This is a genomic window from Flavobacterium sp. SLB02 (genome assembly GCF_009664855.1).
In the GTDB taxonomy this organism is placed as follows: domain Bacteria; phylum Bacteroidota; class Bacteroidia; order Flavobacteriales; family Flavobacteriaceae; genus Flavobacterium.
This window is the reverse complement of sequence record NZ_CP045928.1, coordinates 346,028-576,713: the sequence shown is the minus strand read 5'-3', so window position 1 is coordinate 576,713 and position 230,686 is coordinate 346,028. Positions and strand designations below refer to the sequence as shown.

Sequence of the window (230,686 nt, the reverse complement as noted above, 5' to 3'; positions counted from 1 at the left end):
TTTGGCTCAGAAATTAAAACTCCAAACCTGAATAAACTCGCTAAAAACGGGCTTATTATAAAGCAGTTTTACAATGCAGGACGTTGTTGCCCTTCCCGGGCTTCGTTGCTCACAGGTTTATATCCGCATCAGGCAGGCGTTGGGGACATGGTTCAGGACAAAGGATTTCCGGCTTATCAGGGATATTTAAACGAGCATTGTATCACAATTGGGCAAGCACTCAAACAGGCAGGATACAGTACTATAGTTTCAGGAAAATGGCACGTTGGTCTAGTACCATCAGCCTTGGCGGTGAATAGAGGGTTTGATGATTCTTTTACTTTACAAAACAATGGAAGCAGTTATTTTAACTCGCAACCTTTATATAACGACGGAAGAAAAGTCACATTTATGAAAGGAGATAAAGAAATTATTCGCACGGATACCTCTACTTATCTGACTCAGGAAATTACCAATTTCGCTATTAGTTCTTTAGAAAAACAGCGCAATCAGCAACAGCCTTTTTTTCTTTATTTGGCGTATAATGCCCCGCATTGGCCTATTCAGGCTTTACCGGAAGATATTGCAAAATACAAAGGCAAATACCTCAAAGGCTGGGATAAATTGAGAGCACGCCGTTTTAAGAAATTAAAAGAAACAGGAATCATTGATAAAAACTGGGACTTATCGAATCGTTTTGAAAAAGTGCCGGATTGGGAAAAACTAAGTGCCGAAGAAAAAGACAAATGGGATACCCGAATGGCAATTTACGCGGCCATGATCGACCGAATGGATGCCGGAATTGGAGAAATCCTGCAGAAAGTAAAATCGTTGGGAGAAGAAGATAATACGCTGATTCTTTTTCTTTCAGATAATGGAGGAAGTGCCGATGAGGTAAAAAACTGGAATTATGTTACACAAAAAAACGGAACTCCAGGTTCAGTTACATCAATTGACAGTTACGAAAGCCCGTGGGGAAATGTGAGCAACACGCCTTTCCAATTATTCAAAAAGAATACCCACGAAGGCGGTATTGCTTCTCCTTTTATTGCTTATTATCCAAAGCATATTAAGGCAGGTACCATAAGCAACAGAGTAAGTCATGTGATGGATATTTTTCCAACTCTTTTACAGTATGCCAGTTTTGAATATCCGGCTACTTTTCAGGGAAAAAGTCTCACACCCTTAGAAGGTATTGGCCTAAAAAAAGAATTTGAAGGACAACCATCTGATACGCATGAAGCCTTGTTTTGGGAACATGAAGGCAGCAAAGCAATAAGAAAAGGGGATTGGAAAGCAGTAGCCGAAAACAATCAGCCCTGGGAATTGTACAATCTTGCTGCAGACCGGACAGAGACAAAAAATGTAGCAAAATCAGAACCAAAAATACTTCAAAACCTGATTGAATTACATCAACAATGGTCTGTAAAAGTAGGTGTGGAAGATTGGAATAAAATAAAATAGTTAAACAGTGATTACGCATTAAATAATTAAAAATTTAATCTAATGAAAAAATTAAAATTTAATAGTACAATCAAAGGTTCACAAAAAGGGCTTTTGATTACTGCATTGCTTCTTGCACAATTAGGTTTTGCTCAGGAAAAACAAAATGCAGATTTCAAAGGTGTTATTGGTAAAACACTAGCCGATTCTAAAGAATATTGGCCAGATCCCGTAAAAGCTCCTGCAGGCTCGCCAAATGTTGTTTGGATCTTACTGGATGATGTAGGTTTTGGAGCTTCAAGTGCATTTGGAGGTTTAATACAAACCCCAACTTTTGATAATTTGGCCAATAATGGTTTACGATATACCAACTTTCATACAACAGCCATTTGTGCTCCTACCCGTGCAGCACTATTAACCGGAAGAAATTCAGGAAGAGTTCACGTTAGCGGTTTCTCTCATACCATTTTATCAGCAGGATTTCCGGGTTGGGATGGTAGAATTCCATCAGATAAAGGAACAATTGCCGAGATTTTACGCGAGAACGGATACAACACTTTTGCCGTTGGAAAATATGGTGTAACGCCAGATGAAGATGCAACAGATGCCGGACCATTTGACAGATGGCCAACCGGAAAAGGATTCGATCATTTTTACGGATTCCTGGGTTCTCAAACAGATCAATATAATCCTGATTTAGTAGAAGATCAGGTTCATATAAAACCAGACGGAAGACATTTAAACGAATTGATTACAGATAAAGCAATAAGCTTCATTCAGAAACAACAAAAAGCGGCACCGGGAAAACCATTCTTTTTATACTATGCACCGGGAGCAGCACATGCACCTCATCAGGTTGCTACAAAATGGAGTGATCCTTATAAAGGAAAATTTGACAAAGGATGGGATGCATATCGTGAAGAAGTAATTGCCAAACAAAAGAAATTGGGCGTGATTCCTGCAAACGCTGTATTACCGGAACGTAACCCTTTAATTACAGACTGGAAAAAATTAACTCCGGACCAAAAGAAAGTATACGCCCGTTTTATGGAAGTGTATGCCGGATTCCTTACTTATACGGATTATGAAATTGGAAGAGTGGTCAATTATCTAAAAGAAAGCAATCAGTTAGACAATACCGTAATTTTTGTTGCAATTGGTGATAACGGAGCGAGTAAAGAAGGAACCACAGAAGGAACAATCAATCAAAGTTTATTCTCTCAAGGTGGTTCTGATGATGAAAACCTAAAGAAAAACTTAGCCAACATCGACGAAATTGGTACAGCAAAAGGTCTTAATACCAATTATCCTCTGGGATGGGCTCAGGCAACAAATGTTCCTTTTAAAAACTGGAAACAAGATGCACAATCAGAAGGCGGAACCCACAATCCGTTAATTGTTTTTTATCCAAAAGGAATTAAAGAAAAAGGCGGAATCAGAAATCAATACAGCCATATAACCGATTTATTGCCTACTACACTGGATATTGCAGGAATTAAAGCTCCTGAATATATCAAATCAGTAAAACAGGATATTATTCAGGGCTCTTCTTTGTATGCTTCTTTAAATGATGCTAAAGCAGAATCATTGCACAAAGTTCAGTACTACTACATTTTTGGCAACAGAGCAATCTATAAAGATGGCTGGAAAGCCGGAGCAGCACATTTACCGGATTCTTTTGCTGTGAAAAAAGCCTTAGGAAAAAATGAAAAACCTGCCGAAAGCAATTTTGATAACGATGTTTGGGAATTGTACAACTTAAACGAAGACTTCAACGAGCGCAATAATGTGGCTAAAAAATACCCTGAAAAATTAGCCGAGCTTAAGCAATTGTTTGATGAACAGGCCAAAGAGAATAATGTTTATCCGCTTATCGACTGGCAAGATGTTTATAACAGACGAATTCATAATAACGGAGCTGATAAAGGTAAAACGCTTCAGGATTTAGTAAAACAAGTTACTAAATCGGGAGATGCCGGAAGTTCTAAATAACATATGATTTTAAATCCTGCAAGCTTTAAATCCTTGCAGAATAATAACTTATAATAAATAAATTATGGCAGCAACAAAACCAATTTTAAAAAAAGGCCTATTCGCCTTGATTCTTGTAGCAATTGCAGTAAGCTTTTACTACCTGACGATTTGGGTAACTCCTTATTATGTGCAAAAAAAGTTTGCAGAAAAAAGTCTTGGCGTTATCAATACTCCTCAATTTGGAGATCAGCCCAATGATGAAAACAGCCGGGTAATTCCGCTACCAAATCCTGACTTTTTGTATTCGACAATCAATTATGATTTGAAAGATGATGTATTGAAAATTTCAGGGATTGTTCCGGATTCTACTTACTGGTCTATTTCGGCTTATCAGGAAAACACCACTAATTTCTTTGTAGAGAACGAAGAAAAGGTAAAAGCCAAATTCGAATATTATCTGGCGCCTGAAGGAAGTACATCAGAAGTATTGAAGAATATTTCGAAAGAGAAAATCATTTATAGTCCAACGACAAAAGGATTGATTCTGTTTCGTTATTTAGTTTCTAAAGCGTATCCGGTAAAAACATTGACGGAATTGCAGCATGGTGTTACGGTAGAGAAGTTAGGGAGATAAGCTTTGTCATGGTACGCAGATGACATGGATTTGCTATGTAAAGACGCGGATTTAAACGGATTTTTTTATTTTAATTCCAAAAAACGTCATTATTAGCAACGAGGGATCTCAATGAGTAACCTGACAAAGATTGGCTTAGCCCCGATAGAAGTGGAAATCCTTTTGTGGCGGGGTCCGCCACAAAAGATTGGAACGAATAGCGGGATTAGCTCCTAACAAAACAAAACATTCAACTTAAAATCAAATAAAAATGGCTTTAAATCAAAAAATTAAAAAGATAGGACTTGCAGTAGCACTGATCATTCTGGCTATCGTATTCGGTAGCGCCGTTGGTGTTTATAATATTAAATCCGGCAAAAGCGATTCGCAACGCATCATTGGCAACTGGCAGACTGTCGATAAAGACAAAGACCTCAACTCGGCCGATTTGCTAACCATTGCACAAGTGGCAGTTTACGGACCTTATGCCTTAACGAAAAAAGAAGTTATCTATTTAAGCAGCAATACAGATAGCGAAGGAAATGCGATAGATCCTAAAGCTGATTATGTAATTAGCGGGAAAAAACTGGATGCTAAATATTGGAGTATCACGGCGTATGACCAAAATGGTTTTTTAATTAAAAACCCAATCAACAAATACAGCTATAATCTTGAAGATATAAAGTATGAAGCGGATAGTACTTCATATAAAATCAATCTTTCGGGAACTGAGAAAAAAGAAAACTGGCTGCCAATCAACAATGTTCAAAAAACAACTCTGATCATTCGTTTGTACTTGCCTTCGGAAAAACTAAGAGATAATTTAACGATGGAGACGCTTCCAAATATTCAAAAAGTAAAATAATAATCAATAGATATTATAACAAATATTGAAAAAATCAATAAATAAAACTCTATTAAATCCATAGAATTAAAGTGTTGTTTTATTTATTTTTACATTTATCAAAAACACACTGATTTTCAATAGAGTTATAAACATAAAAATTAGAAATCATGAAATCGCCACTAAAAAAAGTTTGTGCAAACAAACACCAATAAAAAAAGGCGATTACATAATTGACAACTAAAAAATAAATTTCACAAATATGAAAAGAGTTGACTTTGAAATTATAGGAAAAAAAATCATCGTGGGAGCGATTGTTTTTTTAGTTCCGCTAGTGATTTTGGCGGGAGGTTTAGCATTAATTAGTAATTTTTTAAAATAAGATATCATGGCAATAATAGATCACAATTCAAGAGGAAGACTAATAAGAGATTTAAGTATCAGTTTCGTAATATATTCACTACCGGTAGTGGCAATATTTCTTTATTTTAAACTGACAAATGGTGCTATAATACAATCGCACCTTACCTTACCCTCCTTTTTAGAATTTACAAAACCTGCTTTCGAAAACATTCGTACCTGGGGATTAACTGTTTTCATGTTGGTTTTGGGAGTTATAGAATTTACAGCCGGTTTATACGATGACGAATGGACGGGTGAGGAACGCAAAATAGATATCGTTTGTTTCTTAGCACCAAAATTACTTTTACCACCGGTAATTGCCTTTTTCAGCTTAACAGCATTGCCTTATTTGATTCCGAATTTAGCCAACTCCCTTTCATGGGTTCCGTTTTGGGGAGGCTTTTTCCTAATCGCAATCGCCGATGATTTAACGCAATACTGGTACCACCGTTTGCATCATCAGGTTCCGTTTTTATGGAGATTTCATAGAACGCATCATTCAGCTCCGTATATGGGAATGACAATGGCATCGAGACAAAACTTTATTTATACTGTTTTCTTTTCTCAAATTTATCTAACGGCTACCTTGACGTATTTAGGTTTAGGATTACCGGCATTGTTTGTTTTGGTGATCAAAAGTTTCATCACTCTAGGAGCACATTCAAGTATCAAATGGGATAAACCTTTTTACAAATACAGAATATTACATCCAGTTGCATGGGTTCTGGAACGCTTGATTTCGACTCCTGCAACGCATCACGCACATCATGCAGATACTAGCGGAGATGGTGTTGGATATTTTAAAGGCAACTTCGGGAACATGTTTTTCCTTTGGGATGTAATTTTTGGAACAGCTTTAATTACGCGCAAATATCCAAAATCTTACGGAATGAAATCATACAAACAAGAAGAGTGGTACGCGCAATTTTTGTGGCCAATATTCAAATCTAAAAAAGAAGGAAGTGCTTTGGCAGAAGGAGTTTTAGCAGTTCCTCTAAGAGCTAAAGCAGAAACAGTTATTGCTTCGAGTCCAATTTATCAGGAAGAACCGGTACAAGTATAAAAATATGAAAAAAAATAAAATAACGACACTGTTAATCGGTTTCACCATTGTTGCAAACGCACAAACGCCAAAACAGGCGTCAACTTTTACCCAAAAATCAAATGAGGCAGTATATTCGAAGTTAAACTTTGATGATACTGCCGATTTTACCGACGCCAAGAGAGGTTTTATCGCCACTCTTGCCGACGGGAAGATTCTTTCTAAAACAGGAAATGTTGCTGTAAACTTAAATGATTTTGCTTTTATAAAAGGAAAATCTCCGGCAACGGTCAATCCCGCTTTATGGCGTCAGGCACAACTCAACAACATCAACGGATTGTTTAAAATTACCGATGGCGTTTATCAGGTGCGTTCTTTTGATGTGGCTAATATTTCGTTTATCGAAACCAAAAATGGTTATGTCGTAATTGATGCCCTAACGATTGGTGAAGCTTCATCAGCCGCTTATGAACTAGTCAAAAAACACGTCGCCAACAAACCTATTCTGGCTGTAATTGTTACTCATAGTCATGGTGATCATTATGGTGGTTTGGAAGGTTTGGTTGCTGCAGAAGATATCAAATCCGGAAAAGTAAAATTTATAACGCCAAAAGGTTTCTATGAAGAAGCGGTAAGCGAAAATGTACTTTTAGGAAATGTAATGCGCCGAAGAGCCGGATATCAATTTGGTTTAAGCTTAGAAAGAAGCGCTACAGCTCAGGTTGATGTAGGATTAGGAAAACCATTTTTAAGCGGAGGTTCTTCCTCACTTTTACAGCCTAATTTTGAAGTCGAAAAAACAGGTCAAAAAATTACGATTGATGGTTTGGATTTAGTTTTTCAGCTTACGCCGAATTCTGAAGCGCCAGCCGAATTAACGGTCTTTGCTCCTGCCCAGAAAATTTTTTTTTCTGCCGAAATTGCCAGTCATACTTATCATAATGTCCTTACACCTCGTGGAGCCAAAACCAGAGATGCCAAAGCCTGGGCAGGATATTTGGATGAAGCGATTGATTTGTTTGGAGACAAAACCGAATTTATCGTTCCGTCGCATACCTGGCCGGTTTACGGACATGACAAAGGAATTACTTTTCTGGAAAAGCAACGAGATTTATACAAATACGTACACGATCAAACCGTTCATTTAGCCAATAAAGGCCTAAATAAAGATGAGATTGCCGAAGAAATAAAACTTCCTGCCGAATTAGGCAAAGAATGGTACAACCGTGATTTTTACGGAACGGTAAAACACAATGCCAAAGCTACGTATCAATTCTACTTAGGCTGGTGGGACGGAAATCCTGCTAATTATGATAAATTACCACAAGTAGAATCGGCTAAAAAATATGTGGAATGGTTTGGCGGTGAACAAGTCGCTTTGAAAAAAGCAACCGAAAGTTACCAAAAAGGCGAATACCGTTGGGTTGTCGAAGTTTTAAAACATGTAACCTTTGCCAATCCGGAGAATGTTGCTGCTAAAAATTTACAAGCCGATGCTTTCGAACAAATCGCCTATCAAAGTGAATCCGGAATTTGGAGAGATTTATATTTATCAGGAGCCAAAGAACTTCGCGAAGGCGTCATTGTTCCTAAAAACCCCGTAAATCGTGCCGCAGGATTTTTGTCTACACTAACTCCTGAAGCTATTTTCGATTATTTATCAGTTACTGTCGACGGAACAAAAGCAGCCGGAAAAGACGTGAAATTGCGTTTCATTTTCCCTGAACTTAACAAAAATATTCTGGTTTATCTTAAAAACGGCGTTTTACACCAAAGTCAAAACCGACCAAATGATAAAACCGAATTTACCTTAACCATTCCAAAAGCCAAGTTTGTAGCCTTATTATCCAATCCCGAAACGGCAAGAGAAATTCTAACTTCAGAAGGTGTTAGTTTTGAAGGTGATCCGTTTAAGTTCAGAGAATTGGCGAGCACTTTCGAAACGGCAAATCCGTATTGGAATATTGTTACACCTTAAAACTAAGAAATCATGAAAAATAAAATATTCAAAAATAGTATTGCGACCGCAATTTTGCTTTTTACAATTGTAGGTTTTTCTCAGGAAAAAAGCTCTAATATGGTTTCGTTAGATGTGTTTTACTCTAAAATTCAAAGCCAAAAAAATCCGCAAATCATTGATGCCAGAGGTGTTGAAGAATTTGCGCTGAACCATATCAATGGCGCAGTAAATTTTAATCTTGAATCTAAAGATTATGCTGCGCAAGTAGCAAAATTAGACAAATCAAAACCTGTATTTACTTATTCGATTGGTGCAGGAAGAAGCGTTTGGCTGGCCGATGATTTATTAAAAAAAGGTTTTAAAGAAGCGTATAGTTTAGAAGGTGGAATCGCCAACTGGATCGGAAACGGAAAACCTTTTTATGCCAACTCAAAAAGCAAATTAACTCTGGCCGAATACAAAAAAATCATCGCTGAAAACAAAGATGTTCTGGTAGATATTGGATCTATTTATTGTGGCGCTTGCAAAAAAGTAAAACCTGTTTTAGAAACCATCAAAGCACAATACGGCTCTAATTTGAAAATTGTAGAAATTGATCTGGAAGACAGCCCACAAGTAATCGCTGATCTAAAAACCGTAAAAGTTTTCCCGACTTTGATTTTATATAAAGACGGAAAAATTGTATTCAAAAAAGAAGGTTTAGGCGACTTGAAGAATGATGTTGATGTGGCTTTGGCTTCAAAATAAAAATTAAACTAAATTGAATTTTAGGTTTCCTGCAAAGTTTCCAAAACCTTGTAGGTATATTTTTTTTACCACTAAAATTCGAAAATATTCTAAATACTTTCAGACCTACAAGGTTTTAAAAACCTTGCAGGACGCAAATAGAGAGCAATCAGATTTGTTCAGGTATCATATTATTTTCTCCTTTTTTTAAAACATCTAAACTATGGCATTATCGAAAATAAGAAAGATTCTTTTTCCAGTTGTAATTGTATTGGCAATTATAGCTGTATTTTTATTCTGGCCCATCAATACCGATGGAACTTTAATAAAACCAGACCCAAAATTACTGGAAGGAAAAGCAAAATTTCTAGCTGAAAAAGTTCCCACAGACAGCACTGTAAAAAAATCAAATATCATTATTATCCTCGCTGATGATTTAGGAAAATATGATATTTCGTTATACGGAGGAAAATCGACATCAACACCGAAAATAGATTCTCTGGCCGCGTCAGGAGTTACGTTTCAGGATGGATATGTTTCGGCTTCGATTTGTTCACCATCTCGTGCCGGGATTTTAACGGGTCGCTATCAGGAACGTTTTGGGCATGAATATCAGCCCGGAGATCGTTATCCAAAAAACAATCTGGAATATTATGGTTTCAAATATTTAATCAATACCAATAACTGGAGACTGAATGATAAAATCAATTATCCAAACGAAGCTTCGATTGCTACACAAGGTTTGCCACAATCTGAAATTACCTTCGCTGATTTGGCCAAAAGAGAAGGTTACAGCACTGGAATTATCGGAAAATGGCATTTGGGACACAACAAAGGATTTTTTCCTTTAGACCGTGGTTTCGATTATCATTATGGTTTTTATCAGGCGTTTTCGCTTTACACGCCAGAAGATGATAATCCGGATATTATCAACCACCATCATAAAGATTTTACCGATAAAATGATTTGGGCAAATGGCCGTGTTGGTATAGGAGAAATTCGTCGTGATACTACGATCATTCATAATAAGGCGTATTTAACCGAAACATTTGCTGACGAAGCAGAAGCTTTTATTGATCGAAATAAAAACAAGCCTTTCTTATTATATGTTCCTTTTAATGCACCACATACGCCATTTCAGGTTCGTAAAAAATACTACGATCGTTTCCCGAATGTAAAAGACGAAAACAAACGTGTTTATTTTGCGATGATCAGCGCCTTAGATGATGCGGTGGGAAGAATCAGGGCTAAAGTAAAAAAAGAAGGTCTGGAAGATAATACTTTGATCATTTTTGCCAGCGACAACGGTGGTGCCGATTATACTTTTGCGACGACAAATGCCCCATTAAAAGCCGGAAAGTTTTCTCATTTCGAAGGCGGAGTAAATGTTCCGTTTGCACTTTCGTGGAAAGGAAAAATCAAACCGCATACGATCTATAAAACTCCGGTAAGTACGTTGGATATTTTTACTACAATTGCTGCAGCTATTCATTCTGATTTACCAAAAGACCGCGTTTATGACGGAGTTGATCTTGTGAGTACCGTGAATGAAAACAAAGAAGCACACAAAACTTTGTATTGGCGTTCCGGCGATGCAAAAGCCATAAGAAGCGGTGACTGGAAATTAATCATCAGCGGAAAAACGCACGAAGAATGGCTTTATAATTTAGCTTCAGATAAATCTGAAACAACAGATCTTGCTCAAAAAAATCCGGCAAAAGTAAAAGAATTACACCTTGCTTTACAAAACTGGGAAAAAGGTCTTGTTAAACCTTTATGGCCAAATCTAACGCATTATGAATTTGATTTTGGCACACAAAAATATTTTGTCGATTTGTAATCCTTCTCATATCCTAACAGGTTTTTAAAACCTATTAGGTATTTAGGTTCAAAGTATAATAATAGCCAAATAAAAAATTCGGCTAAAGCCAATGTCAATTACAAAATAATAACCTCCAGCTAAAGCATAAGGTTATTCAAAAAAATTAAAAACTCAGCCAATAAATACATAACAGGTTTTGAAAACCTGTTAGGATAATAAAATAATACAATGTCAGCCCCAACCAAAACATTCAACATTCACGAAGACTGGACCGTCGTAATTCTCGGATTTATAATCATCGGGATTTCTCTTTTTGTTTTTCTTCCCGAAGTTCCCGTTTTCAAATGGTCCACCGGAATCGATTTATTCCAGGATGTATTCGATCTTGAAAATTTAAAAATCCTGGGATTACAATTTTTATACCTTATTTCTATCGGAACTTTAGGTGCTTTTTTAATTGGTAAATCGGTAAAAAACTTTTCACTAGGTTTTCCGGTTGTTTACATCCTGACTGTTCTCGCCTTAATCATTGCCGGAAATACCGAAGTAAAAGAACTGAATCTCGAAGCTGTAATTTTCAGTTTAGCAATTGGTTTAGCGATTGGGAATTTCTTTAAACTTCCGGATTGGTTTCGATCGTCACTTTCTACAGAAGTATTTGTCAAAATTGGATTGGTTTTATTGGGAACCAGCGTGATTTTTTCAGATATTCTAAAAGCCGGTTCTTTAGGATTAATTCAGGCTTTGGTTGTCGTTTTATCCGTTTGGTATTTTGCTTTTTGGTTGTGCAAAAAGCTAAAAGTCGATGACGAATTGACGATGATGATTTCGAGTGCGGTTTCTATTTGTGGAGTTTCTGCTGCAATTGCGACTTCGGGTGCTATTAAAGGCGATTCAAAAAAATTGTCTTATGTCATTTCGATTGTTTTGGTAACCGCAATCCCGATGATGATTTTCATGCCGATAATTGCTAAATATTTCAATTTTCCCGAAGAAGTTACCGGAGCCTGGTTGGGCGGAAGTATCGATACATCAGGCGCCGTTGTAGCTTCTGGTTCTTTGGTTGGAGAAACCGCTTTGAAGATTAGCACGATTGTAAAATTCTCTCAAAATGTATTGTTAGGAATTGCCGCTTTTGCCATATCGGTTTATTGGACATATACACACAACAATTCGGCGGAAGCCAAAGAATCAAAACCCACTTTAAGTCTTATTTGGGAACGTTTTCCAAAGTTTGTTATTGGGTTTATTGCCGCTTCATTGCTCTTCTCTTTCCTGCTTACTGCTGAAGTTAGAGATGGCGTAAAAGACAGTTTGAAAAATTTACAAAGCATTTGGTTTGCTCTGGCTTTTACGAGTATTGGTCTTGAAACGAATTTTAAAGATTTGTTGAGTAATAATAGCCGAAAACCTTTGTATGCGTTTTTAATCGCACAATTATTCAATGTGATTATTACGCTGATTATTGCTTTTTTACTGTTTGGTAAATAATTTTTTAAACACATAGAAACAAAGCTTTTTGAAAGGTTTAAAAGTCGTTTCACTTTAATAAAAAGCATAGCTATGCAAAATGTAAAACAGCATAGTAATCTCGAGAAATTTGACAAAGTTAAAGGCAATGATGTTCGACAAAAGTAACCACAAGCTTGTCATTCCGAGGAACGAGGGATCTTCGCAAGTAGCTTGACAAAGATTGTCGCCATTTCTTTGCAAAGTTTCTAGTGTGATCCCTCGTTTCTCAGGATGACAAAAATGCAAATAAAACTTTGTCAAAGTTAAACTCAATAAACTCCCACAATTTAAAATAAATTAAAATATCAACAATAATGAAAAAAACAATTATTATGCTAAACCTTCTACTCTCTGTAGTGGCTTTAAATGCACAAAACAAAACAACTTCAGATAAACCCAATATCATTTTAATAATGGTCGATGATATGGGCTATTCTGATTTAGGGAATTATGGATCAGAAATTAAAACACCTAATCTTGATAAATTAGCCAGTGAAGGTTTACGCTTACGCGAATTTTACAATAATTCGATTTGTGCGCCAACCCGCGGCTCTTTGCTTACAGGACAATATCAGCACAAAGCCGGAATGGGATTTTTTGATGTGAATTTAGGATTACCGGCATATCAGGGTTATTTAAACAAAGAATCTTTGACATTGGGGGAAGTTTTCCGTTCGGGCGGTTACAGCACTTTGCTTTCCGGAAAATGGCACGTAGGCTCTGAAGATCAGGCGCAATGGCCGAACCAGAGAGGTTTTGATAAATTTTACGGAATCCTGAAAGGAGCATCCAACTATTTTGACACCAAACCTTTGCCTTTCGGGAAAACGCCTTATCCGGTAAAACTGATTCGTAATAATGAAGAATTACATCCCAAAGATGATTCGTATTATTTTACAGATGAAATCGGGAATAATGCTGTGGCTTTTTTAGACGAGCAAAACAAAGAAAACAAACCGTTCTTTTTGTATTTGGCTTTCACCGCTCCCCATTGGCCATTGCAGGCAAAACCTGTTGACATTGCCAAATACAGAGGAAAATTTGACGAGGGCTGGGATATTTTAAGAGAAAAAAGAATCCAGAAATTAAAGGCTAACGGTATTTTACCCGTCAATCAAACTGTTTCTCCAAGAGATCCTGAAGTGCCGGAATGGAGCAAACTAACCTACGACGAAAAACAATTCTGGAAAGCCAAAATGGAAGTTTACGCTGCCATGGTCGATAATATGGATCAGAATGTGGGGAAAGTTCTGGAGAAATTAAAAGCGTTGAAAAAAGATAAAAACACGCTGATTATTTTCATTTCAGATAATGGAGCGCAAGGCGGTTTCAATACCTATAATCCGTTAGGAAGAGGTTTGGTTCGAAATGATGGACCAGTTGGAACCTCAGGATCATTTGATTATCAGGAACAAAACTGGGCGTATTTGTCGAATACTCCGTTACAGCAATATAAAAATAACATGCACGAAGGCGGATTCAGTTCTCCTTTCATAGCGTGGTTTCCATCAAAAATAAAAGCAGGCCGAATCGATAAAGGAACGGGACATATTATTGACCTTGCCCCTACTTTTTATGAATTGGCCGGAATAGAATATCCAAAACAATATAATGGTGTGACGACAACCCCTTTGGTTGGAAGCAGTTTGTTGCCTGTTTTATTTAATAATGTTTCGCAGGTCGATAGAGGCGCACCATTGTTTTGGGAAAGAGCCGGAAACAGGGCCGTAAGAGATGGCAAATGGAAATTGGTTTCGACTTACCCGTCTTACGAATGGGAACTTTATAACATCGAAACCGATCGCGGCGAAACCACCAATGTGGCACAACAAAATCCGGGAATTGTAAACCAACTTTCGGCTGCTTATTTTGATTGGGCAGATAAAACCGGAGTGGTTGAATACAGTAAATTCAAATTAAAAACGGAAGTTATGCCTGGCGGTGCAGCATTGAAAAAGTAATTGGCAGTAATTATTTTAGCACATGGAAACATAGAATTTTTAACTTTAAAAAGACATATCGCTTATTTAAAACACACATAGATAGGTGTTTAAATATTTGTGAAAATTTGTGAAATTTGTGGCTAAAAAAACCTTCCACAAACAAAAAACCATTCCGCTTAAAGGGGAATGGTTTTCTTTTTTTTACGTTTGAGCGTAATTTATATTAATGCTTCAACAGCTGGCGACATTACTACTTGTGAATCTATGATTGATAAAGTAAGCTGATCTGAATATCCTAAAAAAAATGTATCTAGAACTTCCTGAAATATAGGATGAGCACCTTCTACCTGAGAAAAAAGTGTCATCGATGAACATAATTTACGGGCACCTAAATCTCCTAAAATACCTTCGGCAGATTTTCTCTTAAATGTTAATAATAGCGCTGAAATTTCTATAAGATGTTTTGCTAAAATGGGATGATCTAGGAACTCTTTCGCTTCCTTAAGATCGAAAATGGCATAATATTTTGAAATATTACTTGTCCCTAGTCCTTGTATTTGTGGAAAAATAAACCACATCCAGTGTGTTTCTTTTTTCCCTTTTTTCATTTCGGCAAGAGCGGTTAAATAAAGTTTATTCTGCGCATCTAAAAAACGTGTTATATCATTATTTGAGTAAGCCATTATAATAGAATTGTATTTATAAAAGTTAGTAAGACCGTTTTGGTTCTTTCTTGTGTCTTTCAATTAAGATTAAGTGACCTCTTTTTAAGTCCGTTTTTAATTTCGTTTGAAAGACATTCAAAACTACTTCTCAAGTCGCTTAAAAAGATTATACAATTCATCTGCTTTGTTATATAATTTATATCATGGTGTGAAGAATAGTTTTCAGTCTGAGTGTTCGGTCTCAGTTTTCAGTTTCTTAACTGAGACTATGACTTAACAAAAAAGCTGCTCATCTCTGAACAGCTTTTTTAGTTTGAATTATTTAATCGATATTTTAGTCTCTAAAATCGTTAAGTGATTTCTCGATAATTTCAAGGCATTCCTGAATTTGAGTTTCGGTCATCACCAATGGCGGTGCTAATCTAATTTTATTCCCGTGGGTTGGTTTTGCTAATAATCCATTATCTCTGAATTTTAAGCAAATCTCCCAGGCTAAATCTGAGTCTTCACCACAATTAATTACAATGGCATTCAGTAAACCTTTTCCACGAACTAGTGTGATTAAGTTATTTCTTTCTGCAATCTCGTTTAAACCTTTTCTTAGAATAATTCCTAAACGTTCTGCATTTTCAGCCAGATTTTCTTCTTTAATCACTTCAAGTGCTGCAATAGCAACAGCCGCAGCAACAGGATTACCGCCAAAAGTCGATCCGTGTTGTCCTGGTCTGATCACATTCATGATTTCGTTGTTTGCTAAAACAGCCGAAACCGGATAAACTCCACCAGAAATGGCTTTACCTAAAATTAAAATATCAGGTTGAACATTTTCATGATGTACGGCTAATAATTTTCCAGTACGTGCAATTCCGGTCTGAACTTCATCGGCAATAAACAAAACATTATGTTTCTCACACAATGCTTTTGCTTTCGATAAATATCCTTCAGATGGTACATAAACTCCAGCTTCGCCCTGAATTGGCTCAACCAAAAATCCTGCTATATTTTTTGACGATTCCAAAGCTTTTTCAAGAGCTTCAAGATTGTCATATTCAATTTTTATAAATCCTTCAGTAAATGGTCCGAAATTTTTACGAGCCCCTTCATCATTAGAAAATGAAATGATAGTCGTAGTTCTTCCGTGAAAATTATTCTCACAAACAATAACCTGAGCCTGATTCTCCGCAATACCTTTTACTTCATAAGCCCATTTTCTACAAACTTTAAGGGCAGTTTCAACAGCTTCTGCCCCAGTATTCATGGGTAAAACTTTATCAAAACCAAAATACTTCGTTACAAACTCTTCGTAATCTCCTAATTTATCGTTGTAAAAAGCACGAGAAGTCAAAGTAAGCTTTTGTGCCTGATCTACCATTGCTTTTACAATTTTAGGATGGCAATGTCCTTGATTTACCGCAGAATAAGCCGATAAAAAATCATAATATTTTTTTCCGTCAACATCCCAAACGTATACACCTTCTCCTCTTTCTAACACCACAGGAAGTGGATGGTAATTATGAGCTCCATATTTATTTTCTTTTTCTATCAAAACTTCTGATTTTGATGAAATTGATTTATCAGTTTGTATCATGATTAATTTCTTTTAAAGTGCAAAAGTATTAAATTTTATCCATTAACGGGTGCTAAAATTACAATTTTGACTTTAAAAACCTAATTATAAAGTCAAAAATAATATTTTTAAACCTTAAAAAAATCAAATAGACTTGTCTTTACAAAGAGTTTTCTCTTGTTTATTGAAAAAAATAATTACTTTTATGAATTGGAAAAATATTGCTATTTTCAGAATGTAGTGTAGTCCCTAACAGGACATTTCAATGAGGTACTATTTTTTTTCTACCAACATTTTATTCCTAGCGGAATAATCTCCTAGATATTAAATATTGTTAGAAAACAAACAATTCCGAATAGATTTTTTGTCCAATTAGGGACTACATACAATTCAATAATTAAGAATAAAAAACAGACAATAACTCAATTTAAAATAATGGATATATTAGACGAATTTGATATTAGCATCATCAAGGAATTAGAAAAAGATGGCCGAATGGCGTTTTCTGCAATTGCTGCTAATTTAAAGATATCAAACACTATGGTGCATCAGCGTATTAATCGAATGATCGAGCAAGGTGTTATTAGCGGTATAAAACCCATTATTCAGGAAAAGAAAATTGGTTATGACTGGGCTTCTTTCACCGGAATTACCTTAAATAAAGATTCGGATTCAGATCGAATTATCGAAGCATTAAAAGATATTCCTGAAATTACCGAATGTTATTATGTAACCGGTTCTTTCACGCTTTACATTAAGATTATTGCGACCAATCATGAACACATGCGAAGAATTCTTTACGAAAAAATCGACAGTATTCCAGGTATCGCCAAAACCGATTCTATTATTGAATTGGGATGCGCTTTTAAACGTAATATTACATTGTAATAAAACCATTCTGACCAATGGATTTTATCTTAGAAATCATCCTGCAAAAACCTCATAAGAAATAACTACTGGTATATTTTTGTAACATAATATTTCTGATATTTGTTTAAAATTGTACCACTATGAAAAACTCAGCATTTCTTTTATTTGCTACTATACTGTTTTCTAACACTATAAATGCACAATTAAAACCCGTAAAATATACAGACGGTTCTCAGACGTTAAACGGTTTGTTTGTAAAATCTGCTAAAAAAAGCACCCAGAATCCGGGTATTTTACTTTTACCGGCCTGGCTTGGAATCGATAAAGCGTCTAAAGATATTGCCGAAAATTTATCTAAACTTGGCTATAATGTTTTTATCGCTGATATTTACGGCGAAGGAAACTATCCTACAAATACCGCCGAGGCCGGAAAACAAGCCGGTTACTACAAAAAAAATTACGAAATCTATCAAAAACGTATTGATTCAGCCCTAAAAGAATTAGTAAAATCAGGAGCAAATGCTGATAACATTGTAGCTATTGGGTACTGTTTTGGAGGAACCGGAGTTCTTGAAGCTGCCCGCGGACATTTGAATCTAAAAGGCGTTGTTTCGTTTCACGGAGGCCTGGGCAAAGATGCAGCCCGTCCGGTTGAACCTATTACTACAAAAGTTTTAGTTTGCCATGGTGCCGATGATCCGTTTGAGTCTAAGGAAGAAATTACTGCTTTTCAACAAGAAATGCGTGACTCAAAAGCCGATTGGCAAATGATTTACTATGCCAATGCGGTTCACTCGTTCACTAATCCTGAAGCCGGAAACGACAACTCAAAAGGCGCAGCATACAATGCAGTTGCAGCAAAAAGATCATTTGAGCATTTACAACTTTTCCTGAATGAAGTATTAAAAAAATAATTATAGCCCACGGATGACACGGATTGAAACTGATTTACGCAGATAATTTTTCAAATTTTTTGGCTAAAAAATAGCACGCAGATAACGCAGATTTCAACAGATTTTCGCTGATTTTCGCTGATTTTCGCTGACTATATAAAATTAATTCGTGTTAATTTGTGAATTCGTGGCAAAAAAATCAGCTCAAACCCGTTTAAACGGCAAAATCCGTGGGCAAAAAAATAACAACCAAAACCAAAGTAATTTATAACCAATGTCACACAGTCCGATTAGAAAAGACAAAACCTGTCTGAATTGCAGGCACGTTGTAGAACAAAAATTTTGCCCAAACTGTGGGCAGGAAAACACAGATTCACGAAAAACCTTTCATCATTTATTCATTCATTTCTTTGAAGATTTAACGCATTACGAAAATGCATTTTGGCGTACCATTAAAAATCTTTTATTTAAACCTTCTTCTTTAACTAAAGAATATCTTTCGGGAAAAAGATTATCCTATTTGGCTCCTGTGCGCCTTTATATTTTTATCAGTTTTATCACTTTTTTATTAATTACCCTTTTTCCATCCAATGTGAATGAAAAAATTGTAAAAAGTGAAAAAGCCCTAAATGAAGAAATCTCTAAAAATGATGCGACTGTAAATAAGAAAACAGATAAGAGGTATTTCCATTTTAAAACAATGAAAGAAATTGATTCTATTCAGAAATATGGAAAAGAAAACGAAAAGCTTAATGCTTCTAGCTATTGGTTTTCTGAAAAGGCAATACATGTCACTGAAAAATATACTAAAAAAGAGATTTATGAAAAATTCATAGAATCTTTCGTTCACAATCTTCCTAAAATTTTATTTATTATTATGCCCTTTTTTGCCTTTTTCTTGTGGCTTTTCCACAGCAAAAAAAAATGGTATTATTTTGATCACGGAATTTTCACACTCCATTATTTTTCTTTCCTATTGCTCATTTTTCTTATCATGTTTATTTCAGACCGTTTTTTTGGTCTCTTTGGAGAAAACAGTCCTTTATCTTATGTCTCAGGAATCATAATTTTTGTTGGAACAATCTGGATGTTATACTATTTTTATCCTGCACATCATCGGTTTTATGGCGAATCCAGAATAGTTTCTTTTGTGAAAAGTATCTTATTATTTATAATAAATTCACTTTTTATTATATTTTTACTTTGTTTATACATTCTTTTCACATTCATCAATTTACACTAATATCAAATGAAAAAAATTATAGTTCTATTATTAATTGGCACTGCATTTTCTTGTAAGAATATGCAATCTGTTGCATCAAAAGACAATTCGGACCCTAGCAAATACATAAAAGCGATTAGCGAAAAAGACCTGAAAACCATGTTGTACGTGATTGCTTCTGATGAAATGGAAGGTCGCGAAACAGGATCTAAGGGACAGAAAAAAGCAGGTCTCTATATGATCGAACAATACAAAAAAAGTGGAGTTTCGTTTCCTAAAGGAGCAACAGATTATTACCAACATATTCCTGCCGCTTTCCTAAATGCAAGACGCAACGAAAACTTACCGGATTCAGAGAATATCTGGGCTTATATTGAAGGTTCTGAAAAGCCGGATGAAGTATTGGTTATTTCTGCTCACTACGATCATGTAGGTATCAAAAATGGCGAAATTTATAACGGAGCCGATGATGACGGATCAGGAACAGTAGCCGTTATAGAAATGGCAAAAGCTTTTGCAAAAGCTAAGAAACAAGGACATGGACCTAAACGATCTATCTTATTTTTGCACGTAACGGGCGAAGAGCATGGTTTACACGGATCTCGTTATTATTCTGAAAATCCATTGTTTCCTATCGCTAATACTATTGCAGATATTAATATCGATATGATTGGCCGTCGCGATGTAGAACATGCTAAAACAAACAACTACGTATACGTAATTGGTGCCGACAGATTATCAAGTGATTTGCATAATATTGTGGTGGCTCAAAACGAAAAATACACCAAAATAGACTTAGATTTTAAATTTAATGATCCTAAAGATCCAAATCATTTTTACGAGCGTTCTGATCATTATAATTTTGCAAAACATGGTATTCCGTCAGTATTCTTCTTCAACGGAGTTCACGAAGATTACCACCAAAAAGGCGACGAACCTGAAAAAATTGAGTACGATGCTTTAACCAAAAGAACAAAACTAGCTTTTTCAATCGCCTGGGATTTAGCCAATAGAGAGAATAGACCGGTAGTGGATAAGAAGTAAGGCTCAAAGCAGCAAAGATTCAAAGGGACAAAGTTTTTTTTTCGAAATGGATAATTTCTGATTTGCAAAAGTTTTACGGTAGAGACGCACAGCAATGCGTCTTTGTAGAATCGAGAAGACTTCTTGACTTACAAAAAAAGCTATACATTTTGTCAAGTTCCCAAAACAAAAAAGGGATGAGTTTTTAAAACTCATCCCTTTTTTTATATTATAGATCCCAAAAAGAAAACCTCAGAACCTTTGTAACTTTGAACCTTTGTCCCTCTCCTTAGTCATTCATAGAAATCAAAAACTCTTCGTTGTTTCTTGTTTTCTTGAAACGCTCGTTTACAAAATCCATAGATTCTACCGGGTTCATATCTGATAGATATTTACGCATGATCCACATTCTTTGTAATGTTTTTTCGTCTAATAATAAGTCGTCACGACGTGTACTTGACGAAGTAAGATCGATTGCAGGGAAAATACGTTTGTTGGCAATTTTACGATCTAACTGAAGTTCCATGTTACCGGTACCTTTAAATTCTTCAAAGATTACCTCATCCATTTTAGAACCAGTTTCTGTCAATGCAGTTGCAATGATACTTAATGAACCACCGTTTTCTACATTTCTTGCTGCTCCAAAGAAACGTTTTGGTTTTTGTAATGCATTCGCATCAACACCACCACTTAATACTTTTCCTGATGCAGGCTGAACTGTATTGTAAGCTCTTGCCAAACGTGTAATCGAATCTAAAAGAATCACTACATCGTGACCACATTCTACCAAACGTTTTGCTTTTTCAAGAACGATATTTGCAATTTTTACGTGCTCTTGTGGTTCTCTGTCAAAAGTAGAAGCAATTACTTCTCCACGCACGCTGCGTTGCATATCTGTAACCTCCTCAGGACGCTCATCGATCAAAAGAACAATAAGATAAACTTCAGGATGATTGGCTGCGATTGCATTTGCAATGTCTTTTAATAACATTGTTTTACCCGTTTTAGGCTGAGCGACAATCATACCACGTTGTCCTTTCCCTATTGGAGAAAATAAATCGATAATACGGGTTGACACTGAACTGCCTTTTTCGGCTAATTTGAATTTTTCTGAAGGAAAAACTGGTGTCAGGTGCTCAAAAGAAACTCTATCGCGAACCACCTGAGGATCGTGACCATTGATTTTAAGTACACGAACTAATGGGAAAAACTTCTCGCCTTCTTTAGGAGGACGAACCACTCCTTTTACAGTATCTCCGGTCTTAAGACCAAATAATCTGATTTGTGAGGTTGATAAATAAATATCATCCGGAGAGGCTAAATAATTATAATCTGATGAACGTAAAAAACCATAACCATCCGGCATCATTTCAAGAACACCTTCACTTTCGATAATTCCGTCAAACTCAAAGTCTGAATCTCTGAAATTATTCTTTTTGTTTTTATGATTTGGATTTTGATTCCCGTTATTCCCATTTCCGTTACCATTTGCATTTGGATTAGCATTCGGGTTTGGATTTTGATTTGGGTTTGGATTCTGGTTTGGATTCTGGTTTGGATTTTTATTTTGGTTCGGATTGACCTTTTTAACTGCAATTGGTGCTTCTGTTTTTTCAGCAGTTGAAGTTTCTGCTACAGCTTCGCCTTCCGGAATTGCTTCTTTTGTGGCTTCTTTTTCTTTTTGCAAAGCGACTTTTTTCTCGTATGCTGATTTATTGAATTTTACGACTTTTGGTCCTTTTTTCTCTACTGTCGCATTTTCCTGAGTTTCCTGAACTTCTGAATTTTCAGGAGCCTCTGTTACTTCCGTAATTTCTGCAGCTGCTTTTGCTATTGGTGCCTGTTTGGCTTTAGGAGCAATTTTGGCTGATGAAGTTATTTTTGCTGCCGGAGCTTGTTTTACAACGACAGGAGTTTCTGTTTTTTCCGCAGTTTCCTCTATGGTATCAAATTCTAAGACTGGAGCATTTTTACTAATAGCTGCTTTTTTCACAGGAACAATCCTTGCTCTTTTAGGCTTATCATCGACATTTTCCTTTTCAGTTACAGCACTAGGAGACGGTGCTACAGTGGTTTGCTGATGTGCTAAAATCTGACTGATTAAGGTCTCTTTTTTGACACCAGTAAACTTTATAGTTTTAGCTAACTTAGCTATTTCTTGAAGCTCAGAAAGCTTCATTTCTTTTAATGCAGAAATATCAAACATGAATGTTCTATGAATTTAATTATTTTAACGGAATACTGTAAAAAGATAGGTAGATAATAGTTTTCGATTGACCGCAGTATGAAGTGCTTACGGTATTATGATGCAATAATACGAATAAAATTTAATCATACAATAGTATTTTAAAAAAAGAAAATATATTTTTGTAAAACAATTTTACACCATGATACAACGAATTCAAACCGTTTATTTAATTCTTACGTTTATTGCAACAAGTGTTTTGATGCTTTTTATTCCGTTATGGACATTAAAAGGGGGAGCATTATTTTACTTTAATCAAGATCCAATATATAATGTAATAGTTGGATTAAGTACTATGCTTACTATTGTTAGTATTATTTCATATAAAAAAAGACAAAATCAGTTTGTAATGAACAGACTGAATATAATATTAAATTTAATTTTATTAGGATTGTTTGTATATCGTTCTCTAAATTTATCTGGAGAAACACTAGCTGTTTCAGAGAAAGGTATTGGGATGTTTCTACCAATTGTTGCTATCGTATTATTAGTTTTAGCTAATAAGGCCATCAAGAAGGATGAAGATCTTGTAAAATCTGTAGATCGTTTGAGATAAACCTATAAACTTAAGTTTTTTGTGCGAAGAGAACCCGAATTGTATAATTCGGGTTTTTTTGTACCTTACATTTTGATGAATTTGATGGAATCGTTAAAACAAGCCTAGTAAATAATCCTGTAGGATAATTTTTGATAAATTAAATTTTCAGTCCAAAACATAACACAGGAACTTAAGGATATCTCTTGCTGACAATCATAAAGTACTTACTGATAGTCTTACCAATTTGCTGCAAACGGTAAATAACTTTGAAGTTGTAGGCAATTCATTGGACGGTACAACTGTCTATAATAATGTCATTCAAGACAATACCGACATTTTGGTCCTGGATATCAGTATAACCAAAAAAGATGGTATCGAAGTATTAAAGGAGTTTAGTGAAAAGGAATTTCCGTGCAAAGTCATTATTTTGTCTAGTTACGATGATTTAAAAATCATATAGGAGGTAATGAAATTGGGAGCAAAAGTATATCTCACAAAAAAGTGCGCAGGCGAAAATATCATAGAGGCCATCGAAGCAGTTTATCAGGAGCTGGAATAATTTTGTAATGCTGTGCGGGAGATAATCTTTAATAGCTTTGCGAATAATACCTCCTAGTTGTATTAAGAGATTGAAAATCTATTGAAAAATTCACATTTGAGTTATGTTTTAATTAGAGTTCTTCTATTGTTGCTTTTATTCACTATTGTAAGCGGAAACACTTTATCTAGCCAGCAAAACCAATCTATTTCTTCAAAAGAAACAGCAATAATAACGCAATTCGAAAAGTAAACTTACTGAGGTTGGAAAACTTGAACAATTGCGAAATAAAAAATAGTTAGCCTATCTACTGTTCTGGTTATCATTATTTTCTTTTTATTTTATTTCTTTTACCAGAACAACAAACTCAAGCAAAAGATCAAGAGAAAAAATACCAAACAAAAAAATATTGCTTAATATTATCAATGCAGGAATTGATACAATCAAAATTTGCAGACAGGAAAGTCAAAAAATTCGAAATCAAGGTCTATTTTGTTGTATCCGAATTATTCAGCAATATCATTAAGCACGGTGACACAAAAAAGGTCAGATCACGTTATATGAAAACAACCATTATTTTATCATTAAGATACATGATGACAGAAAAGGTTTTAAAACCGAAAAACTGAACGAAGCCGAAGGTTTTGGCCTGAACCGGATTAGGGCCCTAACTAAAAAATACAAAGTCAGTTTATCAATTGTTTCAAAAGCCAATGAAGGAACTTCGATTAAGATAAAAATACCGCTGCCTCATTAAATTATTTTTTGCCGATTTCTACAATCTCGAGATCTTTTATTTTATCATCATCAATTACAAATCTCAACATGGTTCTTACCTGATGAAATCCACTTTTTCCTGCCGCCCCGGGATTCATGTGCAATAAATTATTTTTTTTATCGAATATTACTTTTAAGATATGCGAATGTCCACAGATAAACAATTTAGGCGGATTCAGTGCCATTTCTTCTCTAATAGCCGGATTGTATTTTCCGGGATAACCCCCAATATGAGTAATCCAAACAGAAACATTTTCGCATAAAAAACGATTATGCAACGGAAATTCTAGTCTTGCTTGTGCATCATCGATATTGCCGTAGACGCAACGCAAAGGTTTTAGTTTTTTTATAGTATCCGTAACATTCAGATCCCCAATATCTCCTGCATGCCAAACTTCGTCTGCCTGATTTACATATTTTAAAATAGTATCATCAATATGACTATGAGTGTCGGAAAGGAGGAGGATTTTTTTCATTACTAAGTGGCTGAGTTGCTAAGATACTAAGGTTCTAAGTTTTTTTTTTCAAAGGGAGCAAAGATACAAAGGTTTTTTTCTAAAAAAAGGTTCAAAGGCCCAAAGTACTAACAAAGGTGCAGAGGTTTTCTTTGAGATTTATCAATGTAGAAACGTAACTAATTTTTCAAAATCTTAAACACATTACTATGCCTATCTAGGATTTACAATATCATAAACCTTTATGCCTTTGCATCTTTGAACCTTTGAACCTACAAAGACCTTAGACGCAATGCTGTGCGTCTCTACGATTTACAATGTAAAAAACCTTTGTCCCTTTGCAACTTTGAACCTATAAAGAAATCTTTGTACCTTTGCACCTCAGAACCTCTGTCCCTTAAAAATGAGATATTTTATTCAATTTGCCTATAACGGAACACATTATCATGGATGGCAATTTCAGCCTAACGCTTCTTCTGTTCAGGAAACTTTAAACAAAGCCCTTTCGGTTTTACTAAATGCGCCTATCAATGCAATGGGTGCCGGAAGAACTGATACTGGTGTTCATGCCAGGGAAATGTATGCTCATTTTGATTTTGATACTCAAATTGATGTGCCGACTTTAATACATAAGCTGAATTCGTATTTGCCAAAAGACATTGCGATTTTTGATATTATTCTGGTTCAGGACGAAGCGCATTGTCGATTTGATGCCACAAAGAGAACGTATGAATACCATATCAATACTGTTAAAAATCCATTTTTGCAGGAATTGAGTTGGTATTTTAATCAAAAATTAGACGTAGATTTGATGAATGAAGCCGCGACAATCTTACTGAATCATACGGATTTTCAATGTTTCTCGAAGGTAAATACAGATGTAAACACATTTGATTGCACGATTTTTGAGGCGTACTGGAAAACAGAAAATAAGAACCTGATTTTTACTATTTCGGCAAATCGTTTTTTACGAAATATGGTTCGCTCTATTGTAGGCACTTTGGTCAATATTGGTTTACATAAAATTTCCCTAACCGATTTTGAAAATATTATTGCCAGTAAAAGCAGAGAAAAAGCCGGGTTTTCGGTGCCGGCACACGGATTATATTTAACCGAAATTGATTACGATTATTTATAGCTGTAAGCTGTAGGCAGTAAGCAGTAAGCTTAACTCCTAAAGCCTAAAGCTTAAAGCTTAAAAAAATAAATGAAAGCAAAAGCATTTGATACCGGATTATTCAAACGAATTTTAAAATATACTAAACCTTATAAATGGCGCTATTACGGCGTTATTATTTTTGCAGTTTCTTTATCGATTTTTGCAGCCCTTCGCCCCTATTTATTAAAACAAACGGTCGACGGCTATATCAAGACACATGATAAGGAAGGGTTGCTGATGTACATTGTATTGATGGGAGTGGTTCTTTTGATGGAAGTTTTCTCTCAGTTTTATTTTGTGTATTGGGCCAACTGGCTAGGTCAGGATATTGTAAAAGACATTCGTACGAAACTCTTTAAGCATATTTTGAGTTTTAGAATGAAATATTTTGATTTGGTTCCGGTGGGACAACTGGTGACCAGATCAGTATCTGACATTGAATCGATCGCGCGTATTTTTAGTCAGGGATTGTTCATGATTATTAGCGACTTGATGAAAATGCTGGTAGTGCTGATTTTTATGTTTTACATGAACTGGAAACTGACCTGGATTGTGGTGGTTGCAATGCCAATTCTGGTTTTTATTACCCGAATTTTTCAGCGTAAAATGCAGGTGGCTTTTGAGGAAGTACGTACACAAATTGCCAACATGAACTCATTTGTACAGGAACGTGTTACGGGAATGAAGATTGTACAGCTTTTTAACCGTGAGAAAATTGAAGCTGATAATTTTAAAGTCATCAACGATAAACACAGGGTGGCGTGGATAAAAACGATTTTATATAACTCGATCTTTTTCCCGATTGCCGATATTATTTCTTCGATTACTTTAGGTTTAGTGGTAGTTTATGGTGGATTTAAAATCTTGAACGGCGATCATTTTACTACTTTTGGTGATTTATTCTCCTACACAATGTTTATTGGTATGTTGTTTAACCCATTGCGCCAGATTGCGGATAAATTCAACGAGATGCAATTGGGAATGATTGCTGCCAATCGTGTTTTTGATATTATAGATACGCAGGATCATATTCAGGATACGGGAACGCTTGAAGCTCCTGTTTTTGACGGAAGTATCGAATTTAAGGATGTTCGTTTTAGTTACATCCCGGAAGAGGAAGTGATAAAAGGTATCGACTTATCTGTGGCTTCAGGACAAACGGTGGCTATTGTAGGTTCTACAGGCGCAGGAAAATCAACAATCATCAATTTGCTGAATCGTTTTTACGAGATCAATAGCGGAACTATATTTATTGATGGTCATAATATAGAGAACTATACACTGGCTTCGTTACGAAAACAAATTGCGGTGGTTTTACAGGATGTATTTTTGTTTGCCGATACGATTTACAACAACATTACTTTGCATAATCCCGAAATTACGCGCGACAAAGTGCTCGATGCAGCAAAGAAAATTGGCGTACACGATTTTATCATGAGTTTGCCGGATAATTATGATTTTGATGTTAAGGAACGTGGTGTGATGCTTTCATCCGGACAACGTCAATTAATTGCGTTTTTAAGATCATATGTGAGTAATCCGAGTATTTTGATTTTGGATGAGGCAACATCGTCTATAGATACGTATTCTGAAGAATTGATCCAGCGTGCGACAGAAACGATTACCAAAGGAAGAACTTCGATTATTATCGCACATAGATTGGCGACAATTGTAAATGCAGATAAGATTGTGGTAATGGATAAGGGGTTAATCGTTGAGCAGGGAACGCATCAGGAATTGCTGAATAAAGTCGACGGATATTACAAAAACCTCTACGACTCGCAATTTTCAGTCGCTAATTGAAATTTGAAATGCTAAAAAAGTTCTTAAAAAAGTTAAATTAGCGTTATAGGAATCATAAAACTGATGCTTCACAGTCAAAGGGATAGCATTCCTTTTTTTTGAATTATTTATCTTTGAGAGACAAAATTCAAATGAAAACGAAAATGCCACAAAACAGATTTTATCCAAACGAACAGTTCAAAGAAATAGAAATAAACGCCTCATTACAACTTAGATATGCCATTTCAAATAAAGGCCGCTTAATAAGCTTTTCTGACGAAATACAAAACGGACGTCTTTTAAAAGGCGGTTTAAGTGATGGTTACCCAACTTTTAGATTTAAGGTTAAAAAAGACGACAAAATCGTTAATAAATACCTTTTTTTATACAAATTAGTTGCCCAGTATTTTATCCCAAAAACATCAGAAGAACAGACTTATGTATTGCATCTGGATTATAACAGAAGTAACGATGATGTAAACAATTTACGTTGGGCTACAAAAGCCGAAATGATGGCACACAGCCGCAAAAGTCCCCGTGTAATTCAGGCCAAAAAGAATCTGATTGAACACAACCTAAAAGCCGACGGAAGAAAATTAACAACTACCAAAGTAATGTTAATCAAAAAAATCCTGGCGCGCCCTGAACAAAAAACCCGTCTAAAAATGATCGCCAAACAATTTGGCGTAAGCGAAATGCAAATACGACGTATTGCCAGCGGTGAAAACTGGGGACACGTAAAAGTTTAAATTTTAGATTTTAGATTGCAGCCTTTAGATTTAAGCTGAGATGAATAAACAATAAATTTATTTAGCCACAGATTACCCAGATTAACACTGATTTTTTTAATCATTTTAATCCTTGTAATCTGTGGCTATTATTTTTATCAAGCTTATCGTTTGCGAAATCGAAGAGCTTATTGATACAAAGGGCTTCAACTTCGTTTACTCTGACAAACAATTTAATTTGAGATTTCGTTTCTAAATCTGATTTTTCAATTCATAATTCACAATTTACAATTAACAATTACTTAAGTTTCTGTGAAAAGATCAAAATCAGTACGGGTAAAAATAAAATTTCAGGTGTTTTTTAAAATAAATCCTTAAATTCGCAATCACAAATAACAAAAGAATAAATCGAAAAATGAGTTTCGGAATTAAACTTCATTTTCGATAATAAATACTAAAAACCAAAAAGATGAAATACGACGTTATTGTTTTAGGAAGTGGTCCTGGTGGATATGTAACAGCTATTAGAGCTTCGCAATTAGGCTTTAAAGTAGCTGTAGTTGAAAAAGAAAACCTTGGTGGTGTATGTTTGAACTGGGGATGTATCCCAACAAAAGCATTACTAAAATCAGCTCAGGTTTTTGACTACTTAAAACACGCTTCTGACTACGGATTAAAAGTTTCTGAATTCGATAAAGATTTTCCTGCAGTAGTACAACGTAGCCGTAGCGTTGCTGACGGAATGAGCAAAGGCGTTCAGTTCCTGATGAAAAAAAACAAAATTGACGTTATTGAAGGTTTTGGAAAACTAAAACCAGGTAAAAAACTTGACGTTACTGATAAAGACAATAAAGTTACTGAATATAGCGCTGATCACATTATCATCGCAACCGGAGCTCGCTCTCGTGAGTTACCAAACTTACCACAAGATGGTGTAAAAGTAATTGGTTACAGACAAGCAATGACATTACCAACACAACCAAAATCTATGATCATTGTAGGTTCTGGAGCTATTGGAGTTGAGTTTGCTCATTTCTACAACTCAATGGGAACGGAAGTTACTATTGTAGAATTTATGCCAAATATCGTTCCTGTTGAAGACGAGGATATCTCTAAGCAAATGGAGCGTTCTATGAAAAAAGCAGGAGTAAAAATTATGACCAACTCTTCTGTTGAGAAAATTGACACTAGCGGAACTGGTGTAAAAGCAACTGTAAAAACAGCAAAAGGAGAAGAAATTCTTGAAGCTGACATCGTACTTTCTGCAGTTGGAATTAAAACAAACATCGAAAACATAGGTTTAGAAGAAGTTGGAATCGCTGTTGACAGAGATAAAATCTTAGTAAACGCTTACAACGCAACTAATATTCCTGGTTACTACGCAATTGGAGATGTTACTCCAGGACAAGCTTTGGCTCACGTAGCATCTGCTGAAGGAATTAACTGTGTGGAGAAAATTGCAGGTTTACACGTAGACCCAATCGATTACGGAAACGTTCCTGGTTGTACTTACGCAACTCCAGAAATTGCTTCTGTAGGTTTAACGGAGAAACAAGCTAAAGAAAAAGGATACGAATTAAAAATTGGTAAATTCCCATTCTCAGCTTCAGGAAAAGCAAAAGCTGCCGGTGCCGCTGACGGATTTGTAAAAGTAATCTTTGATGCTAAATACGGAGAATGGTTAGGATGCCACATGATTGGTGCTGGTGTTACAGATATGATTGCTGAGGCAGTTGTTGCCCGTAAACTAGAAACTACAGGTCATGAAATCCTTAAGTCTATTCACCCTCACCCAACAATGAGCGAGGCTGTTATGGAAGCTGTAGCTGATGCTTACGGCGAAGTAATTCACTTGTAGAAAATATTGTGTTGATGCCGATGCATTGATGCGAGTTACATATTATTTTCAATTTAAAAAATCCGATTTGCGAAAGCAAGTCGGATTTTTTTTATCTATTCAAAATTGCCAAACCTTTTCATAATCCACACCAGTAATGCTAATACAAGTAAGCTAACACTAGACCAAATGACATTTTGAACAGAAAAACAAGAGATAAAATATCCGCCCAGTATTGTTCCGCAACTTACTGCTGCATTACCACAAGTCGTAAAAATACTGTTTACAAATTCGGGAGATTCTGAAGCTGATGAAGTAAGATTAATATTTCCGATTAAGAAACCTGCCGTATGTACAAAGCCCCAAATTGATATTAATACTAACATAGGTATATAATACAGACCATAGAAATACAAAAGCAAATGAATAACTGCTAAAGCAATAATAAAAACAAAAGCAGTATTTAAAATACTTTTACTTAACATAAAACCTGCGAGCCAATTACCTGCAACCCCAGTTAAACCAAAGATTAAAAGCATCCAACTGATTTGTACTCCATTCATTTTAGTAACCTTATTAAAAAAAACCGCCATAAAACTATAAGTAGAAAACATGGCCGCAATTATCAAAAATGACAAAATAAAACTTATCCATAGAGCAGGCTTTTTCAAAATTTTGGTTTGCGATGATATAGTTTGCTTTTCCGGAGTTTTTATTGAAGGCAAAAAGAACAATATGCCCAGAAAAGATATTATATTAATAATGGCACACAACACAAAAGATGATTGCCAATTAAACAATGAAGCCATTAAAGTTGCTAATGGAATGCCGATGACACTAGACACCGTAAATCCGCCAAAAACAATAGCGACTCCTTTTGAAGATTGTTCGCTGGGCAAATTATTCGCGGCAGTCGAAAGCGCTATAGACCAAAAAACAGGATGTAAAAAAGCCGGTAATAATCTGGCAGTCAAAAGCATATTAAAACTAGTAGCAAACACAGCAATAATATTTGAAAGACCAAAAATGGCCAATACAAATAGCATTAATATTTTTTTATTCAATGACGATATCAAAAGCATTATAAAAGGACCGGATATAGCCACTATTAAGGCAAATAAGCTTAAAAGCTGTCCTGCTTTTTCGATCGTGATAGCAAAAGCAGAAGCTATTTGAGGCAAAATTCCAATTACTCCAAATTCCGTTGTTCCAATTCCAAATGTTCCCAAAGCCAGTAGATAATGTATACGTTTCATAAGTTTATTTTTTGCAAATTTGCATCAGTAATAATCAACTTATCCATTACTTACAATTATGTAATACACTTACCTTTTTGAAAGTTAATTGATTTTTAACCATTTATAAAAATGCCTGATTTTTTTCACGACAGAAAACTTTATTATACTCCAATAGAATTTGCACTGGCACATATTGGAGGCACATGGAAAATGCCCATATTGTGGAGACTACAAAACAGTGTTTTACGATTTAGCGAACTAAAAAAAGATATTCCTCATATTACAGACAAAATGCTAACCAGCCAATTAAAGGAACTGGAGAACAAAGGTTTAATTACCAGAACTGCTTATCCTACAGTACCGCCAAAGGTCGAATACAATATTACCGTAAAGGGAAAAAAAGCGATTCCGGTAATTGAAGTGATAATGAAATATGGATACGAACTTATCAAAGAAGAAGGAATAGAATATCCGCCAATACTTTAAAGACACACCGCTGCACATCTACGGCTACATATAATTTTCAATTTAAAAAATCCGATTTAAGAAAGTAAGTTGTTTTTTTTCATGCCTTAATTGTCACGTTTTTGACTCATAATTATCACTTTATATTATCTTAAAAAAACAAGTAAAATAGTAACCTTTCGATATAAAACAAAAGCGGATTTATGATAATAAAGTGATATTTTTGCACCACCCAAATTTATCTTCAGATGAAAAAAATATTACTTTTAGTGTCAATTTTTATTCTTTTGCCCAGCACCTTTTTTGGCCAATCGGGAAAAGGAATTCCTCAAAACTTAACAACCGAAAATACTTTTTCAAAATCATATAGTCACCTAAACGATTTCGAAAAAATATTAACTTCAAATCAAATCACGACTTTAAACACAACTTTAAAATCATCTGAAAAAAAATCAGGTCATAAAATTATTGTTGTCACCATTTCTTCTGTAAAACCGTATGCGAGTGTTCCGGAATATGCATATCATTTACAAAAATATTTATCAGATAATTTGAAATTAAATCCCGCAATATTAATTGTATTGAGCAAAGAACTGCGACAAATTCAGATTCAAAGTAGCAATAAGGGACTTAATAAACTAACTGAAGAAGAAACTAAAAATATCATAAACAATTTTGCAATACCCGAATTTAAAAAAGGAGATTTTTATAAAGGTTTAGAAAATGCTGTTACACAAATAGTAAAAAAACTGGAATAGAATTAAATATAAGTTTTTGTAAAATCCGATTTGTTGTTACAAGTCGGATTTTTTTGTTTTTACCCTAATAAAAAAACCTGAACTCCATAAAACATTCATAAAATCAACCAGTACCTTTTTTCCTTTCTCACAAAAAAATTATATTTACCTAATAAGAAATAATTATTCTAAAATAGCAGTAATGGAAAATACACCAATATTTTTTGCAGACGGAGAAAGTCCAAAAATGATTGACGCATTCAAAAAAGCTCAGGAAACTTTTAAGTATTTCTGGAGAGAATTATCATGGGAATATCGCCGAATCGTTCCGGCACTTGATGTTGCTTGTGTAAAACTAGCTTTTACCCAGGAAATAAATAATGATACTGTTGTAGAACATATGTGGATCAATGAGATTAATTTTGATGGCGAAAAAATAAAAGGCATCTTAGTCAACGATCCTAATGAGTTAACAAATGTTAGCAATGGCGAATATGTAGAGATTCCGGCCAATCAAATAAGCGACTGGTTATTTGTCACTCAGGAAAAAACGTACGGAGGTTTTACGATACAAGCCATGCGATCAGAAATGAACGAAACCGAAAGAGAAGAACACGATGCGGCCTGGGGATTAAATTTTGGGGATTACAATGATATTCTGATTGCTTACGAACAAAAAGAAAAACCAGAAAACCTGACAGAACATCCCATGAGTCAAAACATGCAGGAAAGTCTTCTTGAATTTATAAAAACAAACCCAAACGAACTTACCGCTCAGGACGAACTAGGATATACTTTTTTACACCGCGAAGCAATTGCAGGAAACAGTACAACGGTAAAAGTACTAATAGATTCCGGAGCAGATCTAAATGCCAAAACGCATAACAATAAAACTGCTCTAGATTTTGCAGAACAACTCAAATGGGAACATATAATCCCAATTTTGAAATAACATTATTAAATCCGATTTGTAAAAACAGATCGGATTTTTTATTTCAAATCCAGAGCATATTTTAATAACTTTATCCCTAAATAATAAAGCCATGAAAGAAGTATGCATTGTTGAATTTCCATCAAATTTAGGTTTAAAAGAACCTCAACCCGGAAAAGAACCAGGCGTGAAAAATCTGCCTAACTGGTTCTGGAAATACAATTTGCATAAAGCCATTACTCACAGAGATATTCTAAGGCTCGATCCGCCACCATATACAAACGTTAGAGAAATCGAAACTAATATTCTTAATGCAAACGCATTGGTCGATTATGCGCGCGAACAAGCTTATTTAATCAATAATTTACTTTCGCAAAATAAATTTCCCTTCATCCTGGGCGGCGATTGCAGTATATTAGTAGGATCAGCAATTGCATTAAAACAAAAAGGCAATTACGGCTTATTTTATCTCGATGGTCATACTGATTTTATGGATACTTCCTTGTCTGAAACCGGCGGAGTCGGCGGCATGGCGGCCTCAATAGTAACCGGAAACGGACATAAAAAACTCACCGATATTCTTAACTTATCGCCTTATATAAAACAAGAAAATCTTTGGTGCGTAGGCAATCGCGAATACGATGACGAGTACGAAAATGAAATCAGGAATTCTTCTGCAACTTACCTGAGTCTTCAGGAATTGCGTAAAGAAGGCATCTCAAATTCCATTCAAACCTTTCTAAAAGAAGTCAAAGACAAAAATCTCGATGGTTTCTGGCTGCATATCGATGTCGATGTTTTAAACGATACTATAATGCCCTGCGTAGACAGCAGAACTCCGGATGGCCTTACTTATGAAGACTTTAATGAGCTTACCTCCTATTTGTTTCAAAACGAAAAATTAAGCGGACTCGAAATCACCATTCTCGATCCTGACTTAGATCCAACAGGAGAATATACCAGAGATTTTGTGCATCATATTACTACCACTTTTAATACGCATTTCGGGCAATTAGCCTTATAAAAAACAAAAAAAATCTGCATTACGAAATATAAAATCCTAAATTTTCTTTTTAAATTAGACCAGCCAATATTTCTTTCTACAAAAGATATCGATAGAGTCTCATATTTAAACCAGAAAACATGACATTAGACGAATACAAAAAACAATTTTCAGAAGACGATGCTGTTGGCTGGCTATCTATAGATCAGGAGTTTGATCGTCTTTACCCCAATCAGGAACCCAAACATTATGTCCCGCCAATACCTTATATACTGGGCGGCGAAGATCCGCTTGACGGAATAAGCGTTTACGAAAGCAAAAAGCAAACAGATCACCTCCATTTTGTAACCTACGGATTCTCAGAATTATATTATAACGAAGAAAAACTCGAGGATGAATTTAGCAAATGGGGATTCGAACTTACCTTTCGACTAAAACCTTTTGAACCAGACAACGGAAACCCAAGCTGGGCCATCGTGATGCTTCAAAACATTGCCAGATATGTGTTCGACAGCGGCAACTGGTTCGAAGAATTTCATTATATGCCGGCAAACGGACCAATTCGACTGGACACCCATACCAATATCACTGCTTTATTGATTGTAGCCGATCCCGAAATTGAAAAAAAACAAACCCCTCATGGCGAACTTTCGTTCCTACAAATCGTAGGAATCACCTCTGCCGAATACGAGCATTTAAAAGACAATCCCGAAACTGCCGAGCAACTGGTCAACAAACTCAAAGAAAACAATCCTTTGCTGATTACAGATCTCACCAGAAAATAATTCCAAAATCGGATTTATAAAAGTAAGTCGGATTTTTATTTGGGCGTTTCCGCCGCGGCGGATCAATTATTGCCATAAAAAGATTATTTTAGCTTAGTTTAAAATTAAACATCAAAACAAATACAATCAACTAGTTACCAACCCAAGAAGTGAATTATTATGAATGCAGATATACAAGAATATAATAATTCACAAACTCCAACAGATAAGGAAATCTGTGATCAGTTAGCCACAATAATCACTCAAAACCTGCCCAATGCCGAAAATAAAATCTGGCATGCTCATCCCGTTTGGTTTCTTGACGGAAACCCAATTGCAGGTTACAGCAAACTAAAAAATTCCGTACGTTTACTTTTCTGGAGTGGTCAATCCTTTGATGAAGAAAAACTAGTCAACGAAGGTTCTTTTAAAGCCGCAGAATCGCGTTATACTGCCGCTGACCAAATCAACAAAGACGATCTCGAACGCTGGCTCAAAAAAGCAGAGAAAATACAATGGGATTATAAAAATTTAATCAAGAGAAAAGGAATTTTAATACGATTAAAATAATAAATTTATACCTCATCATAAAGTCAAAAAGCATTCTATTATTTATGAGCCGAAGAAATAAAAAAAGCATCCCCGAAAAAAACTCAAAAAAAGACACCGTTGCATTTATTGTAAAAGTAATTTCAATTATACTGTGTCTCGCCAGTTTTATATATGTCATCAGGCATTATCATAACTTTGTAATTGTAAAATTTGAGTTTTTACTTTATATCTACTTAATTGCCGGTGTTTTATTTGGACTTTTGTTTTATAAATATCAGAAAAACTACGAAGGGAAAAATTTTAAATCAGGAAATTATTTTGCTTTAATTCTTCTCGTTTATGGTACAATTTCATGCGCTACTTTTTTTCTTGCCAACGAATATCTGTCAACTAACACAGAATATGTTGTCGTTTCTCCTATTCTCGAAAAACATGAAAGTCATAAAAGATCGCCTAACAGTATTTTAGTTCAGATTGAAGGCACAAAAAAGGAAATCAACATACACAACTACGACTTTAAAGAAATCAGTATGTACAACTTTGCCGAAATTAAAATAAAAAGAGGATACTGGAATTTTCCTATCATACTCGAAACAAAACTACTGGTAAGCAAATAAACAGTACTTACATGCCATTTTTAGGCATAAAATTTATAAATGAATAAAGAACAAATAATCCAAATCTTGATTTATTCTCACGCCTTATTTGGCGGTGTTGCGTTACTTTCGGGTTTTATTTCATTGATCGTTAAAAAGGGAAAAAAGACACATAAAAAATCAGGAAAGCTTTTTTACTATTGCATGCTTTTATCAGCTTTGACCGCTTTAATTATAGCTTCAGTGCCCCAACACGAAAGTCCGTTTTTATTCGCTATCGGGATTTTCAGTTCCTATTTTATCGTAACAGGCTATAGAGCTTTACGATTCAAAAATAAAAACATCAGTCTTAAAACAGACAAAATAATTTCGTTAGTTATGATATTTACCGCGATTTTAATGATTTTGTATAATCCCATTGTTCATCAAAAACTAAACATTGTTTTAACTGTTTTGGGAATCGTGGGATTAATTTTCTCTACCAGAGATTTAATACTTTATAAAAATACTGATCAACTAAATAAGGTCTGGCTAAAATTACATCTCGGAAAAATGATTGGCGGCTATATTTCGGCAACAACAGCTTTTGTTGTGGTAAACAATTTTTTTTCTAGTTTTTATGGTTGGTTTGTTCCCGGAACAATAGGCGGATTTTATATTATTTACTGGATAAAAAAGCTAAACAAACAACAGCAAGCACAGATTAAACTAGAATAAAAAAACATTGCAAAAAACAATAATGAAAAAACTATTAACATATCAAATTGATTCTTTCACAAAAGAAAAATTCAAAGGAAACCCCGCTGGAGTTGTTGTAAACGCCGACGGACTAAATGATTACGAAATGCAACAGATTGCAAGAGAATTAAACAACTCAGAAACTGCATTTCTATTCGAAGCAGACAGCGACGATTGCGATGGCGTAATTCGTTATTTTACCCCAAATACCGAGGTGCCTATTTGCGGACACGCTACAATTGCGGCAATGTATGCAAAAGCAATCGAAGAAAAACTGGATTCCTGCATTTTAAGGTTTAAAACAAAAATTGGTATTCTTCCGTTTGAGGTTATCAAAGAAAATGGAGATTACCAAATTTTAATGACTCAGGGAAATTTTGAACTCGGCGATATTTTTGATGCAGCTATAACCCAAAAAATGATAACGGCATTAGGATTACAAAAATCAGATCTTGATGAAAGATGCCCCATTCAAATTGCCTCTACAGGACATTCTAAAGTAATGGTGGGTATAAAAAGTCGCGAGAAACTCAACACTTTATCTCCCAGTTATAATGATTTAGCCCAACTAAGCAAAGAAATAAATTGCAATGGGTATTTTGTTTTTACTTTAGATTCAAATGATCCTAATATTTTGACTTATGGCAGAATGTTTGCGCCCGCAATTGGCATAAATGAAGATCCTGTAACCGGAAATGCAAACGGACCACTTGGAGGTTATTTGGTACAAAACAATATTATTGATTTTAAAAATAATGTATTTGAATTTAACGGAAAGCAGGGTGAAAAAATAGATCGACTTGGTGTAATAAAAGTTAAAGTCGTAATCGAAGAAAACAAACCAAAATTGATTCAGATAAAAGGCGACGCTGTAGTTGTCTTTAGAGCCGAAATAGAAATCTAGTAGAACAATAGTTAAGTGAGATAAAAAACTATTATGATAATACGAGAAATTAAAAATACCGATTTTAGTGTTTTAAGAAAACTGTTTTTAAAAGAAAGACAGCATACTTTTTCTTGGCTTGATCCTTCAGAATTTAAATTAGATGATTTTGAAAAGCATATAAAAGGAGAATTGGTTTTGGTTGCTATTCACGAGGAAATTCCTGTTGGGTTTATTTCAATCTGGATGCCTAATAAATTTATTCATCACTTTTACGTCGATCAAAATTATCAGGGTAAAGGAGTTGGAACCTTATTATTAAATGCTGCAATTCAGGAAACACTTTTGCCAATTACCTTAAAATGTTTAGAGCAAAATACAAAAGCCGTTGCATTTTATAGACAAAAAGGCTTTGTCGAAAAAGAAAGAGGACCATCAGAACATGGGGGTTATATTTTATTCGAGTTGTTGGAAAGTAGTAATTAAAATAGCTAATTTTCAAAAACATATGAATCGACTTATTAATTAACCAACCAAAAAATGAAAATAAATACCATAATTCTTCTTGCGGGTTTACTGCTTATATTAGTTTCTATTTTTCTTTCTTATAAAAAAGCTCAAAAAAACCAACAATTTCAAACATTAGATCCTAACAAAATAATTCCGGGACCAATCGTCCATGATGACTTAAGTGAGGAACAAATCAAAAGAATAACAAAAATACAAGCTGCTTTTTCAGACATTTATCCAATATCATTAGAAGATACAATTACCAATTTTAAAAGAGATCAAAATCCCGATAGCGAAATTAGAGTTTGGGAAAATATGATGCATGCTTATGAAACATTCATTTCTAAAAACCCGGAAATTAATGTAGAAAAGAAATCAGAAGTTTTCAAATTGATTTTGACACGTTCTATGATGGATGAGAACAAAGTACGAGCTCAAAGAGAATTTAATCTATTGAACGAAAATGAAGTTAACGAGATATTTTCTTATTACACAAAAGAATCCAAACCTTTAATAATCGAAAAAAATCTTTAAAAAATAATGGCTAATACTTTCTACTCTTATTTAGCATTTATCGCACCAACTTCAGATGCCAGTTTGACTGTTTTAAAAAACAATCTGAAAACTTTTTACGACAGACCAATAATAACAAACAAACCGGAAATTGTATTAGAAGACAACCAAATCAATATTCTATTTGATGATCAATATCAATTGTACATTGCATTTTCTGAAGAAGAATATGTAAATGAAGAAGCTCTCGAGATTGCAGAAGAACAGCAACTGGATTGGAATGAAAATACTTTTGATAAAGCAACATTAGAAACTTGCCGTAAAAGATTTGAGATTTGGGGCGATGACGATTTTGATATGGATTATTTTAATGACAGCTTGTTTGTCATCGAAGAAATAGAAAAATTTAGCGATGTAATTATTTTTGCAATGCAATAATTAGTCTGGATTTACACACTTTATTTTATCTGAATTTTTACTCTCCAATATTAATAAAACATAAACTTTTAAGAAATTAAAAAGACAATACGCAACCTTTTAAAGCTTTCTACATCTTTTTACTAAACCAATGTAAAAATCTATAACTATGAAAAAATTATTTTTCTTAATCGCAATTGTCTTACTTTGTTCTTGCAATAATGATGATAAAAACAATTCATCTCAAACTCAGTTGAAAGGAAAATGGAGCCTAAGGAATATTTCCGGTGGAATTAATGCCATGTCTTCGCCAAAACCTGAACAGCAAATTACAATCGAGTTTGGTGATAATATCCTAAAAACGTATAACAATGGAACTTTAACTAATACTCAGGCTTTTTCTTATCAAACAAAAAAATCCATTTTTGGCGGTATCAAAAAAATGATAGCGGTTCAGAATAATCTAATAGCAAACGATATTCCTAAACTGCAATCTTTTGAAATTAAGGATGATAAATTATACTTAAAAGATGAATGTTACGATTGTTACACCTACGAATATGCCCGAATAAATTCTGCGGAGTTTTAAACTACTCTAAATCAAAACAAAGATACAGTTTCTACAAAAATCTACTTTCAGCAATACATATGAAAGCAGATTTTTTATTTTATCAATTCCTTTTTTAGTATCATACTATCTAATTTCTATTTTGGTTTTAATTTGTATTTTCGTTGAAAAGAAAAACCTTTACCTAAAAATATTTTATGGAAGAAACAATACTCGAAAAATCAGTTTTTGAAGAAGTCCCAACAGAAAAAATTTATACTGAAAAAGCAATTCGTGTTGGAACTTTTTTAGGAGGTCCGTTAGTTGCCGGATATTTTATGGCAGAAAATTTTAAAGTTTTTGGCGATTCTGAGAAAGCAAAAAAAACATGGATTATAACAATACTGGCGACACTTTGTATCTTTGCTTTAATCTTTTTTATTCCTGAAAATATTAGTGATAAGATTCCTAATATTGTTTTTCCACTTATTTATATGAGTATTGCAGCTTATTATACCAAACTATATCAGGAAAAACAAATCAATGAACATATCGAAAATGGTGGCGAACATTTTAACTGGGGGCGCACAATTGTAATTTCGATAATCGGGATATCAATTCTTCTTGGTGCTGTTTTTAGTGCTTATTTTTTAACCGAAACTGCCAACGGAAGACTTACAGAATCAACAAAGACATATGGCGCAATGAAACATGAAATTGCGTATCAAAACAATATCAATGAAAATGAAGTCGATAAAATCGCCGAAGTTTTTCAAAAAACAACTTTTTTTGACGACGCCATAACAAAGTATGTTTATCTGGAAAAGATCAATAATAACTACGAAATATCTATTTCGTGCAACGAATCGGTTAAAGATGATGTAATAGGTTCACAGCCTTTTGTAGATTTAAGAAATGATATGCAAAAGTTTTTCCCGGATAATAAAATCATTTTCAAACTTGTTGTTGATGACCTTAATAACGTGGTAAAACGGATTGAGTAATAAAGTATTAATAATGACCAAAAACTACAAAAAAACGGAAATAGAAGACACCACAACAATTGTAGGTAATCCTAATTTACTTTTACTTGGCTTGGGTATTTTTACTTTTCTGCTTTCTGCAACTATTACTTATTATACTTTTAATCCAAAATATTTTACTGCCGTTAATATCGAAAATACTTTTGTTTGGGTATTTGCCGGCTTGATTGCATTATTTGCTTTTTTAAGTGTTTATATGATTTTTACATTAAAGAAAGTTACGCTTACCAATACCGGGTTAAACATCTCATATCCGTTCTTAAATTCTTCCCGCGATATTAGTTTTGATGATGTCTGCAAAGTTTACGATCAGGATTATAATATAAAAGGTTCCCACAATTACAGATTATATGATATATACAAAGGAAAAAAGATCGTAATAGAAATTTATGATGCTAAAAACATTGTTATCACTTCACTCGAAGTGACCAACTATGTGATTCTTGCTCAAAATTTAAAAAACGTTACAAAGTCTCATTTTAAGATAAAGACACCTTATTACGAGAATATTGTAAACACGCAGCGCTATGGCTGGTTTGTATTTTGGGTTTTCTTTATTTATTTTTTAATTGTTTATATCATCCACAGAAAATATTCCTGATTTTTTTATGAAATGGGGTTAAGATAGCCCACATATTAAACGGATTTTATTCCTTTTTGTTTTGAAATAAAATCGTAAAAGTGGCTTAACGAATTTCCTGGCAAACCCGACAGGTTTTGAAAACCTGTCAGGTTTAGCACGTTCACGAAACTCCGCAAAGAAGAGGTTAATCATTGTCTATTTACATATGTGATTTCTCCCTTCGCTCGAAAAGACAAGATTGTGTAAACTTGTCAGACATTGCCCGTGGTTTCAACCACGGGTGCAATATTATCACGCCTCGTATTGTGTTCCCATGGTTGAAACCACGGGCTATGTTTGAAGATAGGAATTAAATGCGCATACCACTTTAAAATTGGGCTTTCACAAAAGTGCCTTACACTCTTGTTTTAAAACTTTGACTAAGTTTATAGTCACAAACCCGAAAGGTTTAGAACATTTAGGTTATAAACCCTAACCTTCATTTCTTATAAAAACTTAAACCTCTACTTTAGCCCCGATGGGAGTGATATCCTTTTTTGCCGTTGTTCGGCAGAAAAGATATAGCGGACAGCAGGATAAATGGTTATTGTAAATACTTTATTTGTCTGCTTATTATTAAATAAAAACAAATTTTAACTAATAAAAAATAAATATTTATCGATAAACAATAAATTTACATATCTTTGCGCTATATCTTTTTAAATCAAAACATTATGTCAACAAAATCAGCTTACATTTTAAAGCTCCTGAACATCGTGTCATGGATTGCTTTTATCGGACTTTGCGTAAAAGCAGGTTCGCTTTTAGCCTCATACGGGGTTAGTATGTTTATTAATGAAGTTGGGGCAAAAAATCTGCCTTTAGGTTTAGATTTGTCAGCATTAAAAGCTTATGATCAAATCGATTACTCGATTATGGTTTTCTGCCTTACCGCAATTACCATTTTTGAAGCGCTAATATTTTATGCAGTAATTCAAATTTTCATGAAAATTAATTTTATTAGTCCGTTTCATGAAACAATTGGAAAACTGATTCAAAAAATGAGTGGTTTTTCACTTATTGTGGGGCTTTTGAGTAACGTAACCGTTTCGTATTCGGAAAAATTTACCGCCATGGGAATCCAGCTTCCAAATTTAATGCAACATATAGGACTTGGAGATGCCTTTTTATTTTTTGCCGGCATTTTATATTTCATCTCACAACTTTTTGCAAAAGGAATTGAACTGCAAAAGGAAAGCGAATTAACCATATAAATTATGCCAATTATAGTAAATTTAGATGTTATGATGGCAAAACGAAAAATGTCATTGAATGAGCTTTCGGAAAAAGTCGACCTGACGCTTTCGAATCTTTCGATATTAAAAACAGGTAAAGCAAAAGCGGTTCGGTTTAGTACACTCGAAGCAATTTGCAAAGTTTTAGAATGCCAGCCGGGAGACATTTTAGAATTTATTCCTGAATAATTGAATTAATTTTATTCGAATTTCGCATCAAAGAGAACTTTAAGTTCTCTTTATTCTTTTTATCTTGATACTAAAAACGTTGATATAGAGAACTTTCTGCTAAAAATATCGAGAAACTCAATGATGGAAAAACTATTGAGTTAACCCGAAGATAGTATAAGACCAAAAGGTTTGATGACATTTTTCCGTATAAGGAATTTAACAACTATAGTTTTAAACCCAAGGGCGGCTTCTTTACTGTTTTTGTTTATGAATCTGTAGAATAATTCGTCTTATATACCCCTTAAAACTGTCTTTTTTAATCCCTAGACTATTGATTATTAAAGATTAAATTTGTTGTACTAATTTCTAAAATCAAATAAAATGAGTGCAACAGATTTTACCTCAACTATAAAAGTAGACCAATCTCCTCAGGAAGTTTTTGACGCCGTTACCAATGTTCGGGGTTGGTGGTCTGAAGAAATCGAAGGCAATACGGCTCAGCTTAACGATGTATTCGATTATCATTATGAGGATGTTCATCGCTGTAAAATAAAACTGATCGAGGTCATCGAGAATCAGAAAGTCGTTTGGCTGGTCGAAGAAAACTATTTTAAATTCACCCAAGGCAAAACGGAATGGACAGGCACGAAACCTACTTTTGAGATTGCTGAAAAAGACGGTAAAACGGAACTTCGTTTTACGCATTTTGGTTTAACCTCAGAATACGAATGTTTCCAAATTTGCCGTGATGCCTGGACAAACTACATTCAGAACAGTTTAAAAAAGCTCATTACAACCGGAAAAGGCGAACCTAATGCAAATGGAAAACCACAGACAGAAAATGAGAAAAAATTGTCTGAAAAATAATTTTAAGCTTTTTGATACCCATTTTTAGACTACGACAAAAATAGTTTTGGCTAAATCTGCCTGATGCATGTTGCGCAACTTTGTACTATAAAAATAGATACAAATGAAAATTACAATTACAGGTTCGTTAGGGAACATCAGCAAGCCACTGACTCAGGAGTTAGTGCAAAAAGGACATGAGGTTACGGTAATTAGCAGCAGTACTGAAAAGCAGGCCGAAATTGAAACTCTTGGGGCTTTGGCAGCCACTGGTTCTGTTGATGATGTAACTTTTTTAACCAAAGCTTTTACAGGCGCAGATGCGGTTTATTGTATGATTCCGCGTGCGAATTATTTTGACCCTAATCTTGATTTGGACGCTTTTACCCGTACAATTGGGAATAATTATGCCGAAGCTATTCAGAAATCGGGTGTAAAACGTGTCGTGTTTTTAAGTAGTATTGGCGCGCACTTAGAGCAAAATTCAGGGATTATTCAGCGTTATAATGAGATAGAAACGGTTTTGAAAAAGCTTCACGATGTTTCGGTTACCTTTATGCGTCCAACTTCTTTCTTTTATAATCTGCTGGCTTATATTCCGGTGATTAAATCGCAAGGTATTATTGCAGCCAATTATGGTGCTGACAGAATGATTCCGTGGGTTTCTCCAAATGATATTGCCACCGCAATTGCTAAGGAAATCACAACTCCGCTTGACGGAAAAAAAGTTCGTTATGTGGTAAGTGAAGAACTTACGGGCGATGAAACAGTTCGTATTTTAGGTGAAGCGATAGGAAAACCGGATTTAAAATGGGTTTTAATCAGCGATGAAGAAACACTAAACGGTTTGGTAAACGTGGGAATCCAGCCTAAAATTGCCGAAGGTTTGGTCGAAATGTACGCCGGACTTTACAACGGTTTACTTGGTGAAGATTACAATAAAAACAAACCGGCAGAAATGGGAAAAACAAAACTAGCCAATTATGCCAAAGAATTTGCTGCTATTTATAACCAGAAATAAGTACCTTAGATTATGGCAAATCAGCAACCACACCGAATAAAAAGTATTAGCGAATTTCATGAGTTTAGGGATTTGCCCAAGCCTCAACATCCGTTAGTGAGCGTTTATAATTTTGAGGATATCAAACATCTAAATGAAGAGGAACCCAAAAGTTTGATGCTTGATTTTTACTCAATTGCATTAAAACGCCATGCTAATGCAACGATGCGTTATGGTCAGCAGGAATATGATTTTAAAGAAGGTGTTTTGTTGTTTATTGCGCCAGGTCAGGTATTTTCTATAGAAGGAAATGCCGAGCTGCAACATACAGGATGGTCATTATTGGTCCATCCTGATTTTTTATGGAATACGCCCCTGGCAAAAAAAATCAAGCAATACGAGTATTTTGGGTATTCGGTTCATGAAGCTTTGCACCTTTCTGATAAAGAAGAAAAGATGATTATTGGTATTATAAAAAATATCCAGCAGGAATATCAGTCGAATATTGATAAATTCAGTCAGGATGTTATTATTGCACAAATCGAATTATTGCTTACTTATGCAGAGCGTTTTTATAACCGACAATTTATAACCCGTAAAATAAGCAATCATCAAATTCTGGCTCGTTTAGAGAACTTGCTCGACGATTATTTTGCCAGTGAATCTATGGCTAAAAAAGGTTTGCCAACTGTACAATATATTGCAGATGCTCTAAACATTACCCCCAATTATCTAAGCGGATTGCTAAAATCACTTACTGGTCAAAGCACGCAACAACACATACACGATAAACTGATCGAAAAAGCCAAAGAAAAACTTTCGACAACTAACTTGTCTATAAGCGAAATTGCTTTTGAATTGGGTTTTGAGCATCAGCAATCTTTCAGTAAATTGTTTAAAACCAAAACAAATGTATCTCCTTTAGAATTCAGACACTCCTTTAATTAGTTAAAAAGTGTTTTCGTAAAAATAGCGTTCATAATTTTCATAAATTCGTGATACTAAAATTGAAATTATGAATCCGATTTTCAGGAATACTTTGGCCGTCATTATTGGCCTTTTTGTTGGAAGCATTGTCAATATGGCTATTATTTTAATGAGTGGTTCAGTTATACCACCTCCAAACGGTACAGATGTTACCACTATGGAAGGATTAAAAGCGACGATGCATTTATTTGAACCTAAACATTTTATTTTCCCTTTCCTTGCACATGCCATAGGCACTTTTGCCGGTGCAGCAACAACAGCTTTAATTGCCGCCAGTCGCAAAACAGAATTGGCTTTGGTAATTGGAGCTTTCTTTTTGTTAGGAGGTATCGTCAATGTCTGTACATTGCCTTCGCCAGTTTGGTATAACATTATAGATCTTGCATTTGCATATTTACCAATGGCTTATCTGGCTAGAAAATTAGTCGTTTCAAAAAAAGCTTAACTTTAAATTTTTCAAAATGAGCGAGAAATCAGTTTTAAGAAAACCGGCTAAAATGTGTTACGAACATATTGGCGGAAAATTGGGGCAGTTACTTGTAGAGAATTTTGCTGAAAAAGGCTGGATTGCAAAAAACAAAGCCATGGATAAAAACTATTATATTACAGATCTTGGACAAAAAGAATTTGAAAAATTAGGCATTGATATTTCACAAATCAAGTCTGAAGATTTATAAATAAAAACAATGAAAAAAGTTGGGCTCGTAGGCGGAACCAGTTGGGTTTCTACAATAGATTATTATAAATTCATAAACGAAGGCGTTAATAAAAAACTGGGCGGACTGCAATTTGCAGAATGTTTGATTTATTCTCTGAACTTTGGTGACATTCAGGAAAAAACCTGGCCAAACTCATACGAACTGGTATTGAATGCATGTCTAAGTTTGCAAAAAAGCGGCGTTGATGCCATTGTACTATGTGCCAATACAGCCCATATGCATGCAGACAAAATCGAAAAAGAAATTGACGTACCCTTAATTCATATTGGTACTGAAACTGCAAAAGCGATAACACAAGAAAAAATCACGACTGTTGGCCTACTAGGAACTTCATTTTCTATGGAAATGGATTTTTATAAAGACCGTCTAAAAAGTTTTGGATTAAATGTGCTAATTCCGGAAAGTCAGGAAAGTCGAAATTATATACAACAGGTTTTAAAACAAGAACTCGGTAAAGGAATTATAAATCCGGAATCGAAAGAAAACTATATCAAAATTGCAAACCAACTGATCGGTCGTGGCGCCGAAGGGATTATTTTAGGCTGTACCGAAATTCCGTTATTAATAGACCAATCTGATTTTTCTGTTCCTGTTTTTGATACCACAAAAATACATTCTGATGCCATTGTAAGCTTTATGCTTGCTTAAACTTAAACTATTATCTATGAGCTATTTTGGCGGACTTGGCGCAGGAAAAGGCTGGAATAAATTTAATTTTATCCTTACACCTGACCAATTTGAATCAATTTTCAGTGAACTTAAATTCTACTTTGTTATTACAAACACAAGGGTTGCCATAGATTATACCGCAACGGATAAATCTTATGTCTTTGATGGTTACAAAGATTTTTATAATAAAATCATAATTGGTAACAAAGAATATGATCGAAAAGAACATTGGTTTTACGAGGATAAAATAAGGTTATCAATTACCGACGATATCAATAAAATTGGCTTTAAAGAAATTACAGACAAAAAAGGAACTCTTTCTGATTCCTTTAAATTGGTCGATCCAATAGAACCTGTAATTGATATCAGTCCTTTTTATCTTACCTTTTCTAAGGATAAAGAAAGTTTAAGCATTGCTTATATGAATACTGAAGGTACAATAGGCTTAGAACTCACTTATCCTAAAGTGGTAAGTTTTTCTACGGATAAATTCAATTCTGTTGTTGATACCAATCAGTTCAACAATACCTTGTTATTTAATGATTTAATAAAAAACATAAAAGCATTATCTAGTAAAGCAAAATTGCAAAGCAATACAAAACTATATCGCCCAAATTTCTGGATTAGTCCCGAAGCAAAAAAACTCATTAATGAAAATCGTTATCTAAAATCTAACTCATTAACTATCATTTAATACCACAAAATCGGATATGAAAAAGATTTCAAGACTATTGTTGCTTCTATTACTTGCGGTTTTATTAATAAACTGTGCTTCTTTTTCTAATACAGATTTTAAAAACGACTACACTAAAATAAACGAAAGTGAACTAAATTCATTTAACGGAAAATACAGTTTCTTCCCTATAAAGAAATTCGACAAAAAGAATGCAAATTCAGATTTTGATCTTTCTAAAAATGTCATCAACTCTTATAATTACACCACAAATGAAATTTTAAAGTTTGATGACCGCGATTCAATTTTAAATGGTCAGAATACATACCACATTCAGTTAAATATTCTTAATGATACAGAATTGAGCATTGAATTGTTTAAAAACAATATCAGCATAAAAAAACAGCAAATAAAAGGCGAGCTTAAAAAAGACGGTATGTTTTATCTCGACAACAAATACATGAAATGCAACGGAATTCCCTATCTATTTGGCGGATGCAATAACAATAAAAGACGTATTACGCTTTCTAAAAACAATAATTTAATTATAAACGAAGCCCTGGATAATACAGGTGCATTATTATTTCTTTTTTGGGCTGGCCAAAGTTATAATGGCGTGTATGAATTTAAACGTTTAGAATAAAAAGTAATCTCTTTTTGATTTTCTTAAATTCTTATTTTATAACTTAGTTAGCTTTTTAAATTTTAAAATCATGACTAAGAAAGAAATAGCCCAGGACTTTTTAAAACTCGCTGCAAACGGGCATTCTCACGAAGCATTTCGTTTGTATGTTGGTGATAAATTTAAACATCATAATGCTTATTTTAAAGGTGATGCCGATACATTGATGCTGGCAATGGAAGAATCTACAAGAACAAATCCGAATAAAGTTTTTAAAATTCATCATATTCTTGAAGACGGAAATCTCGTCGCCGTACATTCGCATTTAAAACAAACTCCTGTAGAACCCGGTTTTGCAGTTGTTCATATTCTTAAATTCAAAGCAGATAAAATCGTCGAATTCTGGGATTTAGGACAACCTGTACCAAAAGAAACAATTAATAAAAATGGAATGTTCTAGTTCTTAGTCGCAGTCGCAGTAAACAGTTTACAACCGGAACTGAAAACTGAGTGTTCACTGAGACTGACTGAAAACCGAGACTAAGACTGAAACCTGAAACCTGAAACCTGAAACTTGAAATAAAAAATAAAAAATGACTTCCAATCTTCGAATTACCTTTATATTATCCTCTATTCTTTTATTTTCCAGCAGTTTTTTATTTGCTCAGAAAAAAAACAATTATGCGTCTCAAATTGATAGTTTGATAAGCGTTAGCAATCCAATATTTAATGGCGTTGTACTGATTTCTAAAAACGGAAAAACAGTTTACAATAAAGTATATGGTTTTACCAATTTTGAAACCAGAAAATATTTAAAATCAGACAGTCAATTTGAAATAATGTCAAATACAAGACAAATCACGGCTGTTTTAATCTTAAAAGAAGTAGAACAAGGCCGAATTGACTTGCAGGTACCTATCAAGAAATATTTACCGCAATTAAACCAAACCTGGGCAGATTCTGTTACGGTTCACCAACTCTTAAATCATACGCACGGAATAGTTGATTTGAAAAAACCACTGGCGTTTAAACCCGGAAGTGACTTTAAATATGGCGATTTAGGCTATAGTTTACTGGGAAAAATAATTGAATCGGTTACTAAAAAAAGCTATTATGAAGTAGCAAATTCCTTTTTTAAAGAGCTAAAAATGACACATACACTTTGTCTTTCTGCAGCTCCAATCAAAAATTTAGTTTCCGGATATGTCAACAACAATAACGCTTTTAAATTAGTATCAAAAACGATGATTACTATAGAAAGTACTTCTTCTAACGGAATTGTTTCAACCGCAGGTGATTTAGCCATCTGGAACGAAAATCTTCATAAAGGAAAATTGCTGCAACCACAAAGTTATCAATTACTGTTTAAGTACAATATAACGGCTCAAAATAGTTTCTTCGGACCAGAAAAAATAGGTTACGGATACGGCTTTAGAATTGTTGATAAAGAACCTGTCAAATATGTGGGTCACACAGGCTTGGGTGATGGTTTTTCTTCTGTAAATTTATATTTTCCTGACAGTGATGTAAGTTTAATTATTTTAGAAAACCAAATGAATCAAAATCGTGATTTGTTTTATGCTAATGAAGTAAAAATCAAAAATATTCTGCTGAAAAGCAATTTGCTCAATAAAAAATAAATACAATGGCAAAGAATAAAACTACCGAAACCAATGAAAGTATTCTTGATTTTATAAATGCTTTTGTTGAAGACGAAACCAAGAAAAATGACGCTTTTGAACTTATTAAAATAATGCAGGAAGTCACTCACTTTAAGCCCAAAATGTGGGGACCAAGCATTATTGGTTTCGGGAGTTATCATTATAAATATGCCAGCGGTCACGAAGGCGATGCGCCTCTTGTGGGGTTTTCTCCAAGAAAAGCAGCCATTTCTCTTTATGTTTATACTTCGCCGGACGATAAAGACGAATTACTTTCTAAACTCGGAAAACATAAAGCTTCAAAAGGTTGTATTTATATTAAAAAATTAGCCGATATCGATGTTGAAGTTCTTAAAAATATGATTTCACTTTCTTTAGAAAATTTAAAAAAATTATATCCCTCAAATTAAATACCACCATGATCCTTACCTTAATAATTCTTTTGTTTGCCATTCTTATTTTTGTTTCACAACATCCCAGATATGGAAAAAAGCCATCAGGAGAAAGATTAGCTTTACTACAAAAATCTCCCAACTATAAAAACGGAAAATTCGAAAACATCCATTTTACTCCTGAACTCGCAAAGGGATATAGCTTCTCTAAAGTATTCTATGAGTTTTTATTTAAAAAAGTATATCGTAAAATTCCAACAGATAGTATTCCGTCTGTAAAAACAAATCTACACGAACTTTCTATCGATAAGGATGTTTTGGTTTGGTTTGGGCATTCCTCCTATTACATTCAGCTTGAAGGAAAACGATTCCTTATTGATCCTGTTTTTAGCGGCAACGCCTCTCCTATTTACGGAACTACAAAAGCATTCAAAGGAACAGATATTTATACCGCTAATGATATTCCGGAAATTGATTATTTATTGATCACACACGACCATTACGATCATCTTGATTATGCAACAATCAAGGCGCTGCAACCTAACATAAAAAAAGTAGTTTGTGCACTTGGAGTTGGTTCACATCTTGAATTTTGGAAATTTTCCAAAGAAAATATCATCGAAAAAGACTGGAATGAGAAAGTAGAACTCGACCAGAATCTGACACTTTACACTACTCCATCCCGACATTTTTCAGGCAGAAGTATTGATCGCTGTAATACACTCTGGACATCATTTGTATTAGAAGCCAACAATTTTAAAATGTATCTGGGCGGCGACAGCGGTTACGATACGCATTATGCTGAAATTGGTAACAAATTTGGCCCTTTTGATATCGCACTTCTCGATAATGGCCAATATAATCCAGCGTGGAAATACATTCACAATCTACCTGAAGATGTTATAAAAGCCATGAAAGAGATAAAAGCGAAAAGAGTATTTCCGGTTCATAACTCAAAATTTCCTTTGTCTCTCCATTCCTGGGATGAACCTTTGATAAAAGTAACCGAATTGAATGCAGTTTCAGAAAATCCAATTCCGTTAATTACACCAAAAATCGGGGAACTAGTTGAACTCAGAAACGAAAATCAAGAATTTCAACAATGGTGGAAAGGGATCAGGTAATTTTTGATTTTAGATTGCTGATTTTAGATTGTAGATTGAAAACTGTGACTATTCAGTGAAAACCTGAAACCTGAAACAAAACAAACCTTGTAAAAAACATGAACCAAAAAATATACCTTTTAGCAATTGCTTTTCTCATTACCTTAAATAGCTTCTCCCAAAACACTTACGTCTTTTTAGGAAGTTATAATCGGGATCTTACCGCAGAATCTATTCAGGTGTATCAATTAGACACTATAAAAGGAAAACTCCACAAAATAACTTCAGCAAAAAACATTATCAATCCGTCGTATTTGACTTTGTCGCCAAACGGAAAATACCTTTATGCCTGCACCGATACCAAAACGCCAAATGCAGGAAGTGTGAGCAGTTTTGAGTTTAATCCTGAGAACAAAACCCTGACTTTTTTAAACAAACAATCCAGTGGCGGTGAAAATCCTGTTTACCTCTCGATTCATAAAAGCGGAAAATGGCTGGCAAATGCCAACTATACAGAAGGAAGTGTTTCGGTTCACCCGATATTAGAAAACGGAAAAATAGATTCGATTGCACAGAATTTTCAATATACTGACGGAAGTATCAATAAAGAGCGACAAACCAAATCTCATGTTCATTCAGCTGTATTTTCGCCTCAAAATAATTATTTATTCCTGCCCGATTTAGGTGCCGATAAAATTCGCTGTTACCGTTTTGATGCAACCCAAAAACAACCATTAACAGAAACAAAAATTCCGTTTACCAAAACAGATTTAGAAGCTGGTCCAAGACATTTTACTTTTCATCCGAACCAAAAATTTGGTTATTGTATTGAAGAAATGGCAGGATCTATTAGTGTTTATCAATATCAAGATGGAACGTTAAAACAAATCCAACGCATCAATACTCATCCGGACACCATAACATCTGGTTTTGAAAGCTCAGACATTCATATTTCACCAGACGGAAAATTTCTTTACGCTACAAACCGAGGCAAAGAAAACAACATTGCCATTTTTTCTATTGATGAAAACGGACTTTTGAAAAACGTTGGTTATCAATCGACTTTAGGAAATCATCCACGAGTTTTTGCCCTTGATGAAACTGGAAAGTTTTTGATTGCCACAAATGTCACTTCCGGTAACGTAGTGGTATTTAAAAGAAATCAAATAACAGGATTGCTTAAAAAAGTGGGAAAAGAAGTTAAAATGGAGAATGTTTCTTGTATTCAGATTAAGAGAATTTAGCTTGTAATTGCCCGCGGATTTTACGGATTGAACTGGTTTGCACAGGTTTTTTTTTTTTGTAGTTTCGGTTTCTCTAATAAAAGAAAATCTTTTTTTTAGGAGCTAATCCCGCACCCGAGCCTGAAAGTGCGAACTGGCGAAGCAATTCTTTTCAATCTTTTGTGGCGAACCACGCCACAAAAAGATTTCCACTCGAAGCCTCGGGGCTATCGGGGCTAGGACAATCATTTTCATAACAATATTTTGGTCTAGTTTGTCATTTATAATCCTATAATCTGTGGCAAAAACTTCTTTCGCAGAAAACGAAAGTCAAATTTTTATTTTAAATTCGTGGCTCTTCGTCAAATTAGTGGCAAACAAAATTTAAAACTTTAAAAAATGACAAAATCAGCATTCAATTTACAACCTGAAATTTTAGAAGACGACATTACAAAATTAGTTCCACTACAGGAAAGTGATTTTGATGCACTTTTTAAAGTAGCCTCAGATCCATTAATTTGGGAACAGCATCCAATCAAAGACCGATACAAAATAGAAGTCTTCAGACCTTTTTTTGATGCAGCAATCACCTCAAAAAGCTCTTTTTTGATTTTAGATAAAAAAACAAATGAAATTATAGGCAATACTCGCTATTACGATTACGATCCGGAGAAATCCAGTATTGCCATTGGTTTTACCTTTATTGGCCGCAAATTCTGGGGTGGATTATACAATAAATCGAATAAAAAATTATTGATTGATTATGCATTGAAGCATGTAGATTCGGTACTATTTCATATTGGTACAGATAACATTCGTTCGCAAAAAGCAGTAGGTAAATTGGGAGCTGTAAACATTGGCGAAGTAAATAGTATTGGTAATGTTCCAGTCAATTTGCCTCATTTTGAATATGAGTTAAAGGTTGAAAATTATAAATTGTAAATAAAAAAGTTATGAGTTATGAATTGTAAGTCTGAATTTTTAATTGGATTTTTTTTTGAAAATTAGCTTCGAAACGTGCCTTTAGGTACCAAATATTGGTAGCAATTTGTATTCAAGATTCATTGGCGTGCCGTAGGTACGCAACAAAAATTTCCCATTGCGTACCTACGGCACGCTAAATCTCTTCTAATTCATGTTTTTTCTACCAATCTTTAGTGCCTAACGGCACAAAACATAGGCTTTCAATCTTTTATTTTCATTACAATTTTCAACATTTAACGAATAACCAATAATAATTTCACTTCTAACATTTAACCTTTAACGAATAACATAAAACTTCTAACAATGAAAAGAATTACCGTTTTCTGCGGATCAAGTTTTGGTACCGAAGAAATTTACAAAGAACAGGCAACATTGCTGGGGCAAACAATGGCAAAACAAAATATAGAATTGGTTTACGGTGGTGCAAACGTAGGTTTAATGAGCGCTGTAGCTGATGGAGTTTTAAATGCAGGCGGAAAAGCAATTGGCGTTTTGCCTAACTTTTTAAGATCAAAAGAAATTGCACATTTAGGCCTAACCGAATTAATTTTGGTCGAAAGCATGCACGAAAGAAAAACCAAAATGAACGATTTATGCGATGGTGTAATTGCGCTTCCGGGTGGTTTTGGAACTCTTGAAGAACTTTTCGAAATGCTGACCTGGGCTCAATTAGGACTTCATAAAAAACCAATTGCGATTTTAAATATCGATGGCTTTTATGATTCTTTGATCGAATTAACAAAAGTCATGGTAGAAAAAGGTCTATTGAAAGAGGCTAATCAGCAAATGCTTTTGGTAAGCGATAGTATTGATGATTTATTAGAGCAAATGAAAAATTACGTGGCACCAACCACCGGAAAATGGATTGATGGAAAAAAGCTTTAGATTAATCTTGCATGTAATTAATTTTAAAGCTCCACCGGAGCAATATATTTATAGCAGATTTATTCTAAGATCCTATAATCAAGCTACAGCGGAGTGACATATTTATTTTTATTGAATAGATAAGTATTTCACCCCGCTGGGGCTCTTTTATTATGTAAACTTTTGATTCTCTATAGATATTTCGTCCCGCTGGGACTCGTTTATCTAATTTTTAAACTGCTTTTTATAATCACTTGGATTCAGTCCTGTATATTTTTTAAACAACCGATTCAGATGACTTGCATCACTAAAACCAAATTCATACACAATTTCGTTGATTTGCATATTGGTAAATTTCAATCTCGTTTCGATCAGTTTTATTTTATAGGCCATCGTATATTGCTGAATACTTTGTCCAGTTTTGATTTTAAAATATTCGCTGATATACGTAGGAGAAACATGAAATGCCGTTGCCATTTTTGTAGCTTTTAGTGCTTCAGGCTTATAAATATTCTGATGCACATAATTGAGCAGATCCAAACTTTCTTCTGTATTAGATGGCGCAAATGCAACTGGTGAAACAAGCGAAATATTCCTTGCAGCAATGGTAATAATAGTATTTAAGATCTGCTTGATGACTTCTTGCTGTTGCGGAAAACTACTCTTTTCTTCCCGAATCAAAGCCTCGATCATGGCTCTTAACAAAGGTTTATCTGTTATCGTTTTTAAAATACAGCCCGGTAAATGGTTATGATTATGAAAAATGAATTCCAGTTTCTGAATCCAGTCGTTGCTTTGTGTTTTAAGATAACTGTCCTGAAAACGGATAAAGAAAAACTTCGTCTTTTCGATCACTTCAAAACTATGCGTATCCTGCGGGAAAATCAAAAATAGTTTGTCAGAAGCATACGGCAATCTATGATCATTTATAATCTGGATTCCTTTTCCTTCCAATACAAAAACCATTTCAAAAAACGTATTCTTGCGTTCTTTGGCTTCATATTCTGAAACTTCCAAAAACTGAAGTTCAAAAGGATGGTATAAATTTCTAATTTCCATCTTACAAAAGTACAAAATATTCCAATGATTATACAAATTAAAGAAAGTGGTTCTTCTCAACTTTGTAATCTAAAATCATACAAAATATGGAAACAACTTCTTTTTTATTGCTACGTCTTGCCGTCGCTATCAGCATGTTTGGTCACGGATTAGTACGTTTGCCCAAACTAGTTACCTTCAGCAAATGGATGATTGGCAGTTTCGAAAATTCTATGCTGTCTAAATTCATCGTAACGCCTTTTAGCTACATTTTACCTATAGCCGAATTTACCATTGGTTTACTTTTAATATTGGGCTTGCTTACAAAACCTTCTCTAGTAGCCGGAGGATTTGTTATGCTGGCTTTATTGTTTGGAACCTCAATGATTGAGAATTGGGAAGCCATTCCGTCACAATTAATTCACGTTGCCATTTTTGCTTTGCTATTACATTTTATCGATTCTAATAGTTGGGCCATTGATACTTTAATCAAAAAATAAAAATCATGAGTTCAAGAAGAAATTTTATCAAACAAACGGGAATTATTGGAATGGTCGGCATGATGAATCCAATAGATACATTCGCAGAAGTATCAAAAACAGAAACATTTTTGACACCAACAAAAACAAAATGGGCAGATGGCTCGAGATTAGTAGTTTCGATTTCGATGCAATTTGAAGCTGGCGGACAACCTGATAATGCAGAAAGTCCGTTTCCTCAAAACATACAAAAAGGATATATTGATCTTCCGGCCGCAACCTGGTACAATTACGGTTATAAAGAAGGAATACCAAGAATGTTGGACAATTGGGACAAACTTGGTGTGAAAGTTACCTCGCATATGGTGGGAACAGCGGTTTTGAAAAACCCGGAACTGGCCAAAGAAATTGTACAACGCGGACACGAAGCTGCAGCTCACGGTATGAACTGGAGCACGCAATATACAATGCCTTACGAAGAGGAAAAGAAATTTATAAAAGATGGTGTTGATGCGATCAAGAATGTAACCGGTTTTACTGCTATTGGTTATAATGCCAACTGGTTGCGCCGCGGACCAAATACATTGAATATTCTGCAAGAATTGGGTTTCAAATATCATATCGATGACATTAGTCGGGATGAACCTTTTATTATTCAGTTAAAAAACAAGGATTTTGTTGTAGTTCCTTATACCTTAAGATGTAATGATATTGTTTTGATTGAAGGAAAAAACTTTTCGGCAGATCAGTTTCTACAACAAGTTAAAATGGAATTTGATCAATTGTATGTCGAAAGCGAAACACAACGCCGACAAATGTCGATTAGTTTTCACGATCGTATTGGCGGAACTCCGCAAATGGTCAAAGCAGCAAATGATCTTATCAAATATATGCAACAACACAAAGGCGTGAGCTTTAAACGTAAAGATGAAATTGCCGAAATGGCGTTGCACGATAAAACTACTATAAGAGAATAAAAATATATATTTTGATATTTAAAAATCCATACAGGTTATAACTTGTGTGGATTTTTTTTGAAGGTATTTGGGATTTCTTTCTTAATTTAGAGGTCGTAAAAATTTGTTTCAAGTTTTTTTGTTTCAAGTTTACAGTCCAGCTGTGTCATTGCGAGGTACGAGCAATCTTCACAAGAAACTCGATAACAGTGCGTGCTCAGCTAGCGAAGATTCCTCGTACCTCGGAATGACAAGATTGGGTTTAAAACTTTAGTATTTACAAACACAAGTCAACAATGAAAGCAGAAAACAACCACTTCGCAAAAGCCGAAATGCTGATTAGAAAACCTGTTACAGAAGTTTTTCAGGCTTTTACAGATCCGGACATTACCCGTAAATTTTGGTTTACAAAAGGTTCCGGAAAACTAGAACAAGACACCACAACCGAATGGACGTGGGAAATGTACGGGTTTTCATTAACGGTTACTACTCATGTTTTGCAGGAAAACCATAAGATTGTGATCGAATGGGGAAATCCCGATGAATCGACTTTAGTAGAATGGATTTTTAGTCCGTTGAACGAAAACGAGACTTTTGTGAGTATTACCAATTCAGGTTTAAAAGGTGATACCGACAAAATAATAGATCAGGTTCGTAATTCTACTGAAGGTTTTACTTTGGTTTTGGCTGGAGCCAAAGCATATCTGGAGCATAATATTTTGCTGAATTTGGTTTTGGATCGATTTCCTAAGGGATTGGCATAAAAAAAGTTTCAAGTTTCAAGTTTTTTTGTTTCAGGTTCGGTGCGAAAACTTGAAACCTGAAACTTGAAACAAAAACATTAAAAATATGGATACAAAGAAACCTGAAAATATCGACGAATATATTGGAACCTTACCAAATGACGTTCAGGAGATATTAGAAAAAGTAAGGGCAACGATTCAGAAAGCAGCGCCGGAGGCCAAAGAGAAAATCAGTTACTCGATGCCGGCTTTTGAGCAAAACGGAATCGTGGTATATTTTGCTGCTTTTAAAAATCATATTGGTTTATATGCTTTACCTAGCGGTCATGAGGCTTTTAAAGAAGAACTTTCAAAATATAAATCCGGAAAAGGTTCTGTACAATTTCCTCTCGATCAACCAATGCCTTATGATCTGATTACCAAAATTGTAAAATTCAGGGTAAAGGAAAACCTTGAAAAAGCAAAAAAGAAATAATTATAAATGGATTTAACCCAACATTACAATCAACTTTACAAAAAATCTTCCGAAACTATTCTGGCCGGTAGTTACAAATTAGATTCACAACTTAATAACGAATCTGATTCGCGGTTCGGAATCACATTGCTAATTCGACCAAACGAAACCATTAAAGAGAATATTCAGTTGTTTTTAGATGAATTAAAGGCCGTTGAACCGCATCAATATTATTATCCTGATACTGATATTCATATTACCGTGATGTCCATTATTTCCTGTTACGACGGTTTTACTTTAGGTAAAATAAATGTTCACGAATATTTCGACCTCATTCAGCAAAGTCTCGTTCATTTGGATAAAATAAAAATTCAGTTTCAGGGTGTTACAGCTTCTCCGTCTGCTATTATGATTCAGGGTTTTCCAACGGATGAATCTTTGAATAATTTCAGGAATAAACTTCGGGAGAACTTTAAAAAATCATCTTTAGAACAAAGTATTGATAGCCGATATAGCATTGCAACGGCTCATTCTACAGTAATGCGTTTTCAGGAAAAACTTCAAAATCCGGAAAAATTAATACACATTCTAGAGAAATATCGCGATTATAATTTTGGAAATTTTAAAGTCGGAAATTTAGAACTTGTTTATAATGATTGGTATCAACGCGAAAGCAACACAATTCATTTAGCAGAATTTTACATAGCAAATTAAAGAACAACCACGAATTCACGAATCCTACTAATCGAAATTGGGAATAAATTCAAAAAAAACTTTGTGCATTTGTGTCTTCTTGGCAAAAAAAACTACTTATTGAACTTTCCAAAATGCCACAAAACACCGGACGGATCGTGCAAAAAACATTCGCTTCCCCATTCTAAATGCACTGTAGGAGTTAGCTTTACCCCATATTTTTCGGTCAGGTTTAAAGCCAATAACTGATTGTAATAATCATCGACATCCTCAACTTCAAGGAAAATCATAGTATTTTCGATCCAGTTTTTATCATAATAATCCTGAAGATAAAAGGCTAAATCTCCCGTTTTAAAAACAGAAAACTTTGGATCTAAAACTCCTTCTTCGAAACCTAAATCACGGTAAAAACTTCTGGAAACTTCAAAATCTTTGGCTCCAATAAATGGTCGGATCGACAGGGCTTTGTGGTTCATGGTATTGGGTTTTAAAATTATATAAATTTAAGAAAACCATTCAATTTTATTGTCCAAACGAATAAGTAAATCAGCAAATGATGTACCAATTTCAGTATTATATTTGCTATTTAAATCGATAAAAGGCGAAAGAATTACTTTTACATTATCATATGGATCAATTTCAATTCCTATAAATTCTCCACTTCCATTTGTACCAATTCCTATAGTCCTGTATAATTCTTCAACAATATTATAACTTTTATTCGCTTCAATTATTTCTTCCAGACTCCAAAGTTTTATAAACTCAACACCAATAAACTGATCGATTCCAAAATAATTCTCAAGATAAAAAACATAATCTATCGGAAGTCTTAAATTAGAATATGATTCAACATCAGTAACTTCCACAGAAGATTTTACATTTCTTTTTGGAAACTCATATTTTTCAAATATTTCTTGTAAATATTGCATAGGATAAGTTTATAGGATTGGCGTAAATCAAAATACTACAATTCTGCTTTCATCCTTTTGTACTTCGACTGATTAAGTAATTGTCGGTCATTATTCAGAACATTTACAGTAATAAATTCTTTGTCTAATTGAGATTCAAAAAGCAGCTCTTTCTCTTTTATGGCTTTTTCGCTCAATAAATTGATATGAATAAAACTTTCTTTTATTTCAATTTTAAACTTAACCGGAAATGCTAAATTATTTTTTATTCTTAAATCTTTATAACCGTATACAATCGTTGCATCACAACCTAAGGGCGCAAATCTTGTTTCATTCGTATAAATATCAACAGAATGATTGTGTCTTTCTAAAATTTCTAAACCGGCAATTAAACTTATCTGGTATATAATTCCTGATACCTGGCACATGCCGCCTCCATTCTCTTCTACCAGGTGGCCGTTTACTAAAGTTCTGCTTTTCTTAAAATCCTGATTTGGGTTTCCTACCACTTTAAAAAAAGAAAAAATTTGATTGGGTTCAAGAACATATCTGTTAATTCTTTTTGAAGCCAGCAGAATATTATGCAGCTTATTATCAAAAGTCTTACTGGGTTTTATTTCCTGTGTTAATGTTATCGCATAACGAAAGTCAAAATCATTTTGGCATTTTTTTGAAAATCGAAATAAATCTTTGCTCAACAAATCCTTTTTAAATCGAAACAATAACTTAATGTAAATCTTGAGTGGTTTCAACATATTCATTTCTTCTCTAATTCGATGATTAAATAAGAACTGTATTCTTTCAGGAATGAATTTGCCAAAAACGAATCTAGTGGCAATAGAAATTTACGGCACAAATCAGGAAATCTATGAATTGGAAAAAACAATAATCCGTAAGTTCTTTTAATAATAAAATTTGGATCTGATTTTACATCGGTAATACTTAAGCTACTTGCTCCGTGCCAGTTTGCTTTTTTATAACCCAATAAGTTTCGTCTTTTTCGCGACGGAATATCAAAGATAATTCTGCCCTTCTTTTTTAAAATCCGATTGGATTCTTCCAATACCTGGTCGATTTTATTTGGATCCAAATGCATGAAAAAATGAAAACTGATAATGGTATCAATAGAATTATCAGCTAAAAGAATCGCATCGGCTTCATTTTGCAGAAACGTTTTTTCAGGAAACTTTCGTTTGGCAACTGCAATCATTTGAGCACTTGCATCAACACCAATCGAAGCATAATTTAATAATCTTCCCGTACCGCAAGCCAGGTCCAGAATTTGTCCTTTTTTATCAATCAATAATTTATCGATAATTTTTCGTTCTTGTGAATCGATAAAATTTCCATACGAATTATCAAATCTATCCTGATCGTAAGTACTGGCCAGATCATTATAATACTGTACTATTTCGTTCATTTTTAATTTTTAAAACAAAACCAAAAATAATAAAAATCTTACCCAGAAAAACATTTTTTATCCTTTCTTCAAAATATTCCCTAAACCGCGGCCAATTTGTTCAATCGCTTCAAGTCCTTTTGTTAATGGTGTAGCAGTAAAATCTTCGTAGGCATCCATAGAAGTTCCTTTGCGGTCGTCTTGCGAATACACTAAAATAAGATTGTTCTCATCGAATGATTTTTCGAATTTCTGAGGTAGTTTATCAAAAATCGACTGGTACGAAACAGAGCCTTTTCTGGAAAGATTAAAAACGATCAAATCAGTTGGTTTAATCTCATCAGAAATTGATTCAAAATCATCCCAATCCATAATACTTTTAAAGCCCAGCTTGGCATTCAATTTCAAATTAGCAGCAATTTGCTGGATCGTTTGATGTGTTTTATATTCGGCATAAATTATAATCGGAATACTTAATTCCTGCGATAATCGGCAGATTTTCTGTAATAACAAATGAAATCCAACTCCTCTTTCTGAGAAAGGCGGACAAATAAAAACCAGTCTTTTTTCTTCTATAAACGTTTTTTGAAATCTGCAGATGAATAAACTTTTATCGACATTATTAATAATCGAATCTACGTTTTCTCCAAAAATTTTATCCAGGAAACCTGTTTTTCTGGGCCATCCTACAATCACAATATCCGACATGATTTCTTTTGAAGTTCTGGCGATTCCGCTTGCAGGATTATGGTCGATTCTGGCAATGGTATTGATTTTTACTTCTGAAGCCGACGCCTGAATAACAAATTTATCAACTGCTTTTCGATACTTTAATATATTTTTTTCGGCCTGATCATTATTGGGAACAATCGTTAATAAAGTGACCGGATTAGCCGATTTTTTATCTTTTATTAAAAGCGCAAAATCTAATAAAGTGGCTGTCGCCGAAGTTTTGGCCAACGGAATCATAATATGTTCGTCGAGAATCTGATCGCTATTCGCATCTTCATGAGAAACCTCTTCTTCGCAAATCGCAATTTTCTTGGCTGCTTTTTCGGTCGCAAACGAAGCGACAATACATGTAATTAATATTAGAATAATAGTTCCGTTTAAGATATTTTCATCGAGAATTTTCGCTTTAAACCCCACTAAAATAACCGCCAACGTTGCAGCCGCATGTGCACTGCTTAACCCGAAAATAAGTTGTCTTTCGGTTTTGGTATATTTAAAAACAATCTGGGTAAAAAATGCTGCCGTCCATTTCCCGAAAATAGCCACAACACTCAATGTTCCTGCAACAATTAATGCCGTTGGTCCGCTAAGGATTACGCTGATATCGACCAGCATTCCTACCGAAATCAGGAAAAACGGAATAAACAATGAATTACCAATAAATTCAATTCGGTTCATCAGCGCAGATGAGTGCGGAATCAAAGGATTCAGCGCCAAACCGGCAACGAAAGCTCCAATAATAGGCTCTACTCCTGCTACTTCGGCCAAAAAAGCGGCAAAGAAAACAACAGAAAGTACAAAGATATAATGAGCGTGTTTTTCGCTTTCTAATTTTTTAAAGAACCATTTGGCAATTCTTGGTATAACCAAAAACATAATCGCTGAAAAAATGGCCAATGAAACCGTCAGTTTTATCCAAAAAGCCTGATTCAGGTTGCCCTGACTACTTCCCATAATAACGGCCAGAATAATCAAAACGGCGGTATCTGTTAATATTGTTCCTCCTACCGTTATGGCAACAGCCTGGTTTTTTGCAATACCTAACTTACTTACAATTGGGTAAGCTACCAGCGTGTGCGTGGCAAACATACTTGCAGTCAGGAAACTGGCATTAAAATCGTATTGCAATAAGTAATAACAAACCGGAAACCCAATGGTTAAAGGGAAGATAAACGTAAAAAAACCAAACAATAAACTCTTATTTCGGTTGGCTTTAAACTCATTCATATCCAGTTCCAGTCCGGCAATAAACATGATATATAAAAGCCCAATTGTCGAAAATAAATCTACAGCTGAGTTTTTGGCCAGAATATTAAGTCCGTGTGGTCCAATGATTACTCCGGAAATAATAAGTCCTATAATTCCGGGAATATTTATTTTTTTTAATAAAATGGGTGACAAGAGAATAATGAAAAGTATTAACGAGAAGATCAATACTGGGTTACTAAGCGGTAATTCGAATTCTTGTAAAAAATGCTTGAAAAATTCTATCATAATGTAATTTTATCTTCTTTGTGGTATTTTAATCTTTCGCAAGTAGAGGTGTTCAAATTAAAATGAAATCCCAGAAGTTATGGTTGCCGATTTATTTTTTAGAACTAAAAAAATCGGATTCTTTAGTGATTGTTTCATTACAAAAATACCTAAAAAAACTACCAACTTTTCACGAAAACCGCATATTAAGCAATAAAATTTGTTTCGTTGCCAAATTATTAATATTTAATATTTTTTTTAACAAAACTGCAACATTAACAAACGAAAATAAAACTTCATTGCATTATTCAATTATCTTTGTCTTAATAAATATTGCACAATGGAAGAATGTATCTCTGTTTTTGATATGCTTAAAATTGGCGTTGGCCCCTCAAGTTCACATACTTTAGGGCCTTGGAGAGCCGCAGAACGTTTTTTAGAAGAGTTAAAAGACGAATCAATTTTAGACCAGATTAAACGTGTAAAAGTCGATTTATACGGATCACTTTCTTTAACCGGAAAAGGTCACGCTACAGATTTATCTGTAATGTTGGGTTTAAGCGGGCAAGATCCTGAATATATCCCGGTTGATAACATTGCCGGGATCATTAAAACGATCGAAGACAACAACGAGATTATTCTGGCAAACGAATATAAAATTCCGTTTTATTTTCTTCAGGATATTGTTTTCAATAAAGAGTTTCTTCCTTTTCATGCCAATGGACTAAAATTTACGGCTTATAAAGCAGATGATTCTGAATATGAATCTACTTTTTATTCTATTGGAGGAGGTTTTGTGGTAAAAGAAGAGCGCACGAATGCCAAAATCAAAGAGGTTATCAAGTGTGCTTTCCCCTTCCCGATTCAAAATGCGGTTGAGCTTTTAAATTATACGGTTTCAGAGAACAAATCCATTTCGGAAATTGTTTATGAAAACGAAAAATCGATGCGTCCGCAGGCCGAAATTCATTCGGAATTAATGCGCATCTGGAACACGATGTTAGAATGTATGTACATTGGCTGTCATACCGGAGGAATTCTCCCGGGCGGACTTAACGTTCGCAGAAGGGCTTTTGATATGCACCAAAACTTAATAGGTTTATCGAATTATTCTGATCCACAAAGCTGGCTGGAAGAAATTAGAAAAACCGAAGTAAAATTTCGTCAGATCCTAAAATGGGTTAGTTGTTTTGCACTTGCCGTGAATGAAGTAAACGCTTCTTTAGGCCGCGTGGTTACAGCTCCTACAAACGGAAGCGCTGGTGTAATTCCGGCGGTTTTAATGTATTATCTGGTCATTGAAAATCATGATGCAGGCGAAAAAGAAATCAAACAATTTTTGATGGTGGCCGGAGAAATTGGAAGTATCTTCAAGAAAGGATCTACAATCTCGGCTGCAATGGGCGGTTGTCAGGCAGAAATTGGTGTTTCGTCATCTATGGCTGCAGCGGCACTTTGCGAATTAATGGGCGGCACTCCTGCTCAGGTTTTAATGGCTGCCGAAATCGCTATGGAACATCATCTTGGTTTAACCTGCGACCCAATTGGCGGTTTGGTTCAGATTCCGTGTATAGAAAGAAATACGATGGGTGCCATAAAAGCGATAAATGCTGCCGAATTAGCTCTTGAAACTGATTCTAAAAATGCAAAAGTACCTTTGGATAAAGTAATCAATACCATGTGGCAAACCGCAAAAGACATGAATTCTAAATACAAAGAAACCTCTGAAGGCGGATTAGCGATTGCTGTAAATATGGCTGATTGCTAAAAAATATTATTAGCCACAGATTAAAAGGATTAACACAGATTAAAAAAAAGAAATCTTTTTAAATCCTTTTAATCTTTGGCAAAAAATCTAGCCTTCCAAAATATACTCCATGAAAAAATACCACTTTTTTTTAACCTTATTATTTTTCTCGGTTTTAATGCATGCTCAGGAACGTTATTTCCTTAATTCGGATACGCGTTTGTATACTTCTGCAAATGCTTCTGCTGAATTTTTGGGCTATTTTAAATATGGTGCCGAAGTACAATTATTATCCGAAAGCAAAAATGGCTGGTACAAAGTAAAAGCCGATAATTTATCTGAAGGTTATATTCCAGAAAAATTTGTGGCGACACGATTAAACTCTAAAGATGTCAAAGTAAGAGACAACGAGAATCCTATTTTAGAAGGCGGAGACAATTATTATGGCGGTAATCACCTTTTTGTTTTAGTGGCTGGTTTAAAGGCGCGTGCACAACCTGATAAAAATTCAAAAACAAAAGAAATCCTTAATACCGGTGATCCGGTTGCGATAAACTATCTTCCCAAAAATCAGGAAGACTGGGTAAATATTAGCGGACAATTTAGCGATGAATACGCCAGGTTTACGTTAAGAAAATTTGTTGGAAAAAGACCCGATTTCAATACTTTGATAAAAGATTTTGACAAACTCGATGTTAGTAATATTACGGAACGCAAAACCATTGGTGAGCGACTTGTAGAATTGGCCTGGAATAGTGAGACCACAACACTTGCTCCTGCATATCAACGATATTACGAAGTGGTGAAGCAGTTAAACGACCCGAAACTTCTTGCTGATACAGAGCTCAATATGGCTATTGCAAAAGGTATAGCCAAACATAAAAAACCGGAAGAGATTCTGGCTTTCGTTAAAAAATCAGAATTTATCTTGAAAGGAATAAAAACCAAAGCCTGGTATTTAACGCAAAAAGATTTGGTAAAAACATTCGGAAAAGCTCCTAAAACAGCAAACGTAAGCGATGAATGCGGTGTTTATTTAAGCGAACTTTTTTACTATTATCCAGATCTGGAAGCTTCTGTAGATGAACAAAAAAATCAGGCAGAGATCACGAAAGTTTTCATCAACGAAAACAACAAACTGGTTTTAAACCCAAATGCAATCTTAGACCATACATTAACAGAAAAAGCATTTATCGAAAAGTACGGAACTTATATTGGCGCTTCTATAAAAGCTCCACATTCGTACTCCATACAAATAGAAGACAGCGAATTTAGATTAGAATTTAAAGACGGAAAGTTATTTACCATCGAAATATTCTTCTATTGCTGATTTCAATCTATAATTATTCAATACTTTTACATCTTCAAAAAAAAACAAAATGTCAGTAGCAAAAAAAGATTATAAAAGAATCACAACAAAGTCATTGATCGAAATGAAAAGCAACGGAGAAAAAATCTCTATGCTTACGGCTTACGATTTTACAATGGCTAAAATTGTTGACACCGCAGGAGTCGATGTAATTTTAGTAGGCGATTCAGCATCAAATGTTATGGCGGGTCACGAAACGACATTGCCAATTACATTAGATCAAATGATATATCACGCTTCATCTGTAGTTCGCGCTGTAGAAAGAGCATTAGTTGTAGTAGATTTACCTTTTGGAAGTTACCAGTCTGACCCAAAAGAAGCTTTGCGTTCTGCTATTCGAATCATGAAAGAAAGCGGCGGTCACGCTGTGAAACTTGAAGGAGGAAAAGAAATTAAAGAATCTATCAAAAAAATATTAAACGCAGGAATCCCGGTTATGGGTCACTTGGGTTTAACACCACAATCGATCTACAAATTCGGAACTTACAGTGTTCGTGCCAAAGAAGATCAGGAAGCCGAAAAACTAATCGAAGATGCAAAATTGCTTGAAAAAGTAGGTTGTTTTGCTGTAGTTTTAGAAAAAATACCAGCCGATTTAGCTAAAAAAGTAGCGGATAGTATTTCAATCCCCGTGATTGGTATCGGTGCCGGAGGTGGCGTAGACGGACAGGTTTTGGTTATTCACGATATGTTAGGAATGAACAATGAATTTAGCCCTCGTTTCTTACGTCGTTACTTAAACCTTTACGAAGAAATGACAAAAGCAATTGGTCAATATGCGGCTGATGTTAAGTCGAGTGATTTTCCAAATGCTGGGGAACAATATTAGTTTTTTTTAAGGGACAAAGATCCAAAGGAAAGAGACAAAGGTTTCTTAATTCCACTAAATAAGCTATTATAATTATTTCTCGCAAAGACGCAAAGTCACAAAGAATCAAATTTAGACTTTGCGTCTTTGCGAGAGATTTAAGCGTCACCACTTTCAATCTAAAAAATTACCCATAGGTCCAAAATGAAAATTCTTTCCAATAAAAACAACCTCCAAATTCTACACGAAGACAACCATATTATCGTAGTCAATAAACGCGTAGGCGATATTGTGCAAGGTGATAAAACAGGCGATAAACCTTTATCTGATGTTGTAAAAGAATACATAAAAGACAAATACAATAAACCTGGTGACGTATTTCTGGGTGTAATTCATCGTTTAGATCGTCCTACAACCGGAATTGTTGTTTTTGCCAGAACTAGTAAAGCATTAACGAGAATGAACGAAATGTTCAGCAATCGTGAAACTCAAAAAACCTATTGGGCAGTTGTAAAGAATAAACCTCAGGAAGCAACTGCCAAATTGGTTCATTATCTTAAAAGAAACGAGAAAAACAATACTTCAAAAGCACATATAAAAGAAGTTCCGGATAGTAAACTGGCGAGTCTGGATTATACTGTTTTTAAAGAACTTCAAAATTATGTAGCGTTGGAAATCAATTTACATACAGGTCGTCATCATCAAATTAGGGCGCAATTAGCCGCTATTGGATCACCTATTAAAGGCGATTTAAAATATGGTTTTGACCGAAGCAATCCTGATGGCGGAATTCATCTTCATGCCAGAAAACTGGTTTTCGTACATCCTGTTTCTAAAGAAAATATCACTATCGTAGCGCCAACTCCGGATGAGACTATTTGGAACGCACTTTGATTTTATGATACTATTGTTAATTTTTAAATTTTTATCGATTAACTTGCATAGGCAAAAATCAAGTGAATCATAAAAATGGACTATAAAAACGACATCGGATACAGAAAAGAAACGCTAAAAAAATTGTTGTATAACATTCAGAAAAGCGAAGACTTAATTGTAAAAGCTTTATACGATGATTTTAAAAAGCCAGAATTCGAAGCTGTTTTAACTGAAACAAACTATGTTATTTCGGATTTAAAAGACACCATCAAAAATATTCATAAATGGGCAAAACGAACACGCGTTTTCCCTTCACTTCTCAACTTTCCTTCTACCGATTATATTTATAAAGAGCCCTTCGGAAACGTTCTGGTCATTGCGCCCTGGAATTATCCATTTCAATTGGCTTTATGTCCTTTGATTGCCGCAGTTGCAGCCGGAAACCGGGTAGTTTTAAAACCTTCTGAACTTACACCCAACACCTCAGCGATAATCGCTAAAATCATCGAGAAAACATTTCATGTTAATCATGTTGAAGTTTTTGAAGGCGGTGTCGAAGTATCGAATAAACTATTGGCACAACGCTGGGATTATATTTTCTTTACCGGAAGCGTTGCCGTTGGGAAAGTTGTAGCGAAAGCCGCAGCCGAAAATCTAACTCCAATTACTCTTGAACTGGGCGGAAAAAATCCTTGCATTATTGATGAAACGGCCAATTTAAAACTGGCCGCAAAACGTATTGTCTGGGGTAAATTTATTAATGCAGGCCAGACTTGCATTGCTCCCGATTATATTTTGGTTCAAAAAAATATGAAGGTGAATTTCATCTCTTTTTTGATTGAGGAAATCATAAAAGCATATGGAAAAAAAATAGACAAATCTCCGGATTTTGCCCGAATTATCAATACCAAAAACTGGTTGCGACTAGCCAGTATGATCGAACCCGAGAAAGTGATTTTTGGAGGGGAAACGGATGCCAACGAACTTTATATTTCACCAACATTAATCGAAGAACCGGCATTGGATAGCCCTGTTATGAAAGAAGAGATATTTGGTCCCATTTTACCCATTCTTATTTATAAAACAGAAGCTGACATCCAAAACGTGATTAGCCGCTATGAGAAACCTCTTTCATTTTATATTTTTAGCGAAAATAAATCATTTGCCAAAAAATTAATTAAAACCTATGCATTTGGCGGTGGCTGTATCAATGATACGGTTGTTCATTTTTCTAATAAAAGACTGCCTTTTGGGGGAGTTGGCCACAGTGGTATGGGCGCTTATCATGGCAAATTGAGCTTTGATATTTTTTCTCACCATAAAGCTGTCGTAAAAAAGGCTAACTGGCTCGATTTACCCATGAGATATGCACCTTACAAAGATAAACTGGCTTCTATAAAAAGAATATTAGACTGGATATAACACCAAAAACAATTTCGTAATGTTTTTGAGATTTTCATATCAAATTGATTAAAAATATTATATTTACGTCACATTATTTATCTTAAATCCCGGAATATAAAACAATTCTACTTTTACACAAAATGAAATCCACACTTGATCAAATCAAAGACATTAAGAATCATGGTTATACCTTAGATTTTTCAACTGTCTTTAACAATGCTTTTGAAAACTATAAAAAAATAGCACTTTACGCAGGGTTAATATTATTAGTTTTTTCTATACTTTTTGGTATCATTGGCTCTGTTCTTTTAGCCGTAATATTTGGTGTAGAAAAATTAAATAATCCCGCTTTCTTTTCGATCAAACCTATACAATTATCAAGCCTTCAGCTTTTTTATTATATTGCGGGAACAGTCTTATTTTCGGCGATTTTAAGTCCTTTTGGTGCAGGATTTCTAAAAATGGCGTACTGTGCAGACAGAGATCAGGAATTTAATGTCTCGACGATTTTTACTTATTATAGATCAAATAAGTTTTTACAAATATTTTTAGCCACTGCCATTATTTCATTATTCAGTGTGTCTGTATCTACTTTTTTCGAAATGCAAAATCTAAATCTGGCGGGACTTGTGGTTTCGTTGATGACTTCGTATTTTACATTTTTAACGATTCCCCTTATTGTCTTTGGAGATTTAAAAGCCTTTGATGCCATCGCATCAAGTTTTATTCTTATTGCAAAACAACCCATCGTACTTTTAGGATTAATGATCACCATTGTTGTCGCCCTGATTATTGGCTTTATGGCTCTTTTTGTGGGAATCCTATTTACTGTGCCGCTTAGTTATTCAATGACATACGCTATATATTATGCAATTTTTAAAAATGATAAAGAAGATCCAATTGATTCAATTGGGCAATCGGATTTAGAATAAAATAGAAAATTCTACACTAAAAAGAGCTTAACCTACTCTCTTTAGAATTTTCAAAAAACTATTTACTAAACCAAACATACCTCAAATTCTATGGTAGAGAACTGTAGTTTTTTCAATTCGTTGATTTCAGGAATTGCCACTCTTGGTAATGCCCTAAAATCAATTATTGCAAACTGGTATGTTTTTACTTCCGACATTATTTTTTACAACAATCCTAAAATTATTCTTTTAGGACTGGCACTCTTTGGCCTTCTGGGGGTTCTCATTTATCAATTCTTTAAGATAAAATCGAGCATTGGCTATTTCATAGAAAAAAAACTCGAAACTGAAACGACCAACAGAGAATACCAACTTTATATTTTATTTTTTGGTATTGCGATTATTGTTATCGAAATCATCAATGAACTTTTTAAAATAAGGCCTAAAAGTTTATTGGTTGTCAATGTTTCCATCGGATTTTCGGTTCTGCTGATTTACTTTATAACCAGCAAAATTAAATTTCTAAGAGATAGGGTTCAGTCTTTATTCATCTTCTTTTTCTTTATTTACATCGCTTATATTGGGCATAACATTATTTTTCTTTCCAAAGATGTTATTCCTATTATTGTCTTTTTAATCTCTTTTTTCTTTTCTTACACGATCTTAAAACCCATAAAAATATACTGGTTCTTTGTTGGCTTAGTTTTTACTTTTCTAATTGTAACCGTTATTTTTCATTTGATTTCTTTAAAATCATCCATTATATTAATCAATTTTTCGATCCTTATTTTTATTATCAATCAGGTTAAATATGCCGTGTTATTGAATAATACAGATAATTTCAGGTTTACAAACGAAATTGTACATAAGGGAAATTCACTAACAATTGCCACCAATAAAAAAAACGAGGTATTATTTTGCAGTGAAACAATAACGTCGATTTTAGGTTATCAGCCAGATGAAGTAATGGGGTTGAAATTTTGGAAACTAACAAAAGAAACGGACTTTATTGAGGGGATAAAAGATTTAAACCACGAGGAAAACAAACTTTATATTCGAAAATTAAAAAGTAAAAATGGCGAATACAAGTATATTCAATGGAAAGACAAAAAATTCTCTGAAGATTTAATTATCAGTATCGGACAGGATGTTACAGAGCAAATAAATGTTCAGGATCAGTACAAAAACCTGATTCAGACCGCAACAGATATTATATTTGAAATCGATAGTGACGGTTATTTTACTTTTGTGAATGATTTTGGTTTTTCGATTTTAGGTTATTCTGAAAATGAGATTATAGCACAGCATTATTCGAATTTTATTCATGAAAACTACCAACGGAATGCAGTTGATTTTTATGAAAACCTGGATATCAATGAAAACAATTTTCCTTCGATTGAAATTCCAATTTTAAAGAAAAACGGAAAAACTTTATGGATCTCTCAAAAAATTATCATTCGCAAAAATGATTTGGGCCAAACTATTGGTTTTGCTGGTATCGCCAGAGATATTACTGATATTAAAAACATCGAAAACGAAAAAAAGAAACGTCTTAAAAAAATTGAAGCTTACAATCATTCTACAAAAAAATTATCAACCTCAGATTTTAGCAAATACGACAATCTCGATACTGTTGTTGATTATATTATTAAAGAAGCAGCAACGGTTACCAAAACAAACAGGGTAAGCTTCTGGAAATATGACAAAGATTTAATTAGCTGTAAAAACCTATTTAGCGTTGATAATCAAAACTTAAACGACAAAAATATATTAGATAAAGAATCATATCCTATTTATTTTGAAACTTTAAAAAACAAGGCCATTATCAATGCGCCTGATGTTTTTAACAAATTAGAAACTTCTGAATTTCAAAAACATTATTTTACCAAAAATCATATCAAATCAATGCTTGATGTTCCTATTTTTTTGAGCGGACAATTGGGCGGCGTGGTTTGTTTTGAAAGTACTCAGGAAAAAAGAGACTGGGATAATGAAGATATCAATTATGCCAGAACAATTTCAGATGTTATTTCACTGGCTATTTCGTCACAAAAACGTCTGGAAGCTGAACGAAGATTAGAATTTAAAAGTCAGCTGTTATCGGCGCTTTCTTTATGCACAGAGAAGTTTTTGCTGAGTAAAACGACGCACGAGATGTTTCAGGAAACATATGAAATAATTGGAAAAGCGGCAAAAGTTGATCATATGTACTACTACGAAAGAGACTTTAATACGAATTGTGTCTCCCAAAAATACAAATGGTCCAGAAAAGGAATTGAACATCAAATAACCGAATTACAACAACTTACAGAAGATAATTTGCAGGAAATTTACGAAGCGGCAAATAACAGAAAAATCTTAAACAAGCTCACACGTAAACTTGGTGATACTTTTTTTAAACAATTATTAGTCGATAATAAAATCAAATCTATTTTGATTTTGCCTCTGTTTATAAATGATCTCTTTACCGGTTTTATTGGCTTTGATGATTGTACTAATGAAAGAAAATGGTCTGAAGAAGAAATCTATATCTTTCAGGTTCTTGCCAACAATATTTCATCGGCATTGGAGAGAAATCGAAATGAAACCAAAATTCTCGAAAGTGAAGAAAAATTCAAACTGATTGCCAACAATATTCCCGGTACCGTTTATTTATCAAAATTTGATGCTTTCTCTACCAAAATTTTCCTGAATGATGAAATTGCAAATTTAACCGGTTATTCGAAATCAGAATTTATTGACAATAATTTATCCTTTTTATCACTGATACATCCTGATGACAAAGATGAAGTAATCAGCAACCAGATTGATAATTTACAAAACAGCATGCCTTTGCACAATATTTACAGAATTCGTCGAAAAACGGGCGAATATATCTGGGTAGAAGAATTTGGTGATGTTATTAAAAAAGGTGATGAAATTGAATTTGTTGGCGGAATTTATTTTGACATTACCAACAAAAAAGAAACCGAAGATGCGATAAAAGCCAAACAACTGGCCGAAGCGGCAAATAAATCAAAATCAGACTTTTTGGCCAATATGTCGCATGAAATAAGAACGCCGTTAAACGGTATTATTGGTTTTACGCATTTACTGATGAAAACGGACCTTGAAGAAATTCAGGAAAAATACATGACCACCATCAATCAGTCAGCACATTCTCTGTTAGAAATTATCAACGACATACTTGATTTCTCAAAAATTGAAGCCGGAAAACTGGAACTTTTTATTGATTTATATGATATTAAAAAAGTACTGGGTCAGGTGTTTGATTTAATTGTTTACGAATCGAACCAGAAAAATCTTAACCTGGAATTGAATGTGGATCCTGATGTTCCCAAATACATTTGGACCGATATTGTCAGAATCAAGCAAATTTTGATCAATTTACTGTCGAATGCCGTAAAATTTACCAATGAAGGTTCGATTAAATTAAATGTGTCTGTTCTGGAGAAAAATAAAAGCGGGAATTGTATTATTCGGTTTTCAGTGATTGATACCGGAATTGGAATACTGGAGAAAAATCAGAAGAAGATTTTTAAGGCTTTTTCTCAGGAGGATAGTTCTACAACGCGAAAGTTTGGAGGAACCGGTTTGGGCTTAACAATATCCAATCAGTTATTGGCTTTAATGCATAGCAGATTGCAATTGGAAAGCAAGATTGATATTGGAAGTAATTTTTATTTTGATTTAAATTTAAAAACCAGCAACCAAAGCATCAACGAAAAATACAATGCCGAACTTAAAAAAATCAATCTGCAATTAAGTGCTAATGCCGGCCAAAACCATAAAAACATTACTTTTTTGATTGTAGAAGACAACAAAGTAAATATGCTGTTGCTAAAAACCATTATAAAAAATCTGTATAATACGGCTTACATTTACGAATGTGAAAATGGATACGAAGCCGTAAATCAATTTGAAAGTATTAATCCTGATCTTATTTTTATGGACATTCAGATGCCGGTTATGAACGGTTACGAAACCACAAAAGCGATACGAAATACAATTACCGGAAAAGAAATTCCTATAATTGCCGTAACGGCAGGTGCAGAGAAAGACGAAAGAAACAAATGTTTATCGGCAGGAATGGACGATTATATTTCGAAACCCATTATTAAAGGTATTGTGGAAGAAGCCTTATCAAAATGGTTAAAATAGTTCAAACTAATTTGTTTGATTTTAACAATAATTCCTGAAAAATATATAAATTCGTACAACATAAAACTCAATAAACTAAAATACAATATAATATGAAGTGGTTAGGCGGAAGACAAAGTGATAATGTAGAAGACAGAAGAGGCCTTTCTGGCGGAAAAGTAGCCGTTGGAGGCGGTGTTATTGGTATTATTATTTTGTTACTGAATGTTTTTGGCGGTGAAAATGGCCAGACTATAGGAAATGTATTGGAACAAATGCAAGGTGGTCAGCAAACGCATACTGAGGCAGCAGCCCCCTTAAGTGAAGAAGACAAAAAAATGGGGGACTTTGTCAGAGTTGTATTAGCCCGTAATGAAGACACCTGGACCAAAATATTTGCCCAACACGGCATGACTTACGAAAAACCTAAGTTGGTTCTTTTTAAAGGCTCTGTAAGTACAGCCTGCGGCGGTGCATCATCTGCATCAGGACCTTTTTATTGCCCTGGCGATCGCAAGGTCTATATGGATTTGGCTTTTTTCGAAGAATTAAAAACCAAATTTGGCGCTGAAGGTGGCGATTTTGCCATTGCTTATGTTATCGCTCATGAAATAGGACATCATATTCAGACTTTATTAGGAACGTCTGCAAAAATGCGACAGGAGCAAGAAGGAAAAAGTGAAGCCGAGGCCAATAAACTTTCTGTAGCTCTGGAATTGCAAGCTGATTTTTATGCCGGAGTCTGGGCTCACGACAACGAACAATATCTTGAAGCCGGAGACATCGAAGAGGCATTAAGTGCAGCAAATGCAGTGGGTGACGACGCTATTCAAAGCAAAATGCAAGGTCATGTTGTTCCGGATTCGTTTACCCACGGAACATCAGAACAAAGAATGTATTGGTTCAAGAAAGGTTTTAAAACCGGCGATATCAATCAGGGAAATACATTCGACGAAATACGATAATTCAATAAACCAAACTATAATAACCAAATGAGCATGACTTAAACGTCATGCTTTTTTGGTTACTATAAGCAATACTTTTTCGCGTAAACTTGATTTTATTTTAAAATAATTAAAGAAAATGTGATTTAATAACTTGCAGCGTTTTCTAGAACCTTACTTTTATTGTGTTCAACAATAATTTTAGCTACGGTAAGCATATTAGTAAATTCTATCAATTGAGTTGTTATTTTTTGTTTTTTGAATAACAATCCTACTGTTGTCATTTTCATTGATTCTATTCGATTCAATATTCTAACAAAATCAGAATCTTTACTGGCATAGAAAAAAGTCATCATGGCTTGAAGTTCTTTTTTCAGCTTCACAAAATAATTAGAATCTTTATCCAATAAAGGCTCGTCGAATTTCAACATGCTTTTTTTTGATGAAAAAGACAACTCATCAATCGTACTATCGATATGGTCAGAAGCCTGATGAGCAAAAACCAAAGCTTCTAATAATGAGTTGGAAGCCAGTCTGTTTTTTCCATGCAAACCTGTTCTCGAACATTCGCCTATAGCATATAGATTCTTAATATTGGTTTGAGATTTTTCATTTACATTGATACCACCACATTGATAATGAGCCACAGGAACAATAGGAATTAAATCCTTTGCAGGATGCAATCCGATTGTCTTGCAATACTGTGTAATCGAAGGAAAATGAATATAGAATTCGTCAAAGTCAAGGTGTCGGCAATCTAAATAAACATACTGTTTTCCGGATGTTTCTATTTCTTTGCTTATGGCCTGCGATACAATATCCCTTGTTGCCAATTCCCCACGGATATCATCTTTAAAAATAAAACGCTTTTGATCTTCATTAACAATATGCGCTCCAAAACCTCTTACAGCCTCAGAAATTAAAAAGAAAGGATTTTTATTTTCTTCGTACAATGCTGTTGGATGAAACTGTATGTATTCCATATCCTTTATTACCGCGCCGGCACGGGAAGCAATTGCGATTCCGTCACCGGTGGCAATCTCCGGATTGGTAGTGTTCTTAAAAATCTGGCCGCAGCCTCCGGTACTCAAAACAATAGTTTTAGCGCGTATGTATTTTACTTTCTTATTGATTTTGTCACAATAAAAAGCACCTTTACAGCTCGCTTTCCCTTTATTTTTTTTAGTATCTACATCAATAACCAAATGATCTTCCAGTAAGGTAATGTTAGATAATTGCTTGGTAGCCCCGATTAGATTTTTTTCTATTTCTGCCCCGGATATATCTTTATGATGCAAAATACGATGCTGAGAATGTCCGCCTTCCAAACCTAAATTCCATATTCCCGCTTTATTTTTATCAAAACAAACCCCAATATCAATGAGTTCATTTAATCGTTCAGGAGCCTGGTGAATTACCATTTTAACAATTTCTTCATCGCATAAACCTCCGCCCGATTTTAATGTATCCTCTATATGCTGCTCAAAACTATCCTCAATGCGATCCGTAACCACAGCAATACCGCCTTGAGCCAGTTGGGTATTAGAGTTTTTAACCTTGTCTTTGGTCATAATTGCAATAGATAAATCTGGTCTCTTTTTTGCAATTTTTATCGCAAAAAACAACCCTGCTATTCCGGAACCAATTATAAGTATATCTGTTTTTTTCATGTTGATTGATTTAGATATTTATGACAAATTGAGCATTCTGTTGATCGGTTTTATGGCCTCTAATCGTAATTCTTCATTAATAGTAATTTCCGGTCTTTCATCTTTTAAACATAAATAAAGCTTTTCTAAAGTATTTATTTTCATAAAAGCACATTCGCTGCAGGCACACGTATTATCTTCGTGTGAAGGCGCCGGAATAATCGTTTTGTGAGGAGCTTCTTTTGAGAGCTGATGAAGGATTCCCGCTTCGGTGGCTACGATAAAAGTAGTAGCCATATCGTTCTTGATAAAATTGAGCATTCCAGATGTTGACCCAATATAATGTGCCGTCTCGAGAATATGCCGTTCTGATTCAGGATGTGCTACAATTTTTGCAGTTGGATTGGCATTGTAAATTTCGATAAGCTTATCTAGTGAAAAAGCTTCGTGAACAATACACGAGCCATCCCAAAGCAATAATTCACGATTTACTTCTTTTTTCAGGTACATTCCTAAATTTTTATCCGGAGCAAAAATGATTTCCTGCTCTTTAGGAATGGCTTCTATAATTTTTCTTGCATTTGATGACGTACAAACCCAGTCACTTAAAGCCTTTATCTCGGCCGAGGAATTAATATAAGTTACAACTACATGATTGGGATGAAGTTCTTTTAATTTCCTGAAATTTTGAGGATCACATCCGTCAGCAAGAGAACATCCTGCATTGCTATCAGGCAAAAGCACTTTTTTATCCGGATTGATGATTTTTGCCGTTTCGGCCATAAAATATACTCCTGCAAAAACAATGATATCTGCATTGGCAGAAGCCGCTTTTTTAGATAACTCAAGACTATCGCCTACAAAATCGGCGACTTCCTGTATGTCTTTATCCTGATAATAATGAGCGAGTAGGATCGCATTTTTTTCTTGTTTGAGTCGGTTTATTTCAGCAATTAAGAATAGCTTATCCATACGGTTAGTTTTATCGATATCCTTAAATTGTACCTTTAGAATATCTCGATTATTTTGTTTTTTAAAACCTGATTTATGTCGTAAAGATATTATGCCACTTAATTTTATTTTATGATTAAAATCATGAAACATTAGTTTTTAATTTAACATCTTATATCGTTAAACTCAATTAAGTTCTGACCAGATTTCCTGATCTCTGAAGGGTTAACGATTTGCCTTTCTAAAAAGGGATCAACATTAAATATTATGGAGAGACATAAAATTATACTCCCTAATTATTTTTACCACAGAGAACGCAAAGGTTTTCCGCAGAGTTCACTAAGTTTTAGGTTGTGTTTACACCATCTAAGTACACAAAGCTTTGTGGACTTAGTGCTTTACTAAAAAGCGCAACTTTACGGAGTTTGAGATCGCAATTCTCCAATTAATCCAAAAATTTACAATTTGGATTTTGGATTTTGGAATTTGGAATTTGAGATTTATTGGCACAAAAAAAGCCCTGAATCTCTTCAAGGCTTTAAATTTTTGGGTGGCTGACCGGGTTCGAACCGGCGACCCGCGGCACCACAAACCGCTACTCTAACCAGCTGAGCTACAACCACCATTTTTGCTTAGCGAGTGCAAATATACAACAAAGGTTTACTTCTGCAAAAAAAAAGCCTCAAAACCGGAGATATCAGGCAAGAAAATGGTTTTGATGAAATAAAATGATTTACAAACCAAACCATAATAACCAATAAACCAAGACTTAAACATTGTACTTTTTGTTTATAAAATAAATTCCAGTAGATAAAAAAAATCCAATAGATAAATTCCAAATTCCAAATCTCTTTCAATTAGAAATTTGAATGTTTCAATTTTCAAACATAGCCAACGATTTCAGCCTTTGGAAGGTTTACAATATCACGATTTGTATTATTTACTCAAGGTTTAAATTAGGCTATAATTAAATTCTAAATCCTCTACAGTTTCAAATTGGAGTTTCAAATTTGGGATTTGGACCCGATAGCGAACAGGCGAAGCAATTTTAAAAAATTGGTATTTAACTTATTGGCACAAAAAAAGCCTTGAATTTCTTCAAGGCTTTTACAATTCTGGGTGGCTGACCGGGTTCGAACCGGCGACCCTCGGCACCACAAACCAATACTCTAACCAGCTGAGCTACAACCACCATTTTTCTTTGCGGTTGCAAATATACAACAAAGGTTTACTTCACCAAAGAAAAAAATGAAAAATTTATATCAAAATCACATCAAATCCTCTAAGCTATTGACTGCCAAACACCTTTCAACAGTAAAACCTTCTGCAAAATCTTTCCCCACTAACCTTCCTAAGTCCTGTGCACGGTAATTTAGGCTTTCCATAAAGTTTTTACTAGTAATTGGCGTAGCAGGTTCTTTTGAATTTGGATCATAAAATTGCGTTTTATACGCCATCACAGCTTCAATTTTCTTTTCTTCAAATCCTGTAATATCTACTACAAAGTCTGGTTCAATGTTTTTCCACTGAATATAATGGTACACTACTTTTGGTCTCCAGGCTTCCTGGTTTTCTCCATCTATAGAAGTTTCTATTTTCATTAATCCTGATAAAAAGCAAGCATCAGAAACTAACTTACTCCCTTTTCCGTGATCAATATGGCGGTCGTCAATAGCATTACACAATACAATCTCCGGTTTATATTTTCGGATCATCTTAATAACTTCTAGCTGATGTTTTTCGTCGTTGACAAAAAAACCATCGCGCAAACCTAAATTCTCACGAACCAAAACCCCTAAAATATTTGCTGCATCTTTTGCTTCCTTATCTCTGGTTTCTGCCGTACCGCGCGTTCCTAATTCGCCACGCGTTAAATCAACAATACCTACTTTTTTCCCACGAGATACTTCTTTTAAAATGGTCCCCGCACAACCCAACTCTACATCATCCGGATGTGCCCCGAAGGCTAATATGTCTAATTTCATACTTTTTAATATCAATGTCAAAAATCAATTTCAATTTCAATAAAAAACTAAATTGACTTTTTGTTATCTATCCTCTTTATTCTATTCTCTTTATTCTATTTTATCTTCAATACTCTCTTCATCGTCATTGATTTATTGACGCTTTCCTCCCACTCTTTTTCAGGAATACTTTCTTTGGTGATTCCGCAGCCCATGTACAAAATGGCTTTGTTTTCCTGAATTTGCATGTTACGTAAATTTACAAATAAATCAGAACTAATATCGTTATTCGCAAAACTGCTGTTTAATTCGCCCAGAAAACCGCTATAAAAAGTTCTGTCGTAATTTTCGTTTTCTATGATAAAAGCCTTTGCTTTTTTCTTTGGCAAACCACAAACTGCAGGAGTTGGATGCAAAGTATCTATCACTTCTTCCAGAGTCGAATTGTTATTTAGAACTCCCGAAATATCTGTTTTTATGTGCCAGATCGATCCTGCTCTCAGACTGTACGGTTCCGTAACATTAACCGAAGAGGCAACTTCACGCAATCTTTTTACAATAAAATCGGTTACGTATTGCTGTTCGTCTTTTTCTTTTTGCTGCCAAAAAACATCCGTTTCAGCAGTTGCTTTTTGAGTTCCTGCTAAAGCTGTAGTTTCAAACACATTTCCGTTTGCTTTTAATAACTGTTCCGGCGTTGCTCCCATCCAAAATCCAATTTTAGGATGAAAAAAGCAATACGAAAAAGTAGTGGGATACAATTCGATCAAATGCTGAAAAGTGGCTACAAAATCAAATTCGGCCAACACAACCTTTTCGCTTCTGGACAAAACCACTTTTTTGAATTCTTCGTTTTTAATCGCTTCAATTCCTTTAGCAACTAAATCTTCATACTGAATTTTAGCAGCTTCATCAAAAACTGAATCTTCGATTTCGATAGTTTTAAAAAAAAGTTCCTCTTGTTCTGTCGTTATAATTTCAGCTTCATTTTCCGGAATCAAAACCAGTTGTTTTTCATCAAAAGAAGCAAATACAAAACCTTTTTCTTTGTAGTTAGAAATGGTATGCAAAGTGTCATTTTGCTGTAAAAGCCCAAAAATACTTCTGGAATTGGGTTTAGAATACATTACAAAAGGCAAATGCTTTTCGTATTGTTTTTTTATTTTAGAAAAAAAGTCATTCATGTTCTATTCTGTTTTCTTTTTCTCCAAAACCATATTTGTCAGCTTGCAAAGCGAAATCAGGTTTCCGGCTTCATCGGTAATTTTAATTTCCCAAAGATGAATACTTCTTCCTTTATGAATGATTCTCGCTGTCCCGAAAACCCAGCCTTCACGAATACTTTTTAGGTGATTGGCCGAAATTTCTATTCCGCGTACTTCCTGTTCTTTTGGATTGATAAAAAAAAACGATGCTGCACTGCCCACACTTTCTGCCAAAGCTACAGAAGCTCCTCCGTGTAAAAGTCCCATTGGTTGGTGAACGGACGGATTTACAGGCATTTTCGCCGTCAAAAAATCCTCGCCAGCATCTATATATTCTATTTTTAGCGTTTCCATTAGCGTGTTTTTAGAAAATTCGTTGCAACGCGCTAAAATCTGCTCTTTTGTATAATTCATTAAAATGGAATTTAAAATCGTAAAATTAAAGAAAAGAAGAGATACAAATTCGAAAATGCAATTCTAAATTAAAAATCAACTTCAAACATGTAAGTTTTTTGTTATTTTTACCAAAACAATCAATATTGATCTTTGGCTGAAAATTTATTTTTTTTGCTAAAGATTACACAGATTAGCACAGATTAAAATAGCTATAAAATCCTTTTTAATCTTTTAAATCAGTGGCAAAAAAAGAAACAAATGCGTCAATACTTTATACTTTTCATTTTTGGAATACTTGTAACAACCGGTTCTTGTCGAACTGATTTTGACACCGTTGCCAGTTCCGGAAATTTAAAGTTTTCAAAAGACACTGTTTATTTAGACACTGTTTTTAAGAATATTGGTTCCAGCACGTATCAACTGAAAGTTTACAATGCAAGTAAAGATGATATTTCGATTCCAACGATTCAACTGAAGAATGGTCTAAATTCAAAATACCGAATGACCGTTGACGGAATGAACGGCAACAATGGCAAGATTTTTAAAGACGTTACGCTTTTAGCCAAAGACAGTTTATATATTTTTATAGAAACCACGGCAGATATTACAGATGCTGATCCGACCGATTTTTTGTATACAGATCAGATTCAGTTTGATAGCGGCGCCAATCTTCAGGAAGTGGCTTTGGTTACTTTAATTCAGGATGCTGTTTTTCTATATCCAAAACAAAATACTGACGGAACCAAAGAAAAAATTATAATAGACGGCAAGGCTGTTGATGGTTTTTATTTGGATGAAAATGACGCTGTAAACGCAAATGAATTGCTGTTTACCAATCAGAAACCGTATGTTATTTATGGTTTTGCAGGCGTTCCCGCAAATAAAACCGTTACTTTTCAGGCCGGAGCAAGAGTCTTTTTTCATGCCAATTCCGGACTTTATATAGACAATAAAGCATCACTTCAAATAAACGGAGCTGTATCAACTACCAATAAACTAGAAAACGAAGTTATTTTTGAAGGTGACCGACTAGAATCTCTTTACGATGATATTCCCGGGCAATGGAATTCAGTTATTCTAGCTAGTGGAAGTAAAAATCATTCGATCAATCATCTTACTTTAAAAAATGCCATTGCGGGTTTAAACATAAAAAGTCCTGACAACAGCACTACAATCGACATCAAAAACACTCAAATATACAATTGCGCCGAGTACGGAATCTTGGCTCAAAACGCATACATTAACGGAGAAAACATTGTCATAAATTATGCTGGTTTAGCAAGTTTATCATGTGTTTACGGCGGGAATTATATTTTTACGCATTGTACTTTCAATAACAACTGGCAAAATTCATCACATTTTGCTGTTAACCTCAGCAATAGTTTAGCCGGTGCAACTCCTTCAACTAATCCGCTTACACAAGCTACTTTCAATAACTGTATTATTTACGGATCAAGCACTAACGAGTTCAATTTGAGTAAAAATACAAATGCTGCTTTTGTCTATCAACTAAATAACTGTTTGTTGAAATTTAGCAGTTCAAGTACCAATCCGGATTATCAGTTTAAAACCGATACAGAACATTACAATCAGATTATCTTAAATGAGAATCCGAAGTTTTATAATGTGAATCAAAATAAGTTAAACATCGATACTACTTCTCCCGCTTTCGCGAAAGGGAATCAGACGTATATAATTCCGGTAGATATTATAGGAAAAACCAGGACTTCTCCGCCCGATTTAGGTGCTTATCAAAGCGCTGCATTTCCTAAATAGTTTTGTTTTCACCATATAAGTGATATAAGAAAATTTAAGTTTTCTGCGTAAAATGTAGCCCACAGGTTTTACAGATTAAACTGATTATCGCTGATTATTTTCTAAAATGAACTTATCTCACTTATGTAGTGAAAAAGAAAAAAAACTTTGCGCCTCTGCGTCTTTGCGAGATTATTTTCAAAACTTTCTAAAATGAATTTATATCACTTAGATGGTTAAAAAAAACTCGTAAGAAATTTTTTCTAAAATTAAAGATCACTTAACGTAGTGTATTCTTAAAAGTAGTATTTTTGATACAATTAATAAACTAGAAACCTAACATTCAATTTATTGACAACCCAAATCTAAACCTACTTTTATGAAAAAAAACTACTTTTTAATCTTATTGATGTTTACTGCCGTTGGTTTTTCCCAAATTCCTGCTGGCTATTACAACACGGCAACCGGAACAGGTTACACTCTAAAAACACAATTGTACAATATCATTAAAGGTCATACCGATAATGGTTATGCCGGTTTGTACACTACCTATCAAACATCGGATGTTGATAACTTCTACGAAAACGACGGAACGGTTTTAGACATGTATTCTGAAAATCCGTCAGGAACAGATCCTTATAATTACAGTACAGGAAGCACGCAACGATGTGGCAATTATTCAGTAGAAGGCGATTGTTATAATAGAGAGCACATTATTCCGCAATCGGTATTTAATGAGCAATCTCCAATGGTTGCCGATGCCCATTTTATCACTCCAACCGACGGAAAAGTAAACGGAATCCGTTCTAATTATCCGCATGGTATTGTAAATTCAGCCACTTATACCTCTCAAAACGGAAGCAAATTGGGCTCAAGTGCAGTATCTGGATATTCAGGAACTGTTTTTGAACCTGTAAATGAATTTAAAGGCGATATTGCCCGAATGTACTTTTATTTTGCCACCCGTTACGAAAATACCGTTGCAGGATATTCTTATGTTATGTTTGATGGTTCAAGCAATAAGGTATTTACAACCGCATTTTTGAATGTTCTTTTGGCCTGGAATGCCCAAGATCCGGTAAGTGCAAGAGAAATCGCAAGAAATAATGCTATTTACGGACGTCAGAATAATAGAAACCCATATATCGATCATCCTGAATATGTAAACCAAATTTGGGGAGGAACTTCTTCCGGAGATACTCAGGCTCCAACCGCTCCAACAAATTTAGCTTCGACAGCAACAACAGCAACTTCTGTTTCGGTTAGTTGGAATGCTTCAACAGACAATGTGGGTGTAACAGGATATAACGTTTATGCAAATGGTGTGCTGAAAAATACGGTTACTACTTTAAATTATACTATTACCGGATTGACCGCTTCTACCAATTACAACATTTATGTTACAGCAAGAGATGTGGCAGGAAACACTTCCTTGTCAAGCAACACTATTGCTGCTACGACAAATGCAAGCGGCGGGACTGGCGGAACAGCTTCGGACATTTTGTTCTCGGAATATATTGAAGGTTCTGGAAATAATAAAGCATTAGAAATTGCTAATAATACAGCAAGTTCAGTGAGTTTATCTGCTTATACCATTAAAAAACAAACCAATGGCGCCGGATCGTGGAGCACAGGTTTAGCATTAAGTGGAACATTAGCCACCGGAAGTAAATTTACGATCGTAAACAGTTCAATGGCCTCCAGCTGTTATCCAACAAGTTCAGCGAATATTTCGACAACAGCAACCGAATTGACTTTTAACGGAAATGATGCTGTAGGTTTATTTAAAAATGGCGTTTTAATTGACATTATAGGAACTTTTAATGGCGGAACTGCCAACTTTGCAGCAGATGTTACTTTAAGAAGAAAATCTACCGTAACAGCTCCAAGTACAACATTCAACCTAAGCTCACAATGGGATTCTTATGCCGCAGATACCTGCTCTAACTTAGGCGCTAAACGTACACAAACTCTATCTGTAGAAACGGAAGAAGAAACTGCTCCTCAATTAAAAGAATTGGTTTTATATCCAAATCCAACCAACGGAAACTTCAATATTTACTTTAATACTATTAATTCACCTTATTCTATCGAGATAATCTCCATATTTGGTCAGAGGGTATTTGAGAAATCAAATAGTACTGATTCATTATCGACGATAAATAACTTGCCAAAAGGCATCTACATTGTTCGTATTAATCAGGATTCTGACACTTTTAGCAAAAAGATCATAATCAACTAAATTAAACGAGTGCTTACTAAATTTAAAAGCGGCAATATTGCCGCTTTTTTTGTTTTATTTTTTCACCAAAATAAGTAATATAAGTTCATTTTAGATTTTTTTAATCTCGCAAAGTCGCAAATACGTAAAGCTTGAGTTTTTAAGCTTTGTAAATAAACATTTGCGTCTTTGCAACTTTGCGAGCAAAATTCAAACAGTAATTAAATGAATTTAAATCACTTATATGGTTTAAAGAAGCATCTGTATATTTTTTCGAAAGAGTTTGTTTTCAAATTTGCGCTTGCTATTTATTTACACTAAATTTGCACCTCAATACAACAAACTACACAAAACAATGATCCATTTCTTTGAAAACCAAAGCAAAACTGTTTTTGCCGTACAAACGCAAAACGAAATTTCGGCTCAAGACATTTCAAAACTAAACTGGCTTTTTGCCAACTCTAATAAGATCGAAAAATCCGCACTGACGGATTTTTTTGTTGGTCCTCGTGCCACTATGATCACACCTTGGAGTACAAATGCTGTAGAAATTACTCAGAATATGGGTATTCCGGGCATTATCAGAATCGAAGAATTTCATCCGGCAACGGAAGATTTTACTGATTTTGATCCTATGCTTTCACAAAAATTCAATCAATTAGATCAGGAAATTTTCACTATCAACGTTCAGCCGGAACCAATTCTGGAAATCGATGATATTGCAACTTACAATAAAGTAGAAGGTTTAGCCCTTAGCCAGGAAGAAGTAGATTATTTAGACAATCTTGCTGTAAAACTGGGAAGAAAACTAACCGATTCTGAGATTTTTGCTTTCTCACAAGCAAACTCTGAACACTGTCGTCACAAAATCTTCAACGGAACTTTTGTAATTGACGGTGAAGAAAAAGAGACTTCTCTTTTTAAATTAATCAAAAAAACATCACAGGAAAATCCTAACGATATAGTGTCTGCTTACAAAGACAACGTTGCTTTTGTAAAAGGACCAAAAGTGCAGCAATTTGCACCAAAAACAGCTGACAAACCAGATTATTACGAGATCAAAGAATTTGATTCGGTTTTATCTTTAAAAGCAGAAACACACAATTTCCCAACTACTGTTGAGCCTTTCAACGGAGCTGCAACAGGTTCAGGAGGAGAAATTCGGGACCGTTTAGCTGGTGGACAAGGTTCTTTGCCTTTGGCAGGAACTGCTGTTTACATGACTTCATATTCTCGTTTGAACGACGACAGAAAATGGGAAAATGCTGTTGAAGAAAGAAAATGGTTGTACCAAACACCAATGGATATTTTGATCAAAGCTTCAAACGGAGCTTCTGATTTTGGAAATAAATTCGGGCAACCGCTTATTACAGGCTCAGTTTTAACTTTCGAACATTCAGAAAACGACCGCAAAATTGGTTACGATAAAGTAATCATGCAAGCGGGAGGAATTGGATACGGAAAACTGGATCAGGCAATAAAAAAGAAACCACAAGAAGGTGATAAAATCGTAATTCTTGGTGGAGAAAATTATAGAATTGGGATGGGTGGAGCTGCAGTTTCATCTGCAGATACAGGAGCTTTTGGTTCAGGAATCGAATTAAATGCGATCCAACGTTCGAATCCAGAAATGCAAAAACGTGCTGCTAACGCTATTCGTGGTTTGGTAGAAAGCGACAATAATCCAATTGTTTCGATTCACGACCACGGAGCTGGAGGACACTTAAACTGTCTTTCGGAATTGGTTGAAGAAACTGGTGGATTGATCGATTTGGATAAATTACCAGTTGGAGACCCTACACTTTCTGCAAAAGAAATTATCGGTAACGAATCTCAGGAAAGAATGGGATTGGTTATTGGGCAAAAAGATATTGACACTTTACAAAGAATCGCCGACAGAGAGCGTTCACCAATGTATCAGGTTGGAGATGTTACGGGAGATCACCGTTTTACTTTCGAATCTAAATCAAATGGTTCAAAACCGATGGATTATGCTTTAGAAGATTTCTTCGGAAGTTCTCCAAAAACGGTTATGACTGATAAAACGATCGACAGAAAATATGCTGATGTTGCTTACAACGCAGGAGATTTCGAAAATTATTTAAAAGATGTTTTACGTTTAGAAGCGGTTGCCTCAAAAGACTGGTTGACTAATAAAGTAGACCGTTGTGTGGGTGGAAAAGTAGCTAAACAACAAAATGCAGGTCCTTTGCAATTGCCTTTGAATAATGTTGGAGTTATGGCTCTGGATTATTTAGGTAAAGAAGGAATCGCAACTTCTATTGGGCATGCTCCTATCGCTGCTTTGATTGATCCGGTTGCAGGAAGTAGAAATGCTATTGCAGAATCGTTATCAAACATTATCTGGGCGCCGATAAAAGATGGTTTAAAAGGAATTTCATTATCTGCAAACTGGATGTGGGCTTGTAAAAACGAAGGTGAAGACGCTCGTTTGTACGCTGCTGTTGAAGGTTGTTCAGATTTCGCAATCGAATTGGGAATCAATATTCCGACAGGAAAAGATTCACTTTCTATGAAACAAAAATATCCAAACGACGAAGTAATTGCGCCGGGAACGGTTATTATTTCGGCTGGAGGAAACTGTACCGATATTAGAAAAGTAGTAGAACCGGTTTTACAGAAAAACGGAGAATCTATTTATTATATCAATTTGTCTCAGGATGACTTCAAATTAGGAGGTTCATCTTTTGCACAAATTAGAAACACGATTGGAAAAGAAACTTCTACTATAAAAGACGCTTCTTTCTTCAAAAATGCATTTAATACGGTTCAGGAATTAATCGGCGAAAGCCAAATTTTAGCCGGACATGATATCGGAAGTGGTGGTTTAATTACTACTCTATTAGAATTGTGTTTTGCTGATGTAAACCTTGGAGCTAAAGTTGATTTTAGCGCTTTCGCGGAAAAAGACGTATTGAAAATCCTTTTCGCAGAGAACATCGGAATCGTTTTCCAGGCAAAATCAGATGCAGCAGTTGAAGCTAAATTAAAAGGAAACAATATCGAATTCTTCAAGATTGGTTCAGTTCAGGAAACTGCAGCGTTGGAATTTGGAGAATATAAATTAGATATCAGAACTTACAGAGACATTTGGTTTGAAACTTCTTATTTATTAGATCAAAAACAATCTAAAAATGGAAGAGCTCAGGCACGTTTCGAAAATTATAAAAATCAAGTTCTACAATATACTTTCCCAGCACACTTTACAGGAAAGAAACCAGAAATCGACAATTCTAAACCAAGACCAAAAGCGGCTATTATTCGTGAAAAAGGAAGTAATTCTGAACGCGAAATGGCAAATGCGATGTACTTAGCAGGATTTGATGTAAAAGACGTTCACATGACCGATTTAATTTCTGGTCGTGAAACACTTGAAGATATTCAGTTCATTGGTGCTGTTGGAGGATTCTCTAACTCAGATGTTTTAGGTTCCGCTAAAGGTTGGGCCGGAGCTTTCTTATACAACGAAAAAGCAAAAACAGCTTTAGATAAATTCTTTAAAAGAGAAGATACTTTGTCTGTTGGAATCTGTAACGGTTGTCAATTGTTTATGGAATTAGAAGTGATCAATCCCGAGCATGAAGTTCACGGAAAAATGCTTCATAACGAAAGTAACAAACACGAAAGTATCTTTACTTCTGTAAAAGTTCAGGAGAACAATTCGGTTATGTTATCCACATTGGCCGGAAGTACTTTAGGAGTTTGGGTTTCTCACGGAGAAGGAAAATTCAATTTACCTCTTGCCGAAGAAAACTATAACATTGTTTCTAAATATGCTTACGAAGGTTATCCTGCAAACCCTAACGGATCTGATTACAACACGGCAATGCTATGTGACAAAACCGGAAGACATTTGGTAATGATGCCTCATATTGAGCGTTCGACTTTCCAATGGAACTGGGCGCATTATCCAAAAGACAGAAACGACGAAGTTTCACCTTGGCATGAAGCTTTTGTAAACGCAAGAAAATGGATTGAGAAAATCTAAAAAATATAAAACGCTCGAATTATCGAGCGTTTTTTTTTGTTTTATTTTGCCACGGCCCGAGCCGATAGCGAACAGGCGAAGAATTTCACGAATTAACACGAATTTATTAATGTGATAATCTAAAAAAATGCCACAGATTAAAAGGATTAAAATGATTTTAAAAACTAGTCATTGTCTGCGGTTAGCAAAGCATTAAAATAATAATTCATGAAATTCGCGGCAAACAAAAAAACTAATTTATTCGTGGCAAAAGCTTTTACTTAAACTACTCTAAGCCTAATTTAATGATATCTTAAGGCACTTTAAGAAGCTGTATTTAATGCGATAAATATCTTTGTCTCATGAAAAAATGCAGACAAACTCTATCGCTTTTAATTTTCTTATTTACATTAAGTCAATTTTCATTTGGTCAAAACGCTTCTATAAAAGGAACTGTTTCTGACGGGAAACTAGCTATAGAATTTGTCGATGTTATTTTAAAAAACACAATCGATTCTACCAAAGTAGCCAATTATGCCTTAACAGATATCGCTGGAAATTTTTCTTTAGAAAATATTCCTTCAGGCGATTATCAATTACAATTTAAATTAATAGGTTTTAAAACTGTTAAACAAAAAATAAATTTTACAGGCTCTCCTATTTCTATGGGAACTATAACTTTAGAAAGTGATACTAATTTACTGAATGCTGTTGTGGTGAATTCACAGAAAAAACAAATTCAGAAAACAGACGAAGGCTTTATTTTTAATGCGTTTTCGAATATTTCGCAATCCGGAGGAACGGCTACGGATATGCTAAAAAATATGCCAACTGTTGCCGTTGATGCTGACGGAGGAATAACGCTGAGAGGAAAATCTCCAATGATTTTAATTAACGGAAAAAACTCGGCCATTACAAATATGGACCAAATTGCTGCCAGTAGTATTGAAAATATTGAAGTTATTAGCAATCCTACGGCTAAATATGATGCCAATGCAGAAAGTGGTATTATCAACATTAAACTCAAAAAAAACAATCAAAGCGGGATTAATGGCGCAGTAGTTTTAGGCAGCGGATTTGGTGCAAAAGGAAGATTAAACAGTTCTGTAATTATGAATCAGAAATTAGAAAAATGGAATTTTGGTTTGGGTTATGACAATCGTTTTGCCGGCAGAACCAAAAAAATAAAAGCCGAAAGAACCAATAATCTTATTGATAATGAATATTTTATCAATCAAAATAGAAATGACAAACGAACCGAAGGATTGCAAAATTTAAAACTAAATGTTGATTTTTCTCCTAATGACAGGAACAGTTTTTCGTTTGAAGCTTTAGGAAATATGGAAAGTCAGGATAATGATGAAACTTTGCATACTCAGGTCAATACAAGTGCCAATCAGTTTTTCTCTAATAATATCAGGCATTCATTAGAACTAGAACGCTCAAAAGTGAGTGAAGTGGCTTTTAGTTATGGTCGAAAATTTGATGACGATCAAAAAAGCCTGAATGCAAGCATTACTTCTTCTTTTAATAAACATAGAGAAAACACCGATATTGATACTAATAATTACGATCAATACAATGCGCAAATTGCCGATGCTTTTTTACAAAGAACACACAATTATGAGCATGAAAATATCTCGAATGCCATTGTAAACTATGCAATTCCGGTTGCTGAAAAGTCCATTATAGAAACGGGTTACAAAGGAACATTCCGATTTTTTAATTCTGATTTTCAAAGTGCAGATAAAACGAATGATCAATATGTAGTAAATCCTCTGGCTAGCAATTCCTTTAAATTTAATGAACAAATAAATGCTGTTTACGGTGTGCTAAATTCATTTATAGGTGATAAAGAAAATCCAAAATGGAAATACAATCTAGGGTTACGCGCCGAAAATGCTTCTAACACTGGAGCCACAAAAAATAATAGCGATCACTTTAGCAATGATTATTTAAAATTCTTTCCTTCGGCATCATTGCAAATGAATTTAGCTTCAGACGAATTTGTAAAAATTGGATATAGCAAACGTATCAATCGTCCGGATTTAGATGACTTAAACCCTTTTGTAGATATTACTGATGCTTTGAATCCTCATAGCGGAAATCCGTATTTGAAACCTGAAATCACTCATATTGCCGAAATGAGTTATAATAAAGAATGGTCTAAATATTCGTTTTCGACCAATGCCTTTTACAGAAATGCAACTGACGCTATAAGACAATATGCAGAATTACAAGACAATGGTGTGATTCTTTTGCAACCACGAAATATAGGAAGTACCATAACTTATGGTTTAGAAACTATTTTTAGTCTAAAACCAATTGGCTTTTATGACGCCAACATCAGCGTTACTGCTTTTGAGCAAAAAATCAATGCGTCAAATTTGGCTCAGGATGTGGTGAATAGTGCTTTTAGCTGGTATGGCAAAATCATCAATAATTTTCTTCCCTGGAAAGGCGGAAAACTACAAATAATTGGCAATTACAATTCTTCCTTAGCAACGGCTCAGGGAAAAAGAATTCCTGTATATAATCTCGATATGGGTTTTCAGCAAAAGTTGAGTAAAGGAAATGCCCGTTTAGGCTTGGTGGTTACAGATATGTTTAACACCTTAGAAAGTGGCTATAAAAACAACACTTTGCTTTTTAGTAATAATCGAACCTCAAAATCAGATACGCGTGCTTTGATGCTGACTTTTGCCTATAGTTTTAAATCTGATTTTAAAGAAAAGCTACTGGAAAATCAGTTTTCGACAGAGTAATATTTCAGCAGCAATAAAATGTTAAAAAATAAATTCATTCTTGTAATTGGGATTCATTTTTCTATAAAAATTTGAAGTATATTCGCCAAAAAAATTATGTCACTGATTTTTTTTGCATCCAAAAACAATTAAACCTACATAGAATGAAATCTTTACATTTATTACTTATTACGTTATTTTTTGTTGCTGCACCATCTCATGCTCAGGTTCATGTAGATCAAATTACCTACAACGGTCGTGATCATTATATCACTACTACAATTGGTTATCCTGTTCCCGGAACTTATATCCCTACAGGACAAAAAGCGCCTAGTACGGTTTTAAATCCTGACGGTACCGGATTTATCCAGGCCGATGATTTGAGCAAAAGTAAAATCAACTGGGGAATCGAATGTACAGATGAAGGAATTCCTGTTTTTAAAGAAGGTTTCAATAGTGCATCCTATACGTTTTGGTACAGAACAAATGATAGTGATGCCTGGATATATTCTCAATTTTCTATTCATTTTGCCAAGAAAAAAATGTTTTTAATGGGCGAAAGAGTAAAAGAATATGTGGATTATAACGTTCAGTAATTTCATCAAATTTAGCCCCTGAAATAAACATTTCTCGTTATTTCAAAAAATTACTACAAAAAAGAAAACGTTTTCGTAGATTTTCTATTATACCTATAATTTTTCCCATAAAATTTTATAAAATTAAAAATCATACCTAAATTTTATTTAATTTGCGGTAAAATTCAATATATTAAACATGGTTTCAATCACACGCCTTTTTGATTTTCCCTATTATCAACAAGAAACTTACAACCTTCCAGTTGCCTTAGCAACCAAAAAAAATGGAGTCTGGGAAAAAACATCTAGCCAGGAATATATTGCAAAAGCAAATGCTGTTTCGAGAGCATTATTACGTATAGGCGTTCAGAAAGATGATAAAATTGCTTTAATCACTTCTAACAATCGTACCGAATGGAATATCATGGATATTGGTATTTTGCAAACCGGTGCGCAAAACGTTCCTATTTACCCCACTATTGCCGAAGAGGATTACGAATATATATTAAACCACAGCGGAAGTATTTACTGTTTTGTATCTGATCAGGAAGTACTTGACAAAGTAAATGCGATAAAATCGAATGTACCAACATTAAAAGAGGTTTACTCGTTTAATGAAATTGCGGGATGCAAACACTGGACTGAGCTATTGGCACTGGGTGAAGATGAGAGCAATCAAAACGAAGTCGAAGCCAGAAAAGACAGTATCAAGACAGATGATTTGGCTACCATTATTTATACCTCTGGAACAACAGGAAGACCTAAAGGGGTGATGCTTTCGCACCAAAATATTGTGTCGAATGTTTTAGACAGTGCCCCAAGAATTCCGTTTGATCCGGGAAAAAGTACTGCATTGAGCTTCTTGCCTATTTGCCATATTTTTGAAAGGATGATTTTGTACATCTATCAGTTTTATGGGGTTTCTGTTTATTTTGGAGAATCGATTGATAAAATCAGTGATAACTTAAAAGAAGTTCGTCCTACAGTTATTACAGCTGTACCAAGACTTTTAGAGAAAGTTTACGATAAAATTTATGCAAAAGGCGGTGAATTAACCGGTATCAAGAAAAAATTATTTTTCTGGGCTATCGATTTAGGTTTAAAATACGAGCCATACGGTGCCAATGGTTTTTGGTATGAATTTCAGTTAAAAATCGCCAGAAAACTTATTTTCAGTAAATGGAAAGAAGGTTTGGGAGGAAATCTGGAATTAATGGTTTCCGGAAGTGCTGCCTTACAACCTCGTTTGACAAGAGTTTTTGCTGCTGCCGAAATTCCGGTAATGGAAGGTTACGGTTTATCTGAAACTTCTCCGGTAATTGCTGTAAATGATCAAAGAAACAGAGGTTTCAAGATTGGAACTGTTGGTAAAGTAATTCGTAACGTTGAAGTAAAAATTGCTCAGGATGGAGAAATTCTTTGCAAAGGACCAAACGTAATGTTAGGTTATTTTAAAGACCCTGAAAAAACTGCCGAAGCTCTGCAGGACGGATATTTTCATACAGGAGATATTGGTGAAATTGACAGCGAAGGTTTCCTTAAAATTACAGACCGTAAAAAAGAAATGTTCAAAACTTCGGGCGGAAAATATATTGCTCCTCAATTGATTGAAAATGCCATGAAACAATCTCGTTTTATTGAGCAAATCATGGTAATTGGTGATGGAGAAAAAATGCCTGCTGCTTTTATTCAGCCTAATTTTGAATTTGTAAAAGAATGGGCAAAACTGCATAAAGTAACTTTAGGAAGTACAGATGCCTCTATCAGCGAAAATGCCGATGTAATCAAACGTATTGATGAAGAAGTAGAAAAAATTAATGAGAAATTTGGTCACTGGGAAAAAATCAAACGTTTTGAGCTTACTCCAGATGTCTGGTCTATCGATGGCGGACAACTGACTCCAACTCTAAAACTAAAACGTAAAATCATCAAAGAAATTTATAAAGATCTTTACGCTAAAATATATGGTCAAAATTAAATCAAAATAATATAACCAAACGAAAACGGCTGTCCTAAAAAGGCAGCCGTTTTTAATTGCGCAAACACCAATTCAGGATTTTTGCGATATTCTTTGCATCATCAATTCCGCGGTGATGCGTTCCTTCCAGCGGAATATTTAAAAGATGCAAAGCACCATTCATTCCGGTTGGTTTTTGTAAATCTAATTTTTCTGCAATAAGTGTTTTCACATTAATATGCTGATCCCCCATTGGATAAGCAATACCAAACGAGCTGCATTGTTTTCGAATCATATTTATATCGTACTGACCGTAACTCGCCCAGGTATATAAATCAGGCTGATATTCGTCTACCAGCTTTTCGATGGCTTGCTCAAAAGTTACTCCGTTTTTATCGAGTAAATCTTGGGTAATAGTTGTTAGTTCTGTACAAAAGGGACTCACGCTTGAACGCTGGGGTTTTATTAAGATACCCTGATTCTGCGTAATTTCACTCGTTTGCAAATCTAAAACCGCTAAGCCAATTTCGATAATTTCATTCTCCTGACCTTCAGGAACTGCGCTCTGCCAACAAGTGGCTTCTAAATCGATAATAATAATTTTATCTGTAGTTTTCATTTTTCTAATTTTTAATTTATTTTTATTTCACAAAGATTTCCTTTAATTGACCAATGACGTTTCCACCTCCTGAAATTGTGATTTCTCCAATTTTATCAGCGATTTTTTCAACGTATTCCATCTCTTTCAATTTCCACAACATTTCGTTTTCTTCCATCAGCTTTGCTGTGTTTAATAAACTTCTTGTTGCAGCAGTTTCTTCTCTTCTCATGATACTGTTGGCCTGAGCTTTTTTCTCGGCAACCAAAACCTGATTCATGATCTCTTTCATATCTCCTGGCAAGATTACGTCACGAATTCCGGCATCAAAAATCGTTAAACCTAAGTCTTCTATTTTAGTGGTTACTTCTCCTAAAATGGCTTCGGCAATTGTATCTTTTCTGGCCAATAATTCATCTAAAGTCAATCCGCCAACAAAAGCTCTTAAAGCCAGTTGCATTGCCACATACAATTGTTTTTCAAAATCTTTATTGTCTAGCAAAGCCTTCATAATATCTACAACCTGATATCTCACAAAAAAGTTGATTCTTAATCCTGCTTTGTCCTTAGTCAATAATTCCTGACCGGAAATTTCTACTTGCTGTTGTCTGATATCAACGGTTTTAACCTCGATTGTAATCGCGTTATTCCAAAAGTAATGCGTTCCTGATTTCAATTCTTTTACAAAAGTTCCATTCACAAACAACAACGCTTTGTCATTGCTTGCTACGATAAACTTTCTGGTAAAGTATCTCATTTTCGCATGTTCCAATAGATTCACTTTAATATTTTCTGTGATTTCAATCTTAGATAAATCGGCTCTCGTAAATTCATTTTTTACAATTCCTTTCCAGAAAGCATATCTCCCAGGAATCAAAATCTCTTTAAAGTTTCCGTTTACAAATTGCAATACGATCTCATTATCGGCCACCTCAACCACTTCCAGCATTGAAGCCAAATCTTTATTCTGCAATAAGATGTTCAACTCAAATGGAGCCTGAAAAGCTGCATTCATATCATAAATCAACACACTCTTGTTCCCAAAAGTCCAGTGCAAACCTTCTTGTAACACTGCAACTAATTTTCTGTTTTCGAAAAGCAAACCCGCTTGGTACGCTTCGATTTTAATTCTCTTTATCATTCTATTTTTTATTTAAAATTTCAGGTTTTCTTTGTTTCAAGTTGAAAGCAACGAAAATCTTTCTTATATATTCTTTACTCTATTATCTTTACTCTATTATCTTTATTCTATATTCTTTTCTCTTTATTTATAAAAAACCTCATTGCCCTTCTCCTCAGAGAAAAATGGACGAACAGTTTGTGATCTGTTTACTCAAATTGTTTGCGATTGTTTCTTATATAGATGATCCTAAAATCATCTGTACAATCAAATCGAAAAGAAAAAGAGTATTTCAAAAAACATTACTTTTCGCGCTGGTTTTATCATGAGTGTGAAATTTCAGATGTTAAAATCTTAGTTTCACTGACAAAGACAAATCAGTTTTTTTCAATGGTCATCTTTTAAAGAGTGATGGTCTCTGTTCAACAGGTTTTTTGAGACCCGAAAAAATCTATTGCTCTACCGGATTGAGCTATCGCATTGCTGCGAATGGGATTCGAACCCACAACACATAGAGTTGGCGATCGTTTTTTGGAAAACCATCAAAACCTCCAAATCAAGTTGCATAGAAAAACATAATACGCTTTCGCGAAAAGTTCCCTACAATGGTGCTATACAGAAACACGCAACAGGACTTGTTTGATATTTTTAATCAAAGCCTTCACTTTGATGTATTTCAATTTATAAAAGAACTTGTTTTTATTATCTGAGCAAATATTCAAATGGTACTGCGCAATTATTCTGCGCAGTATTTTTAAATTGCCATGAAGGCTCAAAGGCACAAAGCTTATTTTTTTTTCTTTGCGACTCCACGACTTTACGCGAAAATCATTCGCATTTTTTCTTTAAGATTATCTTAATCAATCTCGCGCAAAGGCGCAGAGGCGCAAAGTTTTAAAACCTTTGTCACTTTGTCACTTTGCACCTAAAAAATTGTCTGAGAAACAGGATTCGAACCTGCGACCTCCCGCGTCCAAGGCGGGTAAACAACCACCGTTATCTTCCCAGTTATTTTTTTTAAGTTTCTGAGAATACTGAGATACTAAGATTCTAAGTTTTTTTAACCTTTGAAACTTTGTTACTCTGCAACTTTGAACCTTAAAAAAAGCGGCTCATACGGGAGTCGAACCCGTTTCTCCCGAGAGACAGTCGGGAAGGTTAGCCAGTACCCCCAATGAGCCAGTTCCTTCTAGAGAACGTGCGATTTCGGAAGGAATCGAACCTTCAACCTATTGATTAACAGTCAAGCGCTCTGCCAATTGAGCTACGAAATCATTTTATTTTTGGGCATAAAAAAAACACCCGATTAAAGGTGCTTCATGAGATTGAATAGATATAATTATCCTATCGCCTGTATTCATGCACCTTTATTGTTAAACGTCCTGGATAAAAACCCGGGTTTACTATTTCTGCGTTGTATATATTTTTATCGAAATTCATTTTGTCTATTGTATTATATATTGAAATCATTGTTGTTGTTGTTGTTGTGATAAATTCGTCTTCCAAATTTTCTTCGGCAAAGATAAAGTCTAAAAAATCAATTATCCAAATTATTTTTAATTTATTTTACTGATAATCAAGTAGTTGCATTTAAACACAAAGCATAGAAATTCCTGTCCGCTTAATGGTGCAGATTCTTAATTGCATCAAATGACTGTCTCTCATCAGATTACTTTTCAAAATTATATTGCGCTATTTGGTCTTATCATGAAACATTTGGTCATTATTTTTTTAATTATTTTTAGTTAAAAGTTCTTTCTCTGTCATAAAGAGTCATATAAATATTCGAAATTCGACTTCATTCATCGTGATGAAAACAAAAAAAGCGTCCCGATAAGGACGCTTTTATATATTTATGTTGAGATTGTAACTATAATTTACACTTCAATTCATTAAAATACATACCGCATCCTAAGCCATTAGCCGGAAGAAATCCCGCTAAACGATCGCTATATTGTCTTATTGACAGGTTGATATGTATGTTTTTCATTTTCATTTCGATTGCAAATGTAAGTGTTTTGTTTTATAATTTAATCTTGTCTTTCACAGATATTTCACTTCACGAAGACTTCCTTCAATAGACCCATAACGTTCTAGCCACTCGAAAACCTGATTCTTTTCTCCGGGTATCTCTTCTGGTCTCCTTTTTTAGAAAATAGAGTCGTGAAATTTGAAAAAATACTTCCTTTTCTAGAATATTCTGCTGACTTTTCATTTTCAACAAAGCTCGCTATTTTCCTGAATTTTTTCTCTACTTCTACGACTGCTTGAGCCTGATAGCTGTTTTGCATCTGTTTTGCATCTTCCATTCTGCACATTTTATTAAAGTTTTTAAACGGACGCGGCTGAAAATCAACCATAATTGCTGCCAGATTTATTGCATCAATATTCGTTGGATCTGTTTCTCCTTTCAAGAAGGTTTCGATAGGTCTGAACTTGTCTTTTTGCTCCTTAAATTTCTTCTTTTTGGTGTGATCAAAATCGATAGAAAATAAATTTCTAAAAACATTTAAATCATCCTGAGTCACGCCATTCTCGAAAATAAGCCAACAGAAATCACGTAGTTTTCCACGAGAAGGACTGTACAAATAATCAAAGTATTCACCTTCTTTTTCGATCTCGTATTTATTTCTAATCGCTTTTTTGTATTTATCTAATGTATTGTTGTTCATAATATTTTTTTTTAATTGGTTAGTTATTGTTAATCTTAGGTAATTTGCCACAAAGGCTCAAAGACACTAAGGTTTATCTTTTATTTTTACGAGATAATCACTCGCTTTTTTGTTTCATCAATATTTTGTCTGTCTCTCGCAAAGACGACAAGTCGCTAATCTTTTTACTTTGAATCTTTGCGCCTCTTCGACTTTGCGCGAAAATCATTTTACGCATTACTTTTTCAGTCTGTTGCTACGTCACTAATTTTTTTAATTCAATTCTTTATACAAAATCTTTGTGCCTTAGTGCCTTCGCGGCAAACTTTATTTTTTTTGCACAAAAAAAGCACCCGATTAAAGGTGCTTCATGAGATTCAATAAGATATATCTATCCTACTGCCGTTCATGCACCTGTATTGTAAAACATCCCCAAACGAATCCTGAGGCGTGTAATTCTGTACTATATGAGTTATATTTAAAATCCATTTTATTTGTTGTATTGTATTTGTTGTATTGTCTGTTTAAATCATTATTGTTTGAAATTCTATCTTCAAATTTCTTGGACAAAGATATATTCGAAAAGATCAATTATCCAAATGATTTTTAATATTTATTTTTCTGATAATCAATTATTTAACCCGAAATAAAAACATAGAAATGGCTGTCCGCATACTTGTGCAGATTCTTCATTTTATCAAATGACTGTGTATCATCAGATTACTTTTCAAGAGTATATTTCGTTATTTAGTATTATCATGTAACATTTTGGTCAATTATTTTTTTGATTCTTTTTGGTCAAAACTTCTTTTTTATCATTTTCTGTCATAATGAGTAATCTAAATTATCACACTTCTACTTCGCTAAGTGGGACTAAAACAAAAAAAGCGCCCCGAAAAGGACGCTTTTATATATTTATGTTGAGTTTGTAACTACAATTTACACTTCAATTCATTAAAATACATATCACATCCAGAACCTTTAGCAAGAACAAATCCGGCTAAACGATCGCTATATTGTCTTTCCGACACGTTGATATTTATGTTTTTCTTTTCCATTTCAAGAACAAATGTACAATATATTTTAACATTTCTATAGTATTAACGCTGAAATATTTATAAAGCAGAGCGCAATTTTAACCTAAATTTTCCCTTAAAAAAGCCTATAAAGCTTAATAATTTTATATTTTTGAGAATATACGCACACATTATTTTTTATCAAATTCAGTCCCTTAAATACCATGAAAAAATATTTAAAATACATAGACGGAAACTCTGATAAGTTTTGGCAAATTGAAGTTACAGGTTTAGAATATACTGTGACTTACGGCAAAAACGGAACATCAGGAACTTCTCAAACCAAATCATTTTCTACAGACGAAGAATGTCTGAAATCAGCAGAAAAAATACTGGCCGAAAAAGTAAAAAAAGGTTATTCAGAAACTGGTGATGTTGCCGTGGCTTCGAAACCTAAAACCGCTAAAAGCGCAAAATCTGATGAAGTTCTTGAAGAATATGAGACGATCATAAAATCTAAAAATATAGATTTACTATTGCCTTTTCTAAAAGAAAAATCAAAAGGGAATATTGAAGCGCTAAAAAAACTCATCAAGAAAAGTAAACGTTATTTTATGACCTATACTGATCTTACCAAAGATCCGGGTTATGTAAAAAAAGACAAACACGATTATGGCTGGGGAACACGCGGCGATAAAAAACAAAGTGATATTATTACCCTAAGCGCCATCGCCTTATTTGATAAAGCAGATATCAATTCCTGGGACGAGGCTTTGAGTCTATTAAATGAATTAGACGAAAAACCTCAGGTGAAGGAAGTTTTATTGTGGGCAAAACCCAATTGGCTCGATACTTTTATTTTAGATAAAGTAAAAAGACAAGATTGGGTTGGATTTAATTATCATACCCTGCGCCAACTCGAAGAACAGGATTTATTAACCTATAATCCCGAATTATACGCTTTGACATTGGCCGCAACGAATGAATGGCGCTCCAAAATGAAGACCAGAAGATTCATTAATACATCCTTAAGCGACAAACTAACGTATCAAAGGGATATTCCGGAATTGTTTAATTATGAAACGATTCTGCACAGTAGTTTTTTTAGGGATAATGATAAACAAAAACATGATGAATTCCAGACCTGGGCCGTTATTTATAAATCATTATTAGAGGAGAAAAAGATGGAACGTGCGTTTTTTATCGAAAATGCCATCCTGATTCAAACCAAAGAATGGAACAATAACCTGAAATCTTTTTTTAGAAAAAGAATCGAAGAATTTAATGTTACTGCCGATGAACTGATCGTTCTACAGGAAAACATATTCTCTTTTCTACACAATCCGTATCCGCCTATAACGAGTTACGGAATTGAACTAATCAAGAAAATTTACGATCATCCTAAATTCAAAACCAAATCATTTCTCGAATGGCTAGAACCTTTAATGATGCGCAGCGATTGTAAAGCGGCCATTAAAAATGTTTTGCCAATTCTGGAAAAAATCACCAAATCGAACCCGAAACTAAGTGCTACAATTTCATCTATTATTGCCGATGTTTATGTTATTGCCGATCTGGCGTTGCAGGAACGCACTACCAAAATTATTACCAAAATTGGCAACGTAAAAGATAAAGTTCTTAAAGAGAAATTATCATCTTACGTGACTTTGATGCAGGGAAATATCAAATCAGGATTAACCCAGTTCTTAGACGAAGATGCTCTGGTTGTTGATGATACTGCACATGAAGAATATACATTCGAACCTCAACAAGAATTATTGCTTACAGAAGAAGTTCAGTTGCCAAAGGATTGGAACGATGTTGTTTTTCAGTTTGGAAATTTCATTAATTCAGAAGAAACAGTCGATTCAGAAATTCTATTGAATATTTATATTGCGCAACGGGATTTGTTTCCGGCAGATTATAGCGCGCAATTGCAGCCTTATGAAAAACAATTGCAAAAGCATTATTTTGAAGCCACTCACAAAAATTTCGTGAAGGCATTTTTACAATCTAAAATCGCCAACATCGATAACAAATTCAATAGTAAAGTCAATCATTATTCAAAGATTAATACCACTTTGTTGATGCAGCCTTTACTCGAAAAAGTGCAGCAAAAAATAGATTCTAATTCTACTTTGCCCCTGCTCTCTTTCCCGAGCCATAAACCGTATTGGGTCGCTCCAAAAGTTTTGTTAGAAAGGGTTATTGCATATCAAAATACAAAAGAAGAAATTGATGCTGTCGATCTGGCTATTGCAATTGCCCGTATGCCGAGAGAAAATGTTGAAGAGGCAATTCCGTTATTAGATAAGATCGAAGGTGAACTCAAACCCTTATTATCGTTTTGTCTGGGCGTAAACGAAAAAGTAGCATTAGATTCGACTTCGTTGTTTTCGAAACTATTGGCGACAATGGGCAAAACGACCAAAGAAACCGGAAACCTGTCGCTTTGGGCAGTTGCAGCAAGAACTTTTTATCCAAACGATACTTTTCCTGAATTTGAGAATACGTATTTAAAAGAGATTCCGTTTGTGGTGTCTCCTTTTAAACCTCAACTTCAGTTTAAGGAAAAATGGAACGAATGGACGAATTACCAAACCAAAGAAAAGGAACGAACGCCATCCTGGTACGAACTAAGATTCGACTTGCCTAATTATTCTAAAATCCCAAACTATTTGCTGTACAGTCTTGATGTATATCAGCGACCAAACAGTTGGGATTATTTACTCAACTATGCAGGAAACACCTATTTCTGGCACAGTCTTACGCCGCAGAACTCAGATGCGCTGGCATTGACTTTACTGCAAAATTGCGGAACTGCCGATGGAGCAAAACCAGAATTAAAAGGTTTTCTGGATGTCATCAACCGACCTGAATTTCGATTCTCAGATATCAGCCTGTTTTTGTATGCCTGCTGTTTCTTCCAGGAAAAGAAAGATTTACGATTACTGGCATCTGAAGTTTTGATTCAGTTAATCGAAAAACAAGCTATTGATATCGAACTTTTTGCTGAGAAAATAGCGTATCTGGTAACCGAAAAATATGGCGTGTTTTTAAGATTAGTCGACGGATTAATTGCCATAAAAGATGTTTCACCATTGCACAATAATGCGTTATTGAAGTTGTTGAACTCGTTTTTTTCAACTCTTGATCTAAAAGACAAATTACCAACCAACTTCAAGAAAATAATAGAAAACTATCTGGATATCTTAACCAAAACCAATCAAAAACCATCGGCCAAAGCAATTGTTTTCTTTGAAAAATGGAAAGATAATGCATCGCTTAAATCATTGATTAAGCAAATTTTAAAATAAAGAAAAATGACAGATCTCGAATATAATTATAAAGGAATTTCGACTTACAGTAAAACCAAAGGCATTAACAATCTGGTTTTGGCACACCAAACCGAAATTGAAGAAGTCAATAACATTCCGTGTTTTTTCTGGGGAAGTTTGACAGATCCTTATGTTACCGCAAAATGCTGGACTACGATTGCCAAAGTGGTTCGTTCCAGTTTTGGTCCCATTCCGCCAAGTCTTCGTGATCCTATCGTTTCGGCAGGATCTGAGCGCTTGCGTTTCGAAGGTTTTTCGTCCTGCAATGGCGTTTATGTGCGACTGGACATGAAACCCGAAGCCATCGACGGAGAATTTATCGCGAACGGAACTACGAATGTCGATTTTAATGACCCAATGCTGAATGCCTTAAATGCGATTCAGAAAAACGAAAAAGTAACCCTTGCCGTTGGTCAGCAGGATGTTCAGGTCATTACCAGCAAAGCAAAAGTGACAGAGAAAAAAGTGACTTTACCCATGCGCTGGATAAAAGGTTTAACAAGCGTGCAGTTGTATCTGGCCGATATGGATATTAAGTTTGAATTGAATAAAATTCAGACGATTCAGCTGTTTCAGAGTTTACCAAAAGGAACTGTAAAAGGTGATTTTTTCATCACCAAAAGAGCCGGAAAATTTATGTTTTCGACTTTGGCTACAGCCGATAGCGTTAGAATTGGCGGCGTGCAGCGTTTGCGTTTGTTAGAAGGAATTCTGGCTATTGTAGATAAAATTTTCATCTACGAATCGTCAGACAAACAAACTTGTGCGATTGTGGCCGAATTTGGAAAAATGCAGCTTCTAATGGCTTTTTCTCCAGATTCATACCGCGGATTTTCGGGCGAAGGAAATGTACTCGAAACCATGACCGAAAACTTACCTATAGAATGGGTTTACGGATTAAACAGTTTACTTAAATCGAATGAAACTTTTGACCCCACGATGTTTTCTATCGAAAATGATATCGATTTTGGCACGATGGACAATCTGACTTCGAATTTATCCTCGATGGGATTATTGGGTTATGATTTAAGCGAAAAAGCGCATTTCTACCGTCGTCTCCCTTTTAAAACCGAACGTATTTTATCGCTCAACCCAAGACTTAAAAATGCCAAAAAACTAATCGACAACGAAGACATCCAAATCGTCGAACGAAGAGCTGATTATATCGAAGCCAAAGTAAAAGGTTCGGGCGTTTTACACAAAGTAATTATCGACAATAATTCGCAAAGATGTACCTGCGACTGGTTTACGGCTTATCAGGGCAAAAGAGGAATTTGCAAGCATATTTTGGGAGTGAAGATGGTCATTTCTTAGAAATTATACTTTTATATAAAAATAAAAATCGCCCTGATTGGGCGATTTTAGACGCAGATTATACGGATTCGCTTTCGCGAAAACGCTGATTTATCCGGATTTTTAGGAAACATCGCTATTTAGTAATCTTCATTATCCGGCGGAGCAGTTTTATTGCGTATAGTTATTTCCCAATTCTCTTTTTGATATGGATTTTCTATTTTATCAATTTGAACTAAAAACCTCAATTGCCCTTTACGGTCGTCATCCTTATCAATTAAAACTCTAAATCCGTATCCTTTTATCTTTTCGATATATTCGTTGTCTAAAGGATTGTTCTGATAATAGCTTATTGCAACATTAATTTCTTTTGAAAACTGAGTATTTTTAGCTAAAAATTCTAATAATTGTAAAGCAGTTTCTTTTTTAAATTCAGTATTATTTATTTTATCCGGTTCTACTTTATAAAACGTATTAAACTCTAATGTTAAATTATCACAGCCACCTACGCTGGCATTAATTAGAGTATCATTCTTTTTATATATTTCTTCAATAGTTTCGGTGTAATTATGCATTTCAATACTTCTGGTACGTTCTTCTACTCCAGGAATATCATTAAAAATAGTTTTAGATTTCAATTTTGCCAATTTACATTTTGACAAATATGATTCTTCGTATAGATTTCCATTCTTATATATAAATGATAATGAAGTCGATTTTAAATCTTCTACCGAACTTGAATACGTTCTGAAATTTTGTGTAACCTTAATTTTAAATTTATTACCAACAAAATTTGCTTCGTCAATTATGTTGTATGAAAAAGGAGCATATCCCAGAATACTATGAGATTCGTTTTCATTAATTTCATCTTTCATAATGTAAAAAATAAACTCATCGTTAGTGTTTGCATTTCCACCCAGCATTCCTTCAGATGATCTGTGAATTAGATAATCAATGATTCGGTCATTATTAAAATCAGCTTTTTCATAAATCGAAAAAGAAACGGTATAAGGATCGTCATCATTTGCAAACGAAACGTAATAAGGAGATTCAGATATTTGCATTTCCTTATATTTTTGTTCGCCAATTTCTTCGTTAATAAGCCTTTTTAAAAATTTACCTTCTATTTCGGTCGGAATTACTTTTTCTTCTTCTGGTTCTACAGCCGAAACCGTGTCTTTAGTACTTTTTTTATGTACTGTTTTCACTTCTTTTTTACATGAAAATACTAAGAGAATAAAGGCAAGAAGAATTATTTTTTTACTTTGAAAGTATATTGATTTATAAGTCATTAATCAATCTTTTTTTGGTTAAACTGCTAAAAATTAATTGGTTTTTCGGTATGTATATGAGTTGTAATATGACTTCAAATTAACAAATAAAAAACCACAAACTCACAAGATAAAATTGCAAATTTGTGGTTAGAAACAAGTTAAATTCCAATTCTAAATTCCAAAAAAGCTTTTAGTATTCCTGGTCGTTTCCTCCGCAACTATAATCCCCGAAACTCCTTTAAACTGCGCTACAGTTGCTGCAACAAAAGGCAGAAAAGCAGGTTCGCAACGGCGTTCGTGGTATTTCTTCAAAAGGCTGTTCGGGACATTTTTCGGCAGCATAAACGGCGCATCGGTTTCGATCATCATTCGGTCCAGTGGTACGTACTGGATCACTTCTTTTAAATGATCAAAACGTTTACTGTCGGATATTGCTCCGGTAAAACCAAGATAAAATCCGTTATCGAGATAGGTTTTGGCTTCTTGCAAAGTTCCGGTAAAACAATGCACAACGGCTTTTGGCAATTGTGGCAAATAGTCTTTTGTAATGCTCATAAACCTTGTAAAAGCAGCTCTTTCGTGCAAAAACAAAGGTTTCTGAACTTCGATCGCCAATTCTAATTGCGCTTTGTAACAGGTTTCCTGTACATTTCTGGGCGAAAAGTCACGATCAAAATCGAGTCCGCACTCGCCTACCGAAACTACCTGTTTCTGTTTTAATAAATTCCGAAGTCTCGAAATGCTCTGCGCATCAAAACTCTTCGCATCATGTGGGTGAATTCCGGCTGTTGCATGTAATATTCCGGGATATTCTTTTGCCATTTGGGCAGAAGCCTTGCTGTTTTTTACGCTTGTTCCGGTGAGTATCATTTGCGATACATCGGCATCTAAAGCGTTTTGTATGACATCTTCTATGTCGTTGTGGAATTGTTTATTGGTTAAATTAATTCCTATATCTATATAATTCATCTTTTTGTTTTTTACCACAAAGGCACTAAGACACAAAGTTTTTTTTATTCTTTGTGTTAATTATTATTATTTTTTTGCCACTAAGGCGCTAAGCTTTTTGTTTTTAATCTCGTAAAGTCGCAGAGTCGCAAAGTTTTTATTTTAGCCACAGATTAATAAGATTAAAGGATTATTTAAAAATCTGCTGAATCTGCAATCCCGATAGCTATCTGGAGCGTGAAAATTTTTTTTGCGATTAAAATTACCACAAAGTTATCATTTCTACGCAGGAGTTTCGAGCGATAGCGAACAGACGAAGCAAATCACACTATAAACTCCACACAGAATGTTGCCAATCTTTGTCGAATCCCGAGTGTGATTTCTCCTGCATCGAAATGACATAAAATGAGGGTAAACCTTTGAGCCTTCAATTTTCATTAAGCCATTTTTTGGCCAGTACTATAACTTCTTGTTCAATATTATCCAGATTAAAATCTTTATTATACCAATAGACTTCGCCTGCCAACAGATCATCCCAAACATATTGAAGAGAATACAAATCAAGTATATGTATATCTTTATTAAAATCGTAATCGATATACAGCAATCTTTTCAGGTTACCTCTCACATCGTCATGTTTCATTATTTTATTGAGAAAATATCTTATATGGCATTTTTCTGATTCCTCTTCGTTTTTTGTCGTTAGATTTAATTCTAAGAGAATGGCTTCCAGATAAGGCTGAACTTCATAAGAATCAATTGGTTTATAGAAACACGCCAAATTATAAATAGCTTCACTCTCATAACCTGAATTGATCAATTCGATTGCCCAGTCTTCGATTAGATCGATATTTAGATATTTGTAAAAATGAAAGGTCAGGATGTAATCTGTGAGTATTTCGAAATCTCTGTTTAGTATTTCCATGTCTGTTTTTTTTAATCACGTAAAGACGCTAAGTTTTTTTGTTTCACGCAGATTTAAAATGATTGAAGCAGATGGTCGCAAATTATTTAAAAAAATCATTTTAAATCTGCTGAAATCTGCAACCCGAGATAGCAAACAGGCGAAGCAAATCACACTAGAAACTCCACACAGAATGTCGCCAATCTCTATCGAATCCCGCGTGTGATTTCTCCTTACGTCGAAATGACATAAAATGAGAATACGCTGTGTTAGACGCACTACTGTGCGCCTCTACACTGCAAACTGCCACTACGACTAATCACTAAAACTTAATCCTCTCGACTTCCGTCATCTGCCATTCTCACCAATTTAGGGGTAAACTTCGCCACGACATCAACTAAATCCTGTTGCGCTTCCATCACCTGATTGATATCTTTATAGACCATTGGGGCTTCGTCAAGACCTGCTCCAATAAGCGTAACCCCGTGATATTGCAAAATCGATTTCATTTCGGTTTTAGTAATGTTTTTTATGGCTTGAGTTCGGCTCATTTGTCTTCCTGCTCCATGCGAAGCTGAGTTTATGGCGTTCTCCTCGCCTTTTCCTCTCACCAAAAATCCCGGCGCGGTCATACTTCCCGGAATAATTCCCATAACGCCTTTTCCGGCTGGAGTTGCTCCTTTTCTATGCACGATCACTTCTTCTCCGTTCCAGATTTCTTTCCAGGCAAAATTATGATGGTTTTCGACTTTGGCTAAAATCGTTGCTCCCAAAGCGCGTTCCATTTTGTTATGGATAATCTCATGACAAGCCGAAGCGTAATCTCCCGCCAAATTCATCGCCATCCAGTATTCCTGACCCAATTGGGAGTTCATATCCAAATAGGCTAAATTTTTAGCCACTTCCGGAAGTTTACAAACATCTTTTGCCATTTTAGTATAATGTCCGGCAATTGTGGCACCCATCCCACGTGAACCAGAATGCGTTAACAAAGCCACGTATTTTCCTTTTGGGATATTTAAAACCGTATCGTCTTTTGCAAATTCCATGATTCCGAATTCGACAAAGTGATTTCCACCTCCCGAAGACCCCAATTGTGACCAGGCTTTATCTTTTAAATGCTTCACAAACGGAGTCATATTAAAAGCATCGTTTTCTAAAACCGCGTGATCTGATTTGTATTGTCCATGAAAACCGTGACCTGCTCCAAAAATCGAATTGGCAATTAATTCTTTTTTGAATTTGGCTTCGTTTTCAAAGTAAAAATCTTCTGCAATATCATAAACCGATAACGCCATTCGACAACCAATATCAACCCCAACTCCATACGGAATAATAGCATTTTTAGTCGCTAAAACCCCGCCAATTGGCAATCCGTAACCTTGGTGCGCATCCGGCATTAAAGCTCCGGCAACGGTAACGGGCAATTTCATGGCTACTTCCATTTGTTTTCTCGCTCCGTCTTCGATATGATCTAATCCGTAAGCAGAATATGCATTCGGGTTTTGGTTTAATGCGATAAAATCTTCTGGTTTTTCATTTGCTTTTTCGATCAAAGCAATTGCCAGTTTGCTAAAAATAGCATCGTCTATATAATTTTCAGGTGTTTCAAGAACGTTCTTGAAATTGGTGATCATTTCATCACGCTTCAACCCGTGTCTTTTACTATTTATTTTTAAGGCAATCCCGATTATTTTTCCTTCAGGGAATCCTAATTCTAGTATATCTGTACCGTTTATTTGTGTATTCATGATTTTTTATTTTTTAAGGAATAAAGTTCCAGAGGTTCATAGGTGCAAAGGTTTTATAGAAGTGCGCAGTTATTTTGCGTAGTATTTATTTCACGCAGATTTAAAAGAGATTTCAGCAGATCTAAAAGAATTTTTTAATAAATAATCTGCGTTCATCTGCTGAAATCTCTTTTAAATCTGCGTGAAACATTAAACCTTTGTCCCTTTGCCCCCTTTCCTCCTTAATCAATTAATAATTGCGTAACTGCCGCAGCATTTATCGCCCATTGTGCATCGTAAACCTCATCGGCATTTTGATATTCGGTAATGTTTAAACCCTGGGCTTCCGCTTTGAGTTGTAACAAACTACCAATATTCAATTTGCTGCTTAGTTTTGCCAATAACGCCTGGACTCCTTTAAAATCCAAACCTTGAACAACTTGTCCTCCAAAGGTCATCTCTAACCAAACGATATCTCTTTTGGCTACATCTAACACTCCAAAAACCAAACCTTTTGCAACATTTTGCGTCACACGAACTTGGTGATCAACACACGACGGATCGTATGCTACTCCGGTTTTCTCGGAGATTTTCATTGGATGTTTGCTGTTCATCCAACCTACGACAAGATTTGGTGTGATACTTCCGTTGCTGTAAGCGTTGCAGGTAAAAGTCACAAATTTTGCGTTGGCTTTCGCCAATTTAGCGATATCGATCTTGATGTATTCAGCTGTTCCCACTTTCGCAGGAATACTTCTGATATCACCGCTATGTTGACAACCAACAGTTTCCAATCGGCTGAAAGAACATATATCGGCTTTATCTTCATACGCAATATGACAGCTTAAATCCATATCAAGATGTTGTGCCGGTAAACCTGTCCCCCATTGCATGAACAATCTCACTTCGTTACCTTCAACTGGGAAACGTGTTCCCATTAAAGCTACCGGTAAATCCTGAACGTTTTCGCTTCTATCTCCAATCGAAACTGGCATATTAAACAATTGCGGATCGATATAGATCGTTTTGTTTGGGTTTGCAATTGCGGCAAATCTTTTCTTCATCACCAACAAACACAACGCTTCGATTTGATTTTTCATCGCCTCTAATTGCGCTTCGTCGTACAAATTCAATAATGCATTTGGTGCAATTCGTTTGTTGGTTCCACCCAAAGGCTTCACGCTTCTTTGCATGTTTTTATCAAAATAATTTTGAGCATACATATTCAAAGTAAACACCAATCTGGCAGGAACTTTATCGATAATCTCTGTAAAATGCAACACAGTTTCGTCTGCACCAAACCACAGCATATTCGAGAATAACGAACGTGCAAACAATCCCGGACGTTGTTTTAATAATGCAAATGTTTTATCGGCATTAAATTTCAATCGTGATGTGTTTACTTTACTTTGCCAAACGTCGTACACCTGGTTGTAAAATACATCCATCAAAAAAGCTAATTTTTCAAAGCCTTTTCTTTTGCTGTATTCTGCCAAACGTAACGCTCTTATAAAACGAACCCACATCCCTCTTTTTGGGTGCATGATTTCGCACATTGTCTCCACATCCATATCCAGATTATTCAACCAATTGGCTACCATCAAACATTCTTTTCGGGAATATTTCAATTTCAAATCTTTTTGAGAGGCAATTTTTGCCTGCGCACTTGTATCCAAAACATTAAAAAAGTGCTGAGCATTTTTTGATGTTCTTTTGATAATCGTTTTTGGCTCGATAATTTGCAACAATCCTGTATTCTTGAACCATAAATATCGTAAGATATCTGTTGGTGATTTAAAATACTGAGAGGCTTTTTCGGCCTGACCTTCTTCGATTAAAACATCGATCACCAACATCAAAGTTTCTTTGATCGCGATATCTGCTTTTGGTAAAGGCAAATTCTTTAATGCTATTTTTAAACTATCTGCCTGTGTAGCGTCTAGTGCGGTTTTAGATTGCAATAATGATATATAGAAATCTTCCAATTTTTTATCTGACCATAAATCCAATGCTTTTAATTTGCTTCCTTGTCCAAAGTTTTCGATTTTACCAAATTCAAACGGAGTTCCGCAAAACGGACAACCATTGTATCGTTCTAAAGCAAATGTGTTATCTGGAATAATATGTCCGCATTGTAAAGTTGTTCCGTTTTTAGTTTGAAAAACATTTGCAAAAAAAGTGGCAACATGATCCAAAACAGTTTCTCCTGTCGGAATATGCCATTCTTTTACCAAAGGCGCCCAGTTTTTATCTGTTCCTAAAACATCTTTTAAGATTTCTAAAACCTCTAATTTATAATTCGGATTTACATTATTTAAAGCGTGTAATAACGATTCGGAAAACGTAAATCCGAGCTTTGAAACATTGGCTACTAAAACCGATGTTGATCCTGATAATTTTTTGATATCATTCGCAATCATTTCTGATGGAATGAAAATAGCGTTTTGACGCAAACTGATTTTTAATAATTCTTGTGTTTTCATTTTTTTAATTTTTAAAATTTAGATAATTGCGTTTCTGGTTCTACCTAAAAGATTTTGAAGTAAGAAACACTTGACCTGAAATTTGACGATAATTGATTAACTGATTCAAAGTGACAGTTTGGTGGGTTTCCCCAGAAGTAAGTTAATCTTGACCCTCGTTTTTTTTATTAATGGTGATTTTAAAACTCGCCGGACTCGAACCGGAGTTTACCAATTTTCTGAAGTAAGTTTTAATTGACCATTAATAGTGAAGCAGATGGGATTCGAACCCACGACCCGGACATTAGAAATGTACGAAGTAAGTTTTGATTGACCTTTATGGATAATTTCAAAACTACCTACTCTAACCGCTGAGCTACTGCTTCATTTTTAATTTGAATAAAAAGGTAATGGTGTAAGTGTGTACGTGGAAAGTTTTCGAAGTAACTCAAACTTGACCTGCTTTATTCTATTTTTTATTTCTATGAACGTTTGTTTTTATTTCTAAACAAAGATTTCGATTGCAATGCGCAATTATTTTGCGTAGTAAAAAAAGAATTTTAAATTTGAGTAAAAAACAATATGAATTTACAGCAACTTTATTCTGAATTACTTTCGAATATTGGCTTTTCAGCAAATGATATTCAGAAAAAATGGCTGGATGTAGAAAAGGCCTATTCGCAAAAATCAAGACATTATCATAATCTCAATCATATAAAGGATATGATTGAATGTTATAAAACTTATTTTGACAGACTCAAATCTCCAAACGAAATATTATTTTCTATTTTTTATCACGATTATATTTATAAGAGCAGCAAAAAAGACAATGAACTCAAAAGTGCCGAATATGCTTTTTCGATTTTGCCTGAAAATATAGAACTCGATAAACAATTGGTTTTTGATGCAATTTGTGCGACTCAACTTCATCAGCACAATACAATCGAAGATATCAATTGGTTAATAGATTTTGATTTGAAGATTCTCGCCCGAGATTGGAATGAATATCAGATTTACTTTGAACAGATTCGAAAAGAATATAGCATTTATCCTGATTTTCTCTACAAACCCGGACGTGCAAAAGCCTTGAAACATTTTCTGGAGAATGAATTTATTTTTCAGACGGAAGAATTTAGGGGTTTATATGAAGAGAAAGCGCGAATTAATATTGAACAGGAAATAAAGTTATTAAGCTAAAAAATTAAATCTCGCAAAGTCACAAAGTCGCAAAGTTTTTATTAAAGATTAAAAATGGGACAAAAATCCTTTTTAATCCACAATCTGTTCCTTTAAAAATAAAAACTTTGAGTCTTAGTGCCTTCGCGGCAAAAACAACATAATGTCACAAAACAAAAACGCCTTAATACGGTACAAAACGATTGACAAATGCCTGCAGAATAAATACAGGCAATGGACTCTGGAGGATTTAATAGAATGCTGTTCTGAAGCTTTGTTTGAATATGAAGGCCGCGAAAATCCAATTAGCAAACGAACGATTCAGATGGATATTCAGCTCATGCGAAGTGAGAAACTGGGTTATAATGCGCCAATTGTGGTGTATGATAAAAAGTATTATAAATATGAGGATGATGAATTTTCGATAACCGATATTCCGCTGACGGAAACGGATATGAATGTTTTGACGGAAACAGTTTCGATGCTCAAACAGTTTAAGGATTTTTCTTTGTTTAATGATGTATCGGATATTTTACAGCGACTGGAGGATAAAATCTATGCGGAGAAATCGCATACGAAACCAGTTATTTACCTGGACAAAAACGAAGGATTGAAGGGTTTGCATTATCTGGATGAAGTATATCAGGCGATTATCAAAAAAATTGTTTTGGTAATTACTTATAAATCGTTTAAATCGAGAGAGGAAGCTAAATTTCATTTTCATCCTTTTATTCTGAAGGAATTTAATAACAGATGGTTTTTGGTGGGGAAGAAAAAAGGTTCTCAGCCGATTACCAATTTGGCGCTTGACAGAATTATAGCCATAGATTATGATTTTAACCTTCCCTATTTAGAAGAAGATTTTGATGCGGAACTTTACTATAAAAATATAATTGGCGTTACGGTGAATACAGGTTTGCCGCCACGAAAAATTGAACTTTGGATCGATGCTGTAAACGCGCCTTATGTTTTGACAAAACCTTTGCACAATACCCAAAGACTTATTAAAGAAAATGAGGACAAAAGTATTATCGTGCATTTGTTTATTTCGCCTAATTATGAAATGGAACGTATGCTGTTAGGTTTTGGTGATGGTATTGAAATTATCAAACCAGAAAACTTACGAAATCGTATGAAAAAGATCCTTGAGAGGGCCATTTCTCGTTATGAAGCTGAAGACAGGACTGAAGTAAACGCATGATTTTTTACAAAATATAGGATTTTATCTTAAATTAAAACCATAAAACGATTTTTACAGCATCAATTTTGTTAAAATCTCAAAAAAGAATAGTATATTTCAATTAAATTAAACCATAAATCACTCTAAATCAGAGTTATTTTTTTACTAACCAAAAATTTATCATAAATTAATATGCATGCATAGTATTTTTTGATTATATTTGAAATCGATATAGTTAGATATGAAAGAGAAAACAATAGATTATATTTTGAGAGCTACATGGCAAGCTGTATCAAGAATGTACAACGAAGAAGCTGCAAAATACGATGCCACAATGGCGACAGGATTTGCACTTTTGAGTATTGACAAGGAAGAAGGAACTCCATCTACCGCTTTGGGCCCAAGAATGGGTATGGAAGCTACAAGTCTGACAAGAACATTAAAATCGATGGAAGACAAAGGTTTGATTGTTCGCAAAAAAAATCCAACTGATGGTCGCGGTGTTTTGATCTACCTGACCGAGTTTGGAAAAGAAAAAAGAGATTTATCTAAAAATACGGTTCTGAAATTTAATGAAACGATTAGAAAACATGTTTCTGACGAAAAACTGAAACATTTTATCGAAGTTTCTGAAATAATCAACGAATTGATTCAGGACAAAAACATATTTAATCAAACAGAAAAATTAGAAAAAGAATAGACTTATATAGTTTGTAAAGCTCTATTTCAAATTCAAAATAAAAAAACAAAATATTAACTCTATGAAACGCACAATTAAAAAAGTTGCTGTAATTGGATCCGGAATTATGGGTTCAGGAATAGCTTGTCATTTTGCCAATATTGGTGTTGAAGTTCTTTTGCTTGACATCGTACCGCGCGAGTTGACAGAAGCTGAAACTAAAAAAGGATTAACGCTTGAAAGTAAGGCTGTTCGCAACCGAGTGGTAAACGAGCACTTAGCGAATTCATTAAAATCGAAACCGTCTCCTATTTACAGTCAGAAATTCGCAAGCAGAATCACAACTGGAAATACTACTGATGATATAGCAAAAATTGCCAATGTAGACTGGATTATTGAGGTTGTTGTAGAGCGTTTGGATATCAAAAAACTGGTATTTGAGCAAATCGAGAAATTCCGTACACCGGGAACTTTGGTTACATCTAACACTTCTGGTATTCCGATTCATTTTATGAGTGAAGGACGAAGCGAAGATTTTCAAAAACACTTCTGCGGAACTCACTTTTTTAACCCTGCGCGTTACTTAAAGTTATTTGAAATTATTCCTGGTCCAAAAACTTCAACTGAGGTATTGGATTTCTTAAACGAATACGGATCTAAATTTTTAGGAAAAACATCTGTTGTTGCTAAAGATACTCCGGCGTTTATTGGAAACAGAATTGGTATTTACGGAATCCAAAGTTTATTCCACTTGGTAAAAGAAATGGGATTAACAATTGAGGAAGTCGATAAATTGACTGGTCCTGTAATTGGTCGTCCAAAATCGGCTACTTTCCGTACCGTTGACGTTGTTGGTTTAGATACCTTGGTACACGTTGCCAATGGTATTTATGAAAACTGCCCAACTGACGAACAACACGAATTGTTTAAACTTCCTGATTTCATCACAAAAATGATGGAAAACAATTGGTTAGGAAGTAAAACAGGACAAGGTTTCTACAAAAAAGTAGACAAAGATATTCTTACTCTTGACTTAGATACATTAGAATATCGTGCTGCTAAAAAAGCAAATTTTGCTACGCTTGAACTAACTAAAACTATCGACAAACCAATCAATCGTTTTAAAGTTCTGGTAAAAGGAAAAGACAAAGCGGGAGAATTTTACCGTAAAAGCTTTGCGGGAATGTTTGCTTACGTTTCTAACAGAATTCCTGAAATCTCAGACGAATTATATAAAATTGATGATGCGATGAAAGCCGGTTTTGGATGGGAAAATGGTCCTTTCGAAATTTGGGACGCTATTGGTGTTGCCAACGGAATCGAAATCATGAAAGCAGAAGGTTTAGAGCCTGCTGCATGGGTCAATGAAATGTTAGCAGCCGGAAGTGAGAGTTTCTACTCTGTAAAAGAAGGAGCAACTTATTTCTACAATATCCCAACAAAATCTCAAACTAAAGTTCCGGGACAAGATTCATTCATTATCCTGAACAACATTCGCGAAAGCAAAAAAGTTTGGAGCAATAGTGGTGCAATTATACAAGATTTAGGAGACGGAATTTTGAACTTAGAATTCCAATCTAAAATGAATACAATTGGTGGCGATGTACTTCAGGCTATCAATAAAGCAATTGACTTATCTGAAAAAGAATATCAAGGATTGGTTATTGGAAACCAAGCAGCGAATTTCTCTGTTGGAGCCAATATCGGAATGATTTTCATGATGGCAGTTGAGCAGGAATATGACGAGTTGAATATGGCTATCAAAATGTTCCAGGACACGATGATGCGCGTTCGTTATTCTTCTATTCCTGTTGTTGTAGCGCCTCACGGAATGACTTTTGGTGGCGGATGCGAAATGAGCTTACACGCTGATAAAGTGGTTGCTGCTGCTGAAACTTATATGGGATTAGTTGAATTTGGTGTTGGTGTACTTCCTGGTGGTGGTGGATCTAAAGAAATGGCTTTGAGAGCTTCTGACCTATTCCGTAAAAACGATGTGGAATTGAACGTTCTTCAGGAGTATTTCTTAACAATCGCTATGGCAAAAGTTTCGACTTCTGGTTATGAAGCTTTTGATACAGGACTTCTTCAACATGGTAAAGATATTATTGTGGTTAACAAAGATCGCCAGATCGCTGAAGCTAAGAAACATGCTTTGTTAATGGCTCAAGCTGGTTATACACAACCTATCAGAAGAACTGATGTGAAAGTATTAGGAAAACAAGCCCTTGGAATGTTCTTAGTTGGAACAGATCAAATGGAAGCTGGAAAATACATTTCTGAGCACGACAAGAAAATCGCTAACAAACTGGCTTATGTAATGGCTGGTGGCGATTTATCTGAAGCGACTTTAGTATCTGAACAATATTTATTAGATATCGAACGTGAAGCTTTCTTATCTCTTTGTACTGAACGTAAGACTTTAGAGAGAATCCAATATATGTTAACTAAAGGAAAACCACTTCGTAACTAGATAACAAGATGCAAGAAACAAGAGGCAAGACTTTAGAAATATCTTGCCTCTTGCCTCTTTCTTCTAATAAATCTTAAAAAAACAAAAACAAATGAAAACAGCATATATAGTAAAAGCTTACCGTACTGCGGTAGGAAAAGCACCAAAAGGGGTTTTTAGATTTAAAAGACCTGATGAATTAGCTGCAGAAACCATTCAGTTTATGATGGATGAATTGCCTGATTTTGACAAAAAACGTATCGATGACGTTATGGTAGGAAATGCCATGCCGGAAGCTGAGCAAGGACTTAACGTTGGACGTTTGATCTCTCTTATGGGATTAAAAGTTGAAGATGTTCCTGGAGTAACCGTAAACCGCTATTGCGCATCTGGATTAGAAACTATCGGAATGGCAACGGCTAAAATTCAATCAGGAATGGCAGATTGTATCATCGCCGGTGGTGCAGAAAGCATGAGTTTTATTCCGATGGGAGGTTACAAACCAACTCCGGATTATAAAGTTGCTGCTGCAGGTCACGAAGATTACTATTGGGGAATGGGTTTAACTGCTGAGGCGGTTGCTAATCAATATAAAATTTCTAGAGAAGATCAGGATGAGTTTGCTTACAACTCTCATATGAAAGCCCTGAAAGCACAAGCGGAAGGTAAATTCGACAAACAAATCGTTCCGATTACTGTTGAGCAAACTTTCATCAACGAAAATGGTAAAAAAGAAACTAAATCTTATGTTGTAAAACAAGACGAGGGTCCACGTGCCGGAACTTCTGTTGCTGCATTATCAGGATTAAGACCTGTTTTTGCCGCTGACGGAAGCGTAACTGCCGGAAACTCTTCCCAAATGAGTGATGGTGCTGCTTTTGTTTTGATCATGAGCGAGGATATGGTAAAAGAATTAAACCTTGAGCCAATAGCAAGACTGGTAAACTTTGCTTCTTCTGGTGTTGAACCAAGAATCATGGGTATTGGTCCGGTAAAAGCAATTCCGAAAGCATTGAAACAAGCTGGTTTAGAATTAAAGGATATTGACTTGGTTGAATTAAACGAGGCTTTTGCTTCTCAGTCTTTGGCTGTAATTCGTGAGCTCGGTTTAAATCCGGATATCGTAAACGTAAATGGCGGAGCTATCGCTTTAGGTCACCCTCTGGGTTGTACAGGAGCTAAACTTTCTGTTCAGTTATTTGATGAGATGAAACGCAGAGGTAACAAATACGGAATTGTTTCTATGTGTGTGGGGACTGGGCAGGGTTCTGCGGGGATTTACGAGGTTCTGTAGATAAAATATTAAGTTCAGTTTGTCATTGCGAGGAACAAAGCAACCTCACTAACAATTACGCAAAGTTTTATTTTGCAAATGTGGTTGCTTTGTTCCTCGCAATGACAAGATTGAGGAAATTATATCATAAAAAAAAACATACAAAAACAAAAGCAATGGCAGATACAATCGAAAAAAACGTAACCCGTGGTGGTCAGTTTTTAGTTAAAGAAACAAAGTGCGAAGATATCTTTACACCAGAAGATTTCTCGGAAGAGCAGTTAATGATGCGTGACTCTGTAAAAGAGTTCGTTGACAAAGAATTATGGGCGCATAAAGATCGTTTCGAGAAGAAAGATTATGCTTATACTGAATCATCTATGCGTAAAGCTGGTGAACTTGGACTTCTTGGAGTTGCGGTTCCTGAAGAATACGGTGGATTAGGAATGGGATTCGTATCTACAATGCTAGTTTGCGATTACATTTCTGGTGCAACTGGATCTTTCTCAACTGCTTTTGGAGCTCATACCGGAATTGGAACTATGCCAATTACGCTTTATGGTACTGAAGAACAAAAGAAAAAATACGTTCCTAAATTGGCATCTGGAGAATGGTTTGGCGCTTATTGCTTAACTGAGCCAGGCGCAGGATCTGATGCTAACTCAGGAAAAACAAAAGCTGTTTTATCTGAAGATGGAAAATACTACTCTATTACAGGTCAAAAAATGTGGATCTCGAATGCAGGTTTTTGCAGCGTTTTCATCGTTTTTGCCCGTATTGGAGATGATAAAAATATTACAGGTTTCATCGTAGAAAACGATCCTTCTAACGGGATTTCTATGAATGAAGAAGAGCATAAATTAGGAATCCGTGCTTCTTCTACTCGTCAGGTTTTCTTCAACGACACAAAAGTTCCTGTTGAAAACATGTTGTCTGAAAGAGGAAACGGTTTTAAAATTGCAATGAACGCTTTGAACGTTGGACGTATTAAATTGGCTGCAGCTTGTTTAGATGCACAACGCAGAGTGACTACCAATGCAGTAAAATATTCAAACGAAAGAATCCAGTTTAACACTGCAATTTCATCTTTTGGAGCTATCCGCTCTAAATTAGCTGAAATGGCAACTAATGCCTACGCTGGAGAAAGTGCTTCTTACCGTGCTGCAAAAGATATCGAAGACAGAATCGCTGCTCGTGAAGCAGAAGGAACTACGCATCAGGAAGCTGAATTAAAAGGTGTTGAAGAATATGCTATCGAATGTTCTATCTTGAAAGTGGCAGTTTCTGAAGATGTTCAGGCTTGTGCTGATGAAGGAATTCAGATTTTTGGTGGAATGGGATTCTCTGAAGACACTCCAATGGAAAGTGCATGGAGAGATGCCCGTATCGCTAGAATCTATGAAGGAACAAACGAAATCAACAGAATGCTTTCTGTAGGTATGTTGATCAAAAAGGCTATGAAAGGTCATGTTGATTTACTTGGACCAGCAATGAAAGTTTCTGAAGAATTAATGGGAATTCCATCTTTTGATACTCCTGATTTCTCTGAATTATTCGCTGAAGAAAAAGGAATCATCGCTAACCTTAAGAAAGTTTTCTTAATGGTTGCCGGAAGCGCTGTTCAAAAATACGGACCGGACTTAGATGCTCACCAACAGTTATTAATGGCTGCTTCTGATATCTTAATTGAAATCTACATGGCTGAAAGTACAATTCTTAGAACTGAAAAATTAGCCAAAAATCAAGGTGAAGCTAAAGTACAAGAGCAAATTGCTATGGCAAAATTATACTTATACAAAGCAGTTGATATCGTGAACTCAAGAGGAAAAGAAGGAATTATTTCTTTTGCTGAAGGTGACGAACAACGTATGATGTTAATGGGATTAAAACGTTTTACAAAATATACAAACAATCCAAATGTGGTAGCCCTAAGAGAGGTTATTACAACAAAATTAGTTGCAGAAAACGAATACTGCTTCTAATATAAAAATAGTTTTTAGCTTTTAATTTGTTTAAACCCGCACTTATCCGAAACAGTGCGGGTTTATTTTTGCTTTATGATTTGCGCAATATAAAAATAATGAGGCGCAATATTTTTGCAACGATTTGCAAAATATTCGTTAAAATTAACTTTTATACCTCAACACAATAGTTAAATATCAATTGTATTGCGTTATATTTAACATTCTAAAAACTTTAAAAAACATAAAATGAAACAAATTAATCTGATTGCTTTGCTTTTATTTTGCATCTGTACCACAAATACTTTTGCACAAAAAAACAAAAAAATGGACATCATTGCTTATTATACCGGCGATGATAAACTAATTAACGAGTATGAGGTTAACAAACTCAACCAGATCATCTTTAGCTTTTGCCATTTAAAAGATGGAAAACTAAGCGTTGATTCTGCTAAAGACTCTACCACAATTAAGTATCTGGTTTCTTTAAAAGCATCAAATCCGCAGCTTAAAATTATTCTTTCACTTGGTGGCTGGGGAGGTTGTGAGCCTTGCTCTGCCGCATTTTCTACTGCTGAAGGAAGATTGACTTTTGCTAAATCAGTAAAAGAAGTGAGCGATTACTTTAAAGTAGATGGTATAGATTTAGATTGGGAATATCCGGCAATTGAGGGACTGCCTGGACATTTATTCCAAACTGCTGACAAACCTAATTTTACCGAATTAATCAAAATTTTACGTTCTACTCTAGGTAAAAAGTATGAATTAAGCTTTGCTGCCGGAGGATTTCAGAAATTCTTAGATGAATCTATCGACTGGAAAACCGTAGGACCATTAGTAAACCGTATCAACATTATGAGCTACGATTTAGTGAACGGTTATTCGACAGTTACAGGACATCATACTCCGCTATACAGCACAACTCCAAAAGAAGAATCTACAGACAGAGCAGTTGAATTTTTATTAAAACAAGGAATCCCTGCTGAAAAATTAGTTATTGGCGGTGCTTTTTATACCAGAACATGGAAAAACGTAACCAATGTAAATAATGGTTTATACCAATCAGGTGAGCACATTCAGGGTGTTCCTTTCAAAAGTTACGCAGACACTTATACAGAAGCAAATGGCTGGAAATATTTTTGGGATGACAAAGCAAAAGCTGCATACTGGTACAATGAGAAAGAAAAAACATTTGCAACCGGAGATAACCTAAATTCTATTAAAGCTAAAGCGGAATATGCAAAATCTAAAAAATTAGGCGGAATCATGTTCTGGGAACTTCCATTAGATAGTCCTCGCGACGGAATGGTAGATGCTATTTATAAAGTTAAAATAACTAAATAATATATTTCGAACAATAAAAAAAAACGGCAGTTATATGAGGTAACTGCCGTTCTTTCTATTTATAAAGAGTACTATTATTATAATTTTGATTTGTCTAATTCACCAATAAAAGGAATTGATTCCAAAATCTCGGCTCTTATTATAGTTTGCAAATACACTTCTAACTGAAGAAATTTAGCGGCGTTTATAGCTCCAACAGCTTTTTTAGCCTGATTATAAGTTTTAGAGTATAGTTTTTCATAAGCTAAATGATTTTTTAGAGTACCTTTTGCTAACTCATCGGCTTTTGCGTCTGTCAGGGTTGCATAATTAGCAGCATAATCGTTGATTAACTGAAATTTTGTTTGCCCCAGCGCCTTACGTTCTGTTTCATAACTATCGTAAACTTTAGTAAAAGCTACTGATTGTGTATCAGATAAGTTCATATATTGTTTTACAAGATTACTTTTCGATTTGCCATAAACACTTTGCAGTACATCTACATCTTCCTTAAACGAAGACTGAGCATAAGATGAAAACCAGGCAATTGCCATAATAAGAATAAGACTTAGTTTTTTCATAGTATTAAATTTTAATGGGTTCTTAAAAAATTCATGCATTACCAAATGTACTGATTTTTAACAAGTTAACACACTATTTTTTATCACTTTCATTCGCTTTTGGAGCTTTAATTTCTCCATCATACGAAATGGACGCCTTATTATTACTATTGACAAAAAGTGAAGTACCTCCATTTAAAAAGATAGAAAAGGTAATATTATACACATCATCTTTGCCTTTTATAGTGGCCTTTAAAATATAACTTTTCTTCTTTTTTTCAATTTTAATATTTTCGGGAACACCTTCAAATTTTATTCCCCCATCTCCTCCGTAGGCAACATTAAAAGCGCGTCCAAAAAAAGGTAAGTCAGAAGTTGTTTTTTCTGTATTGAATTTTAAGAAGTAAGTATTATAATCCAAGATAATCACTCTGCCCCCTTGCGGATTGACTTTTTGAGCTTCAAAAACAAAATTTTTAGAATCTATAAGAGCTTCAATTTCTTTTTGTTTCTGTTGCTCTTTCTCTGCTTTTAATTCTTTTTTAGTCTTTTCCTGTGCAAAAATCGGAGAATTTAAAAAGCACAATAACACTAATAAAATCGACAATTTAGTTTTCATAATAGTATTTCTATTGCGTTAAAAAAAGGTAATTTTTATTTTTTGGCAAATCGCATCATCGCAATGTCACCGGAAATAAAGTTTAAAGTTTTGCCATCATCCGTAATATCATATGATGTTATCTTTTGCAAGGTATTCATAAAAACCTGCTCTCCCTGACCGTCCTGACACATCATTCTCGTGACCGCCATAGGTTGTGTAAAATCGATTTTATTACCCGTTACACTAAGATTTCCCGTAAATGAATTGCAGCTATTATTTCCTGAAACACGATTTTCTTTCAAGTCGAAATGTATTGTCGGTTTTTTATTTGGATACAACCCGTCAAAAGCAATTCTTGGTCCGGTTATATAATTAAGTTCCCAGGTTCCTTCGAGTTTAGCAACCGAATCCCTTTTCTGTGCTTTAGAGGCATTACATGACATTAATACCACTCCTAAAAAAACTAAAATCAAAACATTCTTTATCATAATTTTACAGATTAAATTAAAAATAACAATACTGATCTTTCTAAAATTTTAAATTCGGGCTTATACGAAATTACGCAATAATAAGATGTCCTTCACTTAAAGTAACATTAAATTACACGCAATAGTTTTAGATTTTTTTAACTATTAGCGTCAATCAATGTCGGAATTTTATGTTAAATTTACTTAATCTTTAATTTAAAAGCCTTTCGCATGAAAAAAATAATCACTTCTTTCGCTATAATTACAGCTTTAATCATTGGCTGTAAGACCAATACAAAATCAAATGATGCCAAAACCCTGACTGTTGCCTTAGAGCCAAAAAGCAGTAGTGCCGTTGCAGGAACTGCTACTTTTACAGAGAAAAATGGCAAAGTAACTTTTGTTGCCAAAATGACTGGTTTAACTCCGGGAGTTCACGCCATACACATTCACGAAAAAGCAGATTGTAGTTCTACCGACGGAAGTTCAGCCGGAGGACACTGGAATCCAACTTTTAAAAAACACGGAAAATGGGGCGTTGCAGAATACCACAAAGGAGATATCGGGAACTTTACTGCTGATGCAAAAGGTAACGGAACTATAACATTAACCACTGACGAATGGTGTATTGGTTGTGGAGACGCAAACAAAGATATTCTTGGAAAAGGTTTGATTGTACATCAGGGAACTGATGATTTTACAACACAGCCAACAGGAAATGCAGGCGGAAGAGTCGCTTGTGCCGGAATCATCAAATAAAAAGACAATAACCACTACATTTTCACAAAATCTAGTGGTTATTTCATTTAAAATTTATCCTAACACAAGAAAAAGATATAGCTTTGCAGCTATAAATTAAAGTTAATGATTAACCCATCAGCACCAGGTTGGATAGACAAGTTTTTTAGTGAACAAAAGTTTTCAGAAGCTATTCCTTTTGAGACTACAGATTCGTTTTACTATAAAGTCAGAGAAACTGGTTTTATTTACGGTCATATCATAACTATTGACTCCCGAATTCCGGTTCCTATAAAAGGCTGGTTTAAGACAGAAATTTCTAAAGTCGCTTTATTAAATACTTTGTACGGCGTTTTTTGTTTAGAAAAAAGAAGTTTTGAACCTAATAATTTTATTACCGAAGTTTTAAAGTTTTATAACGAAATGAATCCTGAAGGATTTAATTTGTTCAAAATTTTACTTCCAAAAGATACTCCTTCCCTTTCTCTAGAAAACATAATAGATCAACGCGTTCAGACGAATGACAGTATCATTAGTAAAAACTTTTCGCATTTAGTAACCAATGCGCTTTTGTTTATTGATGTTCTGGCTTTCAGACAATATTTAGAGCACGGATCGATTCCGGACAAATATCTAAAACGAATTGAAGAAACTGTTTTAGGGATTGTGGCTCTGGCCTTAAAAACCAAAACCGTAAAATCGCAACACGACGATTTATTAATTAAACTTTTTGAAGCTTCTATTCGATATTCGAAGTTTTCAAAAGTTACCGTAGATACTCTTGAAACCTTACATCTGGATTATTTTAGCAATACGCTGGAACATTATTATTTGATCGATATGGCCGGAATGGCTTTATGGAGCGATGGTGTTGTAGAAAATGAAGAGGCGTACTTTTTATACTCATTGGGTTCAATGATGGGAGTTTCTGATGATTTTGTAACCAAAAGCATCGATACCACCAATGATTTTATAACAACTCATAAAAAGAAAATTCCGTATTTTAATTATTCTAATCCTGTAAAGCATTTCTACGATCAAATGACCCACAGCGTTGTAAAACTGATTGTAAGAAACAAAAACAGACTGGTTAAGGAAATTATTCAGAGCAAGGAATTAATGGTTCTATTGGCTTATTCTACTACCAGGGATCTGGACGCCAAAGAAAAGAAAAAAGTAAAAAAACAACTTTTGGATATTTGCAAAACCATTCCGTCGTTAACGATATTTTTACTTCCGGGCGGAAGTTTACTATTGCCGATTTTAATCAAGTTTATTCCAACCTTATTACCATCTGCTTTTAATGAAAATTTGGATGAAAACGAATAAAAGCCTGTTTAAATTTTAAACAAGCTCTAAAAAAAATCGCCCTTTTGAGGCGATTTTTTATTTTCTTATAGATTACTTAGCTGATAAACTTCATCTAATTCCTCATTCGAAGCGATATTTACATTCAAATCAGTTACAAAACCTGAATTTAATCCGTAAACCCATCCGTGAAGCATTAAATCCTGACCGTTTTTCCAGGCGCCTTGTACAATTGATGTTTTTGCCAGGTTGTATACTTGCTCTTTAGCATTGATTTCAACAAAAGCATTAAAACGTTCTGTTTCATCTTCAATCGAATTTAAGTATTTGTCATGCAAACGGTATTCATCTTTAATGTGACGAATCCAGTTGTCGATAATTCCAACAGACATATTTCCCATCGCTGCTTTTACACCGCCACAACCGTAATGTCCGCAAACAATAACGTGTTTTACTTTAAGGACATTTACTGCATAATCCAGAACACTCAACATATTCATATCAGAGTGCACGACCATATTGGCAATATTACGATGTACAAAAACTTCTCCCGGTTTTGCCCCTATAATCTCATTTGCAGGAACACGGCTGTCAGAACATCCAATCCATAATAATGGCGGAGTTTGTCCTTTTGCTAAATCTGCAAAAAAGTTAGGGTCTAATGCTAATGATTTTTCAACCCATTCTTTATTATTTTCTAATAACTGCTCATAAAACTTTCTCATTGTTTTTTTGTTTTTTTGAATGGTATTTCTACGTGTTTAAACATATTAAAATAACTATTGTAAAGTTATCTAATTTTTAATATTTCTCACAATGAAGAAATACCTTTAATTAATTTAATTTGTTTAAAAATCTTCTTTTATCGTTTCTTTTTTAACCAATGCTCTCTTTGCAACATCATAATAATGTTCTATAGATACGTGATTATTAAGATCCGGTGAATTTTCGAGCTCGTAAGCTTCTTTAAATCCTTTTAGTTTTACTTTGATATTTTCATCAATTGCTCTTGTTTCCTTAAACTCACGAATTAAGTCTAAAACATCATGGGCAATATACTCTGTATCGTGCGCATTAATAATTACTTTAGAATTTTCCGGAATCTCATTCAATGTCAATTTAATAGCTGCTTTGTTCAGGAATGAAACTTCCTGAGCCAAGTCGATATGGATAACATCTCCGTCTTCGTATTCTTCTTTCTTGAAGCTGTAAGCTCTTTTTAAGTTTCCTCTTAATACAAAAATTACACTGATGATAATTCCCAAAGCAACACCTTTAAGTAAATCTGTCGCTACAACAAATACTAAGGTAGCAACAAAAGGTATAAATTGGTATTTTCCTTTCTCCCAAAAATGTTTGAATGTTGCCGGTTTGGCTAATTTGTATCCTACTAAAATCAATACAGTTGCCAAAGTTGCCAATGGAATTTTATTTAAAATAGCCGGAATAGACAAAACACTTATCAGTAAGAGCACACCGTGAATTATAGACGACATTTTTGATTTTGCACCTGCATTATTATTGGCAGATGATCTTACCACAACTGATGTCATTGGTAAACCTCCTAAAAGTGAACTCACAATATTACCTATACCCTGCGCTCTAAGCTCCACATTGGTGTTAGTATAACGTTTTTGAACATCCATTCTGTCTGCTGCTTCGATACATAATAATGTTTCTATAGAAGCTACAATGGCAATTGTAATAGCGACTACCCAAACTTGAGGATTTGTAACCGCTGCAAAATTTGGTGTAATCAGAATAGATTTAAATTCATCAAAAGACTTTGGAACTGGCAATGAAACCAAATGTTCTTTTGCAATCGCCAATGAGCTTCCTGTAGCTATAAAAAATTCATTTAAAGCTATACCTATAAGAACAGCAACAAGTGCTCCCGGAATTAATTTTAATTTCTTTAAAAAAGATACTTTATCCCATGAGATCAATATAACCAGAGAAACAAGCGAAACCACTACTGCTCCTAAATGTATATGATTTAATACATCAAACAAAAATGAAAATGAGTTACTTCCGTCGTTTTGAACAAAAGCCTGATCACCTTCAAAATCTGCATCATAGCCGAAAGCATGAGGCAATTGTTTCAGGATAATAATGATCCCGATACCCGCTAACATTCCCTCGATAACATTTGTTGGAAAATAATTGGAGATACTTCCGGCTTTTAAAAACCCTAATACTAACTGAATTAGTCCCGCAATAAAAACAGACATTAAAAACACATCGAAAGCACCAAAATCAGTAATAGCGGTTAAAACAATAGCCGTTAATCCAGCTGCCGGTCCCGAAACACTAATGTGTGACTGGCTTAAATAACCAACTATGATACCACCAATAACACCCGAGATAATACCCGAAAACAACGGCGCTCCCGAAGCCATTGCAATACCTAAACACAATGGAAGAGCCACCAAAAAAACCACTAAACCTGAAGCAAAATCAGATTTAAGGTTGGCAAAAAGATTGATTTTTTTTGTCATAATAATACAATACTAAAAAAATTATTCATTAAAGATTTACCACATTTGACCAAAAATGCAGTGTAGTTCAAAATAATCGGAAGTATTATACTAAGTTGGGAGGTGGAGCAAATATGCTCGGAGAAATATTATCTAATTTTACGATGTTTTCAGAAACAATCGTTTTCTTTTGAATATAAACAGGCAATAAAACCTCATGTTCTAATATTGTAGGATGCACAACAGATTTAAGTTCTTTATGAACCTCCTCTTCTGCACAATTGAAAGATATAGCCGTATTTGTCCCTTTCTTTATCGCCTGAACAATTGTCGGGGTCGATAAGAAGGCGATAAATATGAATAATAATATGCGGGCTAGTATTTTCATCGAAGCAAAAATAGTGTTAAACAAATAAAATCAAAGCTTGAGAGCAAAATTTTTATACAAATTTAACAATAACAAAAAAGCAGAATTATCAAATGAGACAATTCTGCTTTTAATTGTTTTATAAACAAGGATTTACAATTCTTCTTCTAACCATGCTCTCATCATCCAGATTGTTTTTTCCTGCTCTGCAATGAAGTCACTCATTAGAGAATTTGTCCCCTCGTCATTAATTTCATCCGATTGGTTCAAAATTTCTCTTTCGATTTTTAATAAATCAGATAAAGAATTTATGATTAAATGAACTGCTTTCTCGTCATTTGAGATATTTTTTCCAACAGCTAATTTGTTGTTTTTAATATAATCTTCGAATGTATGTAGGGGAGTTCCTCCAATTGTAAGTACCCTTTCTGCTATCATGTCAATTTTTAATTGTGCATCTGTATACAATTCTTCAAACTTAACATGCAAATCAAAGAAACGTTTACCACGAATATTCCAGTGTATTCCTCTTAAGTTTTGATAATATACCTGAAAATTTGACAACAGAATATTCAATTCCTTCACTAACAATTCTGACTCTTTTACAGGTAATCCTAAAATATTTGTTTTCATAGTTTTCGTTTTATAATAAGTTTACTACAAATTTAATATAAGTTCTTTAAAAATAATATAAAAAAAAATTATATTTTCTTATTTTTGCATCACAAAATACTATCAAAATGACGATTACTCAATTACAATATGTGTTAGCTGTTGCCGAACACAAAAATTTTACACTTGCTGCCGAAAAATGTTTTGTTACACAACCTACATTAAGTATGCAGATCCAGAAGATTGAAGAAGAGCTTAATATTTTAATTTTTGACAGAAGTAAGAAACCAATTCAGCTTACAGATATTGGTCAGAAAATAGTAAATCAGGCTAAAAATATTGTAAATGAAGCAGATAGAATCAAAGATATCGTAGAACAGCAAAAAGGTTTTATTGGAGGGGAATTTCGTTTGGGAATCATCCCTACGATCATGCCTACTCTTTTACCGATGTTTTTAAACAACTTCATCAAAAAATATCCAAAAGTAAAACTCTTAATCGAAGAGCTTAATACCGATGAAATTATTGTAAAATTAAAAAATGGTCATCTTGATGCTGCTATTGCTGCCACTCCGCTTGAAGATGAAAAAATAAAAGAGATTGTTTTGTACTTTGAGCCGTTTGTAGCTTACATACCGGAACATCACGCTAGTTTTCAGAAAGAGGAAATTGAAATTGCAGATTTAAACATCAATGAAATTTTACTTTTGCAGGACGGTCATTGTTTTAGAGACGGGATTTTGAATTTATGCAAAAATGGGACTGATATCGACCAGAATAATTTTCAGATACAAAGCGGAAGCTTTGAAACCCTTATAAAATTAGCCGACGAAGGTTTGGGCACAACGCTACTTCCGTACTTGCACACCTTAGACTTAAAAGATTCCGATAAGCTGAAACTACGAAATTTTAAGGAACCAAAACCTGCTCGTGAGGTAAGTTTAATTTACCCCAAGAGCGAATTAAAAATGCAAATCATTGACGCGCTAAGATCTACAATTGCCGGAGTTGTAAAAGGAGCAATTGTTTTTCAGAACGTTCAAATTGTAAGTCCGCTACAAAAGAAATAGACATAAAAAAAGGAGCCAATTCGGCTCCTTTTTTTTATACTTTGATTAGTAGTAAACTTTGTTTTAGTTCTGGTTTCTCAATAATAAAATTCATCAACCATTCTTGCAATTGCTCCATTTCGTATGGTAACAGCGTTTTGATAGCTTTTTCTAGTTCTTTACAGAAAAGTATCGGATCGAAACTCACTCTCTCAAGTATTGATTTCGTGTAATCAAACATCATTTTTGACATAATAAAATAAGATTTTCGGGGGTTATCTATATTTCTAAACTCGCACAAATTTAATCAAATATCATTCATATGCATTCATTTTAACTTATTATTTTAAAAACTTTAGCAACGAATACGTTTTCTTAATATGTATAAATCAATATAGAATGGTTCTAAACAATTCATTTAAACCTTTTTAAAGGCTCGAAACATCTCTCGTTTTCCAGGAGGACCTGCTAATTTCTCTACAGTGAATCCAACTTCTATCATACTTCTTTTAACAACTCCGCGCGCAGCATAGGTTACCAAAACTCCATTTGGCTTTAAACTCTTGTACATTTTCCTGAAAATTTCAGTACTCCACAACTCCGGCTGCACCCTGTATCCAAAGGCGTCAAAGTAAATCAAATCAAAAGTTTCAAAATCGTCTATTTCATGAAAAAATTGTTTCCTTTTGGTTAACGAGAACGAGCTGCAAATTTCATTTTTTTTATTCCATTCGCATTTATGCATTTTCTCAAAAATGTTCTCAAATTCCAATGCACCCAGTTCAGTAACATAATTCATCCCTAAAACCTCATCTGCCTCAACCGGATAAGCCTCTACCCCAACATAATCAATAACTTGATTTTTTTGAATCGATTCTAAAAAAGTGATAAAAGCATTCAAACCCGTTCCAAAACCAATTTCCATAATACTTACCGGATTACCTTCAAATAATGAAAGTCCGTTTTTTATAAATACATGTTTTGCTTCCTGAATGGCACCGTGTTTAGAATGGTAACACTCATCCCACTCCTGCAAATGAATTGTCGTTGAGCCATCTAGCGTTTTAATTATTTCTCTTTTCACTTTTTAGATCTTTATTATATGGATTTACCGGATTTTGGTGTTTTTTAACAGTCAAATTTAATCAAAACAAATGCGTAAAGCCTTAAAAAACGGCTGTTTTTTCATAAATTCTTTATAAAACTCTCTTAATTTTTTCACTTTATTATAAGATAAATAAATCTCAGTTAAACGGCATAATTAATGCAGTTTTACCAAGGAATTTATATATTTTTACTTAATTTTGCATTCAGTAAATTCTATTTCACACCAAATCATTGTTTTAGATTCTTTCTTTTACAATGAAAATTACATAAAAACTTTACATAATTATGAGTACAACTCAAACAAGCAAAATTGAAATCAGAAAAGCAACTTCGTCAAAAATAAGCGGAGTAGACTTTCAAAACTTAAGCTTTGGTGCTGTTTTTACAGACCATTTATTCGAATGTGATTTTAAAAATGGAGAGTGGCAAAATCCTGTCATTAAGCCTTATGCTCCAATTTTAATGGATCCTTCTTCAAAAGTCTTTCATTACGGACAAGCTATTTTTGAAGGAATGAAAGCTTACAAAGATGACAATAACGATGTTTGGTTGTTTAGACCTGATGAAAACTTCAAGCGTTTTAATAATTCTGCAGTTCGTATGGCAATGCCGGAAGTTCCGGAATCTATTTTTATGGATGGTTTGAATGAATTATTGAAAATCGATCAGGAATGGATTCAAAAAGGAAACGGAAGCAGCATGTACATCCGTCCTTTTATGATTGCTACTGGCGCTGGCGTTGTAGCTAATCCTTCTGATGAATATAAATTCATGATTTTACTTTCTCCTGCACAATCTTATTATGCCGGCGAAGTAAAAGTAATTATAGCAGAACATTATAGTAGAGCTGCAAATGGTGGAATTGGAGCTGCAAAAGCTGCCGGAAATTACGCTGCACAGTTTTATCCAACTAACCTGGCTAACAAAGATGGTTTCCAGCAAGTAATCTGGACAGACGATGCAACACATACAAAACTAGAAGAAGCGGGAACAATGAACGTTTTCTTTAGAATTAATGATACTTTATTAACTGCTCCAACAAGCGAAAGAATTTTAGATGGTATTACCAGAAAAAGTTTGATTGCCATGGCAGAAAAAGAAGGTCTTAATGTAGAAGTTCGTCCTGTTATTGTTTCAGAATTGGTAGAAGCTGCTAAAAACGGATCTTTGAAAGAAATCTTCGGAGCAGGAACTGCTGCGGTGATCAGCGTTATTAAAGGTTTCTCTTATCAGGATATTTATTATGAAATGACTCCGGTTGAGAATTCATACGCTTCTCTTTTAAAAGAAAAACTAACAAGTCTTCAAAACAAACTTTCTGAAGATACTTTTGGATGGACAGTTAAAGTTCAATAACTAAAAGATCGTTTTAAACATAAAAACCCGACAGCTTAGTAGTTGTCGGGTTTTCTATTCTATATGATGATATTAAATATAGGGCTAATTTTACCGCAAAGAGCGCTATTTTTTTTCTCTTTGTCATCGTTACAAAAAGCAAAAAGCTCACAAAGCTTTGTATCGAACCAGCTTTGCGAACTTTGTGTTCCTGAAGTTAACGCGAGCAAAAAAAACTTAGCGTTCTTTGCGGAAAAAAATTATAAAAGCTTCGAAAAATCCGGCTTAAAATAATTAGGCCCTTTCATTACTTTTCCGTCTTCTCTGTAAATTGGCTGTCCGTCTTCGCCAAGTTTACTCATATTACTGCGCTGGATTTCATCAAAAACAGCTTCAATTTTATCCTGTAAACCATGTTCGATAATCGTTCCGCACAAAATATACATCATATCTCCAAGAGCATCAGCAATTTCGACCAAATCATTCTTTTGTACTGCTTCAAGATATTCTTCATTTTCTTCCTTCATCAAATTATAACGAAGTATTTTTTTAGTTTCACCAAGATCTGCAATTGGCGTCTGACTGTGACCTATTTTAAAGGCAGTATGAAATTCAGTAACTGCATCAAGTTGTTTCCTCATGATTTTATTTGCTTAAATGAAATGCCAAATTAGCAACTATTCGTATACAATTCTCTAAATTTGCCGAAAATAATTTTCAACTATGTTTAGCCAAGGACAATTAATATTCGCACTCTGTTTTTTTATTGCATTTGTAATCGTAATGATATTTGCTTATCGAAAAGATCTCGCATTACACCGAATTTTCTATAAAGGAAATTACAAAGTATTAATCGTGTTCCTGATTTTCATTGCCCTTTTGTTTGTGATCAAATTTTTCTTTAAAAGATAATCCCGAAAAATTTATTGCTATATTTAGGATAAAATATTTTTGAAGCTTTACAATTAAACTTATTCAAAAACGTTTTATTTAAAGCTTTTATTGACCAATATAATTTTATAAAGTGTACTTTTATTGCAGCACAATTAGCGTGACTAGTAATAAAATTTATAACTTTACGACACAAAATAAACGACTCCAATGAAGATTCTAAAATATTTATTCCTACTATTATTATTAAGCTTAGTTGCCCTAACTGTTTTTGTCGCTACCCAAAAAGGGATTTTTTCTGTAGAAAGAAGCAAGGTGATTAATTCGCCAAAAGCAACCGTTTATAATTATGTAAATGATTTTAGAAATTACGAAGATTTTGAATCGTGGTCAGTAGCAGATCCTTCGATGAAAATGACATTTCCTAATAAAACAGCCGGAAATGGCGCCTCATATTATTGGGCTGGAGCCGAAGGAAACGGAAATGCCATTACCCTAAAAACCAAGGAAGGAGAAAGCATTCAGCAAAAAATGAAATATGACGGAACAGAAGCTGATGTAAACTGGACTTTTAAAGACACGTTGGGAGGAAAAACCAAAGTAACCTGGAAAGCAACAGGAACAATGAGCTTTTTATTTAAAGTATATACCGCTCTAAACGGAGGTTCTGACAAAGTGATTGGAACTATTTACGAAAAAAGTCTTGCCAACATTGATAAAAACCTCGATTACGAAACTAAAACTTATGCTGTTAAAGTAAATGGTGTGGTAAGAAAAACGGAAACTGCCTATATCAGACAAACTTTTACAAGCGAAATACCGAAAATAAACAAAAACGCCAGAATTGTTATTCCTAAACTTATTGAGTTTAGCAAAAACAATGGCTTGTCTACCAACGGAAAACCTTTTATTATTTACCACACGTACGACACCACAACCGGATTGGCAAAAATTTCTATTTGTTTGCCTACAAACAAAGAAATCCTGACAACTGCAGGAAGTGATATTTCAGGCGGAAAACTGGATGGTTTTGAAGCGGTAAAAACAACTCTAACGGGTGATTACACGCATCTAAACGAAGCAATGGCAAAAACCACAGCTTTTATCAATAAAGAAAAAATCACTCCGGATTTAAGCTGGTCTCACCTTGAAATTTTAACCATAAGCAAACTAGATGTAAAAAGTCCGTCTAAGCTAATGACCGAAATTTATTTTCCGGTTAAACCAAAAGCTGTTCCTGTTGTTAAAGCTCCTGTTTACAGAGCAAATACGGAACCAACATATGCAGAACCTACAGAAGCAGATCCTGCAGAAACACCTAAAGCAGCGCCTAAAGTAGTACCGAAACCAAAAGCGGCTTCTAAGACAACAACTCCTAAAACTACGGAGGAAGAGCAATCAGAATTCTAAAATAATCAAGGCCAATTAAACCTTTTGTTTAAAATTCATTCTAATAAGATAAATCGAGGAATTTGACAGACGAGAAGGAATTTATACAAGAATTATTAAATCCTAAAACGCAAAATACGGCGTTTCAAAAACTCTTGTCTGATTATCAGAAACCTTTATATTCTCATATTCGAAACATTGTTTTGAATCATGATGATACAGATGATGTATTGCAGAATACTTTCGTAAAAGTTTTTCAGTATTTAAAAAATTTTAAAGGAGAGAGCAAACTTTTCTCTTGGATGTATCGAATCGCTACCAATGAAGCTTTGACTTTTTTAAATCAAAAAGCAAAACTAAACGGATTAACATCTGAAGCGCTGCAGAATAAAACCATCGACAATTTAAAAGCCGATGTTTATTTTGATGGAGATGAAATTCAGATCAAACTTCAAAAAGCCATTGTAACTTTGCCGGAAAAGCAACAATTGGTTTTTAAAATGAAGTACTTTCAGGAATTAAAATACGAAGAAATTGCTGAAATCCTCGGAACTTCTGTTGGCGCTTTGAAAGCATCTTATCATCATGCTGTAAAAAAAATTGAAATATATGTTACAACAAATTAAACCTTTTGTAACAAAACCTATCTTATAGACATTATGAAAGCATTTAGATTAGAAAACGAACCGAAAATAAGATCTGGATTTAAAACTCCGGAGCATTATTTTGATGATTTTTCGGCAAAAATTTTGCAACAGGTAAACGAAGAAAAACAAATAAAAGTAATTCCGATTTACAAGCGCAAAAAAGTTATTTCACTACTGGCTGCAGCTGTAGTTGTTATTGCATTAATGATTCCTATAATAAACAATTACAACAACACTTCTAAAGAACTTGACGAAGATACTTTAGAAACTTATTTATCATACCAGTCTAACCTAAATCAGTATGATTTGATTAAGGAACTGGATACTAAAGATATTGACAAACTTGGCAAAGGTGTTGCCCTTGAACAGGAAACACTCGAAGATATTTTGGCTTCAAACCCAAATATTGAAAATTTAATTTCAGAATAAATAAAAATATCAAAAGATGAAAATTAAAAATATATTACCAATAATTCTATTCTTTGCTACTTTCTCATTTTATGCCCAAAATGATAAAACAGATGAAAAGCGAGAAAAAATTAAGGCTTATAAAGTTTCTTTTTTAACTACCGAACTTGAACTTACGTCAACAGAAGCAGAGAAATTCTGGCCAGTTTACAATGCGTTCGATGATAAACAATTTGAATTGCGTCACGAAAAAATGAAAACCTATTTGCGCAAATTAGACGATGACAACATTAGTTCGATGTCAGAAAAAGAAGCTGCTGTTCTTTTATCGCAAATAGAGAGCACAGATAAGGAATTGTACCTTTTACGTGATAAATACTATACCAATTTAAAAAAGATACTTTCGGCAAAGAAAATATTAAAGCTTAAAAAGTCTGAAGATGATTTTAATCGAAAATTATTAAAACAATATCGGGATAAAGCCGGAAATAAATAAAAGCCGACAAAAGAACAACAGCGACAGGAACCCTATATAATAATACTTACTTTATTATTTAGGGTTCTTGTTATTTAAAGCGAATTCGGATTACTTTATTATGACCTGCTGCAATTGCAGTATTTCTATTTACAAAACGAATCGTAAAAAGTTTTGAATCTGTAGATAATTGTGTCCAGTTTTCGCCTCCGTTCTGAGAGTATTGAATCCCTTCAGAACCTACACAAATAATTTCTTTACCATTTCCGCCCGGAACGTACTGCACACAAGATGCATATCCAAACCCCATTTCCTGACCTATTAATTTCCAGGTATTTCCACCATCTGTAGTAAACGCTTTGTTATCTGATTTTTTGTTGGGAAGTTCATAATCACCACCGGCAATAAATCCGTGTTTGGCATCGTAAAAATCAGCTGTAAAAATACCGGTCATTGTTTTTCCCTGAACAATAGGAGTTTCAATTACTTTCCATGTTTTAGCTTTATCCGGAGAATAGAATACACGGGCTTTTTTTCCTCCTGAAACCAGCCATGTATCATTTCCTTTTATTACAATATTCGAATTACTAGCAGCGAAAGCGGCTTCGCCCTCGGCATTCGTAGGCAATTTATCCGATAATATTTTTGTCCAGGTTTCTCCCCCATCACGTGTTACAATTATCGAAAAAGTATCTTCTGTGGGATCTCCAATTGCGATTCCTTCCTTATCATTCCAAAATTGCATACTGTCGTAAAACACCTTTGGATTTACTTCTTTATAAACTAACTTAACTTTTTGTGTTTTTTTCGAAACCTGATAAAGCAGTGCAGGATTTCCTACGCTTAGTAAAAATACGCTTTGAGAATTTTGAGCAATACTCCTAAATTCCAGATTTAAAGTATCACGATAAATACGATCTTCAAACTTCTCTTTTTTATCTAAATCATAATAGCCAAATCGGGAATTATCAGCTCCGTACCAAATTTTATTCTTGTCGATTGAGATCGCTCTAATACTAATTTTATCCTGAAACAAAGTATCTATTTGTATTGAAGTAAAACCACTATAAAATGATCTTTCATCATTATGATTCAGCGCTTTAAAGGACATTAACAAAGTTAAAGCACCGAAAAAAAATATTACTTTTCTCATATAAATCAGTTTTTTTTATTGCTAAAATACAATTATTTATAACATATAAAATAAGTTACTTGTTTTTTTCTGGCACAGTAATTGGATATCTCTGAATATTAATCTTTAATATGATTTTATCATGAAAACTAATTTACTTTTAATAGCGTTTGCAGCTTTAGTTTTTGGTTCTTGTTCAGCACAAAGCCAAACTACTGTATATGCAAAAAATTCAGATATAAGCGATAACTTAGACTTAAGAGCAGTAGCTTCTATCTTTGGAGAATCAGCCAATCTTCAGGATTTCGAAAGACGTTTGAATGATCCCAAATACCAAATCTCGAATCTTGACTTAAATGGCGATGATCAGGTAGATTATTTACGTGTGATAGAATCTGTAGAAGATAGAACTCATGTTGTAATTATTCAGGCAGTTCTTGATCGTGATGTTTACCAAGATATTGCAACAATCGATGTAGAAAGAGATAATTACAATAAAGTAAGCGTACAGGTAGTAGGTAATACTTATTTATACGGAGATAATTATATTTATGAGCCGGTTTACAGTGTTGCACCAGTAATATATACTTCATTTTGGGTAAATAATTACAGACCATATTACTCCACCTGGGGATGGAATTATTATCCAACCTACTATGCTGCATGGAGCCCTTATCCAATTTACAGATACAGAAACAATATTGGAGTTTATATCAATATAAACAATCATTACAATTATGTAACTACAAGAAGAAGTTACAGAGCTCCGGTTTTATACGAATCAAGACGTACTTACGGTTATGAAACAAGACGTCCAAACTATAGCTTTGCTCAAAGACATTCTAATGTAACCAACAGATACGATTTAGATCAAAGACGTATTGCAAGCAGAGAATCTAACAGAAATCAAAATACTTACAATAGTAATAGATCTAATACCAATAGAGTATCTCCAACAGACAATAGAACTACAAACAGAAACTATGCTGAAAACAGAACTAATACGGATAGAACTTATAATACAAACCGTTCAACTCCTGTAAATAGAAATAATTCGGCTATGGTAAATAATAATAACAATCCGGTAAGAGTTGAAAATACAACTAACAGAACCGAAAACAGAAGAGATTACAGTCAGAACAATTCGAATGTTTCAAGAGAAAGTACACCTAGAAATACAAATAATAGAGGAACTTATACTCAGAGAACAGAAACTCCCTCTCCGCAGAGAGCAGAACCAACGAGAAACTACTCAGAAAACAGAGGAAGTTCAGAAAGCAGATCAAGTGCACCAAGAGTTCAAAACACACAACGTTCTGAAGCTCCAAGAGCAAGCCAGGAATCAAGAAGCAGCCAGCCACAAAGGGAAAGCAGCACTGGTTCAAGAAGCTACGGCGGAAGAAGAGGTTAATATTAAATTCGCATTTCTAAATAAAAAACTAAAGCACAATTTAACGATTGTGCTTTTTTTTATCTTTTTAATTATAATTGATGCTAATTTGTTTTAAAACAGTAAATTTGCAACCGTCTTTTATAAAAACATACATGAGCGCATCGCATAAAAACTTACATAGTAAGTTGTCTATAGGGGGTTTATTGATCACATTAGGGATTATTTATGGAGATATCGGTACTTCTCCTTTATATGTAATGAAAGCCATACTTGGCGAACATATCATAAACGCGGATATTGTATTAGGAGGTATCTCATGTGTTTTTTGGACTTTGACTTTACAAACTACCATAAAATATGTACTTATTACCTTAAGCGCTGATAATCATGGCGAGGGCGGTATTTTTGCATTGTATGCTTTAGTCAAGAAAACAAAAATTCAATGGCTCATTGTGCCCGCCATAATTGGAGGAAGTGCCTTGCTTGCCGATGGAATTATAACTCCGCCTATTTCGATATCATCAGCAGTAGAAGGAATCAGAGCGTTTTATCCTACGATGGAAACCGAGACAATAGTCTACATTGTAATTGGAATTCTATTCATCTTATTTACCATACAACAATTTGGAACCAAGCTTGTTGGGAAGTTTTTTGCACCAATGATGTTAATTTGGTTTGCCATGCTTGGAACATTAGGATTTATTCAAATTTTGGAACATCCTGAAGTTATAAAAGCGATCAATCCTTATTATGCTTATCATTTATTGCAAATTCACCCTGAAGGATTTTTTGTTCTTGGATTAGTATTTTTATGTACAACAGGAGCCGAAGCTTTGTACTCAGATATGGGACACTGCGGTAGAAAAAACATCAGAATTAGCTGGATCTTTGTAAAACTGACTTTAGTACTAAACTATTTTGGTCAGGCAGCGTATTTAACGCATCATGAAGGAAGTACATTACAACAATTAGGAGGAGAAAACGGGAATCCGTTCTATCTTATTATGCCCCATTGGTTTTTACCATTCGGAATTGTTGTAGCAACTTTAGCAGCGGTTATTGCTTCTCAAGCCCTTATTAGTGGTTCATTTACACTGATCAACGAAGCAATGCGTCTGAATTTCTGGCCTAAGGTAAAAATCAAATATCCTACAGAAGTAAAAGGACAATTGTACATTCCGTCTATTAACTGGTTATTGTTTTTTGGTTGTGTTGGAATCGTTTTACATTTCGAAAAATCAAGTAATATGGAGCATGCTTACGGTTTAGCAATCGTACTATGTATGATCATGACCACTATCCTGCTGAACTATTACTTAATCATGAAACGTGTAAAATTATATTTCATGGTGCCGCTTATTACCATTTATTTATTAATTGAATTCAGTTTCCTGATTGCCAATATTACCAAATTTGCCGATGGTGGTTACGTAACACTAATCATCGCATCTGTTTTAATCTCTATAATGACGATCTGGTATCTGGCTAAGAAAATTAATAAAAACTACACCAAAATCATCAAAATTGACGATTATAAAAAGGTATTAATGGAATTGAGCGAAGACTTATCTATTCCTAAGTACGCCACACATTTGGTTTATATGACCAATGCGAATCGTGTAGATGAACTTGAAGAAAAGGTAATTTATTCAATATTGCAAAAGCGTCCAAAAAGAGCTGATATTTACTGGTTTGTTCACGTAAACATCTTAACGGAACCTTACAAAACGCAATATAAAGTTACCGAGATTGCGAAAGACGATATTTACAGAATCGATTTTAATTTAGGATTTAGAGAGCCTACCAAAATCAATTTAATGTTTAGAGAAGTAATTCGTGATATGGTAAAACGTGGCGAAGTTGATATTACCAGCCGTTACGAATCATTAAACAAAAACAATATTATTGGGGACTTTAAATTTGTATTGTCTGAGAAGTTTTTATCGAATGACAACGATTTAAGATGGCACGAAAATATCATCATGAACTCTTATTTCTTTATCAAGAAACTGAGTTTGTCCGAAGAAAGAGCTTTTGGTTTAGATAGTAGTTCGGTAAAAATAGAGAAATTCCCAATGGTGCTTCACGCTCCAGAAAACATCGGACTGACCAGAATTATTAAATAAATCAATTCAAAAAATACATTCAAAAAATTCAAAAAACACTCTTATAAACTTTATTAGGGTGTTTTTTTTTCTTTTTAAAAGAAGTTAAATCAACAATCAAAATTAAAAATTTAACTTTCAATCAATTAATAGTACCTTTGCAACTCAAATAATTAAAATGAGATTACACAGAAATTTAGTTTATACTACCATCGATTCTTTAAATGCAATTTTCAATGAAGGAGAATATGCAGACAAAGTGGTAGCAAGAGCATTAAAAAAAGACAAACGTTGGGGAAGTTCTGACAGGAAGTTTGTTGCTGAAACGATATACGAAATTGTTCGTTGGAAACGATTATACTCAGAAATTGCCGAAGTAAAAGAACCATTCGACAGAGAGAATTTATGGAGAATGTTCGCAGTTTGGGCCGTTTTAAGAGGATACCCAATTCCGGACTGGAAACAACTGGAAGGAACTCCTGAAAGAAAAATAAAAGGACGTTTTGACGAACTTTCTAAAATTAGAGCCTTAAAAGAATCTATTCCGGACTGGATGGACGAATTGGGTGTAAAAGAACTTGGCGAAAAAGTTTGGTCTACAGAAATTGCAGCACAAAACCAGCCAGCTAAAGTTATTTTAAGAACTAATACACTTAAAGGAACCAAAGAAAGCCTGAGAAACACGTTGATGGATTTAAATATTGAAACAGAATATTTAAAAGATCAGCCTGAAGCTTTGGTTTTAAAAGAAAGAGCAAACGTATTTTTGACAGACGCTTTTAAACAAGGACTTTTTGAGGTTCAGGATGCTAACTCACAATTGGTTGCCGGTTTTCTTGATGTAAAACCAGGAATGCGTGTTGTAGATACTTGCGCCGGAGCCGGAGGGAAAACGTTGCACATCGCTTCTTTGATGGAAAACAAAGGACAATTGATTGCAATGGATTTGTACGAAAGTAAACTGAAGCAATTAAAATTAAGAGCCAAAAGAAATGGCGCATTTAATATCGAATACAGAATCATCGACACTACAAAAGTGATTAAAAAATTACACGAAAAAGCAGATCGTGTTTTAATTGATGCGCCTTGTAGCGGTTTAGGAGTTCTTAAAAGAAACCCTGATGCCAAATGGAAATTACAACCTGAGTTTATTGACAACATTCGTAAAGTACAGGCAGAGGTTTTAGAAAGCTATTCTAAAATTGTAAAACCAGGCGGAAAATTAGTATACGCAACTTGTTCTGTTTTACCATCAGAAAATCAGGAGCAAGTAGAGAAATTCTTAAAAACTGAAATTGGAAAACAATTTACCTTCATAAAAGATCGTAAAATTTTGGCTTCTGAGTCTGGTTTCGACGGATTTTATATGGCGTTGTTAGAAAGAAAAAATGCAGTAGCTGCTGAATAAAAATAAATTCCAAATTTTTTAAAATTCCAAATTCCAACTTTAAGATTGGAATTTGGAATTTTTTATTTTATTCCTATTTAATTAATAGATGTATAATCCCTGCGGGATATTTTTTTTGTCTGCTCCTGTTTTTCTACCAACATTTAACTCCTAACAGAGTATTATCTTCAGGAAATAATAATTATAAAAACAAAGCCTTTAAAGAATTAAATCTAAAGGCTTTGTTTTATACTAGGATAAATCTACAGGACACATATCTGGCGAAATCAAACAATAAGTTGGTATATTTTGGCAGGTAGGAGTTTGCGTTAATGGTTTTGAGCAGCGCATTTGATAACCATTTAAATAATAAATATAATCACCACCTTTAATTTGTTTTAGTTCATTCTTGCTTAGCACCTGAACACTTGGAAAATTCAAAATAAGTTTCATAATTATTAGGTTTTAAAGTTAACACCTTATAAATATAACTAAATTTTCTTACTTTGTAATACAATTACATAAAACTAGACTTACTTAAAATAAATTCAATCCCTGAATAAATAAAAAATTCCAAATCCCAATCCTAAAAATTGGAATTTGGAATTTAAAATATTGGAATTTTATTTAAACCAAGCTCGGTTTACGCAATAATTTCCCGTTTTCGTTTTCTTTAAACTTCGGCACAAAAACAATCTCTTTTGGTTTTTCATATTTTCCTAAAACATCAAAAAACTCCGGCGCAAACTCCTGTTTCTCGCCTTCGATAACCAAAATTAATTTTTCTCCCAACGAAGTATCCGGAACACCCGTTACAAAGAATCTGGTATTTATTTTACCGATCAGTTTTGCCTCTATCTGTTCAGGAATAAGCTTCACTCCTCCACTATTTATAACATTATCGATTCTTCCCAGAAAGATAAATTGATTCTCTCTTATCAATTCAACTAAATCGTTGGTAACGATCGGTTCATCAGAAATAGCATCAACAGAAATCACCAGGCATCCCCGATCATCCTGGCTAATTTTTGCATTTGGCAAAACAGTAAAAACATTCTCTCCCACTTTTCTCGCAGCGATATGAGTAATGGTTTCTGTCATACCATAAGTCTCATAGACTTCAGTTTTTATCAGTGGTAAAACTTTCTCTTCAAGAGCAGAATCCATTTTAGCCCCACCTACAATTAGTTTTTTCACATTTTTCAAAGCATCGATCGAATTCTGAACCTGCAAAGGCACCATAGCTACAAAATCATATACTTTTGTATTAAGAGCCAATGGCTGCGTGCTTGGCGCTACAACATCCAGTTCAAGCCCTAAAATAATAGCACGTACCAACATCATTTTGCCGGCTATAAATTGCACAGGCAAACAAAGTAAAGCTGTATTTCCTGGCTCTAATTCGAAAAAGTCTCCAGTCCCTAAAGCAGACTGAATCATGGCTTGTTTCTCTAATCGCACTAATTTTGGAAGCCCCGTGGTTCCGGAAGTTTTCATCTCGATATAATCCTTATCATCGAACCAATCGAGCAAAAATTCCCCTATCGCGACTTCATTGCCGTCACCTTCCTTTATATAATCATAAGCAACACGACGCAACTCGTCAGCGTTTAAATGAAAACTATTTATCTTAAAATAGTTGTGCACATTTTTGTGTGTTAATTTTGACATGATATTTATTAATTTGAAATTTCTACAGCATTTATTTTACCCGTTAATTTTTCTTTCCAGTTCTTCCAATTGTATTTTTTACTAAAAATAAAAAGCAAAATAGGATATATGACAACAACCGGTAATATAACATCCAGCCCCGCAGATGGTTCTGATAAATCTTTAAAAAGAGAATGGGTTTGAAAAACAGACCAATCCGAAGTCACCAATAAAGCACCAATTAGATTATTGGCAGCATGGAAACCAAGAGCCAGTTCGATTCCCTCATCCATAAGTGTAATAATACCCAAAAATAAACCGGTTCCTATGTAATAAACCATAATAACGTAACCCATTTTGGCCACTTCGGGATTAAAAATATGCATCAGTCCAAATATAAGAGAAGTCATCATTAACGGAAACCATCTATTAAGGGCCAGATTCGCAAATCCCTGCATCAAATATCCTCTAAAAACATATTCTTCGGTACTGGTTTGAATCGGGATTAAAATTGCCCCTACGGCAACTAAAATCAAAAAAGGAACCAATTTAAAATTCCATATAAAATTCTCGGGAGATCTTAAATACACCACCACAAAACTTAGTATGGTAAAAAATGACCATAAAAAGAAGGAGAAAAAAACACGTTTCCAATCGACCTTTTTTCTTGATGTTGTAACCGACAAAAGCGTTTGATGATGCAAATATTTTACCACATAATAAATGCCAACAAATGCAAAAGCAAACGAAATCATAACCAAAAACAAGGTAAGATTAGGTTCGAATATTTTCATAACAGCCGCATTATCTGTCGGAATTACTTTTTTCCCAGTTAACGTTTTATACAACACCGCAACCGAAAAAGGAATCTGACCTACAAACGAAGCGATAATAATTAAAACTGAGCCAATAAGATATAACCAAAATTTATTCTGAGATTTAATTCCTTGTTCTAAAAACATATTTATAATAATTTAAAAATGAGAATTCGATTTAACAACTAAATCTTACTTTTGGTCTTGCTAAAATACCGAATTTTTAATTTAATTCCCTTAACACACCTTAAATATAACAAAATGATACAAATTTACCATAATCCACGTTGCGGAAAATCAAGAAACTGTCTGGCTTTTATCGAACAAACCAATCAGGAATATGAAATTATTCCGTACCTGACCCAAACTCCGTCTTTTGATGAACTAAAAGCATTGCTTAAAAAACTAAACCTTCAACCCATTGAACTGGTTCGAATTAAAGAAAAAATATGGGTCGAAAATTATAAAGGAAAAGAATTAACCAATGATCAGATTATTCAGTCCATGATCGATAATCCTATCTTAATAGAACGCCCAATTGTTATAAAAAACGGAAAAGCAATTATTGGAAGAGATCTAGACAAGGTAGCTTCTTTTTTAGATTGATTATAAAGAATAGCATTAACATTTTTTTGTGATTTCTCTCTTTAAACCAAAAGGTACATTTGCGGTCTAAAAGAAAAAGAAACCAGAAATAAAATGAAAAAAATCAATTTTGCTGTATTACTTGTATTGCTATTTACAAGTTTTTACAATTATGCCCAACAAGGACCACCAGCCAACAACAAAGTAAAAGTTACAGGAAAAGTTTTCGAAAAAATAAGTAAACAGCCTCTTGAATACGCCACTATTTCGATCACAGCGCCAAATGATACTAAAGTTATTGCTGGGGGAATAACAAATCCTAAAGGGGAATTTGATGTAGCGGTTGCTCCTGGAACTTATGATATAAAAGTTGAATTTATTTCGTTTAAAGCAACAGAAATAAAAGGAAGAACGATACAGGGCGACACCAATTTAGGCGTTGTAAATCTATCAGAAGATGCAGCACAACTAAATGAAGTTGTAGTGCGCGCCGAAAAATCGACAGTAGAAATAAAACTGGACAAAAAAGTATACAATGTTGGTCAGGATATGATGGTAAAAGGCGGAACTGTAAGTGACGTTCTGGACAACGTACCTTCTGTTTCTGTTGATACCGAAGGAAATGTAAGTTTAAGAGGAAGTGATAATATCAGGATTTTAATCGACGGAAGACCTTCAAACGCAATTAATGTTGCTGAAGCTTTACGTCAGCTTCCTGCCGATGCTATTGATAAAGTCGAAGTTATCACCAACCCATCTGCGCGTTATGATGCAGAAGGAGGATCTGGATTAATCAACATTATCCTTAAAAAAGGAAAAAACCAAGGGATAAACGGAACTTTTATTGCCTCTACAGGTATTCCTGAAACTTACGGTGCAAGTGCTAACCTGAATTATAAAACAGAAAAAGTAAACTATTTTACTACTGCAGGATACAACTACAGAACCAATGAAGGTGGAGGATTAACCAATACAGAGTATTTTAAAGCCGACAAATCGACCAAAGGTTACCTGGATGAAGATCGTGATACCAAAAGAACAAACGAAGGATTCAATGGAAGAGCCGGTATAGAATGGACTGTTGCTCCTAATACTTTTTGGACAAACGCCATTAATTACCAAAAAAGCACAGGCGATACCAGAGATTTAATTAACTACAATAATTTTGATGCTGCGCATACATTTACCGGAACATCCTTTAGATTAAACAACGGAGATACCGATAGTGAGAATGTAGAGTATACTTCAAATTTAATCAAAAACTTCAACGATAAAGGACACAAACTTACTGCCGATTTATCGATTTCAAGAAATACAGATGACAGTAACAGTCTTATTACAGCATCACCAAATTTCAATAACACTTTAAACGATCAGGTTCAAAAACAAGTACAAGTTCAGGCTGATTATGTTTTGCCATTAGGTGAAGGAAGTCAGTTCGAAGCTGGATATAAAGGTAGTTTTGGAGATCTGAACAACGAATATTTAATAACAGATAATCAAGGTGTTAAAGATGATAAATTATCAAACACTTTAGAATACAAAGAAAACATCAACGCTATTTATACGCAGTATGGTTTCAAAGTAAACAAATTCTCTTATTTATTTGGTTTGCGTTGGGAAGACACCAATATTCAGGTGAACTTATTAGATAATAGCGACTTCAATACTAAGAAATACAACAACTTATTTCCTAGTGCTTTTATTAGTTACGAAATTTCAGAGCAGAGCAGCTTCTCAGCAAGTTACAGTAAACGTTTATCAAGACCTAGAGGACGTTTCATGAACCCTGCAACAAATTACTCCAGTAACGTAAATATCTTTCAGGGAAATCCGGATTTAGATCCTTCTTTAACTGATAAATACGATATTGGGTATATTAAACGTTGGGACAAAGTAACTTTTAATACCTCAGCATATTTCGAAAACACAAAAGATGTTTTCAGTTTCGTAAGAACCCCTACAGGTAGTGTTGTAGATTCTGAGGGTAATGTGGTAACTCCTACACCTGAGAACCCGGTTGAAGATGGAATTCCGGTTATTTTAAGCCGCCCTATTAACTTAGGAAGAGAGCAAAAATTTGGTTTTGAATTTACACTGAATTATACGCCATTAAAAAAATGGAGAATCAACAGTAACTTCAACATTTACAACGTAAAAACTACCGGAAACAATACCTACACAGATAACAAAGGAAATGTAGTTGTACAAGATCTGGATAATCAAGCCACAACCTGGTTTGCAAGAATCAACTCTAAGCTAACTTTACCATACAAAATCGACTGGCAGTTAAGCGGGGTATACAATGGCGAGCAAAAAACGGCTCAGGGTAAAAACCTGGGACAATTTGCCATGAACACCGCTTTTAGTAAAGATGTCTTAAAAGACAAAGCTACAATCGCATTCAATATTAGTGATATTTTCAACTCAAGAATCATGAGGTCGTATACTTACCTTCAAAACGACACCACGCTTGAGAGCCAGACATCATATGGCGAAATGCAATTCCGTAAACGTCAATTCAACTTATCTTTTACGTATCGTTTCAACAAACCTAAAAACGAAAGAGAAAAGAACGGAGCCCCTAAAAATGATGGTGGCGGTGACGGCGGAGGAGAATTTCCGGGATAATATTTCTTGAAATTCCAAAATTTAAAATCCAAATTCCAATTTAAAAGTTGGAATTTGGATTTTTTGATTTACAAAGGAATCCTACAGTTTTTTTTAAACCCACCCGATTTAAATAGTTTCAATCAAATTGGAACTTGAAACTTATTTTTTATTTTTTTTCAGTTTTGGAATTTTATTTTATTTCCATAAAAAAAAGGACTCGCAAAAACGGGTCCTTTTTTTATGAAGTCAACTTAAAATTAAATTGCTTGTTCTGCTTTTTTCTTTGCTCTTTTCTCTTTGATAAGTTCCCAGCTTGCTCCCGTAACCCAATAAGATACGAAACCAACTAAGAAAAACATCAACCAAAACCCTATAGTTAGTATGGTCAAGAAAAGTAAAAAGCCTAAGTACTGTGAAAATTCAAACATGTTTTCCGGAATTTTTGAATGTAAGGACAAATGTATGTTTTATATTTTTCCTTAGCAATAAAATCCAAATCAATTTTCATAAAATCACAATAATCCGTATATTTAAACTCATTTTAAATAAGGTTTTTTTTCTATTATTATTTAACTAGCTAAACTATAAGAACATGAGTATTTTCAGGAGCTGTTTCCCGCTATCCGTTACAATCTTTTATGTTTTTAAAGAAAAAACATAAAAGGATTTCCACTACTATCGCGGTTAGGTACTCATTTTCAAAAGAAATTTCAATCATAAAAGTAAAAAATCGGTTTTAATCCGCGTTTTTACGAAGTAAATCCGTTTCATCCGCGTCTTATTTACCAAAATTCTTTACCGATTACACATATAACATTTTACATATAACATTTTACAAAAAACAACATGAAATACAGAATAGAAAAAGACACCATGGGCGAAGTACAGGTTCCTGCCGATAAATATTGGGGAGCACAAACAGAACGTTCCCGTAACAATTTCAAAATTGGCGCTTCGGCCTCAATGCCGCAAGAAATTATCGAAGGATTCGCTTACCTAAAAAAAGCCGCCGCATACGCCAATGCCGACTTAGAGGTTTTACCTGCCGAAAAACGTGATGCTATAGCAGCCGTTTGCGACGAAATCCTTGCCGGACAACTTAAAGATGAGTTTCCATTGGTAATTTGGCAAACCGGTTCAGGAACACAAAGCAACATGAATGTCAACGAAGTGGTTGCCAATCGCGCACAAGTATTAAAAGGATTCAATATTGGCGAAGGCGAACCGTTTATCAAAGCCAATGATGATGTCAACAAATCACAATCATCAAACGACACCTTCCCTACTGCCATGCACATTGCAGCATACAAAATGGTCATCGAAACTACTATTCCCGGGGTCGAAAAACTACACGCCACTTTAGCAGCAAAAGCAGCCGAGTTCAAAGACGTGGTAAAAATTGGACGTACCCATCTTATGGATGCTACTCCACTAACTCTAGGACAGGAAATTTCAGGATATGCCGCGCAACTATCTTTCGGATTAAAAGCACTTAAAAATACATTATCCCATTTATCAGAAATCGCTCTTGGAGGAACCGCAGTAGGAACCGGCCTAAATACACCAAAAGGTTACGACGTAAAAGTAGCTGAGTATATTGCAAAATTCACCAACCTACCTTTCGTAACTGCCGAGAATAAGTTTGAAGCTCTGGCAGCACACGATGCAATTGTTGAAACACATGGAGCCTTAAAACAACTGGCTGTTTCATTAAACAAAATAGCAAACGATATTAGAATGTTGGCCTCAGGACCACGTTCCGGAATTGGTGAAATTCATATTCCAGAAAACGAACCAGGATCATCAATCATGCCCGGAAAAGTAAATCCAACACAATGCGAAGCCTTAACAATGGTTTGCGCACAAGTGATAGGAAACGACATGGCAATTGCCGTTGGCGGAATGCAGGGACATTATGAACTGAATGTTTTTAAACCTGTTATGGCTGCCAATTTCCTTCAATCGGCAAGATTATTAGGCGATGCCTGCGTTTCATTCGACGAACATTGCGCACAGGGAATCGAACCGAATTACAAACGAATCAAAGAATTAGTAGATAATTCATTAATGCTGGTTACCGCTTTAAACACCAAAATAGGATACTACAAAGCAGCCGAAATTGCCCAAACCGCACACAAAAACGGAACTACTCTTAAAGACGAAGCAGTTCGTTTAGGCTATGTAACTCCCGAAGACTTTGACGCCTGGGTGAAACCAGAGGAAATGGTGTAAAAAAAACAGTCGCAGTCGCCTATAAAAAAAGCAGAAAACTAAAGTTTTCTGCCTTTTTTTGTTAGTTATATCATTATCTACAACTTTGACAAAGTTTATCCACTCTCAAAACTGAAAACTGAAAACTGAGACTGAAAACTTTTTTATTTCCCGTCAACGTAATCTTGCAAATAGCTAAACCTCTCGGTTAACTTACCATTTTCGGTTATTTTAGCGCGTTGCAGAATTCCGTCTTTATCTCCGTTAAAGAAAGCAGGAATTACATGTTCCATAAATTGCTCTCCAAAGCCTTCGCTGGCATCTTTAGGGATTTCGCATGGCAAATTATCTACTGCCATTACCACGACTGCTGCCGGGTGAAAAACCTCAACCTCTTTATCTTCTAAAGGAAAATAGCCATAAATAGGTTCTTCAATTGTCGAAGAACGCAATGTACATGCGATTGGACCATTAACATCACAAGAAATATCAGCGACAACTTTTAGTTTACAATCACTCGCATTCAGCATCTCTCTCGATAAAATCATTGGAGCTCCGGTGGCATAAAAATGTCCTGCAAAATAAATATCCGTAACTTTAGTAAACTTTTCAAAATCAGAAACATATTCATCAGGATGCGCTACGAAATCATTAAAATCCTTTTCAAGACCATCTATTCTTTTATTGTATTCTAAAACATCCAACTGAACATACACAGGCTGTGCATAATTTTTGCTTAAGTAATTTTCAACCGTAATTTCTTTTACTTTTATAGCATCAAGAATTTCTTTGGCACCACTCCCCACCTTTCCGGTTCCGGTAATAACAAATTTTAATGCTGGTAAATTAAGACGTTTCAAATGTGCTATTAAGGCATCTTTTCCGGCAAGAGTTTCAGCTTTTGGTAATTTAAACAATTCGAATTTTATACCAAAAGCACGGATTCCGTTATAAACACCAACCATTCCGGCATATTTTCCAAAACCAATTAAACGACGGTTTTGATCATCAACAATAGTTTCATGATCATACAAATCGATATTTTTTTCTAAAATTGATTTCAACAATTTCTGGTTATAAGGCTGTTTTTTTATCGTATGAGAAAAAAAGAAATAGGCTTTATTCGGAATCAAACTATCTACAGGAACTTCCTTTACTCCAAATAAAACATCAGAGTCGGAAACATCATCAGTCACAGTGATTCCCATACTTTTATATTGAACATCAGAAAAAATCCTAATATCAGAACTTTCTACCTCAACAACAGCATCATGATACGTTTGTTTTAGCTTTGCAAGTTCATTTGGTGAAAATACAACACGTCGATCCGGTGGATTTTTTCTTTCTTTTATAATTCCAAATTTCATTTATAGCAGATTAAAATAATTATTAATATAACTTTTTTACTTCAATTTGTTTCAAATATAACAAATTTAGTTAAAGTTTTGTTGTAAAAATACAATTTAGAATGTTTTAAAACCGTTAAAAGCTGAATAACAATCAACTAATTAAACTACGTCTTAATGTTTTGTTAAAATACTCTTTTTAAACAGTAAAAAAGGACAAAACATAAATATTGAATTCTATATATTTGTTTTTAAAGAATGATGAAAATGAGCCTCCTTAAAAAAACAAATATACCACAAATACTTTTCTCAATACTAGTTTTAACCTCTTGTGGTAAAGACAAAAAAACACAAACAGATACAGCAGCAGAAGTCGAAGATACTTTACCTAAAATGAAACCATTAGCGAATGAAACAAAAATTTCACAAGCTTATATAAATTCAGTAACAGGAAGAATAAATCATTTTTACAATAAAAACTGGCCCAACAATACGATGAATGGAAGTTTTTTAGTAGCAAAAAACGGTCAGATTATTTTTGAAAGATACAATGGTTTCGCCAATAAAAACGAAGGAACTAAGATTACGGCAGAAACTCCGGTGCAAATTGCTTCGGTAAGTAAAGTTTTGACTGCAACTGCAGTTTTAAAATTGGTAAATGCCGGTAAAATCGATTTGGACCAAAAAGTAAATACGATTTTAAAAACATTCCCTTACCCTGATTGTACCGTAAGAATGCTGTTAAGCCACCGCAGCGGAATGCGCAATTACGCTTATTTTACAGACAGAGATAAATCGGTTTGGGACAGACACAATCAGCTCACCAATAAAGATATTCTTGATATTTTAGCCACAAAAGATATTGGCTTAGAATCTAAAACCGGAACACGTTTTAGTTATTGCAATACCAACTATGCAATGCTTGCACTCATCATCGAAAAAATTACGGGTCTCTCATATAAAGAAGCGATGTCTGAAATGATTTTTAAACCTTTAGGCATGACGCATACCTATGTTTTTGATGATGATAAAGACAGAAAAAAGATTGTTCCTTCTTATAAAGGTAATGGTGTAGAAATTGGCTTTGATTACCTGGATAATGTTTACGGAGATAAAAACGTATTTTCGACTGCAAGAGATCTTTTAAAATTTGACCGTGCCAGAAATGCTCCGGGATTTTTAAAACCTGAACTTTTAAAACAAGTTTATACCGGTTATAGCAATGAAAGAAAAGGTACAAAAAATTACGGTTTAGGAATTAGAATGATCAATTGGGAAACCGGACAGAATTATTACTTTCATAACGGTTGGTGGCATGGTAATACCTCATCGTATATTCCGCTGATGAAAGAACATGTAACCATTATTGCCTTATCCAATAAAATGACCAGAAACACGTATGCGGTTCGTAAACTAGCTCCAATTTTTGGTGATTATCCGTTTAATTTCAAGGATGAAGAATAATATTATTTTTCTGAAAAATTTATTACAAAACTAACTTCAAATAGTATAAATTTGCAAACTCATTTTTGGGGTCGACTGGTTTTGACAGCAAGTCGAATTGAAAAGTAAGCACGTCGAGCATTGAGACCTTGCTCGTAAATATAAGATCTTACAATTTTACACGGCGAAAATAACTACGCTTTAGCTGCATAATCCGAATTATAGTAAGATTAAGCCACGTCCCTATCAGATAGGGAAGCTGGATTCTCCTTGAAAGCCTTGGTTTGTGGCGGTCAGTACAGGGGAACCGTAAAAATAAACCTAGATTTCCATGAGCTTCGGGTGGAGATCGAAATTAAGAAGATAAGTGTTGAGTGGTTGTTCCTGACCTAGCTTAACATCGAAAATCCAATCAGGAAATAAACGTGTAGAAAGCTCTTTAGTTGCTTGTTTGGACCCGGGTTCGATTCCCGGCGACTCCACAAAAACCCCTGTAAACACAGGGGTTTACAATGAGAAAAAGAAAAAAGTGAACAAAAAGAGAACAGAATTATAAATAATTGATTTAATGTCCCCGCAAGCATTTTAATTTTAAAACAAATTAAAATGAAATCAATTTACACAATTCCAAAGATTGTCAAGTATGACGATCTTTCAAAAGCCTGGTTTGTCTATTTTAGATACGACAAGAAGCTTTTCCGTTATAAATTCGGAATTAACTACATCAACAGTTACAAAAAACGTCTAGTCGAAGCCGAATCGATTCGAGACGCTTTACACCAAAAACTAAAGGAATCCTGGAACCCTAATATTCCGGATTTAATAAACACTTATAACAATATGTTATTTAGTGAAGCTTTAGATTTTTCAATTGAAAAGAAAACACCTAATCTAGGATCAAAAACTTTATGCAGTTATAAGAGTACTTCAAAATTCATAAAGGAAGCTTTAAAAGCTACAAATATGGACAACCTACTCATTGCCGAAACCAAAAGAATACATATAAAATTAATTATTGAAAAAACAAAAGAGCAGCGAAAGTGGTCAAATAAATCATTCAATAAAAATTTAGGTTATTTAAAAGCAATTTTATCAGAATTAATGCAATGGGATATAATTGAAAATAATCCAGCACACGGAATAAAATCCTTAAAAGTCGGTGAAATCACCGCATTCACCCCGGCAACCGATGATGAAATCAAACTGATAAAGCAAAAAATACTTTCAGAATTCCCAAGCTTTTACATTTATATAATTTCAATTTTTCATACCGGAATCAGACCTGAAGAACTACTCCACATTCAACTTAAAATGATTGATTTAAAAAAATCACAGATCATACTTCCTCCCGGAATAACCAAAACCGATATTGAAAGAATTGTTCCTTTAAATCCATTTTTAAAAGCATACCTTGAAGAAATGAACCTATCACAACACAACCAAGATTTTTTTATTTTCGGATCAAAACGCGAACACACCAATCGTGGTTTAAAAAAAGAATTAGATTTTATACCAGGGCCACGAAGATTAAATAGAGATTGCGCTTCTAAACTATGGAGAAAACTAATCATTGATGGTTTAAAGATTAATGTAAACATGTATTCTTTAAAACATTTAGGAGCAAACAAGAAAATATTAGCCGGTGTTGAGCTGGATGCACTACGAGAACTTTACGGACATACTTCAAAAATGATGACTTTACGATATGCTAAAGTAGTAAAAGAAGTCAATCGAAATCAGATCATGGAAAAATCACCTGACTTTTAAAAAGATTAATTTGAAAAAGCCAATCAAATCCGATTGGCTTTTTCAATTAACTGCAATACTAAGACGAAAAAACCGTTTTTATTTCTTTAAAAAATCAGAGTTGCGTGTCTTAACCCAACCCACACCCTCCTCATAATTTCGAAATACTGATTTTGACACATACGGCTCAGGTTCGACGTAAATATTTTTTAAATAATATTTATATTGAGAATTATGCATAAGCTCTATACCATCATCAAACCATCGATATTCGAGCCCAATTCTATCCAATATCTTTGAAAATTCTTTTGTATCATCCAACCCTAACCTATTAGTCATTAACACACTTGCATTTAACAAGTTAAGCAGCGCATTATAACCTCTCTTATCCTTCACTAGTCCAGATGCTCCTAAAATATGAGCATCTACATCACTTACTTTTTGTACTTCATTTTCCATTTTATCAAAATTTATAAACACAAAATTAATACAGATTATAACACAGTAATAAAATCAGTATGTTCTAAATTATAACAAATAAAAAAAAGCGATCCATTTCTGAACCGCTTTCCACCAACTAACCAAACCAAATATAAACACTACTTCTTTTTCTCGATTTTCATAATCCGGCTTTCACCACAATCATCAAAATTTTGAGATGTAAATTCCTTTTTACCAAACAACCGAGTTTTAATACCTAAAAATTTCCATTGGCGGCGCTCCCAATAAAGAACACCGTCAGATTTATTATTAAACTGCCTGTCCAGTACACGCCATTTAAGCTTATTATTTTCATAACTAATAATTCCCTTTGTCGTCCAACAATTCAATGTATCTACAACTTCCTGACTTGTGGGAGTGTTATTCCTTACAGCATCTACAATTCCGGAAAGATCTGTTTCTCTTTTTGTAGTGTCCCGGTACTTATATGAATTAGAAACTATACTTTCAATTCGACTTGCTTTTATACCGGCATTATCTAATTTCTTTTTAAGATCTGAATTTTGATACTGTAGATAATCTTTCATCTCTTTTTCACTCAGAATTTGAGTTGTAAAACGCAAACTATCAGACTTTCTTAATTGGCTTGCATTTTCTGTTTGCCTGACATTTTCAAATTTCTGAAAAGTGTAATCTTTATAAAACCAAACCACAGCAATTACCAAGACTATTACTGCGACATATTTTATATTTTTCCATATTAAACTTAACATAATCATGGATGAACGAAAATTGCGCATTTTTTACTTCTATTTCTTCTCATAACCAAACCTCCATTGCTGTCATTTCCGACAGCGGTATTACCTTCAATCGTTTCAAATGTATCAGCAGTTAGCCATTTTACAAAAAGTCCAGTATGATCATATCTACCATCTGCATTCCAGTCAAAAAACACAATATCACCTTCGACTGGACTTTTTGTAATTTGATTTACTTTTTTAAAATATGCCACAGCAGTTTGACAACCGGCATAACCTTTCAAAAACCCTATTTTAGGCAACTGAAATCCAGCCTGAGCATAACACCAAGAAACAAATATTCCACACCAGGCAACACCATCCAAACCAAACCATTTACCATAAGGTGTTTTATTTGAATTAGCTGGTTTTTCAGTTTGACCAATTTCTTTTTCTGCTATTCTTAAAATCTCATTCATAATTACTCATCTTTAAATTCATTTTTAATTTCTTTATAAGACCTGAAAACCGAAAATATCTTGTCAATCAAATCATATCCCAGTTTCTTTACATTTTCCATTACAATTGAATGCACCTCAAAAACACAACATATACTTATTACAATAATTGTAATTGTCCATTGCGCCTCTGAAAATGAAAAAGAAAAAGGCTTTATCTTAAACATACTTTGTATCGTTTTTGCACCTATTATAGCAAACATATACATAGTCATTTTTAGCAATGAAAGTCTTAATTTTTCGCTTTCAATTACGTTGTAATAAAACCTAACCTTAAACATCAAACGCGTCCAAAATTTATGATCAGTCGTTTGCTTTGTTGCAAACTTTCCTTCCTTTTTTGCTTTTTCCTTTGCGATTTTAAATGATACCAATATTCCAGTACCAAAATCGATCAATAATAAAGCTGCTAAAAAGATCAACAACTGAACTTCTATATGAAACGTTGCTAATAATGCGAGTGTAGGAACTGAAAGAACTATTCCTTTTGATGTGGTAGTCACTTTTTTAGCAGTCAACAATGGTTTTGCTAAATAATTAATGTAGTTATTTATACACATGATATTATATTTGATCGTTAATTGAATTAAAACAGTGATTTTTATCAAAAAAATCTAAAACTTTTACAAGTCTATTCCCTGTTTTTGTTAGCGTACCATTTCTTTGATTCTTTCCTAACGCACTCGAAATTGTCTCGTTTTCAGCTCCAAATTTGTAACCAAATTCTATTCTTAGTTTTTTATTCCACAATGTCCGGAACTCTCGATTTGCGAGTTTATCAATTGTAATCGCGCTAGATCTGAAATATCCTTTTTTATCTTCCACAAGGCAAAAATTCCATAGAGATAATGGCAAATACAATAAGTAAGCGACAATGAATAATATAAAGTTTATCATACTTCTGAAAATTCCCAGTCTCCCGGATTTAATCTGTAAATGGTTTTACCGCTCTCAAGTAAATTTGTTTGAGTATCCAACATAAGCGCCAACTTTACTTTTTCCCAATCCCTTTCACATTTAGTCATTTCTGAGAAGTCGTGGTTTTCTTCTAAATAAGTATTAACCTCATTAATTTTTTCGCTTGTGTAAAAAATTTCTTTTGACTTCCACACCTCAGGAACTTCTTTTGAAATATCCCAATCAATTACCAGGTACTTATTACCTTCTTTTGTCATTTCTAAAGGACGAACCTCTAACATTATTATGCCTTGTCTCTCATCACGATCTCCGTAGATGACAGGAAATTTTGTTTGTATCATATTTGTGGTATTTATGATTAATTCTTAATAAACTATTTTTCGATCTCCAGTAGCAGTTTTATATTCAGTACCGACGGGTAATCCTGCTGCAAGTGCCGAAGTATTATCAGCAAAAACAGGCATATTAACCCAAATCATATATCCGTTTTCATCAAAATACACCCTTAATACATCAACTTGTAGATTTGTTCCTGAAACTGTTTTTTGACCAGTGTAAATCTCTACCCTATTTACACCTGTTCCTTTTCCTCCACCTGACTTTAATTTTAAATTTCCTCCGTTTAAATTACTTGTCCCTGCTCCAGCATTTGTTTGCTTATAGACTTCATTAGCCGCCGACCCGTATACGGAATTATCTAACGCAGCACCTATTTGATTCCATATTTTTGCCGTTCCTGACATTGGAACAAAGTTTCCTGTACCTCCAGTCCTTACATACAATACATTTGTTCCGGTTAGAGAAGCGTAAATATTTCCATTAGGAGTTGCGCACAAACTATTCCATCCAAGAGAAGACTGAGATAATGCCATAAAATCCCCGACACCTCCGGCTTGTCTATATATATCACCACTGGACACTGATGCGTAATTATCTCCGTTTGATGCGCAACAAATTGCGCTATATACACGTGCTGTTATTGACATAGCAACAAAAGCCCCAGTATCATTTGTTCTTTTGTAAATTGTTCCACCACTTATAGCATAAATATTATTATTTATATCTGATGCAAGCCTAACGACACCTGTCAAACCAGTTAATAATGGTGTTATTGCCGCATTTGGTGCACTTTGTCGATAAATATCCACAGCACTCGATATATAACAGCTTCCGTTTGGCAAACATGTAATAGCTGTAAGCTGCGGTGATGTCATTGCATTAGTTAAAGTAAACGAGCCTGAACCACCATTTTGAACCCAAATACCGCCACTAGCTCCATTAGCCGAAACTAAATAAGTGTTTCCATTAACGTGCCCAGCAAGAGCGAAAGGGCCGAATATACCAGTTGTTGACTGAAGCAGGAAATTTACATTCAAATCAAAGTTTACCGTTCTTCCTGCTTTTACTGTTAAATGTCTACCTCGTGTTAAAGAATCAGAATCTTCTATTGCAATTTCCCGATCGGATTGATTCCCTAATGTTAAATCCTTAGTAGGAGTATTTACCGTGCCAATACCAAAAAAAGATCCATCATCAAACAATCTACTACTTAAAAGCGTTGTTGCATTTAACGATTTAACTATAAAATTTTGCACGCCCGTAAATAATGTTTGTTTTGTAGCTATACTTGAATTTATTGCAGACAAATCAGTATTATCCAATAAAGTTCCATCTCTATTTTGTAAGGTATAGGTTCGTGAAGCCGTATTAGAATTAGTAAAAAAAGAAGTAAAAGTGTTAGCAATATTCCTTAATGCGAACTTCCCAGCAAGAAAAGTTTTAATTCCGGTTACATTTTGATCAGTTGATTGAGTTAAAAAATCAGTCAACAGGATCCCAACAAATTCAAATTTAACATTACTAGAATCATTTGAATTTAAATTAAATTCAATAACTTCATTTGGTTTTACAATCAAATCCAAACCATTCGAAAAGAAATATTTAATATTCCCAGTTCCGGCATTATGCCAAATTTTCACATTATGATTAGTTCTGTTTTTAAAATAATGAGGTTTACCAGGACGAATAAATTCACTTGACAACTGAACCGATTTAACATCTGTAATCGCACCCGTTATAGAAACTGATAACCTATTATCAATTAAATTTATTTGCTCAACAACCGTTGCAGCACCATAACTAACTACATAATCCTGACTTTCATTTTTTTGAACATAAACATCACCAATAATAGGCGTAGAAGGATCACCAACAGAATTATCAGTAACCAAAGAAATACCAAAATCAATTGTATCATCAGGAACACGTTCCGCAAAAGGATTACTAACACTTTCTGCTCCAACAACTCTTGTAAACGTATTAGAAGTATTAAAAACAACTCGATCCAATCTTTGCTTGCCAGTCGCTGCATAAGGAAAATTTACAATAACATCTTCCGGATTAAAAAATTGCTGCCCGTTTATTTCCCAAACCCAACCAACATGAATAGTTAAATTTTGCCCTACCAAAACAGAAGTTCCTGAAGTAATTATTTTATTTACATTAGATATCTTACTATCCAAATAATCGAAATTTTCATTTATAATCTGACCAGCCTGTCTTGCAGGCGTTCCGGTTTTATCATTTGCAGCAGCGCCAATATTTATATGATTTATTGCCATTTTATTTGATTATTTATATCCAACAATTAATTTTATAGACCAGTTTGCCGCTCCACCTCCTGAAATAAGTATATTATTCGCTACTGCATTAGGAGTAGAATTATAGGCCGTCATAATCGTTAACTGATCATTCACCATGACCTTAATCGAACCATTACTCAGATTGTTATACTGAACACCAATACCCTGAGCATCTGTTCGCCCTGAATCCCTTGGATAAGGCGTTGGAGCTGTAACAACATCACCAATCGAAAACCCATTATTAGCGACTTTACAAACCAACATAACCACGACACTATCAATTATAGCAGCAACCGGCAAAGCCGTTGCAATTGTGTAATTTCTATCAGTTGTAAAACTTTCCAATAGCAATACTTTTGATTTTGTTACCGTTCCTAAACCCGATACAATAAAATCTATTATCGCGTTCTCTACATCACGATGAGCCGAAGCTTCTATCTCAGGATCGCCAGCCAGCTTTAAAGCTACATATGCTCTTAATTCAACTTCTGTCATGACTTATTTTATTTATATTCTGAATCTGAATAATTATTAATTGAATAATCCTTTTTTACAACTGGCGGTAACAGTACAATATCAAAATCGAATGTATCTACCACGCTATCAAAACTCACAGTTGTACTATCAAAAGTGAATATCCCAGGTTCATTAATTCCAACATTTTCATCTATAGGCGGAAAACGATTACTCCCAACACCTATTCTTTGTACATTTTTATTCATAAGCTATACACCACCTCTTGCAGGTTGATATCTATACGGTACACCTAAAACATTTCCTGCACCAGTTATAAATTCTATTACATTTAAATCAATCCACGAACTACCAATATTAATAACAGGAAAACCACCTGTTTGCAAAATCTCAAAAATTATCTCATCAGTTGATATATAACCAATGGAAAATGGCAAATCATCATAAGAAGCATAATTACCATAATGCTCATATATTGTTACTCCATTTTTAATGATTCTGAATTGTGTATTTCCGGTGTTATAAGCAAACATATAAGCGCGGCCTTTTAATAATAAATTAAAATCCGAAGGAATATTAGGATCCATTTTAAATTTATATTTAGCCAACAGATAATCAGAAGCCTCTATAAAAATCAACTCCAAAGAAGCAGTATAACTTTTCATCCTGATAATATTTATAGTATCAAAAGCCGTTGCACCATCATTATCAGTTACCTCAATCTTATACTGATATTCATCTTCAGTCAAATTTTCTATTGTAGTTTCTAACTGAGTTGGAGTAGAAATAATATCACCAAAACCACCTATTACTTTAGTCCATTGCTGCTTAACAATAAAACCATCAACATCATAAGCAACAGCAACCAACGAAACTGCTGTCTGATCATTTTCTAAAATAATATCAACACCAGCATTAACAATTGGAGGAATATTTTCAGGATTAGAGCCGGAATCTCCTGAGTCACGATAAATAGATCTCGCTAATGTGAGAGTAGTTTTATTTTCATCTAAATTCCATGAACAATTAACCGGAACAAACTGTTTATCATTTACATAATGAAACAAAATCAAATCATTGAACTTTACAGCATTCAGAGCCACAACATCTAACTTTTCAGAAGCTTCATTAAACATTCTTCTAATAACATTGCAAATTGTTTTTTGATACCTATCAGTTTCAATTTTATAAACCGAATCAGTCCACTTTAACCAAGCATTCCTACTACCTAAAACTTCATCATCTTTATACACGTTAACCGAAAAATTTCCCGAAGTAATTGCAAATTCAGTTTTAACAACCATTTGCTCTGACGCATTGTAATTGTAAATCACTTCAAGATTATGAAGTAACGAATCATTATAAGTCACCGTATTTAGATTGTCTTTTATCAGATTTGCACCTTTTAAACTCACTACTGAATAAAAGCTTCCTGATTGCGAAAAAGCATAGCTAATAGGAATCAATATTGTATTGTAACTTATAGTAGCTTCGCGTAATTTTGCCAGTCTAAAAGAGTTACTAAACGCAGAATCATCATCTGAATATTCTAATTCAATTTCTTTATCAATTGTAAATTCATCAGATATCACATCGGTCACAATGAGCGTTTCTTCAAAACTCACAGGAACAATTGATAGTTTTGTTATCTCAAAACCTTTAATATTGGTATGGTAAATTGGTCCTGCCGGACGCCATATTTTTAAATCCAACAACCCATCAAAAGGAACAATCCAATCAAAAACTAATTCAGCTTTACCATCATCAAAAATCAAATTTTCAACTTCAGGAATACTTTCCTTTCTATTTGAAAACACAACAACATCATTTAATAAAAATTGATACAACAATGGATTAACATAAGCATCAGGCAAAATACCCGTCATTTGCGCATCAAATTTTATTATTGTAAACGTTGCCGTAATAGTCACTTTTTGATATTTATACAAATAAATTTTACTTGTTAAATTCACAAACGCAGCTTCATCAAAAGGTGTTACAACTGGAATACCTCCTAATCCTGGCATATAATATTCCTTTAATATCGCGTTAACATAATCAGGAAAAACAGCCACACAATAAAAACCACCATTACCATTCCAATCCGTTGAATAAATCTCACCAACAACACCAGCCATAACAGACCAACCATCATTACTTTCTTTATCAATAGTCTTAGGAAAAGACTGAGGACTTCTTTTGTGCGATACTTCTATAAGATTATAAGGCGGTACCATAGTAACTGTTGGAGTTACTAAAGGCGTAATTCTTTTAAGTAATTTCGCCCCTTCAACATTACCCAACAACTCACCGTTAGCACTATATAATTTAGCATTATAAGAACGAACATGTCTTTTATTCAATCCCTCAATATTCCAACGATTATCAGCCTGATAACAAACACACAAAGTATCCTGAAGTATCTTTTCTAAAATAGAATAAGCATCTTTCTTTTTAACTTTTTTATCATCTGTAAAAAATGATAAAGTATCTAAATAAATTAAATTCCAATCCCTTTGTACAGAATTTTCTATAGCCGGATTAAAGCAAACGTTTAGCCCTAAGCTTGTTAAACTTAAAATTTTACATAGTATATCAATTACGCTTTTTTCGTCACGATAATAATCTTCAGGTAAGTATTTACCTTTTAATCGACCTAAGCCACAAGTAGCAGCAATTCTAACAAACGTAACCCCATTTTTATACGGTTCGGAATAAGTATCAGGTACCAAAAAACCACTCCATATCAGTAGATCATCACTTTGATTACGTAATTCAGCTTTAAAACGAATTTCATTCCCAGTAAAAAACTTTATAAATTTAGCATCAATTTTTTCTTTGTGACCTATATCAAATTCAAGACTAGAACCCACAACCGAAACATCATCTTTTTTATCACCACCATTCCACAATAGAGTTATTCCCGATCTTGATGCAACTTCAATTATAAATGAATTTTCTTCAAGCTCCTGGTCGATTATGTCGATATAATAACTCATTATCCTATTCTTGAATTAAGCGAATCAGTTCTATCAAGAACTAACCTCAATTTATTTCCATCTATAACAAAACCTCCACCTAACACAACGTTTACAGCAGAACCAGCGGCAGAAAGCATTCCTGACAAACGACGTTGCTGATCAGTATTAAAAATCATTTCACCACTATTTACACGCGCTAGAATTTTATCACCAAAAAAAGATGTTCCACCAACAATACCACCAGTTTCAAACTTTGGTATTGCAGCGAATGCAGCTAAAACACCACCGACTGCGGTAGCTATAAAGGCAGGCGTAGTAAATATTGCAGCTGGTCCAGTTGCAGTACCACTCGCAGTTGCACCAGCAATAGATTGTGAGATAGCCGAAGCCAGCATCATTGCAATTAACTTTGTTATCGTTTGAATCATTCCAGCGATAAAGCCACCAAAACCAGTTTGCGCTAAACCTAAAGCCTCAACAAGATTGTTTGCCATACCCGAAAAAGCATCACTAACAGATTGACTTGTTAATGTTGCTATTTCATTCATTCGTTTCTGACTCTCTGTAAGCTTGTCAACTTTTTCTTTCGCTTCGTCAATACCTTCAATATTTTGAATTTTTAATTGAACAGTATTTATCATATTAGCAAAAGCTTCGTATTCTGCCGAAGTCGACGAATATTGCTCTCGTAATTTTTGAAAGTAGGCTAACTGATCTTTTAAATTTTCTAATGAAATAGCAGGAACATTAATAGATCCTTCCACATTAAAATCATCAGCAATAGGCGGCTTAGGTAACTTAATTTGTTGCTTTTTAGAAATTTCATCAATTTTCTTTTGATAAGCATCAATTAGAGTTTGTTTTTTCAACCATTCCGCATTACTTAAAGCATTATTCTTTTGATCTTCCTGTTGTAACTTGATCAGGCTTTCGTAATACGCAATTGTACCAGGCGTTAATTCATCAATACTATCTTTAATAGCATCTGTACCAACTTTTATATCTTGTAACTTTAGTTTTTCATTTTCTTCAAGCTTGCCCGTTTTTTTAAGATATTCCTCTTTTGCAGCAAATAAAATTTCATCAGATTTCAAATTATTCTGATTAAACTTTTTTAGATCTGCATTCTGAATCCTTAACAACTCTGTTTGCCTTTGAATTAATTCAGATTTAGTAATTGTAACAGCTGCAGTTTTTTCAGAAGCGCTCGCTTCCTGCAAAACAATCACATTAGCACCTTTTCTAATTCTCGAAATTTCTGCTTCTGTAGCCGCAATTTTATTACGTAATTCAATTTCTTTCTCAACACGATCATTTGCACGTTTCTGCAACTCATTGTCAATAGCAGTCGCACGACTTTTATTAAAAATAGCTTCTCTTAAATTATTATATGAAACTTCAGCTTTTCCGTTTAGAATAATTTCATCTTTCAGATTACCAAAATATGCCGGATATAAAGCACGTAAATCATCAATAGCTTTTTTACGCTCTTGCGTAGATGATTTTACATTTGTAGCGACTGCATATAACTTATCTAAAGCACCAACCTCAGTTGCTGCGTTTTCATTACCTTTTTTAACAGCTTCGTTTAAAACCTCCTGAGAAGTGGCAGCTGCTTTAGTATTTCTACTTAATAAAATAATTGCCGTTGCAGCTGCCGTAGCCACTAAAACCCAAGAAGTTATCGGATTCGCTATCATAGCCGCAGACATGGCGGTATAAGCAGTTCTTAAAACTGCAAAACCAGCAACTAAAGGAGGTATTCCCGAAGCAATAGCCCCAATAACAATCAACAAAGGCCCCGCTGCTGCAACCAATCCAGCAACAACTATAATAGTTGTCTTTGTACCATCAGAAAGCCCCATTAACCCCTTAACCATTCCATTGATAGAAGTGATCATTCGCGTAAAATACGGTAAAAGAACTGCCCCAAATTGCTGACCAAGCTGCTTAAGCGATTCCATAAAAATACGTGACTGATTTGCCGCTCCTCCTCCGGTTCTAGCAAAATCACCCTGAGCATTTGTAGTAACACTCATCACATAAGCATATCTAAGATTAACCTTAGAAGCCTGATCCATATCTTTTACAGAGGTTCGAATACCTTTAGACAAAGCAAACTGTTGTAAATTTTGCTCAGTCATAACGATTCCTAATTTCTTTAAAGACTCCGTTTCACCCGTATAAATCGACGTTAAAGCTGTGTTAGCCTGATCAATACCTATGTTTTTAAACGAGGCTATATCACCAGCTAAACCAACTAATTCAGTCGACATTTTACCAGCCTGCGCAGTTGTCAACCCCATAGAAGTCCCCATGTCACCATAGGCAGCCGCCATATCTAAAGCCGTACCTTCAGCAATACCATAGGTTTCTAATGTTGTTTTACCAAATTTCTTAACAGTTTCTGAAGCCGTACCAAAAGCAACCTCCACTTTATTAACGCTTTCTTCATAATCAGTCGCTAATTTTACCGAAGCACCAGCAGCAGCTAAAATTGGAGCAGTTAAATAAGTAGTCATACCTCGACCCACTTTTTGCATTTGCTGCCCGAACTTGTCAATAGAACGTAACGCATTTTGCATCCCAGTAGAGAACTGAGAAAGATTAACGGTAAACTTTACATTGATAGTTGCTAAACCAGCCATTGAGGTATATTTTTCAGTAAAAATACCACCTGACAAAACCGTTAATTGTTATCATTGGTAACAAAAAAAAGGCCTTGAAGCAATTCAAGACCTTTTACCAAAAACAAATAAATATAATTAACAACCAATTTAAGCTTGAGCTTTCAATTTTGATTTTTTTAAATCATAACGATCGAAAAACTCTTTACTAATTTTTTCAATTTTAAGCATTTGAGCGTGTTCTTCATCAGAAATATTTTTACGAATGTTTTCTTCCCACGGGAACTCTATAACATCAATTTCCTTAAAACCCTCTTTTGCATACGGAGCCATTGCAGCATACATAACTTTTCGAGTCATACCCCATTGCTCCTTACTTTTAGCATCTTCATATTTTCGAAAACCGTTAACTGTATTTTCAAATTGACGATAAGTCAGACTATAAAAATAATGAACAGTTAAATGCAGTTGACCTAGCGCTAATTCTTCCAACTGATCCCAAGTTTCAGGCTCCGAATTTATTTTTTCAGAGCCTTCGGCTTTTTTTCATTAGCTGGCTGAAAAAACGCTTCAGAAATACCTTTAGCCATTGAATCCGCCATCGCAACCAATTCATCAACAGACAAATTTTCAATATCTTCTATACTAATCTTTACCGAATTGTCAGGATGAGAATCAATAGAATGAAATAAAACCTCAAATAAAACATCGTAAATTTCAAGTTTACCGGATTCGATCTGCTCAATCAATGCAACTTTCTGCATGACTTCAGGCAAAGTTTCTAAATTCCAAACCTTACCTAACGTACGAAAGACTTTTAAAGAGAAACTCATTTTATGAGGTTCTCCATTTATTTTTACTACAATATCACTCATTACGATACAGTATCTTGATTCAGATTACCATTTCCTTTGATAGAAATAGAAACCTTCGCAGATGAACCAACATCAGCTGTAATACTTGCGTTCTCAATATATGCCTTTCCAGTATATACGATATCGCCAGTTGCATCAGTTGTAAACTCAACATCAATTTGAGTACCAGCTAACTTTAATTTCAGAATGTCATCAAATGTAACATGAGTAAGATCTCCAGTTGGCAAATTAGCCAATAACGCTTCAGTACTACCACTCCAGGTATAATTAGAAGGAATCGATACCGTACCATCAGTATCTTTAGTAGCGATTTCTTCTAATTTAGTAGAGAAGTCTAATTTACAAGATGTAGCATGTAAAAGTTTTTTCTCATTAAATTTGAATCGCAATAATTTTCCGTTGTAAATTTCGCTTGCCATTTTCTTTTGTTTTTTTATAATAATTTAAAATTCACGATTGCTGAGTAAGTAAAACTTTCCTCATTGTATTCTATTCTAGATGATACGAAATCATATATTCCATCTATTTTTTCAATCATAATATCTGCAAACTCACAACAGCTATCATAACTATTTTGATCAAACCAAAACATAACGCTTATTTGCAATTGGGTACGATCTTTAGTTTCATACGTTCTATCATCCAGGTAATAAGTTGTAAGCGGTAAAGAATTACCCTCCATCGCTACAATAGGAAACAAAAAAATTTTTTCCTTAACTCCATCCATACGCTTCATTACCGCAGTAAATTCAGGCATAGAAGAAAAAAAACTATATATTTCCTTTGATATGTTACTAAACATTAAACACTTAATTTATCGATTCGACGTTGAATAAAAGCTGCAAATTTTCGTTCTGACTCGGCTGTTGCCTGACCAGCAGTTGCAGCGTAGGCTTTAGCCATAAAAGGAGTAGCTTTTGTTTTACCAATACTAGCATGCTCATTAGCCCCTTTTTTACGTTTTCTCTTATAGCCTTTTTTATACTTATTTGTTCCTCTCTCTACAAAATGAGCATACCAACCATTAAAAGATCCTTTTGCGCGCGCTCCGACATAAATTGTAGGATCGTTTTGTTTTCCTGTAATATTCCCTAAAGACTTTTTTAAATTACCAGGCTCAATCAATTTACCGCGAGCTTTATGTTTTTTTGAAGAAACCGGAACAAAACCTCTAGCCGCTTGTAATGTAGCATTTGCAATTTGCCTGACAATAATTAAAGCTTCCCTTCGCTTATCTTTATCATCTGCCAACTGTCTTATTTTAGCTTGTAATTCACTAAAACCAGTTACCTCCATTAATGGACTACTCATAATTTTTAACTCTGATTTCTAAATGCTTTTTTCGACCAATTTCGATTACATGCAATACTTCATACTTAACAGAATCATCAATTAAAATCAAATTATTAGACTTAGTTTTTACATTTTTATCATATCTTATTTTATAAGTACGATTAACCAAATGCTTAATCTTACCGTCTGTTTCTTCAGATCCTGAAATATCTTCCATAAAAGCCCAAGGTTTAGCAACCTGAATCTCATTTATAGTTTCAGCACCTGACGCTGATTGCTCTGTCGACTTCTCAACCAAGACAATCAATCGATTCAATTGACCTATGAAAGGATTAGTTGCCATAACTTAATATTTACGATAAGGTCTACACAATGAATCAGCAGAACGATTATAACCTATTTCTCCACGATCTTCTCTACGCTCATACATATCAGAAACTAAAAGCAAAATAGACTGCTTAATAGGAACCGGAACTTCGTCAGCAACCCAACCTTGTTTAACCGTTATAATCACAGCATCATTCCTTTTTTCAGTAATTGGTGAATCTCCAAATTTTATAGATTTAGTCCCGACTATTGTACCAGGACGAACTTTATACTTATCAGCATCAAGCGCAAGCAAGTCCGTTCCTCCTGGACTATAGTATTTCACTTCAGTAACTTCATCATTATCATAATTAACAGAAAAAACAGTTGTTTCAAATTGCGAAACCTCCATTATAAAATCTCTTGTATTAATTGAACGATTTATAAAATTTTCACGATCAACAGTAGCTGCATCAATATAATTTTGAATCAATTCATCTTCATCAGTATTATCAACATCTAACTTTAGATGTTGTTTTGCTAATTCAAGTGTAACACACTCCGTTTTTTCCTGATTATCAAAATATTTATCGGTTACCATTTTCCAAAAATTAGAGGTTTATTTAATTTGCTGCTTTGTCGGCTGCTGCTTTGTCGGCTGCTGCTTTGTCGGCTGCTGCTTTGTCGGCTGCTGCTTTGTCGGCTGCTGCTTTGTCGGCTGCTGCTTTGTCGGCTGCTGCTTTGTCGGCTGCTGCTTTGTCGGCTGCTGAATCAGTAGTTTTTTTCTTCACTTCTTTAGCGTAGCCAGCCTCAATCAATTCATCAGCTTGCTTTTCGTCTAAAGTTGCCGTTTCACCTGCATTGTAGGCCAACAGGAATTTTCCTGTTGGTGACGCTACAAATTCTATTTTTTTAGTTGCCATAATTAAAAAATTAAGCAGTTAATAAATCTTTGATTACTGAGAATGCTTTTGGCTGTTTTACCAACACATCTACAAACACATTCACAATAATCTCGATATAACCTTCTTTTTTACGGCTAATATTATCAACAGTAATATCCATGAAACCCCATTGACCTACAATAAGTTGAGAGAAGTCTCCAAAAATTGCGGCAGAAGCAACACCGGCAGCAGTTCCTTTTGTTAGGTTACTTGGCACGTGGTTCGAAGTTTCAAAAGGATAGCCGTTTACAGTGCCATCCGGAGCCATAATAAAAGTTGGATATCCTGAAGTAATTTCAGTAGTTTTAAGCTTGCCACGAACTTTTGCGTTTGAAACATAGTTCAACTTTGCGCCATTTGCATTTTCTACGAAAATACCTGTTTCCAAAGCCACCATATTTGCAAAAGTTGGCGCAAGTCCATTTGTACCACCCGCAACTGCATTTGTACCAGAAGCATTTAAAATACCCATTGGTTGACCTGTACCCGAACCATTAATCGCAGCTAAATCAATAGCATTTGCAACAATTGTTCTTATTTCACTCATTGTATAAGCCTCTAAATCAATAGATGACTGCATTAAGTTTTGCAACGAAATAGGAACTGCAACTGCTAATCTTTTTGGAGTCATTGTTTTTGAGCCATAAGCATTTTTAGTTGGATCAACTTCATCAACTTCACCTTCCCATGTTGCAGCAATACCACCGTTATTTACAGGAAATTTTAAATCACCTTGTAAACCAGTTAAGAAAATTGCCCCTAATTTTTCAACTACTGGTTTAGGTCGCAAAGCATCAATTACTGGTTGCACCTCTGTAGAAACCAAATTACCACCATAACCTCCTGAATCCTGTGTTACTGTTTGACCATCTGCACGGGTTTCCATTTGCACACTACGTGTATCAAATAAAGGAATACAAATTCCCTGAACAGGAATACCGGAACGTTTAGCAATTTCAGCAGTTGCATTATGTACATCTAATTCCACACCAGATAATACATTATTACCGATTTGCGAACGGATTGCTTTATGAATCGAAAAGCTTCTTTTGGGAGCAGGAGCACCACCATTTCCACCACCGTTTTCTTCATCATCTTTTAAAGATGGACCTGATGGATTTGCACCAAACGAGCGTTGATTTTCCTCAAAAGCTTCAGCAGTTGCCAGCTGAGTTCTTAATTCGCCAATTTGCTTTTGCAAATCATCAAATTTTGTCTGCTCAGCTTCATTAAACGCTGAACGTTTTTCGGTTTTCAACACATCAGCCATTGCCTGTTGTGAGCTAACTAAACCTGATAGCTCTTGTCTGATTTCTGCACTTTTTTTCATTTTTAAAAAGAGTTTTTATTAATAGTAATTTGAGCATCAAGAACAGATAGCCCTTTATTTTTACCCTGACTTCTTTCGTCAGGTATATTATTTTTTTCTCTGTATGCCGTTGCACATCTTTGAGCAACTTCAGTATCCTGATAAGCCGGAAACGTAACCGGAGCAACGTCATAAAGCTTACTGAATTTTACAATTTGTCTTTTATCCAAAACCCCTTTTGATTCATCACCATAAATCCAAATTTCTTCTGAAACTGCAAAAGCAAAAGAAGATTCTGAAACATCACCTTCACCAATTGCATCAGCAAGATCTATTGCGTAACCTCTGTTTGGTGTTTTGTAAGCGTATTTCAATCCAACAGTATCAGCAGTCAAAGTCAAAGTTCCTTTTCCTCCTTTTGATCTTCCTAACACATAATTAGGATCATGATTAAAAAGACATCTTACATCATCATTTAAAACATCATCAAAAGCACCTGGTAAAATTTCTTCTTCAAATTGCCAATAACGACCTATTACGGTTACAGAATTAAATTTCGCTGCATAACCTTCAATTTCAGGTAACGTATCTTTACCCGCTTCTTTGTCGGCTTCCGTATTAGCTACTTTTCTAACTTCTGAAGAAAAGAAACGGCGTTCAGCACCTTCAATATTTTTTATATAGTCTACACCTTCCATTATTTTGGAGTTTTTAAGTTCATAGCTAATTGAGATTCTGTAAATGTGTTAACCGGAGTTAAATATTCATCAAGCAAATCAGGACCGTTATTCATATCTTCCAATTTTCGCACTTCATTACGATTCATTGCACCAATGTTTACCATTTTAGAATAGAATTCACCACGGCTTTTAACATCAGCACGAAGCAATACATTCAGATTTCCTTTTATGTATGTGTTTTCTTTTTCCTTAGTTGACAATAATTTTTTAGTAAATTCCTGCTCAATATTTGTTATTATTGGCTGAATCGTATCGCTTACATGATCTAAAGATTGCTGCTCGATATTGTTGTTTGTAGATTGCGCCAAAGACTTAATTTTATGAGGCGCAATATTGAACCAACGTGCAATATCTTCGACACTAAATTTTTGCTGTTCAATAATTTGCAATTCCTGAGGCGTAATTGTAATAGCCTTAAATTTGAAACCATCATCTAAAACAGCAACACGATCAGCAGATTTTTCAGCCATTGCATTTCGCCAGCCTTGTATAATTCCTGCTTTTTCTTTTACAATCTTATCCGTTTCAATTACACCTTGTCTAACTCCTTTGTTGTCAAGATTTACAGCCAAAAATTCCTGAGATTTTAAAGCCGAATCCAACTGCATTGCAGCAAAAGTGATTGTAGAAATACCAACAATTCCATTTAAAGAGAATTGTTTAAAATGAAGCACCTCAAAAGACATTAAAGGATTTTTCATGCCTTTTATGTAATAATATACTTCACCTTTTATAAGTTTAACATCAATGACATCATCCCAGGCGATGTACTCTAGTGATTCAACATAACCTCTGTTATCATTATGTTTTTTAAACAAGCAATTACCCCTTAAAGGCAAAGACATACCTATCAATTTTTTAAATATAAAAGGCGTCATTAAGTAATTTGGTTCTAAAGAAATAAGCCAGTCAGCAGGATGCGAGCGAAGGCGTTCCTTACTGCCATCTACATCCTGAAAAACTCCGAAAGGGATTTTTGCCAGATCATTAGAAATTTGATCGACAGCATTATATACAGCAGAAATTTTTAGAGCATTTCTGACCTTCATTTTTGAAGGTGTATGTACGTTGGCAAATGAAGCAAAAGAACCAAATCCCTCAAAAATTGAAGAAGCCGCTCTTTGCTCACTCGGAACAAACATATTAGAAAAGGCACTATCTAAAATTGACATAGTATAAATTTTACCATGTAAAAGTAGATAGCGCCTTTAGCGTTAATTGTTATCTAAGGTAACAATCGTATTTTTACTAAAATTTTTAATTAGAATTTAAAAAACCACTCTTTATTTATTTTTTCAAACGTATAACTATTTTTTTCTACCGCAACAGTTACAACATTCGCACTGTATGTCTTCGCATCCGGCAACCTTTGCAAAGCTGATTTTAAATTTTTTACTTTTAATTTATCTGACATCGTTATTATTTTTAACGGTTATTACTTTCAAAACATTATACCCTACTAATAATTCGATTACAATTATTAGAAAAACTAAAAACACTCTTACTTTATTGACCGCAATAAATTGAATATCAAAAAGCATAGAAGTAGCAAAGGCTATTATAAATGTGATAAGGATTGTTAGTATTTTTTTCATTTTTATTTTTTATTATATTTTGTTAATTGAACACGGAAAGATGCGTAGTCACTATATTTGTATTCTCCAAAAAATTCAAAATACTGATCATTAAGGAAGTCAAAACAATCCTTATTAGAACCAAATTCAGAAAGTTTACTGAAGTAGTAAACAAAAAATTTAGGTGTTGTTGATATTTTTTGCATCAGCTCAATTCGAACTCTTAATTTTTCATTCTCAATTCGCAAAATATTTGCTTCGGCTGCTGTCATCATGTTTATCGGGTTTAATAGTTAACATTCGAATGTATTGCTGGGATCGTTATAATAACTTTCATTGGTTTCTTCAGGTTCTGACATTGAACCGCCAATTGCGTTGATCGCCGCAATTATCCCATCAACACGCCTACCATTTGCCCCGGAACGACCTTTATGTACTTTCATATTATCATTAGCATCGTAGTAGATTACACACGATGCAAGCATCCAGGCTAAAACCGGATTTCCATCATGCTTTAGTTTTCCTGATAATACTAATTTTTCAAATTCTTTAGTTGGCGCAGATATTGTACCAATAGCTTGCGAGAACTCAGATACATTAAAACCTTCAGCATCCAAATCCTGAGTTAATTTTGTAGCATTGTAAGGATCAAATTCTAAGCGATTTACTTTGTGATCCTGATACGTATTTCTAATTACGTCCTGAATCACATTATAATCGATGACGTTTCCGGGCGTTGCAGTAATATAGCCATTGTCTGCCCAATCTTGATACGGTACACGATCCTCTTTTGATCTTTTAATAATGGTATCTTTAGGACAAAAGAACCAGCACTTTAAATAACGATCTTGATTTTCATCAGGCTCAGAAATCAACACATAAGCACTTAAATCGATTGTTTTTGAAAGATCCAAACCACCAAAAGAACCAAATGTTTGAAACTTTTCCATCGGAATCGTATCAACTTTATTTTTCATCCAATCCTCATTGAAAATCCAATCCAACAATTGATCAACCCACATATTTAGGTTTTTTGTTTTGAAATTTCGGATTTTTGAAGGCTGGTTTAACGCCTTTACAAATTCTTTCCTGATAGCATCAATCACTAAACCATAACCTAACAAAGGATTTGCTTTAGCCCACAATTCTTCATTTTCCCAGGATTCTTCCGTTTTTAAATCTTCCTGATCGATATCATGAATCATAATCCAAAGCGAATCATCAACTTTTCGACCTTCTAAAACTTCAATAACCGAATCCTCGTAACGCTTACATGCAGATTGAACATTTGCACCAGCTGTTGTAATATGATAAATTAAAGCCTGTGTACGCTGAACGGTTGATGACTCAAGATTTTCTTTTACAGTATCATCTTTGTGAGCATGATATTCATCTATAATTCCAAAATGGCAATTGATTCCATCCTGAGTTTTTGAATCACCACCCAGCGCACGCATTTTAGCATTGGTTTTTCTAAACCCGATGATTCTTTGCATCGCATAAAAACCTATTTTACGCAATGCCGGATTTGCAACAGGACTTTCGATATACATACGAGCCTGTTCCCAACATAAACGAGCCTGTTCTTCTTTAGTTGCTCCAACATAAATCTCAGCCTCCATTTCTAAATCAAAACTCATTCCATATAAAGCCAATCCCGCCATCTCGGCTGTTTTACCGTTTTTCTTCGCTCGTTTATCATAAACGGTGTTTATACGTCGATATCCATTTTTAGAATTGATCCAACCAAAAACATTATACATTGTGAACTGCTGGAACGGAGCTAAAACAAACGGTTTTCCTGCCAGTTTTCCTTTTGTGTGATTAAGGAAAGTTGGAAAGAAATTAATAATTCTCATTCCTTTGTTATGGTCTATATAAAAACCATCCTGATCAGCAGTTTCAATCCATTTATAAAAACGCTCAACAGCCTGCTTTATCCTTTTTCCGGTTACGATCTTTCCGGTACGCACATCGTTTGCGTATTGAAAAGGAATCGAAGCTTGCATTTGAGGTGTGATATTCATTTTTAGATCAAGTTATTTATTTAATTATTACCAAATATCTGCAAAAAGCGCTCAAATGACACTTTAAAGTGTCGGTTTATCTTAAAAGATAAGCGCAATTTTATCTCGTGATAGAAAGCGAAAAAATATTTATTAAGTCCGTTGGTGAAAAATTGCGAGAGATACGATTGTCTAAAAACTTATCTCAGGAAAATCTTTCTTTAGAATCTGACGTTCCAAGAAATGTAATCGGCCGCATTGAACGCGGTGAGGTAAAAACCTCGATTGTTACACTTTTTAGAATTTGTAATGCTCTTAATATTGATATTAAGGAGTTATTTAATTGACTCCATTATTTGACCAAGATGTTTTTGAAAGATAACCGATGTAACTTTTACAGTTTATTTTATCATTAACATTTTTCCGATACCATAAAGTTGCATCACATTCTACTTTTACAACTTCCCCACTTGATAATTTTACTAAAATCTGATACACTTCAGGAGTTGTTTGATGCGTTGTAACAAAAGCAGTTCCTTTATTCGTATAAACATAACCAGCCCCTGTTGTAGACGATTCTGATTGATGACGTTTGTCGATTACTATTCCTGAAAAAGTAATTTCATTTGAAAATCCTGTATCTACTGTAAAAAATAATATTATTAAAATTATCAGTAAAAAAATACCTGATATCACTGGCGAATCTTTTAAAAATTCTCTCATAGTTTTTTATTTAAATTGTAAAGTTATTTTGACTGAATTTCAATTTTAAGCCTACTTATTATCAGAAACGTGTATTTGTCTTTTTCACCATCTAATATCTTCTTAAATAGCTTTATTTTAAGCGGTTCATCTTTTAAATAACCTGAAAGCTTGTTTGCCGAAGTCAATTTCGTGTTTTTGACGTGGTTTTCTTTAGGATTCTCTAAAACGCGTATGATGAAATTACGGTTTATAATTGCGTTCGTCGGGTTGTTTGATTTTAGTGCCATGTCTTTTAATTAAAAATCTTCTCGTAAAATCGGATGCCCTTTATCGTAGACTTTTATAAACTGTTCAAGTCCTCGTGGAAATTCTTCAGGATCCATTTTAATTTGCGACTCCGCCTCTGACTTAGGAAAACATCCGTTATCGCTATCTCGTTCATCGATATATTGATCTTCGTCTAATTGTTCAGCATCAATATCTGTAATTGCTTCGTCTTCACGCCAAAGAATTACTTTTTTTTCTAACTCTGATTCCGGCAAGCTGTTGCAGAAATCTTTTAATTGTTTCCAGTTCATAATTTTAGTTTTAATATTATTTTAAATTTTACTTGATAAATATTCATTGATTATCGTATTTACAATTCCTTGCTTTAAATTGAATTTTTCAGCAATCGCCGGAATACTATTTAACTTGCTAAATCGCCAATCTTTAATTATTTTTTCTTTGATCTCATTTGAAACCGTTACATGTGTGGTTTTCATTTTGGACAAATTTTAATTATGCCACTCGTTTTAAAACTTGCAAAGGTTTATCCAAGCTTAGTGCTAATATTTTTCTGTCTCGAGCTTTGGCTGCATCGCGTTCATTATCATAATAACCGCAATCATACTTTACACCCTTTTCGCTTACACTTGATTTCCAACTTTGAGTTTCACGATTCCAGCCAACACCCGTATAAATTGAAACTCGGCTATTTGTAGATTTTCTTTTCATGACTTTTTATAATAGAGGTTAATTTTTAAGACTTGGTTGGTTATCCGTGATTTGCATTTAAAAAATCTCCAAACAAATCTCCTTGTCCTGTTTCCACTTGTTTTTGCTCGATAAGCTTGCTTCTGTCTTTGAAACTGAAACCAAAGTGTTTTGATAAATCATCAATTTCCTTAATCATCTTTTCACGCACCGTAACGTAACCTGAAACATTTGTTGCACCACCTTTGAAAGTTTGAATTAAACCGCCATCAAAACCACGCTTTCTAATTTCCTGCTCAGCCTGAATGTAGTAATCAACACAAGTGGCCAAACGATGTAAATGAATCAGATCCGGCTTGGTTAATTTTCCCGAATCAACCAATTGCTGACCAAAATATTTATACCAGTAAACCTGATCTTTAGAAAGTTCAAATCTTGAATTTGGCGCAGGAAGCGTTTTCAAAATCTCATAAAGATTTTTATTTACGTCAGCAACTTCACCATCACCTTTTATAATTTTCATATTATACATATCATTAACTATTAACACATTAGACCCCCCTACCTAAAACAACACTCCGAGTAAAATTCAAGCTAAACAGCGATGTACGCAGTGTGCGAGCTCGCGAGATTTTACCCCATACCCCTCTGTGATCGATGCGATTCACTTCCGGATTTCTTATTATGGCATTCATGACTCATACTTTGAAGCTCATTCCAATCGTACGGATCAATGCCATTATCGAGCAGATAACCTAAACCTCTCACGTGATCACATACTTCAGCTTTCTTTACAATATCTTCACGCTTACAATCTTCACACTCACAAATAGGATTCGCTTCACGATATGCCTTAGATGTATTGCGCCACTTACGAGCGTTATAAAAGCTTTGATAACTAACTTTACGATCGAATGCAACTCTAGGCTTCACCCAACTTCTTACTACTTTCTTTGGTTTGTTTGCCATGATTAGAAATCTATTCCGTTATTATCTTTGTTATCACTCACATCATCTATCGAATAGAAAGCTTCGCTAGGTGTTGGAGTAGGCAAAGCTTTAGGCTCGTTATATTCCTCAAGTTCTTCACGCATATCATCAGGACATTCTACATCAACAAACTTTGTCTTATCACCAATCCATTTCAACAATGCAGTATTAGGAGAACCACCACGATACTTTGCGAAGATCACTTCACTATTTGCACCCGCTGCAATCAAAGGATGCATATCATCTGTGTAATCTTCCTCACTCATTTCAATCTTATAATATTCCGGACGATAAAGAAACTGCACAATATCCGCATCTTGCTCAATTGCTCCACTCTCACGTAAGTCAGACAACATTGGACGTTTACTTGAACCACGAGTTTCAACCGCTCTAGATAATTGAGACAAAGCAATCACTGGAAGATCTAATTGTTTTGCTAAAGCTTTCAACTTTCTTGATATAGAAGATATTTCCGCTTCACGGTTTCCTTTTACTGTTCGGTCAGTCATCAACTGCAAATAATCAATAATCACCAGCTTTATCTTAAAGCGCCTAACCTGTAATTTAACTTTGATAATCACATCAGATATATCGGTTTTACCACTATCATCAATATACATCGGATATTCTTTCATACGTTCCTGATGCTGTGTGTAAGTTGCGAAGTATTCATTTTTTTCAAAACCTGTTTTTAATAATTGTTTCAAATGAAAGTTAGTATCTATTGCAACTGAACGCGCCGTTAATTGCTGCATACTCATTTCTAATGAAATAATACATACAGGATTTCCAATCTTACAATTTTCAATAGCACACTTCAAAACATAAGCAGTTTTACCCATTCCAGGACGTGCTGCCACAATTATCAATTCCTGATTACGATATCCACCCGTGTATTTATTCAACCTTCTAAAGCCGGTATGAACACCAACCAGTTTTACTTCTTCTTTGTTCGCAGTAAGCAATTCAATTTCTTTCTTCAGATTCTGTAACGCAGCCGGAAAAGACATTGTATCACGCCCAGTACTCACAAAGTCCTGAACTTTATCAAACTCATCCTGCCAACGAGACATTAAGTCAAAAATATCGGTCGTTTCATCATAAGCTAATCCAATGATAAGACTTGAAAAAACGATAGTCTGACGTGCCATAAACTTTTGCAATATCAATCTACAGTGGTAATCTATATGTGCTGCAGAAGCTATTCGTTGTGTTAATTCTATCAAATAAAAATCACCACCAGCCAACTCTATTAGACCTAATTTTCTTAACTCTGAACTTACAGTCAACATATCCACAGGACTACCGGCATTGTATAAACTTTGTATTGCAGTAAAAATATACTTATGCTGATCTTTATAAAATATATCTGGTTTTGATATTATCGAAAGCGCTTCATCAACACCTCTTGAATCTATTAGCATTGCACCCAAAACCGCAGTTTCAATCTCAACACATTGCGGAAGTAATTTGCCTTTTTGTAAATCAATATCTTTCATATACCTCCTATTTTTTCTTTTTTCTGATTCGGGTTTAATTCAATTACAGGCTTTTCAAATTTATCCTGGTTAAAAACCCAGTTGATTGCAAACTTTCGAAAACGGCCTTCAATCACATCACCATCGTATTCTAATTTTTCCTGCAAAACAGTCGCTTCGAAAAGCTGCTCGAATTTTACGAAGTCATGAATTTGTTTTTTAAACTGCATCATCATTACTTCAAATCTTGAAGGATAATTATTTTCAAAAAAAGCGAGCGAAGTTTCTTCTCTCTTTTCTTTATTACTATTATCTTTCTTGCTTATATCTTTCTTACTATTATTTACCGATTTTCCAATAATTGGATTTTCCAACATTGGAATTTCCAATACTTGGGTTTCCAATGCTTGGAAATCGGTCATTGGTTTTTCGTTGTTAGTATCAAAATAAAGGTGATAATCAACAATAAAACCATTACCAGTTTGCTGCTTTTTTCTTACCAAATAACCTAATATTTCTAACTCTTTTAAACCTTCAGAAATACTCGATTTTGCCTCTTTACACTGAAAAGCAATTTTATCTACAGAGAAATTCCAGCCTTCAGGCTTAGACTGCATAAAGGCAAACAAACCCTTTGCTTTTAACGATATTGTATTATCGTTTAACAACGTATTCGGAACCATTCCATAAGGAACGTTTTGCTTTGTTAGTTTTGCCATTAATTAAATTTTTATCTTTTAATTCGAATGATTTACGCAGCTTCTACTTGAAGTTTATTCACACTTAGATCCAAACCCTTCAATTTCTTCTGTTTTTCAACCAGACGTGATATTTTGCCCATATTTTGCCTTACTATTGCAATGATCTCATCATGATATTGCGTTATCCCATTACCTTTTCCCCGGCATTGTATAATCGAGTAACTAGCCAATGATATCTCTATAGTCTCAATCCTTTTACCATCCACCCGTGCAGACATTAAGAGTATACCAGGCTTTTTATGATATGCATTTGCGTGCACACAATGTTTTAATATTTTACCTTCTTCCATGACATCATCATCTTCAATTAACGGCACTATTAAAACATCACCTTTCTTCATAACAAAACCCTTAAATACCTCTTTTTTAATGTTTTTTAACGCTTCTTCAGCTTCAGCCTTAAGTCTTTCACTTTCTTGCCTCTTAAGCTCTCTTTCGATACGTGCTTTTTCAGTTTGTTTTTGTTTCTTAACAACATATTCGTTGTGAGATTTTTTAAGATTTTTAGGTAGAATAAATTTTGGATTCGATATATCTTTTCCAAATTCCTTTAGCAATTGAAGATAATCATACCAAATACCGGCATCATTCAGTTTATACTTATGACGAAGTAAGATTTTAATTTGAGACCAATAAGAACGATATCTTTCATCTTTGTGAACAGCATAAAACAAAAGTTCTTTTTGCTTTGCTTTCAACAGAGTTTCAATCATAGGACTTCCTTCAAGTTTCTTTAATAGATATCTGTAATCACAATTATGAAAATCATTACCTAAACCATACTTTTTAAATCTAGGTAGAAACTCCGCTCCAGGACAATTAAAATCTGATGCAAACCGATCATATTCAGTTTGGCCATATTTGCGATTATTATATCTAACCTCATAACCTGAAGAACTAAATCCATCCCCAGTCCATGTTGTATTTAAGCCAATAAACACTTCTTTATTCTTATCATAGTCCTTCCACTCTTCGAATAAATTCCGAAACCAATAGCTTGGCTTTTTATTTTTATACATACTTTTCCAACAGGAAAAATATCTTACAACCTGAAACCTATTCACAACCTGAACAACCGAGTATGTTATAACTCTAGTAAAACACCCATTATTAATTGCTATTTTCTTCAATTTCTTATCGCAATGAGGACATTTCACACCAATCGTTTCTTCTTTCCAAAGTGCCATTTCAGGTTTCCATTGATGATTACATTCTAAACAAATAAGATTCTTATAATGAGTAGTGTAATAAAAATCATGTTTCGAAATAACAAACGGCTCTTGATCCACTGGATCATAAAGTCTTTTATGAAGATTCCAAACTTCTACTTGTAATTTAGTTTTAGGTATCATAATCCACTAAATAAATCCGTTTCATCTTTCACAACAAGACCTTCTTTTCTTTTTGCTTTTTTAGTGACTAGTTTCTCTTTTTGATCAGAAACAACTTTTTCAAAAGCAACTTGTTTCGCCTCACGCTTTTCTTCTTCAGATAGCTTTACCTTGCCTGCTAGATTTTTTTTAGCTTGTAGCTTCGCTTCTTCTATTGCCCGCTCCATACCCTGTTCAACAGCCTTTGCTTTATCTTCTTCCGAAAGTTCCACTGAATGATTCACAATCACTTTTCCACTTACAGATTTGATGTTTTTTATATCATCTTCATCGTAATAATGAACAGCCCAACCAAATACTTCATTGTCAGAATAACCACCACAACCACCACTTTGAGCGCACTTCATAATGTAATTACAACATTCATCCAAACTTTTATTTTCCTTCTTATAAGTAACCGCAAACAATTCATCTTCTGCAGCTCGTTTCTCAAGATAATTTTGAATTGCTTCCTTAAATTCTTTTGATGTCTTCATTTTTCGCTTATTAGTTGATAAACATTTTTAATTTTAATTTCAAAACCCGGAACAACTTTCAACATGTATTCAATTTCTTTTATAACCGTTGGGATATATAACCACGAGATTTGATAATTAGCCCCCAAAACACGAGTATCATAATCTTTAGTTTTAAACAAAATAAAAACAGTCACTTTCTTTACAAACGAATCACGAAGACTTAAAATTTCAGAGCGATTACATCCAAATTCTGAACTTATAGCTAACTCTAATTTATTCGCATATTCTGCATCAAAAGCGATTGTTTTCATATGTTCTAACCGTTTACTAGTTTTTGAAACGACTTACCTGTATTTGATAAATCCAAGCCTTTAAAAAAGGGAACTGTATTAACACACCATTCAGTCTTACATGTGTAATGCATTTTATCTTTCAATTTTGACGGTCTAACTCCAATAATTTCAATAATCTTATAAGAAGACACACTTGTATCTCCTGGATTCGATATTATTATATCATCGACTGAAATTTCATGCTCCGCATAAAATGATACCTCGTTATTAGTATTCCTTTTTTTTGGGTTCAACTCCCAAATAAGCAACCAGACAGCCTGATTATTTTGATATATTTTCATAATTATTATTTTAATTAATTACACAAATTCCAAATGACCATCCATTTCTACAATCTTTGCTTTAAAAGGAAAACAATCTTTTGGCACTTTTTCTATTGTTTGAATTAGGTACTTACCACCAGTAAATACAACCCTATCTTCGTCCTTATATTCAATCTGCATATCAAGCCGATCACCACGACCTTCAAATTTTGAGGGCACAACTTTGAAATCTTTAATAACAATCTCTTTGTCTAAAAGTTTTTTCGTTTCAATTTTATCGCCTACAAAATTTTCAATAACCGGCTGTATATTGAAATCTTTAAAATTTTTCATTAGGTATTAATTTTTTAATTAGGTGTTTAGAATTACAATGTTTTGCCCAGCCCCAATAAGCCGCCAAAACACTTCTATCTTTCTTTTTTGATACTGCTTTAGCAAATCTTTTTTTAATTGATTTTCGAAGCAACACATACTCATGATAAAACCTATAACCTAAAAAATCTATCCCTCTAACACTAACAGGAAACACCTGATAATTACCCTTTACAGTCAGCTTTAAATTATCGCTCAAATACAATTTAATCTCACTCAAAAGAGAATGCAGATAAACTTTGCTTTCAGACAGAATCACGATATCATCTGCGTACCTGAAATAATACTTTACCTTTTTATTCTCTTTAATCCAGTGATCAAAACCAGTCAAAAAATAATTAGCGAAATACTGACTCAAATAATTACCAATTGGTAATCCTTCAGCACTATCAATGATTTCATCTAACAACCAAAGCAAATCCTTATCTTTTATTTTTCTTCTAAGAAGCATTTTCAAAATATCATGATCTACATTTGGATAAAACTTTTTAATATCCAATTTCAAACAGTACTTCGTACCTGGTACATCTTTTAAAGTCAGCTTCAATTTATTGGATGCTGCATGAATACCTTTTCCCTTAATACAACTATAGCTATCAGCAGTAAAAACAGATACAAACACTTTTTCAAGGTGTATCATTATAGCATGATGCATTATTCTATCCGGGAAATACGGCAACTTAAAAACATCCCTTTCCTTTGGTTCGTAAACTTTAAAAATTTGGTATTCAGAAGTTTTGTATTCCTTTTTAACCAGCCACTCATGAAGCTTCAAAATATTAGCTTCTTTGTCCTGATTATGAAGCACAACACCGTATTGACTCTGTTTACCTTTTTGAGCAACTTCATCAGCCTTTCTAAGATTCTCTAAGCTTATTATCTTATCGTATAAATTACTTACTCTTTTCATGCCTTGCTTAAATAGGTCGTTTTCCCGCGAAGTACCAACGACCTTTTAATTATGTGTTTTTTTGCCATGTCGGCAAGGTTTGCAATGATTTAATATCTTTTGCTCGGCGCGAGCTGACATTCGAATTCGTATTCCAGTTATCGTAGTTGTTGTACGAAAACCTGACACCTGAAGGAGAACTGTCAGCAACTCACTGCACAACCTATTTTATTACTTTACTTCTCTATCGTAAACCATAAATTCTTTATACAAATCTTGGTACTCATTGAAAATCATTTTTGCCGTTTCTCTTGACTCAGAAACAAGGCGCGAGCCGACACTCGAACCCGTACCCCAGTCATCGTAGAGGTCGCACGAAAACCCGACACCCGAAGGAGAACCCATGTTGGCCACAGGAGAATATTTATTCTGATCGTAATCAGTAAAATCAGGTTTAAAGTTGGGATTATGATAATCCGTTGCAACCATCAATTTCGCAATTGCTTTTACAGCTTCAATATGTCGTTCAGGAATTCCCGTTACGACAATTGCATTTGCATCTAAATTTTCACTTTCGAAAATTTGTTCTATTGTAGCGATTTTGCTCATGATGTTTTGGTATTATGTTGTTCTTGATTGTTGGTACACTGATAAAAATTTCTTGGTCGCATCGAGCAAATTTTCATATGCATCAGGACCAATAAAAACTTGGCGCGAGCCGACACTCGAATACGAATTCCAGCCATCGCAGTAGTCGTACGAAAACCCGACACCCGAAGGAGAACCCATCTTGAAATAAGCAAAGTATTTACGCTCATCATCATTTGTCCAGTCAGCAGATTTACCTTCATTATACGCTGCAACCACTAACAACTCTAAAGCATAACCTATTTCGTGATCAGCAAAGCCACGCCATTTTTTAACGAACTCTTTTTCAGTAGTTCCGTTTAATTCAAAAACATCATGAATCGTTTGAATACGCTCTCTGATATTTTTCACAAAAACATTTTTACCTAAAAGATTTTCAAGCAAAGATTTTTGCTTTGGTGTAGCCTGGTCGTGCGCTTGTATAGCAGCTGATTTATTTATTTGTACCGTTTCCATTTTCAGAAGATTGAATAGTTAATAATGGTTTGTAGATTTCCTGCTCAAACAATTCACCAGCAAACTTTGCTAGTTCAGCAGATTTAAAAGCAAGGCGCGAGCCGACAGTCGAACCCGAAGGCCAGCGACCGTAGCCGTCGTACGAAAACCCGACACCCGAAGGAGAACCCATCTTGAACCAAGCAAAGTATTTATATTCGCTTGAATCACTCCAATCAGGAATCCAGCCTTCATTTAAAGCTTTAGCAACCAGCTTTGCTTTTCTGTACGCAACTTCGTCAGGCTCTAAACCATGATTTGATAAATCGAAATCAGATCTTAGCATATTTAACTCAGAAAGAATATCATCAAAGTTTTTAATTCTCTCAGTGATCACTTTTAGGAAAATCGCTTTTCCCAGTAAATTTTCAAGCATAACCTTTGTCTTTGGTCCGGCTTCCTGATGCGCTATCAACGCATCTTTTTTGTTGATTTGTAATGTTTCCATGTTTTATATTTAGTTAAGGTAATTATCGAATTATTGTGATTTTGGCTTTGATTTTTTGATGTAGATTTTGTAAAAACAAATCGACATTCCAATCACAAACCAACCGAAAACAAATAGGACAGCGAAGCCAAAACAACCTAGAATTAGCCAGCCAAAAGATTTAATTATTTCCATCATTATTTCTTTTTTTAAGTTTTAAAAAATAAGCTCTATCAGCGCGATACTCTTTGTAAGCAACAAACAAGAACCAGCCGGCAATTGCACAAACGATCAATAGAACAATGATTATCAAATCATGGGTAGAATTACTTATACACATTTCCCACATATTTTACAGGTTTCTATCATTTCGAAAAAAGATTCAGGACTACACACACGATTTACTTGCGTACATAAAAGAGTTTCCACAACTACAGGATCAGTTATATCAATCTCATTTATTTCAGCTTTTTCAGAATTTGAAAATCTATCCATTTTTCTTTTTTAAATAATCAGGTTTCTTACCACGCGATCCGGAATCAATCATTTTCGAATATCTTGCATCACGTTGCTTTTTTGTCTCTTTTGGTGATGGACTGGGAACAATCAAGTCCCCAGTTACACCATGGCGATTTAGTATTTCAAATGCCATTGTTAACGTCTCCCGCAAGACATTTAATTCTTGTATTGGAATTGTCACTGTTTCCATAATTATGAAATTTTCAATTTTTCCAAAATCCTAGTTAAATCATCATTCAATTCTTTATTCTTAACACGACAAGCCCAAAAATTATTTAAAAGCGTCATTCCTTTTGGAGTGTGATAAGATTTATCTTCCCCCATAACAAGCTCAACAAAAGCCGATCTATTTTCGAAACCTGCTGCTTTATAGTTATTTAAGATCAAAACAGCATTAGCCAGCAACGTCATTTCTTCATCAACTGGCTCTATTAATATTGCATTTTTCATATATTTGTGTTTGTCTTGTCAAACTTGGCATGTATATTGTAATACATTTCGCGACTGTTTGACAAGACAAATATATATCAAATATTTGATATTTAGATACATAATATCAAATATTTGATATTATGTATCTCTAAATAAATGTAAATATCTAAAAATGAACGGATTAGAAATAAAGGAAAGACGTAAAAATCTAGGGTTAACACAAAAGCAATTAGCAGAATTAATAGGAGTATCAACACAAACCATAAATGGATACGAAAATGGAAAAGAAATCCCAGTCACTAAACATCAAATATTAGATACTGTTTTACAGTCCGTAAATTCAAATATAAGTAATAACAAAAATTCAAATATTATAAATTCCGTATTAGATTCAAGTAGCAATTTATCCGGTTATGATAAAAAAATTAGAGAATTAAATGAAAGGATTTTCGAGCATTACGAAATAATAAAACTTTTGACCCCAAAAACCGAAGAAGCTAAACATCACGAAGAAATAATTCGTCTTTTGAAAATTCAAATAGGAATTATTGAAACCGCAAAAGAAAATCACAATAATTAGTAATAGAAAAATCTTATATTTGAGGTATAAAAATCTTTAGATATGAAAAACATTTTAATATTATTAGTTTTTGCAACATCATTTAGCCAGGCACAAACAGCTGCTTATGATAAAATAAAATCAGCCGGAAGCTTTAAGGAATACATCACCAAACAAGGCATAAATTTAAAAGTAGGAGACACTATCGCAATTGGATATCCTTTAGGAAAAGATTTTACTTTTTTAACTCAAGGAAATCAACCGGTAGCCGCGTTTTTAAGTAATAACAAAATAGTTATTTCAAATTTTAAAGCCATTGGATCAACTACTAGAGGATTCAAGATATACGCTTTATTTAAAGGCTATGGACTACCAGTATACATAGATTACGAAGCAGCACTTGAAACAGGCGAGATAAAAGACCCTTTTAAGAAGGGATAAATTAGAATTAAACTAAAAAAAACACAGTGAACAAAAAAGTGAACAAAAACTAATATTAATACATTTTAATTTGTTTGTAAAGTCAATAAATCCAATGGTTTATAATTCAAAAATTACATGTTTCAGTTTTCGATTCCCGGCGACTCCACAAAAAAACCTGTAAACTCAATGTTTACAGGTTTTTTTTATATTAAAACCCAAGAAATCAACCTAATAAAAAAACAATCATTGCATTAGTATCCAGATCAGGTAAAATAAAGAGGAAAGCAAAAAGTGGAAAATCAAAAAACTAGCTGGACTATTTGTCCGGAATGCCAGGGACGCGGCAAAAAAAGCCGAAGAATCAGCAAGAAAGCACGACTGCTCTACCAGATTGCTCTCGATCAGTTTGAAAAAACAAAAGAAGGAACGGCTCCCGTTTATCCTAAAGGCAATTTATATGTATGCCTGAATTGTAACGGCTCAGGATTGATTCCGGCAGCCAGTGCAGCTGTTGCGGATAAAGAAAATTATCCACATGTTGCTATTATTGGCGGCGGTATTGGTGGTGTAGCTCTCGCTGTAGCCTGCTTGCATCGCGGAATTCCTTTTACTCTTTATGAACGTGACAATAACTTCGAAGCGCGATCTCAAGGCTACGGACTTACTTTGCAGCAAGCCAGTAGAGCCATAGAAGGACTGGGAATTTTCTCTCTAAAAGATGGTGTGGTTTCAACAAGGCATTTGGTGCATACCACAGAAGGAAAAGTTATTGGGGAATGGGGAATTAGAAAATGGCTGCAGTCCGATACTAAAACAGTTAATAAACGTACGAATGTGCATATTGCGCGACAAGCTTTGCGACTTGCATTACTGGAACAACTGGGAGGTCATGATTTTGTACAATGGGGACACCAATTAGTTGATTTTAAACAAAATGAAGATGAAGGTATTGATTTAAAATTTCAGGTAAACGGAGAAATAAAAAGCGTAACAACCGATCTTTTGGTTGGGGCCGATGGTATTCGCAGTTCGGTACGAAGATTACTGATTGGTGAAGACATTACTCCTTTACGTTATCTGGACTGTATTGTGATCCTGGGTATTTGTCCTTTGAAAACTCTTGAGGGAATTAATAGTGATTTACTGGATTCAGCAACAGTATTTCAGACCGCTAACGGAAATGAACGCATTTACATAATGCCGTATACATCAGATTCTGTAATGTGGCAGCTTAGTTTTCCAATGTCCGAAGAAGAAGCCAAAACGCTTAGTGCTCAGGGAACCCATGCACTTAAGCAAGAAGCGTGTCGAAGAACTCAATGGCACGATCCTATTCCTCAGATTATAAAAGCGACTCAGGAAAATCAGGTTTCCGGTTATCCGGTTTATGATCGGGAATTACTGGATTCAGGATTATTATCAAAAGCCGGCCAAGTAACTTTGATTGGAGATGCAGCTCACCCAATGAGCCCGTTTAAAGGACAAGGCGCCAATCAGGCCTTACTCGATGCACTTGCACTCGCTCGCGGCATTTCGAAAGGGTGCAAACCAATGTCTGAATGGCGAAAAGCAGGCATAAGAGAAAATGCCTTAAATGAGTTTGAATCCCAAATGTTAGAAAGAAGTGCCATCAAAGTAAAAGATTCTGCAGACGCTGCACAGTTCCTGCATTCTGAAATTGTACTTCATGAAGGTGATGAGCCTAGAGGAAGATGTATAAAGAAAAAAGAAGTTTAGTCCAGAAAATATTTACTATATATTGAAAAAAAATGCGGTTGCCTGAAAAGACAACCGCAATTTTTTCAGTTATTTATATTCTTTTTCTTTTTGAGCATACCAATCTTTCATTACATAAAAAGCTTTCTTTTTTATTCCCTGATCTGAAATCAAACCTTTACGGTTAAAGAAATCCTGAATGTTGGGTAACTGCCTTCGTGGTGATCTAAAGTCAACTAAAATCCAGGGAGAAACTCCGGCCAGCCCTTCTATACGATTGAACATCTGAGTGTTTTGTACGTACAGTTCTTCCTGGTATTCTTCGTTCCAGCGCTGTGTTTTATCTCCGTGTAAACCTTGCAGCGCTTCACCGCCAAATTCGCTGATGATAACAGGTTTGTTATACGGAATTACCCATTGCATGTCTTTACAGGATTCGTTTGTTCCTCTATACCAGCCTAAATATTGGTTAAAACTCACAATATCTACGTATTCGTTCATATTATCATGAAGCGTATTTACATTGTTCGGACTTTTGGTTACTTCCATTGCCATACTTATTAAACGCGAATTATCTTGTGTACGGGCATATTTAGCGAGTTTACTTAAGAAAATATCTCTATCATCGCCGTGCGGAGTTTCGTTTGCAATAGACCAAATCACGATTCCGCAGCGGTTTTTATCTCTGTAAATCATATCGTGCAGCTGACGTTGGGCATTGACGTAGGTATCGGGATTTGTCCATGAAATCGTCCAGTACACCGGAACTTCAGACCAGATCATTAATCCCATTTTTTCGGCTTCTTTTACCATGTTTTCGTTATGGGGATAATGTGCCAGACGAACATAATTACAGCCTAATTCTTTTGCCCATGTTAATAAAGTAACGGCGTCTTCTCTAGACCACGCTCTTCCGGATCTAAACGGTGCTTCTTCGTGAATACTAATACCACGTAAAAAGACTTTTTTTCCGTTTAATAGAATTTCTTTTCCTTTGGTTTCAATGGTTCTAAAACCAATTTTATCCGCGATACTTTCATCGGCTTTGTCAATGGTTAGGTCGTATAATTTTGGTTTTTCCGGTGTCCATAAAACGGGATTGGTTTTAATCTCAAAATAGGCCATTCCTTTGGCATCCGTTATAATGCTTTTCTTGATTTTTAATTCAGGGATTTTAATCGAAACCGACTGATTTCCAGCTTCACTGTTCAGCTTTACCCAGCCTGAAATCTTGGTTTTGTCTTTTTTATCTAACTGAACCAAATAATCTTCGATATAAGTATTGGGAACCTGAGCCAAAGTAACATCTCTGGTGATTCCGCCGTAATTCCACCAGTCCATATTTACGGTTGGAACATTATCTTTATGACGTTTATTGTCGACTTTTACCACCACAAAATTATTTCCGTCAACAAGCAAATTAGTTACATCAAAATTAAAAGGCGTATAACCACCTACGTGACTTCCTGCTAATTTTCCGTTCACATATACTTTTGCATCGTAATTGACTGCTCCAAAATGAAGAATACCTTTGGTTTGAGAACTCTTTTTATAATTAAAGTCTTTCTGAAACCAAACTGTTCCTTCGTAAAAAAATAATCTTTCGTCTTTTGAATTCCAGTCAGACGGAATATCCATCGTGGCCGAAGTTGCAAAATTATATTCGGTTAAATCTGTGGTGTTGAATTTTTTATTTTCGAAAAATCCGTTGTTTTTAAACGGCATTAATCGATAATCGTAATATCCGTTTTCGAGCGGATCTACAATATAACTCCACTTTCCGTTTAAGTTGATGTTGTTTCGAGCCGAAATATTGGATAGTAACGGAATTTCCTGTGCCATCGTTTTCCCAAAAATCAGAAAAGTAAAAAACAGTATTATTATTTTTCTCATAGCTTAAATCATTTTATTTTTTATTACAAATTCTATTTCTTATCAAAATACTGTGTTAATTGATAGGCATTATCATTAATAATTTTCATCTCTTTTAATAAAGGCTTATACGGTTCAAATGCACTGTTTACAATACCTTTATTTGAATCTCTGTTTGAATAATCGGTGCTTAAATCTTCCGGATCGTTGTCCATATATTTAAACCAATGCCAGCCAACCGAATTTTTATTCTTAAGCAATTCTAAAGTGAAATTCTGGTAAAAAAGTCCTCTTTCTTTTTGAGTTCGAACCAGCCATCCTGCTCCGGTATTATTCGGCAATCCGGAATCTTCTCCTTTGGTGTACCATTCTGTAATTAAAAACGGTTTTCCGGACCATTCGCCCCATTTATTCATTAAATCCTGACTTGGTTCCCATTTTCTGTAATGATTAATCGAAATGATATCCATGTACTTTCCGGCCACCTTAAAAATCTCCGGATTCGTTAATTCCTGCTCTTTATCCTGATTAAAACGGCATCCTAAATAAAGATGATTGGGATCTGCTTTTTTAAGTGCAACGGTAACCTTTTTCATATAGGTTTCAAAGTAAAAAGCGGTAAACGCCATGCGGTCTTCCTGAGTAATATCTGAGGCCGAAGCGCTAAAACCTTTTCTTTGATCGAACCATTCTTTTACAGCAATATATCCTTGTTCATCTTTGGCCAATAAAGTTAAATGTTTATCTAACGCGTCGTTATACCACGGCAGTTCATTATCAGTAAAATAACCCATCAAATACTTATCATTTTTGTATTTAGAAAGATCTTTGAACGCTTTTTCGACGTATGCATCAAACTCTTTATCAAAAACCATAACCAAATCAAAACGGTAATTCTGCCAGCTGGCTTCTTTGTATTTTCCACCGTATTTTTTAATATGGTCTGAATGATACATACCCATTGGCGATATAATTACGGTATAAACCAGTGGGTTTTCTCCTTTTCTCACCAAGTCTGTATTCGACCACGCTCCTACTCCGTTAAATCCGTTATCGCGAAGTAATTTTGATTCTTGCTTTAACCAATTTTCCGGACTTCCGAATTTTTCATCAAATGCTTTTTGCTGATTTACAGATCGTCCGGCATTAAAAACGGCAACTCCTTTATAAATAAACGGATAACCATCCGGATCGATAATCCACCATCTGTTGTCTATTTTTTGGGTTCTAAAAAATCCTGTTGCTTCTTTCTGCCAGGCTTTTGATCCGCCGTAAATTGAAATAGGTTCTTGTTTTTTTATTTTAAAACCGGGAAGTTTATCAATCGTTTTGGCTTCATACGAAACCCATTTTGGGTCTAAGGCATTTTGTCTGGCTTCGACTTTTTGGTATTTTATATTATTCTGTGCGTGCAGGGAAATTAGGCTCGTAAAACAGAATATTAAATAAAGGAAATGCTTCATTACATTAGTTTTTATTTTTTTAAGAGGTCTTTTTAGTATTCAGTTATCAGTCGCAGTCGCAATATTCAGTTTAGCATGACTGAAAACTGTGACTGAAAACTGAGAACTGAGTTCACACTATGTGTTTAAAAAATTATTTAGACAAATAGATATGATCGAAATCGAAAACGTAATTATTTAAAGTTCTGATATCTTCCGGATCAACGCTTCTTAAAACCAAAATATCTTTAATTTTTGTCAGGTCTAATGCCGGATTTTGTTTTTTGTATTCTGCAATTGGAATTTTAACCATATTCCAGCTTCCATCTCTTTTAAGTCCGTATAAATTGCTTGTGGCATCAAATTCTACATATCCTGTATTCGAGGCATCTTTCATTCTAAATCTGATTTTTCCGGTGCTGGTCGTTCTTACCGCCATATTGATATAAGTGTAAGAGGAAATATCAGTGAAATTTACAAACGACAGAATTGCCATTGCCCATTTAGCTTCTGTTGCAGGTGGTGTTGCCGGAAGAGAAAAATTTCTGTACGCTCCTTCGTAACCATCATTGGCAACTTCTTTAATTACAAACTGATTGCTTGAAACCCAATTTAAAACAGGGGCCGTTTTGGTAAAATCAGGATTGTCAGAGTAAATTTTAAGTGCGTCAGCCAGAATGACAATTGGCGGAATTGCAGGAGCTTCGACCTCAACAGCAAATGTTTTCTTTTCGACTGTATTATCAACAAAAGTGATTTCGAGAGTCGTTGTAAAAGTTCCTCCTTTAGTATATTTTACCTCAACATTTCGCTCGATTGAGGCTCCCGGAGATCCGCCCTGAAAAGTCCATTTTACAGCACGAACTTTAGTTGATGAATCGGTATACGTTACCGTTTCTCCTGCTTTAACAGAGGTGTTGGTCGAAGTTGCTTCTAGCTTTCCTTTATTATAAAGATATACTTCGCGTACATCATCTTCACAGGAAAACAAACCTATGAAAAGCACTAAAAACAGGTATTTTAATTTAGATATATGATTTAGTTTTATGGTCATGATTTCTTTTTTTTGGTTATTTTTTTTAAAGAGAATAGAAGAAAGAGTAAAGAGAATAGGCTTCTCATTTTATTCTTTTTTTTGAGACAGAAGAAAGAACAAAGAATAAAGAGAATAAACTTCTCAGCAAATCTTGATTCTTGTTTTTTTTAGAAAATAGAATAAAGAATATAGAGAAAAGATTTCTCACCTAATCTTGCTTCTTCTCTCTTGTTTCTCTTCTTTTAGATCTATTTTCTATATTCTATTCTCTATATTCTAAAACTCTATTTTAATCCGTCCAAAAATCCCTGATAAGCCGGTTTCTTATTATAATCAGCGTCTAATAGCAACGGATATTCTTTTGAATGCCAGAAGCTTGTCAGCCACGTATATTTATCGGTTACACCCCAGGTTGAGATCGCAAATTTTTGATTTTGAGGCAGTTCTTCATACATAGTGGTAATGTATTTATAGGTTTCAGATTGTTTTTGCTGTTCGACATCATTAAACACATACGAATCTGATTTTGCAGTATTTACTTTAATGTCCAATTCTGAAATATGAATTAACAATCCTGTCGAAGCCAGATCTGTAAAACCCGTTTTCATGGTTTGTCGATTGGTATCGGTAGCGTAATGAAACTGATCTCCCACACCATCAATTGGTACTCCATTGGCTTTGAATCTTGTGACCATTTTTTTGATGGCAGCTCTTTTTCCTGCATCAAATACAACGCTGTAATCATTGTAGAATAATTTGGCATCAGGATCGGCTGCTTTTGCGTATTTAAAACACCTTCCGTAAAATCCAATCGGATCTTTAAAAAGCGGATTAATCACGGCTTCGTTTCTTAAAGCTCCGCCATCTGCAAAAACCTCGTTTACCACATCCCAGCTTTTAACTTTTCCTTTGTAATGTCCTACAACATCGGTAATATAAATTTTGACTTTGGTTTCGAATGCGATTGAATCGTATTTGGCATTTTTAAACCATTCCGGAAATGAATCGTACCAAACCAAAGTATGTCCGTGAATTTCCAGATTATTGTCTTTGGCAAAAGTGGTCAGATAATCGCCTGCGGTATAATTGTAAGCGGTGGCCGAAGTCCAGATGCTGGCCATTTTCATTTCGTATTCGGCCGTGATTTGACTGTAATGTTTTAAGACTGCATTTTTAAAATTGGTTTCGTTTTGTAGATCTTTCATTTTTACTGCAGCCCCAATTTTAAACTTTGCTTTTTCTTTTAAAGTCAATGTTGGAGTTGGATTCACCGGAGATCCATTATCATCAACATTAATAAAAACTGTTTTTTCGTCGTTGCTGCAAGAAGCAAATAACAAAGCGGTTAATAGACCTAAAATATATTGTTTCTTTATCATCGTGTTATTTTTTATTTGATCCGGAAATCAAAACCAAATTTGATTTCCAGCTCTATTGTTACTAACAAAAATTTGATTCTAATTAATTATACCCCACATTAAATCCTGCCGGTTTTCCCATTAAATCAATCTGAGTTTGTGGAATTGGCATATTGACCATTATTGGTGTCATTTTTAAAGGTACTTCTCCGGCGCTCGTTCCAGATGGACTTGAACGGAAATATAAATTTTGTCTTTCTACCAAAAGTCCTAATCGTTTTAGCAGAAACCATCTGTTGTTTTCAAAAGCCAATTCTCTTGCCGATTCGTCTAAATAATTATTTAATGTCCAGGTTGTTAAATCGAAAGTTGTTACAGTACTTTCCGGATTTCCGGTATATCCTCTTCTTCTCACTTTATTTAAATAGGCAAGCGCTTTTGTGTCGTTACCCAGATTATGATAGGCTTCTGATGCCAGTAAATAGGTTTCGGCTAATCTGTAATACATATAATCTTTATAACTGTTGGATGTCATTGGCAGTTTTTCTGTATCGTGGTATTTTTTTAAACTCCAATGCCAGGCTCTATAATTTCCGTTTGGCGCTGCAATTGCCGGATTGGTAATAGGCTGTCCGAATTTTGGGTTACCCACAACATTGATTTTATAATCCTGATAATTATCTGAATAGTAGTAGGTTTTAAATCTTAAATCGTTGGTTTGATCATAAAGAGATTTTAAATAATTGTTGGGATAAAACCATCCCAGAGACTGACCTCCGTAAGCCACATCCTGAATTAATTCGCTTGCATTTAACTCATACGTTCTTTGTGTAAAAACACTTCCGAGCCAAAAACCACCGCCGCCTGCCAGGTCATCACTTGGTCCTAATAGAAAATCTCTTTGATAGGTAAAAAGTGATTCTTTATGGTTGGCATTTTGTCCCCAAACCTCTGCCAATGTCACTAACCCGTGAGTTCCGTCATTGATAATGGCATCAAATTGCTTTGCTGCTTCTATCCAGTCTTGCTGCCATAAAGCGCTTTTACCACGAATATGTCTTGCAACACCTTGTCCGTAACGGCCCGCATCTACTTTAAAAGGAAGATTTGCAATAGCATAATCCAAATCGCCGTCGATTAATTTGTAAACATCTGCATCGCTGGCTACTTTGTATTCTACTACATCATTAATGTTTTCTGGTGTTGTTGGAATGGTGTCGATTAAAATCCCACCGTACATTTGTTTTAAATCTAAATACAATTCGCCTCGTATAACACGCGCCTGAGCCACTAATCTTTTTTTGGCATTTGCATCCATATTAATGCTTCTTGCCGAAGTGATAATGGCAGAACATCTGTCGATAATTTTATATCCCTGAATCCATTTTGATCCTGTAAAAGATTGCGGATTATGGCCTGTTCCGTAAGGTGTATTCCAGGTTCTGTGCAATCCTAAATCGGTGGCAACCATAAAAAATACATTGGCCCATAAATCGTTATTATCTCCGGATGGCGAATTATAATACCTCATTTGGTTGTACAGTGCATTTACTCCAACTTCTAATCCTGCCGGAGAAGTGTAGATATAATCTACAGAAATCTGATCTTTTACGTTTTCTTCCAGAAACTCCTCGCACGAAGTCAATCCTAAAGAAAGTCCGAATATCAAAACAAATAGAAAATTTATATTTTTCATGATCTTGTTATTTTTATTTTATTGATGTCTTAAATGTGCTGTTAGAAACCTACTTGTAAGCCTATAACACAAGTAACAGGTTCAGGATATTCGTTGATCTCTTTTTCAGGACTATACGACTGATAATCTGTAATGGTAATTAAATTACTTCCTGTTACATAAAGTCTCATATTGGTTAAGCCCAATGATTTAAGTGTGTTTTCAGGAAATTTAAACCCAAGTGATACGTTTTGTAAACGTATGTAAGAGGCATCCTGTAATCCTAAAGTATTGATGTACGGCGGATCGTTTCCGTCTCTTGGTCTCGGCCAGTTTCCTCCAGGGTTTTCCGGTGTCCAGTAATCTTGTTTGATACCGTTTTTAACTCCTCTTAAAGAACCACCTTTTACATAATCGTATAAAAATAAATTGTCTCTGGTAACGCCCTGAACAGTATAAATATCTGCCGAGAAATCGAAACGTTTGTATTCTAAACTCACTGAAAAAGTTCCGAACCAATCAGGCAGTTTTGAAGTAATCACTCTATCCTGATCCGGATTTGGATTTGCTCCGTTTGACGGATCTGCATCGTATAATTTTATATCTCCCGGATACAGAGTTGTTCCTGTAACAATTGGAATATTTTCGCCTTGCTGATAAATTCCAACAGCTTTATAGCGATAATACACATCGATTGGCTTCCCGATGAACCATAGATTTCCCACAGAATCGTCTTCTTTTCCATCTCCGTTGGCATCTTTACCATAAATACTTACGATGCTGTTTTTATTTTTGGTGAAAGTTGCGCCAACATTCAGTCTAAAATCTTGTTTTTTGATCAAATCTCCATTCAAAGTAATCTCTAAACCTTTGTTATTTACTTTTCCAAGATTAGACAGTTTGGTTGTATATCCCGTATTGGCATTTAAAGTTTCATAGATCAATAAGTCTGAAGTATCGGTGTTATAAACCTCAACCGTTCCCATTAATCTGTTTTTGAATAAACCAAAATCGGCGGCAAGATTTAACTGTGTTGAAGTTTCCCAGCGCAAATCCGGATTAGACAATTGCGAACCCGGAACGTAACCTGATACTTTTATTCCGTTTATAATATAATCTCTCTGGTCTGCCACTGCCATACTTTGGTACGGATCTTTGGGCTGATTCCCTACTTTACCATAACTGGCTCTTAATTTTAAATTGCTCAAAACAGGAATGTGTTCTTTCATGAAATTTTCATTTGAAACATTCCACGCCGCATTTACAGCGGGAAAAAATCCCCATTTATTATTTTTACCAAATACTGATGATCCATCGGCTCTGCCTGAAACTGTAAAATAATACCTATTGTCAAAATCATATTCCAGTTTTCCAGCAAATGAAATAAGAGAGCGTTCGTTACCGCCAATTTCCGGCGTGTTCAGGAAAGCACTTTCAATACCATAAATCCCTAAAATATCACTCGGAATTCTGTTGGATGAATTTTTAAACTCATTGTATTCTGATGATGTTATTTCGTAAACTCCTGTGGCACTAAAATGATTTTTTTCGGCCAGATTAAAGTTGTAATTCAAAATATTACTAAACTGATATTCTACATTATCCTTAAAAAGAATACTGCCGCTTCCTTGTCCTGAATTTGCAATTCCTGAAAGTGATCTCGAAGAATTAAAATTCATTGCTTTGTAATTCCAGGATCTTCTGCTGGCATTTAATTTATAGGTAAAACCTTTTAAAATGTTAATATCCAGAAACACATTCATAATATCGTTTCTGTTTAACTCATTTGTATTGGTTTCATAAATATCAATAAGCGGATTTGGTGTTTCCTGAATTCCACCCGGAAGATGACGGAACGAACCATCGTCATTGTAAATTTTACCCAGCGGTGAGGTATTAATGGCATTATTTAGAACATTCCCCACATTAGGGCTATTTGACTCAGAAAACTGAAGCGAAAGATTCATTCCCACTTTAAGCCAGTCTGTAATTCTTTGGTCAACATTAATTCTCATGGCCACTTTTTCGAAGTCGGTATTGGGTACAACACCGGAAGTATTAATGTAATTTAAACTCGTAAAAATGCTGGTTTTATCTGTTCCTGAAGAAACGCTCAAACTATGGTTATTGGTCACACCGGTTCTTAAGGCATATTTTTCCCAATCGATATATTTTCCGGATTGAACCGATTCTAATTCAAGCGGAGAAAAAACCTGATTGTCTGGTCTGTAAACGCCATTGTTACTTGTTCTATAGGCTTCTCTTTTTAGCTGGGCAAATTCTTCGCCGCTGTAGATATCGAAATTTCTATTAATTGTCTGTACTCCGGAGAATCCATTATAAGCAATTTTTGCTTTTCCTGTTTTTCCTCTTTTAGTCGTAATTAAAATAACCCCATTTGATGCTCTTGCCCCATAAATAGATTGCGCGGCGGCATCTTTTAAAATTTCTAAAGAAGCAATATCGTTAGCATTAATATCATTGATGTTTCCTATTACGATTCCATCAGCAATTACGATAGGTTCGTTGCTTCCGTTGATGGATTTTTTTCCTCTAATTTGTATTGTTGAAGAACTTCCTGGTCCGCCATCAGCTAATGATACCTGAACCCCTGCTGCTTTACCTCTTAACATTTCGGCCACATCAGAAGTAGCAACTTTAGTCATGTCACCCGGTTTAACAGATGCCACAGAGCTGATTACGTCGCTTTTCTTTTTTGTACCATATCCTACGACTATAATTTCGTCAAGTGCCTGAGAGCTTGCTTTCATCACTACTTTTAGATTCTTTTTATTTTCAGTTTCAACCGAAACCTCATCCATCCCAATAAAAGAGAACACTAATACACTTTTAGCAGCAACATTGATACTGAAATTTCCATCAAAATCTGTCTGGACTCCTTTTGATGTGCCTTTTGAAAGCACATTTACGCCTGGCAAGGGTAAGCCCTGACTATCGACTACTTTTCCTGTGATTGAGGTTTCCTGTGCATTCGTTGTGGTCGAAAGAATACACATAAACAGCAGTAAAATTAGTTTTAGATAATTTCCTCCAAGAAAAAACATCTTTTCATGTTTGTTTTTTTTCATAAGTTATTTTTTTGGTTAGTTAGTTTAAAAATCAGTCATGATTTCATTGCAAATGTGACCAATAAATGGCGTTTTTAGGGGAGGAAGACATTCGTTTTTGGGGGGAATAATGTGCTTCTTTGCAGTTTTAGGCTTTAAAAAAACGGTATTCGTAATAAAAAACTTAAATTTTTGAAATTCGATTAATTTTTAAGATTTAACCGAAAAGCACACAAAGAATAAAAACACAAAGTCCGCAAAGCTTAAATTAAACTTTGCGGACTTTATGTATAATTAGAGGCGAATTTTTACTGATTTGCTTTCGCAAAGACGCAGATTAAAACGGATCTTTAATGTTTTTAAAATATCTGCGTGAATCTGCATTTTCGCGATAGCGAATCTGTTTCATCAGCGTTCAATTAATAGCTATCGGGATTGCTGACTTTATGGCTAATTATTCAAATGAGAGTTTTTGTATTCAGTAGGCGATAAATTATAAAACCTTTTAAATTCTTTACTGAAATGTTTTCGATCGTTAAAACCTACCATATTGGTAACTTCTGATACTGAATAGCTGGTGTTCAGTAATAAACTGGTTGCTTTTTTTAATCGCATATTTTTAATAAAACCAGCTACGGATTGATTGGTAAGGGTTTGTACTTTTTTATAAAGCACGGTTCTGCTCATTCCTATTTCACGAACTAAATCATTGACATCAAAATCCGTATTATCGATGTTGGCTTCGATGATCTGGGTTAGTTTTTTTACGAATAAACCTTCGGGCGTATTTGCATTTTCGTCCTCAGTATCTGTAATAAATCCGTTTCTGTATTTCTGACGCATTATTTCTTTGGCCGATAATAAATTGGCTATTGTCAGTTTTAATTCTTCTATGCTGAAAGGTTTCGAAATATAGGCATCTGCCCCTGTCGAAAGTCCTTCAATTCTGTTTAAAGTAGATGATTTCGCCGTTAGCAGAATAACCGGAATGTGATTGGTATTGAGGTTTGTTTTTAGAATTTTACACAATTCAAAACCGTCCATTTCCGGCATCATGACATCGGTTACGATAAGGTCCGGAATTTCTTTTTCCATGTATTCGAGCGCCTTTATTCCGTCTGTAAATTTCAGGACTTTGTAATCGCTGTATAAAATATCATAGACAAAAGACAATACTTCATCGTTGTCTTCAATAACCAAAATGGTCTTTTTATTGCTGTTTTCCGGTTCTTCAATATATTGCGCCTCATACGTTTCAATTTCGGTTTTCACATCCGAGATTGGACTTGCATTTTCTTCTATTTTAATGGCATTTTCAACAATTTGCGACTTTTTAAAATGGTCTTTTCCTTTTTTTAAAGTAATAGTAAATATGGTGTTGAAATTGGCATCAGCTTCTGTTTGTACTTTAATTTCTCCGTGATGCAATTCGACAATACTTTTGCTTAAAGCAAGACCAATACCGCTTCCCAAATTGGCGCTTCCGCGATCGTCTAATTGGAAAAAGTTTTTGAAGATTTTCTTTTTTCTGTTTTCAGGAATTCCAATTCCGTTGTCTTTTACTTTTATTTCTATGGAATCTGAATCTTCTTTTTGTTCTACGGCCAAAGTGATTCGGCCGTTTTTACTGGTAAATTTAAAGGCATTCGAAAGCAGATTATAAATCACTTTCTCCATCTGATTTTTATCAAAATAAATCAAAGCGGTATTGATGTTGAGAACGAATTTGTAATCGATTTTTTTCTCGACAGCAAATCCGCGGAAGGATTCGTAAATATCAAAACAGAAAGAAACGATATCCTGCTGTTCGCAATAAATTTTCATGCTTCCTTTTTCGGCTTTTCTAAAATCCATTAATTCATTGACTAATTTTAATAATCGGTCAGAATTGTTTTTGATGACTTTGAGTTTGTGTTCGAGATTCGAATTCTTTTCGGCACTATTTAAAAGTTCCTCAACCGGACCGCTTATCAGTGTTAACGGCGTTCTGATTTCGTGCGAAACATTGGTAAAAAAATCCAGTTTCATTTTGTACAATTCCTCTTGTCTTTCTTTCTCGACTTGTTCCAGATAAAAAGCTTGTTTTAATAATTCACGATTTCTTAAAAATCTAAATAATAAAACGGATCCGGCTAGTAATAATCCGAAATAGAAAATATAAGCCCACCATGTTTTCCACCAGGGCGGTAACATGATTATTTTTAAGGTTTTAATGGCTGGATTCCATTTTCCACCGCCATCTGCCGTTTTAATTTTCAAGAGATAAGTTCCCGAATTTAAATTGGTAAGATTGATATAATGCTGTGAACCAATGGTATGCCAATCGTCTTTATTAAAGGAACTTTCGAGTTTATAGGCATATTCGTTTTTTTCGGGAGAAACAAAATTCATTGCACTGAATTCCAATCCAATATATCCCTGATCATGATGCAGGGTAATTTCCTGAGTTTCACTTATATCTTCTTTTAGTTCCACTTCTTTACTTCCGGGTCTGATTTCTTCATTGTTCACGATAAGCTTCGTTAAAACAATCTCTGCATTATCCGGAGATTTTATGAGTTTGGATGGATTAAAAACAATCAATCCGTTTGAAGATCCGAAAATTAGCTCGTTATCATTTAATTTTAAACTGCTGTTGTTCGAGAACTGCTTTACTTTTAAACCGTCTTTTGCGGAATAAGAAGTAATTTCAAAATCAGAAATAGCGGGAGCTGTTCTCAATTTCCTGGTTCTGATTTTATACAGCAAATTATTGTCGCTGATCCAGATATTTCCCTTTGCATCTTCTGAAATGCTCTTTATGGTTTCATCTGTAAAACCCAGCGCGCGGTTGATTTCGAAAAAGTGTCCGGCTTTTTCATTCAACAAATTGATGCCGCCACTTTCAGAACCTACCCAAAATCTTTTCTTAGAATCGGTAAACATAACCGTAAGGCTGTTATTAGGCAATCCGCTGACTTTTCCTGATTTATAGATTTTGGTAACTCTTTTAAGTTTTTTATCAAAAAAGTTCAAACCGTATTGTGTAGCAATCCACAAGCCGTTTTCGCGGTTTGCGATATCTGTAATGAAATTATCGCTGAGCGCGTTTGAAGTTCCATCGGCCATATAACTTTCTATGGTTCCGTCCGGCAGTATTTTTTTTAATCCATTTCCGTTTGTTCCTACCCATAAATCATTATTATCAAGTAACAAAGAAGTTATCGGTCGGCTGCGTTCTTTGGGGTTTGGAGAAAGCGGAATTTTGCTGAATGTTTTGCTGTTTTTATTAAACTTAAATAATCCGTTGAAAGTTCCGCAAAACAAACTTTCCTGATTCTGATTTACTAAAGCCGTAATCATATTGACGCTTTTATCAAAATCATTGGTATCGATTAAATACGAAGAATTTTTGTTGTTTCTAAAATCCAGAAAATTCAAACCGCCTCCGTTTGTTCCTACCCAGACAGCATTGTTATTTTCTTTAGAAACGGCATTTACCAAGGCGCTGTTTAATCCGAAATTGGGTTTTATAACCTCTCTTACGTTGGTAAAATTAGTATTGGTTTTCTGGAAAAAGTTCACACCTCCGCCATTGGTTCCTATCCAGATATCATCGTGACGGTCTTTTAGGAAACATTTTACATCATCGTCAGACAAGCTGTAACTTGTAAGGGGATTATGCTGATATTTTGTAAACTCATTTTTGTCTTTTTTATAAATGCACAATCCGTTTTTTGTGGCAAACCAAATCGTATTGGCATCTACCGCCACAATATCATTGACCCAATTTGATGATAAACTTTTCTTATTGCCGGAATTCTGAAGATAATTTTTTACGGAATTTGCGGCTGCATTATAATGAAAAACTCCGTTTGCTTCGGTCGCAAACCATAAATCGCCATTTTTTTCTTTAATTATTTTCCAAATCTTAGAATGGATTAAAGCTTCATTTTCTTTTAAAGTTTTCGGAAGTTCTTTTCGCGATCCGTTTTTAGGGTCAAAACAATCCAGTCCTTTTGCTGTGCCTACTAAAACACCATAATTACGATCATAAAACAGTGATAAAACCCTGCTTTTTCTAAAAGGGGAATTATGATCGTTTGAAATTTCTTCTAATAAATACTGCTTTTTATTTAAGCGTTTGACGCCTCCAAAAGTTCCAATCCAGATTCGGTTTTGATCGTCCTGAATGATAGATGAAATGTAGTTTCTACCCCCTTTTACTTTTTGGACGTCGACTCTTAAAAAATCACGTTCTCTTTTATTAAAAAGGTTCAGACCGTTATTGGTTCCTACCCAAAGCTGTTTTTCGTTATCTTCTAAAACAACATTAATATGGTTGTTGCTTATGGTATTTAAAATGTCTTTATTGTAAGCATATCTTAAAAAACTGTAGCCGTCGTAACTAATTAATCCGTTTGCGGTTCCGATCCAAATAAACCCTTTTTTGGTTTGATGAATACTCGAAATCATGCTCTGCGAAAAACTCACATCGTAATCGATATGATCAAAATACAAATCTGATCCCTGAGCGATCGCACTAAAGGAAATGGAAAGAAATAATACAAGACTTAAAATGCAGCTTTTAATGTTCTTCATAAACTGATTTACTTACAGATCAATGATTAATTAATGCGATTGGTTTATTTGCTCTAAACTTAGAAAAAAAATAAACCAAACGCACTGCAAGATAAATCTAAAACAAAAAAAGAGATGTCGCTATTTTTTCTTTTTAAGGAGTGTATTTGTACTTATTAATAGAATGAAGTACTCCTGAAGACTTAATTTAACTACTTCTGAAAGATTCTTATTATACTTTTTAATTCATTTCATCATTTAAAAAACCATATTTTGAAGGTTTAGTAGAAATACTGTTTTTTTAAATCAAAGACTTCACTACTGATATAATATTTGTCTTTTACTTTTATAATTTTTACTTCAGGAATCTGCTTATTTTCCATGTATTCTGAACCTGAAAGAAGATTCTTTTTATGATATAAAAACAAAGTATCTGCATTTTGAAAAGGTACAAGCAAATCTTTTAACGTTCTTTCTGCTACATAAACAGAATCTTTAGAAATTTTTATATAATAGGTATAGTTGTAATTTGGTTCATAAGAATCTAAAGGAAGAATATAATCTCTGTACCACGAATTGTCAATCTTTACTTTGTTAATATGATTAAAAAAAGCAGTTTGTAAATCATTGGATTTTTTTTCAATAAAATTAATTCTCCAATTCATTTCTTTCTTCTTTTTTTCATCAGAATTTATAGAAAAGGAGTCTATTTTTTCCCATGAATTATTTTTATACTGATACAAATCCGTTTGATACTTTTCTTTAAGATTGTAGGGACTATCATTTCCCGGAGTTGGAACTAAATATTTTTTGTCAATAAAAAAAACATATATATCAAATACTTTTTTATATTCTTCAATGCTTAATTTATCTACGTTTTTTTTGTAAATTCTCATAGTTATCTTTATCTATATATTTTGAATGTTTTTCAAAAAAGTGAAAATCTTTAGGAATTAAAAAAGTTACTAAATTTCCCAGGTCATTTAGACTTTGGGGATTGTATGTAATTCCATTGTCATATGATGTGGAAAAATAACTGCCATATTTAGTACTAGCATACTCATATTCGTTAATTTTTAATACTTTATCAAATTGAGTTGGCTGACTTCATTTTGATAATAAATATTTTCCTTTTTTTCTGAGCTTTTATCTTTGCATCCAATGATTGAAATTATAATAAATAAAATTAAACCATATTGTTTTAATGGATTCATATTTTATAGTTTTTGTCTCCCAAAATAACCAATAAATCCTGTATGAGCAAACAAAGCTTTGTCTTTAGTTTTATAAATAGAAGTTCTTGTACAATAAGGTATGGTATAGCCTCCTTTTTCTTTATTTGTAATTTCATCGGCACTTCCAGTTTTTCCTATTGCTTCAAGTATAGTAACTAGATCATTTGCACTATCATATTTATATACAATCCCTGTATGCCCGTCATTCTATTTCCTACTACAAACAAATATATCACCTACTTGAAGTTTAAAATGCTTAGAATTGATGTATCTTATTAAATTAGGAGCTTAAATGCCGAACCAATATTATAAATATAACTCACCAAAGCATCGAATTCATACTGATAAAGAGGCATTATTATTTTACTTCTAATCTCATTTTAGCAAACACTGATAATAAATTAATCTGCTGACACAACATCTGATTCAATGTCTTTTAAGTTTATATAATATTCAACATCATTTTCAATTTCTATAATTTTTGCAAGAACTAATTTTTGATTTTCTCTTTTGATTACTTTAATATCTCTTAAATACTTAAATGGATTTTTTTTATAAAACTTATTTTTAATTCTCTTCAAACCTTTGACATCATATAAAGCAATCTCTTTATCTTGATCAATGACTAAATCTAACAAATTTTCCTTAGGGATTTTAATTACTGATTTTGGATAATTATAATCGTTAATTTTTGTTAAGGCTATATCTAAGTTTAGGAGTTCACTATCATAAAAATAATTTTCGATACTTCCTCTTTTTACCCAAACATTATTAATTAACTCATATTCATTTTTTTGTTTAAAATCACCTATTATTTTAATATTGTTCAATTCTGTAATCACAGCATTAAATTCATAGTTTTCATCAATACAATAAATTGTTTTAAAATAAAACGGATCATCTTCAACTGTATCATATTTTGGTGTTATAAAATCATTAATAGTAATTGATCTTAATTTATCTTTTAAGTAATAAAACTTTAAAGTATCTCTATTAATCACCTGTACGTTAACACTATCTGTTTTAACTATATATTCATAATTATTTATTCTCCAGCTTTCCGTTTTTTCTTTGGTACAAGAAAATAAAGTCAATATGACAATAGGCAAAAGTATTTTCTTCATAATATTTTTTTCCAAATATATCGTATTTAGTTAGTTATTTCAATATGAATATGATTATAATGATCTGTTGGCCTATTATAAGGATCTAAGACTTTTGTAGCCCCATTCTTTTTAGCTATGTTACGTATTTTTTCGTGAAATTCAAGCGTAAATGCCGGCTTACCTCTTGTACCCATATGAACTCCATCTATCTCATTAATATCAAATGCTACTCCTTTATAATGATAACTATTAATACTGTGTGAAGCTCCAGCAATTTCTGAAATATTTAATTTATAATCTTTGCTTAATTCATATAATACATACAACATTTCAGATAAAATCGCAACTTCACCACCTCTTGCATTTTCATAATTACTTTTTTTCGCATTTTTACCGACACTAGTATCAGTTATGTTATCAATTGCCATGGCATTATCCTTTATACCTGATTGGTGCGAATTTGCAAAAGTTACTTTTCCACTCTTTAATATTTTTTCGGCTAGAACCTGATTAAGTTTTCTGGCTTCATTAATATCAATCGCATATCTTAGTCCTTTTGCCTTCATTTCACGATATCTGGCTAATAACTCTCCCGATTGAATTATTTCATCATTATTACCTTTATTAAATCCGTCATTTTTAGTATCCATTGTAGCATTCTTTTTGTATTTTAAATTTACTTTTTCATTATCCCTATCTTCTTGTGTCAAATACTTTTTATAGATATCTACATTATCCCCTTTACCAGTAGCGCTTGGCGCAAAAATTATCATATAAACATCTTCTGGCCTTTGAACCTTTTTATGATTATTAAATAGCATAAAGTAGTTTTTAACGTAATCTAATTGATCTTCTGGCGATAATAAAGCTAACTTTTGCTTGTAATCATTAATCTCTTTTTGAGTTATAGCCCCGGCAGTTTTAGCATTTTCTGAAATTCCTTTTTCTTTTAAAATAAGAGATACGACGGCATCTTGTGTAAATTGAGCTAAACCAATAGGCTGCCCTTTTACTAAATCCGGATTATTTTTATGCTCTTCTTTCGAAACTCCAATATATCCTTGTTTTGTTAATCGTATTAGAGAACTGCTAAATGTTTCAGCAGTTTCTACAGACATAGCAATCATTAAGGCATTTGCCATTTCATACTTTCGTTCCTTTCCCCAAAGATCTTCACAAATAGCAACAACTTTTTGTCTAAATAAAACACTTACTTTTCCTCCCCAAATTATTTGTAGATCATTTTCATCTATTTTGTTATTTACATTCCCTTCACCAACAATCATAACTAATACTTTATTAGTCAACTGTTTTGTAGAAAATCCTTCAACACCTGCGTAATACTTTATTTGTGATCCCTTTTTGAGTTTCTTATTAAGATTCTTTAAAAGAAAACTAATTGTTGCAACCCCTTCTGAACTTACTTTTGCTTTGTTACTAAAAGATGGTTTTTCTCCCACTTTATGAGCAGTTAATATAATTTCTTGTTCAACCAAATTTTGAGTTTTAGCCACTATAGTTACAATGGCTCCGTTTTTACCATATGGCACCTCATCCTCTGGTCTTACGCGAATTCCATCATAAGTAAAATAAACATCAAGAATTTTTGCATCTGTTGTAACAGATAAAACAGTATCAGAATCGTAATTCGCCGGTGTCTTAAAAGGATATGGTTTACTATTCTGTATTCCTAATAGTTTAAATCCAATTTTGGCATTTTTTCCATTCGTAAATCCAATTGCTTTTTGAAAACCAGCATCAAATTTTACTTCTTCAAAAATTTCACCTTTTGAATTAGTTTTTACATCAATGTAATGGTTCGTTTTTGCCTTATTTAAATAAAAATAAACTCTAACTTTTTGATTTTCGTAGTGAGGAATTTGAGCTTTTATATAATTGCTTTCTCCTGAAAAACCAGATATTTCCTTTTTACTTCCACCGCTCCATGACCAATAAGCTTCAGTAACTTCCGGGTGTTTTACTTCCATTTTATAAACACATTCTGATTTGGCTCCTTTTTGACGATCACTAAAAGCTTCTACTGTATAATGTCCTATTTTTTGAGGAATAGGCATAATAAAAGAATTCCATTTATGAATGTACGCCGTTTGAGGATCTTTTTCATTTGTGAATAATTCGGTTCCAGGTGCCAGATATGGTTTATTAGTAGAATCATAAATCATCCAACTTACATCTTCTTTTTCTGCATCTGTAGGAGGATTTATCTTGAATTTTTTCGCTTCTAAAGTTACCGTGCTGTCAGGAATACCCAATAAGAACACATTATTGTCTGATGTTTTTTCGGCGAGACCAATTCTGGTAACTTCATTTTTAATTACCGAAGTTTTAAACTCCTTAACTAATGTATATTGATCTTTACTGAAAACTTTAATTTTATAAGTTCCTAAATCTGGCATCGATAATTTAATACTACCTGCTGAGTCTAGCTCTCGTTCTTCTGAAATTATAGTTGTTTTACCAGTAGTCGTAGTTTCGATTTGATAATACAGTTTTAATGGATTTAGTGTTTTTACTGCAGTATGTTTTAGCGATACTTTAAAATTTTTCTCTTCGGAGAAAGGTCTTACAAAGCCACCAGCAACATTTGCCGGAGGCGCAATTATAATTTCCTGAGTTATTATTTTTAGTTCTATGAAAGTAGCCGTTTTTGCACTTTTCTTCTGTTTTACTGTGTAATTTTCTCCATAAGCATCGATTCTGTATGTTCCAGGCATATCGAAATTATAGCTAAAAGAAGTGCCTTCATTTTTAAAAATATTTTCCTTTTTTGTGTCGCTATTATACACTATCCAGTTAATATTTTCTTTTTGATTGTGCATCTGATTTATAAAGGCTTCATCAACGAAAAATTCGAGGCTTTCTCCTATTATAAATGAAGTTTGTTTTGTATTTCTAATTTTTACCGCACCTTTGTTTACTCCACTTCCTTTAAAATTAGTTTCAATAATCTGCTTAAGGCGTCCATAAATAGCTTCTTTTCCTATTTCTGGATATAATTTGTCTGCACTTAAATTAGGATATATCTTCGTTTTAGTAATTATGGTAATAGTCGTAGGCAAATTATCAAGTCCTTGCACTTCTTTTAATAATAAAAATAGTTCGTCGTATCGCTCAAAAAGATTGGCAATATTTGTCTTATCATTGGCCAGTTGATCTTTTATTATTTCCCAGCGTTTTTTACTATCATTAGAAATAGATCCTTTAAGTATATTAGCATCAATTGCTTTAATCATTTTTTCACGAACGATCTCCCAGTTAAAGCTTTGAGCCACTACGGCAGAGAAATTTAACTGCTTTAATTCCACATACATTTGAGTAAACAATTCATTACCTGGTTTTCCATCAAAATCCAAAACCGTCGCACCTTGATCAAAAGCCTTAGAAATACTTGTCCAATATTTTATAGATTCAGTATCATTTTCAATAACTGCAGCATCTAATTTCTTTTTAACCTCAGCTTTAATTACTTCTACAGACGGCTCATTATCATTTATTTGAAAGCTTTCCGGCACCATCAGACTTTGTTGTACTGAAATACCTGAATATGCCTGATTAGTCAAATTCTGATCTCCCATTACCGAAGGAGTAATGCCGGTTGATGCAGAAGAACTCATTTCTGTTCTTAGAGTGTTATCAGCGACGCCTCCTTCGATTGGAGTGGTTGTTAAAGTAGTAAATAATCCAGATTCTAAAGTTCCTGTTGAAACCATCGAATCCTGCATTCCCTCTAAAACCGACGGAGTATTGCTAATTAATTGCATCGGATTTTGCATTGTTCCGGCACTAGTATCGATCGCGTCTCCTTCGATTGAGGCAGTAGAATTGTTTAAAATAGCAGTTGCAGTTTGATTGTTTTGCTCCTGCCATAGTTGTACGATATCTTTTTGCTGACTCATTTCTTTTGAAACTTTAGCCAACTCTTTTATTATGGTTTCGGTTAAATGTTCTGAACTTTTTATATCAGCACTATTTTTTATGGAAAGATTGAAATTATGAATTACATTTTTACTCATCGCTTGGTGTTTTTCTGGGTGTAAAAGTAGTATCAAAGTTTGCGATTTCTAAATTCCAAACTACTTGTATTCAGTAGTTTCAGCAAGTTTCCTTTCTACTGAAACTACTGAATTCATCAGGCTTTTTTTGGTTCTTTTTCTATTCTTCTGTTCTACTTTTACACTCTCAAAAATTAAATACTGATGTTGGTTTTCTACAACATTTATTAAAAAAGGACTCTCCTATTTTTCAATAAAAAGAATTACAAGTCTATATATTAATCAAACTAAAACAGCAGCCATTATGGATTATTTATTATTAATGGGCATCAGCAAAATGCCTAAAATACCCGACAAGAATAATTCTCAATTTTTCCTAATCAAACATTTAGAAAAAAGATTACTAATAAGCAATTCAATCCTAATCTAAATTGACAATTATGAAAAATCAAAAGAACATTACTATTTGTCTTATTACATAAAAAGATTCAATTTATAAAAATCAATAACTACATAATTAAAAGAAAAAAATATGGCCTTACAAACGTTAAACACCATAAAACAATGGTTTAAAACTGGTCTTAAACCATCACAACAACAATTTTGGGATACCTGGGATTCTTTCCGTCACAAATTTGAAAAAGTTCCCGTAAAAGATATTGAAGGAATTGACGAATTGCTTTTATCTAAGGCTGACAAAGTCGTTTTAGATAATCACCTCGCCGATAAAATTGCACATGCACCACAAGTAAATACGGATTGGAATAGTGAATCTGGTTTTAGTCAATTGTTTAATAAACCCGAATTTAAAACTATTAATGGGGAGCCATTGACAGGCGGTGGAGATATAGTTATTGAAGCAGGCGGAGCTCAGAATTTACAAACAACGTTAGGTAATGGTAATGAGACCACAAACAGTATAATCTTTAACGATGACTACTATAATTGGTTAAAAACAAGCATAGATTCCAGATCTATACGTTTAACCGATAGTAACTCAAATCTGTTAGCAGGTATTGATTCTGCTGGTGTTTTTACACATGATGATAGTCAACATGTTTCGATAAACCCTCAAGGTATATTTTTTAATCGGGATACTGCTGAATCATATTTACGAATTAATACATCTTCGACAGGCGTTAGCACGATAAATTTACCTGTAACTGAAGGTACAGAAATTACATTAGCTGCTAAAGAAGATTTTAAAACAATTAATGGAGAAGAGATAGTTGGAGAAGGAGATATTACTATTAGTTCAGCGATTCCAACATTAGATCAGGTCTTAAATTCAGACAATAAATCCCTTACTCAGCCAATTGTATTTTTAGACGAAGAATATAGTGCTACAATAGATTCTAAAAACTTATCAATTGATGGTCCACTCGGAGAAGGTATCCAATACAATGGAGATAACATAAACTGGAGTAAAGGAGAGAAAAATTTAAAATTACTTTTTGATGGAAAATCAGCAGGACAAAATACTTTTACTTTCCCTGAGATGCCAGATAGTAGTGCTCCTTATAAATTAGCTACAGATCAGGTAGTTTCAGCAACTCAATCAGGTATCGTTAATAATACGCCTTTACAAGAACTTGGAGGAGTTGATAAAATCATAAATCTTGTTAGAATAGGTAGAGGAGCAGGCGCAGTTAATAATAGCACAGCTTTAGGCTATACTGCATTATCTCTTAATTCTACTGGCACAAATAATACAGCCATTGGAGCTTCAGTGTTAAGTAAAAATACTACAGGAATTGGTAATACAGGAGTTGGAGCACTCTCATTAAGAGAGAATGCAATAGGAACTTATAATACGGGATTGGGATATGGTGCATTAAGAACAAACATTGTCGGTTTTAATACAGCAGTAGGAGCATTTTCTCTATATAATTTTACAACAGGTTTAGGTTACAATACAGCTTTAGGTGTTCAAGCATTAGCAAAATTAACTACAGGAAATTCTAATACTGCAATAGGCTCAAATAGTTTAAATCTTGCAACTAATACAACATTTAATACAGCAGTCGGGTCAAACTCTCTTTATAATTTAACTACAGGAGGGAAAAATGTAGGAATAGGTAATGACGCTGGGTCAGCAATTACTACAGGAGAAAAAAACACAGCTCTTGGATATTTAGCTCTTGGAGGTGCAACAGTAACAAATACAGGAAGTAGTAATATAGCTATTGGGTACCAAGCGGGTAGAGATCTTACATCAGGATCAGCTAATATATTATTAGAAACTCAGGAAGGTGGAACTGTAAGCTCAGGAAGCAATAACATCGTAATAAATTCAGGAAAAAATAATGCAGGAATAAAGACAGGTAACTGTAATACAATCGTTGGAGGTATTACAGGATTACCTACAGATGCTTCAAACTTAGTTATATTGTCAGATGGTAGTGGAAATATCGCAATCAGAAAAGAAACTGATGGCAGATTATTAGCTCCGACATTAACAAATACTCTAATTGATTCAGGCGGTAATAAATCCTTAGTGACTAAAGAGTATTTAGACGCTCATTCAGGTGGAACAACTCCAACTTTAGATCAAGTGTTAGGTTCGGGAAATGAATCAACTGATAAATCTATAATGCTTACAGGGAGTGGTGGTAGATCTATGCAGTTAGACGTGTCTAATGCACTCGTAAATATGGAGGATTCGGAGGGTAAAATAGAATTGCAAGCCTCAAATACTTTTCCTTTAATTATGACAAATAAAACCACTGATAACGAAGTTAAAATAGGTTCAGATGTTATAATTAGCACAAGTACAGTAGATGGAGTTCCATACTCAAAACAACTAACTTTTAGTACAAACCCACTAGGTAATTACGAGGTAGTTTTACCTGCAAAAACTGGAACGGTAGCCTTAAGAAGCGATTTTAAAACAGTAAACGGAGAGTCTATTCTAGGAACTGGGAATGTTGAAATCGGTGGAGGCTCGCAAGATTTGCAACAAACCTTAGATAATGGTGCATCTTATACTTCTCTTGATACTTCATTAAATATAGACTTTAGATCAGAACCTTGGATTGAGAAAAAATCTACAACATTAGCTCCATATTTAGGATATCCTGTACAAACAGGACTTTTTAGTATGTCAGAAAATGGAGTTACTATGCAGTCAGAAGATGTTGGAATAACACAACCTGATGTTTATAAAAATGGAGCAATTGGAAGTACTAATGGAAACCCAACTATGTCAGTACAATTAAATAGATTAAATGAAGACGGGTCGATACTAGGTAGTAGTATGTCTATTTTAAGGTTTGAGGATAATACTAATTTATCGGGTACTGTTGCTTATGAAATACCAGCTAAAGTTAACGGGGATAATTTAACTTACAAATTAGCAACGACAGATGATATTACTTTGCAAAAACTAATAGATACAAATAAAAATACAGCCACTAAAGCAAGCAGTACAATATCTCTATTAGAAGGCGGAGAGAGTTTTGTAAGTAACCAATTTTTATTAGATAATGGAGTTTCAGGATCTGGACATAGATTTACCAGTATGCAACAATATCCAGATGTATTTACTGTAACTAATTCATATAATGATGGAGATAAACAAAGTACCTTAGAAATGAACTTATCTAATATCTCTTTGATGGTTAAAAGGGATATGTTATCAGGAACTCCCAAATCTACCAACCTTTCCTTTGCAGAACCTACAAGTCCTGGAGTTGAGATATTGATACCTGCTAAACCTTTAAGAGCCGAAGCTTACACTATAGCGACCTTAGATGATATATTACCTAAGATAAGCCGTATATCTGATGATTTTACTATACCTGATGGTTATGCTACTAGATTTATAACAGTTTTAGCAATAAATAAAACCATAACTCTACCAAATGTAACTGATTCGGTTGGGGCTATCTTTTATATAACAGGAAATCCGTTAGGAAATACTATCATAAATTGTAAAAACAGAAATTTGCAAATACTATATCAAGGTAATTTAGAAAGCGATTACGAAATACAAGCTAATGATGGGGTTACATTAATAAATGACGGAACTAACTATATAGTTACAAGTAAATATCCATGATAATCATAATTTAACTAAAAACTAATTAGTACTGAATTTAGCAAAATCTAAAACTACATAATAAAAAAATATGGCTTTACAAACATTAAATACCATAAAACAATGGTTTAAAACTGGTCTTAAACCATCACAACAACAATTTTGGGATACCTGGGATTCTTTCCGTCACAAATTTGAAAAAGTTCCCGTAAAAGATATTGAAGGAATTGACGAATTGCTTTTATCTAAGGCTGACAAAGTCGTTTTAGATAATCACCTCGCCGATAAAATTGCACATGCACCACAAGTAAATACGGATTGGAATAGTGAATCTGGTTTTAGTCAATTGTTTAATAAACCCGAATTTAAAACTATTAATGGGGAGCCATTGACAGGCGGTGGAGATATAGTTATTGAAGCAGGCGGAGCTCAGAATTTACAAACAACGTTAGGTAATGGTAATGAGACCACAAACAGTATAATCTTTAACGATGACTACTATAATTGGTTAAAAACAAGCATAGATTCCAGATCTATACGTTTAACCGATAGTAACTCAAATCTGTTAGCAGGTATTGATTCTGCTGGTGTTTTTACACATGATGATAGTCAACATGTTTCGATAAACCCTCAAGGTATATTTTTTAATCGGGATACTGCTGAATCATATTTACGAATTAATACATCTTCGACAGGCGTTAGCACGATAAATTTACCTGTAACTGAAGGTACAGAAATTACATTAGCTGCTAAAGAAGATTTTAAAACAATTAATGGAGAAGAGATAGTTGGAGAAGGAGATATTACTATTAGTTCAGCAATTCCTACATTAGATCAGGTATTAAATTCAGACAATAAATCCCTTACTCAGCCAATTGTATTTTTAAATGAAGAATATAGTGCTACAATAGATTCTAAAAACTTATCCATTGATGGTCCGCTCGAAGAAGTTATTCAGTACAATGGTGATAACATCAACTGGAGTAAAGCAGATAAAAATTTAAAATTAATTTTTGATAGAGAATCTACAGGACAAAATGTTTTTAGTTTTCCAGAAATGCCAGATAGCAGTACTCCATATAAATTAGCTACAGATCAGGTAGTTTCAGCAACTCAATCAGGCATAGTTGATAATACACCTTTACAAGAGTTAGGAGGAGAAGATAAACTAATTAATGGTATAAGAGTTGGAGCAGGTAATTTACAAGTTGTTACTAATACAGTTTTTGGAAATAATTCTTTAGGAAGCACGATAACCGGAGGAACTAACAATACAGCTATTGGCAGAAGTGTTATGCCTTTAGCCACATCTGCACCTGCTAATACAGGAATTGGGTCATTCGCTCTAAATGCATTAACAACAGGATCTTCAAATGTTGGAATTGGTGCATCATCACTAAGAACAATTACTACTGGATCATTCAATATGGGTGTTGGTAATTCAGCGTTAGGAAAATTAACAACTCAATCATTCAATACAGCAGTAGGAGCAAATGCAGGTGGAAGTGTTACAGGTGGTAAAAATACATCAATTGGATATTTAGCTAATGGTTCTACAAGCGAAACTGCTACAGGAGAATTTAATATTTCATTAGGCTATCAATCAAATAAAGATCTTACTTCAGGTTCTAATAATGTAACAATTCAAAGCGTAAATAGTGGTTCAGAGTTAACTAGTGGTAATTATAATCTTATAGTTAAGCAAGGGAATGTTAGGCCAGGTATTGTTACTGGAAATAATAATACTATAATAGGTAATGTTACAGGACTTAATTCTGATGATTCTAACTTAGCCATCATATCTGATGGTAATGGAAATATTGCAATTAGAAAAGAAGCTGATAACAGATTGCTTGCTCCTACATTAACGAATGCTTTAATTGATTCAGGAGGAGCTAAATCTTTAGTAACTAAAGAGTATTTAGATGCTCATTCAGAAGGTAGTTCTCAAAACTTAGATGAAATATTAGATAATGGGAATATTGCTATTGGTAAGTTCATTAGATTGAATGAAGATCCTAATTTACAAACAAATTCTGTAGATATAAAATTCGACAAAACAGTATATAGAGACAAGCAACAAGGAACTCCATCTACCGAATATGATAAAAACTCTATAACTAAATTTGATGTTGTATTACAGGATGTTATAAGTGACTTTGATTTTAGCGTAGGAGTTGGTAATTTCAAATTGCCTGTAAAAACAAAAGGATCAGATTATACTTTAGCTACTACAGACGATATTACAGGAGGGTCTCAAAATTTACAACAAACTATTGACAACGGAGGTATTGCGATAGTAGGTAACCAATTGGAAGGTAACAAAATTTCTTATGTAGCTATAACGGATGAAAATATAATATTAAATAATAACATAGTCGATTTAGATATTTCTTCTGGGATAACAATGGGTAATGGGACTGGTTTAAAACTTGGGTATTCTAAACCTTCATTAGGTTTTACTACTATAGTAGAATTTGAAGAACCCACAAAAGGTAACAGTCTGTTATTTCCTGATAAGTCTGGAACATTAGCAACTACATCAGATTTCAAAACTATCAACGGACAATCAATAGTAGGTACTGGAGACATATCCGTATATGACGACAATGTATTACATAAAACCGGTAACGAGTTTAAAGAGGGCGACCTTAATATAACTGGTAATCTGGGTATAACTGGTAATATAGAAATAACTGATATGGATACCTTTCCTCGTCCGCCAGAGACCAATATAATTCTTAATAAAAATGGAGATCTTAAAGCTACAAATTTTATAGGAAGGTCAATAACTTCGTTCACAGGGCAATTTCATAGTAATGTTACTATAGGAACAGCAGGATATAACGGAAGTAAACTAGAGGTAAATGGAACTATCTCAACTAACGGAATCAACGTAGCCGCAGCATTGACAGAATCATCAGATGCCATATTCAACAACACGCCTGTTGGCTCGCAGAGGACAATAGCAGGTAATACCATCCAAATAGCAGGAGCTACCGGTGATTACTTTTTAGAAACATTCAGATATAATATTTCTGATTACGGAATGCAGAGAATTACATTCACATCTACTGCTTCAGCTGGCAGATTTTTTATACGAACAGTAACAGCCGGAGTTTGGTCTGCATGGATTGAAAAACAATAATGAACATGTTAGATTAAATAACCCTATAAGTGTTATGACACTACAATTTAGCTTCTACTTCAGTCATTATATTATGATTGAGGTAGAAAGCATTAACTAGTTGGGTCACTTTACACAATATTTAATAACAAAAGAAACAACCCAAAATCAAAAATTATGAATAAATCAAAAATTACAGTAATCTTAAGTCTTTTAATTGTTTTAACGGGCTTAGTTGACACAAAATTCGATCTTTTACAAGATGCAGGATTATCATTGGTAACCATCAACAGAATCAAATTAATTGGTTTGGTTTTGTCAGCAGTATTGTCAAGCATTACTTCGTTATTTTCAACAGAAGAAAGATAAAAAAATCCAAAAAGCAGGAATAAAAAAGATCTCAAAATCAGAGAAAATCTTTACCAACATTTAAAAAAGTTGATTTTTTAAAATCTATAACTAAATAAAAAACATGGCTTTACAAACATTAAATACCATAAAACAATGGTTTAAAACCGGTCTTAAACCAACACAAACTCAATTTTGGGACACTTGGGATTCCTTCCGACACAAATTTGAAAAAGTTCCAGTAAAAGATGTCGAGGGAATCGACGAATTACTTTTATCTAAGGCAGACAAAACAATTTTAGATAATCACTTAGCTGATAAAAATGCTCATGCACCGCAAATAAATACTGACTGGAATAGCGAATCTGGTTTTAGTCAATTACTTAATAAACCCGAATTTAAAACTATTAATGGGGAACCAATAGTAGGAACTGGCGATATAACATTAGACGTTGAGGGTTTAACTTTTGAACAAGTTTTGTCAAATGGGAATGAAACAACTCAAACTGCTTTATTTAAAAGTTATGCTGATAATGATGTTTACACAAACACTATTAATGGACGGAATATTGAAATGACGCAATCAAGCACCGTCACTAGAGGTGAAAATAAAACAGCATCTTTAACCTTAAATAGCGAACTAATTGATTTTGTCAATTCAAGCACAGGAGAAACTACAGCCTTATTTGCTCAAGGTGTTGGATTTGGTAACTTAAATTCAAATCATTTTTCTACTTTAGAAATGAATCCAGCTACCACAGCAAACTATTCAACTGTTTTAATGCCTGCAATAACAACAGAAGAAGAAACAAAAACTTTAGCAACGTTAGATGATATACCGAAAGTAAATCCTCAAAGTTTAGAAGAAACATTACGTGCAGGTAATAATTCAGGCGGAGAAATAAGATTACATGACACGGGAGCTACTTTTAGATTAAGTCAAATTAGACCAGATTACGGTGAAAATTATGATCTTGGCAGATTTGGGACTCTTCCTTCTCAGGGAGTTGCGAACACAGGATATTTAATGTTAGGTAAAGAGTTTGGTCCTGATGTTTATCAGACTTCAATATTACCTAATTCTGAAACTACTGCAAATACTGAATTATTTTTACCTAAAGGCGATGGAACAGCTAAAACATTGGCCACTACAGATGAACTAAACAACCCTGTTTCAGCAAATCAATCAGGTATAGTTGATAATACTTCCTTACAAGAGTTAGGAGGAGCCGATAAACTTATAAATGGAATTAGAATAGGCAAGGGAAATAATAGTACTGGAGCTACTAATACTGCCTTAGGATCAAACACTTTAATGAATGCTACAACATCTATTCAAAATACAGCAATAGGCAGATCTGCATTAGCTTTGAATACAACTGGCAGTTATAATACAGGGGTTGGATCTATTACACTTGCGAACCTAACTACAGGAACCCAAAATGTAGGTATAGGTGGGGCAGCTCTAAGATATTTAACCACCGGAAGTTATAATTTAGGTATTGGCACAAATGCTTTAGTAAATAATTTAACTGGAACTGGAAATGTTGCTGTCGGAACAGCAGCAGCAGCAGGAGCCTTAGGTAATTATAATACATCATTAGGATGGTTAAGTGGGTCTAGTGTTACAACTATTGGTACAGGCGATTACAATATCACAATTGGATTTCAATCAGGGTTTAATTTAACAACCGGAGCAGGGAATGTATTAATAGGAACCCCCTTTTCAAATGCAGATCTTAATTATACTACAGGAAATAATAATATTTCAATTAATACTGGTAAAAGAAATAATGGTATAACTACAGGAAGTGGTAATACAATAATAGGTGGAGTTCAAGGATTGAATCAAGATGATTCTAACTTAGCAATATTTGCTAATGGAATCGGACATATTGCAATCAGAAAAGAAGCTGATAACAGATTGCTTGCTCCTACTTTAACAAATGCTCTAATTGATTCAGGAGGGAATAAATCCTTAATTACAAAAGAGTATTTAGAAGAAAAGGCTCAAATAAAAGACAAACAAATCATTATAAGTGGAGATATAGATATTCAGGAAAATTGGAATGGCCAAACTATTATTTTTAAAAGTAGTGGTATCGTAAGAATGCCTATTATCAAAACAGAAGAATTTTCATTTAATGCAATCACACTAGAAGGTGTAAATCTAACCTGGCAATGGGCAAATCAGATTGAATGGGTATTTGGAGAACCTGAAATTACTCCCGAGAAAAAGTATTTCAACCTGACTAAATTAGGAAATACCAACCAAATAATACTAAGTGTATAATGGGGATAAAAAAATATGTTTTTGGAAAACGAGAATCAGAAAAAGAATTTGTTTCAACATGGAAAACTGATAATATTTCAACAGGATCAAGCGCAGAAAATCAGATAAAATTACCCCTTCAAAATGGAGGGGTATATAATTTCATTGTAGACTGGGGTGACGGAACAAAAGATACAATAACATCCTGGAATCAATCACAAGTTACTCATACCTATAGTTTAGCAGGTATTTATAAAATAAATATAACAGGTATTTGTTATAATTGGGCTTTCTTAAACACTGGTGATAGATTAAAGCTTTTAAATATATTAAGTTGGGGAAATCTTAGATTAGGAAATCGTGGGTATTACTTTCAAGGTTGTTCTAATTTAGATTTATCAAAAGTTAGTGATATTTTAGATACAACTGTATTAACTAATATGGAAGGCGCATTTTATCTATGTACTAATCTAACTACAGTCAATCGGATGAATGAATGGAATTTTTCAAAAATTACAAACACATCATTCATATTTTATGGAGCATCTCAATTCAATCAAGCGATTAGGAATTGGAACACTTCACAAGTGACAAATATGAACCTTTCATTTTTTAATGCAAAAAAGTTTAATCAAAATATCGGATCATGGGATACTTCGAATGTTACAACAATGACAGGTATGTTTCAATCAGCAGATGCGTTTAACCAAAATATTAGTTCTTGGAATGTTTCAAAAGTTACTAATATGTCAAATCTTTTTTTTTTAGCTTATTCATTTAATAATGGGGGTAATCCTGATATAAATAACTGGATTACATCTTCTGTAACCAATATGGGAAATATGTTTTTTGGAACAAATACATTTAATCAGCCTATTGGGAATTGGGACGTTTCAAAAGTTACATTAATGAACGCAATGTTTCAAGGCGCATTGATATTCAATCAAGATATTAGCTCTTGGGACGTTTCAAATGTAACTAACATGGCTCAAATGTTTCAAGCTACATCTTTTAATCAACAAATTGGAAATTGGGATGTTTCAAGAGTCACATTAATGAATGGTATGTTTGTTACAAATAATTCATTTAACCAAAATATAGGAAATTGGAATATTTTGAATGTTACAAACATGACTAATTTTATGGGAAGTAAAATAGGTTTATCGGCAACAAATTTAGATGCAATTTATAATGGTTGGAGTTCAAAACCTGTTAAACCAAATTTAAACATAAGTTTCGGGACAGCGAAACATACTGCTAATTCAACAATAGGAAAAATGATTTTACAAAACTCTCCCTATAATTGGACAATAACAGATGGAGGAATTTAGAATGATAAAAAGCAAAAGAATTTCTGGTAATAGGAAATAAAAACTTTATATCAAAAAAAAATCTTTCAAATAAATTAACAAAACACACTCAGAATCATTAGAGGAAACAAATTTCTAAATCATCCTGAGTGTGTTTTATTATTGTGTAAAATGCGACAATTAAAAAACCACAAATAAATAAAATACAAACACTTACGCCAATATATTTTCCACTGAAACTACAGAAAACCACCCTCAAATTATTCGTTTTCTAACCTCTTCTACCCTACTTTTATATACTCTAATAACAACTATTAGCATCCCCGAACAGATATAATATTACACTTTATTCTCAGATTTTTTTTGGAGAATAGATACCTCATCTGTACACCATACTTTCAACATTCATATTAACAATTAAATATTCAACCAATCATGGATTATACACCAAAAGATTTAGGCGAAAAACCTAAAACACCCGACATGAGTAATTTCAAAAATCCTTTGGGACAAACCACAGAAGGAAACATTTTTATAGAGAGTTTTACTATTACGCCTTTAACCGTATCTGGAAAAAATGAAAATCTGTCAGAAATTATTAAAAAAGAAAGCCGCGATAGTAATATTTAAAAATCATAAAGCTTCTTAAATCAATTCCAGATCACAGTAAAAGACAACATCTCTAAAACCATAAAAATGCCAGACGAAACAACGATACAAAAATTAAAAGAAAAATACGGTACCGTATTAAAACTTACTTCAGAGGATCAACTGACAACTGTTTACTGCAAAAAACCATCATTCACTACATTCCTAAATTATCAAAATAAATACAAGGACAATCCGCACGAAGCAATCTTATTTTTATTTCAGGAATGTGTCCTGGATCAGGAAAATTATGATGACGAATTTATGCTTTCGGCAGGAAATTCTATTGTAGCCATGATTAAAAATGATAGCGAATTTTCAATCGATGCCACACCACAAAAAGACGAATTCAAAAAATCGGCTGCGCTTATTCGATATGCTTTTCAGGTAGATCCGTATCAATTATCAATGGATGAGTTTTATAAGTTACTTGAAGAGGCCCTTTGGTTACAAAAACACAATGAAAAAAGACTCGAGAACACCATCATGACAGCCTTTGCACAAACATTTTCAAATTAAAAAATAAAAAAATAAATCATTATGAAATTCAATTTTAATGTAAACGAAATTTTAGATACCAAAGATCCTGAATATACCGGCATTAACTATAACGAATCAGAATCGAAAGATTTTATTATAGATAAAACCGGTGGCGAATTTAATCTAAGAGTCTTTGCTCCTTTGGTTTTTGAACCCCTGGTAAAAAAAGATCTTAATCTGGCCAGCTTACGAGTAGATGCTGTTACGGTGAATCTTAATCGTTCAAAAACCATTAAAAAAGAAGGAATCGAGGGTAGAGATTCAACTATTAAAGAACATATTACAAATGGCGATTTTAGTATTTCTATAGATGGATTAATTGCTAATGAAACCGGGGACGAATACCCAAAAGAAAAACTTTTTTTACTGAAACAATTCTTAAATGCGCCTTACGCTCTAAGAGTAACGCACGCCATTTTAAACCGATTTGGTATTTACGAATTAGTGATTGACTCCTACTCTATTCCATCAATTTCGGGAACAAAGAATATTCAGAAATTTACGGCCAGTGCCACATCAGACGAAACTGTAGAACTAATAATCAGAGACAATGCTTAAACTAAATGCTAAAATTAGGGTTTACGAAACGGTAAAGCTTATCCCTACGCCCAAATTTTATGAATTTACCTATGTAAAAAATGTAGACATCAGCAGTTCGTACAAATCGCTTACCGATACGGCTACTATTGTAATGCCTCAAAAAGTGTATACAGATACAAAAGGATTTGATCAAAACTTGTTTAAAAATGCAAATGGTGAAGAAAAAACGATTCACGACTTTTTTAAACTCGAAAATTTCATAGAGATCTTTTTAGGTTATGATGACGATTACAAACCCGCTTTTAGAGGTTACATTACAGGAGTACAATCAGATACAAATGCTACCATAACCTGCGAAGATGCGATGTATGCTTTTAAAAAGGTAAAAGCCGTAAAAGATGACGATGTTCAGGATAAAAATGACGTCCTGAATGTTGTATCAACCAACCCAACCACAAATGTTGAAAGATTTAACCCTAAAACTTTCTTCGAAAAAAGAATCAAAGAATTGAATTTACCTTTTAAAGTAAATGCTCTCGATGAAGAATTGGGTAATGTAATGATCAACAGAAACCAAAGCTTGGCCCAGGTTTTCGAGATGCTAAAAGACAAAGGAATCTATACGTATTTTAAAACCGAAGAGGTGGCTCCTGTACTTACTATTACTAATAATCCGCAGCAGCATACTACAGCCGAATTAGCCGGTTTTATTGATCGAAATTTCATTAAAAGTCCGTTAGCCGGCGCATTGGTCAAAAAATTAATCAATCAGGGACTTAGTCTTTTAAGTTCGAAGTTGAATAGAGTCGTACAGTCTGTTTCGGGAGGTTTTCTGGGGAAAGTTCGTTTTAGATTTCGTTATAATATTATTGAAGATCAATTAAAAGTCGTTACCGAATCTACCAAAAATACGCGCACACGAGTCGAAAAATATTTTAAAAATTCGAACACTCCAATTTATATTGAATTAGGCGATCCAAACGGGCAACTAATAAAAACCCATGTTTTGCATGACGATAAAGAGGATTTACCCAATGATCCTGAGGCGTTTGAAAACGCATCAACAAAAGTTGCTGCCCAATTGTATCAATATGCTGCTTTACGAGCCATGCAATCTAAACCAAGCGGACTCGAAGGCTATTTCCTGACTTTTGGTGAACCATTCGTAAGACCTACAGACAAGGTAATTCTGGAAAATGCCAAGGATAAAGAAAAAAACGGAACTTTTCAGGTCGAAAAAGTAGAACGAAACTATGGCAAAAATGGCTACAGACAAAAAATTTATATAGGACGAAGAGTAGAAACAGTATAAAAATACAAAATGGGAAATATAACAGATCTAATAAAAGATGTCGCCAGTAAAAATCAAATTATTGAAACTTTTGCGGCAAAAGTCATCGAAATAAATAATGAAATAGAATCATTTCACAATCCGGAAGATGCTTACACGGTAAACATCATGCGTGCCGATGGCGCGATTATCAAAAACGTACGATTGAAAGCTTCAATCCTAGATGTTGAACAGGGAATTATTACCATTCCAAAAAAAGACAGCTGGGTTTTGGTTACCATTATTGACGGAGTAGAAACACGAGCGTTTGTTTCCCAGTTTTCTGAAATCGAACGTACTTTTATTCGCTTTAAAAATGATGAGAACCAATATCTTGAAATAAATAGTGAAGCAGATAAATTTCAAATGCTGTTCAAAGAAAAAGAAGCCAGCCAAAGTGGTACATCATCAACTGCAAAGCCTACTTATAAAAATATTGCACAAATAGAATTTAGCGGCAAAAATGATTCAAATATTACTACATCTTTTTATGATGAAAATGGCAAAGAAATTTCGAAGAATATCTTTAATGGAAATCAACAACAAACTATTTTAAGTACTATTAATGGTGACAATGCTAAAGAACGAGTAAAATTTACGCTTTCTTCAGGAGAAAATCCAAATGCACAAATGCAGTTTTTAGATAAAGAGGGGGATGAGAAACAAAAATTAACTTTTGACGAACTACACACCGAAATTAATTTTAACAAAGGAAATTCAATTTTTAATTTAAAAGATAAAGAAGCCAAAATTACCATTAAAGACGGTTTCGAAGCTACAATTTCAGATACAAAAACTTCATTTAAGAAAGATAAGTTAACTTTTGAAATGGATAATAAATTTAAAATTGATGCAGAGGGAAAAAATTTATTGACTGAATTAAATGGATTGATTGATGAAATAGTCAAAATCACAGTTCCTACACCCGTTGGCCCATCCGGTCCTCCAATGAACTCAACTCAAATTGCAGGAATAAAAGAAAAGTTAGCAGAACTATTAAAATAATAAATTATGGCTTTAAATAAATCAGCTTTACAAGGATCAATAAAAGCTCTTTTGAGCGAAGAGAAAGGAAAAAAAGACAATGCTTCGTCTATCGATAACATTGCAGAAAAACTAGCGTCTGCCATCGAAGCATTTGTAAAATCCGGAACTGTAACTACCACAGTAACTACAACTGGTAGCGCTGCAGCACAAACCGGAACCGGGACAGGAAGTATTTCCTAATAAATTTAATTATTATAAAAAAAACACCTCTTACAGCTTTACTGTATGAGGTGTGTTTTTTTATAAAAACGTCAACTCCAGAAATATTAATTCAGTTTCTTCCTCAAAGTCTCTTCCATTTCATAAAATTTACTTTCGAGATCATGAATCTTTTCATAAATATTAATAGGATCCGGCATTTGTTTAGAAGCATACATACTCGCGTACCAAACTTCCAGAATATCCTCGGCATAAATAGAATACATTGGGTAATTTCCGTCTCTGTTGTCGGATTTCAGGATTAACTTTCCGCTTTCCCTTATTCTGTTTAAAACCCTTTTTACCACTACTCCATCATTCTTACTAATGATAACATAAATTCTTCCGTCAAGAATATCATCAAAATTATCAACGTATTTTCCAAAAAGATAATCGCCGTCATGTATAGTGGTCGACATCGAGTTACCTTTTATTTCAAAACATCGGTAAGTTCCATTCTTTAGCATTGGCATACTAAATGACGGAAGACTTTCCATATATTCCGGATCAGCATAACCGTCCAGATATCCCGCTCTTGCTTTTACCCCAACAAAATTGATATTCTCCTCGCCTTCTTCATTTACCGTGATAATCTTTGGTAAATGTAAACCAACTTCACTATTTGTTTTATCAGCAAAAATTTCATCACTATTTCCAAAAAAATAGTCCGGATTTACATTACAATGTGTGATAATGCTTTGTAACAAATCAAATCCAGGCTTTGTCCTTTTTCTTTCTCCATCGGCCTGCAATCTTCCAATAGTGATACTATCTATTGTAGTACTGGTTACCCCTATTAACTTAGCAAATGAGTTATTATTTAACTTCATTTCATCTATAATACGTTTTATCTTAGTATGTATTTCCATGTTGTGTTGCATTTGTTTTGTTATGTAATATGTTTTAATAAGCATTACACATTCCACTATATGTTGCAAAACTAAAAAATATATAACAAATATTAGCATTCTTTTCTATTTTTCTTACGTAACATCTGAATTTAAAGCATTTTAAAGGCTTTTTCTTACTGTATTACTCTAATAGTCAATATAAAAAACTAAATCATATTACTGAAATTACTGCATTTCTCATCGTAATATGTTGCAATAATCAAAACATATGTTGTATATTTGTCAAAAATAATCCACCATATGATTCTAAAAGACTTTTATACCGAAAAAAAGAACGCAATAGAAACCGAGTTCACTTCTAATGCGCCAACAGTGCAACTTTATAGTGATGCCATTTTTAAAGATTCTATCGAAACACTGGTAGTAATGTTTAAATACGATACTATAGACTGGGAAACATCTTCTGAAAAAAATTACAAGGCAGATGTATCATTTTGTCTGTATATCATATTACCTGTAGAAACTATTTCTTCGACCAGTTATGCAAATGCTTTTGATATTGCACAGCGAATAGACAAAGCCATATTATCTAATAGTAACAGTAATGCTGAAATAGATACTAATTCAACATTTAAAATAAGAGAAAAACAATGTACAAATGAACACACGTACTGGAATAAAAACGATTATTTTATTTGGGAGATAACTTATAAAACAACCTTAATAGAAAATATCTTAAAAAAGAAATACATCCTTTTTAATAATGGTTTAAGTAATGAAGAATTGGAAGATTTAGGATATGACCTAAACTCTGGAATAATAGGAATAAACCCCAATCAGGTTCAGGGAAATATCGATTTAAATACTGCTCCTTAATCTGATTATAAGTCAGTCAAAAATATTCTCATTAAATAAAAAACAATCAAAAACTGTTCAATGACATAAAACTATAAACACAATCGACGCCAATCTAAATAAAATAAAACATTACCCTATTTAAACCTTAAAACATGAAAAGAAGCAGAACACTATTAGATAAAAGGAGAGAGTATGTGATTAACTACCTTAATAGAAATCAAGCTAAACAAATGAAAGTTGTAGTATCTGAACTTTCGGATACTTTGTTCCTTACAGAGCGCACCATTTATACCATTATAAATGAAGGACTCGCTACAGAGGCCAGAGCTTAAAGCACTGAAACTACTGGTTTTGAACATCGAAAAAATTGGAAAAAGCATCCTTGAGCCTTAAATTTGTACCCGATATCAAAAGCAAATTTATCTTCTGGCCAGAAGCAAAATTCAATTGAAAAAGCCGCTTTTATAAATCGTCCAAAAATACCAATCTACTTTTTGGATTCCAGATTACGAATACCATTTTTAGACATTAAACAATCAATAATAGCAAGCTTAGGCAACTTGTTACAGTCCTTTTTTTGCCTTTTTTCAGGCAAAAAAACAAAACCAATTTTAAACTTTTAAAACAATTTATATTATGAGTACATTAAACGATGTAGTAATTAACAAACTATCAGGCGGATTAGGAAGAAGAACTCCAGAACAGGACATGGTTTCAGGGTTACTTTTTGATGGTGCCGAAACTGCAAAATTAGCATTAAACAAAATTGAGCGTTTGTCTTCGTTAGAAGATGCTGAAGCCTTAGGCATTACAGCTGATTATGATACTAAAGTACAATCTGTTTACTATCAAATCCAGCAATTTTTCAGAATGAACCCTTCAGGTGATTTGTACATTATGAAAACAGCAGCTACTTCTTACGAAGAAATTGTTGAAAAAGCCATGGACATGCAGGAAAAAGCAAACGGAAACATTCGCCAAATGGCCATTATTTATTCCGGAGTAACAACATTTGCACAAACGCAAGCCGCAGTTTTAAAAGCTCAAACACAAGCCGATCTTGCTTATAAAGATTACATGCCTTTTGAAATTATTATCGAAGGAAAAGGATTTACTGTTGATGCACCATCTTTAGACGGATCAGATGCAGAAAACGTATCTGTAGTTGTCGCTATGGATGTTGACAAAGCAAAAGATTATCCAAACTCAGCAGCAGTAGGATTGGCATTAGGTGCAATTTCTAAAGCTAAAGTATCTGAAAATATTGCCTGGATTGAAAAATTCAACCTGACTGGTGAAGGTTTCGCAAAAGCTGGTTTTGTAGGCGGAGAGGAAATTAAAACTCTTGGAACTCTAAGCGACTTAAACGAAAAAAGATTCATTTTTGCAAGAACTCATACTGGTTTACCGGGTGTTTATTTTAATGACAGTGCTACTTGTACTACAGGCACATCAGACTTTGCTTATGTAGAAAACAACCGTACTATCAATAAAGCCACTCGTTTGTTACGTACCGCTTTATTACCAAAATTGGCTTCTCCGGTTTTAGTAGATATCGATGGTAAATTACCACAATCAGTTTCAAAAAGCTTTGAAGGACTATGCAGATCTGCTTTAGAAGGAATGGTTGCCAATCAGGAAGTTTCTGCTTTTGATGTATATGTAGATCCAAAACAAAACATTTTGGCAACTTCAGAATTAAAAGTAAAAGCAGAAATTACTCCTATTGGAACTGCCCGTAAAATTATGGTCGATTTAGGATTCAAAAATCCTTTCGGAATCGACAAAGCATAATTTATCGAATTCGTTATAATTCACAAACAATAAAAATTCACCATTCCTATCGCCATAATTCAATTGTTATAAAGGCAAACAAATAAAAGTGATAGCTACTGAACGTTATCAGGAAAATAAAAACAAATCAAGCGACATATGAATAAATTACCATTAATAAACGGACAACAACACAGCTGGTCATCTATCGAAGTAAGTA

210 protein-coding genes, 6 tRNA genes and 1 other RNA gene (2 of these 217 cut by a window edge) are annotated in these 230,686 nt (G+C 34.3%); 117 read left to right on the top strand and 100 right to left on the bottom strand.

Going from position 1 to position 230,686, the window contains the following annotated elements; all coding sequences use genetic code 11:
- The 10 genes from GIY83_RS02565 to GIY83_RS02520 form a co-directional block, all read left to right on the top strand.
- A protein-coding gene (locus GIY83_RS02565) for an arylsulfatase (protein WP_229029192.1) crosses the window boundary here: on the top strand, positions 1–1,443 show its 3' portion. 114 nt of this gene lie to the left of the window's left edge; the window shows 1,443 of its 1,557 coding nt (coding positions 115–1,557); its start codon lies off the left edge, out of view; its stop codon occupies positions 1,441–1,443.
- 42 nt (positions 1,444–1,485) lie between these two features.
- On the top strand, positions 1,486–3,414 hold the full coding sequence (locus GIY83_RS02560; protein WP_208684546.1) for an arylsulfatase: 1,929 nt from the start codon (positions 1,486–1,488) through the stop codon (positions 3,412–3,414).
- A 64-nt stretch (positions 3,415–3,478) separates the two neighbouring features.
- Positions 3,479–4,030 carry a DUF1254 domain-containing protein gene (locus GIY83_RS02555; RefSeq protein ID WP_208684544.1) on the top strand — a complete coding sequence of 184 codons (552 nt, stop codon included), beginning with the start codon at positions 3,479–3,481 and terminating at the stop codon, positions 4,028–4,030.
- A 250-nt stretch (positions 4,031–4,280) separates the two neighbouring features.
- Positions 4,281–4,874, top strand: coding sequence for a DUF1214 domain-containing protein (locus tag GIY83_RS02550; RefSeq protein WP_208684542.1), 594 nt, complete (start codon positions 4,281–4,283; stop codon positions 4,872–4,874).
- A gap of 367 nt (positions 4,875–5,241) precedes the next feature.
- Complete coding sequence (locus GIY83_RS02545) at positions 5,242–6,318, top strand: sterol desaturase family protein (protein WP_208684540.1); 1,077 nt, start codon at positions 5,242–5,244, stop codon at positions 6,316–6,318.
- Positions 6,319–6,322: 4 nt separating this feature from the next.
- The gene (locus GIY83_RS02540; protein WP_208684538.1) at positions 6,323–8,275 is read left to right on the top strand and encodes an alkyl/aryl-sulfatase; all 1,953 of its coding nucleotides are present in this window, start codon (positions 6,323–6,325) and stop codon (positions 8,273–8,275) included.
- 12 nt (positions 8,276–8,287) lie between these two features.
- Positions 8,288–9,004 (top strand): thioredoxin domain-containing protein, encoded by a 717-nt coding sequence (locus GIY83_RS02535; RefSeq protein WP_208684536.1) that lies wholly within the window; start codon positions 8,288–8,290, stop codon positions 9,002–9,004.
- Positions 9,005–9,206: 202 nt separating this feature from the next.
- The gene (locus GIY83_RS02530; RefSeq protein ID WP_208684534.1) at positions 9,207–10,823 is read left to right on the top strand and encodes a sulfatase-like hydrolase/transferase; all 1,617 of its coding nucleotides are present in this window, start codon (positions 9,207–9,209) and stop codon (positions 10,821–10,823) included.
- A gap of 210 nt (positions 10,824–11,033) precedes the next feature.
- Positions 11,034–12,296 carry a YeiH family protein gene (locus GIY83_RS02525; protein ID WP_208684532.1) on the top strand — a complete coding sequence of 421 codons (1,263 nt, stop codon included), beginning with the start codon at positions 11,034–11,036 and terminating at the stop codon, positions 12,294–12,296.
- Positions 12,297–12,631: 335 nt separating this feature from the next.
- Positions 12,632–14,278 carry an arylsulfatase gene (locus GIY83_RS02520; RefSeq protein WP_208684531.1) on the top strand — a complete coding sequence of 549 codons (1,647 nt, stop codon included), beginning with the start codon at positions 12,632–12,634 and terminating at the stop codon, positions 14,276–14,278.
- 200 nt (positions 14,279–14,478) lie between these two features.
- On the opposite strand, the gene GIY83_RS02515 is transcribed toward GIY83_RS02520, so the two are convergent.
- Together GIY83_RS02515 and rocD are read right to left on the bottom strand one after the other, a co-directional pair.
- The gene (locus GIY83_RS02515; protein ID WP_208684529.1) at positions 14,479–14,943 is read right to left on the bottom strand and encodes a DUF1810 domain-containing protein; all 465 of its coding nucleotides are present in this window, start codon (positions 14,941–14,943) and stop codon (positions 14,479–14,481) included.
- A 316-nt stretch (positions 14,944–15,259) separates the two neighbouring features.
- Complete coding sequence (gene rocD, locus GIY83_RS02510; RefSeq protein ID WP_208684527.1) at positions 15,260–16,513, bottom strand: ornithine--oxo-acid transaminase; 1,254 nt, start codon at positions 16,511–16,513, stop codon at positions 15,260–15,262.
- Between the two features lie 414 nt (positions 16,514–16,927).
- Between rocD and GIY83_RS02505 the strand changes: the two genes are divergently transcribed.
- The 4 genes from GIY83_RS02505 to GIY83_RS02490 all read left to right on the top strand — a co-directional run bounded on the left by GIY83_RS02505 (position 16,928) and on the right by GIY83_RS02490 (position 20,521).
- Complete coding sequence (locus GIY83_RS02505; protein ID WP_208684525.1) at positions 16,928–17,380, top strand: Lrp/AsnC family transcriptional regulator; 453 nt, start codon at positions 16,928–16,930, stop codon at positions 17,378–17,380.
- A gap of 122 nt (positions 17,381–17,502) precedes the next feature.
- A complete protein-coding gene (locus GIY83_RS02500) occupies positions 17,503–18,276 on the top strand; it encodes a dienelactone hydrolase family protein (RefSeq protein WP_208684523.1) in 774 nt (257 codons plus the stop codon).
- A gap of 253 nt (positions 18,277–18,529) precedes the next feature.
- The gene (locus GIY83_RS02495) at positions 18,530–19,498 is read left to right on the top strand and encodes a DUF3667 domain-containing protein (protein WP_208684521.1); all 969 of its coding nucleotides are present in this window, start codon (positions 18,530–18,532) and stop codon (positions 19,496–19,498) included.
- A 6-nt stretch (positions 19,499–19,504) separates the two neighbouring features.
- A complete protein-coding gene (locus GIY83_RS02490; protein ID WP_208684519.1) occupies positions 19,505–20,521 on the top strand; it encodes a M28 family peptidase in 1,017 nt (338 codons plus the stop codon).
- A gap of 268 nt (positions 20,522–20,789) precedes the next feature.
- Here GIY83_RS02490 and rho read toward each other — a convergent pair whose 3' ends face one another.
- A complete protein-coding gene (gene rho, locus GIY83_RS02485; RefSeq protein WP_208684517.1) occupies positions 20,790–22,706 on the bottom strand; it encodes a transcription termination factor Rho in 1,917 nt (638 codons plus the stop codon).
- A 181-nt stretch (positions 22,707–22,887) separates the two neighbouring features.
- Here rho and GIY83_RS02480 point away from each other — a divergent pair, with 181 nt between their 5' ends.
- Together GIY83_RS02480 and GIY83_RS24835 are read left to right on the top strand one after the other, a co-directional pair.
- Entirely contained in the window at positions 22,888–23,301 is a 414-nt protein-coding gene (locus tag GIY83_RS02480; protein WP_065450460.1) for a DUF4293 domain-containing protein, read from the top strand.
- Between the two features lie 226 nt (positions 23,302–23,527).
- Positions 23,528–23,743: a response regulator gene (locus GIY83_RS24835; protein ID WP_229029191.1), complete on the top strand. Its 216-nt coding sequence runs from the start codon at positions 23,528–23,530 to the stop codon at positions 23,741–23,743.
- A gap of 836 nt (positions 23,744–24,579) precedes the next feature.
- Here GIY83_RS24835 and GIY83_RS02470 read toward each other — a convergent pair.
- Positions 24,580–25,074 (bottom strand): metallophosphoesterase, encoded by a 495-nt coding sequence (locus GIY83_RS02470; RefSeq protein WP_208684515.1) that lies wholly within the window; start codon positions 25,072–25,074, stop codon positions 24,580–24,582.
- A gap of 382 nt (positions 25,075–25,456) precedes the next feature.
- On the opposite strand from GIY83_RS02470, the gene truA reads away from it, so the two are divergent.
- From truA to lpdA, 4 genes are all read left to right on the top strand, one after another.
- Positions 25,457–26,191, top strand: coding sequence for a tRNA pseudouridine(38-40) synthase TruA (truA, locus tag GIY83_RS02465; protein ID WP_208684513.1), 735 nt, complete (start codon positions 25,457–25,459; stop codon positions 26,189–26,191).
- Between the two features lie 69 nt (positions 26,192–26,260).
- The gene (locus tag GIY83_RS02460; RefSeq protein WP_208684511.1) at positions 26,261–28,015 is read left to right on the top strand and encodes an ABC transporter ATP-binding protein; all 1,755 of its coding nucleotides are present in this window, start codon (positions 26,261–26,263) and stop codon (positions 28,013–28,015) included.
- A gap of 131 nt (positions 28,016–28,146) precedes the next feature.
- Entirely contained in the window at positions 28,147–28,743 is a 597-nt protein-coding gene (locus GIY83_RS02455) for an NUMOD4 domain-containing protein (RefSeq protein ID WP_228520395.1), read from the top strand.
- Positions 28,744–29,191: 448 nt separating this feature from the next.
- Positions 29,192–30,580 carry a dihydrolipoyl dehydrogenase gene (gene lpdA / locus GIY83_RS02450; protein ID WP_194615842.1) on the top strand — a complete coding sequence of 463 codons (1,389 nt, stop codon included), beginning with the start codon at positions 29,192–29,194 and terminating at the stop codon, positions 30,578–30,580.
- Positions 30,581–30,675: 95 nt separating this feature from the next.
- Here the strand turns inward: lpdA and GIY83_RS02445 are convergent, their stop codons facing one another.
- Positions 30,676–31,815 carry an MFS transporter gene (locus GIY83_RS02445; RefSeq protein WP_194615841.1) on the bottom strand — a complete coding sequence of 380 codons (1,140 nt, stop codon included), beginning with the start codon at positions 31,813–31,815 and terminating at the stop codon, positions 30,676–30,678.
- A 111-nt stretch (positions 31,816–31,926) separates the two neighbouring features.
- On the opposite strand from GIY83_RS02445, the gene GIY83_RS02440 reads away from it, so the two are divergent.
- The 32 genes from GIY83_RS02440 (at position 31,927) to GIY83_RS02285 (ending at position 55,288) form a co-directional block, all read left to right on the top strand.
- The gene (locus tag GIY83_RS02440) at positions 31,927–32,283 is read left to right on the top strand and encodes a helix-turn-helix domain-containing protein (RefSeq protein WP_208684509.1); all 357 of its coding nucleotides are present in this window, start codon (positions 31,927–31,929) and stop codon (positions 32,281–32,283) included.
- 227 nt (positions 32,284–32,510) lie between these two features.
- Complete coding sequence (locus tag GIY83_RS02435) at positions 32,511–33,020, top strand: YgcG family protein (RefSeq protein WP_208684508.1); 510 nt, start codon at positions 32,511–32,513, stop codon at positions 33,018–33,020.
- A 181-nt stretch (positions 33,021–33,201) separates the two neighbouring features.
- Entirely contained in the window at positions 33,202–33,951 is a 750-nt protein-coding gene (locus GIY83_RS02430; RefSeq protein WP_208684506.1) for a DUF2314 domain-containing protein, read from the top strand.
- A 91-nt stretch (positions 33,952–34,042) separates the two neighbouring features.
- A complete protein-coding gene (locus tag GIY83_RS02425; protein WP_194615837.1) occupies positions 34,043–34,954 on the top strand; it encodes an arginase family protein in 912 nt (303 codons plus the stop codon).
- A gap of 119 nt (positions 34,955–35,073) precedes the next feature.
- The gene (locus GIY83_RS02420) at positions 35,074–35,718 is read left to right on the top strand and encodes a suppressor of fused domain protein (protein ID WP_208684504.1); all 645 of its coding nucleotides are present in this window, start codon (positions 35,074–35,076) and stop codon (positions 35,716–35,718) included.
- Positions 35,719–35,877: 159 nt separating this feature from the next.
- A complete protein-coding gene (locus GIY83_RS02415) occupies positions 35,878–36,267 on the top strand; it encodes a DUF1801 domain-containing protein (RefSeq protein WP_208684502.1) in 390 nt (129 codons plus the stop codon).
- 44 nt (positions 36,268–36,311) lie between these two features.
- Positions 36,312–36,866: a hypothetical protein gene (locus GIY83_RS02410; protein ID WP_208684500.1), complete on the top strand. Its 555-nt coding sequence runs from the start codon at positions 36,312–36,314 to the stop codon at positions 36,864–36,866.
- A 39-nt stretch (positions 36,867–36,905) separates the two neighbouring features.
- Complete coding sequence (locus GIY83_RS02405; RefSeq protein WP_208684498.1) at positions 36,906–37,562, top strand: DUF2306 domain-containing protein; 657 nt, start codon at positions 36,906–36,908, stop codon at positions 37,560–37,562.
- Between the two features lie 22 nt (positions 37,563–37,584).
- Positions 37,585–38,487: a PhzF family isomerase gene (locus GIY83_RS02400; RefSeq protein ID WP_229029190.1), complete on the top strand. Its 903-nt coding sequence runs from the start codon at positions 37,585–37,587 to the stop codon at positions 38,485–38,487.
- A gap of 33 nt (positions 38,488–38,520) precedes the next feature.
- On the top strand, positions 38,521–38,952 hold the full coding sequence (locus GIY83_RS02395; protein ID WP_194615832.1) for a GNAT family N-acetyltransferase: 432 nt from the start codon (positions 38,521–38,523) through the stop codon (positions 38,950–38,952).
- Positions 38,953–39,006: 54 nt separating this feature from the next.
- Positions 39,007–39,510: a hypothetical protein gene (locus GIY83_RS02390; protein ID WP_194615831.1), complete on the top strand. Its 504-nt coding sequence runs from the start codon at positions 39,007–39,009 to the stop codon at positions 39,508–39,510.
- Between the two features lie 6 nt (positions 39,511–39,516).
- Positions 39,517–39,927, top strand: a complete 411-nt coding sequence (locus GIY83_RS02385) for a hypothetical protein (protein WP_208684496.1) — start codon at positions 39,517–39,519, stop codon at positions 39,925–39,927.
- Positions 39,928–40,075: 148 nt separating this feature from the next.
- Entirely contained in the window at positions 40,076–40,495 is a 420-nt protein-coding gene (locus GIY83_RS02380) for a hypothetical protein (RefSeq protein ID WP_208684494.1), read from the top strand.
- A gap of 176 nt (positions 40,496–40,671) precedes the next feature.
- Positions 40,672–41,457, top strand: a complete 786-nt coding sequence (locus tag GIY83_RS02375) for a hypothetical protein (RefSeq protein WP_208684492.1) — start codon at positions 40,672–40,674, stop codon at positions 41,455–41,457.
- 13 nt (positions 41,458–41,470) lie between these two features.
- The gene (locus GIY83_RS02370; RefSeq protein ID WP_208684485.1) at positions 41,471–42,097 is read left to right on the top strand and encodes a hypothetical protein; all 627 of its coding nucleotides are present in this window, start codon (positions 41,471–41,473) and stop codon (positions 42,095–42,097) included.
- A 695-nt stretch (positions 42,098–42,792) separates the two neighbouring features.
- Positions 42,793–43,332 (top strand): DUF2975 domain-containing protein, encoded by a 540-nt coding sequence (locus GIY83_RS02365; protein ID WP_208684483.1) that lies wholly within the window; start codon positions 42,793–42,795, stop codon positions 43,330–43,332.
- Positions 43,333–43,335: 3 nt separating this feature from the next.
- Entirely contained in the window at positions 43,336–43,542 is a 207-nt protein-coding gene (locus GIY83_RS02360) for a helix-turn-helix transcriptional regulator (RefSeq protein ID WP_173971866.1), read from the top strand.
- 363 nt (positions 43,543–43,905) lie between these two features.
- Positions 43,906–44,391, top strand: coding sequence for an SRPBCC domain-containing protein (locus GIY83_RS02355; RefSeq protein WP_208684481.1), 486 nt, complete (start codon positions 43,906–43,908; stop codon positions 44,389–44,391).
- A 103-nt stretch (positions 44,392–44,494) separates the two neighbouring features.
- Positions 44,495–45,391, top strand: coding sequence for an SDR family oxidoreductase (locus GIY83_RS02350; RefSeq protein ID WP_208684479.1), 897 nt, complete (start codon positions 44,495–44,497; stop codon positions 45,389–45,391).
- 12 nt (positions 45,392–45,403) lie between these two features.
- Positions 45,404–46,318 (top strand): AraC family transcriptional regulator, encoded by a 915-nt coding sequence (locus tag GIY83_RS02345; protein ID WP_208684477.1) that lies wholly within the window; start codon positions 45,404–45,406, stop codon positions 46,316–46,318.
- 67 nt (positions 46,319–46,385) lie between these two features.
- On the top strand, positions 46,386–46,802 hold the full coding sequence (locus GIY83_RS02340) for a hypothetical protein (RefSeq protein ID WP_208684475.1): 417 nt from the start codon (positions 46,386–46,388) through the stop codon (positions 46,800–46,802).
- Positions 46,803–46,818: 16 nt separating this feature from the next.
- The gene (locus GIY83_RS02335; RefSeq protein WP_194615821.1) at positions 46,819–47,034 is read left to right on the top strand and encodes an ArsR family transcriptional regulator; all 216 of its coding nucleotides are present in this window, start codon (positions 46,819–46,821) and stop codon (positions 47,032–47,034) included.
- Positions 47,035–47,043: 9 nt separating this feature from the next.
- On the top strand, positions 47,044–47,724 hold the full coding sequence (locus tag GIY83_RS02330; RefSeq protein WP_194615820.1) for an aspartate/glutamate racemase family protein: 681 nt from the start codon (positions 47,044–47,046) through the stop codon (positions 47,722–47,724).
- Between the two features lie 16 nt (positions 47,725–47,740).
- Positions 47,741–48,439 carry a hypothetical protein gene (locus GIY83_RS02325; RefSeq protein ID WP_194615819.1) on the top strand — a complete coding sequence of 233 codons (699 nt, stop codon included), beginning with the start codon at positions 47,741–47,743 and terminating at the stop codon, positions 48,437–48,439.
- Positions 48,440–48,455: 16 nt separating this feature from the next.
- The gene (locus GIY83_RS02320) at positions 48,456–49,061 is read left to right on the top strand and encodes a hypothetical protein (RefSeq protein WP_194615818.1); all 606 of its coding nucleotides are present in this window, start codon (positions 48,456–48,458) and stop codon (positions 49,059–49,061) included.
- A gap of 70 nt (positions 49,062–49,131) precedes the next feature.
- Complete coding sequence (locus tag GIY83_RS02315; RefSeq protein ID WP_208684473.1) at positions 49,132–49,500, top strand: nuclear transport factor 2 family protein; 369 nt, start codon at positions 49,132–49,134, stop codon at positions 49,498–49,500.
- Between the two features lie 133 nt (positions 49,501–49,633).
- Complete coding sequence (locus tag GIY83_RS02310) at positions 49,634–50,680, top strand: serine hydrolase (protein ID WP_208684471.1); 1,047 nt, start codon at positions 49,634–49,636, stop codon at positions 50,678–50,680.
- Between the two features lie 5 nt (positions 50,681–50,685).
- Positions 50,686–51,111: a DUF1801 domain-containing protein gene (locus GIY83_RS02305; RefSeq protein ID WP_208684469.1), complete on the top strand. Its 426-nt coding sequence runs from the start codon at positions 50,686–50,688 to the stop codon at positions 51,109–51,111.
- Between the two features lie 8 nt (positions 51,112–51,119).
- Positions 51,120–52,217 (top strand): MBL fold metallo-hydrolase, encoded by a 1,098-nt coding sequence (locus GIY83_RS02300; protein WP_208684467.1) that lies wholly within the window; start codon positions 51,120–51,122, stop codon positions 52,215–52,217.
- Positions 52,218–52,315: 98 nt separating this feature from the next.
- A complete protein-coding gene (locus GIY83_RS02295) occupies positions 52,316–53,440 on the top strand; it encodes a lactonase family protein (RefSeq protein ID WP_208684465.1) in 1,125 nt (374 codons plus the stop codon).
- Positions 53,441–53,818: 378 nt separating this feature from the next.
- Positions 53,819–54,361, top strand: a complete 543-nt coding sequence (locus tag GIY83_RS02290; protein WP_194615812.1) for a GNAT family N-acetyltransferase — start codon at positions 53,819–53,821, stop codon at positions 54,359–54,361.
- A gap of 345 nt (positions 54,362–54,706) precedes the next feature.
- Positions 54,707–55,288, top strand: a complete 582-nt coding sequence (locus GIY83_RS02285; RefSeq protein ID WP_208684463.1) for a TIGR00730 family Rossman fold protein — start codon at positions 54,707–54,709, stop codon at positions 55,286–55,288.
- Between the two features lie 204 nt (positions 55,289–55,492).
- Here the strand turns inward: GIY83_RS02285 and GIY83_RS02280 are convergent, their stop codons facing one another.
- A complete protein-coding gene (locus GIY83_RS02280) occupies positions 55,493–56,326 on the bottom strand; it encodes an AraC family transcriptional regulator (protein WP_194615810.1) in 834 nt (277 codons plus the stop codon).
- 86 nt (positions 56,327–56,412) lie between these two features.
- On the opposite strand from GIY83_RS02280, the gene GIY83_RS02275 reads away from it, so the two are divergent.
- The 5 genes from GIY83_RS02275 to GIY83_RS02255 all read left to right on the top strand — a co-directional run bounded on the left by GIY83_RS02275 (position 56,413) and on the right by GIY83_RS02255 (position 59,651).
- Complete coding sequence (locus GIY83_RS02275; RefSeq protein WP_208684461.1) at positions 56,413–56,805, top strand: DoxX family membrane protein; 393 nt, start codon at positions 56,413–56,415, stop codon at positions 56,803–56,805.
- 5 nt (positions 56,806–56,810) lie between these two features.
- Entirely contained in the window at positions 56,811–57,761 is a 951-nt protein-coding gene (locus GIY83_RS02270; protein ID WP_208684459.1) for a polysaccharide deacetylase family protein, read from the top strand.
- 275 nt (positions 57,762–58,036) lie between these two features.
- The gene (locus GIY83_RS02265; protein ID WP_208684452.1) at positions 58,037–58,504 is read left to right on the top strand and encodes an SRPBCC family protein; all 468 of its coding nucleotides are present in this window, start codon (positions 58,037–58,039) and stop codon (positions 58,502–58,504) included.
- A gap of 85 nt (positions 58,505–58,589) precedes the next feature.
- The gene (locus GIY83_RS02260; RefSeq protein WP_208684450.1) at positions 58,590–58,958 is read left to right on the top strand and encodes an iron chaperone; all 369 of its coding nucleotides are present in this window, start codon (positions 58,590–58,592) and stop codon (positions 58,956–58,958) included.
- A gap of 6 nt (positions 58,959–58,964) precedes the next feature.
- Positions 58,965–59,651 (top strand): 2'-5' RNA ligase family protein, encoded by a 687-nt coding sequence (locus tag GIY83_RS02255; RefSeq protein ID WP_208684448.1) that lies wholly within the window; start codon positions 58,965–58,967, stop codon positions 59,649–59,651.
- Positions 59,652–59,743: 92 nt separating this feature from the next.
- On the opposite strand, the gene GIY83_RS02250 is transcribed toward GIY83_RS02255, so the two are convergent.
- Genes GIY83_RS02250 through GIY83_RS02230 form a run of 5 tightly spaced genes read right to left on the bottom strand, consistent with a single transcriptional unit; the run spans position 59,744 to position 64,163 of the window.
- Positions 59,744–60,106, bottom strand: coding sequence for a VOC family protein (locus GIY83_RS02250; protein WP_208684446.1), 363 nt, complete (start codon positions 60,104–60,106; stop codon positions 59,744–59,746).
- 27 nt (positions 60,107–60,133) lie between these two features.
- Positions 60,134–60,559: an SMI1/KNR4 family protein gene (locus GIY83_RS02245; protein ID WP_208684444.1), complete on the bottom strand. Its 426-nt coding sequence runs from the start codon at positions 60,557–60,559 to the stop codon at positions 60,134–60,136.
- Positions 60,560–60,594: 35 nt separating this feature from the next.
- Positions 60,595–61,236, bottom strand: a complete 642-nt coding sequence (locus tag GIY83_RS02240) for a VanW family protein (RefSeq protein ID WP_208684442.1) — start codon at positions 61,234–61,236, stop codon at positions 60,595–60,597.
- Positions 61,237–61,295: 59 nt separating this feature from the next.
- Positions 61,296–61,958, bottom strand: coding sequence for a class I SAM-dependent methyltransferase (locus GIY83_RS02235; RefSeq protein WP_208684440.1), 663 nt, complete (start codon positions 61,956–61,958; stop codon positions 61,296–61,298).
- 57 nt (positions 61,959–62,015) lie between these two features.
- Positions 62,016–64,163: a cation:proton antiporter gene (locus tag GIY83_RS02230; RefSeq protein WP_194615801.1), complete on the bottom strand. Its 2,148-nt coding sequence runs from the start codon at positions 64,161–64,163 to the stop codon at positions 62,016–62,018.
- 319 nt (positions 64,164–64,482) lie between these two features.
- Between GIY83_RS02230 and GIY83_RS02225 the strand changes: the two genes are divergently transcribed.
- From GIY83_RS02225 to GIY83_RS02190, 8 genes are all read left to right on the top strand, one after another.
- Complete coding sequence (locus GIY83_RS02225) at positions 64,483–65,910, top strand: L-serine ammonia-lyase (protein ID WP_194615800.1); 1,428 nt, start codon at positions 64,483–64,485, stop codon at positions 65,908–65,910.
- 109 nt (positions 65,911–66,019) lie between these two features.
- Positions 66,020–67,219, top strand: coding sequence for an SH3 domain-containing protein (locus tag GIY83_RS02220; protein WP_208684437.1), 1,200 nt, complete (start codon positions 66,020–66,022; stop codon positions 67,217–67,219).
- A 49-nt stretch (positions 67,220–67,268) separates the two neighbouring features.
- Positions 67,269–68,087 carry a 3-methyl-2-oxobutanoate hydroxymethyltransferase gene (gene panB, locus GIY83_RS02215; RefSeq protein ID WP_068842828.1) on the top strand — a complete coding sequence of 273 codons (819 nt, stop codon included), beginning with the start codon at positions 67,269–67,271 and terminating at the stop codon, positions 68,085–68,087.
- 183 nt (positions 68,088–68,270) lie between these two features.
- Positions 68,271–68,960, top strand: coding sequence for an RluA family pseudouridine synthase (locus GIY83_RS02210; RefSeq protein ID WP_194615798.1), 690 nt, complete (start codon positions 68,271–68,273; stop codon positions 68,958–68,960).
- Between the two features lie 75 nt (positions 68,961–69,035).
- On the top strand, positions 69,036–70,364 hold the full coding sequence (locus GIY83_RS02205; protein ID WP_208684435.1) for an aldehyde dehydrogenase: 1,329 nt from the start codon (positions 69,036–69,038) through the stop codon (positions 70,362–70,364).
- 122 nt (positions 70,365–70,486) lie between these two features.
- Positions 70,487–71,278, top strand: a complete 792-nt coding sequence (locus tag GIY83_RS02200) for a hypothetical protein (RefSeq protein ID WP_208684433.1) — start codon at positions 70,487–70,489, stop codon at positions 71,276–71,278.
- 90 nt (positions 71,279–71,368) lie between these two features.
- Complete coding sequence (locus tag GIY83_RS02195) at positions 71,369–75,418, top strand: PAS domain S-box protein (RefSeq protein WP_194615795.1); 4,050 nt, start codon at positions 71,369–71,371, stop codon at positions 75,416–75,418.
- 92 nt (positions 75,419–75,510) lie between these two features.
- A complete protein-coding gene (locus tag GIY83_RS02190) occupies positions 75,511–76,362 on the top strand; it encodes a neutral zinc metallopeptidase (RefSeq protein ID WP_208684431.1) in 852 nt (283 codons plus the stop codon).
- 125 nt (positions 76,363–76,487) lie between these two features.
- On the opposite strand, the gene nadB is transcribed toward GIY83_RS02190, so the two are convergent.
- The 7 genes from nadB to GIY83_RS02155 all read right to left on the bottom strand — a co-directional run bounded on the left by nadB (position 76,488) and on the right by GIY83_RS02155 (position 82,524).
- Positions 76,488–78,011, bottom strand: coding sequence for an L-aspartate oxidase (nadB, locus tag GIY83_RS02185; protein WP_194615793.1), 1,524 nt, complete (start codon positions 78,009–78,011; stop codon positions 76,488–76,490).
- Positions 78,012–78,029: 18 nt separating this feature from the next.
- On the bottom strand, positions 78,030–78,962 hold the full coding sequence (nadA, locus tag GIY83_RS02180) for a quinolinate synthase NadA (protein ID WP_208684429.1): 933 nt from the start codon (positions 78,960–78,962) through the stop codon (positions 78,030–78,032).
- Positions 78,963–79,490: 528 nt separating this feature from the next.
- A tRNA-His gene (locus GIY83_RS02175) sits at positions 79,491–79,564 on the bottom strand.
- 495 nt (positions 79,565–80,059) lie between these two features.
- Positions 80,060–80,133, bottom strand: a tRNA-His gene (locus GIY83_RS02170).
- Between the two features lie 76 nt (positions 80,134–80,209).
- A complete protein-coding gene (gene bshB1, locus GIY83_RS02165) occupies positions 80,210–80,926 on the bottom strand; it encodes a bacillithiol biosynthesis deacetylase BshB1 (protein ID WP_194615791.1) in 717 nt (238 codons plus the stop codon).
- 95 nt (positions 80,927–81,021) lie between these two features.
- Positions 81,022–82,089 carry a chorismate-binding protein gene (locus GIY83_RS02160; protein WP_208684427.1) on the bottom strand — a complete coding sequence of 356 codons (1,068 nt, stop codon included), beginning with the start codon at positions 82,087–82,089 and terminating at the stop codon, positions 81,022–81,024.
- A 3-nt stretch (positions 82,090–82,092) separates the two neighbouring features.
- Positions 82,093–82,524 carry a PaaI family thioesterase gene (locus tag GIY83_RS02155; RefSeq protein ID WP_055096087.1) on the bottom strand — a complete coding sequence of 144 codons (432 nt, stop codon included), beginning with the start codon at positions 82,522–82,524 and terminating at the stop codon, positions 82,093–82,095.
- A 240-nt stretch (positions 82,525–82,764) separates the two neighbouring features.
- On the opposite strand from GIY83_RS02155, the gene GIY83_RS02150 reads away from it, so the two are divergent.
- From GIY83_RS02150 to GIY83_RS02125, 6 genes are all read left to right on the top strand, one after another.
- Entirely contained in the window at positions 82,765–84,282 is a 1,518-nt protein-coding gene (locus GIY83_RS02150; protein WP_208684425.1) for a hypothetical protein, read from the top strand.
- Positions 84,283–84,640: 358 nt separating this feature from the next.
- The gene (locus GIY83_RS02145; protein ID WP_208684423.1) at positions 84,641–86,503 is read left to right on the top strand and encodes an endonuclease; all 1,863 of its coding nucleotides are present in this window, start codon (positions 84,641–84,643) and stop codon (positions 86,501–86,503) included.
- 334 nt (positions 86,504–86,837) lie between these two features.
- Positions 86,838–90,491, top strand: a complete 3,654-nt coding sequence (gene purL, locus GIY83_RS02140; protein WP_194615787.1) for a phosphoribosylformylglycinamidine synthase — start codon at positions 86,838–86,840, stop codon at positions 90,489–90,491.
- 341 nt (positions 90,492–90,832) lie between these two features.
- Positions 90,833–93,235: a TonB-dependent receptor domain-containing protein gene (locus tag GIY83_RS02135; RefSeq protein WP_208684409.1), complete on the top strand. Its 2,403-nt coding sequence runs from the start codon at positions 90,833–90,835 to the stop codon at positions 93,233–93,235.
- A 143-nt stretch (positions 93,236–93,378) separates the two neighbouring features.
- A complete protein-coding gene (locus GIY83_RS02130; protein WP_194615785.1) occupies positions 93,379–93,810 on the top strand; it encodes a hypothetical protein in 432 nt (143 codons plus the stop codon).
- A 178-nt stretch (positions 93,811–93,988) separates the two neighbouring features.
- On the top strand, positions 93,989–95,767 hold the full coding sequence (locus tag GIY83_RS02125; protein ID WP_194615784.1) for a long-chain fatty acid--CoA ligase: 1,779 nt from the start codon (positions 93,989–93,991) through the stop codon (positions 95,765–95,767).
- 52 nt (positions 95,768–95,819) lie between these two features.
- Here the strand turns inward: GIY83_RS02125 and GIY83_RS02120 are convergent, their stop codons facing one another.
- The 6 genes from GIY83_RS02120 to GIY83_RS02095 all read right to left on the bottom strand — a co-directional run bounded on the left by GIY83_RS02120 (position 95,820) and on the right by GIY83_RS02095 (position 100,136).
- The gene (locus GIY83_RS02120) at positions 95,820–96,365 is read right to left on the bottom strand and encodes a 3'-5' exonuclease (protein ID WP_208684407.1); all 546 of its coding nucleotides are present in this window, start codon (positions 96,363–96,365) and stop codon (positions 95,820–95,822) included.
- 22 nt (positions 96,366–96,387) lie between these two features.
- Positions 96,388–97,485 carry a slipin family protein gene (locus GIY83_RS02115; protein ID WP_208684405.1) on the bottom strand — a complete coding sequence of 366 codons (1,098 nt, stop codon included), beginning with the start codon at positions 97,483–97,485 and terminating at the stop codon, positions 96,388–96,390.
- Between the two features lie 915 nt (positions 97,486–98,400).
- Positions 98,401–98,472, bottom strand: a tRNA-Pro gene (locus tag GIY83_RS02110).
- Between the two features lie 100 nt (positions 98,473–98,572).
- Positions 98,573–98,645 (bottom strand) — tRNA-Asp (locus GIY83_RS02105).
- Between the two features lie 20 nt (positions 98,646–98,665).
- Positions 98,666–98,738 (bottom strand) — tRNA-Asn (locus tag GIY83_RS02100).
- A gap of 819 nt (positions 98,739–99,557) precedes the next feature.
- Positions 99,558–100,136, bottom strand: a complete 579-nt coding sequence (locus tag GIY83_RS02095; protein WP_208684403.1) for a hypothetical protein — start codon at positions 100,134–100,136, stop codon at positions 99,558–99,560.
- A gap of 1,219 nt (positions 100,137–101,355) precedes the next feature.
- Here GIY83_RS02095 and GIY83_RS02090 point away from each other — a divergent pair.
- Both GIY83_RS02090 and GIY83_RS02085 read left to right on the top strand, forming a co-directional pair.
- Positions 101,356–104,448 (top strand): DUF6493 family protein, encoded by a 3,093-nt coding sequence (locus GIY83_RS02090; protein WP_208684401.1) that lies wholly within the window; start codon positions 101,356–101,358, stop codon positions 104,446–104,448.
- Positions 104,449–104,454: 6 nt separating this feature from the next.
- Positions 104,455–105,783, top strand: a complete 1,329-nt coding sequence (locus GIY83_RS02085; RefSeq protein WP_194615778.1) for an SWIM zinc finger family protein — start codon at positions 104,455–104,457, stop codon at positions 105,781–105,783.
- 119 nt (positions 105,784–105,902) lie between these two features.
- Here the strand turns inward: GIY83_RS02085 and GIY83_RS02080 are convergent, their stop codons facing one another.
- The 6 genes from GIY83_RS02080 to GIY83_RS02055 form a co-directional block, all read right to left on the bottom strand.
- Positions 105,903–106,970, bottom strand: a complete 1,068-nt coding sequence (locus GIY83_RS02080) for a hypothetical protein (RefSeq protein WP_194615777.1) — start codon at positions 106,968–106,970, stop codon at positions 105,903–105,905.
- A gap of 237 nt (positions 106,971–107,207) precedes the next feature.
- Entirely contained in the window at positions 107,208–108,005 is a 798-nt protein-coding gene (locus GIY83_RS02075; RefSeq protein ID WP_208684399.1) for a TatD family hydrolase, read from the bottom strand.
- 406 nt (positions 108,006–108,411) lie between these two features.
- Complete coding sequence (locus tag GIY83_RS02070) at positions 108,412–108,909, bottom strand: hypothetical protein (protein WP_194615775.1); 498 nt, start codon at positions 108,907–108,909, stop codon at positions 108,412–108,414.
- Between the two features lie 308 nt (positions 108,910–109,217).
- On the bottom strand, positions 109,218–110,639 hold the full coding sequence (locus tag GIY83_RS02065) for an RtcB family protein (RefSeq protein WP_208684396.1): 1,422 nt from the start codon (positions 110,637–110,639) through the stop codon (positions 109,218–109,220).
- A gap of 221 nt (positions 110,640–110,860) precedes the next feature.
- The gene (locus GIY83_RS02060; RefSeq protein ID WP_208684394.1) at positions 110,861–113,101 is read right to left on the bottom strand and encodes a hypothetical protein; all 2,241 of its coding nucleotides are present in this window, start codon (positions 113,099–113,101) and stop codon (positions 110,861–110,863) included.
- 248 nt (positions 113,102–113,349) lie between these two features.
- Positions 113,350–113,466 (bottom strand) — tRNA-OTHER (locus GIY83_RS02055).
- 196 nt (positions 113,467–113,662) lie between these two features.
- On the opposite strand from GIY83_RS02055, the gene GIY83_RS02050 reads away from it, so the two are divergent.
- The 7 genes from GIY83_RS02050 to GIY83_RS02020 all read left to right on the top strand — a co-directional run bounded on the left by GIY83_RS02050 (position 113,663) and on the right by GIY83_RS02020 (position 123,145).
- Entirely contained in the window at positions 113,663–114,277 is a 615-nt protein-coding gene (locus GIY83_RS02050; RefSeq protein ID WP_194615772.1) for a hypothetical protein, read from the top strand.
- Positions 114,278–114,419: 142 nt separating this feature from the next.
- Positions 114,420–115,457: a YafY family protein gene (locus tag GIY83_RS02045; protein ID WP_194615771.1), complete on the top strand. Its 1,038-nt coding sequence runs from the start codon at positions 114,420–114,422 to the stop codon at positions 115,455–115,457.
- A 220-nt stretch (positions 115,458–115,677) separates the two neighbouring features.
- Positions 115,678–116,136 carry a MarR family winged helix-turn-helix transcriptional regulator gene (locus tag GIY83_RS02040; RefSeq protein WP_194615770.1) on the top strand — a complete coding sequence of 153 codons (459 nt, stop codon included), beginning with the start codon at positions 115,678–115,680 and terminating at the stop codon, positions 116,134–116,136.
- Between the two features lie 61 nt (positions 116,137–116,197).
- Complete coding sequence (locus tag GIY83_RS02035) at positions 116,198–118,588, top strand: 3-hydroxyacyl-CoA dehydrogenase/enoyl-CoA hydratase family protein (RefSeq protein ID WP_208684392.1); 2,391 nt, start codon at positions 116,198–116,200, stop codon at positions 118,586–118,588.
- Between the two features lie 91 nt (positions 118,589–118,679).
- On the top strand, positions 118,680–119,861 hold the full coding sequence (locus GIY83_RS02030) for an acetyl-CoA C-acyltransferase (protein WP_194615768.1): 1,182 nt from the start codon (positions 118,680–118,682) through the stop codon (positions 119,859–119,861).
- A 155-nt stretch (positions 119,862–120,016) separates the two neighbouring features.
- Positions 120,017–121,822 (top strand): acyl-CoA dehydrogenase family protein, encoded by a 1,806-nt coding sequence (locus GIY83_RS02025; protein ID WP_194615767.1) that lies wholly within the window; start codon positions 120,017–120,019, stop codon positions 121,820–121,822.
- Positions 121,823–122,050: 228 nt separating this feature from the next.
- Positions 122,051–123,145, top strand: a complete 1,095-nt coding sequence (locus tag GIY83_RS02020) for a glycoside hydrolase family 18 protein (RefSeq protein WP_208684390.1) — start codon at positions 122,051–122,053, stop codon at positions 123,143–123,145.
- Positions 123,146–123,222: 77 nt separating this feature from the next.
- On the opposite strand, the gene GIY83_RS02015 is transcribed toward GIY83_RS02020, so the two are convergent.
- The 3 genes from GIY83_RS02015 to GIY83_RS02005 form a co-directional block, all read right to left on the bottom strand.
- Entirely contained in the window at positions 123,223–123,705 is a 483-nt protein-coding gene (locus GIY83_RS02015; RefSeq protein ID WP_194615765.1) for a hypothetical protein, read from the bottom strand.
- Positions 123,706–123,778: 73 nt separating this feature from the next.
- Entirely contained in the window at positions 123,779–124,303 is a 525-nt protein-coding gene (locus GIY83_RS02010) for a DUF4251 domain-containing protein (protein ID WP_208684388.1), read from the bottom strand.
- Positions 124,304–124,338: 35 nt separating this feature from the next.
- On the bottom strand, positions 124,339–124,773 hold the full coding sequence (locus GIY83_RS02005; protein ID WP_208684386.1) for an META domain-containing protein: 435 nt from the start codon (positions 124,771–124,773) through the stop codon (positions 124,339–124,341).
- 210 nt (positions 124,774–124,983) lie between these two features.
- Between GIY83_RS02005 and GIY83_RS02000 the strand changes: the two genes are divergently transcribed.
- Positions 124,984–125,511 (top strand): superoxide dismutase family protein, encoded by a 528-nt coding sequence (locus tag GIY83_RS02000; RefSeq protein WP_208684384.1) that lies wholly within the window; start codon positions 124,984–124,986, stop codon positions 125,509–125,511.
- Positions 125,512–125,616: 105 nt separating this feature from the next.
- Positions 125,617–126,819: an LETM1-related biofilm-associated protein gene (locus GIY83_RS01995; protein WP_194615761.1), complete on the top strand. Its 1,203-nt coding sequence runs from the start codon at positions 125,617–125,619 to the stop codon at positions 126,817–126,819.
- Between the two features lie 65 nt (positions 126,820–126,884).
- On the opposite strand, the gene can is transcribed toward GIY83_RS01995, so the two are convergent.
- From can to GIY83_RS01975, 4 genes are all read right to left on the bottom strand, one after another.
- The gene (gene can, locus GIY83_RS01990) at positions 126,885–127,523 is read right to left on the bottom strand and encodes a carbonate dehydratase (RefSeq protein WP_173971249.1); all 639 of its coding nucleotides are present in this window, start codon (positions 127,521–127,523) and stop codon (positions 126,885–126,887) included.
- 123 nt (positions 127,524–127,646) lie between these two features.
- A complete protein-coding gene (locus GIY83_RS01985) occupies positions 127,647–129,296 on the bottom strand; it encodes a SulP family inorganic anion transporter (protein WP_208684382.1) in 1,650 nt (549 codons plus the stop codon).
- Positions 129,297–129,381: 85 nt separating this feature from the next.
- On the bottom strand, positions 129,382–129,663 hold the full coding sequence (locus GIY83_RS01980) for a hypothetical protein (RefSeq protein WP_228520392.1): 282 nt from the start codon (positions 129,661–129,663) through the stop codon (positions 129,382–129,384).
- Between the two features lie 132 nt (positions 129,664–129,795).
- On the bottom strand, positions 129,796–130,275 hold the full coding sequence (locus GIY83_RS01975; protein WP_194615758.1) for a Dps family protein: 480 nt from the start codon (positions 130,273–130,275) through the stop codon (positions 129,796–129,798).
- Between the two features lie 107 nt (positions 130,276–130,382).
- Between GIY83_RS01975 and GIY83_RS01970 the strand changes: the two genes are divergently transcribed.
- On the top strand, positions 130,383–131,324 hold the full coding sequence (locus tag GIY83_RS01970) for a LysR substrate-binding domain-containing protein (protein ID WP_173971253.1): 942 nt from the start codon (positions 130,383–130,385) through the stop codon (positions 131,322–131,324).
- A 34-nt stretch (positions 131,325–131,358) separates the two neighbouring features.
- Here the strand turns inward: GIY83_RS01970 and GIY83_RS24830 are convergent, their stop codons facing one another.
- The gene (locus GIY83_RS24830; protein WP_065450557.1) at positions 131,359–131,556 is read right to left on the bottom strand and encodes a hypothetical protein; all 198 of its coding nucleotides are present in this window, start codon (positions 131,554–131,556) and stop codon (positions 131,359–131,361) included.
- A 165-nt stretch (positions 131,557–131,721) separates the two neighbouring features.
- Positions 131,722–132,387, bottom strand: a complete 666-nt coding sequence (gene mnmD, locus GIY83_RS01965; RefSeq protein ID WP_194615757.1) for a tRNA (5-methylaminomethyl-2-thiouridine)(34)-methyltransferase MnmD — start codon at positions 132,385–132,387, stop codon at positions 131,722–131,724.
- A 308-nt stretch (positions 132,388–132,695) separates the two neighbouring features.
- Here mnmD and GIY83_RS01960 point away from each other — a divergent pair, with 308 nt between their 5' ends.
- On the top strand, positions 132,696–133,766 hold the full coding sequence (locus tag GIY83_RS01960; RefSeq protein WP_194615756.1) for a branched-chain amino acid aminotransferase: 1,071 nt from the start codon (positions 132,696–132,698) through the stop codon (positions 133,764–133,766).
- A gap of 239 nt (positions 133,767–134,005) precedes the next feature.
- Here the strand turns inward: GIY83_RS01960 and GIY83_RS01955 are convergent, their stop codons facing one another.
- Positions 134,006–134,386: a nucleoside triphosphate pyrophosphohydrolase family protein gene (locus tag GIY83_RS01955; protein ID WP_208684380.1), complete on the bottom strand. Its 381-nt coding sequence runs from the start codon at positions 134,384–134,386 to the stop codon at positions 134,006–134,008.
- Between the two features lie 82 nt (positions 134,387–134,468).
- On the opposite strand from GIY83_RS01955, the gene GIY83_RS24825 reads away from it, so the two are divergent.
- From GIY83_RS24825 to GIY83_RS01935, 5 genes are all read left to right on the top strand, one after another.
- Positions 134,469–134,657 carry a hypothetical protein gene (locus tag GIY83_RS24825; protein WP_065450561.1) on the top strand — a complete coding sequence of 63 codons (189 nt, stop codon included), beginning with the start codon at positions 134,469–134,471 and terminating at the stop codon, positions 134,655–134,657.
- A gap of 189 nt (positions 134,658–134,846) precedes the next feature.
- The gene (locus tag GIY83_RS01950; protein ID WP_208684378.1) at positions 134,847–136,046 is read left to right on the top strand and encodes an SRPBCC family protein; all 1,200 of its coding nucleotides are present in this window, start codon (positions 134,847–134,849) and stop codon (positions 136,044–136,046) included.
- Between the two features lie 62 nt (positions 136,047–136,108).
- A complete protein-coding gene (locus GIY83_RS01945; RefSeq protein ID WP_194615754.1) occupies positions 136,109–136,651 on the top strand; it encodes an RNA polymerase sigma factor in 543 nt (180 codons plus the stop codon).
- 33 nt (positions 136,652–136,684) lie between these two features.
- A complete protein-coding gene (locus tag GIY83_RS01940; protein ID WP_208684376.1) occupies positions 136,685–137,101 on the top strand; it encodes a hypothetical protein in 417 nt (138 codons plus the stop codon).
- Positions 137,102–137,117: 16 nt separating this feature from the next.
- On the top strand, positions 137,118–137,576 hold the full coding sequence (locus GIY83_RS01935) for a sensor of ECF-type sigma factor (RefSeq protein ID WP_194615752.1): 459 nt from the start codon (positions 137,118–137,120) through the stop codon (positions 137,574–137,576).
- Positions 137,577–137,646: 70 nt separating this feature from the next.
- Here GIY83_RS01935 and GIY83_RS01930 read toward each other — a convergent pair whose 3' ends face one another.
- The gene (locus GIY83_RS01930) at positions 137,647–138,708 is read right to left on the bottom strand and encodes an oxidoreductase (protein WP_194615751.1); all 1,062 of its coding nucleotides are present in this window, start codon (positions 138,706–138,708) and stop codon (positions 137,647–137,649) included.
- Between the two features lie 121 nt (positions 138,709–138,829).
- Here GIY83_RS01930 and GIY83_RS01925 point away from each other — a divergent pair, with 121 nt between their 5' ends.
- The 3 genes from GIY83_RS01925 (at position 138,830) to GIY83_RS01915 (ending at position 143,593) form a co-directional block, all read left to right on the top strand.
- Positions 138,830–140,098: a hypothetical protein gene (locus GIY83_RS01925; protein ID WP_208684374.1), complete on the top strand. Its 1,269-nt coding sequence runs from the start codon at positions 138,830–138,832 to the stop codon at positions 140,096–140,098.
- A 134-nt stretch (positions 140,099–140,232) separates the two neighbouring features.
- Positions 140,233–142,206 (top strand): KUP/HAK/KT family potassium transporter, encoded by a 1,974-nt coding sequence (locus GIY83_RS01920; RefSeq protein WP_194615749.1) that lies wholly within the window; start codon positions 140,233–140,235, stop codon positions 142,204–142,206.
- Positions 142,207–142,363: 157 nt separating this feature from the next.
- Positions 142,364–143,593 (top strand): RsmB/NOP family class I SAM-dependent RNA methyltransferase, encoded by a 1,230-nt coding sequence (locus tag GIY83_RS01915; protein ID WP_208684372.1) that lies wholly within the window; start codon positions 142,364–142,366, stop codon positions 143,591–143,593.
- A 231-nt stretch (positions 143,594–143,824) separates the two neighbouring features.
- Here the strand turns inward: GIY83_RS01915 and GIY83_RS01910 are convergent, their stop codons facing one another.
- From GIY83_RS01910 to GIY83_RS01900, 3 genes are all read right to left on the bottom strand, one after another.
- Complete coding sequence (locus tag GIY83_RS01910; protein WP_208684370.1) at positions 143,825–144,025, bottom strand: bacteriocin; 201 nt, start codon at positions 144,023–144,025, stop codon at positions 143,825–143,827.
- Positions 144,026–144,199: 174 nt separating this feature from the next.
- On the bottom strand, positions 144,200–145,243 hold the full coding sequence (locus GIY83_RS01905; protein ID WP_194615747.1) for an AMP-binding protein: 1,044 nt from the start codon (positions 145,241–145,243) through the stop codon (positions 144,200–144,202).
- A gap of 8 nt (positions 145,244–145,251) precedes the next feature.
- The gene (locus GIY83_RS01900; protein WP_208684361.1) at positions 145,252–146,184 is read right to left on the bottom strand and encodes a CPBP family intramembrane glutamic endopeptidase; all 933 of its coding nucleotides are present in this window, start codon (positions 146,182–146,184) and stop codon (positions 145,252–145,254) included.
- A gap of 114 nt (positions 146,185–146,298) precedes the next feature.
- On the opposite strand from GIY83_RS01900, the gene arsC reads away from it, so the two are divergent.
- Together arsC and GIY83_RS01890 are read left to right on the top strand one after the other, a co-directional pair.
- On the top strand, positions 146,299–146,643 hold the full coding sequence (gene arsC, locus GIY83_RS01895; RefSeq protein WP_208684359.1) for an arsenate reductase (glutaredoxin): 345 nt from the start codon (positions 146,299–146,301) through the stop codon (positions 146,641–146,643).
- Positions 146,644–146,736: 93 nt separating this feature from the next.
- Positions 146,737–149,253, top strand: coding sequence for an outer membrane beta-barrel family protein (locus tag GIY83_RS01890; protein ID WP_194615744.1), 2,517 nt, complete (start codon positions 146,737–146,739; stop codon positions 149,251–149,253).
- A 239-nt stretch (positions 149,254–149,492) separates the two neighbouring features.
- On the opposite strand, the gene GIY83_RS01885 is transcribed toward GIY83_RS01890, so the two are convergent.
- Positions 149,493–149,663 (bottom strand): hypothetical protein, encoded by a 171-nt coding sequence (locus GIY83_RS01885; protein ID WP_194615743.1) that lies wholly within the window; start codon positions 149,661–149,663, stop codon positions 149,493–149,495.
- Between the two features lie 418 nt (positions 149,664–150,081).
- On the opposite strand from GIY83_RS01885, the gene fumC reads away from it, so the two are divergent.
- Positions 150,082–151,467, top strand: coding sequence for a class II fumarate hydratase (gene fumC, locus GIY83_RS01880; RefSeq protein ID WP_208684357.1), 1,386 nt, complete (start codon positions 150,082–150,084; stop codon positions 151,465–151,467).
- 143 nt (positions 151,468–151,610) lie between these two features.
- Here the strand turns inward: fumC and GIY83_RS01875 are convergent, their stop codons facing one another.
- A complete protein-coding gene (locus GIY83_RS01875) occupies positions 151,611–152,813 on the bottom strand; it encodes an NAD(P)-dependent oxidoreductase (RefSeq protein ID WP_208684355.1) in 1,203 nt (400 codons plus the stop codon).
- 240 nt (positions 152,814–153,053) lie between these two features.
- On the opposite strand from GIY83_RS01875, the gene GIY83_RS01870 reads away from it, so the two are divergent.
- The 3 genes from GIY83_RS01870 (at position 153,054) to GIY83_RS01860 (ending at position 156,002) form a co-directional block, all read left to right on the top strand.
- A complete protein-coding gene (locus GIY83_RS01870) occupies positions 153,054–154,256 on the top strand; it encodes a serine hydrolase (RefSeq protein ID WP_208687077.1) in 1,203 nt (400 codons plus the stop codon).
- Between the two features lie 67 nt (positions 154,257–154,323).
- Positions 154,324–154,720, top strand: a transfer-messenger RNA (tmRNA) gene (gene ssrA / locus GIY83_RS01865).
- 121 nt (positions 154,721–154,841) lie between these two features.
- The gene (locus GIY83_RS01860) at positions 154,842–156,002 is read left to right on the top strand and encodes a tyrosine-type recombinase/integrase (RefSeq protein WP_208684353.1); all 1,161 of its coding nucleotides are present in this window, start codon (positions 154,842–154,844) and stop codon (positions 156,000–156,002) included.
- A gap of 78 nt (positions 156,003–156,080) precedes the next feature.
- Here GIY83_RS01860 and GIY83_RS01855 read toward each other — a convergent pair whose 3' ends face one another.
- From GIY83_RS01855 to GIY83_RS01775, 17 genes are all read right to left on the bottom strand, one after another.
- On the bottom strand, positions 156,081–156,440 hold the full coding sequence (locus GIY83_RS01855) for a hypothetical protein (RefSeq protein WP_208684351.1): 360 nt from the start codon (positions 156,438–156,440) through the stop codon (positions 156,081–156,083).
- A gap of 140 nt (positions 156,441–156,580) precedes the next feature.
- Complete coding sequence (locus tag GIY83_RS01850) at positions 156,581–157,222, bottom strand: hypothetical protein (RefSeq protein WP_229029189.1); 642 nt, start codon at positions 157,220–157,222, stop codon at positions 156,581–156,583.
- Positions 157,198–157,638 (bottom strand): CHAP domain-containing protein, encoded by a 441-nt coding sequence (locus GIY83_RS01845; RefSeq protein ID WP_208684347.1) that lies wholly within the window; start codon positions 157,636–157,638, stop codon positions 157,198–157,200. The genes GIY83_RS01850 and GIY83_RS01845 overlap by 25 nt, the downstream gene beginning before the upstream one ends.
- A 2-nt stretch (positions 157,639–157,640) precedes the next feature.
- Complete coding sequence (locus tag GIY83_RS01840; protein WP_208684345.1) at positions 157,641–158,237, bottom strand: hypothetical protein; 597 nt, start codon at positions 158,235–158,237, stop codon at positions 157,641–157,643.
- A 333-nt stretch (positions 158,238–158,570) separates the two neighbouring features.
- Positions 158,571–158,936, bottom strand: a complete 366-nt coding sequence (locus GIY83_RS01835) for a hypothetical protein (protein WP_208684343.1) — start codon at positions 158,934–158,936, stop codon at positions 158,571–158,573.
- A 24-nt stretch (positions 158,937–158,960) separates the two neighbouring features.
- A complete protein-coding gene (locus tag GIY83_RS01830) occupies positions 158,961–161,216 on the bottom strand; it encodes a hypothetical protein (RefSeq protein ID WP_208684341.1) in 2,256 nt (751 codons plus the stop codon).
- 9 nt (positions 161,217–161,225) lie between these two features.
- Complete coding sequence (locus GIY83_RS01825; protein WP_208684339.1) at positions 161,226–161,732, bottom strand: hypothetical protein; 507 nt, start codon at positions 161,730–161,732, stop codon at positions 161,226–161,228.
- An 8-nt stretch (positions 161,733–161,740) separates the two neighbouring features.
- Positions 161,741–161,959 carry a hypothetical protein gene (locus GIY83_RS01820; RefSeq protein WP_208684337.1) on the bottom strand — a complete coding sequence of 73 codons (219 nt, stop codon included), beginning with the start codon at positions 161,957–161,959 and terminating at the stop codon, positions 161,741–161,743.
- A gap of 3 nt (positions 161,960–161,962) precedes the next feature.
- On the bottom strand, positions 161,963–164,710 hold the full coding sequence (locus GIY83_RS01815; RefSeq protein ID WP_208684336.1) for a hypothetical protein: 2,748 nt from the start codon (positions 164,708–164,710) through the stop codon (positions 161,963–161,965).
- A complete protein-coding gene (locus GIY83_RS01810; RefSeq protein WP_229029188.1) occupies positions 164,710–167,340 on the bottom strand; it encodes a hypothetical protein in 2,631 nt (876 codons plus the stop codon). Before GIY83_RS01810 ends, GIY83_RS01815 begins: the two co-directional genes overlap by 1 nt.
- 129 nt (positions 167,341–167,469) lie before the next feature.
- The gene (locus GIY83_RS01805) at positions 167,470–167,811 is read right to left on the bottom strand and encodes a hypothetical protein (protein ID WP_208684332.1); all 342 of its coding nucleotides are present in this window, start codon (positions 167,809–167,811) and stop codon (positions 167,470–167,472) included.
- A gap of 26 nt (positions 167,812–167,837) precedes the next feature.
- A complete protein-coding gene (locus GIY83_RS01800; protein WP_208684330.1) occupies positions 167,838–168,194 on the bottom strand; it encodes a hypothetical protein in 357 nt (118 codons plus the stop codon).
- Positions 168,194–168,613, bottom strand: a complete 420-nt coding sequence (locus GIY83_RS01795) for a phage tail tube protein (RefSeq protein ID WP_208684328.1) — start codon at positions 168,611–168,613, stop codon at positions 168,194–168,196. The genes GIY83_RS01800 and GIY83_RS01795 overlap by 1 nt, the downstream gene beginning before the upstream one ends.
- 14 nt (positions 168,614–168,627) lie before the next feature.
- A complete protein-coding gene (locus GIY83_RS01790) occupies positions 168,628–168,996 on the bottom strand; it encodes a hypothetical protein (RefSeq protein ID WP_208684326.1) in 369 nt (122 codons plus the stop codon).
- On the bottom strand, positions 168,996–169,505 hold the full coding sequence (locus GIY83_RS01785) for an HK97-gp10 family putative phage morphogenesis protein (protein WP_208684324.1): 510 nt from the start codon (positions 169,503–169,505) through the stop codon (positions 168,996–168,998). The genes GIY83_RS01790 and GIY83_RS01785 overlap by 1 nt, the downstream gene beginning before the upstream one ends.
- On the bottom strand, positions 169,498–169,830 hold the full coding sequence (locus GIY83_RS01780) for a head-tail adaptor protein (protein ID WP_208684322.1): 333 nt from the start codon (positions 169,828–169,830) through the stop codon (positions 169,498–169,500). The genes GIY83_RS01785 and GIY83_RS01780 overlap by 8 nt, the downstream gene beginning before the upstream one ends.
- A 3-nt stretch (positions 169,831–169,833) precedes the next feature.
- The gene (locus tag GIY83_RS01775; RefSeq protein ID WP_208684319.1) at positions 169,834–170,394 is read right to left on the bottom strand and encodes a head-tail connector protein; all 561 of its coding nucleotides are present in this window, start codon (positions 170,392–170,394) and stop codon (positions 169,834–169,836) included.
- Here GIY83_RS01775 and GIY83_RS25135 point away from each other — a divergent pair.
- Positions 170,393–170,563 (top strand): pentapeptide repeat-containing protein, encoded by a 171-nt coding sequence (locus GIY83_RS25135; RefSeq protein WP_208687075.1) that lies wholly within the window; start codon positions 170,393–170,395, stop codon positions 170,561–170,563. The two genes, GIY83_RS01775 and GIY83_RS25135, sit on opposite strands and share 2 nt — an antisense overlap.
- Positions 170,564–170,726: 163 nt before the next feature.
- Here GIY83_RS25135 and GIY83_RS01765 read toward each other — a convergent pair whose 3' ends face one another.
- The 6 genes from GIY83_RS01765 to GIY83_RS01740 form a co-directional block, all read right to left on the bottom strand.
- Positions 170,727–172,067: a phage major capsid protein gene (locus GIY83_RS01765; protein WP_208684317.1), complete on the bottom strand. Its 1,341-nt coding sequence runs from the start codon at positions 172,065–172,067 to the stop codon at positions 170,727–170,729.
- Positions 172,068–172,069: 2 nt separating this feature from the next.
- Positions 172,070–172,744 carry an HK97 family phage prohead protease gene (locus tag GIY83_RS01760; protein ID WP_208684315.1) on the bottom strand — a complete coding sequence of 225 codons (675 nt, stop codon included), beginning with the start codon at positions 172,742–172,744 and terminating at the stop codon, positions 172,070–172,072.
- A complete protein-coding gene (locus tag GIY83_RS01755; RefSeq protein WP_208684313.1) occupies positions 172,744–173,958 on the bottom strand; it encodes a phage portal protein in 1,215 nt (404 codons plus the stop codon). Before GIY83_RS01755 ends, GIY83_RS01760 begins: the two co-directional genes overlap by 1 nt.
- Before the next feature lie 89 nt (positions 173,959–174,047).
- Positions 174,048–174,200, bottom strand: coding sequence for a hypothetical protein (locus tag GIY83_RS01750; protein WP_208684311.1), 153 nt, complete (start codon positions 174,198–174,200; stop codon positions 174,048–174,050).
- Between the two features lie 183 nt (positions 174,201–174,383).
- Positions 174,384–174,635: a hypothetical protein gene (locus tag GIY83_RS01745; RefSeq protein WP_208684308.1), complete on the bottom strand. Its 252-nt coding sequence runs from the start codon at positions 174,633–174,635 to the stop codon at positions 174,384–174,386.
- Positions 174,636–174,653: 18 nt separating this feature from the next.
- Positions 174,654–176,387 carry a terminase large subunit gene (locus GIY83_RS01740; RefSeq protein WP_208684306.1) on the bottom strand — a complete coding sequence of 578 codons (1,734 nt, stop codon included), beginning with the start codon at positions 176,385–176,387 and terminating at the stop codon, positions 174,654–174,656.
- Positions 176,388–176,494: 107 nt separating this feature from the next.
- On the opposite strand from GIY83_RS01740, the gene GIY83_RS25130 reads away from it, so the two are divergent.
- The gene (locus GIY83_RS25130; protein WP_370514230.1) at positions 176,495–176,713 is read left to right on the top strand and encodes a helix-turn-helix domain-containing protein; all 219 of its coding nucleotides are present in this window, start codon (positions 176,495–176,497) and stop codon (positions 176,711–176,713) included.
- On the opposite strand, the gene GIY83_RS01730 is transcribed toward GIY83_RS25130, so the two are convergent.
- The 20 genes from GIY83_RS01730 to GIY83_RS01635 form a co-directional block, all read right to left on the bottom strand.
- Positions 176,706–177,089 carry a hypothetical protein gene (locus tag GIY83_RS01730; RefSeq protein WP_208684296.1) on the bottom strand — a complete coding sequence of 128 codons (384 nt, stop codon included), beginning with the start codon at positions 177,087–177,089 and terminating at the stop codon, positions 176,706–176,708. The two genes, GIY83_RS25130 and GIY83_RS01730, sit on opposite strands and share 8 nt — an antisense overlap.
- Positions 177,090–177,112: 23 nt before the next feature.
- Positions 177,113–177,358 carry a hypothetical protein gene (locus tag GIY83_RS01725; RefSeq protein WP_208684294.1) on the bottom strand — a complete coding sequence of 82 codons (246 nt, stop codon included), beginning with the start codon at positions 177,356–177,358 and terminating at the stop codon, positions 177,113–177,115.
- 9 nt (positions 177,359–177,367) lie between these two features.
- Positions 177,368–177,649, bottom strand: a complete 282-nt coding sequence (locus GIY83_RS01720) for a hypothetical protein (protein WP_208684292.1) — start codon at positions 177,647–177,649, stop codon at positions 177,368–177,370.
- A gap of 21 nt (positions 177,650–177,670) precedes the next feature.
- Complete coding sequence (locus tag GIY83_RS01715; RefSeq protein ID WP_208684290.1) at positions 177,671–177,835, bottom strand: hypothetical protein; 165 nt, start codon at positions 177,833–177,835, stop codon at positions 177,671–177,673.
- A gap of 16 nt (positions 177,836–177,851) precedes the next feature.
- Positions 177,852–178,067, bottom strand: coding sequence for a hypothetical protein (locus GIY83_RS01710; protein ID WP_208684288.1), 216 nt, complete (start codon positions 178,065–178,067; stop codon positions 177,852–177,854).
- Between the two features lie 40 nt (positions 178,068–178,107).
- Positions 178,108–178,569 (bottom strand): P27 family phage terminase small subunit, encoded by a 462-nt coding sequence (locus GIY83_RS01705; RefSeq protein WP_194615709.1) that lies wholly within the window; start codon positions 178,567–178,569, stop codon positions 178,108–178,110.
- 110 nt (positions 178,570–178,679) lie between these two features.
- Positions 178,680–179,015, bottom strand: coding sequence for a hypothetical protein (locus GIY83_RS01700; RefSeq protein WP_208684286.1), 336 nt, complete (start codon positions 179,013–179,015; stop codon positions 178,680–178,682).
- A gap of 2 nt (positions 179,016–179,017) precedes the next feature.
- Positions 179,018–180,535 carry a replicative DNA helicase gene (gene dnaB, locus GIY83_RS01695; RefSeq protein WP_208684283.1) on the bottom strand — a complete coding sequence of 506 codons (1,518 nt, stop codon included), beginning with the start codon at positions 180,533–180,535 and terminating at the stop codon, positions 179,018–179,020.
- Positions 180,532–181,233: a helix-turn-helix domain-containing protein gene (locus GIY83_RS01690; protein WP_208684282.1), complete on the bottom strand. Its 702-nt coding sequence runs from the start codon at positions 181,231–181,233 to the stop codon at positions 180,532–180,534. Before GIY83_RS01690 ends, dnaB begins: the two co-directional genes overlap by 4 nt.
- A 32-nt stretch (positions 181,234–181,265) precedes the next feature.
- Entirely contained in the window at positions 181,266–182,627 is a 1,362-nt protein-coding gene (locus tag GIY83_RS01685) for a PcfJ domain-containing protein (RefSeq protein ID WP_208684280.1), read from the bottom strand.
- Positions 182,624–183,142 (bottom strand): Cas9 inhibitor AcrIIA9 family protein, encoded by a 519-nt coding sequence (locus GIY83_RS01680; RefSeq protein WP_208684278.1) that lies wholly within the window; start codon positions 183,140–183,142, stop codon positions 182,624–182,626. The genes GIY83_RS01685 and GIY83_RS01680 overlap by 4 nt, the downstream gene beginning before the upstream one ends.
- Positions 183,139–183,435, bottom strand: coding sequence for a hypothetical protein (locus GIY83_RS01675; protein ID WP_208684276.1), 297 nt, complete (start codon positions 183,433–183,435; stop codon positions 183,139–183,141). The genes GIY83_RS01680 and GIY83_RS01675 overlap by 4 nt, the downstream gene beginning before the upstream one ends.
- A gap of 5 nt (positions 183,436–183,440) precedes the next feature.
- Positions 183,441–183,758 (bottom strand): hypothetical protein, encoded by a 318-nt coding sequence (locus GIY83_RS01670; RefSeq protein WP_208684275.1) that lies wholly within the window; start codon positions 183,756–183,758, stop codon positions 183,441–183,443.
- 18 nt (positions 183,759–183,776) lie between these two features.
- A complete protein-coding gene (locus GIY83_RS01665; RefSeq protein WP_208684273.1) occupies positions 183,777–184,073 on the bottom strand; it encodes a hypothetical protein in 297 nt (98 codons plus the stop codon).
- Entirely contained in the window at positions 184,060–185,022 is a 963-nt protein-coding gene (locus GIY83_RS01660) for an RNA-directed DNA polymerase (RefSeq protein ID WP_208684271.1), read from the bottom strand. The genes GIY83_RS01665 and GIY83_RS01660 overlap by 14 nt, the downstream gene beginning before the upstream one ends.
- Before the next feature lie 210 nt (positions 185,023–185,232).
- Positions 185,233–185,610, bottom strand: coding sequence for a hypothetical protein (locus GIY83_RS01655; RefSeq protein WP_208684269.1), 378 nt, complete (start codon positions 185,608–185,610; stop codon positions 185,233–185,235).
- 12 nt (positions 185,611–185,622) lie between these two features.
- A complete protein-coding gene (locus tag GIY83_RS01650) occupies positions 185,623–186,105 on the bottom strand; it encodes a hypothetical protein (RefSeq protein ID WP_208684267.1) in 483 nt (160 codons plus the stop codon).
- Positions 186,083–186,592 (bottom strand): hypothetical protein, encoded by a 510-nt coding sequence (locus GIY83_RS01645; protein ID WP_208684265.1) that lies wholly within the window; start codon positions 186,590–186,592, stop codon positions 186,083–186,085. Before GIY83_RS01645 ends, GIY83_RS01650 begins: the two co-directional genes overlap by 23 nt.
- 466 nt (positions 186,593–187,058) lie before the next feature.
- The gene (locus GIY83_RS01640) at positions 187,059–187,280 is read right to left on the bottom strand and encodes a hypothetical protein (RefSeq protein ID WP_208684263.1); all 222 of its coding nucleotides are present in this window, start codon (positions 187,278–187,280) and stop codon (positions 187,059–187,061) included.
- A gap of 2 nt (positions 187,281–187,282) precedes the next feature.
- The gene (locus GIY83_RS01635) at positions 187,283–187,540 is read right to left on the bottom strand and encodes a hypothetical protein (RefSeq protein WP_208684261.1); all 258 of its coding nucleotides are present in this window, start codon (positions 187,538–187,540) and stop codon (positions 187,283–187,285) included.
- Positions 187,541–187,694: 154 nt separating this feature from the next.
- On the opposite strand from GIY83_RS01635, the gene GIY83_RS01630 reads away from it, so the two are divergent.
- The 3 genes from GIY83_RS01630 (at position 187,695) to GIY83_RS01620 (ending at position 190,241) form a co-directional block, all read left to right on the top strand.
- The gene (locus GIY83_RS01630; protein ID WP_208684259.1) at positions 187,695–188,102 is read left to right on the top strand and encodes a helix-turn-helix transcriptional regulator; all 408 of its coding nucleotides are present in this window, start codon (positions 187,695–187,697) and stop codon (positions 188,100–188,102) included.
- A gap of 42 nt (positions 188,103–188,144) precedes the next feature.
- Positions 188,145–188,522 carry a hypothetical protein gene (locus GIY83_RS01625; protein ID WP_208684257.1) on the top strand — a complete coding sequence of 126 codons (378 nt, stop codon included), beginning with the start codon at positions 188,145–188,147 and terminating at the stop codon, positions 188,520–188,522.
- A gap of 273 nt (positions 188,523–188,795) precedes the next feature.
- On the top strand, positions 188,796–190,241 hold the full coding sequence (locus GIY83_RS01620) for an NAD(P)/FAD-dependent oxidoreductase (protein ID WP_208684255.1): 1,446 nt from the start codon (positions 188,796–188,798) through the stop codon (positions 190,239–190,241).
- Positions 190,242–190,310: 69 nt separating this feature from the next.
- Here the strand turns inward: GIY83_RS01620 and GIY83_RS01615 are convergent, their stop codons facing one another.
- The 10 genes from GIY83_RS01615 to GIY83_RS01570 form a co-directional block, all read right to left on the bottom strand.
- Positions 190,311–192,113, bottom strand: a complete 1,803-nt coding sequence (locus GIY83_RS01615; RefSeq protein WP_208684253.1) for a glycoside hydrolase family 2 protein — start codon at positions 192,111–192,113, stop codon at positions 190,311–190,313.
- Positions 192,114–192,145: 32 nt separating this feature from the next.
- Positions 192,146–193,555, bottom strand: a complete 1,410-nt coding sequence (locus GIY83_RS01610) for a hypothetical protein (RefSeq protein ID WP_208684251.1) — start codon at positions 193,553–193,555, stop codon at positions 192,146–192,148.
- A 133-nt stretch (positions 193,556–193,688) separates the two neighbouring features.
- Complete coding sequence (locus GIY83_RS01605) at positions 193,689–194,588, bottom strand: hypothetical protein (protein ID WP_208684249.1); 900 nt, start codon at positions 194,586–194,588, stop codon at positions 193,689–193,691.
- Positions 194,589–194,854: 266 nt separating this feature from the next.
- Complete coding sequence (locus tag GIY83_RS01600; protein WP_208684247.1) at positions 194,855–195,949, bottom strand: endo-1,4-beta-xylanase; 1,095 nt, start codon at positions 195,947–195,949, stop codon at positions 194,855–194,857.
- Between the two features lie 82 nt (positions 195,950–196,031).
- Positions 196,032–197,624: a RagB/SusD family nutrient uptake outer membrane protein gene (locus tag GIY83_RS01595; RefSeq protein ID WP_194615674.1), complete on the bottom strand. Its 1,593-nt coding sequence runs from the start codon at positions 197,622–197,624 to the stop codon at positions 196,032–196,034.
- Positions 197,625–197,665: 41 nt separating this feature from the next.
- Positions 197,666–200,692, bottom strand: coding sequence for a TonB-dependent receptor (locus tag GIY83_RS01590; RefSeq protein WP_208684245.1), 3,027 nt, complete (start codon positions 200,690–200,692; stop codon positions 197,666–197,668).
- Positions 200,693–201,121: 429 nt separating this feature from the next.
- Positions 201,122–205,252, bottom strand: coding sequence for a hybrid sensor histidine kinase/response regulator transcription factor (locus GIY83_RS01585; RefSeq protein WP_208684243.1), 4,131 nt, complete (start codon positions 205,250–205,252; stop codon positions 201,122–201,124).
- Positions 205,253–205,512: 260 nt separating this feature from the next.
- Complete coding sequence (locus GIY83_RS01580; protein WP_208684241.1) at positions 205,513–206,127, bottom strand: hypothetical protein; 615 nt, start codon at positions 206,125–206,127, stop codon at positions 205,513–205,515.
- 740 nt (positions 206,128–206,867) lie between these two features.
- Positions 206,868–207,605 carry a hypothetical protein gene (locus GIY83_RS01575; RefSeq protein ID WP_208684239.1) on the bottom strand — a complete coding sequence of 246 codons (738 nt, stop codon included), beginning with the start codon at positions 207,603–207,605 and terminating at the stop codon, positions 206,868–206,870.
- Between the two features lie 11 nt (positions 207,606–207,616).
- Complete coding sequence (locus tag GIY83_RS01570) at positions 207,617–211,606, bottom strand: hypothetical protein (protein WP_208684238.1); 3,990 nt, start codon at positions 211,604–211,606, stop codon at positions 207,617–207,619.
- A gap of 511 nt (positions 211,607–212,117) precedes the next feature.
- Here GIY83_RS01570 and GIY83_RS01565 point away from each other — a divergent pair.
- The 11 genes from GIY83_RS01565 (at position 212,118) to GIY83_RS01515 (ending at position 226,966) form a co-directional block, all read left to right on the top strand.
- Positions 212,118–215,645 carry a hypothetical protein gene (locus GIY83_RS01565; RefSeq protein ID WP_208684236.1) on the top strand — a complete coding sequence of 1,176 codons (3,528 nt, stop codon included), beginning with the start codon at positions 212,118–212,120 and terminating at the stop codon, positions 215,643–215,645.
- A gap of 70 nt (positions 215,646–215,715) precedes the next feature.
- Positions 215,716–218,772, top strand: a complete 3,057-nt coding sequence (locus tag GIY83_RS01560) for a pyocin knob domain-containing protein (RefSeq protein ID WP_208684235.1) — start codon at positions 215,716–215,718, stop codon at positions 218,770–218,772.
- A gap of 156 nt (positions 218,773–218,928) precedes the next feature.
- Positions 218,929–219,120, top strand: coding sequence for a hypothetical protein (locus GIY83_RS01555; protein WP_194615666.1), 192 nt, complete (start codon positions 218,929–218,931; stop codon positions 219,118–219,120).
- A gap of 103 nt (positions 219,121–219,223) precedes the next feature.
- Positions 219,224–221,392 (top strand): hypothetical protein, encoded by a 2,169-nt coding sequence (locus GIY83_RS01550; protein ID WP_208684233.1) that lies wholly within the window; start codon positions 219,224–219,226, stop codon positions 221,390–221,392.
- Entirely contained in the window at positions 221,392–222,702 is a 1,311-nt protein-coding gene (locus GIY83_RS01545) for a BspA family leucine-rich repeat surface protein (RefSeq protein WP_194615664.1), read from the top strand. The genes GIY83_RS01550 and GIY83_RS01545 overlap by 1 nt, the downstream gene beginning before the upstream one ends.
- Before the next feature lie 414 nt (positions 222,703–223,116).
- Positions 223,117–223,311 carry a hypothetical protein gene (locus GIY83_RS01540; RefSeq protein WP_194615663.1) on the top strand — a complete coding sequence of 65 codons (195 nt, stop codon included), beginning with the start codon at positions 223,117–223,119 and terminating at the stop codon, positions 223,309–223,311.
- A 66-nt stretch (positions 223,312–223,377) separates the two neighbouring features.
- Complete coding sequence (locus tag GIY83_RS01535) at positions 223,378–223,848, top strand: hypothetical protein (protein ID WP_208684231.1); 471 nt, start codon at positions 223,378–223,380, stop codon at positions 223,846–223,848.
- A gap of 21 nt (positions 223,849–223,869) precedes the next feature.
- The gene (locus GIY83_RS01530) at positions 223,870–224,427 is read left to right on the top strand and encodes a DUF6046 domain-containing protein (protein ID WP_208684230.1); all 558 of its coding nucleotides are present in this window, start codon (positions 223,870–223,872) and stop codon (positions 224,425–224,427) included.
- Complete coding sequence (locus GIY83_RS01525) at positions 224,420–225,721, top strand: hypothetical protein (protein WP_208684228.1); 1,302 nt, start codon at positions 224,420–224,422, stop codon at positions 225,719–225,721. The genes GIY83_RS01530 and GIY83_RS01525 overlap by 8 nt, the downstream gene beginning before the upstream one ends.
- A 9-nt stretch (positions 225,722–225,730) precedes the next feature.
- Positions 225,731–226,744: a hypothetical protein gene (locus GIY83_RS24815; RefSeq protein ID WP_229029186.1), complete on the top strand. Its 1,014-nt coding sequence runs from the start codon at positions 225,731–225,733 to the stop codon at positions 226,742–226,744.
- Positions 226,745–226,750: 6 nt separating this feature from the next.
- The gene (locus GIY83_RS01515) at positions 226,751–226,966 is read left to right on the top strand and encodes a hypothetical protein (protein ID WP_194615659.1); all 216 of its coding nucleotides are present in this window, start codon (positions 226,751–226,753) and stop codon (positions 226,964–226,966) included.
- A gap of 86 nt (positions 226,967–227,052) precedes the next feature.
- On the opposite strand, the gene GIY83_RS01510 is transcribed toward GIY83_RS01515, so the two are convergent.
- Complete coding sequence (locus GIY83_RS01510; protein WP_194615658.1) at positions 227,053–227,853, bottom strand: S24 family peptidase; 801 nt, start codon at positions 227,851–227,853, stop codon at positions 227,053–227,055.
- A gap of 282 nt (positions 227,854–228,135) precedes the next feature.
- Between GIY83_RS01510 and GIY83_RS01505 the strand changes: the two genes are divergently transcribed.
- From GIY83_RS01505 to GIY83_RS01495, 3 genes are all read left to right on the top strand, one after another.
- Positions 228,136–228,711 (top strand): hypothetical protein, encoded by a 576-nt coding sequence (locus GIY83_RS01505; protein WP_208684226.1) that lies wholly within the window; start codon positions 228,136–228,138, stop codon positions 228,709–228,711.
- Between the two features lie 618 nt (positions 228,712–229,329).
- A complete protein-coding gene (locus GIY83_RS01500) occupies positions 229,330–230,487 on the top strand; it encodes a DUF2586 domain-containing protein (RefSeq protein WP_194615656.1) in 1,158 nt (385 codons plus the stop codon).
- Positions 230,488–230,625: 138 nt separating this feature from the next.
- Positions 230,626–230,686 carry the beginning of a hypothetical protein gene (locus tag GIY83_RS01495; RefSeq protein ID WP_035684757.1) on the top strand. 365 nt of this gene lie beyond the right edge of the window, so only the first 61 of its 426 coding nucleotides appear in the window; its start codon is at positions 230,626–230,628; its stop codon lies off the right edge, out of view.

Bases quoted from the DNA above. Each gene is read 5' to 3' on its own strand.
- GIY83_RS02525 (WP_208684532.1), top strand. From the start codon at position 11,034: ATGTCAGCCCCAACCAAAACATTCAACATTCACGAAGACTGGACCGTC.
- GIY83_RS02340 (WP_208684475.1), top strand. From the start codon at position 46,386: ATGAATCCGATTTTCAGGAATACTTTGGCCGTCATTATTGGCCTTTTT.
- GIY83_RS01510 (WP_194615658.1), bottom strand. From the start codon at position 227,853: ATGGAAATACATACTAAGATAAAACGTATTATAGATGAAATGAAGTTA.
- GIY83_RS02005 (WP_208684386.1), bottom strand. From the start codon at position 124,773: ATGATAAAGAATGTTTTGATTTTAGTTTTTTTAGGAGTGGTATTAATG.
- GIY83_RS02520 (WP_208684531.1), top strand. From the start codon at position 12,632: ATGAAAAAAACAATTATTATGCTAAACCTTCTACTCTCTGTAGTGGCT.
- GIY83_RS01690 (WP_208684282.1), bottom strand. From the start codon at position 181,233: ATGGCAAAACTAACAAAGCAAAACGTTCCTTATGGAATGGTTCCGAAT.
- GIY83_RS02555 (WP_208684544.1), top strand. From the start codon at position 3,479: ATGGCAGCAACAAAACCAATTTTAAAAAAAGGCCTATTCGCCTTGATT.
- GIY83_RS02395 (WP_194615832.1), top strand. From the start codon at position 38,521: ATGATAATACGAGAAATTAAAAATACCGATTTTAGTGTTTTAAGAAAA.
- GIY83_RS02365 (WP_208684483.1), top strand. From the start codon at position 42,793: ATGTCAACAAAATCAGCTTACATTTTAAAGCTCCTGAACATCGTGTCA.
- GIY83_RS01785 (WP_208684324.1), bottom strand. From the start codon at position 169,505: ATGAGTAGTCCATTAATGGAGGTAACTGGTTTTAGTGAATTACAAGCT.
- GIY83_RS01950 (WP_208684378.1), top strand. From the start codon at position 134,847: ATGAAGATTCTAAAATATTTATTCCTACTATTATTATTAAGCTTAGTT.
- GIY83_RS02120 (WP_208684407.1), bottom strand. From the start codon at position 96,365: ATGAAAACTACAGATAAAATTATTATTATCGATTTAGAAGCCACTTGT.
- fumC (WP_208684357.1), top strand. From the start codon at position 150,082: ATGAAATACAGAATAGAAAAAGACACCATGGGCGAAGTACAGGTTCCT.
- GIY83_RS02430 (WP_208684506.1), top strand. From the start codon at position 33,202: ATGGAAAATACACCAATATTTTTTGCAGACGGAGAAAGTCCAAAAATG.
- GIY83_RS02335 (WP_194615821.1), top strand. From the start codon at position 46,819: ATGAGCGAGAAATCAGTTTTAAGAAAACCGGCTAAAATGTGTTACGAA.
- GIY83_RS02320 (WP_194615818.1), top strand. From the start codon at position 48,456: ATGAAAAAGATTTCAAGACTATTGTTGCTTCTATTACTTGCGGTTTTA.
- GIY83_RS01930 (WP_194615751.1), bottom strand. From the start codon at position 138,708: ATGAGAAAAGTAATATTTTTTTTCGGTGCTTTAACTTTGTTAATGTCC.
- GIY83_RS01855 (WP_208684351.1), bottom strand. From the start codon at position 156,440: ATGGAAAATGAAGTACAAAAAGTAAGTGATGTAGATGCTCATATTTTA.
- GIY83_RS01995 (WP_194615761.1), top strand. From the start codon at position 125,617: ATGATTAACCCATCAGCACCAGGTTGGATAGACAAGTTTTTTAGTGAA.
- GIY83_RS01685 (WP_208684280.1), bottom strand. From the start codon at position 182,627: ATGATACCTAAAACTAAATTACAAGTAGAAGTTTGGAATCTTCATAAA.
- GIY83_RS02045 (WP_194615771.1), top strand. From the start codon at position 114,420: ATGTCACAAAACAAAAACGCCTTAATACGGTACAAAACGATTGACAAA.
- GIY83_RS02075 (WP_208684399.1), bottom strand. From the start codon at position 108,005: ATGAATTATATAGATATAGGAATTAATTTAACCAATAAACAATTCCAC.
- GIY83_RS02270 (WP_208684459.1), top strand. From the start codon at position 56,811: ATGAGTTCAAGAAGAAATTTTATCAAACAAACGGGAATTATTGGAATG.
- GIY83_RS01700 (WP_208684286.1), bottom strand. From the start codon at position 179,015: ATGGCAAACAAACCAAAGAAAGTAGTAAGAAGTTGGGTGAAGCCTAGA.
- GIY83_RS02000 (WP_208684384.1), top strand. From the start codon at position 124,984: ATGAAAAAAATAATCACTTCTTTCGCTATAATTACAGCTTTAATCATT.
- GIY83_RS01890 (WP_194615744.1), top strand. From the start codon at position 146,737: ATGAAAAAAATCAATTTTGCTGTATTACTTGTATTGCTATTTACAAGT.
- GIY83_RS01985 (WP_208684382.1), bottom strand. From the start codon at position 129,296: ATGACAAAAAAAATCAATCTTTTTGCCAACCTTAAATCTGATTTTGCT.
- GIY83_RS01760 (WP_208684315.1), bottom strand. From the start codon at position 172,744: ATGGAAGGTGTAGACTATATAAAAAATATTGAAGGTGCTGAACGCCGT.
- GIY83_RS02235 (WP_208684440.1), bottom strand. From the start codon at position 61,958: ATGAACGAAATAGTACAGTATTATAATGATCTGGCCAGTACTTACGAT.
- GIY83_RS02280 (WP_194615810.1), bottom strand. From the start codon at position 56,326: ATGGAAATTAGAAATTTATACCATCCTTTTGAACTTCAGTTTTTGGAA.
- GIY83_RS02010 (WP_208684388.1), bottom strand. From the start codon at position 124,303: ATGAAAACTAAATTGTCGATTTTATTAGTGTTATTGTGCTTTTTAAAT.
- GIY83_RS02190 (WP_208684431.1), top strand. From the start codon at position 75,511: ATGAAGTGGTTAGGCGGAAGACAAAGTGATAATGTAGAAGACAGAAGA.
- GIY83_RS01655 (WP_208684269.1), bottom strand. From the start codon at position 185,610: ATGAGCAAAATCGCTACAATAGAACAAATTTTCGAAAGTGAAAATTTA.
- GIY83_RS02130 (WP_194615785.1), top strand. From the start codon at position 93,379: ATGAAATCTTTACATTTATTACTTATTACGTTATTTTTTGTTGCTGCA.
- purL (WP_194615787.1), top strand. From the start codon at position 86,838: ATGATCCATTTCTTTGAAAACCAAAGCAAAACTGTTTTTGCCGTACAA.
- GIY83_RS01920 (WP_194615749.1), top strand. From the start codon at position 140,233: ATGAGCGCATCGCATAAAAACTTACATAGTAAGTTGTCTATAGGGGGT.
- GIY83_RS02230 (WP_194615801.1), bottom strand. From the start codon at position 64,163: ATGATAGAATTTTTCAAGCATTTTTTACAAGAATTCGAATTACCGCTT.
- GIY83_RS01605 (WP_208684249.1), bottom strand. From the start codon at position 194,588: ATGACCATAAAACTAAATCATATATCTAAATTAAAATACCTGTTTTTA.
- GIY83_RS01820 (WP_208684337.1), bottom strand. From the start codon at position 161,959: ATGAATAAAAATGTACAAAGAATAGGTGTTGGGAGTAATCGTTTTCCG.
- GIY83_RS02460 (WP_208684511.1), top strand. From the start codon at position 26,261: ATGAAAGCAAAAGCATTTGATACCGGATTATTCAAACGAATTTTAAAA.
- GIY83_RS01915 (WP_208684372.1), top strand. From the start codon at position 142,364: ATGAGATTACACAGAAATTTAGTTTATACTACCATCGATTCTTTAAAT.
- GIY83_RS02410 (WP_208684500.1), top strand. From the start codon at position 36,312: ATGAGCCGAAGAAATAAAAAAAGCATCCCCGAAAAAAACTCAAAAAAA.
- GIY83_RS01535 (WP_208684231.1), top strand. From the start codon at position 223,378: ATGCCAGACGAAACAACGATACAAAAATTAAAAGAAAAATACGGTACC.
- GIY83_RS02445 (WP_194615841.1), bottom strand. From the start codon at position 31,815: ATGAAACGTATACATTATCTACTGGCTTTGGGAACATTTGGAATTGGA.
- GIY83_RS01615 (WP_208684253.1), bottom strand. From the start codon at position 192,113: ATGAGAAAAATAATAATACTGTTTTTTACTTTTCTGATTTTTGGGAAA.
- GIY83_RS02015 (WP_194615765.1), bottom strand. From the start codon at position 123,705: ATGAAAAAACTAAGTCTTATTCTTATTATGGCAATTGCCTGGTTTTCA.
- GIY83_RS02405 (WP_208684498.1), top strand. From the start codon at position 36,906: ATGAATAAAGAACAAATAATCCAAATCTTGATTTATTCTCACGCCTTA.
- GIY83_RS01885 (WP_194615743.1), bottom strand. From the start codon at position 149,663: ATGTTTGAATTTTCACAGTACTTAGGCTTTTTACTTTTCTTGACCATA.
- lpdA (WP_194615842.1), top strand. From the start codon at position 29,192: ATGAAATACGACGTTATTGTTTTAGGAAGTGGTCCTGGTGGATATGTA.
- GIY83_RS01550 (WP_208684233.1), top strand. From the start codon at position 219,224: ATGGCTTTACAAACATTAAATACCATAAAACAATGGTTTAAAACCGGT.
- GIY83_RS01570 (WP_208684238.1), bottom strand. From the start codon at position 211,606: ATGAGTAAAAATGTAATTCATAATTTCAATCTTTCCATAAAAAATAGT.
- GIY83_RS02375 (WP_208684492.1), top strand. From the start codon at position 40,672: ATGGAAGAAACAATACTCGAAAAATCAGTTTTTGAAGAAGTCCCAACA.
- GIY83_RS02545 (WP_208684540.1), top strand. From the start codon at position 5,242: ATGGCAATAATAGATCACAATTCAAGAGGAAGACTAATAAGAGATTTA.
- GIY83_RS02155 (WP_055096087.1), bottom strand. From the start codon at position 82,524: ATGAATTATACAAAAGAGCAGATTTTAGCGCGTTGCAACGAATTTTCT.
- GIY83_RS01875 (WP_208684355.1), bottom strand. From the start codon at position 152,813: ATGAAATTTGGAATTATAAAAGAAAGAAAAAATCCACCGGATCGACGT.
- GIY83_RS02070 (WP_194615775.1), bottom strand. From the start codon at position 108,909: ATGGAAATACTAAACAGAGATTTCGAAATACTCACAGATTACATCCTG.
- GIY83_RS01780 (WP_208684322.1), bottom strand. From the start codon at position 169,830: ATGGCAACTAATCCTTTCATAGGTCAATTGAATCGATTGATTGTCTTG.
- GIY83_RS01975 (WP_194615758.1), bottom strand. From the start codon at position 130,275: ATGAAAACAAATATTTTAGGATTACCTGTAAAAGAGTCAGAATTGTTA.
- GIY83_RS02350 (WP_208684479.1), top strand. From the start codon at position 44,495: ATGAAAATTACAATTACAGGTTCGTTAGGGAACATCAGCAAGCCACTG.
- GIY83_RS02535 (WP_208684536.1), top strand. From the start codon at position 8,288: ATGAAAAATAAAATATTCAAAAATAGTATTGCGACCGCAATTTTGCTT.
- GIY83_RS02150 (WP_208684425.1), top strand. From the start codon at position 82,765: ATGCGTCAATACTTTATACTTTTCATTTTTGGAATACTTGTAACAACC.
- GIY83_RS01940 (WP_208684376.1), top strand. From the start codon at position 136,685: ATGAAAGCATTTAGATTAGAAAACGAACCGAAAATAAGATCTGGATTT.
- GIY83_RS01860 (WP_208684353.1), top strand. From the start codon at position 154,842: ATGAAATCAATTTACACAATTCCAAAGATTGTCAAGTATGACGATCTT.
- GIY83_RS02275 (WP_208684461.1), top strand. From the start codon at position 56,413: ATGGAAACAACTTCTTTTTTATTGCTACGTCTTGCCGTCGCTATCAGC.
- GIY83_RS01960 (WP_194615756.1), top strand. From the start codon at position 132,696: ATGAGTACAACTCAAACAAGCAAAATTGAAATCAGAAAAGCAACTTCG.
- GIY83_RS02255 (WP_208684448.1), top strand. From the start codon at position 58,965: ATGGATTTAACCCAACATTACAATCAACTTTACAAAAAATCTTCCGAA.
- GIY83_RS02355 (WP_208684481.1), top strand. From the start codon at position 43,906: ATGAGTGCAACAGATTTTACCTCAACTATAAAAGTAGACCAATCTCCT.
- GIY83_RS24825 (WP_065450561.1), top strand. From the start codon at position 134,469: ATGTTTAGCCAAGGACAATTAATATTCGCACTCTGTTTTTTTATTGCA.
- can (WP_173971249.1), bottom strand. From the start codon at position 127,523: ATGAGAAAGTTTTATGAGCAGTTATTAGAAAATAATAAAGAATGGGTT.
- GIY83_RS02220 (WP_208684437.1), top strand. From the start codon at position 66,020: ATGAAAAAATACCACTTTTTTTTAACCTTATTATTTTTCTCGGTTTTA.
- GIY83_RS01680 (WP_208684278.1), bottom strand. From the start codon at position 183,142: ATGAAGACATCAAAAGAATTTAAGGAAGCAATTCAAAATTATCTTGAG.
- GIY83_RS02420 (WP_208684504.1), top strand. From the start codon at position 35,074: ATGACATTAGACGAATACAAAAAACAATTTTCAGAAGACGATGCTGTT.
- GIY83_RS01525 (WP_208684228.1), top strand. From the start codon at position 224,420: ATGCTTAAACTAAATGCTAAAATTAGGGTTTACGAAACGGTAAAGCTT.
- GIY83_RS01740 (WP_208684306.1), bottom strand. From the start codon at position 176,387: ATGAATATCACACCTCAAATGCAAGCTTCGATTCCTTTTCAATACGCA.
- GIY83_RS02095 (WP_208684403.1), bottom strand. From the start codon at position 100,136: ATGAACAACAATACATTAGATAAATACAAAAAAGCGATTAGAAATAAA.
- GIY83_RS01675 (WP_208684276.1), bottom strand. From the start codon at position 183,435: ATGAAAACAATCGCTTTTGATGCAGAATATGCGAATAAATTAGAGTTA.
- GIY83_RS01840 (WP_208684345.1), bottom strand. From the start codon at position 158,237: ATGTGTATAAATAACTACATTAATTATTTAGCAAAACCATTGTTGACT.
- GIY83_RS02360 (WP_173971866.1), top strand. From the start codon at position 43,336: ATGCCAATTATAGTAAATTTAGATGTTATGATGGCAAAACGAAAAATG.
- GIY83_RS02400 (WP_229029190.1), top strand. From the start codon at position 37,585: ATGAAAAAACTATTAACATATCAAATTGATTCTTTCACAAAAGAAAAA.
- nadB (WP_194615793.1), bottom strand. From the start codon at position 78,011: ATGAAAAAAACAGATATACTTATAATTGGTTCCGGAATAGCAGGGTTG.
- GIY83_RS02315 (WP_208684473.1), top strand. From the start codon at position 49,132: ATGACTAAGAAAGAAATAGCCCAGGACTTTTTAAAACTCGCTGCAAAC.
- GIY83_RS02210 (WP_194615798.1), top strand. From the start codon at position 68,271: ATGAAAATTCTTTCCAATAAAAACAACCTCCAAATTCTACACGAAGAC.
- GIY83_RS01710 (WP_208684288.1), bottom strand. From the start codon at position 178,067: ATGAAAAGAAAATCTACAAATAGCCGAGTTTCAATTTATACGGGTGTT.
- GIY83_RS01900 (WP_208684361.1), bottom strand. From the start codon at position 146,184: ATGTTTTTAGAACAAGGAATTAAATCTCAGAATAAATTTTGGTTATAT.
- GIY83_RS02020 (WP_208684390.1), top strand. From the start codon at position 122,051: ATGAAACAAATTAATCTGATTGCTTTGCTTTTATTTTGCATCTGTACC.
- GIY83_RS02390 (WP_194615831.1), top strand. From the start codon at position 39,007: ATGAAAATAAATACCATAATTCTTCTTGCGGGTTTACTGCTTATATTA.
- GIY83_RS01555 (WP_194615666.1), top strand. From the start codon at position 218,929: ATGAATAAATCAAAAATTACAGTAATCTTAAGTCTTTTAATTGTTTTA.
- GIY83_RS01660 (WP_208684271.1), bottom strand. From the start codon at position 185,022: ATGAAAAGAGTAAGTAATTTATACGATAAGATAATAAGCTTAGAGAAT.
- rho (WP_208684517.1), bottom strand. From the start codon at position 22,706: ATGTTTGATATTTCTGCATTAAAAGAAATGAAGCTTTCTGAGCTTCAA.
- GIY83_RS02085 (WP_194615778.1), top strand. From the start codon at position 104,455: ATGACAGATCTCGAATATAATTATAAAGGAATTTCGACTTACAGTAAA.
- GIY83_RS02250 (WP_208684446.1), bottom strand. From the start codon at position 60,106: ATGAACCACAAAGCCCTGTCGATCCGACCATTTATTGGAGCCAAAGAT.
- GIY83_RS02030 (WP_194615768.1), top strand. From the start codon at position 118,680: ATGAAAACAGCATATATAGTAAAAGCTTACCGTACTGCGGTAGGAAAA.
- GIY83_RS01580 (WP_208684241.1), bottom strand. From the start codon at position 206,127: ATGAGAATTTACAAAAAAAACGTAGATAAATTAAGCATTGAAGAATAT.
- GIY83_RS02515 (WP_208684529.1), bottom strand. From the start codon at position 14,943: ATGGCTTACTCAAATAATGATATAACACGTTTTTTAGATGCGCAGAAT.
- GIY83_RS01635 (WP_208684261.1), bottom strand. From the start codon at position 187,540: ATGAAAAATGCAATATTAATAGAGCCAGTTGATGAAGAAATGACGTTG.
- GIY83_RS01645 (WP_208684265.1), bottom strand. From the start codon at position 186,592: ATGGAAACATTACAAATCAACAAAAAAGATGCGTTGATAGCGCATCAG.
- GIY83_RS01750 (WP_208684311.1), bottom strand. From the start codon at position 174,200: ATGTCAGATAAATTAAAAGTAAAAAATTTAAAATCAGCTTTGCAAAGG.
- GIY83_RS02285 (WP_208684463.1), top strand. From the start codon at position 54,707: ATGAAAAGAATTACCGTTTTCTGCGGATCAAGTTTTGGTACCGAAGAA.
- GIY83_RS02370 (WP_208684485.1), top strand. From the start codon at position 41,471: ATGACCAAAAACTACAAAAAAACGGAAATAGAAGACACCACAACAATT.
- GIY83_RS01595 (WP_194615674.1), bottom strand. From the start codon at position 197,624: ATGAAAAATATAAATTTTCTATTTGTTTTGATATTCGGACTTTCTTTA.
- GIY83_RS02415 (WP_208684502.1), top strand. From the start codon at position 35,878: ATGAATGCAGATATACAAGAATATAATAATTCACAAACTCCAACAGAT.
- GIY83_RS02325 (WP_194615819.1), top strand. From the start codon at position 47,741: ATGAGCTATTTTGGCGGACTTGGCGCAGGAAAAGGCTGGAATAAATTT.
- GIY83_RS02440 (WP_208684509.1), top strand. From the start codon at position 31,927: ATGCCTGATTTTTTTCACGACAGAAAACTTTATTATACTCCAATAGAA.
- GIY83_RS01745 (WP_208684308.1), bottom strand. From the start codon at position 174,635: ATGATGACAGCAGCCGAAGCAAATATTTTGCGAATTGAGAATGAAAAA.
- GIY83_RS01610 (WP_208684251.1), bottom strand. From the start codon at position 193,555: ATGAAGCATTTCCTTTATTTAATATTCTGTTTTACGAGCCTAATTTCC.
- GIY83_RS02505 (WP_208684525.1), top strand. From the start codon at position 16,928: ATGGATATATTAGACGAATTTGATATTAGCATCATCAAGGAATTAGAA.
- GIY83_RS02550 (WP_208684542.1), top strand. From the start codon at position 4,281: ATGGCTTTAAATCAAAAAATTAAAAAGATAGGACTTGCAGTAGCACTG.
- GIY83_RS02260 (WP_208684450.1), top strand. From the start codon at position 58,590: ATGGATACAAAGAAACCTGAAAATATCGACGAATATATTGGAACCTTA.
- GIY83_RS02290 (WP_194615812.1), top strand. From the start codon at position 53,819: ATGACAAAATCAGCATTCAATTTACAACCTGAAATTTTAGAAGACGAC.
- GIY83_RS01625 (WP_208684257.1), top strand. From the start codon at position 188,145: ATGAAAAACATTTTAATATTATTAGTTTTTGCAACATCATTTAGCCAG.
- GIY83_RS02145 (WP_208684423.1), top strand. From the start codon at position 84,641: ATGAAAAAAAACTACTTTTTAATCTTATTGATGTTTACTGCCGTTGGT.
- GIY83_RS02200 (WP_208684433.1), top strand. From the start codon at position 70,487: ATGAAATCCACACTTGATCAAATCAAAGACATTAAGAATCATGGTTAT.
- GIY83_RS02540 (WP_208684538.1), top strand. From the start codon at position 6,323: ATGAAAAAAAATAAAATAACGACACTGTTAATCGGTTTCACCATTGTT.
- GIY83_RS01590 (WP_208684245.1), bottom strand. From the start codon at position 200,692: ATGAAAAAAAACAAACATGAAAAGATGTTTTTTCTTGGAGGAAATTAT.
- GIY83_RS02500 (WP_208684523.1), top strand. From the start codon at position 17,503: ATGAAAAACTCAGCATTTCTTTTATTTGCTACTATACTGTTTTCTAAC.
- panB (WP_068842828.1), top strand. From the start codon at position 67,269: ATGTCAGTAGCAAAAAAAGATTATAAAAGAATCACAACAAAGTCATTG.
- GIY83_RS01815 (WP_208684336.1), bottom strand. From the start codon at position 164,710: ATGAGTTATTATATCGACATAATCGACCAGGAGCTTGAAGAAAATTCA.
- GIY83_RS02385 (WP_208684496.1), top strand. From the start codon at position 39,517: ATGGCTAATACTTTCTACTCTTATTTAGCATTTATCGCACCAACTTCA.
- GIY83_RS02115 (WP_208684405.1), bottom strand. From the start codon at position 97,485: ATGATAAAGAGAATTAAAATCGAAGCGTACCAAGCGGGTTTGCTTTTC.
- GIY83_RS01585 (WP_208684243.1), bottom strand. From the start codon at position 205,252: ATGAAGAACATTAAAAGCTGCATTTTAAGTCTTGTATTATTTCTTTCC.
- bshB1 (WP_194615791.1), bottom strand. From the start codon at position 80,926: ATGAAATTAGACATATTAGCCTTCGGGGCACATCCGGATGATGTAGAG.
- GIY83_RS01980 (WP_228520392.1), bottom strand. From the start codon at position 129,663: ATGAAAATACTAGCCCGCATATTATTATTCATATTTATCGCCTTCTTA.
- dnaB (WP_208684283.1), bottom strand. From the start codon at position 180,535: ATGAAAGATATTGATTTACAAAAAGGCAAATTACTTCCGCAATGTGTT.
- GIY83_RS24815 (WP_229029186.1), top strand. From the start codon at position 225,731: ATGGGAAATATAACAGATCTAATAAAAGATGTCGCCAGTAAAAATCAA.
- GIY83_RS01935 (WP_194615752.1), top strand. From the start codon at position 137,118: ATGAAAATTAAAAATATATTACCAATAATTCTATTCTTTGCTACTTTC.
- GIY83_RS02345 (WP_208684477.1), top strand. From the start codon at position 45,404: ATGGCAAATCAGCAACCACACCGAATAAAAAGTATTAGCGAATTTCAT.
- GIY83_RS02050 (WP_194615772.1), top strand. From the start codon at position 113,663: ATGAATTTACAGCAACTTTATTCTGAATTACTTTCGAATATTGGCTTT.
- GIY83_RS01970 (WP_173971253.1), top strand. From the start codon at position 130,383: ATGACGATTACTCAATTACAATATGTGTTAGCTGTTGCCGAACACAAA.
- GIY83_RS01765 (WP_208684317.1), bottom strand. From the start codon at position 172,067: ATGAAAAAAAGTGCAGAAATCAGACAAGAGCTATCAGGTTTAGTTAGC.
- GIY83_RS02470 (WP_208684515.1), bottom strand. From the start codon at position 25,074: ATGAAAAAAATCCTCCTCCTTTCCGACACTCATAGTCATATTGATGAT.
- GIY83_RS02455 (WP_228520395.1), top strand. From the start codon at position 28,147: ATGAAAACGAAAATGCCACAAAACAGATTTTATCCAAACGAACAGTTC.
- GIY83_RS01790 (WP_208684326.1), bottom strand. From the start codon at position 168,996: ATGTTTAGTAACATATCAAAGGAAATATATAGTTTTTTTTCTTCTATG.
- GIY83_RS01560 (WP_208684235.1), top strand. From the start codon at position 215,716: ATGGCTTTACAAACATTAAATACCATAAAACAATGGTTTAAAACTGGT.
- GIY83_RS02135 (WP_208684409.1), top strand. From the start codon at position 90,833: ATGAAAAAATGCAGACAAACTCTATCGCTTTTAATTTTCTTATTTACA.
- GIY83_RS01545 (WP_194615664.1), top strand. From the start codon at position 221,392: ATGGGGATAAAAAAATATGTTTTTGGAAAACGAGAATCAGAAAAAGAA.
- GIY83_RS01530 (WP_208684230.1), top strand. From the start codon at position 223,870: ATGAAATTCAATTTTAATGTAAACGAAATTTTAGATACCAAAGATCCT.
- GIY83_RS01630 (WP_208684259.1), top strand. From the start codon at position 187,695: ATGAACGGATTAGAAATAAAGGAAAGACGTAAAAATCTAGGGTTAACA.
- GIY83_RS01650 (WP_208684267.1), bottom strand. From the start codon at position 186,105: ATGGAAACGGTACAAATAAATAAATCAGCTGCTATACAAGCGCACGAC.
- GIY83_RS02425 (WP_194615837.1), top strand. From the start codon at position 34,043: ATGAAAGAAGTATGCATTGTTGAATTTCCATCAAATTTAGGTTTAAAA.
- GIY83_RS01910 (WP_208684370.1), bottom strand. From the start codon at position 144,025: ATGAAACTTATTTTGAATTTTCCAAGTGTTCAGGTGCTAAGCAAGAAT.
- GIY83_RS01670 (WP_208684275.1), bottom strand. From the start codon at position 183,758: ATGAAAATATATCAAAATAATCAGGCTGTCTGGTTGCTTATTTGGGAG.
- GIY83_RS02225 (WP_194615800.1), top strand. From the start codon at position 64,483: ATGGAAGAATGTATCTCTGTTTTTGATATGCTTAAAATTGGCGTTGGC.
- GIY83_RS24830 (WP_065450557.1), bottom strand. From the start codon at position 131,556: ATGTCAAAAATGATGTTTGATTACACGAAATCAATACTTGAGAGAGTG.
- truA (WP_208684513.1), top strand. From the start codon at position 25,457: ATGAGATATTTTATTCAATTTGCCTATAACGGAACACATTATCATGGA.
- GIY83_RS02300 (WP_208684467.1), top strand. From the start codon at position 51,120: ATGATCCTTACCTTAATAATTCTTTTGTTTGCCATTCTTATTTTTGTT.
- GIY83_RS01845 (WP_208684347.1), bottom strand. From the start codon at position 157,638: ATGAATGAGATTTTAAGAATAGCAGAAAAAGAAATTGGTCAAACTGAA.
- GIY83_RS02065 (WP_208684396.1), bottom strand. From the start codon at position 110,639: ATGAATACACAAATAAACGGTACAGATATACTAGAATTAGGATTCCCT.
- GIY83_RS02060 (WP_208684394.1), bottom strand. From the start codon at position 113,101: ATGAAAACACAAGAATTATTAAAAATCAGTTTGCGTCAAAACGCTATT.
- GIY83_RS01850 (WP_229029189.1), bottom strand. From the start codon at position 157,222: ATGCGCAATTTTCGTTCATCCATGATTATGTTAAGTTTAATATGGAAA.
- GIY83_RS02265 (WP_208684452.1), top strand. From the start codon at position 58,037: ATGAAAGCAGAAAACAACCACTTCGCAAAAGCCGAAATGCTGATTAGA.
- arsC (WP_208684359.1), top strand. From the start codon at position 146,299: ATGATACAAATTTACCATAATCCACGTTGCGGAAAATCAAGAAACTGT.
- GIY83_RS01715 (WP_208684290.1), bottom strand. From the start codon at position 177,835: ATGAAAACCACACATGTAACGGTTTCAAATGAGATCAAAGAAAAAATA.
- GIY83_RS01515 (WP_194615659.1), top strand. From the start codon at position 226,751: ATGGCTTTAAATAAATCAGCTTTACAAGGATCAATAAAAGCTCTTTTG.
- GIY83_RS02205 (WP_208684435.1), top strand. From the start codon at position 69,036: ATGGACTATAAAAACGACATCGGATACAGAAAAGAAACGCTAAAAAAA.
- GIY83_RS02125 (WP_194615784.1), top strand. From the start codon at position 93,989: ATGGTTTCAATCACACGCCTTTTTGATTTTCCCTATTATCAACAAGAA.
- GIY83_RS01775 (WP_208684319.1), bottom strand. From the start codon at position 170,394: ATGGTAACCGATAAATATTTTGATAATCAGGAAAAAACGGAGTGTGTT.
- GIY83_RS02330 (WP_194615820.1), top strand. From the start codon at position 47,044: ATGAAAAAAGTTGGGCTCGTAGGCGGAACCAGTTGGGTTTCTACAATA.
- GIY83_RS01540 (WP_194615663.1), top strand. From the start codon at position 223,117: ATGGATTATACACCAAAAGATTTAGGCGAAAAACCTAAAACACCCGAC.
- GIY83_RS02090 (WP_208684401.1), top strand. From the start codon at position 101,356: ATGAAAAAATATTTAAAATACATAGACGGAAACTCTGATAAGTTTTGG.
- GIY83_RS01730 (WP_208684296.1), bottom strand. From the start codon at position 177,089: ATGAGAGAATTTTTAAAAGATTCGCCAGTGATATCAGGTATTTTTTTA.
- GIY83_RS02560 (WP_208684546.1), top strand. From the start codon at position 1,486: ATGAAAAAATTAAAATTTAATAGTACAATCAAAGGTTCACAAAAAGGG.
- GIY83_RS01870 (WP_208687077.1), top strand. From the start codon at position 153,054: ATGAAAATGAGCCTCCTTAAAAAAACAAATATACCACAAATACTTTTC.
- GIY83_RS01600 (WP_208684247.1), bottom strand. From the start codon at position 195,949: ATGATAAAGAAACAATATATTTTAGGTCTATTAACCGCTTTGTTATTT.
- GIY83_RS02310 (WP_208684471.1), top strand. From the start codon at position 49,634: ATGACTTCCAATCTTCGAATTACCTTTATATTATCCTCTATTCTTTTA.
- GIY83_RS01705 (WP_194615709.1), bottom strand. From the start codon at position 178,569: ATGAAAATTATAAAAGGTGATGGTGAAGTTGCTGACGTAAATAAAAAT.
- GIY83_RS02160 (WP_208684427.1), bottom strand. From the start codon at position 82,089: ATGAATGACTTTTTTTCTAAAATAAAAAAACAATACGAAAAGCATTTG.
- GIY83_RS02530 (WP_208684534.1), top strand. From the start codon at position 9,207: ATGGCATTATCGAAAATAAGAAAGATTCTTTTTCCAGTTGTAATTGTA.
- nadA (WP_208684429.1), bottom strand. From the start codon at position 78,962: ATGGATAAGCTATTCTTAATTGCTGAAATAAACCGACTCAAACAAGAA.
- GIY83_RS01835 (WP_208684343.1), bottom strand. From the start codon at position 158,936: ATGATACAAACAAAATTTCCTGTCATCTACGGAGATCGTGATGAGAGA.
- GIY83_RS01795 (WP_208684328.1), bottom strand. From the start codon at position 168,613: ATGGCAAGCGAAATTTACAACGGAAAATTATTGCGATTCAAATTTAAT.
- GIY83_RS02025 (WP_194615767.1), top strand. From the start codon at position 120,017: ATGGCAGATACAATCGAAAAAAACGTAACCCGTGGTGGTCAGTTTTTA.
- GIY83_RS01955 (WP_208684380.1), bottom strand. From the start codon at position 134,386: ATGAGGAAACAACTTGATGCAGTTACTGAATTTCATACTGCCTTTAAA.
- GIY83_RS02195 (WP_194615795.1), top strand. From the start codon at position 71,369: ATGGTAGAGAACTGTAGTTTTTTCAATTCGTTGATTTCAGGAATTGCC.
- GIY83_RS01720 (WP_208684292.1), bottom strand. From the start codon at position 177,649: ATGAACTGGAAACAATTAAAAGATTTCTGCAACAGCTTGCCGGAATCA.
- GIY83_RS01800 (WP_208684330.1), bottom strand. From the start codon at position 168,194: ATGAGTGATATTGTAGTAAAAATAAATGGAGAACCTCATAAAATGAGT.
- GIY83_RS02480 (WP_065450460.1), top strand. From the start codon at position 22,888: ATGATACAACGAATTCAAACCGTTTATTTAATTCTTACGTTTATTGCA.
- GIY83_RS02040 (WP_194615770.1), top strand. From the start codon at position 115,678: ATGAAAGAGAAAACAATAGATTATATTTTGAGAGCTACATGGCAAGCT.
- GIY83_RS01925 (WP_208684374.1), top strand. From the start codon at position 138,830: ATGAAAACTAATTTACTTTTAATAGCGTTTGCAGCTTTAGTTTTTGGT.
- GIY83_RS02490 (WP_208684519.1), top strand. From the start codon at position 19,505: ATGAAAAAAATTATAGTTCTATTATTAATTGGCACTGCATTTTCTTGT.
- GIY83_RS01505 (WP_208684226.1), top strand. From the start codon at position 228,136: ATGATTCTAAAAGACTTTTATACCGAAAAAAAGAACGCAATAGAAACC.
- GIY83_RS01725 (WP_208684294.1), bottom strand. From the start codon at position 177,358: ATGGCACTAAAATCAAACAACCCGACGAACGCAATTATAAACCGTAAT.
- GIY83_RS02305 (WP_208684469.1), top strand. From the start codon at position 50,686: ATGGCAAAGAATAAAACTACCGAAACCAATGAAAGTATTCTTGATTTT.
- GIY83_RS02435 (WP_208684508.1), top strand. From the start codon at position 32,511: ATGAAAAAAATATTACTTTTAGTGTCAATTTTTATTCTTTTGCCCAGC.
- rocD (WP_208684527.1), bottom strand. From the start codon at position 16,513: ATGATACAAACTGATAAATCAATTTCATCAAAATCAGAAGTTTTGATA.
- GIY83_RS01810 (WP_229029188.1), bottom strand. From the start codon at position 167,340: ATGGCTGGTTTAGCAACTATCAATGTAAAGTTTACCGTTAATCTTTCT.
- GIY83_RS02295 (WP_208684465.1), top strand. From the start codon at position 52,316: ATGAACCAAAAAATATACCTTTTAGCAATTGCTTTTCTCATTACCTTA.
- GIY83_RS02035 (WP_208684392.1), top strand. From the start codon at position 116,198: ATGAAACGCACAATTAAAAAAGTTGCTGTAATTGGATCCGGAATTATG.
- GIY83_RS01640 (WP_208684263.1), bottom strand. From the start codon at position 187,280: ATGGAAACAGTGACAATTCCAATACAAGAATTAAATGTCTTGCGGGAG.
- GIY83_RS01825 (WP_208684339.1), bottom strand. From the start codon at position 161,732: ATGACAGAAGTTGAATTAAGAGCATATGTAGCTTTAAAGCTGGCTGGC.
- GIY83_RS01500 (WP_194615656.1), top strand. From the start codon at position 229,330: ATGAGTACATTAAACGATGTAGTAATTAACAAACTATCAGGCGGATTA.
- GIY83_RS01565 (WP_208684236.1), top strand. From the start codon at position 212,118: ATGGCCTTACAAACGTTAAACACCATAAAACAATGGTTTAAAACTGGT.
- GIY83_RS01755 (WP_208684313.1), bottom strand. From the start codon at position 173,958: ATGTCAATTTTAGATAGTGCCTTTTCTAATATGTTTGTTCCGAGTGAG.
- GIY83_RS01830 (WP_208684341.1), bottom strand. From the start codon at position 161,216: ATGGCAATAAATCATATAAATATTGGCGCTGCTGCAAATGATAAAACC.
- GIY83_RS02380 (WP_208684494.1), top strand. From the start codon at position 40,076: ATGAAAAAATTATTTTTCTTAATCGCAATTGTCTTACTTTGTTCTTGC.
- GIY83_RS02245 (WP_208684444.1), bottom strand. From the start codon at position 60,559: ATGCAATATTTACAAGAAATATTTGAAAAATATGAGTTTCCAAAAAGA.
- GIY83_RS01665 (WP_208684273.1), bottom strand. From the start codon at position 184,073: ATGAAAAATTTTAAAGATTTCAATATACAGCCGGTTATTGAAAATTTT.
- GIY83_RS01905 (WP_194615747.1), bottom strand. From the start codon at position 145,243: ATGTCAAAATTAACACACAAAAATGTGCACAACTATTTTAAGATAAAT.
- GIY83_RS02495 (WP_208684521.1), top strand. From the start codon at position 18,530: ATGTCACACAGTCCGATTAGAAAAGACAAAACCTGTCTGAATTGCAGG.